Annotated in this window: 212 protein-coding genes, 1 tRNA gene, 1 rRNA gene and 1 pseudogene (1 of these 215 cut by a window edge); 106 read left to right on the forward strand and 109 right to left on the reverse strand. The window is 71.1% G+C overall.

Annotation, left to right across the window (positions count from 1 at the left end; genetic code table 11):
* Positions 1-76 (reverse strand): 16S ribosomal RNA (locus tag G3576_RS11345); the annotation flags it as partial.
* 571 nt (positions 77-647) lie between these two features.
* On the opposite strand from G3576_RS11345, the gene G3576_RS11350 reads away from it, so the two are divergent.
* Positions 648-1,850 carry a M23 family metallopeptidase gene (locus G3576_RS11350; RefSeq protein WP_164694522.1) on the forward strand — a complete coding sequence of 401 codons (1,203 nt, stop codon included), beginning with the start codon at positions 648-650 and terminating at the stop codon, positions 1,848-1,850.
* A 51-nt stretch (positions 1,851-1,901) separates the two neighbouring features.
* Here G3576_RS11350 and G3576_RS11355 read toward each other — a convergent pair whose 3' ends face one another.
* Both G3576_RS11355 and clpB read right to left on the reverse strand, forming a co-directional pair.
* On the reverse strand, positions 1,902-3,584 hold the full coding sequence (locus tag G3576_RS11355; RefSeq protein WP_164694523.1) for a Na/Pi cotransporter family protein: 1,683 nt from the start codon (positions 3,582-3,584) through the stop codon (positions 1,902-1,904).
* 194 nt (positions 3,585-3,778) lie between these two features.
* Complete coding sequence (gene clpB / locus G3576_RS11360) at positions 3,779-6,367, reverse strand: ATP-dependent chaperone ClpB (protein ID WP_164694524.1); 2,589 nt, start codon at positions 6,365-6,367, stop codon at positions 3,779-3,781.
* A 114-nt stretch (positions 6,368-6,481) separates the two neighbouring features.
* Between clpB and G3576_RS11365 the strand changes: the two genes are divergently transcribed.
* Complete coding sequence (locus G3576_RS11365) at positions 6,482-7,252, forward strand: MOSC domain-containing protein (protein ID WP_164694525.1); 771 nt, start codon at positions 6,482-6,484, stop codon at positions 7,250-7,252.
* 59 nt (positions 7,253-7,311) lie between these two features.
* On the opposite strand, the gene ndk is transcribed toward G3576_RS11365, so the two are convergent.
* On the reverse strand, positions 7,312-7,734 hold the full coding sequence (gene ndk / locus G3576_RS11370; protein ID WP_164694526.1) for a nucleoside-diphosphate kinase: 423 nt from the start codon (positions 7,732-7,734) through the stop codon (positions 7,312-7,314).
* Positions 7,735-7,851: 117 nt separating this feature from the next.
* Here ndk and G3576_RS11375 point away from each other — a divergent pair, with 117 nt between their 5' ends.
* Both G3576_RS11375 and G3576_RS11380 read left to right on the forward strand, forming a co-directional pair.
* Positions 7,852-9,723, forward strand: coding sequence for an ABC-F family ATP-binding cassette domain-containing protein (locus tag G3576_RS11375; protein ID WP_164694527.1), 1,872 nt, complete (start codon positions 7,852-7,854; stop codon positions 9,721-9,723).
* A gap of 266 nt (positions 9,724-9,989) precedes the next feature.
* Positions 9,990-12,536 carry an ATP-binding protein gene (locus G3576_RS11380; RefSeq protein WP_164694528.1) on the forward strand — a complete coding sequence of 849 codons (2,547 nt, stop codon included), beginning with the start codon at positions 9,990-9,992 and terminating at the stop codon, positions 12,534-12,536.
* A gap of 272 nt (positions 12,537-12,808) precedes the next feature.
* Here G3576_RS11380 and G3576_RS11385 read toward each other — a convergent pair whose 3' ends face one another.
* Positions 12,809-12,964 (reverse strand): hypothetical protein, encoded by a 156-nt coding sequence (locus tag G3576_RS11385; RefSeq protein ID WP_164694529.1) that lies wholly within the window; start codon positions 12,962-12,964, stop codon positions 12,809-12,811.
* Positions 12,965-13,360: 396 nt separating this feature from the next.
* Here G3576_RS11385 and G3576_RS11390 point away from each other — a divergent pair, with 396 nt between their 5' ends.
* Together G3576_RS11390 and G3576_RS11395 are read left to right on the forward strand one after the other, a co-directional pair.
* Positions 13,361-15,481, forward strand: coding sequence for a sensor histidine kinase (locus G3576_RS11390; RefSeq protein ID WP_164694530.1), 2,121 nt, complete (start codon positions 13,361-13,363; stop codon positions 15,479-15,481).
* A 68-nt stretch (positions 15,482-15,549) separates the two neighbouring features.
* Positions 15,550-16,002 carry a hypothetical protein gene (locus G3576_RS11395; RefSeq protein ID WP_164694531.1) on the forward strand — a complete coding sequence of 151 codons (453 nt, stop codon included), beginning with the start codon at positions 15,550-15,552 and terminating at the stop codon, positions 16,000-16,002.
* A 7-nt stretch (positions 16,003-16,009) separates the two neighbouring features.
* On the opposite strand, the gene G3576_RS11400 is transcribed toward G3576_RS11395, so the two are convergent.
* From G3576_RS11400 to G3576_RS11415, 4 genes are all read right to left on the reverse strand, one after another.
* The gene (locus G3576_RS11400; protein WP_164694532.1) at positions 16,010-16,831 is read right to left on the reverse strand and encodes an N-acetylmuramoyl-L-alanine amidase; all 822 of its coding nucleotides are present in this window, start codon (positions 16,829-16,831) and stop codon (positions 16,010-16,012) included.
* Between the two features lie 92 nt (positions 16,832-16,923).
* Positions 16,924-17,382, reverse strand: coding sequence for a DNA polymerase III subunit chi (locus G3576_RS11405; RefSeq protein WP_164694533.1), 459 nt, complete (start codon positions 17,380-17,382; stop codon positions 16,924-16,926).
* A complete protein-coding gene (locus G3576_RS11410; protein ID WP_164694534.1) occupies positions 17,382-18,815 on the reverse strand; it encodes a leucyl aminopeptidase family protein in 1,434 nt (477 codons plus the stop codon). The genes G3576_RS11405 and G3576_RS11410 overlap by 1 nt, the downstream gene beginning before the upstream one ends.
* Positions 18,816-18,824: 9 nt before the next feature.
* Positions 18,825-20,309 (reverse strand): leucyl aminopeptidase, encoded by a 1,485-nt coding sequence (locus tag G3576_RS11415; RefSeq protein ID WP_164694535.1) that lies wholly within the window; start codon positions 20,307-20,309, stop codon positions 18,825-18,827.
* 150 nt (positions 20,310-20,459) lie between these two features.
* Between G3576_RS11415 and cysQ the strand changes: the two genes are divergently transcribed.
* The 4 genes from cysQ to G3576_RS11435 all read left to right on the forward strand — a co-directional run bounded on the left by cysQ (position 20,460) and on the right by G3576_RS11435 (position 24,597).
* Positions 20,460-21,230, forward strand: coding sequence for a 3'(2'),5'-bisphosphate nucleotidase CysQ (cysQ, locus tag G3576_RS11420; RefSeq protein WP_164694536.1), 771 nt, complete (start codon positions 20,460-20,462; stop codon positions 21,228-21,230).
* Entirely contained in the window at positions 21,227-22,201 is a 975-nt protein-coding gene (locus G3576_RS11425; RefSeq protein WP_164694537.1) for an L-threonylcarbamoyladenylate synthase, read from the forward strand. The genes cysQ and G3576_RS11425 overlap by 4 nt, the downstream gene beginning before the upstream one ends.
* Before the next feature lie 129 nt (positions 22,202-22,330).
* Positions 22,331-23,020, forward strand: coding sequence for a cysteine hydrolase family protein (locus tag G3576_RS11430; RefSeq protein ID WP_164694538.1), 690 nt, complete (start codon positions 22,331-22,333; stop codon positions 23,018-23,020).
* Positions 23,017-24,597: a regulator gene (locus tag G3576_RS11435; protein WP_164694539.1), complete on the forward strand. Its 1,581-nt coding sequence runs from the start codon at positions 23,017-23,019 to the stop codon at positions 24,595-24,597. Before G3576_RS11430 ends, G3576_RS11435 begins: the two co-directional genes overlap by 4 nt.
* A 7-nt stretch (positions 24,598-24,604) precedes the next feature.
* Here the strand turns inward: G3576_RS11435 and G3576_RS11440 are convergent, their stop codons facing one another.
* Complete coding sequence (locus G3576_RS11440) at positions 24,605-25,834, reverse strand: sensor histidine kinase (RefSeq protein WP_207622779.1); 1,230 nt, start codon at positions 25,832-25,834, stop codon at positions 24,605-24,607.
* 142 nt (positions 25,835-25,976) lie between these two features.
* Between G3576_RS11440 and G3576_RS11445 the strand changes: the two genes are divergently transcribed.
* A complete protein-coding gene (locus tag G3576_RS11445; RefSeq protein WP_164694540.1) occupies positions 25,977-26,384 on the forward strand; it encodes a response regulator in 408 nt (135 codons plus the stop codon).
* A gap of 46 nt (positions 26,385-26,430) precedes the next feature.
* On the opposite strand, the gene G3576_RS11450 is transcribed toward G3576_RS11445, so the two are convergent.
* From G3576_RS11450 to G3576_RS11465, 4 genes are all read right to left on the reverse strand, one after another.
* Positions 26,431-27,456 (reverse strand): alpha/beta hydrolase family protein, encoded by a 1,026-nt coding sequence (locus G3576_RS11450; RefSeq protein WP_164694541.1) that lies wholly within the window; start codon positions 27,454-27,456, stop codon positions 26,431-26,433.
* Positions 27,457-27,469: 13 nt separating this feature from the next.
* The gene (locus G3576_RS11455) at positions 27,470-29,110 is read right to left on the reverse strand and encodes a tannase/feruloyl esterase family alpha/beta hydrolase (RefSeq protein ID WP_164694542.1); all 1,641 of its coding nucleotides are present in this window, start codon (positions 29,108-29,110) and stop codon (positions 27,470-27,472) included.
* 94 nt (positions 29,111-29,204) lie between these two features.
* Positions 29,205-30,176 (reverse strand): Bug family tripartite tricarboxylate transporter substrate binding protein, encoded by a 972-nt coding sequence (locus tag G3576_RS11460; RefSeq protein WP_164694543.1) that lies wholly within the window; start codon positions 30,174-30,176, stop codon positions 29,205-29,207.
* 43 nt (positions 30,177-30,219) lie between these two features.
* Positions 30,220-31,305 (reverse strand): 4-oxalomesaconate tautomerase, encoded by a 1,086-nt coding sequence (locus tag G3576_RS11465; RefSeq protein ID WP_164694544.1) that lies wholly within the window; start codon positions 31,303-31,305, stop codon positions 30,220-30,222.
* Positions 31,306-31,419: 114 nt separating this feature from the next.
* Here G3576_RS11465 and G3576_RS11470 point away from each other — a divergent pair, with 114 nt between their 5' ends.
* The 11 genes from G3576_RS11470 (at position 31,420) to G3576_RS11520 (ending at position 43,726) form a co-directional block, all read left to right on the forward strand.
* Complete coding sequence (locus tag G3576_RS11470) at positions 31,420-32,313, forward strand: LysR family transcriptional regulator (RefSeq protein ID WP_164694545.1); 894 nt, start codon at positions 31,420-31,422, stop codon at positions 32,311-32,313.
* 32 nt (positions 32,314-32,345) lie between these two features.
* A complete protein-coding gene (locus tag G3576_RS11475; RefSeq protein WP_164694546.1) occupies positions 32,346-32,909 on the forward strand; it encodes a chromate transporter in 564 nt (187 codons plus the stop codon).
* The gene (locus tag G3576_RS11480; protein WP_164694547.1) at positions 32,906-33,460 is read left to right on the forward strand and encodes a chromate transporter; all 555 of its coding nucleotides are present in this window, start codon (positions 32,906-32,908) and stop codon (positions 33,458-33,460) included. Before G3576_RS11475 ends, G3576_RS11480 begins: the two co-directional genes overlap by 4 nt.
* Positions 33,461-33,505: 45 nt before the next feature.
* Positions 33,506-34,933 carry an FAD-binding oxidoreductase gene (locus G3576_RS11485; RefSeq protein ID WP_164694548.1) on the forward strand — a complete coding sequence of 476 codons (1,428 nt, stop codon included), beginning with the start codon at positions 33,506-33,508 and terminating at the stop codon, positions 34,931-34,933.
* A gap of 245 nt (positions 34,934-35,178) precedes the next feature.
* Entirely contained in the window at positions 35,179-35,775 is a 597-nt protein-coding gene (locus tag G3576_RS11490) for a trypsin-like peptidase domain-containing protein (protein WP_164694549.1), read from the forward strand.
* A gap of 48 nt (positions 35,776-35,823) precedes the next feature.
* The gene (gene lptF / locus G3576_RS11495) at positions 35,824-36,984 is read left to right on the forward strand and encodes an LPS export ABC transporter permease LptF (RefSeq protein ID WP_164694550.1); all 1,161 of its coding nucleotides are present in this window, start codon (positions 35,824-35,826) and stop codon (positions 36,982-36,984) included.
* 4 nt (positions 36,985-36,988) lie between these two features.
* The gene (gene lptG / locus G3576_RS11500; RefSeq protein WP_164694551.1) at positions 36,989-38,128 is read left to right on the forward strand and encodes an LPS export ABC transporter permease LptG; all 1,140 of its coding nucleotides are present in this window, start codon (positions 36,989-36,991) and stop codon (positions 38,126-38,128) included.
* A gap of 65 nt (positions 38,129-38,193) precedes the next feature.
* Complete coding sequence (locus tag G3576_RS11505; RefSeq protein ID WP_235951826.1) at positions 38,194-40,461, forward strand: LPS-assembly protein LptD; 2,268 nt, start codon at positions 38,194-38,196, stop codon at positions 40,459-40,461.
* Between the two features lie 71 nt (positions 40,462-40,532).
* Positions 40,533-41,852: a peptidylprolyl isomerase gene (locus tag G3576_RS11510; RefSeq protein ID WP_164694552.1), complete on the forward strand. Its 1,320-nt coding sequence runs from the start codon at positions 40,533-40,535 to the stop codon at positions 41,850-41,852.
* 5 nt (positions 41,853-41,857) lie between these two features.
* A complete protein-coding gene (gene rsmA / locus G3576_RS11515) occupies positions 41,858-42,748 on the forward strand; it encodes a 16S rRNA (adenine(1518)-N(6)/adenine(1519)-N(6))-dimethyltransferase RsmA (RefSeq protein WP_164694553.1) in 891 nt (296 codons plus the stop codon).
* 15 nt (positions 42,749-42,763) lie between these two features.
* Entirely contained in the window at positions 42,764-43,726 is a 963-nt protein-coding gene (locus G3576_RS11520; RefSeq protein ID WP_164694554.1) for a D-2-hydroxyacid dehydrogenase, read from the forward strand.
* Between the two features lie 16 nt (positions 43,727-43,742).
* On the opposite strand, the gene G3576_RS11525 is transcribed toward G3576_RS11520, so the two are convergent.
* From G3576_RS11525 to G3576_RS11555, 7 genes are all read right to left on the reverse strand, one after another.
* Positions 43,743-44,600 (reverse strand): SDR family oxidoreductase, encoded by an 858-nt coding sequence (locus G3576_RS11525; RefSeq protein WP_164694555.1) that lies wholly within the window; start codon positions 44,598-44,600, stop codon positions 43,743-43,745.
* Between the two features lie 70 nt (positions 44,601-44,670).
* Entirely contained in the window at positions 44,671-45,459 is a 789-nt protein-coding gene (locus tag G3576_RS11530; protein ID WP_164694556.1) for a glycosyltransferase family 2 protein, read from the reverse strand.
* A 228-nt stretch (positions 45,460-45,687) separates the two neighbouring features.
* Positions 45,688-48,360, reverse strand: coding sequence for a pyruvate, phosphate dikinase (gene ppdK / locus G3576_RS11535; protein WP_164694557.1), 2,673 nt, complete (start codon positions 48,358-48,360; stop codon positions 45,688-45,690).
* Between the two features lie 103 nt (positions 48,361-48,463).
* On the reverse strand, positions 48,464-50,614 hold the full coding sequence (glyS, locus tag G3576_RS11540) for a glycine--tRNA ligase subunit beta (RefSeq protein WP_164694558.1): 2,151 nt from the start codon (positions 50,612-50,614) through the stop codon (positions 48,464-48,466).
* 3 nt (positions 50,615-50,617) lie between these two features.
* Positions 50,618-51,007, reverse strand: a complete 390-nt coding sequence (locus G3576_RS11545; RefSeq protein WP_164694559.1) for a type II toxin-antitoxin system VapC family toxin — start codon at positions 51,005-51,007, stop codon at positions 50,618-50,620.
* Complete coding sequence (locus G3576_RS11550) at positions 51,004-51,285, reverse strand: type II toxin-antitoxin system VapB family antitoxin (protein WP_164694560.1); 282 nt, start codon at positions 51,283-51,285, stop codon at positions 51,004-51,006. The genes G3576_RS11545 and G3576_RS11550 overlap by 4 nt, the downstream gene beginning before the upstream one ends.
* Before the next feature lie 61 nt (positions 51,286-51,346).
* On the reverse strand, positions 51,347-52,216 hold the full coding sequence (locus G3576_RS11555) for a glycine--tRNA ligase subunit alpha (protein WP_164694561.1): 870 nt from the start codon (positions 52,214-52,216) through the stop codon (positions 51,347-51,349).
* 98 nt (positions 52,217-52,314) lie between these two features.
* Between G3576_RS11555 and G3576_RS11560 the strand changes: the two genes are divergently transcribed.
* Positions 52,315-52,719, forward strand: coding sequence for a ketosteroid isomerase-related protein (locus G3576_RS11560; RefSeq protein WP_164694562.1), 405 nt, complete (start codon positions 52,315-52,317; stop codon positions 52,717-52,719).
* Here G3576_RS11560 and G3576_RS11565 read toward each other — a convergent pair.
* Positions 52,704-53,396: an alpha/beta fold hydrolase gene (locus tag G3576_RS11565; protein WP_164694563.1), complete on the reverse strand. Its 693-nt coding sequence runs from the start codon at positions 53,394-53,396 to the stop codon at positions 52,704-52,706. The genes G3576_RS11560 and G3576_RS11565 overlap by 16 nt on opposite strands.
* Before the next feature lie 71 nt (positions 53,397-53,467).
* On the opposite strand from G3576_RS11565, the gene G3576_RS11570 reads away from it, so the two are divergent.
* Entirely contained in the window at positions 53,468-53,653 is a 186-nt protein-coding gene (locus G3576_RS11570; RefSeq protein WP_164694564.1) for a tautomerase family protein, read from the forward strand.
* 6 nt (positions 53,654-53,659) lie between these two features.
* Here G3576_RS11570 and G3576_RS11575 read toward each other — a convergent pair whose 3' ends face one another.
* The 3 genes from G3576_RS11575 to G3576_RS11585 all read right to left on the reverse strand — a co-directional run bounded on the left by G3576_RS11575 (position 53,660) and on the right by G3576_RS11585 (position 56,182).
* Positions 53,660-54,349 carry an FkbM family methyltransferase gene (locus G3576_RS11575; protein ID WP_164694565.1) on the reverse strand — a complete coding sequence of 230 codons (690 nt, stop codon included), beginning with the start codon at positions 54,347-54,349 and terminating at the stop codon, positions 53,660-53,662.
* A gap of 81 nt (positions 54,350-54,430) precedes the next feature.
* Positions 54,431-55,285, reverse strand: a complete 855-nt coding sequence (locus G3576_RS11580; protein WP_164694566.1) for a substrate-binding domain-containing protein — start codon at positions 55,283-55,285, stop codon at positions 54,431-54,433.
* Positions 55,286-55,363: 78 nt separating this feature from the next.
* Positions 55,364-56,182, reverse strand: coding sequence for a S49 family peptidase (locus tag G3576_RS11585; protein ID WP_164694567.1), 819 nt, complete (start codon positions 56,180-56,182; stop codon positions 55,364-55,366).
* A gap of 257 nt (positions 56,183-56,439) precedes the next feature.
* Between G3576_RS11585 and G3576_RS11590 the strand changes: the two genes are divergently transcribed.
* On the forward strand, positions 56,440-57,639 hold the full coding sequence (locus tag G3576_RS11590) for an FAD-dependent oxidoreductase (RefSeq protein ID WP_164694568.1): 1,200 nt from the start codon (positions 56,440-56,442) through the stop codon (positions 57,637-57,639).
* Between the two features lie 136 nt (positions 57,640-57,775).
* On the forward strand, positions 57,776-58,399 hold the full coding sequence (locus G3576_RS11595; RefSeq protein WP_164694569.1) for an isochorismatase family protein: 624 nt from the start codon (positions 57,776-57,778) through the stop codon (positions 58,397-58,399).
* 4 nt (positions 58,400-58,403) lie between these two features.
* On the opposite strand, the gene ygfZ is transcribed toward G3576_RS11595, so the two are convergent.
* Positions 58,404-59,234, reverse strand: coding sequence for a CAF17-like 4Fe-4S cluster assembly/insertion protein YgfZ (ygfZ, locus tag G3576_RS11600; protein ID WP_164694921.1), 831 nt, complete (start codon positions 59,232-59,234; stop codon positions 58,404-58,406).
* A gap of 66 nt (positions 59,235-59,300) precedes the next feature.
* On the opposite strand from ygfZ, the gene G3576_RS11605 reads away from it, so the two are divergent.
* Positions 59,301-60,206: a glycosyltransferase family 9 protein gene (locus G3576_RS11605; RefSeq protein ID WP_164694570.1), complete on the forward strand. Its 906-nt coding sequence runs from the start codon at positions 59,301-59,303 to the stop codon at positions 60,204-60,206.
* Complete coding sequence (locus G3576_RS11610) at positions 60,203-61,315, forward strand: glycosyltransferase family 4 protein (protein ID WP_164694571.1); 1,113 nt, start codon at positions 60,203-60,205, stop codon at positions 61,313-61,315. Before G3576_RS11605 ends, G3576_RS11610 begins: the two co-directional genes overlap by 4 nt.
* Here the strand turns inward: G3576_RS11610 and G3576_RS32555 are convergent.
* The gene (locus G3576_RS32555; protein WP_164694572.1) at positions 61,288-62,526 is read right to left on the reverse strand and encodes an O-antigen ligase family protein; all 1,239 of its coding nucleotides are present in this window, start codon (positions 62,524-62,526) and stop codon (positions 61,288-61,290) included. The two genes, G3576_RS11610 and G3576_RS32555, sit on opposite strands and share 28 nt — an antisense overlap.
* A 145-nt stretch (positions 62,527-62,671) precedes the next feature.
* On the opposite strand from G3576_RS32555, the gene G3576_RS11620 reads away from it, so the two are divergent.
* Both G3576_RS11620 and G3576_RS11625 read left to right on the forward strand, forming a co-directional pair.
* The gene (locus tag G3576_RS11620) at positions 62,672-63,991 is read left to right on the forward strand and encodes a dihydroorotase (RefSeq protein WP_164694573.1); all 1,320 of its coding nucleotides are present in this window, start codon (positions 62,672-62,674) and stop codon (positions 63,989-63,991) included.
* A gap of 335 nt (positions 63,992-64,326) precedes the next feature.
* Positions 64,327-66,360 (forward strand): hypothetical protein, encoded by a 2,034-nt coding sequence (locus G3576_RS11625; protein WP_164694574.1) that lies wholly within the window; start codon positions 64,327-64,329, stop codon positions 66,358-66,360.
* Between the two features lie 22 nt (positions 66,361-66,382).
* On the opposite strand, the gene G3576_RS11630 is transcribed toward G3576_RS11625, so the two are convergent.
* Positions 66,383-66,943: a hypothetical protein gene (locus G3576_RS11630; protein WP_164694520.1), complete on the reverse strand. Its 561-nt coding sequence runs from the start codon at positions 66,941-66,943 to the stop codon at positions 66,383-66,385.
* Positions 66,944-67,026: 83 nt separating this feature from the next.
* Between G3576_RS11630 and G3576_RS11635 the strand changes: the two genes are divergently transcribed.
* The 3 genes from G3576_RS11635 (at position 67,027) to der (ending at position 70,435) form a co-directional block, all read left to right on the forward strand.
* Positions 67,027-67,677 (forward strand): tetratricopeptide repeat protein, encoded by a 651-nt coding sequence (locus tag G3576_RS11635; RefSeq protein ID WP_164694575.1) that lies wholly within the window; start codon positions 67,027-67,029, stop codon positions 67,675-67,677.
* The gene (locus tag G3576_RS11640) at positions 67,677-69,005 is read left to right on the forward strand and encodes an outer membrane protein assembly factor BamB family protein (protein ID WP_164694576.1); all 1,329 of its coding nucleotides are present in this window, start codon (positions 67,677-67,679) and stop codon (positions 69,003-69,005) included. The genes G3576_RS11635 and G3576_RS11640 overlap by 1 nt, the downstream gene beginning before the upstream one ends.
* An 89-nt stretch (positions 69,006-69,094) precedes the next feature.
* Positions 69,095-70,435, forward strand: a complete 1,341-nt coding sequence (der, locus tag G3576_RS11645; protein WP_164694577.1) for a ribosome biogenesis GTPase Der — start codon at positions 69,095-69,097, stop codon at positions 70,433-70,435.
* 138 nt (positions 70,436-70,573) lie between these two features.
* Here der and G3576_RS11650 read toward each other — a convergent pair whose 3' ends face one another.
* The 4 genes from G3576_RS11650 to petA all read right to left on the reverse strand — a co-directional run bounded on the left by G3576_RS11650 (position 70,574) and on the right by petA (position 74,270).
* The gene (locus G3576_RS11650; RefSeq protein ID WP_164694578.1) at positions 70,574-71,461 is read right to left on the reverse strand and encodes an S-methyl-5'-thioadenosine phosphorylase; all 888 of its coding nucleotides are present in this window, start codon (positions 71,459-71,461) and stop codon (positions 70,574-70,576) included.
* 106 nt (positions 71,462-71,567) lie between these two features.
* A complete protein-coding gene (locus G3576_RS11655; RefSeq protein WP_164694579.1) occupies positions 71,568-72,356 on the reverse strand; it encodes a cytochrome c1 in 789 nt (262 codons plus the stop codon).
* A complete protein-coding gene (locus G3576_RS11660; protein ID WP_164694580.1) occupies positions 72,356-73,627 on the reverse strand; it encodes a cytochrome b in 1,272 nt (423 codons plus the stop codon). Before G3576_RS11660 ends, G3576_RS11655 begins: the two co-directional genes overlap by 1 nt.
* 67 nt (positions 73,628-73,694) lie before the next feature.
* The gene (petA, locus tag G3576_RS11665) at positions 73,695-74,270 is read right to left on the reverse strand and encodes a ubiquinol-cytochrome c reductase iron-sulfur subunit (RefSeq protein WP_207622780.1); all 576 of its coding nucleotides are present in this window, start codon (positions 74,268-74,270) and stop codon (positions 73,695-73,697) included.
* A 364-nt stretch (positions 74,271-74,634) separates the two neighbouring features.
* Here petA and hemF point away from each other — a divergent pair, with 364 nt between their 5' ends.
* The 5 genes from hemF (at position 74,635) to G3576_RS11690 (ending at position 79,170) form a co-directional block, all read left to right on the forward strand.
* Positions 74,635-75,534 (forward strand): oxygen-dependent coproporphyrinogen oxidase, encoded by a 900-nt coding sequence (hemF, locus tag G3576_RS11670; protein WP_164694581.1) that lies wholly within the window; start codon positions 74,635-74,637, stop codon positions 75,532-75,534.
* A gap of 198 nt (positions 75,535-75,732) precedes the next feature.
* Complete coding sequence (locus G3576_RS11675) at positions 75,733-76,185, forward strand: (2Fe-2S)-binding protein (protein ID WP_164694582.1); 453 nt, start codon at positions 75,733-75,735, stop codon at positions 76,183-76,185.
* Entirely contained in the window at positions 76,185-78,395 is a 2,211-nt protein-coding gene (locus tag G3576_RS32295; protein WP_164694583.1) for a xanthine dehydrogenase family protein molybdopterin-binding subunit, read from the forward strand. Before G3576_RS11675 ends, G3576_RS32295 begins: the two co-directional genes overlap by 1 nt.
* A gap of 77 nt (positions 78,396-78,472) precedes the next feature.
* Entirely contained in the window at positions 78,473-78,736 is a 264-nt protein-coding gene (locus G3576_RS11685) for a type II toxin-antitoxin system prevent-host-death family antitoxin (protein ID WP_164694584.1), read from the forward strand.
* A 116-nt stretch (positions 78,737-78,852) separates the two neighbouring features.
* Positions 78,853-79,170: a hypothetical protein gene (locus G3576_RS11690; RefSeq protein WP_328728952.1), complete on the forward strand. Its 318-nt coding sequence runs from the start codon at positions 78,853-78,855 to the stop codon at positions 79,168-79,170.
* Positions 79,171-79,174: 4 nt separating this feature from the next.
* On the opposite strand, the gene G3576_RS11695 is transcribed toward G3576_RS11690, so the two are convergent.
* Positions 79,175-80,248, reverse strand: coding sequence for a hypothetical protein (locus tag G3576_RS11695; RefSeq protein ID WP_164694585.1), 1,074 nt, complete (start codon positions 80,246-80,248; stop codon positions 79,175-79,177).
* A gap of 136 nt (positions 80,249-80,384) precedes the next feature.
* Here G3576_RS11695 and G3576_RS11700 point away from each other — a divergent pair, with 136 nt between their 5' ends.
* The 3 genes from G3576_RS11700 (at position 80,385) to G3576_RS11710 (ending at position 83,683) form a co-directional block, all read left to right on the forward strand.
* On the forward strand, positions 80,385-81,365 hold the full coding sequence (locus G3576_RS11700) for a Bug family tripartite tricarboxylate transporter substrate binding protein (protein ID WP_164694586.1): 981 nt from the start codon (positions 80,385-80,387) through the stop codon (positions 81,363-81,365).
* Between the two features lie 322 nt (positions 81,366-81,687).
* Positions 81,688-82,152 carry a tripartite tricarboxylate transporter TctB family protein gene (locus G3576_RS11705; protein WP_164694587.1) on the forward strand — a complete coding sequence of 155 codons (465 nt, stop codon included), beginning with the start codon at positions 81,688-81,690 and terminating at the stop codon, positions 82,150-82,152.
* Between the two features lies 1 nt (position 82,153).
* Entirely contained in the window at positions 82,154-83,683 is a 1,530-nt protein-coding gene (locus tag G3576_RS11710; protein ID WP_164694588.1) for a tripartite tricarboxylate transporter permease, read from the forward strand.
* A 77-nt stretch (positions 83,684-83,760) separates the two neighbouring features.
* On the opposite strand, the gene G3576_RS11715 is transcribed toward G3576_RS11710, so the two are convergent.
* Both G3576_RS11715 and G3576_RS11720 read right to left on the reverse strand, forming a co-directional pair.
* The gene (locus tag G3576_RS11715) at positions 83,761-84,780 is read right to left on the reverse strand and encodes an ABC transporter substrate-binding protein (RefSeq protein WP_164694589.1); all 1,020 of its coding nucleotides are present in this window, start codon (positions 84,778-84,780) and stop codon (positions 83,761-83,763) included.
* Positions 84,781-85,231: 451 nt separating this feature from the next.
* Entirely contained in the window at positions 85,232-85,429 is a 198-nt protein-coding gene (locus G3576_RS11720; protein WP_164694590.1) for a hypothetical protein, read from the reverse strand.
* A 118-nt stretch (positions 85,430-85,547) separates the two neighbouring features.
* On the opposite strand from G3576_RS11720, the gene G3576_RS11725 reads away from it, so the two are divergent.
* Both G3576_RS11725 and pal read left to right on the forward strand, forming a co-directional pair.
* The gene (locus G3576_RS11725; protein ID WP_407926113.1) at positions 85,548-86,210 is read left to right on the forward strand and encodes a tyrosine-protein phosphatase; all 663 of its coding nucleotides are present in this window, start codon (positions 85,548-85,550) and stop codon (positions 86,208-86,210) included.
* A gap of 135 nt (positions 86,211-86,345) precedes the next feature.
* On the forward strand, positions 86,346-86,879 hold the full coding sequence (pal, locus tag G3576_RS11730; protein WP_164694592.1) for a peptidoglycan-associated lipoprotein Pal: 534 nt from the start codon (positions 86,346-86,348) through the stop codon (positions 86,877-86,879).
* Between the two features lie 94 nt (positions 86,880-86,973).
* On the opposite strand, the gene G3576_RS32560 is transcribed toward pal, so the two are convergent.
* From G3576_RS32560 to G3576_RS11760, 6 genes are all read right to left on the reverse strand, one after another.
* Complete coding sequence (locus G3576_RS32560; RefSeq protein WP_164694593.1) at positions 86,974-87,660, reverse strand: CatB-related O-acetyltransferase; 687 nt, start codon at positions 87,658-87,660, stop codon at positions 86,974-86,976.
* Complete coding sequence (locus G3576_RS11740) at positions 87,657-89,411, reverse strand: ABC transporter ATP-binding protein (protein WP_164694594.1); 1,755 nt, start codon at positions 89,409-89,411, stop codon at positions 87,657-87,659. The genes G3576_RS32560 and G3576_RS11740 overlap by 4 nt, the downstream gene beginning before the upstream one ends.
* A gap of 113 nt (positions 89,412-89,524) precedes the next feature.
* Positions 89,525-90,781: a CCA tRNA nucleotidyltransferase gene (locus G3576_RS11745; protein WP_164694595.1), complete on the reverse strand. Its 1,257-nt coding sequence runs from the start codon at positions 90,779-90,781 to the stop codon at positions 89,525-89,527.
* Positions 90,778-91,035 carry a hypothetical protein gene (locus G3576_RS11750; protein ID WP_164694596.1) on the reverse strand — a complete coding sequence of 86 codons (258 nt, stop codon included), beginning with the start codon at positions 91,033-91,035 and terminating at the stop codon, positions 90,778-90,780. Before G3576_RS11750 ends, G3576_RS11745 begins: the two co-directional genes overlap by 4 nt.
* Positions 91,036-91,428: 393 nt before the next feature.
* Entirely contained in the window at positions 91,429-92,070 is a 642-nt protein-coding gene (locus tag G3576_RS11755; RefSeq protein ID WP_164694597.1) for a CoA pyrophosphatase, read from the reverse strand.
* Positions 92,067-92,672, reverse strand: coding sequence for a DUF1285 domain-containing protein (locus G3576_RS11760; RefSeq protein WP_235951829.1), 606 nt, complete (start codon positions 92,670-92,672; stop codon positions 92,067-92,069). Before G3576_RS11760 ends, G3576_RS11755 begins: the two co-directional genes overlap by 4 nt.
* 272 nt (positions 92,673-92,944) lie before the next feature.
* On the opposite strand from G3576_RS11760, the gene G3576_RS11765 reads away from it, so the two are divergent.
* From G3576_RS11765 to G3576_RS11790, 6 genes are all read left to right on the forward strand, one after another.
* On the forward strand, positions 92,945-93,949 hold the full coding sequence (locus G3576_RS11765) for an AAA family ATPase (protein WP_164694598.1): 1,005 nt from the start codon (positions 92,945-92,947) through the stop codon (positions 93,947-93,949).
* Entirely contained in the window at positions 93,942-94,823 is an 882-nt protein-coding gene (locus G3576_RS11770; protein ID WP_164694599.1) for a DUF58 domain-containing protein, read from the forward strand. Before G3576_RS11765 ends, G3576_RS11770 begins: the two co-directional genes overlap by 8 nt.
* Before the next feature lie 106 nt (positions 94,824-94,929).
* On the forward strand, positions 94,930-97,665 hold the full coding sequence (locus tag G3576_RS11775) for a DUF4159 domain-containing protein (RefSeq protein WP_207622782.1): 2,736 nt from the start codon (positions 94,930-94,932) through the stop codon (positions 97,663-97,665).
* Between the two features lie 178 nt (positions 97,666-97,843).
* Positions 97,844-99,997: a hypothetical protein gene (locus G3576_RS11780; RefSeq protein ID WP_164694600.1), complete on the forward strand. Its 2,154-nt coding sequence runs from the start codon at positions 97,844-97,846 to the stop codon at positions 99,995-99,997.
* Between the two features lie 31 nt (positions 99,998-100,028).
* Positions 100,029-100,385: a hypothetical protein gene (locus G3576_RS11785; protein WP_164694601.1), complete on the forward strand. Its 357-nt coding sequence runs from the start codon at positions 100,029-100,031 to the stop codon at positions 100,383-100,385.
* A 44-nt stretch (positions 100,386-100,429) separates the two neighbouring features.
* A complete protein-coding gene (locus tag G3576_RS11790; RefSeq protein WP_164694602.1) occupies positions 100,430-101,074 on the forward strand; it encodes an ankyrin repeat domain-containing protein in 645 nt (214 codons plus the stop codon).
* Between the two features lie 161 nt (positions 101,075-101,235).
* Here the strand turns inward: G3576_RS11790 and G3576_RS32565 are convergent, their stop codons facing one another.
* The 8 genes from G3576_RS32565 to G3576_RS11830 form a co-directional block, all read right to left on the reverse strand.
* On the reverse strand, positions 101,236-103,365 hold the full coding sequence (locus tag G3576_RS32565) for a hybrid sensor histidine kinase/response regulator (protein WP_164694603.1): 2,130 nt from the start codon (positions 103,363-103,365) through the stop codon (positions 101,236-101,238).
* Between the two features lie 251 nt (positions 103,366-103,616).
* A complete protein-coding gene (locus tag G3576_RS11800) occupies positions 103,617-104,579 on the reverse strand; it encodes a Bug family tripartite tricarboxylate transporter substrate binding protein (RefSeq protein ID WP_164694604.1) in 963 nt (320 codons plus the stop codon).
* Positions 104,580-104,587: 8 nt separating this feature from the next.
* Positions 104,588-105,556 carry a Bug family tripartite tricarboxylate transporter substrate binding protein gene (locus G3576_RS11805; RefSeq protein WP_164694605.1) on the reverse strand — a complete coding sequence of 323 codons (969 nt, stop codon included), beginning with the start codon at positions 105,554-105,556 and terminating at the stop codon, positions 104,588-104,590.
* Positions 105,557-105,635: 79 nt separating this feature from the next.
* The gene (locus tag G3576_RS11810; protein WP_328728962.1) at positions 105,636-107,618 is read right to left on the reverse strand and encodes an acetyl-CoA carboxylase biotin carboxylase subunit; all 1,983 of its coding nucleotides are present in this window, start codon (positions 107,616-107,618) and stop codon (positions 105,636-105,638) included.
* On the reverse strand, positions 107,615-109,237 hold the full coding sequence (locus G3576_RS11815; RefSeq protein WP_164694926.1) for a carboxyl transferase domain-containing protein: 1,623 nt from the start codon (positions 109,235-109,237) through the stop codon (positions 107,615-107,617). The genes G3576_RS11810 and G3576_RS11815 overlap by 4 nt, the downstream gene beginning before the upstream one ends.
* 180 nt (positions 109,238-109,417) lie before the next feature.
* Positions 109,418-110,515 carry an OmpA family protein gene (locus tag G3576_RS11820; protein WP_235951831.1) on the reverse strand — a complete coding sequence of 366 codons (1,098 nt, stop codon included), beginning with the start codon at positions 110,513-110,515 and terminating at the stop codon, positions 109,418-109,420.
* A gap of 211 nt (positions 110,516-110,726) precedes the next feature.
* Positions 110,727-111,530 (reverse strand): HpcH/HpaI aldolase family protein, encoded by an 804-nt coding sequence (locus G3576_RS11825; RefSeq protein WP_164694606.1) that lies wholly within the window; start codon positions 111,528-111,530, stop codon positions 110,727-110,729.
* A 98-nt stretch (positions 111,531-111,628) separates the two neighbouring features.
* The gene (locus tag G3576_RS11830; RefSeq protein WP_164694607.1) at positions 111,629-112,090 is read right to left on the reverse strand and encodes a hypothetical protein; all 462 of its coding nucleotides are present in this window, start codon (positions 112,088-112,090) and stop codon (positions 111,629-111,631) included.
* A gap of 73 nt (positions 112,091-112,163) precedes the next feature.
* Here G3576_RS11830 and G3576_RS11835 point away from each other — a divergent pair, with 73 nt between their 5' ends.
* The 8 genes from G3576_RS11835 to G3576_RS11870 all read left to right on the forward strand — a co-directional run bounded on the left by G3576_RS11835 (position 112,164) and on the right by G3576_RS11870 (position 117,960).
* Positions 112,164-112,424: a hypothetical protein gene (locus G3576_RS11835; protein ID WP_164694608.1), complete on the forward strand. Its 261-nt coding sequence runs from the start codon at positions 112,164-112,166 to the stop codon at positions 112,422-112,424.
* Complete coding sequence (locus G3576_RS11840) at positions 112,421-112,648, forward strand: hypothetical protein (protein WP_164694609.1); 228 nt, start codon at positions 112,421-112,423, stop codon at positions 112,646-112,648. The genes G3576_RS11835 and G3576_RS11840 overlap by 4 nt, the downstream gene beginning before the upstream one ends.
* A 230-nt stretch (positions 112,649-112,878) precedes the next feature.
* Complete coding sequence (locus G3576_RS11845) at positions 112,879-114,228, forward strand: tyrosine-type recombinase/integrase (protein WP_164694610.1); 1,350 nt, start codon at positions 112,879-112,881, stop codon at positions 114,226-114,228.
* Between the two features lie 360 nt (positions 114,229-114,588).
* Positions 114,589-114,810, forward strand: coding sequence for a helix-turn-helix transcriptional regulator (locus G3576_RS11850; protein WP_207622783.1), 222 nt, complete (start codon positions 114,589-114,591; stop codon positions 114,808-114,810).
* Between the two features lie 229 nt (positions 114,811-115,039).
* Positions 115,040-115,318, forward strand: coding sequence for a hypothetical protein (locus G3576_RS11855; RefSeq protein WP_164694611.1), 279 nt, complete (start codon positions 115,040-115,042; stop codon positions 115,316-115,318).
* A gap of 19 nt (positions 115,319-115,337) precedes the next feature.
* A complete protein-coding gene (locus G3576_RS11860) occupies positions 115,338-115,661 on the forward strand; it encodes a hypothetical protein (RefSeq protein ID WP_164694612.1) in 324 nt (107 codons plus the stop codon).
* Positions 115,661-116,650 carry a hypothetical protein gene (locus G3576_RS11865; protein ID WP_164694613.1) on the forward strand — a complete coding sequence of 330 codons (990 nt, stop codon included), beginning with the start codon at positions 115,661-115,663 and terminating at the stop codon, positions 116,648-116,650. Before G3576_RS11860 ends, G3576_RS11865 begins: the two co-directional genes overlap by 1 nt.
* Positions 116,647-117,960, forward strand: a complete 1,314-nt coding sequence (locus G3576_RS11870; RefSeq protein ID WP_164694614.1) for a DUF3631 domain-containing protein — start codon at positions 116,647-116,649, stop codon at positions 117,958-117,960. The genes G3576_RS11865 and G3576_RS11870 overlap by 4 nt, the downstream gene beginning before the upstream one ends.
* Before the next feature lie 340 nt (positions 117,961-118,300).
* Here G3576_RS11870 and G3576_RS11875 read toward each other — a convergent pair whose 3' ends face one another.
* On the reverse strand, positions 118,301-118,705 hold the full coding sequence (locus tag G3576_RS11875) for a response regulator (RefSeq protein WP_164694615.1): 405 nt from the start codon (positions 118,703-118,705) through the stop codon (positions 118,301-118,303).
* Between the two features lie 853 nt (positions 118,706-119,558).
* Here G3576_RS11875 and G3576_RS11880 point away from each other — a divergent pair.
* Entirely contained in the window at positions 119,559-119,843 is a 285-nt protein-coding gene (locus G3576_RS11880; protein WP_164694616.1) for a hypothetical protein, read from the forward strand.
* A gap of 799 nt (positions 119,844-120,642) precedes the next feature.
* On the opposite strand, the gene G3576_RS11885 is transcribed toward G3576_RS11880, so the two are convergent.
* The 3 genes from G3576_RS11885 to G3576_RS11895 form a co-directional block, all read right to left on the reverse strand.
* Complete coding sequence (locus G3576_RS11885; protein ID WP_164694617.1) at positions 120,643-121,089, reverse strand: helix-turn-helix domain-containing protein; 447 nt, start codon at positions 121,087-121,089, stop codon at positions 120,643-120,645.
* A gap of 689 nt (positions 121,090-121,778) precedes the next feature.
* Complete coding sequence (locus G3576_RS11890; protein ID WP_164694618.1) at positions 121,779-122,198, reverse strand: helix-turn-helix domain-containing protein; 420 nt, start codon at positions 122,196-122,198, stop codon at positions 121,779-121,781.
* Positions 122,199-123,375: 1,177 nt separating this feature from the next.
* Positions 123,376-123,449 (reverse strand) — tRNA-Arg (locus G3576_RS11895).
* 161 nt (positions 123,450-123,610) lie between these two features.
* Between G3576_RS11895 and G3576_RS11900 the strand changes: the two genes are divergently transcribed.
* From G3576_RS11900 to G3576_RS11915, 4 genes are all read left to right on the forward strand, one after another.
* Positions 123,611-124,120, forward strand: a complete 510-nt coding sequence (locus tag G3576_RS11900) for a ferritin-like domain-containing protein (protein ID WP_164694619.1) — start codon at positions 123,611-123,613, stop codon at positions 124,118-124,120.
* A gap of 88 nt (positions 124,121-124,208) precedes the next feature.
* Positions 124,209-124,400, forward strand: coding sequence for a hypothetical protein (locus G3576_RS11905; RefSeq protein ID WP_164694620.1), 192 nt, complete (start codon positions 124,209-124,211; stop codon positions 124,398-124,400).
* Positions 124,397-125,791 carry an amidase gene (locus G3576_RS11910; protein ID WP_164694621.1) on the forward strand — a complete coding sequence of 465 codons (1,395 nt, stop codon included), beginning with the start codon at positions 124,397-124,399 and terminating at the stop codon, positions 125,789-125,791. Before G3576_RS11905 ends, G3576_RS11910 begins: the two co-directional genes overlap by 4 nt.
* 175 nt (positions 125,792-125,966) lie before the next feature.
* Positions 125,967-126,554: a HupE/UreJ family protein gene (locus G3576_RS11915; protein ID WP_164694622.1), complete on the forward strand. Its 588-nt coding sequence runs from the start codon at positions 125,967-125,969 to the stop codon at positions 126,552-126,554.
* A gap of 10 nt (positions 126,555-126,564) precedes the next feature.
* Here G3576_RS11915 and G3576_RS11920 read toward each other — a convergent pair whose 3' ends face one another.
* The 13 genes from G3576_RS11920 to G3576_RS11980 form a co-directional block, all read right to left on the reverse strand.
* Entirely contained in the window at positions 126,565-128,277 is a 1,713-nt protein-coding gene (locus tag G3576_RS11920; protein WP_164694623.1) for a methyl-accepting chemotaxis protein, read from the reverse strand.
* On the reverse strand, positions 128,268-129,359 hold the full coding sequence (locus tag G3576_RS11925) for a protein-glutamate methylesterase/protein-glutamine glutaminase (RefSeq protein ID WP_164694624.1): 1,092 nt from the start codon (positions 129,357-129,359) through the stop codon (positions 128,268-128,270). The genes G3576_RS11920 and G3576_RS11925 overlap by 10 nt, the downstream gene beginning before the upstream one ends.
* Before the next feature lie 8 nt (positions 129,360-129,367).
* Complete coding sequence (locus tag G3576_RS11930) at positions 129,368-130,207, reverse strand: CheR family methyltransferase (RefSeq protein ID WP_164694625.1); 840 nt, start codon at positions 130,205-130,207, stop codon at positions 129,368-129,370.
* 4 nt (positions 130,208-130,211) lie between these two features.
* On the reverse strand, positions 130,212-130,694 hold the full coding sequence (locus G3576_RS11935; RefSeq protein WP_164694626.1) for a chemotaxis protein CheW: 483 nt from the start codon (positions 130,692-130,694) through the stop codon (positions 130,212-130,214).
* Positions 130,695-130,709: 15 nt separating this feature from the next.
* A complete protein-coding gene (locus tag G3576_RS11940) occupies positions 130,710-132,527 on the reverse strand; it encodes a methyl-accepting chemotaxis protein (RefSeq protein ID WP_164694627.1) in 1,818 nt (605 codons plus the stop codon).
* 39 nt (positions 132,528-132,566) lie between these two features.
* Positions 132,567-134,255 (reverse strand): methyl-accepting chemotaxis protein, encoded by a 1,689-nt coding sequence (locus G3576_RS11945; RefSeq protein ID WP_164694628.1) that lies wholly within the window; start codon positions 134,253-134,255, stop codon positions 132,567-132,569.
* Positions 134,256-134,287: 32 nt separating this feature from the next.
* Complete coding sequence (locus tag G3576_RS11950) at positions 134,288-134,740, reverse strand: chemotaxis protein CheW (protein ID WP_164694629.1); 453 nt, start codon at positions 134,738-134,740, stop codon at positions 134,288-134,290.
* Complete coding sequence (locus G3576_RS11955; protein WP_164694630.1) at positions 134,737-136,713, reverse strand: chemotaxis protein CheA; 1,977 nt, start codon at positions 136,711-136,713, stop codon at positions 134,737-134,739. Before G3576_RS11955 ends, G3576_RS11950 begins: the two co-directional genes overlap by 4 nt.
* On the reverse strand, positions 136,710-137,072 hold the full coding sequence (locus G3576_RS11960) for a response regulator (RefSeq protein ID WP_164694631.1): 363 nt from the start codon (positions 137,070-137,072) through the stop codon (positions 136,710-136,712). The genes G3576_RS11955 and G3576_RS11960 overlap by 4 nt, the downstream gene beginning before the upstream one ends.
* Positions 137,069-137,383: an STAS domain-containing protein gene (locus tag G3576_RS11965; protein WP_164694632.1), complete on the reverse strand. Its 315-nt coding sequence runs from the start codon at positions 137,381-137,383 to the stop codon at positions 137,069-137,071. Before G3576_RS11965 ends, G3576_RS11960 begins: the two co-directional genes overlap by 4 nt.
* A 182-nt stretch (positions 137,384-137,565) precedes the next feature.
* Positions 137,566-137,748, reverse strand: coding sequence for a hypothetical protein (locus G3576_RS11970; RefSeq protein WP_164694633.1), 183 nt, complete (start codon positions 137,746-137,748; stop codon positions 137,566-137,568).
* A 9-nt stretch (positions 137,749-137,757) separates the two neighbouring features.
* Entirely contained in the window at positions 137,758-138,939 is a 1,182-nt protein-coding gene (locus tag G3576_RS11975) for a Gfo/Idh/MocA family protein (protein ID WP_164694634.1), read from the reverse strand.
* Positions 138,936-139,904: a PDR/VanB family oxidoreductase gene (locus G3576_RS11980; protein WP_164694635.1), complete on the reverse strand. Its 969-nt coding sequence runs from the start codon at positions 139,902-139,904 to the stop codon at positions 138,936-138,938. Before G3576_RS11980 ends, G3576_RS11975 begins: the two co-directional genes overlap by 4 nt.
* A 129-nt stretch (positions 139,905-140,033) precedes the next feature.
* Here G3576_RS11980 and G3576_RS11985 point away from each other — a divergent pair, with 129 nt between their 5' ends.
* A complete protein-coding gene (locus G3576_RS11985; RefSeq protein WP_164694636.1) occupies positions 140,034-141,353 on the forward strand; it encodes a Rieske 2Fe-2S domain-containing protein in 1,320 nt (439 codons plus the stop codon).
* A 5-nt stretch (positions 141,354-141,358) separates the two neighbouring features.
* Positions 141,359-142,351, forward strand: a complete 993-nt coding sequence (locus G3576_RS11990; protein WP_164694637.1) for a PhnD/SsuA/transferrin family substrate-binding protein — start codon at positions 141,359-141,361, stop codon at positions 142,349-142,351.
* A gap of 102 nt (positions 142,352-142,453) precedes the next feature.
* Here G3576_RS11990 and G3576_RS11995 read toward each other — a convergent pair whose 3' ends face one another.
* From G3576_RS11995 to G3576_RS12010, 4 genes are all read right to left on the reverse strand, one after another.
* Positions 142,454-143,641, reverse strand: a complete 1,188-nt coding sequence (locus G3576_RS11995) for a hypothetical protein (RefSeq protein ID WP_164694638.1) — start codon at positions 143,639-143,641, stop codon at positions 142,454-142,456.
* Between the two features lie 106 nt (positions 143,642-143,747).
* The gene (locus tag G3576_RS12000; protein WP_164694639.1) at positions 143,748-144,224 is read right to left on the reverse strand and encodes a DUF1579 domain-containing protein; all 477 of its coding nucleotides are present in this window, start codon (positions 144,222-144,224) and stop codon (positions 143,748-143,750) included.
* Between the two features lie 43 nt (positions 144,225-144,267).
* The gene (locus tag G3576_RS12005; protein ID WP_164694640.1) at positions 144,268-144,705 is read right to left on the reverse strand and encodes an SRPBCC family protein; all 438 of its coding nucleotides are present in this window, start codon (positions 144,703-144,705) and stop codon (positions 144,268-144,270) included.
* Positions 144,702-145,046: an ArsR/SmtB family transcription factor gene (locus G3576_RS12010; protein ID WP_164694641.1), complete on the reverse strand. Its 345-nt coding sequence runs from the start codon at positions 145,044-145,046 to the stop codon at positions 144,702-144,704. The genes G3576_RS12005 and G3576_RS12010 overlap by 4 nt, the downstream gene beginning before the upstream one ends.
* Positions 145,047-145,142: 96 nt before the next feature.
* On the opposite strand from G3576_RS12010, the gene G3576_RS12015 reads away from it, so the two are divergent.
* From G3576_RS12015 to ilvD, 3 genes are all read left to right on the forward strand, one after another.
* Positions 145,143-145,952, forward strand: a complete 810-nt coding sequence (locus G3576_RS12015; protein WP_164694642.1) for an HpcH/HpaI aldolase family protein — start codon at positions 145,143-145,145, stop codon at positions 145,950-145,952.
* A 47-nt stretch (positions 145,953-145,999) separates the two neighbouring features.
* Positions 146,000-146,695, forward strand: a complete 696-nt coding sequence (locus tag G3576_RS12020; RefSeq protein WP_164694643.1) for a 2OG-Fe(II) oxygenase — start codon at positions 146,000-146,002, stop codon at positions 146,693-146,695.
* 89 nt (positions 146,696-146,784) lie between these two features.
* On the forward strand, positions 146,785-148,641 hold the full coding sequence (gene ilvD, locus G3576_RS12025) for a dihydroxy-acid dehydratase (protein ID WP_164694644.1): 1,857 nt from the start codon (positions 146,785-146,787) through the stop codon (positions 148,639-148,641).
* On the opposite strand, the gene G3576_RS32300 is transcribed toward ilvD, so the two are convergent.
* Genes G3576_RS32300 through G3576_RS12040 form a run of 3 tightly spaced genes read right to left on the reverse strand, consistent with a single transcriptional unit; the run spans position 148,619 to position 150,974 of the window.
* Positions 148,619-149,965 carry a sensor histidine kinase gene (locus G3576_RS32300; protein ID WP_164694645.1) on the reverse strand — a complete coding sequence of 449 codons (1,347 nt, stop codon included), beginning with the start codon at positions 149,963-149,965 and terminating at the stop codon, positions 148,619-148,621. The genes ilvD and G3576_RS32300 overlap by 23 nt on opposite strands.
* Positions 149,962-150,621, reverse strand: a complete 660-nt coding sequence (locus tag G3576_RS12035) for a response regulator transcription factor (protein WP_164694646.1) — start codon at positions 150,619-150,621, stop codon at positions 149,962-149,964. The genes G3576_RS32300 and G3576_RS12035 overlap by 4 nt, the downstream gene beginning before the upstream one ends.
* Positions 150,621-150,974 carry a PepSY domain-containing protein gene (locus tag G3576_RS12040; RefSeq protein ID WP_164694647.1) on the reverse strand — a complete coding sequence of 118 codons (354 nt, stop codon included), beginning with the start codon at positions 150,972-150,974 and terminating at the stop codon, positions 150,621-150,623. Before G3576_RS12040 ends, G3576_RS12035 begins: the two co-directional genes overlap by 1 nt.
* Positions 150,975-151,101: 127 nt before the next feature.
* Between G3576_RS12040 and G3576_RS12045 the strand changes: the two genes are divergently transcribed.
* Together G3576_RS12045 and G3576_RS12050 are read left to right on the forward strand one after the other, a co-directional pair.
* Positions 151,102-151,449, forward strand: coding sequence for a PepSY domain-containing protein (locus tag G3576_RS12045; RefSeq protein WP_164694648.1), 348 nt, complete (start codon positions 151,102-151,104; stop codon positions 151,447-151,449).
* Between the two features lie 57 nt (positions 151,450-151,506).
* Positions 151,507-152,070, forward strand: coding sequence for a cytochrome b (locus G3576_RS12050; RefSeq protein WP_164694649.1), 564 nt, complete (start codon positions 151,507-151,509; stop codon positions 152,068-152,070).
* Here G3576_RS12050 and G3576_RS12055 read toward each other — a convergent pair.
* From G3576_RS12055 to G3576_RS12090, 8 genes are all read right to left on the reverse strand, one after another.
* Positions 152,043-152,855 (reverse strand): aspartate/glutamate racemase family protein, encoded by an 813-nt coding sequence (locus tag G3576_RS12055; protein WP_164694650.1) that lies wholly within the window; start codon positions 152,853-152,855, stop codon positions 152,043-152,045. The genes G3576_RS12050 and G3576_RS12055 overlap by 28 nt on opposite strands.
* 4 nt (positions 152,856-152,859) lie before the next feature.
* The gene (locus G3576_RS12060) at positions 152,860-153,834 is read right to left on the reverse strand and encodes a Bug family tripartite tricarboxylate transporter substrate binding protein (protein ID WP_164694651.1); all 975 of its coding nucleotides are present in this window, start codon (positions 153,832-153,834) and stop codon (positions 152,860-152,862) included.
* Between the two features lie 72 nt (positions 153,835-153,906).
* Positions 153,907-154,488: a cysteine hydrolase family protein gene (locus tag G3576_RS12065; protein ID WP_164694652.1), complete on the reverse strand. Its 582-nt coding sequence runs from the start codon at positions 154,486-154,488 to the stop codon at positions 153,907-153,909.
* A 17-nt stretch (positions 154,489-154,505) separates the two neighbouring features.
* Positions 154,506-155,480, reverse strand: a complete 975-nt coding sequence (locus G3576_RS12070) for a Bug family tripartite tricarboxylate transporter substrate binding protein (RefSeq protein WP_164694653.1) — start codon at positions 155,478-155,480, stop codon at positions 154,506-154,508.
* Between the two features lie 11 nt (positions 155,481-155,491).
* Positions 155,492-156,364 (reverse strand): Bug family tripartite tricarboxylate transporter substrate binding protein, encoded by an 873-nt coding sequence (locus G3576_RS12075; protein ID WP_164694654.1) that lies wholly within the window; start codon positions 156,362-156,364, stop codon positions 155,492-155,494.
* 116 nt (positions 156,365-156,480) lie between these two features.
* Positions 156,481-157,290: an aspartate/glutamate racemase family protein gene (locus G3576_RS12080; protein ID WP_164694655.1), complete on the reverse strand. Its 810-nt coding sequence runs from the start codon at positions 157,288-157,290 to the stop codon at positions 156,481-156,483.
* Between the two features lie 4 nt (positions 157,291-157,294).
* Complete coding sequence (locus G3576_RS12085; protein ID WP_328728985.1) at positions 157,295-158,038, reverse strand: SDR family NAD(P)-dependent oxidoreductase; 744 nt, start codon at positions 158,036-158,038, stop codon at positions 157,295-157,297.
* Entirely contained in the window at positions 158,035-159,492 is a 1,458-nt protein-coding gene (locus tag G3576_RS12090) for an FAD-binding protein (RefSeq protein WP_164694656.1), read from the reverse strand. The genes G3576_RS12085 and G3576_RS12090 overlap by 4 nt, the downstream gene beginning before the upstream one ends.
* 131 nt (positions 159,493-159,623) lie before the next feature.
* Here G3576_RS12090 and G3576_RS12095 point away from each other — a divergent pair, with 131 nt between their 5' ends.
* From G3576_RS12095 to G3576_RS12115, 5 genes are all read left to right on the forward strand, one after another.
* A complete protein-coding gene (locus G3576_RS12095; RefSeq protein WP_164694657.1) occupies positions 159,624-160,553 on the forward strand; it encodes a LysR family transcriptional regulator in 930 nt (309 codons plus the stop codon).
* 75 nt (positions 160,554-160,628) lie between these two features.
* Positions 160,629-161,915 (forward strand): 3-isopropylmalate dehydratase large subunit, encoded by a 1,287-nt coding sequence (locus G3576_RS12100; RefSeq protein ID WP_164694658.1) that lies wholly within the window; start codon positions 160,629-160,631, stop codon positions 161,913-161,915.
* Positions 161,912-162,454 carry a 3-isopropylmalate dehydratase small subunit gene (locus G3576_RS12105; RefSeq protein WP_164694659.1) on the forward strand — a complete coding sequence of 181 codons (543 nt, stop codon included), beginning with the start codon at positions 161,912-161,914 and terminating at the stop codon, positions 162,452-162,454. The genes G3576_RS12100 and G3576_RS12105 overlap by 4 nt, the downstream gene beginning before the upstream one ends.
* Positions 162,451-163,434, forward strand: coding sequence for a Bug family tripartite tricarboxylate transporter substrate binding protein (locus G3576_RS12110; protein ID WP_164694660.1), 984 nt, complete (start codon positions 162,451-162,453; stop codon positions 163,432-163,434). The genes G3576_RS12105 and G3576_RS12110 overlap by 4 nt, the downstream gene beginning before the upstream one ends.
* Positions 163,435-163,444: 10 nt before the next feature.
* Positions 163,445-164,434, forward strand: a complete 990-nt coding sequence (locus tag G3576_RS12115) for an NADPH:quinone reductase (RefSeq protein ID WP_164694661.1) — start codon at positions 163,445-163,447, stop codon at positions 164,432-164,434.
* On the opposite strand, the gene G3576_RS12120 is transcribed toward G3576_RS12115, so the two are convergent.
* Entirely contained in the window at positions 164,423-165,733 is a 1,311-nt protein-coding gene (locus G3576_RS12120) for an 8-oxoguanine deaminase (RefSeq protein ID WP_235951876.1), read from the reverse strand. The genes G3576_RS12115 and G3576_RS12120 overlap by 12 nt on opposite strands.
* Positions 165,734-165,768: 35 nt before the next feature.
* Entirely contained in the window at positions 165,769-166,179 is a 411-nt protein-coding gene (locus G3576_RS12125; protein WP_207622784.1) for a group II truncated hemoglobin, read from the reverse strand.
* A gap of 110 nt (positions 166,180-166,289) precedes the next feature.
* On the opposite strand from G3576_RS12125, the gene G3576_RS12130 reads away from it, so the two are divergent.
* Positions 166,290-167,486 (forward strand): MFS transporter, encoded by a 1,197-nt coding sequence (locus G3576_RS12130; protein WP_164694663.1) that lies wholly within the window; start codon positions 166,290-166,292, stop codon positions 167,484-167,486.
* On the opposite strand, the gene G3576_RS12135 is transcribed toward G3576_RS12130, so the two are convergent.
* Positions 167,475-168,320: an HpcH/HpaI aldolase/citrate lyase family protein gene (locus tag G3576_RS12135; protein ID WP_164694664.1), complete on the reverse strand. Its 846-nt coding sequence runs from the start codon at positions 168,318-168,320 to the stop codon at positions 167,475-167,477. The two genes, G3576_RS12130 and G3576_RS12135, sit on opposite strands and share 12 nt — an antisense overlap.
* Before the next feature lie 222 nt (positions 168,321-168,542).
* Here G3576_RS12135 and G3576_RS12140 point away from each other — a divergent pair, with 222 nt between their 5' ends.
* The 6 genes from G3576_RS12140 to G3576_RS12165 all read left to right on the forward strand — a co-directional run bounded on the left by G3576_RS12140 (position 168,543) and on the right by G3576_RS12165 (position 172,987).
* Positions 168,543-169,370: a hypothetical protein gene (locus G3576_RS12140; RefSeq protein ID WP_164694665.1), complete on the forward strand. Its 828-nt coding sequence runs from the start codon at positions 168,543-168,545 to the stop codon at positions 169,368-169,370.
* Positions 169,371-169,402: 32 nt separating this feature from the next.
* Entirely contained in the window at positions 169,403-170,521 is a 1,119-nt protein-coding gene (locus tag G3576_RS12145; protein ID WP_164694666.1) for a PstS family phosphate ABC transporter substrate-binding protein, read from the forward strand.
* An 18-nt stretch (positions 170,522-170,539) separates the two neighbouring features.
* A complete protein-coding gene (locus G3576_RS12150) occupies positions 170,540-171,289 on the forward strand; it encodes a hypothetical protein (RefSeq protein ID WP_164694667.1) in 750 nt (249 codons plus the stop codon).
* Positions 171,290-171,349: 60 nt separating this feature from the next.
* Entirely contained in the window at positions 171,350-171,784 is a 435-nt protein-coding gene (locus G3576_RS12155; protein ID WP_164694668.1) for a hypothetical protein, read from the forward strand.
* Positions 171,785-171,809: 25 nt separating this feature from the next.
* Positions 171,810-172,100, forward strand: a complete 291-nt coding sequence (locus tag G3576_RS12160) for a hypothetical protein (RefSeq protein WP_164694521.1) — start codon at positions 171,810-171,812, stop codon at positions 172,098-172,100.
* Between the two features lie 86 nt (positions 172,101-172,186).
* Entirely contained in the window at positions 172,187-172,987 is an 801-nt protein-coding gene (locus tag G3576_RS12165; protein ID WP_164694669.1) for a bestrophin-like domain, read from the forward strand.
* A gap of 38 nt (positions 172,988-173,025) precedes the next feature.
* On the opposite strand, the gene G3576_RS12170 is transcribed toward G3576_RS12165, so the two are convergent.
* The gene (locus G3576_RS12170) at positions 173,026-173,628 is read right to left on the reverse strand and encodes a hypothetical protein (protein ID WP_164694670.1); all 603 of its coding nucleotides are present in this window, start codon (positions 173,626-173,628) and stop codon (positions 173,026-173,028) included.
* Positions 173,629-173,667: 39 nt separating this feature from the next.
* Here G3576_RS12170 and G3576_RS12175 point away from each other — a divergent pair, with 39 nt between their 5' ends.
* Genes G3576_RS12175 through G3576_RS12190 form a run of 4 tightly spaced genes read left to right on the forward strand, consistent with a single transcriptional unit; the run spans position 173,668 to position 176,745 of the window.
* On the forward strand, positions 173,668-174,696 hold the full coding sequence (locus tag G3576_RS12175) for a hypothetical protein (protein ID WP_164694671.1): 1,029 nt from the start codon (positions 173,668-173,670) through the stop codon (positions 174,694-174,696).
* Positions 174,693-175,421, forward strand: a complete 729-nt coding sequence (locus G3576_RS12180; RefSeq protein WP_164694672.1) for a hypothetical protein — start codon at positions 174,693-174,695, stop codon at positions 175,419-175,421. Before G3576_RS12175 ends, G3576_RS12180 begins: the two co-directional genes overlap by 4 nt.
* Positions 175,418-175,834 carry a DUF6524 family protein gene (locus G3576_RS12185; protein ID WP_164694673.1) on the forward strand — a complete coding sequence of 139 codons (417 nt, stop codon included), beginning with the start codon at positions 175,418-175,420 and terminating at the stop codon, positions 175,832-175,834. The genes G3576_RS12180 and G3576_RS12185 overlap by 4 nt, the downstream gene beginning before the upstream one ends.
* On the forward strand, positions 175,831-176,745 hold the full coding sequence (locus G3576_RS12190) for a carbonic anhydrase (RefSeq protein WP_164694674.1): 915 nt from the start codon (positions 175,831-175,833) through the stop codon (positions 176,743-176,745). Before G3576_RS12185 ends, G3576_RS12190 begins: the two co-directional genes overlap by 4 nt.
* A 2-nt stretch (positions 176,746-176,747) precedes the next feature.
* Here G3576_RS12190 and G3576_RS12195 read toward each other — a convergent pair whose 3' ends face one another.
* Positions 176,748-177,143 (reverse strand): hypothetical protein, encoded by a 396-nt coding sequence (locus tag G3576_RS12195; RefSeq protein ID WP_164694675.1) that lies wholly within the window; start codon positions 177,141-177,143, stop codon positions 176,748-176,750.
* 79 nt (positions 177,144-177,222) lie between these two features.
* Between G3576_RS12195 and G3576_RS12200 the strand changes: the two genes are divergently transcribed.
* Positions 177,223-178,035 (forward strand): bestrophin-like domain, encoded by an 813-nt coding sequence (locus G3576_RS12200; RefSeq protein ID WP_164694676.1) that lies wholly within the window; start codon positions 177,223-177,225, stop codon positions 178,033-178,035.
* Positions 178,036-178,038: 3 nt separating this feature from the next.
* Here G3576_RS12200 and G3576_RS12205 read toward each other — a convergent pair whose 3' ends face one another.
* Both G3576_RS12205 and G3576_RS12210 read right to left on the reverse strand, forming a co-directional pair.
* Complete coding sequence (locus G3576_RS12205; protein ID WP_164694677.1) at positions 178,039-179,655, reverse strand: CocE/NonD family hydrolase; 1,617 nt, start codon at positions 179,653-179,655, stop codon at positions 178,039-178,041.
* Positions 179,655-181,043 (reverse strand): FAD-binding oxidoreductase, encoded by a 1,389-nt coding sequence (locus tag G3576_RS12210; RefSeq protein ID WP_164694678.1) that lies wholly within the window; start codon positions 181,041-181,043, stop codon positions 179,655-179,657. The genes G3576_RS12205 and G3576_RS12210 overlap by 1 nt, the downstream gene beginning before the upstream one ends.
* Positions 181,044-181,273: 230 nt before the next feature.
* Here G3576_RS12210 and G3576_RS12215 point away from each other — a divergent pair, with 230 nt between their 5' ends.
* Genes G3576_RS12215 through G3576_RS12225 form a run of 3 tightly spaced genes read left to right on the forward strand, consistent with a single transcriptional unit; the run spans position 181,274 to position 183,864 of the window.
* Positions 181,274-182,260: an ABC transporter substrate-binding protein gene (locus G3576_RS12215; RefSeq protein WP_164694679.1), complete on the forward strand. Its 987-nt coding sequence runs from the start codon at positions 181,274-181,276 to the stop codon at positions 182,258-182,260.
* Positions 182,261-182,263: 3 nt separating this feature from the next.
* Positions 182,264-183,088: an ABC transporter permease gene (locus G3576_RS12220; RefSeq protein ID WP_164694680.1), complete on the forward strand. Its 825-nt coding sequence runs from the start codon at positions 182,264-182,266 to the stop codon at positions 183,086-183,088.
* 5 nt (positions 183,089-183,093) lie between these two features.
* Entirely contained in the window at positions 183,094-183,864 is a 771-nt protein-coding gene (locus G3576_RS12225; protein WP_164694681.1) for an ABC transporter ATP-binding protein, read from the forward strand.
* Here G3576_RS12225 and G3576_RS12230 read toward each other — a convergent pair.
* Positions 183,861-185,252 (reverse strand): FAD-binding oxidoreductase, encoded by a 1,392-nt coding sequence (locus G3576_RS12230; RefSeq protein WP_164694682.1) that lies wholly within the window; start codon positions 185,250-185,252, stop codon positions 183,861-183,863. The two genes, G3576_RS12225 and G3576_RS12230, sit on opposite strands and share 4 nt — an antisense overlap.
* 119 nt (positions 185,253-185,371) lie before the next feature.
* On the opposite strand from G3576_RS12230, the gene G3576_RS12235 reads away from it, so the two are divergent.
* Genes G3576_RS12235 through G3576_RS12250 form a run of 4 tightly spaced genes read left to right on the forward strand, consistent with a single transcriptional unit; the run spans position 185,372 to position 188,257 of the window.
* Positions 185,372-186,034 carry an RraA family protein gene (locus G3576_RS12235; protein ID WP_207622785.1) on the forward strand — a complete coding sequence of 221 codons (663 nt, stop codon included), beginning with the start codon at positions 185,372-185,374 and terminating at the stop codon, positions 186,032-186,034.
* Between the two features lie 8 nt (positions 186,035-186,042).
* Positions 186,043-186,591, forward strand: a complete 549-nt coding sequence (locus G3576_RS12240; protein ID WP_164694683.1) for a carboxymuconolactone decarboxylase family protein — start codon at positions 186,043-186,045, stop codon at positions 186,589-186,591.
* Positions 186,588-187,472 (forward strand): MBL fold metallo-hydrolase, encoded by an 885-nt coding sequence (locus G3576_RS12245; protein WP_164694684.1) that lies wholly within the window; start codon positions 186,588-186,590, stop codon positions 187,470-187,472. Before G3576_RS12240 ends, G3576_RS12245 begins: the two co-directional genes overlap by 4 nt.
* Positions 187,469-188,257, forward strand: a complete 789-nt coding sequence (locus G3576_RS12250) for an alpha/beta fold hydrolase (RefSeq protein ID WP_164694685.1) — start codon at positions 187,469-187,471, stop codon at positions 188,255-188,257. Before G3576_RS12245 ends, G3576_RS12250 begins: the two co-directional genes overlap by 4 nt.
* Here G3576_RS12250 and G3576_RS12255 read toward each other — a convergent pair.
* Complete coding sequence (locus G3576_RS12255; protein ID WP_164694686.1) at positions 188,254-189,966, reverse strand: N-acyl-D-amino-acid deacylase family protein; 1,713 nt, start codon at positions 189,964-189,966, stop codon at positions 188,254-188,256. The genes G3576_RS12250 and G3576_RS12255 overlap by 4 nt on opposite strands.
* Positions 189,967-190,089: 123 nt before the next feature.
* Here G3576_RS12255 and G3576_RS12260 point away from each other — a divergent pair, with 123 nt between their 5' ends.
* Genes G3576_RS12260 through G3576_RS12285 form a run of 6 tightly spaced genes read left to right on the forward strand, consistent with a single transcriptional unit; the run spans position 190,090 to position 196,244 of the window.
* Positions 190,090-191,673, forward strand: coding sequence for an ABC transporter substrate-binding protein (locus tag G3576_RS12260; RefSeq protein ID WP_164694687.1), 1,584 nt, complete (start codon positions 190,090-190,092; stop codon positions 191,671-191,673).
* Positions 191,674-191,680: 7 nt separating this feature from the next.
* A complete protein-coding gene (locus tag G3576_RS12265) occupies positions 191,681-192,688 on the forward strand; it encodes an ABC transporter permease (RefSeq protein ID WP_164694688.1) in 1,008 nt (335 codons plus the stop codon).
* Positions 192,685-193,557, forward strand: a complete 873-nt coding sequence (locus G3576_RS12270) for an ABC transporter permease (protein ID WP_164694689.1) — start codon at positions 192,685-192,687, stop codon at positions 193,555-193,557. The genes G3576_RS12265 and G3576_RS12270 overlap by 4 nt, the downstream gene beginning before the upstream one ends.
* Positions 193,554-194,525, forward strand: a complete 972-nt coding sequence (locus G3576_RS12275) for an ABC transporter ATP-binding protein (protein WP_164694690.1) — start codon at positions 193,554-193,556, stop codon at positions 194,523-194,525. Before G3576_RS12270 ends, G3576_RS12275 begins: the two co-directional genes overlap by 4 nt.
* Positions 194,522-195,520 (forward strand): ABC transporter ATP-binding protein, encoded by a 999-nt coding sequence (locus tag G3576_RS12280; protein ID WP_164694691.1) that lies wholly within the window; start codon positions 194,522-194,524, stop codon positions 195,518-195,520. Before G3576_RS12275 ends, G3576_RS12280 begins: the two co-directional genes overlap by 4 nt.
* Entirely contained in the window at positions 195,513-196,244 is a 732-nt protein-coding gene (locus G3576_RS12285; protein ID WP_164694692.1) for a class II aldolase/adducin family protein, read from the forward strand. Before G3576_RS12280 ends, G3576_RS12285 begins: the two co-directional genes overlap by 8 nt.
* Here the strand turns inward: G3576_RS12285 and G3576_RS12290 are convergent, their stop codons facing one another.
* The 5 genes from G3576_RS12290 to G3576_RS12310 form a co-directional block, all read right to left on the reverse strand.
* A complete protein-coding gene (locus G3576_RS12290; protein WP_164694693.1) occupies positions 196,245-196,790 on the reverse strand; it encodes an ureidoglycolate lyase in 546 nt (181 codons plus the stop codon). It abuts the gene before it with no gap.
* A gap of 33 nt (positions 196,791-196,823) precedes the next feature.
* On the reverse strand, positions 196,824-197,768 hold the full coding sequence (locus G3576_RS12295) for a TAXI family TRAP transporter solute-binding subunit (protein ID WP_164694694.1): 945 nt from the start codon (positions 197,766-197,768) through the stop codon (positions 196,824-196,826).
* A gap of 13 nt (positions 197,769-197,781) precedes the next feature.
* The gene (locus G3576_RS12300) at positions 197,782-199,323 is read right to left on the reverse strand and encodes a hypothetical protein (protein WP_164694695.1); all 1,542 of its coding nucleotides are present in this window, start codon (positions 199,321-199,323) and stop codon (positions 197,782-197,784) included.
* A 79-nt stretch (positions 199,324-199,402) separates the two neighbouring features.
* A complete protein-coding gene (locus G3576_RS12305; protein ID WP_164694696.1) occupies positions 199,403-199,714 on the reverse strand; it encodes a putative quinol monooxygenase in 312 nt (103 codons plus the stop codon).
* Between the two features lie 30 nt (positions 199,715-199,744).
* The gene (locus G3576_RS12310) at positions 199,745-200,737 is read right to left on the reverse strand and encodes a DUF808 domain-containing protein (protein WP_164694697.1); all 993 of its coding nucleotides are present in this window, start codon (positions 200,735-200,737) and stop codon (positions 199,745-199,747) included.
* Positions 200,738-200,842: 105 nt separating this feature from the next.
* Between G3576_RS12310 and G3576_RS12315 the strand changes: the two genes are divergently transcribed.
* Together G3576_RS12315 and G3576_RS12320 are read left to right on the forward strand one after the other, a co-directional pair.
* Positions 200,843-201,565 (forward strand): maleate cis-trans isomerase family protein, encoded by a 723-nt coding sequence (locus G3576_RS12315; RefSeq protein WP_164694698.1) that lies wholly within the window; start codon positions 200,843-200,845, stop codon positions 201,563-201,565.
* The gene (locus tag G3576_RS12320; RefSeq protein WP_164694699.1) at positions 201,562-202,215 is read left to right on the forward strand and encodes an aspartate/glutamate racemase family protein; all 654 of its coding nucleotides are present in this window, start codon (positions 201,562-201,564) and stop codon (positions 202,213-202,215) included. Before G3576_RS12315 ends, G3576_RS12320 begins: the two co-directional genes overlap by 4 nt.
* A gap of 48 nt (positions 202,216-202,263) precedes the next feature.
* Here G3576_RS12320 and G3576_RS12325 read toward each other — a convergent pair whose 3' ends face one another.
* On the reverse strand, positions 202,264-203,235 hold the full coding sequence (locus G3576_RS12325) for a Bug family tripartite tricarboxylate transporter substrate binding protein (RefSeq protein WP_164694700.1): 972 nt from the start codon (positions 203,233-203,235) through the stop codon (positions 202,264-202,266).
* 103 nt (positions 203,236-203,338) lie between these two features.
* A complete protein-coding gene (locus G3576_RS12330) occupies positions 203,339-204,055 on the reverse strand; it encodes a ribonuclease activity regulator RraA (RefSeq protein WP_207622787.1) in 717 nt (238 codons plus the stop codon).
* Positions 204,056-204,206: 151 nt separating this feature from the next.
* Here G3576_RS12330 and G3576_RS12335 point away from each other — a divergent pair, with 151 nt between their 5' ends.
* Both G3576_RS12335 and G3576_RS12340 read left to right on the forward strand, forming a co-directional pair.
* Positions 204,207-204,986: a class II aldolase/adducin family protein gene (locus tag G3576_RS12335; RefSeq protein ID WP_207622788.1), complete on the forward strand. Its 780-nt coding sequence runs from the start codon at positions 204,207-204,209 to the stop codon at positions 204,984-204,986.
* Between the two features lie 5 nt (positions 204,987-204,991).
* Positions 204,992-206,362 (forward strand): LLM class flavin-dependent oxidoreductase, encoded by a 1,371-nt coding sequence (locus G3576_RS12340; RefSeq protein ID WP_164694701.1) that lies wholly within the window; start codon positions 204,992-204,994, stop codon positions 206,360-206,362.
* Between the two features lie 4 nt (positions 206,363-206,366).
* Here the strand turns inward: G3576_RS12340 and G3576_RS12345 are convergent, their stop codons facing one another.
* Both G3576_RS12345 and G3576_RS12350 read right to left on the reverse strand, forming a co-directional pair.
* Positions 206,367-207,059 carry an SH3 domain-containing protein gene (locus G3576_RS12345; RefSeq protein WP_164694702.1) on the reverse strand — a complete coding sequence of 231 codons (693 nt, stop codon included), beginning with the start codon at positions 207,057-207,059 and terminating at the stop codon, positions 206,367-206,369.
* 105 nt (positions 207,060-207,164) lie between these two features.
* The gene (locus G3576_RS12350) at positions 207,165-207,899 is read right to left on the reverse strand and encodes a maleate cis-trans isomerase family protein (protein ID WP_164694703.1); all 735 of its coding nucleotides are present in this window, start codon (positions 207,897-207,899) and stop codon (positions 207,165-207,167) included.
* Between the two features lie 95 nt (positions 207,900-207,994).
* On the opposite strand from G3576_RS12350, the gene G3576_RS12355 reads away from it, so the two are divergent.
* Positions 207,995-208,897, forward strand: a complete 903-nt coding sequence (locus G3576_RS12355) for a polysaccharide deacetylase family protein (RefSeq protein ID WP_164694704.1) — start codon at positions 207,995-207,997, stop codon at positions 208,895-208,897.
* Here the strand turns inward: G3576_RS12355 and G3576_RS12360 are convergent.
* From G3576_RS12360 to G3576_RS12395, 8 genes and pseudogenes are all read right to left on the reverse strand, one after another.
* Positions 208,894-209,751 carry an MBL fold metallo-hydrolase gene (locus G3576_RS12360; protein WP_164694705.1) on the reverse strand — a complete coding sequence of 286 codons (858 nt, stop codon included), beginning with the start codon at positions 209,749-209,751 and terminating at the stop codon, positions 208,894-208,896. The two genes, G3576_RS12355 and G3576_RS12360, sit on opposite strands and share 4 nt — an antisense overlap.
* Positions 209,748-210,479 (reverse strand): SDR family NAD(P)-dependent oxidoreductase, encoded by a 732-nt coding sequence (locus tag G3576_RS12365; RefSeq protein ID WP_164694706.1) that lies wholly within the window; start codon positions 210,477-210,479, stop codon positions 209,748-209,750. The genes G3576_RS12360 and G3576_RS12365 overlap by 4 nt, the downstream gene beginning before the upstream one ends.
* Positions 210,476-211,657, reverse strand: coding sequence for an ABC transporter substrate-binding protein (locus G3576_RS12370; protein ID WP_164694707.1), 1,182 nt, complete (start codon positions 211,655-211,657; stop codon positions 210,476-210,478). The genes G3576_RS12365 and G3576_RS12370 overlap by 4 nt, the downstream gene beginning before the upstream one ends.
* Before the next feature lie 254 nt (positions 211,658-211,911).
* Positions 211,912-212,418: pseudogene (locus tag G3576_RS12375) on the reverse strand (ABC transporter ATP-binding protein); the annotation flags it as partial.
* Positions 212,375-213,145, reverse strand: a complete 771-nt coding sequence (locus G3576_RS12380) for an ABC transporter ATP-binding protein (RefSeq protein ID WP_164694708.1) — start codon at positions 213,143-213,145, stop codon at positions 212,375-212,377. The pseudogene G3576_RS12375 and the gene G3576_RS12380, both read right to left, overlap by 44 nt.
* Complete coding sequence (locus tag G3576_RS12385) at positions 213,129-213,974, reverse strand: branched-chain amino acid ABC transporter permease (protein ID WP_164694709.1); 846 nt, start codon at positions 213,972-213,974, stop codon at positions 213,129-213,131. The genes G3576_RS12380 and G3576_RS12385 overlap by 17 nt, the downstream gene beginning before the upstream one ends.
* 1 nt (position 213,975) lies before the next feature.
* Positions 213,976-214,992 (reverse strand): branched-chain amino acid ABC transporter permease, encoded by a 1,017-nt coding sequence (locus G3576_RS12390; protein WP_164694710.1) that lies wholly within the window; start codon positions 214,990-214,992, stop codon positions 213,976-213,978.
* A gap of 112 nt (positions 214,993-215,104) precedes the next feature.
* Entirely contained in the window at positions 215,105-216,727 is a 1,623-nt protein-coding gene (locus G3576_RS12395; protein WP_164694711.1) for an ABC-F family ATP-binding cassette domain-containing protein, read from the reverse strand.
* A 118-nt stretch (positions 216,728-216,845) separates the two neighbouring features.
* On the opposite strand from G3576_RS12395, the gene G3576_RS12400 reads away from it, so the two are divergent.
* Together G3576_RS12400 and G3576_RS12405 are read left to right on the forward strand one after the other, a co-directional pair.
* Positions 216,846-217,829 (forward strand): Bug family tripartite tricarboxylate transporter substrate binding protein, encoded by a 984-nt coding sequence (locus G3576_RS12400; RefSeq protein ID WP_164694712.1) that lies wholly within the window; start codon positions 216,846-216,848, stop codon positions 217,827-217,829.
* Positions 217,826-219,022 carry a CaiB/BaiF CoA transferase family protein gene (locus G3576_RS12405; RefSeq protein ID WP_164694713.1) on the forward strand — a complete coding sequence of 399 codons (1,197 nt, stop codon included), beginning with the start codon at positions 217,826-217,828 and terminating at the stop codon, positions 219,020-219,022. The genes G3576_RS12400 and G3576_RS12405 overlap by 4 nt, the downstream gene beginning before the upstream one ends.
* 1 nt (position 219,023) lies before the next feature.
* On the opposite strand, the gene G3576_RS12410 is transcribed toward G3576_RS12405, so the two are convergent.
* Positions 219,024-220,268 (reverse strand): NAD(P)/FAD-dependent oxidoreductase, encoded by a 1,245-nt coding sequence (locus G3576_RS12410; RefSeq protein ID WP_164694714.1) that lies wholly within the window; start codon positions 220,266-220,268, stop codon positions 219,024-219,026.
* A 15-nt stretch (positions 220,269-220,283) separates the two neighbouring features.
* On the reverse strand, positions 220,284-220,717 hold the final stretch of the coding sequence (locus tag G3576_RS12415; RefSeq protein ID WP_164694715.1) for an ABC transporter substrate-binding protein. 1,150 nt of this gene lie beyond the right edge of the window; 434 of the gene's 1,584 nt are visible here — the last part of the coding sequence; the start codon falls outside the window, past its right edge — the gene reads right to left on this strand; the stop codon is at positions 220,284-220,286.

The raw sequence follows: 220,717 nt of genomic DNA on the forward strand, positions 1-220,717 counted from the left end.
TTGCTGACCGTGCGACTTGCATGTGTTAAGCATGCCGCCAGCGTTCACTCTGAGCCAGGATCAAACTCTCAGGTTCATCAATCCCCGATCTCACATCGCCATCTCAGACGACACTCAACCAGCGATCCTTACCCGCCCAACTCACTCAACACTGACCTCAATTCCATCCGGCCACCCTTCCCCCCGTACCTAACCTTCCAGCCCCTCACAGGACCTTCCAGACAAGCAGCAGGAAGCCACTCAACCAAGGGCAACCAAACTCTACTTCCCTCAACAGATGCACAGTCTCAATGAACAGGATCTCGTCCCCAGCCAGAACCCTGACTGGAAGCACCATCGCATCGCTGCGTGGAGGAGATCGGCGCCTAACGGCGGGGCGCAGCATCTAGTGGCTTTCACCACCGTGTGCAACCCCGCTTTTCAGCGCCCCGTCCGGGAACCATCGGCTCCGTTCTGGTGAGGCGGCTTTTACGGGCCAGGCCCGGGGGTGTCAACGCGACCGTCCGAACATTCGGACATGGCAGCCATGAGCGTCACGCCGTTGACGCAAACCTCTTCTCGTCACGTAGCCGTAGCGGTCAACCCGTTGACTTCACTGGCCTTCGCCGAGATGGTCCGCGCCACAACCGCCCGGACAAGACCAGAGCATGACGTCTGCGACCCGCCTCGCCCTTTCGATCTGCGCCCTTCTCGCCGCCCCTCTCGCGGACGCCGCAGCATCGGAACCCCCGGCCGAGGCGCAGCGTGTCCTGACCGTCCGCCGCGGCGATACGCTGGGCGAGCTCCTGGCCGGCGCCGGTGTCAGCCAGGCGGAAGCGCATGAGGCGATCGCGGCGCTCCGTCCCGTCTTCCCCCCGCGCGGCCTCGCCGTCGGGCAGGAGGTCGGCCTCCGCCTCGACCCCGATCGCGACAACGCCCTTCTGTCGCTCGAGATCGAGCCCGCCCCCGGCCGCACCATCGCGCTCCGCCGCCAGGCCGATCGCTGGGTGGTGGAGGAGCAGGTCATTCCCCGCCAGCGCCACCTCGCCCGAATCGAGGCGCCGATCATCGGCGGCGTCTACCTGACGCTGACCCGCGCCGGCATGCCCGCGCCGCTGACCCATTCCCTGATCCGCGCCCTGTCCCATGAGGTGGACTTCCAGCGCGACATCCAGCCGGGCGACCGCATTGCCGTCGCCTTCGAACGCCTCCGCGCCCCGGATGGCGACCTGCTCGGCCATGGCCAGCTGCTCCATGCCTCCCTCACTTTGTCCGGGCGCGAACTGTCCGTCTGGCGCCATGTCGAATCCGATGGCGATTCCGCCTGGTATCATGGGGATGGCCGCCCGCTGGCCGGCGGCTTCCTGCGCACGCCGCTCGATGGCGCGCGCCTCACCTCCGGCTTCGGCATGCGCCGCCATCCCGTGCTCGGCTTCTCCCGCCGGCATGAGGGCCTGGATTTCGCCGCCCCCCCCGGCACCCCGATCTATGCGGCGTCCGACGGGGTGGTGACCGCGGCCCGGATGGAGCGTGGCTATGGCCGCACCGTGCGGCTCCGCCATCCCGGCGGGGTGGAGACGGTCTACGCCCACATGTCCCGCTTCGCCCGCAACCTGAAGGCCGGCGATCGGGTGCGGCAGGGCGACGTGATCGGCCATGTCGGCTCCTCCGGCATGTCCACCGGCCCGCATCTCCACTACGAGATCCGCATCGCCGGCCGCGCCCAGGACCCGGCCCGCGCCTCCCTGCCGGCGGGCGAGCGCCTGCGCGGCAGCGAACTGGCGTCCTTCCATGACCGGCGGCGGGAGTTGACCCGGCAGATGGCGCAGATCGCCTCCGGCCGGACCGAGATCGCACTGGCGGGCGATTGATCGCCCGCCAGCCTTTTCCCCCAGCCTTTTCCCCCTGGGGCTGGCGACTGATCAGCCCCCGGCCAGGCTCTCCGCCAGGTTCGGCTCGGTCGCCAGCCGGCTTGGCAGCAATTCCCCCCGCCGCTCCAGCAGCGGGTGGGCGACCATCGCGAAATGCGCGCCGATGCGGCGCAGGTCCCGCACCGCATCCAGCAGCAGCCCGGCCGCGGCGCCGCCGTCGGCGGCGGAGCGGTCAGCCGCCTCCGCCATCCGGCGCAGCGCGCTGCGCTCCGCGTCGCGCAGCGCCTCCTTCTCCCGCACCAGGCGCCGGGCGGCCTCCGCATCCTCCCGGATGAAGACCGCGACGGCCAGGCGAAGCTGCGCCTGCAGCCTCAGATGCAGGCCGGTGATCTCGGCCGCGATGTCCCCCGGCAGCACCAGCCCCCGCCGTGTCCATTTCTGGGCGAGGCCCAGCAGGTCCCGCTCCAGCACATCCCCCGCATGTTCCAGGCTGACGGCGAAGGCGCGGATTTCCGCCAGCCGGCGGGCATCATCCTCCCCCAGCGTCTCCTGCGGGATGCGCGCGAGGTAGCCCTGCACCTGGCGATGCAGCCGATCCACCTGGTCGTCCAGCCGCCTGGCCACCTTGGGCCTCTCCCGGTCCCCTTCCTGGAAGGCGGCGGTGGAGGCCGCGAGCATCGCCTCCACCGTATCCGCGATGCGCAGCACCTCCCGCGCCGCATTGGCGAGCGCGACGGGCGGCGTCTCCAGCGCATCCGGGTCGAGGTAGCGGGCGGCGGCGGGATCCTCCGCCGGCGGCCGGTCCGGCACCAGGCGCTCCATGCCGCGCGCGAGCAGGCCCAGCAGCGGCCAGGCCAGGATGGCGGTGCCGAGGTTGAACGTCAGATGCGCCTGCGCGGCGAAGATCGCGCCGGGCTGGCCGTCCAGCATGGGCAGCAGTACCGGCATGGCGCCCAGCACCAGCACCGCGCCCACCACCCTGTTGGCGATGTTGCCCAGCGCCACGCGCAGCCGCGCCCGCTCCGGCCCGGCCTCCCCCAGCGCCCCCAGCAGCGGGTTCACCGCGCTGCCGATATTGGCGCCGAGCACCATGGCGATGCAGGCCTCCATCCCCAGCAGGCCGGAGGCCGCGAGCGAGGCGATGAACAGCATGGCCGCAACCGAGGAATGCGCCGCCCAGGCCAGCACCCCCGCCACCACGAGGTTCGGCAGCGGCATGTCGGCGAAGACGCCGACCAGCGCACGCAAGGTGGGGGAGGCCTCGACCGGCGCCATGCTGGCGGAAAGCAGGTGCAGCGAGATCAGCATCAGCCCGACGCCGATGAAGACCCGGCCTATATCCTTCCCCCGGCTGCCGCTGCTGCGCCGGAAGGCCACCACACCCGCGAGGACCAGCGCGGGCGCCAGGGCCGAGACCTCGAAACTCAGGGCGAAGACGATCAGCGCGGTGCCGATATTGGCGCCCAGCATGGCCGCGAGCGCGGGCGCCAGAGCCACCCCGGCGCCGGCCGCGAAGCTGCCCACCATCAGCGCGGTCGCGGTGGAGGATTGCAGCGCCGCGGTCGCGAAAAGCCCGGCCAGCACCGCCCTCAACCGGCTTCCGAGCGCCACCCCCAGCACATGCCGCAGCCGCATGCCGAAGGCCCGCTGCACCCCGGACTGCACCATGTGCAGCCCCCAGAGCAGCAAAGCGGCCTCACCGGCCAACTCCACCAGCAGCAGCGCCTGGGACACCGGCCCACCCCTCTGTCATAAAACTGAAACAGAGAGACTAGGCCCGTGGGGGAGAGTTGGGGAAGGCTTTGCCTTCCCCAAACCCCATCCACCAGGGGGGAGACCCCCTGGACCATCGTCAATTGAAGGGTTCCAAGGGCCCGCTGGCCCTTGGCGTGGGGGGTACGGGGGGAGCAGCGCTCCCCCCGGGCCGGTCACGCCGCCTGCTTCAACGCCGGCCGCACTTCCAGCCCATCCGCGCTGGCCGTGACGCGCAGCGTGGCGCCGTCGCCCACCGTCCCTTCCAGCAGCAGGCCGGCCAGCCGGTCCTGCAGGCTGCGCTGGATCACGCGCTTCAGCGGGCGCGCGCCATAGGCCGGGTCGTAGCCCGCTTCCGCCAGCCATTCCCGCGCGCTGTCATCCAGCTCCAGCGTGATGTGCCGGTCGGCCAGCAGCTTGCGCAGCCGCACCAGCTGGATGTCGACGATATGCGCCATGTCGCCCCGCGCCAGGCGGCGGAACAGCACCACCTCGTCCAGCCGGTTCAGGAATTCCGGCCGGAACCGCTCCCTGACCGCCCGCATCACTGCCGGCCGCGCGGCCTCGATATCCGCGCTCTCCGGCAGTTCGGCGATCGCCTGGCTGCCGAGGTTGCTGGTCAGCACGATGATGGTGTTGCGGAAATCGACCGTCCGCCCCTGGCCATCCGTCAGCCGCCCATCATCCAGCACCTGCAGCAGGATGTTGAAGACGTCCTCATGCGCCTTCTCCACCTCGTCGAACAGGATCACCTGGTAGGGCCGCCGGCGGATCGCCTCGGTCAGCGCGCCACCCTCGTCATAGCCGACATAGCCCGGGGGGGCGCCGACCAGGCGGCTGACCGCGTGCTTCTCCATGTATTCGGACATGTCGATGCGCGTCATCGCGCGCTCGTCATCGAACAGGAAATTCGCCAGCGACTTCACCAGCTCCGTCTTGCCAACGCCGGTCGGGCCGAGGAACAGGAAGCTGCCGATCGGCCGGTTCGGGTCCTGCAGGCCCGCGCGGGCGCGCCGGACCGCCTTGGACACCGCCTCCAGCGCCTCCTCCTGCCCCACCACGCGCTGGCGCAGCTGGTCTTCCATCTTGAGGAGCTTGGCGCGCTCCCCTTCCAGCATCTTCTCGACAGGAATGCCGGTCCAGCGGCTGACGACGCCGGCGATGCCTTCCTCGGTGACGGCCTCGTTCACCAGCCGCGCATCGCCGTCGCCGGCCACGGCGATCTTCTTCTCGAGGTCCGGGATCACGCCATACTTCAGCTCACCCGCCTTCGCGTAGTCGCCGCGGCGCTCCGCCAGTTCCAGCTCGGTGCGAGCCTTGTCGAGTTCCTCCTTGGCCTTCTGCGTCTCGACGACCTTGCCCTTCTCCGCCTCCCAGCGCTGGGTCAGGGTCCGGCTTTCCTCCTCGAGGTCGGCCAGCTCCTTCTCGAGCTTCACCAGGCGGTCGCGGGACGCCGGATCCTGTTCCTTCCGCAGCGCCTCGCGCTCGATCTTCATGCGCATGAGGTCGCGGTCGATCGCGTCCAGTTCCTCCGGCTTGCTGTCCACCTGCATGCGAAGGCGGGACGCCGCCTCATCCACCAGGTCGATCGCCTTGTCCGGCAGGAAGCGGTCCGTGATGTAGCGGTTGGAGAGCGTGGCCGCCGCCACCAGCGCGCCATCGGCGATGCGCACGCCGTGGTGCAGCTCATACTTCTCCTTGATGCCGCGCAGGATGGAGATGGTGTCCTCCACGCTCGGCTCGCCCACGAAGACCGGCTGGAAGCGCCGCGCCAGCGCCGCGTCCTTCTCCACATGCTTGCGGTATTCGTCGAGCGTGGTGGCGCCGACGCAATGCAGCTCGCCCCGCGCCAGCGCCGGCTTGATCAGGTTCGACGCATCCATCGCGCCATCGGCCTTTCCCGCGCCGACCAGCGTGTGCATCTCGTCGATGAAGAGGATGACGTCGCCCGCGGCGCCCTCTACCTCCTTCAGCACGCCCTTCAGGCGTTCCTCGAACTCGCCGCGATACTTGGCGCCGGCGACCATCGCGCCGAGGTCGAGCGCCATGACCTTCTTGTCTTTCAGCGCCTCCGGCACGTCGCCGCGGATGATGCGCAGCGCCAGGCCCTCGACGATCGCGGTCTTGCCGACGCCGGGCTCGCCGATCAGCACGGGGTTGTTCTTGGTGCGGCGCGCCAGCACCTGGATGGTGCGGCGGATCTCCTCGTCCCGCCCGATGACGGGGTCGAGCTTGCCGTCGCGCGCCAGCGCCGTCAGGTCGCGCGCATACTTCTTCAGCGCGTCGAACTGTTCCTCGGCATTCTGGCTGTTGACGGTGCGGCCCTTGCGGAGGTCGGCCACCGCCTTCTCCAGCCGCTGCGCATCGGCGCCCGCAAGCCGCAGCGCGCGCCCGGCCTGGGTGTCGCTGGCGGCGAGCGCCTGCAGCAGCCGGTCCTGGGCCACGAATTCGTCGCCGGCCTTGGCGGCCAGCTGCTGCGCGGCGTCCAGCACGCGGACGATGTCCGGCATGAATTGCGGCTGCTGGCCCGCGCCGCCGCCCGTCACCTTGGGCAGTTTCGCGAGTTCGCCTTCCACGGATTGCCGCGCCACCTTGGGGTCGCCCCCCGCGGCGGTGATCAGCCCGGCGGCGGCACCCTGATCATCGTCGAGCAACGCCTTCAGCAGGTGTTCGGCGGTGACGCGCTGGTGGTAGTCCCGGATCGCGATGGTCTGCGCAGCCTGCAGGAAACCGCGCGCACGGTCAGTGAATTTCTCGATGTCCATTCGCATGTCCCTCTCTGGAGCGGACTGGCTCCCCAAGCCCCCGATCGGGCGGCAAGGGTTTGCCTTCCGCCTTGATGTGGTATGCGGCGCGGCGGGGCTTCAAGAGGATGACCCATGCGTGTCGAACGGATCACCCGCTTTCCCGTGAAGGGTCTGACCGGGGAGTTGATGGATGTCGTTGACATCGAGGCCGGGCAGGGCCTGCCGCATGACCGCCGCTTCGCCTTCGCCCAGGGCGACAGCCCCTTCGACCCCGCGGCACCGGTCTGGATGCAGAAGCGCCACTTCGCCTGCCTGATGGCCAATGCCGGCATCGCCGCGATCCGCTCGGCCTATGACCCCGTGACCGGCATGCTGCTGCTGATGGCGCCCGGCTTCCCCCACCTGGCGGTGGACCTGGACCTGGCCGAGGACCGCGCCCGCGCCGCTGCCTGGATGACCGCCTTCCTGGGCCCGGAGGCTCGCGGGTCGCTCCGCCTGGCGGAGGCCCCGGGCCATGCCTTCACTGACATCGCCGCCAAGGCGGTTTCGATCATCGGGCTCAGCAGCGTGAAGGCGCTGTCGGAGAAGGTCGGCATGGAGCTCGACCCCACCCGCTTCCGCGCCAATATCCTGTTCTCCGGCGCCGCGCCCTTCGCGGAGCTGGACTGGGTCGGGCGGGAATTCCAGCTGGGGGCCACGCGGGTGAAGATCTTCAAGCGCACCCAGCGCTGCCCCGCGACCGAGGTGAACCCGGAAACGGCAGTCCGCGACGCCAAGCCGCAGAAATGGCTGCGGGAGCACTATGGCCACGCCGATATGGGCGTCTATGCGGAGGTGCTGGAAGGCGGCCGGGTCGCGGTCGGCGACGCCCTGGAACCCCTCCAGGCCGACCTGCTCGGATAGCAAAAGGGCCGCGCCCCCAGCCGGGGCGCGGCCCTCTCAACCTTGCAACTGACGAAAGGTCAGCCGACGATCTCGGCGCCGGCGAAGAAGTAGGCGATCTCGATCGCCGCATTCTCCGCGCTGTCGGAGCCATGCACGGAATTCGCCTCGATGCTCTCGGCAAACAGCTTGCGGATCGTGCCCTCGGCGGCGTTGGCCGGGTTGGTGGCGCCCATCAGCTCGCGGTTCTTGGCCACGGCGTTCTCGCCTTCCAGCACCTGCACGACGACGGGGCCGGAGATCATGAAGCTGACCAGGTCGTTGAAGAAGCCGCGCTCCTTGTGCACGCCGTAGAAGGTCTCGGCCTGCGCCTTGGTCATCTGGATGCGCTTCTGGGCGACGATGCGCAGGCCGTTCTTCTCGAACACCGCATTGATCGCGCCGGTCAGGTTGCGGCGGGTCGCGTCGGGCTTGATGATGCTGAAGGTGCGCTCGATGGCCATGGGGCGTTTTTCCTGTTGTGCGGGTGCGAAAGCTGGCGCGCCGGATAAGGGGGGAACGGTTCCGGCGCAAGCCCTGCCCCTACGCACCCGGCCTTCCAGGCTGTATGGACCGCCCCCATGACCGTCATCGCCATCCGCAGCCTGACCATCCGCTTCGGCGGCCGCACCCTGCTCGAGAATGCCGACCTGATGCTGGATGCCGGCCGGAAGATCGGCCTGGTCGGGCGGAACGGGGCCGGCAAATCCACCATGCTCCGCGCCATCACCGGCGACCTCCAGCCCGATGGCGGGGAGATCCGCCTGGCCGCCCGCGCCAAGATGGGCGTCGTCGCCCAGGAAGCCCCGGGCGGCGAGACCACGCTCCTCGACAGCGTGCTGGAGGCCGATACCGAACGCCACGCCCTGCTCCAGGCGCTGGAGGACCCCGCCCAGGCGCACCGGGTGGCCGAAATTCACGAAAGACTCATCGACATCCGGGCGGACAGCGCCCCCTCCCGCGCCGCCACCATCCTGTCCGGCCTGGGCTTCGATGCGGAGGCGCAGGCCCGCCCCCTCTCGGCCTTCTCCGGCGGCTGGCGCATGCGCGTGGCGCTGGCCCGCGCCCTGTTCCCGGAGCCCGACCTGCTGCTGCTGGACGAGCCCACCAACCACCTGGACCTCGAAGCCACCATGTGGCTGGAGGGGTGGCTGGCGAGATTCCCGGGGGCGGCCATCGTCGTCAGCCATGACCGCGGGCTGCTGGACCGCGCCGTGGACGGGATCGCCCATCTCGACCAGCAGAAGGTCACCTTCTACCCCGGCAATTACGAGAATTTCGTCCGCGTGCGGACGGAGCGCGCCGCCCAGCAGGAAAGCCAGCGCGTCAAGATCGCCGCCCAGCGCGCCCATATGCAGGCCTTCGTGGACCGCTTCCGCGCCAAGGCCACCAAGGCCCGCCAGGCGCAGTCCCGCCTCAAGGCGCTGGCGAAGCTCCCCGTCATCGACGCCGTGGTGGAGGATGCCGCGAGCCACTTCTCCTTCCCCGAGCCCGAGGAGCTGCCGCCCCCGATCCTCGCCATCGAGAAGGCCGATGCCGGCTATGGCGGCCCGCCCATCCTCAAGGGCATCGACCTCCGGCTGGACCAGGAGGATCGCGTCGCCCTGCTGGGGGCGAACGGCAACGGCAAGTCCACGCTCGCGAAGCTGGTCGCCGGCCGCCTCGCCCCCCAGCGCGGCACCGTCAAGCGGTCCTCCAAGCTGCGCGTCGGCTTCTTCGCTCAGCACCAGTCGGAAGACCTGGACCATTCCGGCACGCCGCTCAGCCACATGCAGGCGGCGCTGCCCCAGGCCACCATCCAGCAATGCCGCGCCCAGCTGGCCCGCTTCGGCCTCAATGCCGAGCGCGCGGAGACGCGGATCGAGCGCTGCTCGGGCGGGGAGAAGGCGCGCCTCCTGCTCGCGCTCTGCACGCGGGACGCGCCGCAGCTGCTGATCCTCGACGAGCCGACCAACCACCTCGACATCGATGCGCGGGAAGCGCTGGTCCGCGCGCTCGCGGACTACAAGGGCGCGGTCCTGCTGATCAGCCACGACCCGCATCTGGTGGAACTGGTCGCGGACCGGCTCTGGCTGGTGGCGGATGGCAAGGTCACCAGCTTCGACGGCGACATGGACGAATACCGCGCCCTGCTGGCCGAACGCGCCCGCGCCGGGGGCGGTGGCGGCGGCAGTGGTGCCGACCGCGCGCCCACCGACCGCGCGGCCCGCGCCCAGGCCCGCGCCCAGCTGGCACCCCTTCGCGCCCGCCTGAAGGAAGTGGAGAAGCTGATCGAGCGCCACACGCTGGAGGGGAAGCTGATCGAGAAGAAGCTCTCCGACCCCGAGACCTATGCCTCCCGCAAGGCGCAGGACATCGCCTGGGCCACCACGCGCCAGGCCTTCCTCGCCCGGCAGATCGCGGCACTGGAGCAGGAATGGCTGGAGATCTCCGAACAGCTGGACGCTGCGTGAGCGTCACGTTCGGGTGAGGCGCCGGGCGCGCCCCGCCCTGCCCCTCCCGCTTCGCGGCGTGATCGCGGAGGCTGCCGAGTAAGAGACCGTTTGAGAACACTGGCGGGTCGGTTTCGCTGGGCTTTTCCGCCCCTGGTTCGTCGCCGGGCTTGCCGATGCAACCAGCATCGGCCGCGCCCGGCTCCTGCCAGGGACGAAAAATCCCTTGCGAACCCTCAGCCGCCAGCATTCTCAAACGGTCTCTAACACGACACCCGGAAACGCCCTTGTCCTTCCGCCGCGTCAGCGTCGCGATCCTCGCCATCGCCGGCATCTTCCTGCTGTCGCTGGCCGGGGTCCGCATGGCCTTCCTGGAACAGGAACGCGTCGCCTCCCTGGACCGGGCTGAGATCGGCACACGCGAACTGGCCCGGCTGCTGGAGCAATATGCCCGACGATCCTTCGAGACGGCGGAGCTCGTCTCCGACCAGGTGGCGGAGCGCGTCGCGGCCCTGGGCGGCCCCAACGCCGTGGCGGGCGACCAGCGCTTCCACGAATGGCTGCGCGACCTCTCCGCCCGCTCTACCGGCGACTACATCATGGTGGTGGATGACGGTGCCCGGCCGGTGGCGCTGAACAGCATGTTCCCCACCCCGGACGTGGATTTCCGCGATCGCCGCTGGTTCCAGGCGCATCTCGCCGGCGCGCGCAGCCATGTCGGCGAAGCGCTCTACAGCCGCGTGACGCGGGAGGTCCTGTTCACCTACAGCATCGCGATACGCGATGCCGATGGCAGGCTCGCGGGCGCCGTGCAGATCGCGCAGCGCCCCGGCTTCTTCCAGCAGCAGGCGGAGGCGAGCGAGATCGGCCGCGGCACGGTGCTGGCGATGCTGGACGCGGATGGCCGCATCCTGGCCCGCACGGGCATGACGCCGGACCAGGTCGGCCGCACCATCACCGTGGCGCCGCCCAATGCGACCAACGGCTCCGGCACGCTGCGGGTCCCCTCGGTCATCGATGGCGATGACCGCATCATCTCCTACCGCCGCCTGCCGGACTGGCCGCTGATCGTCGCGGCCAGCGTGCCGGTGGACAGCGCCCTCGCCCCCTTCCGCGCCGCACTCCTCTGGTCCGGCGGCATCGTCGGCGCGGTGGCCTTCGGCCTCGTCTTCCTCACCGCCATCGCGCTCCGCCTGGCGCGGCGGGAGGAGACGGCGCGGGAGGAGCTGGCCCGCGCCAATGCCGCCCTGACCGATGCGGCGACGGAGCTGGAGCAGCGTGTGGCGGAGCGCACCCGGGCACTGGCCACGGCGCGGGACCAGCTGGCGGAAAACGAGCACCGCTTCCGCGCCATCTTCAACAGCACCATGCAGTTCATCGGGCTGACCACCCCGGATGGCACCCTGCTGGAAGCGAATGACGCCGCCCTCGCCTTCGCCGGGGTCAGCCGCGCGGAGGTCATCGGCCGCAAGCTGTGGGAAACGCCCTGGTTCCAGATGGGGGAGGCGACGCAGGCGCGCCTGCGCGACGCCATCGCCACCGCCGCCGCCGGCACGCCGCAGCGCTATGAGGAGGTGGTCCGCGGCGGCGACCGGCTGGCCGCCATCGACTTCTCCATCCGCCCGCTGCGCGACACGGAAGGGCGCATCACCCTGCTGGTGCCGGAAGGCCATGACCTGACGGAGCTGAAGGCGGCCGAGGCCCGGCTGCGGGAGGCGCAGAAGATGGAGACGCTCGGCCAGCTGACGGGCGGCGTCGCGCATGACTTCAACAACCTGCTGATGGCGGTGCTGGGCAACCTGGCCCTTCTCAAGAAGCGGCTGCCGGAGGATCCGCGCCTCGCCCGCCTGGTCGATGGCGCGCTGCAGGGGGCGGAGCGTGGTGCGGCGCTGACGCAGCGGCTGCTCGCCTTCGCCCGGCGGCAGGAATTGCGGCCGAGCGCCGTCGACCTCGCGGGGCTGGTCGGCGGCATGCAGGGGCTGCTGGAACGCTCCGTCGGCCCCGGCGTGCGGATCGTGACGGAAATCCCCCCCGGCCTGCCGGCGGCGCTGGTCGATGCCAACCAGCTGGAACTCGCCCTGCTGAACCTCGCGGTGAATGCGCGGGATGCCATGCCCGGCGGCGGCACGCTGACGGTGACGCTGGCGGAAGCCCAGGCGCCCTCGCCCGGCGCGCCGGCGGGCATCGCGCCCGGCGCCTATCTCCGCCTCGGCGTGCGCGATACCGGGGAGGGCATGGACACCGCGACGCTGGCCCGCGCGGTGGAACCCTTCTTCACCACCAAGGGCCCCGGCCGCGGATCGGGGCTCGGCCTGTCCATGGTGCAGGGCCTGGCCCAGCAATCCGGCGGCGGCCTGGCGCTGGCCAGCCGCCCCGGGGCCGGCACCCAGGCGGAGATCTGGCTGCCCAAGGCCGGCAGCACCACCGGCCATGCGGCCACAGCCAACCCGGCGCCGCTTCCGGCGGCGCTGCCGAAGACGGACCCGAAGCGCGTGCTGGTCGTGGATGACGATGCGCTGGTGGCGGCCGGCACCGCGATGATGCTGGAGGATCTGGGCCACCACGCGATGATCGCCCGGTCGGGCCAGGACGCGCTGGCCGTCATCAGGGGGGATGACGCCATCGACCTGGTGCTGACGGATTACGCGATGCCGGGGATGAACGGCCTGGACCTGGCCGACCAGTTGCGGCGGGACCGGCCGGCGCTGCGGGTCGTGCTGGCCACCGGCCATGCCGAACTGCCGGCGGCGGCGACCGACTGGCTGCCCCGCATCAACAAGCCCTATGGCCAGCAGGACCTGGCCGCCCTGGTCGCCCGGCTGACTGCCGGCTGACCCCGGCTGGAGCATTTTCAAGTCGGGCGGAAACGCCCGACGACTCGGAAAATGCGTGAAGACAAATTGCTGGACCCGTTTCAGCGTCGCTGCCGACGCTGAAGCGGGTCTAGCAGGCTGCGGAAGAACGGGACTGGTCGGCTGGACGGCGCCTTTCCGCGCAGGATTCGTCTGCCGCTTGCCACGATGCAACCACATCGTGTCTGCGCGTCATCCTTTCCTGCACGAAAATTCGCTCGTCCATCCTCAGCCGCCCGTTCTTCCGCAGCCTGCTAGCGGGCGCGCGCCATCTCCTCCTCCGCCAGCGTGCGGCGCAGGAAGGTGGGCCAGAGCGCCCAGGCAGTTCCCGGTTCCGACAGCCCGGCCTGCCGCTTTCGCCCGCTCGCCGGGCCATCCGCCGGCGATCCTTCCAGGACCTGGCCTTCCAAGGCCGGGGCCCTCGGCGCCGCGTCCCGCCCTTTCGCCGGCCTGCGGCCGGCCTCCGCCTGTTGTGCCATGGCGTTGTCCCCGCGGTTGTCTCCGCCGCCCCATCCTGGCGAAACGGGCCGGCCTTCCGCAACGGGATCGCTCGGTCGCTGCCGGAAGCGTGATTCCCGGCGGCGCGGACGGGCGGCGGGAAACCGCGCGAAACCTGGCGAAACACAGTGCCATGACCGCGCGACTTCGCGACCGCAGCATGGAACCGTTCCGGCTCGACGCGATTGCCCGCGCAGGGGTTGCGATGCAGGCCGGTTCGCGCACCCCGCGACGAAGCGGATGGCGGGGCGGGTCATCACGGTGCAGTGTGCCGCCACCTCTTGGCGGTCAGGAGAGATCGCATAGGCATGGGCGGCGCCGATTCATTGCGGAAACCGGGCACCGCCGGCCAGGGTCGATCCGCCCCCAGCCTGCGCCTGCGCCTGCTGGCGCTGGTGGCGTTGCTGGTGCTGGCCCTGATCGCGCTCGGCGCGCTTGCGGTCTGGCAGGCCCATGGGGAAGGCCGTCGCCAGGCGGAGGGACGTCTGCTTTCCGCCGCACGGACCCTGTCGCATCGGATCGACCTGGAATTCGTCCGTGCCGAGGCGCTGCTGACCGGCCTCGCCGCCCAGCCGGGCCTGGCCGAGGGCGATGCGGAGGCCTTCCTGGCCGCGGCCGCGCGGCTCGGCCCGCTGCCGGATGGACGGGTGCTCGGCCTGGCACGGCTCGACCAGGGGCAGATCGCCAATACCGCGCGCGGCCGGCTGCCGGCGCCGACGCCCATGCCGCCGGCCCTGGCGGCGGCACTTGCCGCCGAGGGCACCGCCATCTCCAACCAGTATCCCGGCACGGTCACGGGCCGCCCCACCGTTGCGGTGGCGATCCGGCTGCGCCCCGCCCCGGGCGCGCCGCCCGGCGAGCCGCCCGTCGCCCTCGGCCTGTCCCTGCCAGGGGAGGCGATCGGCGCCGCGCTCGCCGGCATGCCCCTGCCGCCCGGCGCCGTGGCGGGTCTGATGGACCGGGAAGGCGTCATCCTCGCGCGCTCCGCCGGCAGCGCCGCCGTGGTCGGCCAGCGTGCCGTGCCAGCGCTGCTGCAGGCCATGGCAGCGACGCCGGAAGGCGTCGCCCGGGGCCTGTCCAACCGGGATGGCGAGGCATCCGTCGTCGCCTTCGCCCGCGCGCCCATCTCCGGCTACGGCGCCGCGGTGGCGATGCGGGAGGCGCAGTTCGAGGCGGAGCTGCATGCGGCCCTGCTGCGCCTGGCGCTCAGCGCCCTGCCCGTCGCCGTCATGGGCATCGCGCTCGCCCTGCTGCTCGGCCTCCGGCTGCGCCGCGCGCTCGGCGCGCTGTCCGGCACGCCGGATGGCACGCGGCTGGCGGAGGTGGAGGAGCTGGCGCGCGCCCTGGCCGAGGCGGATGCCGCCCGCGCCACCGCGGATGCGGCGCGCAGCGCCTCCGAAGCCGCGCTCCGCGAACGCACCGCCTGGCTGGAACAGGCGCAGCGTGCCGCCGCCGTCGGCACCTGGATGTGGGACTTCACCACCGCCGAACTGCGCTGGTCGGAGGCGATGTTCCGGCTCTATGGCCTAGACCCCGCGCGGCACGGCCCCGCCACCCTCGCGCTGTGGCGCAGCCATGTGCTGCCGGAAGACCGGGCCGCCGGCATCGCCGCGCTGGAACGCGCCAGGGCTACGGGACGGCATGAGGCGGAGGTGCGCATCCGCCGCGCCGATGGCGCCATCCGCTGGATCCGCGCCAGCGGCGCCGTGGACTACGCGCCCGATGGCACGCCGCTCCGCCTGGTCGGCGCCAGCCACGACATCACGGAACAGCGGCTGCTGGCGCAGGAGCGGGAGGCGCGGATCGCGGAGAAGGACCTGCTGGTGCAGGAGATGCACCACCGCGTGAAGAACAGCCTCCAGCTCGTGCAGGGGCTGCTGTTGATGCAGGCCCGCGACGCCGCCGACCCGGCCCTGGCGGAGAAGCTGCGCGAAGCCGCCGGGCGCATCGTCTCCATCGCCGCCGTCCACCGGCGCCTCTACGAAGGCGCGCCCGGCGAAGCGCAGGAGGTGGCGGAACATCTCGGCGGGCTGGTCGATGACCTCACGCGGTCGCTCGGCTCCAGCGATCGCCGCATCGACCTGGAGGTGGATTCGGGCATGCGCCTGCCGGCGGACCGCATGGCCGCCCTCGGCCTGCTGGTGACGGAGCTGGTGACGAATGCGCTGAAGCACGGCGCCGGCCGCATCACCATCCGTTTCACCCCCGGCGCGGAGGGCGCGGTGCTCGAGGTCACGGATGAGGGCACAGGCTTCGCCGCGGATTTCGATCCGACCGCGGTGCGCGGGCTCGGCATGCGCGTCGCGCTTGCCATGGCGCGGCAGCTGCGCGGCGTGATGGAGGTGCTGCCCGGGCCGCATGGGCGCGTGGTGGTGCGCCTGCCGCCGACGACGGAGGATGCCGCCGACGCCGTCCCAAAATCCGACTGATTCGTTAAAAATTCGTTTCCATCTTGCTGCCTCTCGGCGATTCATCCAGGCTGGCACTGGAGGATCCCATGGTCGTCGCCGCGGTCATCCTGGTCACGCTGCTGCTGCTGCCCGGCGTCATCGCCGGGCTCATCGCCCGTCCTCTCCTCATCACGCCGACCTTCGGCACGCCCCCGCTTTCCGTCCATGACCTGCGCTACGTGCTGAACCAGCACAGCGCGGGGCTCTTCGATGTCGTCATGCGCGCGGTGGTGGCGGAGGCCGCGCTCGGCTTCCTGGCCGGCAGCGTCGCGGTGACGCTGGCGCGCATGGTGATGAGCCGGGAGCGGCTGATGCCGGCCGCCTATGCCGTCAGCATGGCGCTGGCGGGGCTGCTGGCCTTCGACCAGGGGCCCTCCGTGCTGCGCTTCGGTGTGTCCGAAGCGACCGTCGCGATGGCGACCTACCTCCTCGGCATCAGCGCCGGCATGATCGTCGCCGCCGCCTTCGCGGACAGCAAGGCGCAGAGGGCGGCGGGATGAAGGACGCTCAGCTCCCCAGGCGCCGCAGGAAGGCGCCATGCACGAAGCCGTCCTGCACGCCATCGCCCTGCAAATCCACCAGGCGCCAGTCGCCTTCCTCCCGCAGCACGCGCAGCTTCGTGCCCGGCGCCAGCTTCGCCACCACCGCGAAGGCGGGGCCCGGACCGCCGCGCAGGTTCAGCTCGTCCCGCACCACCACCTCGAACTCGCCGAAATCGTTCTCCGCCAGGCTGCCCGACCCCGCCGCGCCGCCGCCCAGCGCCTGGAAGCGGCGCATCGGGAAGGCCGGGCCGGGGTCCACCTTGCGCGCGGGGGCGATGTCGTCATGGCCGACCACCTCCTGGATCGTGGGATAGGCCGCCCGAAGGGCCAGGGTGATCGCCTCCACCGCCTTCAGCTGGGGTTCCGGGAAGGCCTCCCACCCCATCTCCGGCCCGCCATTCCGGTGGCGCGCCACCACCACCTGGTCAGCCGCCAGGACCCGGCCCAGCCCGTCCCGTGTCCAGCCATCGCCCACCCGCCGGTCGAGGAAGCCGAGATTGGCGATCTCGATGCCGATCGAATGCCCGTTCAGCCCGTTGAAGCCGCGCCAGGCGGAGGGGCCGGCATGGAAGGCCGCGACATTGAACTCGACCGTCTGGATGACCGACCCGTCGCGCTCCACGAAGAGATGGGCGGAAAGGCCGCGATCCCTGATGGCGCGGACGGAGCCCAGCGCCGACCCGCCCGCGGTGTAGTGCATGACGATGAAGCGCGGCGTGATCCGCCCGCCGACATGCGGCGTGGCATCGAAGGGCACACCTTCCAGCCGATTGCGCTTGACCTGCATCCCGCCGCTCCCCGCGCTTTCGCGGGCGGAACGTTAACGGCGGCAGCGGCGCCGATGCAACCCTGGCGTGCTTCGTCCCGCCCCAGATCGCCTCAGGCTTTCTTCTCCCACCCCCGCGGGCCCTGCTGCCAATAGGCCAGCACATGCCCCGCCGCCTTGGCCGCCTTCCAGCGCTGGCGCGCGGCGATGACGGAATCCTCGTCCCCGCCATCGAAGAGGTCGAGCACGCGGTCGAAGGCCTCGATCCGGGCGCTCTCCACCCCTTCCAGCAGGAAGAGGAACCGCGCCCCGTTCGGCGCACCCTCCGGCCCCGCATCCTCCGTCGTCAGCCAGATCGGCTGCAGGGGCGCGTTACCGCTGCGCGGCGTGCCATGCGGCAGCCAGTCCGGGTCGGGACAGGTCCAGAGCGCGGCGTCCAGCGCCTCCAGCCGTTCAGTCGAGGCCAGCCGCACCATGGCGCGCCCGCCGCCCGCCAGCACGCGGCCCAGCAGCTTCGGCAGCGCCTGTTCCATCGGCGTGCGGGTCAGGTGGTAGAAGCCGTATTCCGCCATCAGGCCTTCGCCCCCGCCACCGGATGGTGGTCCTCCTCCTCATGGTGCATGGCGACCCAGCGATCCAGCAGCCGCACGCCGAAGCCGGTCGCGCCCGCCGGACCCAGCGCATGGGCCTCGTCCTGCGTATCCACCCCCGCGATGTCGAGATGCGCCCAGGGCACCTCCCCCACGAAATGCTCCAGAAAGGCCGCGGCATGGCTGGCATCGGGCAGGAAGCGCCCCGCCTGGCATTGCCGGAGATCGGCGATGTCGGACCGGAGGTCCTCCCGGTGCCGCTCCCCGATCGGCATGGGCCAGAGGCATTCGCCCGTGGCCTCCCCGGCCGCGGCCAGCGCCGCCGCCAGCGCGCCGTCATTGCCGAAGAGACCCGCGCGGTGATGGCCGAGCGCCGTCACGATCGCCCCCGTCAGCGTCGCCAGATCCACCACCGCCTTCGGCGCCAGGCGGCTGACGGCGTGATGCAGCGCATCCGCCAGCACGAGGCGCCCCTCCGCATCGGTGTCGATCACCTCCACCGTGCGGCCCGACCCCGTGCGCAGCACGTCGCCCGGGCGGTAGGAAGCCGCGCCCGTCGCATTCTCCGCGATCGCCAGCACCGCCACCGCCGGGCAGGGGGAGTTGCGCCGGGCCAGCGCCAGCATCGCCCCCGCGCAGGCGGCGGCACCGGCCATGTCCGCCCGCATCGCCTCCATCCCCTGCGCGCCCTTGATGGAGAGGCCGCCGGTGTCGAAGACGATGCCCTTGCCCACGAAGGCGACTGGCGGTGCCTCCAGCCTGCCCTTCCAGCGCAGCGTCACCAGGCGGGGCGGGGAGGCACTGCCCTGCCCGACCGCGAGCAGCGCGCCATAACCCTCCCGCGCCAGGCGCTTGCGCCCCCAGACCTCGACCTCGATCCCGTGCCGCGCCAGGCCGCGAAGCCGCCGCACGAAGTCCCGCGTGGTCAGCACATTGGCGGGTTCCGAGACCCAGCCCCGCGCCGCCAGGCAGCCCTTCACCGCGGCCTCGACCTCGCGCCACGCCGCCCGCGCAGCAGCGGGATCATCCACCAGCAGCGTGGCAGCGCGGGGCGGCGCCTCCTCCGCCGGGGTCTTGCGATAGACCTCGAAGCGCCAGGCGCCGAGCGCGAGGCCGGCCGCCATGGCCGCCGCCTCCGCGGCACCAAGGCCCCGCGCCTCGATCACGGCCTCCACGCCCTTCAGCGCGAGGGCCGCCGCGACGCCGGCCTTCTCCCAGTCCAGCAGCCGCGCCGGCGTGCCGAGGCCGACCAGCAGCGGCCCCGGTGCCAGGTCCAGGACTTCGCCCTCCCCCGCCCGGAAGCCGGCGGCCGCGGTGGAAGCGGCCCAGCCCTCCGGCAGCGGCGCGCCCGCCACCAGCGGCAGCACCGCCCGCCCCCCCTCGGGCGCGGATTTCCGGAAGCGGATGGCCAGCATCGCCAGGCCTCAGGCCTCGCCCATCTCCGCCACCAGCCGGTCCAGCATGCGGACGCCGAAGGCCGTGGCGCCCTTCGGCACCGTCGGCTGGTCCTTGCTGCTCCAGGCCGTGCCGGCGATGTCGAGATGCGCCCAGGGCATCGGCCCGTCCTTGGTGTTGACGAAGCGCTGGATGAACTGCGCCGCGGTGATGGACCCGCCCGGCCGCCCGCCGACATTCTTCATATCCGCGATGTCGGACCGGATCTGCTTGTCATAGGCATCGCCGAGCGGCATGCGCCACGCCTTCTCCCCCACCGCCGCGCCGGCGGCCAGGATGCGGGAGGCCAGCTCGTCATCATTGCTGAACAGCCCGGCATGCTCGTGGCCGAGCGCGATGATGATGGCGCCCGTCAGCGTCGCCAGGTCGATCATGCAGCGGGGCTGGAAGCGTTCCTGCGCATACCAGATGACGTCGGCCAGCACGAGGCGTCCCTCGGCATCGGTGTTGATCACCTCCACCGTCTGGCCGCTATAGGTCTTCACCACGTCGCCCGGCCGCTGCGCGGTGCCGGAGGGCATGTTCTCGACAAGGCCCACCAGCCCGACCACGTCGCACTTGGCCCGCCGTCCCGCCAGCGCCGCCATCAGCCCGACCACGGTGCCCGCGCCGGCCATGTCCCACTTCATGTCCTCCATCCCGCCCGCGGGCTTGATGGAGATGCCGCCGGTGTCGAAGGTGACGCCCTTGCCGATGAAGGCCATGGGCTTGGCCCCGCGCCGCCCCTTGGGCGCGCCCTTCCACTGCATCACCACCAGGCGCGGCTCATGCTGGCTGCCCTGCGCCACGCCGATCATGGCGCCGAAGCCGAGCTTCGCCAGCGCCGATAGCCCCATCACCTCGACCTCGACGCCGAGCTTCTCCAGCCCCTTGCAGCGCTCGGCGAATTCGATGGGGTGCAGGATGTTGGGCGGCTCGCTCACCAGTTCCCGCGTCAGGAAGACGCCATCCGCCACCGCGCGCATCGGCGCGAAGGCCTGCTTGGCGGCGTTGGGATCCGCCGTCGCGATCGCCAGGCGCTCCAGCTTCGGCTTGTCCTCCTCCTTCTCCCGCGTGCGGTAGCGGTCGAAGCGCCAGGCGCGCAGCAGGGCACCCAGGCCGAGGGAAGCCGCCAAGGGCGCAGCCAGCGCATCGGCCAGCACGGTCGCCTCCCGATCCTGCGCCAGGGCGGGCACCAGCGCGCCGCCCGCCGCCTCCGCGGCCGCGGCGTCCAGCTCCGCCTCCTTGCCGAGGCCGATGGCGACCACCTTGGTGAAGCCGCCCAGCGCCCAGAGCGTGGTCGCCTGGCCCTTGCGGCCCTTGAAGCCCGCGGCCTCCAGCGCCCGTGCCAGCGCGCCGCCAGCCTCCTGGTCCGCCTGCGCGAAGAGCCCCGCCGGCGCCGCGCCCTCCGCGATCGGCACGACCAGCGTCCCCGACTTCGGCAGGGCGGCTTTGACGAAGGCGATGTCGGGCATGGGGTGCGGCATCCGTCTGGTTTGACGGCAGAGTATCATCGCGGAGCGGCGCGGTCACAACGGGCCAGGCCTGCCGGCACCGGAATGTCCAGAAACGCGCGAAACACGCCATTGCTTTCCCGATGCGCGCGGCGGCGCTACAGCAGGGATATGCGGAACGAGGATCTGCTCGGCCTGGCCGTGCGTCTCGCGGTGGCAGCGTCCGCCGCGATCAACGCCGTGCGCGCCGCCGGCTTCGCGGTGGAACACAAGCGCGACCACTCCCCCGTCACCGTCGCCGACCGCATCGCCGAGGCCCTGATCGTGGAGGGGCTGCGCGACGCCACCCCCGACATCCCCGTGGTGGCGGAGGAAGCGGTCGCCGCCGGACAGGCGGATGTCCCTTCCGGCCGCTTCTGGCTGGTCGATCCGCTCGACGGCACGGCCGAGTTCACCGAGGGCCATGACAGCTTCGCCGTGAATATCGGCCTGGTCGAGGATGGGCGCCCCGTGCTCGGCGCCGTCGCCCTGCCCGCGACCGGGGAGGTCTTCGCCGGCATCGTCGGCCAGGGCGCCTGGAAGCGGGACGCCACGGGCGAACGCCCCATCGCCGTCCGCCCCATCCCCGCCAGCGGCGCCACCGCCATGGTCAGCCGCCGGCATGACCATGACCCGCGCATCCTGGATTTCCTGGCCGAACGCCAGGTCGTCTCCGTCACCAGCATCGGATCGGCGGAGAAGTTCTGCCGCCTCGCCGAAGGCAGCGCGGACTACTACCCCCGCCGCGGCCCCACCAGCGAATGGGACACCGCGGCGCCGGAGGCCGTGCTGATCGCCGCGGGCGGCCGGATGGCGGACTGGTCCGGTGCGCCGCTGCGCTACGGCAAGCCCGGCTGGCGCAACCCGCCCTTCATCGCCGAGGGCCGGGGCCTCCGCGCGTGACCCTGCTGCTGTCGGATGTGGGTGAGGCCGCGCGGCTGCTGCGGGAGGGTGCGCTTGTCGCCTTCGCGACCGAGACCGTCTATGGCCTTGGCGCCGATGCCCGCAACGCTCGCGCCGTCGCCTCGATCTTCGAGGCCAAGGGCCGCCCCCACTTCAACCCGCTGATCTCCCATTTCGCCAGCGCCGAGGCCGCCTTCGCGGAGGTGGTGGCGGACGACCGCGCCCGCGCGCTGGCCGAGCGATTCTGGCCCGGGCCCCTGACGATGGTGCTGCCGCGCCGGCCCGACTCCCGCATCGACCTGCTGGCGGGCGCCGGGCTGGACACGCTGGCCGTCCGCGTCCCCGGCCACCCCCAGGCGCTCGACCTGCTGCGCCAGGCCGGGATCCCCATCGCCGCCCCCTCCGCCAACCGCTCGGGCGAGGTCAGCCCGACCACCGCCGCCCATGTCCTGGCCGGCCTCGGCGGGCGCATCGCGGCCGTGCTGGAAGGCGGCGCCTGCGCGGTGGGCGTGGAGAGCACCGTGCTCGACCTGTCCTCGCCGGGCGGCGCCGTGCTGCTGCGCCCGGGCGGCGTGACGGCCGCCGAGATCGAGGCGCTCATCGGCCCGGTCGGCCGCCCCATCCCGGCCGCCGCCGCCGCCGCCACGCAGACGCTGCGCAGCCCGGGCCTGATGCTCTCCCACTACGCGCCCCGCCTGCCGGTGCGGCTGGACGCGACGGTGGTGCTGGCGGAGGAGGCGCTGCTCGCCTTCGGCCCCGCGCCGCTGCGGGGTGCCGGCGCGCTGTGGAACCTCTCGCCTTCCGGCGACGCGGCGGAGGCCGCCGCGCGGCTCTTCGCCGGGCTGCGCTGGCTGGATGCGGAAGGCGCGCGCCTCGGCCTGGTCGGCATCGCCGCCATGCCGATCCCGGCCGCAGGCCTTGGCGAGGCGATCCAGGACCGCCTGGCCCGCGCCGCTGCCCCGCGGGGCTGACTGACCGTTTCGCGCGCAGCACGCTTGTCGATCGGGCATCGCTGCGCCATCCCCTGACGGTTCGCGCGCGAATCAGGCTGGCCCCGCGCTTGCTTGTCCCCCTCCGTGGCCACCGCCCGAGGGACAAGCATGGCAGCCGTCATCCCCGCCGATCCCGCGCCCTTCGCCTTCACCCCCGCGCGCAGCGCGCTGGTGGTCATCGACATGCAGCGCGACTTCCTGGAGCCCGGCGGCTTCGGGGAAAGCCTGGGCAACGACGTCTCGCTGCTGGCCTCCGCCATCGCCCCCTGCCAGGCCGTCCTCGCCGCCGCGCGCGCCGCCGGGATGCTGGTCATCCATACGCGGGAAGGCCATCGCCCGGACCTGTCCGATGCCCCGCCCGCGAAGGTGGAACGCGGGCCACCCGGCATGCGCATCGGCGACCCGGGCCCGATGGGCCGCATCCTGATCCGCGGCGAGCCGGGCCACGACATCATCACCGCCCTCGCCCCCATCGCGGGCGAGCCCGTCATCGACAAGCCCGGCAAGGGCGCCTTCTACGCGACGGAGCTGGAACCCATGCTCCGCCATCGCGGGATCGAGGCGCTGTTCGTCGCCGGCGTCACCACCGAAGTCTGCGTCCACACCACGGTCAGGGAGGCGAATGACCGCGGCTTCCGCTGCCTCGTCATCGCCGATGCCTGCGCCTCCTATTTTCCTCAGTTCCACGCCACGGCGCTCGCGATGATTGCCGCGCAGGGGGGCATCTTCGGCTGGGTCTCCGACAGCACGCGCATCGCCGCCGCGCTGAACCCGCACCGCGAAGGAAAAGCAGCATGAGCACGACATCGGGAAAACCCGTGCTCTGGTCGCCCGGCGACTGGAACGCGCTGTTCGGCTTCGGCACCAACATCCTGGTCAACCTGCTGGTGCTGACCGGGCTGCTGCGCTTCGTGCTGCAGATGCCGGACGACATCGTCTTCGGCCGCATCCTGCCGGCGGCGGGGCTGATGATGGCGCTGTCCACGGGCTACTACGCCTGGCTGGCCTATCGCCTCGCGCTCAAGACCGGCCGCTCCGATGTCTGCGCGCTGCCCTCGGGCATCTCCGTGCCGCACATGTTCGTCGTCGTCTTCGTCATCATGCTGCCGATCTCGGCGCGGACGAACGACCCGATCAAGGGCTGGGAAGCGGGCCTCACCTGGGTCTTCGTCCAGAGCTTCATCCTGATGGCCGGCGCCTTCCTGGCCCCCTGGGTGAAGAAGGTGACGCCGCGGGCGGCGCTGCTCGGCACGCTGGCCGGCGTCTCCATCACCTTCATCTCCATGCGACCGGCGCTGGAGATGTTCATGACGCCCGTCATCGGCATCGTCTGCTTCGCCATCGTGCTGGCCGCCTGGTTCGGCGCGCTGCGCTATCCCCGCGGCATCCCGGCGGGGCTGGTCGCCATCGCCTTCGGCATGCTCATCGCCTGGGGTGCCGCCGCACTCGGCCTCGGCTTCGGCGGCCGCAGCCTCGACAAGCTGTTCGGCGGCCTCTCCAACATCGGCTTCTCCGTGCCGATCCCCGCCATCGACCACGTCTTCGGCGGCTTCGAGTTCATCGGCATCATCCTCGTCACCGCCATCCCCTTCGGGATCTACGATCTGGTGGAGGCGATGGACAATGTCGAAAGCGCGGAGGCCGCGGGCGACCACTTCCCGACCACGCGCGTGCTGACCGCCGATGGCGCCGTCTCGCTCGTCGGTTGCCTGATGGGCAACCCCTTCATCAACGCCGTCTATATCGGCCACCCCGGCTGGAAATCCATGGGCGGGCGGATCGGCTATTCCGCCGCGACGGGCCTCGCCGTGCTCGTCATCACCTGGCTCGGCATCATCTCCCTGCTGCTGGACCTCATCCCCGTCGTCGCGATCGCGCCCATCCTGCTCTACATCGGCATGCTGATCGGCGCGCAGGCCTTCCAGGAGACGCCGAAATCCCACGCCCCCGCCGTGGTGCTCGGCCTCGTGCCGCACCTCGCGGCCTGGGCGAAGACGCTGATCGATGGTGCGCTCGGCGCCGCCGGCACCAATGCCGCGACGGTCGGCATGGAGAAGCTCGGCCAGGTCGGCGTGCTCTATCCGGGGCTGGAGGTGCTGGGGGAGGGCTCGATCCTCTCGGGCCTCATCCTCGCCGCCATCGCCGCCTTCATCATCGACAAGGAATGGGTGAAGGCGAGCTACTTCGCCGGCGCCGGCGCGCTGCTGACCTTCTTCGGCTTCATGCATGGCCCGGCGGTCGGCATCGCCGTCACGCCCGGGGTCGCCGCGGCCTATGCGCTGGTCGGCGCCTTCCTCTACGCCGTCAGCCGGCAGACGGAGATCGAGGCCGCGCTGCGTGCGAAGCTGAACCGGGCGCCCGCCGCGGCGGAATAGCCGCGCCTCAATGCGCCACCGCGGGCGTTGGCTCCCGCGGTGGCGTGTGTAGCGGGAAGGTGAGGGACCAGGAGGTGCCGGGCCCATCGCCCTTCTCCACCGTCCCCATCACCTGCTGCACCAGCCGCCGCACCAGCCCCACGCCGTGGCGCTTGCTGCCGGGCTTCTCCACGAAGCCCACGCCGTCATCCGCCACCGTCAGCACGCCATCCTTCCCATCCGCCGACCGCGAAAGCGCGACGGAGACAGTGCCGATCCCGTCGGGGAAGGCATGCTCGAAGCTGTTGGAGACGATCTCCGCCACCGCCATGCCCATCGCCGTGACGGTATCCAGATCCACCGGCAGCGCCTCCGCCCGGCAGACCAGCGCGATGCCGCCGCCGCCATTGCCCTGAAGCCCCGGCAGCCGGCCGCAGAGCGATCGCATGTATTCGCCAAGGTCGATGGTGCGATCCAGCCCGGTGCCCAGCAGCTGCTCATAGACCTGCGACAGCGTCATCACGCGGCGGCTGATGGCGCGGACCGAGGCCTGCTCCTCCTCCCCACCCCCGATCTTCATGTGGGTGAACAGCATGGCCTGGATCAGCTGCAGGTTGTTGCGCACGCGGTGCTTCAGCTCCTCCGCCATCATCGCGCGTTCGGCGAGGAGCTTGTCCTTCTCCCGCACCAGCGCCTCCATCTTCAGCACGGTGTCGCGCATCAGCTGGTTGCGGGTCGCGGTGGCCACGGCTTCCGCCAGCACATTGGCGAAGCCGGTCAGGAAATCGATGTCGTGCCGGTCATAGGTGTGCTGCCGTGGATTGTCGATCTCCAGCACCCCATAGGCATCGCCCTCCTTCCCCTTGATGATGACATCGATGGTGGAGATGATGCCATGCTCCCCGTAGAAGGCTGGCAGCACCACATCATTCGCCTCCCGCAGATTGCCGAGGATGACAGGCAGCCCGGTCACATAGGCTCGACCCTGGGGCGATGTCTCATTGGCGGCGGAGACGACCCGCCCGACCACCCCCTCATGCCATCCCCACCCCGCCTCGATCAGCAGGTCGTCCTCCAACGCGCGGTAGCGGCAGATCTTGCAGAAGGGCACGCCGAGGCCCTCCGCGCAGACGCGCGCCGCCTCGGTCAGGATCTTGCTGAGTTGCGGTTCGCTGAAGGCATAGCTGCCGAACTCCGCCAGGGAGGCCTGCTGCCGGAGCAGCCGGTCGACATGCCGCTGCTGCGTCGGCGCCATCATGGCAAGGGTTCCCATCGCTTAATTGTTGGTTGAATCAAATCCGACGGAGAAGTATAGGCATTTCCTCAAGCCGACGTCGTCGAAGTCGTTCGCCTCATGCCGATCAGTTGATGATCGCATCGCGACAGAAGGATGCCAGTCGATGCTCAAGATCATGATAGTCGAAAATGACGCGATGATCGCCGATTATCTGGAAGAAGTACTGAACGACGCGGGTTACGAGGTCTGCGGGATCGCGCCGGATGTGGAGACGGCCATCACCATGGGGCGCGCCTGCCAGCCCGACCTCGGCATCATCGATCTGCGGCTGCCGGACGGGCGCCTCGGGACGGAGGTCGCCGCAGCCCTGTGCCCCGGCACGCGCTTTGGCGCCCTCTATTCCACCGGCAACCCGGACCACCCCATGCTGCGGGATGCGATGGGCGTTGCCTGCCTCGCCAAGCCCTATACGCCGGATGTGCTGGTCGCGGCGCTCCACCTCGTCTGGGCGCGCATGATGGGGGAGGCGGCGCCCTCCACCCTGCCGAACGGCCTCAGGCTGCTCCACTGAACCACCGGCGCGGCACCCCGATCCGGGGCGCCGCGCCGGCCGAGCGCTACTGGTAGAGGCCCTTGCTGGCCAGCCACTCCTGGATGATGCCCGCGACCTGGTCGCCGTTGCGGTCCATCATCACCATGTGGCTGTTGCCGCGGATCCCGCGCTCCGGCAGGTCCACCACATCCACGCTGCCGCCCGCCGCGCGCACGGCTTCCGCGAAGCGCACACCATTGCCGCGGATCGTCGGCCAGCGGCTGTCCTGCGCGATGTAGTCGCCATAGATCATCAGCACGGGGATGTTGCGCAGCGCCGCCACCTTGGCGGCATCGCCCACCGCCGCCGGCTCCACCAGCACCAGCGCCCGCACCTTGTCCGGCCGCTCCTGCGCCGCGCGCCAGCCGAACAGCCCGGCCTGGCTATGCGCCACCACCACGGAAGGCCCGACTCGGTCCAGCAGCGCCAGATAGGCCTCCAGCGTCAGCGCATCCGTCGTCGTGAAGCGCGGCACGATCTGCCGCATGAAGTTCATGTAGCTCTCGCGATCCGCCGGGAACTGGTTGCCCGGCAGCACCTCGCCGCGCGCGAAGCTGCCGGCGCCGTTGCCGATGCGGAAACGCTCGAAGGGATTGTCCACCGTCAGCAGCAGGTGGGACCCGCCGGTCTGCTCCGGGATCATGGACCAGCCGGCACGCCCGCGCTCCACCGCATCGCTGACATAGACGGGCCAGCCGCGGCGCAGGAAGTAGTGCTGCCAGCCCTCACGGCCATCGGGCGTCGTCTCATAGGTCACGCCGGTCAGCCCGCCGCCATGCCACATCAGGATCGGCGCCTGGCCGCGCGGATTGGCGGGGATCATGTACTGCGCGTACATCGAGCCCATGAGGTAGGTGCCGTTGGGATCGACGCGCGCGGGCACGCCGCCCGGGCTGAACAGCACCTCCCGCACCGGCTGGCCGGAGATCACGACCTCCCGCCCGCCGACATGGAAGCTGCCCCAGCTCTGCAGGGAAACAGGTGGCTGCTGCGCCATCGCCGTCCCCGCTAGCCCGGCGGCCATCGCCGCCGCCATCACGAGTCTCTTCATCGGTTCCTTCCTCTCACTCCGCCGCGCACACGAAACTGGCGGCGTTGTTCTGGTCCCCCTCCCCGCGATAGCGCGGGAAGGTCGGCGCGGCGCAGAGCGGCCGGGTGCGGCCGCGGGTCTGGCTCGTGGTGCCATCCACCACGACCTGCCCCTGTGGCGGCACGCCGTTCTCCACCCAATTGTCGAGTGCGGCCACGCTGCCCCATTGCGGCGCGAAGCGCCCGCCGCCATGGGCGAGGCCGGGCAGCAGGAAGAAGCGCGCGAAGCCATCCGCGCGCGCCTCCCCCATCGTCTCCCGCATGCGCTGGTGCAGCCGCGCATTCTCCCAGGGGCTGACGCTCGGATCGTCATTGCCCTGCAGCAGGATCAGCTTGCCCCCACGCTGCGCGAAGGCCGAGAGGTCGGCGCGCGACGCATCGAACAGCCGCGAGATCTCGAGGATCCGCTCCCGCTGCGGCCCCTCCGCAGTCACGTCCAGCCTCCGCATGTCGAGGTCGCGGCCCCCATTCACGAAGTAGCGGAAGAACTGGTAGGCGCGATCGACGTGATGCGCGTTGGGCCCCGATCGCGGCGGCGAGGTCAGCGCCGCCTGGCTGCCCAACTGCATCGCGATCCCCTCCAGGCTGTTGTAGCCGAGGTAATCATGCAGCCCGTTCGCGAAGGCATAGGGCAGCGTGTAGCCCTGGTGATAGACGCGCATGGTGCGGTCGATCTGGGTCGCGGTCAGGCAATGCGCGGGATGCCCCGTCTCCCCCGCCTTGCAGCGCAGCGCCTCCAGCGCCGCGCTCGCGCCGGCGCGGCAGGCGGCGGGGTTGCTGACCAGCCCATCCGCCACGCCATCCAGCCCGTCGCAGCGCTGGAGCGATTCCTGCGCGATCCGCGTCACCATCGCCGGCGGGATCCACCCCGCCGCGTCATCGTCATAGACCGCGCGCCCCAGCATCGCGCCCCAGAGCCGCAGCCCCATGTAGCTGCTGACGGGATACCAGGAGATGATGCCGTCATAGGCCTCCGGCCAGCGCATCGCGGCCGTCAGCCCCTCCCGCCCGCCGGTGGAGCCGCCGTTGAAGTAGACGCGGCGCGGCGCCTGCCCGTAGCGCGCCTCCGCCACCGCGCGCACCGCATCCAGCGTCTTCCGGATGTGCGCGTAGCCGAAATTATGCAGCGCCTCGTCATTCAGCGCGAAGGAGGCATCGTCCGCGCTCTCCGCCTGGTGGCCGCTATCGCCCGCGAAGGTCAGGAAGCCGCGCGCCAGCGGCGTCGCCGCGCCCTGCAGCCCATGCACCTCCGGCCCGGTGGTGACGGGAATGCGGCCATTGTAGCCACCGCCGCCGAACTGCAGCGCCTTGCGGTTCCAATGGGTCGGCAGGTTGGCCTGGAAGCGGATCTCGGGCGCCGTCGGATCGACCGGCGCGATGGCGCCCATCACCCGGCAGTATTCGCCATTGGGATTGCCGGCCTCGTTCGCCGGCACCAGCCGCACCGCCGTGATGGCGGCGCCGGAAGTTGGCAGGGTGATGGCCGTGGCCGGGATGCGGAGCCCCGTGAGCGCCGCGCAGGCCTGGTCGGGGGAGGGCGTCTGCGCCCAGGCCGGAAAGGTGGCGGCAGGCAAGGCAGTGGCGGCCAGCGCCGCCACCACGAGGGTGTGCTTCATGAACCCGTTCCCTTCCCCTGCGCCCCGGCGGCAGGCCGGGGTCGCATTGCGCCCCGCCTTGATGGCGGGGTCGCGCAACACACCCCTTCGGGTGTCAGTCCACCGTGATGTTGGCCTGCCGGACGACGGTTGCCCAGCGTTCCCGCTCCCACTTGATGAGGTCGGCGAAGCCCTTGCCATCCAGGGTGGAGGGCTCGGCGCCTTCGTCGCGCAGGCGGCGCACCACCTCCGGATTGCCGAGCGCGTCACGCATCGCGGCATAGAGGCGGGTCTTCACCGGCTCCGGCGTACCCCGCGGCACCAGCAGCCCGTACCAGGCGGTCGCCTTGTAGCCCGGGATGGTCTCCGCGACCGTCGGGATGTTGGGCAGGATGGTCATGCGCGCATCGCCCGTCACCGCCAGCGGCCGCAATGCGTTGCTGGTCAGCAGGCCGACGACGGAAGGCAGCGTGGTGATCATGAAGTGGAGATGTCCCGCCACCACGTCGGTCAGCGCCGGCGCGGCGCCGCGGAAGGGCACATGCTCCGCCTCCAGCCCCGCCATCTGCAGCATCAGCGCCGCCGCCAGGTGGCTCGCCGATCCGTTGGAGGCGCTGCCATAGGTGATGTTGCCGCGCGCGGCGCGGATCTCGCCCAGCAGTTCCTGCAGGTTCGTCGCGCGGGACTTCGGCCCCACCACGACGATCAGCGGCGCATCGGCGACGAGGCCGATCGGCTCCAGCGCCGTCTCCGGGTTCACCCGCATGTTGCGGAAGAGGGAGACGTTGACGCTCATCGGGCCATGGTTGCCCATCAGCATCGTGTAGCCATCGGGGCGCGCGCTGGCCGCGGCCTCGGTCGCGATGTTGCCACCCGCACCCGGCCGGTTCTCCACCACCACTGGCTGGCCGAGCGAGGGGCTCATGGCATTGGCGACGGTGCGCGCGATCAGGTCCGTGCCCCCGCCCGGCGCGAAGGCCAGCAGGATGCGGATGGGGCGGCTCGGGAAGGGGGCTTCCTGCGCCAGGGCCGGCGCGGCGAAGGGCGCGGCGAGGGCAGAACCCAGCAGCGTGCGGCGATCGATCATGGTGACGGGTTTCCTTGTTCTTTTGTGGGAAGCGAAGAAGTCTTCAATCCGCCGCATCCGGCAGCCGGGCATGCCCTGGCCAGATCGCGGCAGGAATCAGCAGCGTGCCCTCGAAGATGCGGCGCGCGGTGCGGAGCGTCCCGGCCCAGGCCACGGCATCGCCCTCCATCCCGATCGGCACCTCCATGATGCCGGAGGGATGGGCGATCCGCACCACCTCCCCGGCCCCTGCCACGGTGGCGACCGTGCCCGCCAGCCGCACCGCGGCGGCCAGCGTGATGCCGCCCGTCACCGCCATGGCGCGGTGGCAGGCATGCGGCGTGAAGTAGCGCGCGGCGAGGTCCGCGCCCTCCGCCGAGGGCCCGACCAGCGCCGGCTTCGGCACCACGCTGTCGCTGACATCGCCAAGGCCCATGCGCCGCCCCGCTTCCAGGCGCAGCGCCTCCAGCCGCGCGCGCAGCACGAGGTCGGCTTCCAGCGCCTCCGGCCGGTCCTCCGCCGAGACACCGAGCGACGCCGCGGGCACCAGCATCATCGGCATGGCGCCGTCGATCAGCGTGACGGGCACGCCCTCGATCGTCTCCATCCGCTGCCCGGTCGGGAACATCGCCCCTGTCTTGCTGCCGGCCACGTCGCGGAAGCGCAGCACGATCGGCGCCGCCGTGCCGGGCACGCCGGGGATCGTCGCATCGCCCTCATAGGTCACGCGCCCGCCCGGTGTCCTCACCGCGGCATCGACCAGCGCGCCGGTATTGACGTTGCGGATGCGCACCACCGTCTCCTCGCCCGTGGCGCGGACCAGCCCGGCCTCGATCGCGAAGGGCCCGACGCCGGCCAGCATGTTCCCGCAATTTGGCTTGGTATCCACCAGCGCGCGGCCGACATCGACCTGCGCGAAGAGGTAGTCGACATCGATACCCGGAAGCGCGGAGCGGGAGACGATCGCGACCTTGCTCGTCAGCGTCTGCGCGCCGCCGATGCCATCCACCTGCATCGGGTGCGGCGATCCCATGGCGGCGAGCAGCACGGCATCGCGCGTCGCCTCCTCCGCCGGCAGGTCATCGGCCAGGAAGAAGGGGCCGCGGCTGGTGCCGCCGCGCATCAGGACGCAGGGGATGCGGGTCTGCATGGAGTTTCCGGCCGTTTCCGCCGCGCGTGATAGCCGCGCCCATCCACGCGGAGTAGTGCAAAGATCGGCAGTATTCTTGCATCCCTCGCAAGAACGAAGCAGGCTCCCTTCGTCATGGCCATCGCCCTCGACCAGCTGCGCACCTTCGTCGCCGTCGCGGAAGCCGGGGGCCTGACCCCGGCGGCGGAGACGCTGCATCTATCGCTGCCCGCGATTTCCAGGCGGTTGACGGCGCTGGAGGAGGAGCTGGGCGTCGCCCTCCTCACCCGCTCCACCCGCCGCGTGGCGCTGACCCAGACCGGCCGGGAATTCCTGCCCCGCGCCCGGCGGCTGCTGGATGAGCTGGAGGAAAGCCTGCTCGGCATCCGGGAGGTGGCGGCCCAGCGGCGGGGGCTCGTTGTCCTCGCCTGCATCCCGACCGCCGCCTACTATTTCCTGCCCGCGACCCTGGCGGCCTTCGCGCGCCGCTTCCCCGCCGTCCGCGTCCGCGCCATGGACCTCTCGGCGGAGGGTGTCACCGACGCCGTCGCCACCGGCGCCGCGGAATTCGGCGTCGGCATGGAGGGCGCGGCCCACCCGGAGGTCGAGTTCCGCCCGATGCGGCGCGACCCCTTCGTGCTGGCCTGCCGGCGGGACCATCGCCTGGCGCGCCGCCGCGCCGTCCGCTGGCAGGATCTGGAGGGGGAGCGCCTGGTCGGCGTCTCCCGCCGCTCCGGCAACCGGCTGATCCTGGACCGCGCCCTGCTGCCCCGCGGCATCAGCCCCAACTGGCACTATGAGGCCGAGCACCTCTCGACCAGCCTCGGCCTGGTGGAGGCCGGGCTCGGCCTCGCCGTGGTGCCGCGCCTCGCCCTGCCGCGGGACCCCCACCCCGTTCTCGTCGCCCGGACGCTCACCGACCCCACCGTCGATCGCGCCACGGGGCTGCTGCTGAAGCGCGGCGCGGAGCCCGGCCCCGCCGCCCGCGCCCTGATCGACCTGCTGGCCAAGGGCATGCGGGGGGCTTGATCCCGCGCGCCCCGCGCGCTCCCTTGGCCGGCATGCCGGATGTCCGTCCCCCCGCCTTCCAGCCAACCGTCGCGCAGCTGTTCCTCACCTATCTCAAGATCGGCCTGGTCGGCTTCGGGGGCGTGAATGCCTGGGCCCGCCGCGTGCTGGTGGAGGAGAAGCGCTGGCTGACCGAGCAGGAATATGCGGAGGTGCTGGGCCTCGGTCAGGTCCTGCCCGGCCCCAATGCGCTGAACGTCGCCATCCAGCTCGGCGACCGCTTCCGCGGCGGCCCCGGCGCGCTCGCCACCACGATCGGCCTCTTCGGCGGCCCGCTGGTGGTGCTGATGGGCCTTGCCATCCTGCATGACGCCTATGGGGAGGTGCCGCTGGTGAAGGCGGTTCTGGCCGGCACGGCGGCGACGGCGGCGGGCATGATCCTCGGCACCGCGCTCAAGATGGCGACCAAGCTCAAGCCGAGCCTGCCCATCATCGCGGTCGGCATCGCGGCGCTGATCGGCGGCGCGGCCCTGCGGCTTCCCCTGCCTTACATCGTCCTCGGCCTCGCCCCCTTCGGCATCGCCGCCGCCTGGTGGACGATGAAGGCCCGCGCATGAACGACCAGGGCGGCGTTCTCCTCCAGATCGCCATCGGCTTCGCCGCCATCTCCATGATCGCGGTGGGCGGCGGCATTGCCGTGGTGCCGGAGATGAACCGCCTGGTCGTGGACGTGCATGGCTGGATGTCCGATGCGCGCTTCGCCCAGCTCTTCGCCCTCGCCCAGGCCGCGCCGGGGCCCAATGTGCTGGTCGTCGGCCTGATCGGCTGGCAGGTGGCGGGGCTCACAGGCATGCTGGTGGCGACGCTGGCCATGACCGGCCCCGCGGGCCTCTTCGCCTTCGGCTTCTCCAAGCTGCGCGGCCGCCTGGCCGGCGCGCGCTGGCTCCGCATCGTGGAGAAGGGGCTGGTCCCCATCGCGGTGGGGCTGATCTTCTCCTCCGGCGTCATCCTCGCCCAGGGCGCGGCGCACCCCGCCGGCCCCGGCACCGCCATCAGCGTGCTGGCGGTCTGCCTGACCGTCTTCTCCACCCTCTTCGTCTGGCTGACCGATCGCAGCCCGCTCTGGGTCCTCGTGATCGGCGCCGTCGCGGGGGCGCTGCTTCTGTAGCCACCCCACGGCGACAGCCCGCGCGGGCCGGGCTATACCCGCGCCATGCCCGACGCCCCCACCCCGGCCGGCCTGCTGGACAGGCTGCACGCGCTCCTCGGTCCCCGCGGCCTGCTGACGGACCCCGGCGACATCGCGCCCCACCTCTCCGACTGGCGCGCCCTCTACCAGGGCCGCGCGCTGGCCGTGGCGCGCCCGGCCGATACGGCGGAAGTGGCGACCGTGGTGAAGCTGGCGCAGGAGACCGGCACGCCCATCACCGTGCAGGGCGGCAATACCTCCATGGTCGGCGGCGCCGTGCCGGATGAAAGCGGCCGCCACCTGGTGCTCTCGCTCGCCCGCCTCAACCGGATCCGGGATTGCGACCCCGTGGACATGACCATGACGGCCGAGGCCGGCGTGGTGCTGAAGACCGCGCAGAACGCCGCGCAGGATGCCGGCTGCCTCTTCCCCCTCAGCCTCGGCGCGGAGGGCACGGCCACGATCGGCGGCGTGCTCTCCACCAATGCCGGCGGCAACACCACGGTCCGCTACGGCAATGCCCGCGAATTGATGCTGGGGCTGGAGGTGGTGCTGCCCGACGGCCAGGTCTGGAACGGGCTGCGACGCCTCCGGAAGGACAATACCGGCTACGCGCTGCGCCACCTCTTCGTGGGTGCGGAGGGCACGCTCGGCATCGTCACCGCCGCCGTGCTGCGCATGTTCCCCCGCCCGCGCGACACGGCGCTGGCCCTCTGCGCCGTGGCGGATGAGGATGCGGCGCTCGGCCTGTTCCGCCGCTTCCGCGACCGGGACGAGAGCGCGGTGCGCGCCTTCGAATACATGTCCGGCACCGGCGTCGATTTCTGCGTGCAGCACATCGAGGGCATCGGCCCGCCCCTGTCCGACCGCGCCGACCACTACGTGCTGGTCGACCTCGCCTCCCCCCGCCCCGATGCCGGCCTGCGCGACATGGCGGAGGGGGTGCTGGGCGAGGCGATGGAGGAGGGCATCGTCCTCGACGCCGTCCTCGCCGAAAGCGAGGCCCAGGCCCAGAAGCTCTGGCGCATCCGGGAGGAGCATCCCGAGGCGCAGAAGCGGGAGGGGGCGTCGGTCAAGAACGACGTCTCCGTCCCGGTGTCGAAGGTGCCGGAGATGATCCGCCGCTGCTCCGCCGCCCTGGTGGAACTGATCCCCGGTAGCCGCCCGGTGCCCTTCGGCCATATCGGGGACGGCAACATCCACATGAACCTGGAACAGCCGCCGGGCATGGACCCCGCCGCCTTCCTGGCCCGCAGCCACGACATCATGGATTGCGTCAACGCCATCGTCCGCGACCTCGATGGCAGCTTCAGCGCGGAACACGGCATCGGCCGGCTGAAGACGGACATGATGGAGGAATGGCGCGGGGGCGCGGAGTTGGATGCCATGAAGCGCATCAAGGCGGCGCTGGACCCCGCGGGCCTGATGAATCCGGGCAAGGTGCTGCCCTGAAGCCAGGGGCTGCGTGGGCGAGGTGGGGAAGGCGCCGCCTTCCCCACACCCCATCCGCCCAAGGGCGGATATTTGGGGGGCAGAGCCCCCTGGACCATCGTCAATGGACAGGGTTCCAAGGGCCCGCTGGCCCTTGGCGAGGGGGTGCAGGGGGAGCAGCGCTCCCCCTGCTTCTCCTCCTCGCCGCCTGCGCGCCCAACGCGCCTTCCCGCCCGCCCGAAGCCGGCCTCGCCGCCACCGCGACGGTGGCCGAGATCCGCTCCGGCGAGGCGCCTTCCTGCAACGCCTCCGGCGCCGCCATCCATCTCGGCGGCGGGCGCTTCGTGACGGCGGCGCATGTGGTGGATGGCTCCGTCCAGCGGCTGCGCGGCTTCTGTCCCCCGGACAGGCAGGGCCAGCCCACCATCACGCTCGGCGTCCGCGGCACGGAGGCACCGGCCCGCATCCTCCGCGCGGGGCGCGACCGGGTCGATCCCGGCATCGGCCAGCGCTATCTCGGCGGCGAGGATTTGGCGATCGTCGCGCCGACCCGCACCCTGCCCGCGCTTCCCGCCGCCACCCCCTGCGCCGCCGCCCCGCCGCCCGGCACGGCGGCGCTGCTCGTCACGCCGCGGCGGTCCATCCGCACCCGCATCCTGGCGCCGTGGTCGGATCCCGATGCCCGCTTCGGCAGCTACCTGGAGATCCCGGAGACGCTGAACCCCGGCGAATCCGGCGGCGCGGTCTTCGTGGCCGCCTCGGGCTGCCTGGCCGGAATCGTCAGCCACCGGGATTCCGATGGCGGCCCGCCCAGCACGCGCCTCGTGCCTGCCTCAACCATCGCGCGTTTCCTCACCCCGTGATCCGGCCCGCTTTGCCCCGCCCCCCGAAGGGCTGGTAGAAGGGGTGGGATGACCCGGATCGACCGCTACATCCTGCGCCAGTTGGTGGGCGGCCTCCTGGCCGTCACCTGCGGCCTGGCCGCGCTGGTATGGCTGACGCAGTCGCTGCGCTTCATCGAGCTGGTGCTGGACCGCGGCCTGTCGCTGGCCGTCTTCGTGCAGCTCACGGGCCTGATGCTGCCGGGCTTCTTCGCCGTCATCCTGCCCATCACCACCTTCGTCGTGGTGCTCTTCGTCTATGTGCGGATGAACAGCGACCGCGAACTGGTGGTGATGCGCGCCGCCGGCCTGTCGCAGCTGCGCCTGGCGCGGCCGGGGCTGATGCTGGCGCTGATGGCGGTCGGTGCCGGCTATGTGCTGAACCTCTGGCTCGTGCCGCTGTCCCATACCGCCTTCCGCATCTGGCAGTTCGAGATCCGCAACCAGATGGCGGCGATCCTGGTGCAGGAAGGCGTCTTCTCCTCGGTCGGCGGGGACCTCACGGTCTATGCCCGGCTGCGGGACCGCGACGGCACGCTGCGCGGCATCCTGGTGCATGATGCCCGCGAACGCGGCGCGCCCGTCACCATCCTGGCGGAGCAGGGCCGGATCACGACGGGGCCCAACGGCCCGCGCGTGACCCTGCAGAACGGCGTCCGCCAGCAGATGGAACGCGTCCCCAACCCCGCCCCGGGCGCCCAGCCCATGCGGCTGTCGGTCCTGTCCTTCAACGAGAACAGCGTGGACCTCGCCCGCGCCACGCGGCAGGAGGAAGCGCGCTTCCGCGACTCCCGCGAACGCAGCATCCCCGAATTGCTGCACCCCGACCCGGCGGAGGGTCTTCGCCCGCGGGAACTCGCCCGCTTCGTGGGGGAGGCGCATCAGCGCATGTCGGCGCCCCTCACCGCGCTGTCCTTCGCCCTTGTCGGCCTGGCGGTGGCGCTGACGGGCCAGTTCCGCCGGCATGGCGGCGGCCTCCGGCTCGCCGCCGGCATCGGCATCGTGGTCGGGCTGCTGGCGGTGGGGCTGACCATCGGCAACCTCGCGACGCGGGACAACAGCTTCGTCTGGCTGATCTGGGCCCATGCCACGGCCCCCGGCTTCGTCGCGCTATGGTGGATGCTGGGCGCCCCCGGCCTGCCGCGGCCCCGCGCCCTGCCCATGCCCGCCGCCCCCGGCGCGGCGGATTGACCGCATGATCCTGACCCCCACCCTGACGGGCTATGTCGCCCGCGCCTTCCTCGGCATGACGCTGGCGATGCTGGGCGCGCTGACGGGCCTGGTCGCGCTGTTCGACTTCATCGAATTGCTGCGCCGCGCCGCCACCCGCCCCGATGTCGGCTTCGCCATCGCGCTGGAGATCGCGAGCCTCCGCCTGCCCTTCGTCTCCCTCCAGATCCTGCCCTTCGCCATCCTGCTGGGCGGCATCGTCGCCTTCTGGCGCCTGACGCGCTCCTCCGAACTCATCGTGGCGCGCGCGGCCGGCATCTCCGCCTGGGGCTTCCTGACCGGCCCGCTGGTGGTGGCCGTGCTGCTCGGCATGGTCGCGACCGGCGCCATCTCCCCCATCTCCTCCGCCCTGCTGTCGCGGGCGGAGCGGCTGGACCAGACCTTCCTCCGCACCGGCGGCGGCATGACGGCGCTGGCCGGCGGTCGCCTCTGGCTCCGCCAGGCGGACCGGGAACTGGAATCGAACGGCGTCGCCATCATCTCCGGCCGCCCCGTCGCCATGCGCACGGCCAATGAGCCCATCCCCCGCGCCGGCGCGCGGTTCGAATTGCAGGAGGTCTCGGTCTGGCGCCTGACCGCCGGCGACCAGCCCCTGTCGCGGCTGGAAGCGCCGCGCGCGCGCCTCTCGGCCGGCGCCTGGGTGATCGAGGATGCGGTGGCCTTCGGCGTCGACCGCATCGCCAAGCCCGTCGGCACCATCAGCCTGCCCACGGAACTGACCCCGGACCGGATCGAGGACAGCTTCGCCTCGCCCGAGACGCTCGATTTCTGGGCCCTGCCCGGCTTCATCGCGGTGCTGGAGGAAGCGGGCTTCTCGGCCGTGCGCCACCGCATCCAGTTCCAGTCGCTGCTCGCCCTGCCCATGCTGGCGCTGGCCATGGCGCTGCTCGCCGCCGGCTTCTCCATGCGCCAGACCCGGCGCGGCGGGGTCGCGCAGATGATCGGCGGCGGCGTCGCCGCCGGATTTGCCCTGTTCGTCGTGGACAGGGTCAGCAATGAATTCGGGGAGGCGGGGTCCCTGCCGGTGGTGCTCGCCGCCTGGGCACCCACCGTCGCGGGATTGCTGCTGGCCTTGGCCCTGCTGCTGCACCTGGAGGATGGTTGATGCGCCAGCCCGGCGGCCGAACGGGAAAGCTGCCCCCGCCGCTGCGCCCCCCGGGCGGGGCGCCCATGGGCCTGCGCCCACGCCGTGCCCCGATCCTCGCCGCCAGCGCGGCACCTCCCGTGGCCGTGGTGCCGCCGCCGCGCACCCGCGGCCGCCTCATGCTCGGCACGGCCATCGCCGCCGCCTGGCTGCTGCTGCTGCCCGCCATCCCCGCCTCCCCCCAGGGCTTCGGCGGCTTCGGCAGCCGCGCCAGCAGCGACGAACCCGTGACCTTCACGGCGGAGGAGGTGGAATACGACCAGGTCGCCAACACCGTCACCGCCCGCGGGCGGGTGGAAGCCTGGCAGGGCGACCGCGTGCTGCGCGCCGATGAATTCACCTACAACCGGGAAACCGGCGTCGCCGTCGCCACCGGCAATGTCGCGCTGATCGAGCCGGACGGGCAGACCCTCTTCGCCGATCGCGCCGAACTCCAGGGCGGCATGCGCGACGCGGCGATCGAGGGCATCCGCGGCCTGCTGGCCAACAATGCCCGGCTGGCCGCGGCCGGCGCGCGGCGCACCGGCGGCACCGTCACGGACCTGGCGCGCGTCGTCTATTCCTCCTGCGACCTCTGCCCGGAGGACCCGACCCGCCCGCCGCTCTGGCAGCTCCGCGCCCGGGTCGCGACGCTCGACAGCACGGATCAGCGGGTGCGCTACCGGGACGCGGCGGTGCAGTTCGCTGGCTGGCCGGTGCTCTACACCCCCTATTTCAGCCATGCCTCGCCGGACGCGCCGCGAGCCTCGGGCTTCCTCTCGCCGACGCTCGGCACCACAAGGCTGCTCGGCGCCTTCGCGGAGATCCCCTACTACTGGGCGATCGACGACCATTCCGACGCCACCATCACCGCGACGCTGTCCGAGAAGCAGATCCCCAATCTCGGCGGCGCCTATCGCCGGCGCTTCAACAGCGGCGACCTCTCGGTCGAGGGGTCGATCGGCGGGCTGGACGGCACCACGGCCGATGGCACGGGCGGGCACCTCTTCTCCCGCGGCCGCTTCTCGCTCGATGAGAACTGGCGCGCCGGCTTCGGCGTGAACCGCGCCTCCTCCCGCGAATATCTCCGCGCCTGGCGCTTCGGCGGGCCGCGCGTGCTGACCAGCAGCGCCTATCTGGAGGGCTTCTGGGGGGCGGAAGGCTACGCCCGCATCGACAGCATGCTCTACCAGGGCCTCGATACGGCCACGAGCAATGACCAGGTGCCGATCGTGCTGCCGCGCGGCTATGCGGACTATGTCTTCCCGACCGACAGCCTGGGCGGCAACTTCACGCTGGATGCCTCCGCCTACAGCATCTTCCGCACCACGGGCACGGATACGCGCCGCATCGGCAGCCGCCTGTCCTACGAACTGCCCTTCACCGGGGAAGCGGGCGATCTCTGGACCTTCCGCACCCATGCCGATGTGCTGGGCGGCTGGGCGGATGGCCTGGCGCTGGCGCCGACCTTCGGCAGCGCCGCGGATGACGGCTTCTACGGCCGCGGCCATATCCGCAGCGCCGTCGATTGGCGCATGCCCTTCATCCGCGGCGCCGGCGACTGGGGTTCCCAGCTGATCGAGCCGCGGGTGCAGGTGGTCACGGGTCCCTCCACCGGCGCCCAGACCAGCTTCCCGAACGAGGACAGCCTCGACTTCGAATTCACCGACGCCAACCTGTTCAGCCTGAACCGCTTCACCGGGCGCGACCGGCTGGAAGGGGGCACCCGCGTCGATGCCGCGCTGCGCGGCGCCTGGTTCTTCCCCAATGGCGGGCAGCTGGAAGCGCTGGCGGGCCGGTCCTTCCGCGCCGCGACGGATGCGACCTTCGCGCAAGGCTCGGGGCTGGAAGGGCGGTCCTCCGACTGGGTGGGCCGCATGCGCCTGGCGCCGGTCCCCTGGCTGGAACTGGTCGGCCGCTCGCGGCTCGACCGGGAGTCGACGGAACCCCGCCTCTGGGACGCCAGCGCCACCGTCTTCGGCGGGCCCGTCTCCCTCACCGGCGGCTACCTGCTGACCAATCCGGAGCCGAACGTCACCACCCGGAAGCGGGAGGAGGTGTCGATCGGCGGCACGCTCCGCGTGACCGAGAACTGGCGCGTCGGCGCCTTCGGCCGCTACGACATCGCGCTCGACCGCGCCGTCAGCGCCTCCGCCTCCGCGATCTACGAGGATGAGTGCCTGATCTTCGAGACGCGCTTCGTCCGCAACCGGGCGCAGGACCCGAATACCGGCCGCGACTATGCCGGCGGCACGCTGCTGCTGTTCCGCATCAGCCTGAAGACGGTCGGCGATTTCGGGTTCCGCGCGTTGTGATGAAGCGATCCGACATGGCGCGGCGCGGCCCTGCCCTTCCCATGACACCCCCGCACGCCTAGGAAAGCGCCATGCGTCCCACCGCCCGCGCCCTGCTGCTGCTCTCCGCCCTCGCCCTGCCGGTCCTGGCGGTGCCGGGGACGCCCGCCCTGGCGCAAGCCCCCGCCACCGCCGCGCGCGCGCCGGATGGCGCGACGAACGGCATCGTCGCCGTCATCAACGGGGACATCGTCACCCGTGGCGACGTCGATGGCCGCCGCCGCCTCTTCGCCCTGAATGCCGGCCTCGCCCCCTCGCCGGAGGTGCTGGAACGCCTGACGCCACAGGTCACGCGCCTGCTGGTCGATGAAAGGCTGCGCATGCAGGACGTGCAGCGCCGCCGCATCCCCGTCACGGATGGCGACATCGCCCAGGCGGTGGCGGATCTGGAGCGCCGCAACAACCTGCCCGCCGGCGGGCTGGTGGCGCAGCTGCGCCGCGCCGGGGTGGAGCCCCGCGTGCTCTACGACCAGCTTCGCGTGCAGATCGGCTGGGCCCGGCTGCTGCGCCAGATCCTCGGCCCCCAGGCGCAACCGACGGATGCCGAGGTCGCCGAACAGATCGCCCTCCAGCGCGCCCGCACCGGCCAGCAGGAATTCCTGGTCAGCGAGATCTTCATCCCCGTCGATGACCCGACGGAGGAGCCGGAGGTCCGTCGCTTCGTGGAGGAGGTGGTCACCCAGCTCCGCCGCGGCGTGCCCTTCCCCGTCGCCGCCACCCAGTTCAGCCAGGCCCAGACCGCGCTGCAGGGCGGCGACCTCGGCTGGGTGGGGCTGGAGGCGCTGGACGAATCGGTCGCCCGCATCGTCGGCCAGATGCCCCCCGGCGCGATCAGCAACGCCATCGCCGTGCCCGGCGGCTTCCAGATCGTGGCGCTGCGCCAGCGCCGCGAAGTGGGCCGGGACGACGCGACGATACTGACGCTGCGCCAGGCCTTCCTGCCCTTCGCGACGCCGCTCAACCCGCAGGCGCCGACGCCGCAGCAGATCCAGGTGGTGGAACGCGCCCGCGCGCTCTCCGCCAGCGCCCGCAGCTGCGAGGCGGTGGAGCAGGCCGCGCGTGCCGGCGGCAGCGGCCGCGACCCCGATCCCGGCCCGGTGCGACTGGAAACCGTGCAGCCCCCCGCGCTCCGGCAGCTCATCGGCGGCCTCGCCCCCGGCCGCGCCAGCCAGCCCGTGATCGCCCCCGATGGCGTCGCCATCATCATGGTCTGCACGCGGGAGACCCGGAACCAGGCCGAGATCACGCCCGAGGTCGCCCGCCAGCAGCTGCTGCGCGACCGCGTCGAGCTGCTCTCCCGCCAGCTCCAGCGCGACCTCCGCCGCCGCGCCCAGATCGAGATGCGCAGCTGACGGGCATGCCTGGCGAGGCGCCGCCCCCTGCTCCCTCCCCCGCGCTTGCGGGGGAGGGTCGGGGTGGGGGTCGCGCAGCCCTCCCGACGCTGCGCGACACCATCGCGCGGCACGGGCTCGATGCCCGCAAGTCGCTCGGCCAGCATTTCCTGCTGGACCAGAACCTCTGCGACCGCATCGCGACGCTGGCCGGCGACCTGACCGGCCGCCATGTGCTGGAAGTGGGGCCCGGCCCGGGCGGTCTGACCCGCGCCCTGCTCGCCTCCCCCGCCGCCGATGTCCTGGCGGTCGAACTGGACCGCCGCGCCATCGCCGCGCTGGCGGAGCTGTCGGATGCCTTCCCGGGCCGCCTGACGGTGCTGGAGGCCGATGCGACGACCATCGACGCCGCGGCCCTGCTGCCGGCACCGCGAAAGATCATCGCCAACCTGCCCTACAACGTGGCGACGCCGCTGCTGGTAGGCTGGCTGCGCAACGCCCGGGACTTCGAATCCATGGCGCTGATGTTCCAGCAGGAGGTGGCGGAGCGCATCTGCGCCGCCCCCGACACGGAAGCCTATGGAAGGCTCGGCGTGCTGGCGCAGTGGCGCTGCCAGGCGCGTTTCCTGCTGAGCCTCCCCCCCGGCGCCTTCAGCCCACCCCCGAAAGTCCATTCCGCCGTGGTCGGCCTGGTCCCCCATGCCGAGGATCCGGGGCCCGACCTCTTCGCCACCATGGAACGCCTGACCGCCGCCGCCTTCGGCCAGCGCCGCAAGATGCTGCGCGGATCGCTGAAATCGCTGGGCCAGGCGGAGGCGCTGCTGGACGCCGCCGGCATCGCCGGCGACCGCCGGGCGGAGACCCTGACCATCCCCGAATTCGACCGCCTGGCCCGCGCGCTGCACGCGCGGGGCTGAGAAGAGGACCCGTCCATGCTGCCGCCCGAGCCCACCATCTGCTTCGCCCACGTCGCCTACCGCTTCGCGGAGCGCTACACGCAGCGCGGCGGCACGCTTCCCCATTTCGAGGTCCGCAGCCTGGACGAGCTGGAAGCGCGCATCGCGGAGGCCGATGTCCTCCTCGTCTCCGGCATGTGGCGCAACCACCTGGCCGCCAAGGCGCCGCGGCTGAAGTTCATCCAGTCCATCAGCGCGGGCGTGGACCAGTATGACCGCACCGTGCTGGCCGGCGCCGGCATCCGCCTGGCCTCCGCGCAGGGCGCCAATGCCAATGCCGTCTCCGAACACGCCATCTCCCTGATCCTTGCCATCGCCCGCCGCCTGCCGGAGGCCCGCGACAACCAGGCGCGCAAGCACTGGCGCGGCATGATCGGCGACCTGACGAAGCGCGAGGACGAGCTGGGCGGCAAGACCCTGCTGGTCGTCGGCATCGGCCGCATCGGCGGGCGCCTCGCACGCCTGGCCAAGGCCTTCGGCATGAACGTCATCGGCCTGCGCCAGGACCCGTCCAAGGGAGCCGAGGGCGCGGACGAGATCCATGGCATGGACGCGCTGATGGCGCAGCTTCCCCGCGCCGACTACGTGGCGCTGACCTGCGCGCTGACGCCCGAGACGCGCGGCCTGATGGGTACCGCGCAATTCGCCGCCATGAAGCCGGCCTCCATCCTGGTGAACGTCGCCCGCGGCGCCGTCTGCGTGGAGCCCGACCTCGCGGCGGCACTCGCCTCCGGCCATCTCGGCGCCGCCGCCCTCGACGTGACGGCGGAGGAGCCGCTCGCCGAGGCCTCCCCCCTCTGGTCCATGCCCAACGTCTTCATCACCCCCCACACGGGCGGCGAGACGCGGGCCTATGAGGGCAATGTGCTCGACCTGATGGAGGAGAACCTCAAGCGCCTCCACGCCGGCGAGACCACGCTGAAGAACCAGGTCGTCTGACCAGCGGGCGGGGCCGTCACCCGTTCACGACGGTCCCGCCATTCGGGTGGATCACCTGCCCGCTGATGTAGGAAGAGTCGAGGTTGCTCGCGAGGAAGATGTAGGCCGGCGCGACCTCGTCCGGCTGCCCCGGGCGCCCCATCGGCGCCTGCGCCCCATGCTCCGCCGTCCGCTCCGCACTGAAGCTCGCGGGAATCAAGGGCGTCCAGATCGGGCCCGGCGCCACCGCATTCACGCGAATGCCACGATTCTGCAGCGACTTCGCCAGGCTGCGCGTGAAGGCCACGATCGCGCCCTTGGTGCTGGCATAGTCGATCAAGGTCGGATTGCCCTGATAGGCCGTGATGCTCGTCGTGTTCACGATCGCCGAGCCCTCGCCCATGTGCTTCAGCGCCGCCCGAGTCACCCACATCATGCCGAGGATGTTCGTCCGGAACGTCCGCTCCACCTGCTCGGTCGGGATCTCGGCAAAATCCTCGCAGACATGCTGCTCGGCGGCGTTGTTCACCAGCACGTCGATCCGCCCCAGCTCCGCCACCACGCGCTGCACCAGGATGTCGCAGACCTGCGCATCGCCGATATCGCCCGCGATCGCGACAGCGCGCCGCCCCTCGGCCTCGATCAGGCGCTTGGTCTCCTCGGCATCCTGGCCCTCATCCAGGTAGAGGATCGCGACATCCGCCCCCTCCTTCGCAAAGCCGATCGCGACGGCACGGCCGATGCCGCTGTCGCCGCCCGTCACCAGCGCGACCTTGCCCGAGAGCTTGCCGGAGCCCTTCCACTTCGCCATGGCCGATTCCGGCCGCGGCTCCATCTCGGCCTCGATGCCGGGCTGGTGGGACTGGGACTGCGGGGGCTGCGGCGTGTCGGCCATGGGGATTCTCCTCGGTCAGCCCCAGGCAACGGCGCCCGAGGCCCCGGAGTTCAGGCCCACCCGCGGAACGTCAGTCCCGCTTCACGCCCCCATGCCGCTCCGGCTCCAGCCTGGCCTTGAGATAGGCCAGCAGCGGAAAGGCGCCCGTGCAGAGCGCCAGCAGCACGCCCCAGCCCCCCTCCCGATACCCCTTCCGGGAGACGTAGCTCTTCCACACCCGCGACACGAAACGCCGGAGATTGTCCGGCATCGACCCGATATCGCCCTGCGCGATCAGATCCGCCGCCTTGGCGGAGGAATACTTGTCCAGCCGCCGCAGCATGTCCGAGATGTCCCGGTCAACCAGGTGGATCAGCGCGCCCTCCGTGATCTTCGGGCCCTCCTTCCCCACCCAGTCCAGCCCCGGATGCACCCGCTGCGCCCGCCACCTCTTGGCGCCCTTGCGGAACAGCCGCGGCACCGACGTCGTGCCGAAACTCCCGGCCCAGCCATGCCGCACCAGCCGATCGCCGACATAATTGTCCACTGGCACCTGGTGCCAGGCATGCGTGGACACGCCGATTACCCGCCGCACCGCGGCCGCCAGCGGCGGGCTCACCCGCTCATCCGCATCGACCTCCAGCACCCAATCGCTGGAACAGGCGGCAATCCCGGCATTCCGCCGCTCGCCCTCCAGCTCCCAGGCCCCTTCGACCACCCGCGCCCCGGCCGCGCGCGCAATCGCCGCACTCGCATCCGTCGTGCGATCCAACACGACGACGACCTCATCCGCGAACGCCACCGACGCCAGGCAATCCGGCAGCCGCCCCGCCTCGTTGCGGGCGACGATGAGGGCGGAGAGGGTCGGCGTGGCGCTCATGCGGCCGCAGGGGGGCGCTGCCCCCCTGCACCCCCCGCCAGGAGGCAGCGGCCTCCTGGACCACCGTTCATGGGTGGAAAGGGAGGGGGCGTCACCGGCGCACCCTTCGCATAAGGACCGACAGGCCCCCTCCCTTTCCACCCATCAAAACCTGGGTTCCAAGGGCCCGCTGGCCCTTGGCGGGAGGGGTGCGGGGAGGGCGGAGCCCTCCCTGCGAGCCACAGGGCATCACGCCGTCCTGTCGCCCCCACCGCCCGCCAGCGCGGCCTGGGCGGCGGCCAGGCGTGCCACGGGCACGCGGTAGGGGGAGCAGGAGACGTAGTCGAGGCCGACCGAGCCGCAGAAGTGGATGGAGGCCGGGTCGCCGCCGTGTTCGCCGCAGATGCCGAGCTTCAGGTCAGGCTTGGTCTTGCGGCCTTTCTGCGCGGCGATTTCGACGAGGGCGCCGACGCCGTCCACGTCGATGGAGACAAAGGGGTCTTTCGGCAGGATGCCCTTCTCGACGTAGAAGGGCAGGAACTTGCCGGCGTCGTCGCGGGACAGGCCGAAGACGGTCTGCGTCAGGTCGTTGGTGCCGAAGCTGAAGAAGTCCGCGCTTTCGGCGATGGTGTCGGCGGTCAGGGCCGCGCGGGGCAGCTCGATCATCGTCCCCACCTGGTAGACGATGTGGTAGCCGCTTTCCGCGAAGACTTCCTGCGCGACCTTGTCCACCTGGGCGCGGGTGATTTCCAGTTCGCGCTTGGTCATGACCAGCGGGATCATGATCTCCGGCACCGGCGCCTTGCCGGTTTCCTTGCCGACCATGACGGCGGCCTCGAAGATCGCGCGCACCTGCATCTCGTAGATCTCGGGATAGGTGACGCCGAGGCGGCAGCCGCGGTGGCCGAGCATCGGGTTGGCTTCCGAGAGGTCCGCCACGCGCCGCTTCATCAGCGCGACGTCGGCGCCGAGGCTTTCGGCCACTTCCTCGATCTCGCTTTCCTTGTGCGGCAGGAATTCATGCAACGGCGGGTCGAGCAGGCGGATCGTGACCGGCAGCCCCGCCATGATGTTGAAAAGCTCGAGAAAATCCTTGCGCTGGAAGGGGAGAAGCCGCGCCAGGGCGTCGCGCCGGCCGCCTTCCGTCTCCGCCATGATCATCTGCCGGACGGCGCCGATGCGCTCCGGGTCGAAGAACATGTGTTCGGTGCGGCAGAGCCCGATGCCTTCCGCGCCGAACTTGCGCGCGGTCTCGGCATCCAGCGGGGTTTCGGCGTTGGCGCGGACCTTCATCTTCCGCACGCCATCGGCCCATTCCATCAGCGTCGCGAAGTCGCCGGAGAGCTGGGGCTCGATCATCGCGACGGTGCCGGCGAAGACCTCGCCCGTGGCGCCGTCGAGGGTGATGGTATCGCCCGCCGTCAGGCGCTTGCCGCCGGCGGAGAGCGTCTGCTGCGCGTAGTCCACGTTGATGGTGCCAGCGCCGGCGACACAGGGCCGGCCCATGCCGCGGGCGACGACGGCCGCGTGGCTGGTCATGCCGCCGCGCGTGGTCAGGATGCCCTTGGCCGCGTGCATGCCGTGGATGTCCTCGGGGGACGTCTCGATGCGGACCAGGATGACCGCCTCGCCCTTGGCGGCGCGGACTTCCGCTTCATCCGCCGAGAAGACGATGACGCCGCAGGCGGCGCCCGGCGAGGCCGGCAGGCCCTTGGCGAGTGCCTTGCGCGGCGCCTTCGGGTCCAGCGTCGGGTGCAGCAGCTGGTCGAGCGCCTTGGGATCGACGCGCTTCACCGCTTCCGTCCGGTCGATCAGCCCTTCGCGGGCCATGTCCACGGCGATCTTCAGGCTGGCCGCCGCGGTGCGCTTCCCGTTGCGCGTCTGCAGCATGTAGAGCTTGTTCTGCTGGACCGTGAATTCGATGTCCTGCATGTCCCGGTAATGCTTCTCGAGCTTCGCGCGGACCTCGATGAGTTCCGCGTAGGCCTTGGGCATCACGGTTTCCATGGACTTCTCGCCCGGCTTCGCGCGGGCCTCCGCCATGGGCTGCGGCGTGCGGATGCCGGCGACGACGTCCTCGCCCTGCGCATTCACCAAGTATTCGCCGTAGAAGAAGTTCTCGCCCGTGCTGGGGTCGCGCGTGAAGCAGACGCCCGTCGCACAGTCGTTGCCCATATTGCCGAAGACCATGGCCTGGACGTTGACGGCGGTGCCCCACTGGGCGGGGATGTCGTGCAGGCGGCGATAGGTATTGGCGCGCGGGTTCATCCAGCTGCCGAAGACGGCGCCGATCGCGGCCCAGAGCTGCGCGTGGGGGTCCTGCGGGAAGGGCTTGCCGGTGACTTCCGCTACCATCTCCTTGTAGCCATCGACCACGCGGTGCCAGTCCTGCGCGACCAGCTGCGTGTCCTCGTCCACGCCCTTGTCCATCTTCACATGTTCGATGATTTCCTCGAACCGGTGATGGTCCACGCCGAGCACGACGGAGCCGAACATCTGGATGAAGCGGCGGTAGCTGTCCCAGGCGAAGCGTGCATCGCCCGACGCGGCCGCAAGGCCATCGACGGTGGCGTCGTTCAGGCCGAGGTTCAGCACCGTGTCCATCATGCCGGGCATGGAGACGCGGGCGCCGGAGCGGACGGAGACGAGGAGTGGCTTGTGGTGGTCGCCGAACTTCGCACCCACCGCCGCTTCGACGCGGGCCAGGGCCTCGTTCACGCTGTCCCGCAGCTCCGGCGGATAGGACTGGCCGTGGTCGTAGTAGTAGGTGCAGACCTCGGTGGTGATGGTGAAGCCGGGCGGAACGGGCAGGCCGATGCTGGCCATCTCCGCCAGGTTGGCGCCCTTGCCGCCCAGGAGGTTCCGCATGTCGGCGCGGCCCTCATTGTGACCGGCACCGAAGCTGTACACCCACTTCGTCATTGGACGGCGCTCTCCTGCAAACTGCGTGGCTGTTCGCGACGAACTGCCACCGCGCCCCGGCCTGGGCAAGCCTTATGCCGGGTAAGCGGAGGCGGCCTGCGGGTCAGCCCTCGATCCGGGAAAAATCGGCCACCGCGTCGATTCCGGCGCGCAGCCGTGCGAGCAAGCGTAGACGGTTGCGCCGGAGTTCCGGAACGGGGTCGTTCACGGTGACGCGTTCGAAGAATGCATCAAGTGGCCCTCGCAGGGCCGCCAAGGCCGACATGGCAGAAATGTAATTCTCAGCCGCCAACGATGCCGTGACGGCGGGCTCCGCGGCATCGAGGGCGGCGGCCAGCGCCTGCTCCTCCGGCGCCGTCAGCAGGGCGGCATCGATGGCGCCCTGGTGCGGCCCGTCCTTCTTCTCCTCGATGCGGAGGATATTCGCCGCGCGCTTGTAGGCCGCGAGCAGGTTGGGCCCGTCCGCGCCCTCCACCAGCGCCTTCAGCGCATCGGCGCGGGCGAGCAGGCGGACGAAATCATCCTCCGCCCCGGCGCCGAAGGCCGCGGCGACGAGGTCATGCCGCGCGCCTTCCGCGCGCAGCTGAACGCGCAGGCGCTCGGCGAGGAAGTCCACCAGCCCCGCCGCGAAGGCCGCGACCATGGGCGGGTGCAGGCTGCCTTTCGGCGCCTGGTAGCCCCCGCGCAGCTTCTCCTGCGCCACCGCCATGCCGAATTCGGGCGAGGATGTTTCCCCCACCGCCTGAGGAAATCCGAAGAAGGCCTCGCCGATTACCTCGCCGAGGCGCAGCCGGAGGCCGTTCTCCCGCAGGATGCGGATGACGCCGAGCGCGGCCCGGCGCAGCGCGAAGGGGTCGCCGGAGCCGGTCGGCCTTTCATCGACGGCAAAGAACCCCGCCAGCGTGTCGAGCTTGTCCGCCAGTGCCACCGCGATCGCCACCGGCTCCGTCGGCACGGCGTCGCCCGGGCCGAGCGGCCGGTAATGCGCGGCGATCGCCTCCGCCACGCGCGGATCCTCGCCCTGATGCAGCGCGTAGTAGCGCCCGATGATGCCCTGCAGCTCCGGGAATTCGCCGACGAGGCCGGAGGCGAGGTCCGCCTTCGCCAGCTCCGCCGCCCGCGCCGCCAGGCCCGCATCGGCGCCCACCAGCGGCGCCAAATGCCGCGCCAGCTTCACCAGGCGCTGCACGCGGCTCCCTTGCGTGCCGAGCTTCGCGTGGAACACCACGCTCTCCAGCTTCGGCAGGTAGCTCTCCAGCCGCTGCTTGCGGTCCTGGTCCCAGAAGAAGCGCGCATCGGAAAGGCGGGCGCGCAGCACCCGCTCATTCCCCGCCACCAGCGTCGCGCCGCCATCCAGCGCCGCGATATTGGCGACCAGCGCGAAGAAAGGCGCCGCGGACCCGTCCGGCTTCACCAGCGAGAAGTAGCGCTGGTTCACGCGCATCGTCGTGCGCATGAGTTCCGGCGGCAGATCCATGAAGGCGTCGTCGATGCGGCCCAGCAGCGGCACCGGCCATTCCACCAGCCCCGCAACCTCCTCCAGCAGCCCGCGGTCGGGCACCACGCGCACGCCCTGCGCGGCGGCCAGGCGGTTCATGCCCTCCTCGATGATCCGCATGCGCTCGGCGGCGTCGGGCACCACGAAGCGCTCCCGCAGCCCGGCCTCGTAATCCGCCAGGCCCGTCACCGCGAAGGCGCCGCCCTTCCCCGCATGGGCGGCCATGATGCGGTGGCCCTCGGTCTCATTGCCGCTGACGAGGCCCGGCAACTCCTCGATGGCAAAGGGCACCACCTGGCCATCCAGCACGCAGAGCACCCGGTGCAGCGGCCGCACCCAGGTGAAGGGCCCGTTCCAGCGCATGGATTTCGGCCAGCCGAAACCCCGGATCAGCGCGGGCATGGCCGAGGCCACGAGCGACGCCGCCGTCACCGTCTCCGCCGGCTTCCGGAACACCCAGAACCCGTTCTGCTCCGCGAGCATCTCCCGCGTCGCGCCATGCTTCTTCAGGAAGCCGTCCAGCGCCGCCGGCGGCGCGGAGGTGCGCGGCCCGCGTTCCTCCTTCCCCTCGGTCGTCACCTCGGCGCGCAGCGTGGCCGAAAGCCCGATGCGACGCGGTCCGTAGAAAGGCCTGGGCGCCCCCTCCAGCACCGGCGCGACGGCGCTGGCGAAGGCCTTCGCCAGGTCCTCCGCCCCGCGCGCCTGCATGCGCGCCGGGATTTCCTCGGAGAAGAGTTCGAGCAGCAGGTCAGGCATGGCCTAGATGGCCCTCTTCACATCGGTCTGGGCGAAGTCATCGCCCTTGAACAGCAACGGCGCGCCCCGTTCCTGCGCGAGCGCGTAGGAGAAGCAGTCGCCGAGATTGAGCTTCGCGGGATGCCGCCCCTTGCCGAAGCGGCGCCAGCCATCCTGCGCCAGGCGGGCGGTGCGCTCCGTGACGGGGCAGATGTCGGCCGCCAACTCCGAGAGCAGCACCTCCAGCCGCTGGCCGGCCGCGGCGCCGCCGCGCGCCTCCAGCACCATGGTGGCCTCGACCAGCGTTGCGGCGGAGACGCCGACCCACGGCGCCGCGGCGATCTCCTCGCCCAGCGCCGGCCCATCGGGTTCCTGCGTCAGGATGGCGACCAGGGCGGAGGTATCGACGATCACTTCGGCAATCCGTTCTCGTCATAGAGATCGGCATGATCGCTGTGCCGCAGATGCGGCGGGATCATCGCGCTGATCTCGGCGGCGGCGGCCGTGATCCGCCGCAGGCGTTCCTCGTAGTCGGCGCGCCGCGGCGGCGCCTCGCCCCGCTCCCGCTCCACCCGCGCCAGCCTCTCCTCCAGCGCCGCCACGATGGCCTGGGTCTTGTTCTCGCCCGTCAGCGCGACGAGGCGGGAGACCAGCTCATCGGCCTTCGCGCTCTTGATGTTCAGCTGCCCCATAGCGCCGCCCTGATGGTAGATTGCCCTACCAACATGGTAGAATGCCCAGGCGCCAACAAGCTCAAGCCTGCTCCCCCGCCACCCAGGCCTCGCAGCAGGCCTTCGCCAGCGCGCGCACGCGGCCGATATAGGCCGCGCGCTCCGTCACGCTGATGGCGCCGCGGGCATCCAGCAGGTTGAAGCGGTGCGACGCCTTGATGCACTGGTCATAGGCCGGCAGGGCCAAAGGCGGGTCATAGGCCAGCAGCGACTGGCACTCGCGCTCCGCATCCGCGAAGTGCTGGAACAGCATGGCCGTGTCTGCCGCGGTGAAATTGTGGTGGGAGTACTCGACCTCCGCCCGCCGGAAGACCTCCCCGTACTTCACGCCACGCCCGTTGAAGTCGAGCTCGTACACGTCATCGACGTCCTGGATGAACATGGCCAGGCGTTCCAGGCCATAGGTCATCTCGAAGGACGGCACCTCGCAGGCGATGCCGCCGACCTGCTGGAAATAGGTGAACTGGCCGACCTCCATCCCGTCGCACCAGACCTCCCACCCCAGGCCCCAGGCGCCGAGCGTCGGGCTCTCCCAGTCATCCTCCACGAAGCGGAAATCATGCTTCATGGGATCCAGGCCGAGGTCCCGGTAGCTCGCCAGCAGCAGATCCTGCGCATCGCGCGGGCTCGGCTTCATGATGACCTGGTACTGGTAGTAGTGCTGCAGCCGGTTCGGGTTCTCGCCGTAGCGGCCATCGGAAGGCCGGCGGGAGGGCTGCACATAGGCCGCCGCCCAGGGCTTCGGCCCCAGCGCGCGCAAGGTCGTCGCGGGGTGGAAGGTGCCCGCGCCCACTTCCATGTCGTAGGGCTGCAGGATCAGGCAGCCCTGCGCGCTCCAGAACCGATGGAGGCGCAGGATGATTTCCTGGAAGGACGGCGCGGTGTCGGACATGCGGGGGCGGGTCTTGCCGGGGGAGGTTTCGCGCGTTCATTACCCCCCGCGCGGGGAAGCCGGCAAGCAACCCCGCTTTTCCCGCCGGAGCCCCGCCCATGCACCCGACCGAAGCCCTGGTCCGCCGCTACTACGCCGCCTTCAATGCCGGCGACCGCGCGGCGATGCTGGCCCTGCTGCACGACCAGGTCGCGCATGACCCCAACCAGGGCACGCGCCGCATCGGCAAGCCCGCTTTCGTCGAATTCCTCGCCCGCATGGACGGCGCCTATGCCGAGCAGCTGGAGGAGATCGTCGTGATGGTGGACACGACCGGCACCCGCGCCGCCGCCGAGTTCACCGTCGTCGGCCAGTATCTCCGCACCGACGAAGGCCTGCCCGAAGCCCGCGGCCAGACCTACCGCCTGCCCGCCGGCGCCTTCCTGGCCGTCGAGGACGGCCTCATCACCCGCATCACCACCTATTACAATCTGGAAGACTGGATCGCTCAGGTCTCCGCCTGAGCGACGAAGTCGAGCACCAGCCTGGCCAGCACCGCCGGCGCCTCGATCGGCACCATGTGGCCGCTGCCCTCGATGACGGCGAGCCGCGCCCCCGGGATGCCGTCCCGCAATTCCTCGGCCTCCCTCACGCTGCGCAGCGCATCCTGTGCCGCGGCCACCACCAGAGTCGGGCAGGCGATCTCGCCCAGGCGATCATCGAAGGGCGGCCGCGGCAGCAGCGTCTGCCGCAGGAAGACCTCGCCGCCCAGGCGATCGCCCATGGCCCGCAGCCGGTCCACCAGTGCGGCATCCCCGGCGCGGTCCGGATGCAGCCCCCGCGCGATGGCGGCGCGGCTCATGCCCCGGAAGGCCTGGCCCTCCGGCCGCCCCGCCACCGCCTGGCGCCTGGCCTGCTGGGATGCGCTGTCACCCCGGGCGGAGGTCGCGACCAGCACCAGCGCCCGCACGCGGCCGGGCGCCATCCGCGCCACCTCCCGCGCCACGAAGCCGCCCATGGAGAACCCCACCAGCACGAAGCGCTCGGGGGCGTCCGCCAGCACCCGCGCCGCCATCCCCGCCAGCGTGTCGTCCTGGAACAGGTCGCCGTGATGCACGGGGCCCATCGGCGCCAGCAGCGGCGCCAGCTCCTCCCACATCCCCGCATCCAGCATGAAGCCGGGCAGCAGCACCACGCCCATCAGGCCATACCCCCTTGCGCACCGCCCGCGCCGGGGCGGAGGCTACCGCCTCACCCCCAGGGAATCACCCCATGCCCGAGATCATGGTCTTTGCCGCCACCGGCCGCACCGTCGAACAGAAGCGCGGCCTGGTCCGCGACCTGACCGAGGCGATGGTGAAGAATTTCGGCGTCCCGGCCGCCAGCGTGACCGTGCAGATCGTCGAATCGGCGCCCGACTCCAAGGCCAAGGGCGGCGTCCTCTTCTCCGACCGGTAGCCGCCGCTACCCCGCCACCACCATGTAGTTCTCGTTGGAGGGATAGCGCCGGAAGGTCTCCGTGATGCGGTAGCCCTGCGCCGCCGCCCAGGCGCGGAACTCCCGGGCGTTGCGGTTGTGCACCTCGATGAAGATGGCGGGGCGATGGGCGGCGATCACGCCGGCCAGGCCGCCCAGCACCTCCATCTCCATGCCTTCCACGTCGATCTTCAGGACATCGACGGCGCGGCCCGCCAGCAGCGAATCCCCCGTCCGCAGCGGGATGGCGCCGTCCGGCGCCCCCGGCACCATGCGCGTGCCGCCGAGGTTGTTCCGTCCGCCCACCGCCGCCGCCACGCCCTCCGCCCCTGCCAGCCCGATGCCGAGCAGGCTGGTATCGACCAGGCCCGACAGCCCGTTCAGCAGCACGTTGAGCCGCAGGATCTCCGCCGCCGGCGGGTTGGGCTCCAGCACCAGCACGGAACCGGGCGCCAGGAAGGCCGCGACATGGATGGCATGGTTGCCGACATTGGCGCCGATATCGACGAAGTGCGCACCCGTCGGGCAGTGCCGGCCGATGATGGCCAGCTCCTCCGGCTCGTAGAATTCGCCCTGGGCGTGGTGGCGCTGGATCACGTCCTGCTCATTGGCGACGAAGAAGCGGATCTCCCGCCCCTCGATGGTCGTGGTGACCACGGAACCGGCCAGCCGCCTCATGGCGTCCCATCCCCCTCTGCCCCAGGGCGGGAGGATGGTGCCATGGCCGCCCGCGCCGCAACCCGGCGGTGCCGGGCGGGATCAGCTGCCAGCGGGGGACGATGCCGCAGGCGGCGGCTGGAAGCCCATCGACGCCAGGCGCTGCCCGCCCTGTGCCCAAGCCATGCGTCGCGCCAGGGCGACGACCGCCGGCGCCGCATCCGCCATATGCGCGACGAAGAAGCGCTTCATCACCAGCCACGGCTCCCCGCCCGGCAGGCCCTGCACCGGGACCGGCGCGATGCGCCGCCCCTCCGTCATCGCCTGGCCGAGCGTGATGAAGCCGAGCGTCCCCTCCTCACGCTCGATCGCGTCCCCGTTGTTCTGCGCCGTCCGTGCCGTGCGCGGCCCGGGCCGCGCCAGCATGGCCCGCACCGCCGCCGAGAGCCCGGGCGAGACGCCGGACAGTTCCGCATTGTCGATCTCCTGCGCCTGGCGGCGGATGACCACGGCGGGCCTGCCATCCGGCCATTGCGCCTGGCTGCCATCCATCAGGGCGCAGAGCATCTCCACCGTGACCGCCGCCGGCGGCGCGGCGCCCGCGCGGGTGGCGGCCACCAGTGGGCTGTCGGCCAGCGGCAGGGCCAGCATGCCGGCCGCGCTTTCCTCCGCCGTCGGCGGCCGGGCGAAAAGGGCGATGTGGATCGTCCCGTCCCGCAGCGCCTGCAAGCCACCCCTTGTGCCGAGGCTGTCCAGCACCTCCGCCGGCTGGGCCGCCTGGGCGGCGGGGTCACTGACCAGTAGCCGCGCCGCGGCCAGCACCGGGCCGCTGCCGCCGATCACGATCGGCTCCGTCGCCCGCGCCAGGGACGGCAGCGCAAGGGCGGGGATCGAGAGGAGAAGGCGCCGGGGCAGCCGGGTGCGATCGACCCGTTGCCCGCCAGACAGAGGCTCCATCCTGGGGCTCCGTTGTTGGACCACCCCGGAGCATGGCGGATGAAGCCTGCTGCTTCGTGAAGACCGCGCGGCGCTTCGCTACAGGCCGAGCCTGGCCCAGGCGGCGCGTTCCTCCGCCACCGCCAGGGCGCCCTCCGCGATGGCGGCGCCCGACAGCAGCCGCAGCGGCCAGGGCGGCCGCCGCCCCCCCACCGGCACCAGCCGCGCCTTCTCCCCGAACCGGGCGCGGAGGTCCGACGACACCTCCCCGATCCGGTCCGCAAGGCCCAGTTCCACCGCGCGCCCGCCCGTCCAGAAGCGGCCGGTGAAGAGCTCCTCCTCCGGCGCCTTCAGCGCCGCCCCGCGGCGGGCGCGGACCCAGTCCTTGAAGGTCACGTGCAGGTCGGCCAGCAGCGCCTCCAGCCGCGCCACATCCTCGGGCTTCTCGGCGCGGAAGGGGTCGAGGAAGCTCTTCTCCTCCCCCGCCGTGTGCATCCGCCGCCGGATGCCGAGGCGCCGGATCGCCTCCTCCGCCCCGAATCCCGCGCTGATCACGCCGATGGAGCCGACGATGGAGGCGCGGTCCACCACGATCTCATCCGCCGCGCAGGCCAGCCAGTAGCCGCCGGAGGCCGCGGCATCCTCCACATAGGCCGTGACCGGCACCTTCTTCTCCTCGGCCAGGCGGCGGATGCGCGCCGCCACCAGGCTGGACTGCACCGGGGAACCCCCGGGCGAGTTCACCACCAGCGCCACGGCCGCCAGGCGCTTCAGGCGGAAGGCGCGCTCGATCAGCGGCGCCATGCCCTCCGCGCTGATGCCGGGGGAAGCGAAGGGCCCGCCACCGCGCGCCGCGATCACGCCGGAAAGCCGCAGCACCGCCACCACGGGCGGCCGATCCAGGAAGGGGATTTTCATGCCAGCGGCCGCCTGCGGCGGCTCGCTGGCATGATGTGCATGCCCTCAAGCGCCGGGCGCGCGCTACGCGCGCTTGGCTCGCCGGACTTCCGGCGGGCCGCATTCGCGACCTCGGCCGACTTCGTCGGCCGCGGGGCAGTCGATCTTGCCGTTGCTGTCATGCCCCATAAATGCGCCGCCGCCGGTCCCGCACAAGCGGAGGGTTCCCCACCGCCCCTACAAGCGCGATATTGTCCGGACGAATCCCGAGGGACAGCATGGTCAAGGACGATCGCGTCATCATCGCAGGGGCAGGCCCGGTCGGCATGGTCGCCGCCGCCTACCTGGCCGGGGAAGGCATTCCCGTCACCATCGTGGAGCAGGCGCAGGACCTGCCGGATGACCTGCGCGCCTCCACCTTCCACCCGCCGACGCTCGACATGCTGGGCCGCTTCGGCGTGGTGGATGCGCTGATCGAGCAGGGGCTGGTCTGCCCCTTCTGGCAGTTCCGCGACCGCCACCAGGGCGTCATCGCGACCTTCGAGATGGAGCGCCTGAAGGACGACACGGCGCATCCCTACCGCCTGCAATGCGAACAGTGGCGCCTGACCCGCATGCTGCGCGAACGCATGGCCGGCAACCCCGACGTGCAGTTCATCTACGATGCCAAGGCGGATTCCGTGGCGCAGGACGCCGATGGCGTCACGCTGACCATCGAACGCTCGGATGGCAGCAAGGAACCCATCCGCGGCCGCTACCTCATCGGCGCCGATGGCGCGCGCAGCGCGGTGCGCCGTTCGGTCGGCACGGAGTTCCGCGGCCAGACCATCCCCGAGATCTTCCTGTCGCTGTCAACGACCTTCCCCTTCCACGAGCATATCGGGGACCTCTCCAACATCGCCTATATCAGCGACCCGCAGGAATGGTTCGTGCTGCTGCGCACGGCGTCGCTGTGGCGCGTGCTCTTCCCGACCGATCCGGAGGAGACGGAGGAGCAGATGACGGACCCCGCGCGGATGGATGCGCGGCTGCAGGCCGTGGTGCCGAATCCCGAGGGCTACAAGGTCATCCACCGCACCGCCTATCGCGTGCATGAGCGTGTGGTGGACGAATACGTCCATGGCCGCGTCTTCCTGGCCGGCGATGCCGCGCACATCAACAACCCGCTCGGCGGCATGGGCATGAATGGCGGCATCCATGATGCCTTCAACCTGGCCTCCAAGCTGACCGAGGTCTGGAAGGGCGCCGACCTGGCGCTGATGGGCCGCTATGGGCGGCAGCGGCGCAAGGTGGCGCTCGACGTCGTGCAGCAGCAGGCGCTGCGCAACCGCCAGATCCTGAACCAGCGGGACCCCGAGCAGCGCCGCGCCTATCACGACGAACTCCGCGCCACCGTCGCCGACCCCGCGAAGCACCGCGCCTACCTGCTGCGCAGCGCGATGATCCAATCGCTACGGGATCTGGAGAATGTGGCGTGATGAAGGATGAGAAGGCGGCGCGCACCGCGCGCCGAGCGCCCGAATGGGCGCCGCCGGCAGTCCGGCGAGCCAAGGCGGCGGATGCCGCCGCCCGGCGCCTGAGGGCAAAGAAAGCTCATGCCACGCGGAGCGTGGCATGAGCGGGCATCCCGAGGCCGACATCTACCACCGCCAGGGCATGGGCAACAAAGCCGGCATGGGCCAGCGCCCGGCGCTGGTCATCGTCGACTACGTCAATGGTTTCGCCGATCCCGAGCATTTCGGCGGCGGCAATATCGGCCCCGCCATCGAGCAGACGGTGAAGCTGCTGGCCTTCGCCCGCGCCCATCGCTGGCCGGTCGCCCATACCCGCGTCGTCTATGCCGATGACGGGTCGGATGCCGGCGTCTTCACGCTGAAGGCGCCCTCGCTGCTGAAGCTGACGGAGCATTCGCCGCTGTCGCAGATCGTGCCGGAACTGACGCCGGTGCCGGGCGAGCACATCGTCCGCAAGCAGGGGGCCTCCGGCTTCTTCGACACCAACCTGGCGTCGTGGCTGCGCTACCAGGGTGCCGATACGGTCGTCGTCGCGGGCTGCACGACCAGCGGCTGCGTGCGCGCCACGGTCGTGGACAGCCTGCAGCACAATTTCCGCACCATCGTCGCGACGGATTGCGTCGGCGACCGCGCGATCGGGCCGCATGAGGCGAACCTCTTCGACATGGGCCAGAAATACGCGGACCTGATGACGCGGGAGCAGATCGAGGCCGCGTCCCGCTGACCGCTCAGCCGGCGGGGACCTTCTCCGCCGGCAGCTTCATCCATCCGGGTACGCGCGGCGTCACCACCGCACCGCCGGCCGACAGCTTCGCCCCTTCCGCCAGCGCGTCGAGCCGCAGCATCGCCAGCCCATGGCCGGCGCGGGCGGATCGCATCTCGCCGACCTCCTGCCCGTCCCGCAGCACCGGCGTCCCCGGCGGCGGCAGGCCGCCTTCCACCGTCACGGGCACGATGCGGCGCTTCAGCAGGCCGCGATACTTGGTCCGCGCCGTCAGCTCCTGGCCCATGTAGCAGCCCTTGGTCCAGGACACGCCGCCGAGCTCGTCGAAGCCGCCTTCCAGCAGCACCGACTTCTCCGGCTCCAGGTCCCGGCTGCCATCGGTCAGGCCGAGCGACAGGCGGTGGATGTCCCAGGCCGCCTCATCCGCCTCACCGACCGGCGTATGGCCGAGGATGCGCCACCCCGCCTCCGGCAGCCGCGGATCGGGGGCCGCGATGCTGCGCGGCGGCGGCAGGGAGGAGCCCCAACCCGCCATGACGACGAAATCGGCGGAGACATCGCGCAGCGCCACGCGGTTGCGCAGCCGGAAGCGGGTCAGCCGCTGCACCAGCGGCCCCGCCTGGTCGCGCTCCACATCCAGCAGCAGGCGGTCGCCATCCGACAGGATGAAGAAATCCGCCAGCCACTTGCCCTGCGGCGTCAGCAGCGCGGCCCAGACGGCCTGGCCTGGCGCGGCCTTCGCCACGTCGTTGGACACGAGCCCCTGGAGGAAGGGGACACGGTCCTCCCCCGCCACCTCGACGACTCCACGGCCCGGCAATACGGCAATCGGCATGGGCCGGAAGGTGGGAGAGGCGGCGCCGCGTTGCAACCGCCGCCTTCGTGCTATGCGGGGTGCGCGATGCGCATCCTCTTCGTCACCTCCACCCGGATCGGCGATGCCGTGCTGTCCACCGGACTGCTCGACCATCTGCTGCGCGCCCATCCCGGCGCACGCGTCACGGTCGCCTGCGGACCGGCGGCGGAGGGGGTCTTCGCGCGCATGCCGGGCCTCGAACGCCTGATCGTGCTGCGCAAGCGCCGCTGGTCCGCGCATTGGCTGGATCTCTGGCGGCAGGTCGCCTTCACGGCCTGGGATCTGGTGATCGACCTCCGCGCCTCCGCGCTCGCCTGGATGGTGCCGGCGCGGCGCCGCGCCACGGCGAAGGGCGGCCGCCGCCCCGGGCATCGGCTGGCGCATCTCGGTGCCCTGCTCGGCCTGGCCCCGCCGCCGCTGCCCGTCGCCTGGACGGCACCGGCAGATGAGGCGAAGGCGGCCGCGCTGCTGCCCGGCGGCCCCTGGCTGGTGCTGGGCCCGACCGCGAATTGGGAGAAGAAGGTCTGGCCCGCGGAGCGCTTCATCCAGGTGGCCCAGGCCCTCACCGCTCCCGGTGGATCGCTGGAGGGCGCGCGCATCGCGATCCTGGGCGGCCCCGGGGCGGGCGAGCGCGCCATGGCCGCACCGGTGCTGGAAGCACTTCCCGGCGCGCTCGACCTGGTTGGCACGCTCTCCCTGCCGGAGGTGGCGGCCGTGCTGAAGCGCGCCGCGCTCTTCATCGGCAATGACAGCGGGCTGATGCACCTCTCCGCCGCCGCCGGCACCCGCACCATCGGCCTTTTCGGTCGCAGCAGCGCCGCGGAATACGGCCCCGCCGGCCCCCGCGCCCTGGCGGTGGAGGCCGATGGCCCGCCCTATGAATCGCCGATGACCGACCTGCCCGCCCCCCGCGTCCTGGACGCCGCGCAACGCCTGCTGACGCCGCCATGACGCCGCTCCGCGTCATCATGGTCACGCAGAACTTCACCCCCGACCCCGGGGGCATCGAGACCACCATGGGCGGCCTGGCGCGGGAGATCGCGGCCGCCGGCCACGCCATCACCGTGCTGGCGGAGCGCATCCGCTCCGGCCGGGCGGAAGACACGCCCGCCACCGTCCCCATCCGCCGCTTCGGCGGCCCGCGCCCGCTGCGGAAGCTCGCCCGCCGCTTCGCGCTGTGGCGCCTGCTGCGGAGCGATTCGCCTGACGCCATCATCGCCGACAGCTGGAAGAGCGTGGAGGCCATCCCCGGGACGCGCGCGCGCCTGCTGGTCCTGGCGCATGGCATGGAATTCCCGCCCGACGCCTCCGCCGCCAAGATCGCCCGCATCCGCGCCGCCCTCGGCCGCGCCGACGCCATCGCCGCCAATTCCCGCTACACGGCGGCCCTCGTCCGCCCGCATCTCCGCCCCGGCCAGGTGCTGGAGGTGGTGCAGCCCGTCATCCGCCCCCAGCCCGAGCCCACCCCCGCCGACATCGCCGCCGCCGCCGCGCTCTGCGGCGATGGCGCCCCCGTGCTGCTCAGCCTGGCGCGGCTCGAGCCCCGCAAGGGCTTCGACCAGGTGATCCGCGCCCTGCCCGCCCTCGCCAACGCCTTCCCTAACATCCGCCACGTCATCGCCGGCGGCGGGCCCGATCGCGAACGCCTCGCGGCCCTCGCCGCCGAATGCGGGGTCGCGGAGCGCGTGGTCTTCGCCGGCCGGGTGGAGGAAGGCCTGAAAGCCGCGCTCTACCGCCGCGCCACCCTCTTCGCCATGCCGGTGCGGCGGGAGGGTGCCTCCGTCGAGGGCTTCGGCCTGACCTACCTGGAGGCCGCCTGGCATGGCGTCGCCTCCCTCGCGGGGCGTGACGGCGGCGCGGTGGATGCGGTGGCGGAGGGCGAGACGGGCCTCGTCTGCGACGGCGCGGACACGGCCTCGGTGCGGGACGCGCTCGCCGCGATGCTGCGGGACCGCATGCGCCTGGCCACCATGGGCGAAGCCGCCGCGGCGCGGGTGCGCCGGGATTTCGTGTGGGAGGCGGTGACGCCCCGCTACGTCGCGCTGCTGCGCGGCCCCTGAAGCGCCGAGACGGCGACGGCCAGCAGCAGCAGCATGCCGATCCACCATTCCTGCCAGATGCCGTAGCTCAACATCCCCACCACCAGCGCCGCCGCATAGGCGCCGACAGCCCCCGGCCCCATCCCCGCCGCGACGACGCCGATCGCCGCCAGCATCAGCGCCGCGATCACCGCGCCCACCGCGCCCATCTCCAGCCAGACCTGCAGCGCGGCGTTGTGCGTGTGCAGCGGCAGGCGCTGCGCCGGCGGACGCGCGAACCAGGCGCGCGATGTTTCGGAGGTCAGGCCATAACGGTCCAGCACCGCCCGGTCGAACAGCCCCGTGCCGCCCGGGATGGCGCGGGCGGATTCCGCCCCCCAGCCCAGCACCGGCTTCTCCGCGATCCGCTCCAGCGCGAAATCCCAGATCAGGATGCGATGCGCGGCAGAGGGCTGGATCGCCTCCAGCCCCGGCAGCCGCGGCAGCACCGCGCCGGTCAGCAGCGGCGCCACCAGCATCACCGCCGCCGCCGCCGCCCCGACCAGCCACCCGCCCCAGCGCCCCAGCAGCCAGGCCAGGCCCAGCGCCGCCAGCCCCGCGAAGGCCGCGATCTTCGCCGATTCCGCCGGCAGCAGGACCGAAGCCGCGAGCCCCGCCACCGCCAGCCCCAGGCGCCACCACCAGGCCAGCCCCGGCATCGCCACCGCCACCGGTAGCAGCACCGCGATCACCGCGACCGCCGATTTCAGCCCGAAGAAGAGCCAGGACGGCGCCTCCCGCATCCCCCGCACCGCCGCGCGTATGCCATTCCCGCTGAGGTGGTCCGCCGCCGCCAGCGCGATCCCGATCGCCAGCCCCGCCACCAGGCACCGCGCCACCAGCGCCAGCCGTGCCGGAGGTTCGCTCCCCATCGCCCGCGCCGCCGCCGCCGCCAGCAGCACGAAGCCGCCGAAGCGCAGCCCCGTCCCCAGCGCGCGCATCGGATCCGGCGCCCAGGCCGCGCTCACCACCGCCCAGGCGCCCAGCGCCACCGCAGCGATCACCACCGGCCCCGGCTTCGGCCAGGGCCATTCCCCCGTCACCCGCCGTCCCGCCACCACCACCGCCAGCAGGCCGAGGCTCGTCACCAGCGCGATGGCCCGGAACTGCAGCACCGCCACCACCGGCACGACCAGCAGCATGACCACGAGCGGCAAGGTCGGGCTGCGCGAAAGCGGGGGGGCAGGCGTCACGCGGGCATCCATCGGGCGGTCAGGCGGGGCACAGAGCCACAACCCCCCCGCCCCCGCAAGCAAGCCGCCCCACCCTGCCCCGCGGCGCCAAAACATGGCAGAAGCCCCCACCGGATATCGGCGGCAATCGGGGGATCGAGAGACGATGGCGCATTACGAGCTGGTGCTGCGCGGCGGCACCTGCGTGCTGCCCTGGGGCGAGCAGGTCACGGATGTCGGGATCCGCGCCGGCCGCATCGCCGCCATCGGCGATCTCTCCCAGGCCCATGCGGAGGAGGAGATCGATTGCCGCGGCCTCCACATCCTGCCCGGCCTGATCGACAGCCACGTCCATCTCCGCGAACCCGGCGACCCCGCGGTCGAGACCATCGAGACCGGCACCAAGGCCGCCATCCTCGGCGGCCTCACGGCCGTCTTCGACATGCCCAACACCGCGCCCTCCATCACGACGCGGGAGAAGATCGACTGGAAGCGCGATTTCATCGCCGGCCGCGCCTGGTGCGACATGGGCTTCTATGTCGGCGCGCTGAAGACCAACATTCCCTCGCTGGCCGACCTCGAAGGCCAGCCCAATGTCTGCGCCATCAAGGTCTTCGCCGGCAGCTCCACCGGCGATTTGCTGATCGAGGATGATGCGAGCCTGGAGGCCGTGATGCGCAGCGGCCGGCGCCGCATCGCCTATCACAGCGAGGACGAGTACCGCCTGCAGGCCCGCCGCCCGAACTACACGACGGGCATGCCGCACCGCATGCATGCCGAATGGCGCGACGTGGAATGCGCCTTCCTCGGCACCCGCCGCCTGATGGCGATCGCCCGCAAGACCAACCGCCCCGCCCACATCCTGCATGTCTCGACGGCGGAGGAACTCGGCTACCTCAAGGATTACCGCGACCTCTGCACGGTGGAGGTGCTGCTGAACCACCTCACCCAGACGGATGAGGCCTATGACCGCCTCAAGGGCTATGCGGTCATGAACCCGCCGATCCGGGATGCGCGGCACATGGAGGCCGCCTGGGCCGCCGTCGCCGATGGCACGGTGGATACGGTCGGCTCCGACCACGCGCCGCACAGCCGCGCGTCGAAGGAAAAGCCCTGGCCGGAATGCGGCTCGGGCCTCACGGGCGTGCAGACGCTGGTGCCGCTGATGCTGGACCATGTCTCGGCCGGGCGCCTCTCCCTCTCCCGCCTGACGGACCTGATGGCGGCAGGTCCGGCGCGGGTCTATGGCATGGTGGGCAAGGGGCGGCTCGCCGCCGGCTACGATGCGGACTTCACCATCGTGGACATGAAGCGCAGCCGCACGATCGAGGAGAGCTGGATCGTCTCCCCCTGCGGCTGGACGCCCTTCGCCGGGCACCGCTGCACGGGCTGGCCCGTCATGACCATCCTGCGCGGCCAGGCGGTGATGCGGGAGGATGAGGTGATCGGCACCCCCGCCGGCGCGCCGGTGCGCTTCGCGCCGTAAGCCGCCGCCCAGCGCCGCCCGCGGATTGACCGTGCCCTGCCTGTGCTGCGGGCAGGGGCGGATGGCGAGCCGATCGAGGTCATGTCGTCGCGGTTGAGGGTGGTGCGGCGGGCTGGTAAGGCGCCCTCGGGGATGCGGCGGAGGCTATGGCGATGGCGGAACGAGGCGGCGGCTTTCCCGACTGGGCCGCGCGATTGAAGAGGTCCCTCGGCCAGGCTCCCGCGGCGCCGGCTTCGGCCGCGCCCCTGCCGATGGTGCCGGATGCCGCGATCGCCCCGTCGTCAGCGCGACCCGAAACGCCGGCCCCAGGCACGCCGGCGGCGCCGGCTTCAGGCATGCCGGCGGCGCCGGAGCCGCCGCCTTCCACCGGCCTGCTCTCCTTCCTCGCGCCCCCCGTCGCGCCTGACCAGCCGCGCGCGGCAGCAGCCGCGCCGCCGGCCGCCTCGCCGCTCCTCAACGCCCTCGGCACGGCGCCCGAGGTGCCGATGCCGGGCCTGCTCGCCGCGCTGGCGCCGGCGGCGGAACCGCCGCCCGCTCCGCAGGCGCCCCTCGCCCCCCCCTTGGCGCGCCCCCCGCTGCCGCCACTGCCAGTCCGGTCGGCCCCACCGCCGCCCCCGCCCGCGCCCCCGCCGGCACCACCCCCGCCGGCGCCGCCCCCGCCGGCACCGCTGACCACGCTGCTGGCCAGCCTGGCGGCGGAAGCCCCCGCCCCGGTGCCCGCATCGCCCCTGCTGGGATCGCTCGCGGCGGAGCCGGCGGCCCCCGCCCTGTCGCTGCTGGCATCCCTTGCCACCCCGCCCGCGGAGGAGGCCCCCGCGGCGCCCGCGCTCGAAGCCCCGGCAAATCCCGCCGAAGCCCTTTCCTCCGACGTCTCGCCCGTCGAAGCACCCGTCGAGGCCCCCATCGAGGCCACGGAACCCCCGGCGATTCCGGCCATGCCGGCACCCCCGCCGTCGCTGCTCGCCTCCCTGGCCGCCGTGCCACCGGCGGAGCCCGCCCCGCCGCCCGCGCCCTTCACCGCGCTGCTGGCGGCCCTGGCGGAAGCCACCCCGGCGCCACCCCCCGCACCTCCCGCGCCGCCCTCCGCCGAGGCCCAGGCGATCCTGGCGCGCCTGCCGGTCCTGGGCGGCGGGCGTGCGGCCCCGCGCCCTGCCCCCGCGCCCGAACCACCGCCGGAGATCGAGACCTGGTCTCTCGGCGCGCCCCTCACGGCCCCGTCGCCACCGGACCAGGCACCGGAACCGGAACCGATCGAGGCCGTCGCCGAGCCGCCGCCGCCGATCCCGACGCCCACCGCCACCCTGCCGCCGCTCCGCCCCATCGCACCGGAAACCTGGGCGATGCTGGCCCCGCTGGCCGCCCCGCCCGCACGCCCGGAACCGGCGGCCGAGCCTCCGCCGATCGAGGCGCCCGGCATCGAAGCGCCCGGCATCGGGGCGCCCGCCGCGGAGGCGCCTTTCCCGCCGCCCGGATCGCAGGCGCCGGACGCTGAGGCGCCGGAACTTCAGGCGCCGGAACCTCAGGTGCCCGCCGATCCGGCACCGCCAGCCGCCCCGCCGCCCCTGCCGGTGCCGCCCCCCGTCATGGTGTCGCCGCTGTCACCCGCAGCGGAACCCGGCCCCGCGCCGGCCGCCGCGCGCCCGGCGGCCAGGGCGGCCCTGCCACCGCCCGACCGCGCCCTGCCCCCACCGCTGCCGGCCTTCGCCGCCGTCCTGGCCGATCCCGGCGACAGGGAGGCTGTCGCCGCCGCCTATGAAGCGCTCACCGATGCGCCGATGCCGGCCGCCGCGGAGGCGCATGGCACCGAATGGCTGGCCATCGAGCGCAGCCTGCGCGATGCCCGGGGCTCCTGGTCGGCCCTCATGCTCGGCGCCAGCGGGGCGCAGGGGCAGGAGATCGCGCTGATCGCCGCCCGGGCGGCCCGCGCCCAGGGCCTGGCTCCCCGCCTGGTCGCGACGGAGGCGGCGGCCGACCGCCTCAAGGCGATGGAGGCCGGGCTGCGCACCGCCGGGCTGGCACCCGCCGAGGCCCGCCTCCTGGGCGGCACCATCGGGGCAGAGCCTGGCCGTCCCGGCACCGCGACGCTGGTGCAGGACCTGCTGGAGGAGGCGCCTGCCTGGGACCTGATGCGCGTCGCCCTGCGCGGCATCATCCCGCCCCTGCTCAACCACGCGACGGCGCTCCTCACCGCGCGAATCCGCTGGCTCGTGCTCAGCACCCATGCGAGGGGGGAGGAAGCGACCGCGGTGCGGATCCTGGATGGCGCGGGCTGGCGGCTGATGGCGGAACAGCCGGCGGCGCTCGACCTCTCCACGCCCCGCAAGGCCTACCGCAACGGCACCCAGGTCTGGCGCGGCCCGCTGCCCTGAGGCAGCGGCCGGACCCGGTCGGTCAGGTTCGGATCTCGGGCCGGCGCGGTGCCGGGGCGGCGGGCCGGGTCACGGGCGTGGCCGGCGCCGCGGCGGGCGGCGCGACGGCGGGGGGAGCCGCGGCAGGGGGCACAGCAGGGGGCACAGCCGGGGTCGCCGGCGGGGGCACGATCACCGGCGCCACCTCGATCACCGCGGCGGGCTGGGCCACCGGCGCAACCGGCACCGGGCCCGGCGGGTCCGCCACCTGGCGGTTGCCGCCGAAGGGCGGGGTGGTCCAGCAATCCACACGGCCGAGGCTCGGCGTGCAATAGGCCTGGGGCGGCGGCGGCCCGGGCGGCGGCGCGCACCAGCTCTCCCGCCGCTCCAGCCGCACGATCGAACAATCCTGCCCGCTGATCAGCGACGCCACATGATCCACCGGCGTCCTGCCGGTCAACACGATGCTGGCACCGCCCACCACCAGCCCCGGCCCGATCGCCTGTTCGGCGACGCAGCCGCCCAGCAGCAGCGGCAGCGCCCCGATCAGGGCGGCGGCGGGGCGGTGGGCGAGGCGCGGCGCGGGGGGACGACGGGTCTGCATGGCGCGAAGCTGCGCCCCCGGGCTTAACGTCACCTGAACACGCCGCTATGGTCCGCCCCCTGCCGGACCAATGAGGATCGCCCGTGCCCGATATCTTCGACGAGGTCGAAGAGGACCTTCGCGCCGACCGTGCCCGCCGCCTCGCGCGGCGCTGGGGCGGCGTGGCGCTGGGCGTTGCGCTGCTGGCGCTCGCCGCGACCGGCGGCTGGCAGGCCTGGCGCTGGCATCAAGCCAGCACGGCCGCCGCCGCCGCCGGCACCTACATGACGCTGCACCGCAATGCGGAACGCGAGGGCGCCGACCTGCCCGCCACCGCCGATGGCTTCGCCGCCCTCGCACGCGAATCCCCCGTGGGCTACCGCACCCTGGCCCGCCTGCGCGCCGCCGCGCTGAAGGCCGAGACGGGTGACGCCGCCGGCGCGCTCGCGCTGTGGGAAGCCGTCGCCGCGGATGGCGAGGCCGACAGCCTCTACCGCGACCTCGCCACCCTGCTGGCCGTCGGCCATGCGCTGGATGCCGGGGATCCCGCCCAGCTCGCCGCCCGCATCGGGCCGCTGACCACGGCCGGCAATCCCTGGCAGGCCCCGGCGCGGGAGATCGCGGCGCTCGTCGCCATCCGACGCGGCGACACCGCCGATGCCCGTGCCCGCCTGCAGGCGCTGGCGACGGACGCCACCGTGTCCCCCACCATGCGGGAACGCGCACAACGGGTTGCCGCGGGGCTCGGAAGCTGATGAACCACTCCCTCACCCGCCGCGCCGCGCTGCTCGGCGCCGCCGGCCTCCTCGCGGGCTGCGACACCCTCGATGGCATCCTCGGCACCCGCAAGCAGCCGCTGCCGGGCGAACGCCGCAGCGTGATGCGGCCGGACCCGGAACTGGCCGCCGATGCCGGCCAGGAAGGCCGCGCCGTCAGCCTGCCCGCGCCCCAGCCGCTGGCCGAATGGCCGCAGGCCGGCGGCCTGCCGAGCCACGCCGCCCCGCATGCGGAAATCGGCGCCGCGCTCCGCCAGGCCTGGCGCAGCTCCATCGGCTACGGCTCCGGCTACCGCCAGCGCATCACCAGCGGCCCCGTCATCGCCGGCGGCACGGTCTATGCCGTGGATGCCTATGGCGAGGTCACGGCCCATGCGCTGGATGGCGGTGGCCGCCGCTGGCGCCGGGACACGGCGCCGGAGGAGGATCGCGACGGCGCCGTGGGCGGCGGCGTCGCGGTGGAAGGCGGCGTCGTCTATGTCGCCACCGGCCAGGCGGAGATCCTGGCCCTCTCGCCGGAGGATGGCGCCGTCCGCTGGCGCGTGCGCATCCCGGCCCCCACCCGCGGCGCCCCCACCGTCGCCGGCGGCCGCATCTTCGTCACCACGGTGGAGAACCACCTGATCGGCCTCTCCGCCGAGGATGGCCGCCGCCTATGGACCCATCGCGGCGGCGCCCAGGCCACCATCCCGCTCGGCCTGCCCGCCCCGGCGGTGGAGGGCGAGACCGTCGTCGCCGGCTTCGGCACCGGCGAGATGGCGGCCGTCCGCGCCACCGATGGCCGCCTGCTCTGGCAGGAAGGCCTCGGCAATGCGGGCGCGACCAGCCTGGCCGACATCGTCGGCATCACCGGGCTGCCGGTGATCGACCGCGGCCGCGTCTTCGCCGCCGGCCTGTCCAACACCACCATCGCCGTCGACCTCCGCAGCGGGCGGCGCCTGTGGGAGCGCGCCTTCGGTGGCGGCAATGGCGTCGCCTCCGCCGGCGACTGGGTCTTCGCCGTGACCCGGGCCGGTGAGGCCGTGGCCGTCGGCCGGAACGATGGCCGCATCCGCTGGGTGGTGGAACTCGACCCCTCCCCGGAAGGCGGCCGCCGCCGCGATGCCGCCCGCTTCGGCCCGCCGCTGCTGGCCGGCGGCCTGATGCTGGTGCCCTCCAGCCGCGGGGAGGTGCTGCAGATCGACCCCGCCGCCGGCACCCTCGCCGGCCGCATCCCGCTCTCCTCCGGCAGCACCCTGCCGATGGCGGTGGCGGAGGGCACGCTGGTCGTGCTCGGCGATGACGGGACGCTGATGGCGCTGCGCTGAGGGTGCCCGCGCCGGGGACGGTGAAACGGGACAGGCGGGCTGGCCGTGCTATAGGCGCGGCCAGCATTTCCTGATCGAACCTGTCCCCCATGCAGACCGTCGCCATCCTCGGCCGCCCTAACGTCGGCAAATCCTCCATCTTCAACCGCCTGGCCGGGCGGAAGATCGCGATCGTGGACGACATCCCCGGCGTGACCCGCGACCGGAAGGAGGTCGAGGCCGAGATCGGCGGCATCCCCGTGACGCTGATCGACACCGCCGGCCTCGAGGAAGCCGCGCCCGAGACCCTGGCCGGGCGCATGACGGCCAGCTCCGACGCCGCACTCCGCCAGGCGGACCTCGTCCTCTTCGTCATTGATGCCCGCACGGGCCTCACCGCCGCCGACCGCGCCTTCGCCAACTGGCTGCGCCGCGCCAGCGTCCCCGTCCTGCTGCTGGCCAACAAGGCCGAAGGCCGGCTTGGCGTGCAGAACGCGCTGGAGGCCTATGAACTCGGCCTCGGCGATCCCATCCCGGTCAGCGCCGAGCATGGCGACGGCTTCGGCACGCTGCATGACGAGGTGCGCGACCACCTGCAGAAGGAACCGCGCGGCCAGCGGGGGGAGCGGGAACGCCCGCTGCGCCTTGCCATCGTCGGCCGCCCCAACGCCGGCAAATCCACCCTGCTCAATACCCTGCTGGGCGAGGAGCGGATGATCACCGGCCCCGAGCCCGGCCTGACGCGGGACGCCATCGCCGTCCAGATCCGCGACGAAGTGGGCCCCATCCGCCTGGTGGACACCGCCGGCCTCCGCAAGCAGGCCCGGATCGAGAAGGAGCTGGAGCGGATGTCGACCGGCGCCTCCATCGCCGCGCTGAAGGAGGCGGAGGTGGTGATCCTGGTCATCGACGCCCTGCTCGGCATGGAGGAGCAGGACCTCCGCATCGCCCGCCTGGCGGAGCGCGAGGGCCGCGCCGTGGTCATCGCCTTCAACAAATGGGACGCGGTGGAGGACCGCACCGCCGCCCGCCGCCGGCTGGATGACGTGCTGACCTCCAGCCTCGCGCAGATGAAGGGCATCATGGTCGTGCCGATCTCGGCGGCCAATGGGCGCGGCATCGACCGCCTGCTGCCCGCCGTGCGCCAAGTGCATGAGACCTGGAACCGCCGCATCGGCACGGGCGAGCTGAACCGCTGGTTCGAGGTGATGAAGGACCGCCACCAGCCGCCGCTGGTGGAGGGCAAGCGCATCAAGCTGCGCTACGCCACCATGCCCAAGGCCCGCCCGCCCACCATCGCCGTCTTCGGCACGCGGGCGGAGCTGCTGCCGGAAGACTATCGCCGCTACCTCGTGAACAGCTTCCGCGAAGCCTTCGACATGCCGGGGGTGCCGATCCGCCTGAATCTGCGCGGGACGGACAATCCCTATGCGGAGGGTGGCGAGGAGTAGTCGAGCCCTGGGGAAGGCTCCGCCTTCCCCAGACCCCATCCGCCAGGGGGGAGACCCCCCTGGACCATCGTCAATGGCCTGGGTTCCAAGGGCCCGCTGGCCCTTGGCGGGGGTGCAGGGGGCAGCGCCCCCTGCGTGTCACGAACGCCCCAGCACCCGCCCCGCCACCACATCCAGCTTCGCCAGCAGCGCCGGGTCCCGCTTCTCCGGCGCCGTGATCAGCGCATGGTCCAGCGCCCGGTCGCACCCCGCCTCGCACGGCCCCCGCTTCGCCCCGAGCCGCGGCACCACATCCGCCACCAGCGCCCGCGCCTTGTCGGCGTTGGAGAACAGCACCTTCACCACCTGGTCCACCGTCACCGCGTCATGGTCGGGGTGCCAGCAATCGAAGTCGGTCACCATGGCAACCGTCGCGTAGCAGAGCTCCGCTTCCCGGGCCAACTTCGCCTCCGGCATGTTGGTCATGCCGATCACGCTGCAGCCCCATTGCCGGTACAGCAGGCTCTCCGCCTTGGTGGAGAATTGCGGCCCCTCCATCACCAGGTAGGTCCCGCCCCGCGTCACCGGCAGACCGAGCCCCTTCGCCGAAGCCTCCAGCGCATCGCCGAGCCGTGGGCAGACCGGGTGGGCAACGGAGACATGCCCGACGCAGCCCGTCTCGAAGAAGGACTTCGCCCGCGCGAAGGTGCGGTCGATGAACTGGTCGACGATGACGAAGTGGCCCGGCGGCAGCTCCTCCTTCAGCGAACCGACGGCAGAGAGGGAGATGATCTCCGTCGCCCCCGCCCGCTTCATCGCATCGATGTTGGCGCGGTAGTTGAGCGCGGAGGGCGGCGTCGGATGCCCGCGCCCGTGCCGCGGCAGGAAGCGCACCTGCACCTCACCCAGCCGCCCATGCAGGATCTCGTCGGAGGCCTCGCCCCAGGGGCTCTCGACCCGCTTCCATTCCCGGTCCTGGAGCCCCGGGATGTCATAGAGGCCGGAGCCGCCGATCAGGCCGATGACGGGGGTGACGAGGTCGGACATGCGGTGCTCCTGGCTGCGCCGCGCTTCTACAGGACCGCCCGGCCATGAAAAAGGGCCGCCCCCGGTCGGGGACGGCCCTTCGCTCAACCAACCCTGGCGGGCTGGTTCAGTGCTTCACGTCGGCCCAGACCTTGCGCTTCACCGCATAGGTCAGGCCGCCCAGGATGATCAGGAACAGGATGATGCGGATGCCCATGGCGCGCCGCTGCTCCGCTTCCGGCTCCGCCGCCCAGGCCAGGAAGGTCGTCACGTCGCGCGCCATCTGGTCCACGGTGGACTCGGTGCGGTCGGCGTATTCGACCTGCCCCGGGTTCAGCACGTTCGGCATCGCGATCTGGTGGCCGGGGAAGTAGGCGTTGTAGTTCATCCCGTCCATCAGCGTGAAGCCGGCGGGCGGGTCCTGGTACCCGGTCAGCAGCGCGTGGACGTAGACGGCGCCGTTGTGGCGGGCCTTCGTCATCACCGACAGGTCCGGCGGATAGGCGCCGTTGTTCGCCGCGCGCGCCGCCGCCTCGTTGGGGAAGGGCCGGCGGAAGCGGTCGGACAGGCGCGCCGGCCGCTCGAACATCTCGCCCTGGTCGTTCGGGCCGTCCACCACCTGGAAGCTGGCGGCGATGGCGCGGACCTGCGCCTCGGAAAGCCCGATCTCCAGCAGGTTGCGGTAGCTCAGCTGCCGCATGGCGTGGCAGGCGGCGCAGACTTCCTTGTAGACCTGGAAGCCGCGCTGCAGCGACCCGCGGTCATAGGTGCCGAAGAAGCCCGCGAAGCTGAAGCGCGTATCGGGCAGCGCGATCGCCTCCCCGGCCGCCTGGGCCGGGGCGGTGCCGAGGACCGTTGCCGCGCCGATGGCCAGCGCGCCAAGCAGGTTGCGGAAGCCCCGCAGGGACACGGTCATCAGGCCTTCTCCATCGGCTTGGCCACGGCGCCCGCCGGCAGCGGCCCGCCACCGCGCAGCACCGGAAGGGCAATGCTCTCCGGCAGCGACAGCGGCCGCTCCAGCCGCCCGAGCAGGGGCAGGATGATCAGGAAGTAGGCGAAGTAGTAGGCCGTCGCGATCTGGGAGATCAGGACATAGGGCTGTTCCGCCGGCTTGCCGCCCGCCCACATCAGGGCGAAGAAGGCGATCAGCCACGCGAACAGCGCCCACTTCGCGATCGGGCGGAAGCGCATGGACCGCACCGGGGAGGTGTCGAGCCAGGGCAGGATGAACAGCACCGCGATGGAGCCGAACATCAGCAGCACGCCGCCGAGCTTGTCCGGCACCGCGCGCAGGATCGCGTAGAAGGGCAGGAAGTACCATTCCGGCACGATGTGCGCGGGCGTCACCAGCGGGTTCGCCGGGATGTAGTTGTCGGGGTGGCCGAGGTAGTTCGGCGCGAAGAAGACCAGCGCCGCGAAGACGATGAAGTAGACCACCAGGCCGACGCTGTCCTTCACCGTGTAGTAGGGGTGGAAGGGAAGCGTGTCCTGCGGGCCCTTCGGGTCGATGCCGAGCGGGTTGTTGGAGCCCGTGATGTGCAGCGCGGCGACGTGCAGGAAGACCACGCCCGCGATCACGAAGGGCATCAGGTAGTGCAGGCTGAAGAAGCGGTTCAGCGTCGGGTTGTCGACGGAGAAGCCGCCCCACAGCCAGGTCACGATGTGCTCGCCCACGATCGGGAAGGCGGAGAACAGGTTGGTGATGACCGTGGCGCCCCAGAAGGACATCTGGCCCCAGGGCAGCACGTAGCCCATGAAGGCAGTGGCCATCATCAGCAGGAAGATGACGACGCCCAGGATCCACAGCAGTTCACGCGGCGCCTTGTAGGACCCGTAGTAGAGCCCGCGCCAGATGTGGATGTACACGACGATGAAGAACATCGACGCGCCGTTCATGTGCACGTAGCGGATCAGCCAGCCATAGTTCACGTCGCGCATGATGCGCTCGACGCTGTCGAAGGCGTAGGCCGTGTGCGGCGTGTAGTTCATCGCCAGGAAGATGCCGGTCGCGATCATGATCATCAGCGTGACCATGGCGAGCGCGCCGAAATTCCAGAAGTAGTTGAAGTTCCGGGGCGTGGGGAACGTCCCGTACTCCTTCTGCATCATGGTGAAGACCGGCATGCGCTGGTCGATCCAGCGGATCACCGGGTTGGTGAAGGTGCTGTCGTGAAGGCCGATGGCCATCTTGCCTGGCTCCTCGGGGGTTGCGGGGCTCACGGGCGGGCGCGGACCATACCGCGCCCCGGCGCCGTCAGCCGATCCGGATCTGGGTGGGAGAGGTGAAGGTGTATTCGGGAACCGCAAGGTTCAGCGGCGCCGGTCCCCGGCGGATGCGGCCCGAGGTGTCGTAGTGGCTGCCATGGCAGGGGCAGAACCAGCCATTGTAGTCGCCCTTCGGGTCGGACGACTTCTGGCCGAGCGGCACGCAGCCGAGATGGGTGCAGACGCCGAGCACCACCAGCCACTGGTCGCGCTGCACGCGCGCCTGGTCCGGCTGCGGGTCCTTCAGTTCGGACAGCGGCGTCGCGCGCGCGGCCTGCACCTCCTCCGGCGGGCGGTTGCGGACGAAGACGGGCTTGCCGCGCCACATCACCGTCACCGCCTGGCCGGCCGCGATCGGCGCCAGGTCCACTTCCGTGCTGGACAGCGCCAGCACGTCCCGCGCCGGGTTCATCGAATGGATGAAGGGCCACACCACCACGCCGACGCCCACCGCGGCGAAGGCGCCCGTCGTCAGCTTCAGGAAATCCCGCCGCGTCTCCCCGGAGCCATCGGCTCCATGGGGCGCCCCATGGGGCGCTGTAGCGGGCGCCATCGTCTCGGCCATGTCGTCGTCCCCTTCCGGTCCTCGCCCGCCGTATCCGCCCGGACGAGCCGCCATCCTCGCGCATCTTCCGCATCGGATGATGAACGGCCGGGGCCGGCACTGCCCGAACAGGGGCGCGCGCAAGCCGGGGCTGCCACCAACGACGCTGCGCCGCATATAAAGGGTGGCCTGCGATGGTGTCCATCCGGCCGCCACCCTGAAATCGCAACAGCTTCACGGCGAAGCCGCCGCGTCCCGTCACTTCCCGGCCAGGATGGGCATCCTCTTCATCCCCTGCCAATCTCCCGGTCATGGCGCGCCCGATCGGCCCGCCGATCGAGGCCATGGCGCGGCGCCCCGCCGAGCCGATCGAGGACCACCCCGGATGACTGACAGCCCCGCGCCCGTGACCCCGCCCTCCCACCCCATGGTCGCCCCCGCCCGCGCCTGGTTCGAAAGCCTGCGCGACCGCATCTGCGCGGAGTTCGAGGCGATCGAGGACGAGCTGTCATCCGGCCCCCACGCCACCCTTCCCCCGGGCCGCTTCCTGCGCACCGCCTGGGACCGGCCGGAGGGCGGCGGCGGCGTCATGTCCGTGATGAAGGGACGGGTGTTCGAGAAGGTCGGCGTCAACGTCTCCACCGTCTTCGGCGAGTTCTCGCCGGATTTCCGGAAGCAGATTCCCGGCGCGGAGCAGGATCCCCGCTTCCTGGCGACGGGCATCAGCCTGGTGGCGCATATGCGCAGCCCCCGCGTGCCGGCCGTGCACATGAACACCCGCTTCATCCTGACGACGAAGGCCTGGTTCGGCGGCGGCGGGGACATCACGCCGATGGACCACGCCGCGCCCCATTCGAAGGCGGATGCGGCAACCTTCCACGCCGCCTACCAGGCCGCCTGCGACCGCCACGACCCCACCTACTACCCCCGCTTCAAGCAGTGGTGCGACGAGTACTTCTTCCTGCCCCACCGCAACGAACCGCGGGGGTTGGGCGGCATCTTCTACGACTGGCTCGGCGACCGCACGCCGGGCCGCGGCGTGGAGGCCGACTTCGCCTTCACCAGGGATGTCGGCCTCGCCTTCCTGGAGGCCTATCCCGCCATCGTCCGCCGCCGCATGCATGAGCCCTGGACCGAGGCCGAGCGCGCCCACCAGCTGATGCGCCGCGGCCGCTACGTGGAGTTCAACCTGCTCTACGACCGCGGGACCATCTTCGGCCTCAAGACCGGGGGCAATGTGGAAGCCATCCTGATGTCCCTGCCGCCGGAGACCGGCTGGCCGTAGGATATTTACTTGCCCTCAGGCGCGTCGTGCCGCAGGCACGCCTCAGGCGCGTCGTGCCGAAGGCACGCCAGCGGCGTGACGCATGAGCGGCGGCGCCCAGTCGGGCGCCCGGCCGCCTCTGGCGGCCACCTGCAGAACAACGCTCGACATCCCCGCGACCCGCGCCAAGATGCGCGCCATTGCCGTGGGGGTGCTTCGATGGCCGAGATCACCGTGAATGGAGAGGCGCGCCGCGTCGAGGTGGAGGGCGATACCCCCCTCCTCTGGGTGCTGCGGGACACGCTGGGCCTGACCGGCACCAAGTATGGCTGCGGCGTCGCGCAATGCGGCGCCTGCACCGTGCTGGTCGATGGCGTCGCCACCCGCTCCTGCCAGGTGCCGGTGGACAGCGTCGCGGGCCGCGCCGTCACGACCATCGAGGCGATCGAGGCCGATCCCATCGGCGCCCGCCTGGTCGCCGCCTGGGTCGCGCTCGATGTGCCGCAATGCGGCTACTGCCAGTCCGGCCAGCTGATGGCGGCCACCGCCCTGCTGAAGGAAACGCCGAAGCCGGATGAGGCCGCCATCGCCGCCGCCATGACCAACCTCTGCCGCTGCGGCACCTACAACGCCATCGCCGCCGGCATCCGCCAGGCATCGGAGGCCGCGTGATGAAGGCCCCCCTCAACCTCTCCCCCCTCAACTTGTCGCGGCGCGGCGCCCTCGGTCTCGCCGGCGGCCTGCTCCTGGCCCTCGGCCTGCCCCAGCGCCCGGCCCGCGCCCAGTCCATGGGCGGCATGCAGCACGCCAGGAAGGTCCCCGCCTACCTTTCCATCAAGCCCGATGGCCGCATCACCCTGCAGAATCCCTTTGCCGAGGGCGGGCAGGGCATCCACACCGCCGTGGCCCAGCTGGTGGCGGAGGAGCTGGACGCCGACCTCGCTTCCTTCACGGTGGAAACCGCCCCGGCAGGCGCCGACTACCAGGTCCTGTTCAACGGCACGCGGCGCGTCACCGGCGGCAGCTTCTCCATCCGCAACACCACCACCCATTTCCGCATCCTCGGCGCCACCGCCCGCGCCATGCTGCTGGAAGCCGCCGCGCAGCGCCTGTCGGTCCCCGCCGCCAGCCTCTCCACCGAACCCGGCTTCGTCATCCACCCCGGCGGCCGCATCCCCTATGGCGAGTTGGCGGAGGCCGCCGCGGCGCTGCCCATCCCGACCGACGCGCAGCCGAAATCCGGCGCCGCCTTCCGCCTGATCGGCAAGCCGGAAAAGCGCCTCGACACCCGCGCCAAGTCGACCGGCCAGGCGCGCTACGGCATCGACATGCAGGTGGAGGGCATGCTCCAGGCCGCCATCCTGCACGCGCCCCGCGCCGGCGCCGATCCCGGCGCGGTGCTGAACGAGGCCGCGCTGCGCGCCATGCCCGGCGTCCATTCCGTGCATCGCCTGCCCGGCGCCGTCGCCGTGCTGGCCGACAGCTTCTGGCGCGCCCGCAAGGCCGTGGAATCCGCCCAGGTCGCCTGGACCGCGGTCGGCGGCCAGGCCGTCGTCCCCGAGGATTTTTCCAGCTCCTCGATGCTCGAAACCCTCAGATCCCAGGCCGATGCCCCCGGCAACCCGGCCTCCGACACCCAGGGCGACGCGCCCGCCATCCTCCGCGTCGCCACGAAGACGATCACCGCCGATTACGACGCCCCCTACCTCGCCCACGCCCAGCTCGAGCCCCCCTCCGCCACCGTCCGCTTCAACGCCGATGGCACGCTGGATGTCTGGACGCCGAACCAGGCGCCGGAGCAGTTCCGCGCCATCGCCGCCCGCGAAGCCAGCCTGGCCGAGGACCGCATCCGCATCCACACGCCCCTCCTCGGCGGCTTCTTCGGCCGGCACTTCACCTACGGCACCATCCACCCGATGAACCAGGCCATCCGCCTGGCCCGCGCCGCCAGCCGCCCGGTCAAGGTGATCTGGACGCGGGAGGAGGAGTTCGCCCGCGACGCCTACCGCCCCATGGGCTTCGCCCGGCTGCGCGCCAGCCTCGGCGCCGATGGCCGGATCGAGGCGCTGCACGCCACCATCCCCGGTGAGGGCCCGGTCGCCAAGCATTTCGGCACCAGCCGCCTCGGCAACCCGCCGCTCGATACCTCCGCGGTGGAGGGCGTGGCCTTCAAGCCCTACGCCATCCCGAACCGCCGCATCGAATGGGTGCATGTCCCCCACCCCATCAATGTCGGCTTCTGGCGCTCCGTCGGCCATTCCATGAACGACTTCTTCCTCGAAGCCTTCCTGGATGAGGTCGCGGAGGTCGCGGGCCAGGATCCCCTCGCCTTCCGCCGCGCCCACCTCGCCCATTCCCCCCGCCACCAGGCCCTGCTCGACGCGGTTCTGGACCTCGCCGGCGGTTGGCGCCGCGGGCCCTTCGAGGCACCGGACGGCACCCGCCGCGCGCGCGGAATCGCCATGGCCTCCCCCTTCGGGACGGAGGTCGCGACCATCGCCGAGGTCTCGCTGCGGCAGGGCGAGGTGGTGGTCCATGACCTCTTCATCGCCATCGACCCCGGCAGCATCGTCAACCCCGCCATCATCCGCGCCCAGGTCGAAAGCGCCGCCGCGATCGGCCTGTCCGCCGCCTGCTTCGAGGAAATGGGCTTCGAGGATGGCCGCCCCATCCCGCGCAACTTCGACGCCTACCGCATCCTCTCGCGCGCCGAGATGCCGAAGGTGCATGTCCGCATCGTCGAATCCGGCGCCCCCATGGGCGGCGTCGGCGAACCCGGCACCCCGGGCGTGCCGCCCGCCGTCGCCAACGCCATCGCCGCGCTGACCGGCCGCCGCATCCGCAGCCTGCCCTTCGCGAAGGAACGCATCGGCGCGGCGTGAGGGCGGTTGAAGCGCTGGCGTAGGATGCGAATTATACATATAATTCGCATCCTGCGCCGCCAAGGAGCGCCACGCCCGTGCGTGTCACCACCGCCGACTTCATCCGCAACTTCGGCACCCTGGCCGACCGCGCGCTCGGGGAGCCCGTGACCATCACCAAGAACGGGCGCGACCGCCTCGTCGTGGTGTCGGCCGCGGAATATGAACGGCTGAAGCGCCGCGACCGCGCCGCCATGGCGGCGGGCGATGTCACGGATGAGGACGCGGCCTTGATCGCCGCAGCGGAAGTTCCCGCTGACCAGGCGCATCTCGATGCCGAATTGGCGGAGCCGCCGCGCTGACCTGGCCGGAACCACAGCCAGGCCTCGTCATACGCTATGGCTATCTCTGGCGCCGCGAAGCGCAGCAGGGGCGGGAGGAAGCGGCCAAGGACCGCCCCTGCGCCATCATCCTCGCCGTGGTCGATGACGCCGGCCGGCAACGAATCCTGGCCCTCCCCGTCACCCACACGCCGCCCGCTGCCGCCACCGATGCGGTCGAGATCCCGCCGGCGACCAAGCAGCGCCTCGGCCTCGACGAGGCCAGGTCATGGATCGTGGTGACGGAGGCCAACGCCTTCACCTGGCCTGGCCCGGATCTGCGGATGCTGCCAGGCCAGGGTCCGGAAAGCGCGGCCTATGGCTTCCTGCCGCCAGGCCTGTTCCGCCTCGTCAGGGACCGGTTCCTGGAAGCCCGGCGGCGGCAACGCGCCGCACTCGTGGCGCGGACAGAATAGCCCCCTACCGCCGCCGCTTCGTCAGGATCGGCGGCGGTACGCCGCCGATCTCCCGCAGCTCCGCCTCCAGCGCATCATGCTGCCGGCGGAGATCGGCCACATGCGCATCGCGCTGCGCCATCTCCGCCGGCGTCTTCATCTTCCAGTCCTGCGCGCGCTGGATCTCCTCCCGCTTCGCCAGGATCATCTCCTTCAGCTGTTCCCGCCGCGCGATCCGCTCCGGCGGCTCCGGTTCGGGCTCGGGCTCCGGGTCGGCGGCGATCCCGTGGCCCGTGCCGCCTTCCAGCACCGCCGGCTGCTCCGGCCAGAAGGCATCCGCCGCCGCCAGGCCCTCGAACAGCCGGATCAGGCGGGACCAGCGCACGCGCTGCCCGGCAAAGCCCTCGCCCGCCGCCTGCAGCCCCGCGCCACGGCCGACATGCACCCGCCGCCGGCCCCACCGCGCCTCCCCCTGTTCCAGGAACAGCGCCGCCACGGCGGGGCCATGGGTCTCCGCCAGGAAGGCCTCCACATCCGCCATCCGGGGCGGGCGCGCCAGGCTGCGGCGCCAGTCCCGCCAATGCGCCATCACGTCCCGCGCATCGAGCAGGATCTGCAGCTTCTCGAAGGCCGGATCGCTGAACGCCTCCGCGACCCAGAGCCAGCCCCAGCGCGCGACGTAGGTGATCGCGAAGGCCGCCTCCGCCACCGCCACGCGGCCGCGATGCGCGATCCCCCACAGCACCGCGCCCGCCAGCACCAGGGGTGCGGGCTCCGGCGGCACCTCCGCCAGCGCCAGCCCGGCCAGCGAGGCCGCGCCCAGCATCGCCGCCACCCCATCCACCATCACCAGCAGCAGGGAGGCCAGCTTGAAGCCCCGCCGCACGCGCCGCCGCCGCGGCGGCCGTTCCGCCAGCGCCTCCGCCGGGCGCTGCCGGGGCCGCCTTCCGGCAGGCCGCACGCCCTGATGGGTCGCGAGCGTGGCGCGGGACTTGTCCAGCAGCGCGGCCACGTCGGCGCGCTGCCCGGCCAGGCCGGATTGCTCCAGCCGTTCCACCAGCATCCGCAATTCCGACAGCGATTGGGCCTGCGCCGCCATGCATACCTCCGGCCTTCCTTGTCCACGACCGGGATTAGGCTTCGGTAAAGGCGGGTGCTTTCACGCTGCCGGGGGATGGCTGGCCCCGCCGCCGCCAAGCCTCTATCCTGCCGCCAACAAAGGGGAGACATCCGGAATGACGACGCGCCGCATCCTGCTCGGCACCAGCCTGGCCGCGCCCTTCCTCGCCACCACCGGCGCGCTGGCGCAGGGACAATGGCCCAACCGCACCGTCCGCGTGATCGTGCCCTGGCCGCCCGGCGGCTCCACCGACGTGCTCTGCCGCCTGCTCTGCGAACAGCTCCAGCAGAAGACCGGCCAGACCTTCGTGCTGGAGAACCGGCCCGGCGCCGGCGGCAACATCGGCGCGGATGCGCTCGCGAAGTCGACGCCCGATGGCTACACCATGGCACCGCTGACGCTCGGCGCCTGGCACATCAACAGCTTCCTCTATTCCCGCCTGCCCTATGACCCGCAGCGGGACTTCCAGCCGATCTCGATGCATTGGGAACTGCCCAACGTCCTGATCGTCTCCGCCCAGCACAACCCGGCCAACAACTTCGCGGAGTTCCTGGCCTGGGCGAAGGCGCAGCGCCAGGGCGTCTCCTACGGCTCCCCGGGCGTGGGCACCACCGCCCACCTCTCCGGCGCGCTGTTCACCAGCCGCCTCGGCATCGATGGCACGCATGTGCCGTTCCGCGGCGCGGCGCAGATCATCCCGGCGATGCTCTCGGGCGACCTCAACTTCGCGCTCGACAACCTGGCCAGCTACATCCCGGTCATCCAGGAAGGCCGCATGAAGGCCTTCGCGGTCAGCGGCGCCGAACGCTGGTCCACCCTGCCCAACGTGCCGATCATGGCGGAGGTCGGCGTGCCCGACTTCGTCATCACCTCCTGGTGCGCCATGGCCTTCCCGGCCGGCGTCCCCGCGCCGATCGTGGAACGGGCCTCCGCGCTCATCCGGGAAGTGACGGAGCCGCCGGCCATGCAGGAACGCTTCCTCCGCGCCGGCGCCAAGGGCGTGTTCAGCACGCCGGCGGAGGTCACGGCCCGCGTCGCGCGGGAACGGCCGGTCTGGCAGGAAGTGGTGCGGATCTCCGGGGCGCGGCTCGACTGATTGGACAGGGGGAGCGCTGCTCCCCCTGACCCCCTCGCCAGGGTCCAAGGGGACCCTGGACCGCCGGATCCTGCCGAACGATTGCCGGGGGCCGGCATCGTGTCGCCTGGCGTCCGAGGAAGGCAACGCCGCGTCCGGCCTCGCTGACACGATGTCCGGATCCCTGATCCGGATCATGACACACGGTCATCCTCACGGCGTCGTCAGCCTCGTCGCGCCCGCGTGAATTAACACGCGCAAACATTCATAGTCTCTGCGCCTCTCGCGGCCCGCCATCCACCGATGGCGGGCCGCGCCTTTTGAAAAAGGGAGGCATCCGTCGATGCAACGACGAGACTGGACAGATATCATTGGCGGAATCGCCCTGATTCTATTTGGCATCTGGTTTCACTTCCATGCCCGCGCGGATTACAGCCTGGGCGATCTGCGTCGCATGGGGCCGGGTTTCTTCCCCGCGGTGCTCGGTATCCTCGTCGCCATCCTCGGCGCCCTGACCATCATCCCCGCCCTGTTCCGCCCGGGCGAGCTGCCCGTGCCCAAGATCCGCGCCCTGGTCGCCATCATCGCCGGCGGCCTCGCCTTCGCCTGGGCGATCGAGCCGCTGGGCCTGATCCCGGCCACCGTGCTGCTCATCGCCATCGTGACCCAGGCCGAGCCCGCGCCGCCCGTGCTCCGCACGGCGATCCTCGCCGTCTCGCTCTCCGCCATGGCGGTGCTGGTCTTCACCGTGGGGCTCGGCATCCCCATCCCGGCCGTGCGCTGGTCCACCTTCGGCTGGGGGTACTGAGATGGAAACCATCGCCATGCTGGGCTTTGGCTTCGCCACGGCCTTCTCGCCCGAGAACCTGTTCTACTGCTTCCTCGGCGTCTTCCTCGGCACCTTCATCGGCGTGCTGCCGGGCATCGGCTCGCTGGCCACCATCTCCATGCTGCTGCCGCTCACCTTCCACGTGCCGGCGACGACGGCGATCATCATGCTCGCCGGCATCTACTACGGGGCCAGCTATGGCGGCTCCACCGCCTCCATCCTGCTGAACCTGCCCGGCACGCCATCCGCCGCGGTCGCCTGCCTCGATGGCTATCCGATGTCGCAGAAGGGCCGCGCCGGCGTCGCGCTGTTCATCACCACCATCGCCTCCTTCGTCGGCGCCAGCCTCGGCATCGTCATCCTGACCATGTTCGCGCCGAAGCTGGCGGAGGTCGCGCTCCTGTTCGGCCCCGCGGACTACTTCGCCATGATGCTGCTCGGCCTGGTCGCGGCGGCGACGCTGGCGCAGGGCTCCCCCGCCAAGGGCATCGCCATGGTGCTGTTCGGCCTCTGCCTCGGCATGGTCGGCACCGATGTGCAGACCGGCCAGCAGCGCTTCACCTTCGACATCCCCTACCTCTCCGACGGCATCAGCCTGGTGGCCGTCGCCATGGGCATCTTCGGCGTGGCGGAGGTGATCGGCAGCATCGGCCGCATCCGCAGCGGGGAGGTCGCGGCGCAGAAGATCACCATGCGCTCCATGCTGCCGAACCGGGAGGAATGGAGCCGCAGCTGGAAGCCCATGCTGCGCGGCACCGGCGTCGGCTCCTTCTTCGGCGCGCTGCCCGGCGCGGGCGGCACCATCGCCTCCTTCATGTCCTATGCCGTGGAAAAGCGCATCGCGAAGGACCCGTCCCGCTTCGGCAAGGGCGCGATCGAGGGTGTCGCCGCCCCGGAATCCGCCAACAACGCCGCCGCCCAAACGGCCTTCATCCCGACGCTGACGCTCGGCATCCCCGGTGACTCGGTGATGGCGCTGATGCTCGGCGCCCTGATCATCCAGGGCATCCAGCCGGGTCCCCGCCTGATGACGGAATATCCGGAGCTGTTCTGGGGCCTGATCGCCAGCTTCTGGATCGGCAACATCATGCTGGTCATCCTCAACATCCCGCTGATCGGGCTGTGGGTGCGGATGCTGCGGATCCCCTATTCCATCCTCTATCCCGCGATCCTGCTGTTCATCTGCATCGGCGTCTTCACCATCAACAACAGCTATTTCGACGTGCTGGTGGTGATGGCCTTCGGCGTGCTGGGCTACGCGATGACGCTGCTGAAGTTCGAGGCCGCGCCCCTCATCCTCGGCTTCATCCTGGGCCCGCTGATGGAAGAACATCTCCGCCGCGCGATGCTGCTGTCCCGCGGCAGCCTCGATGTCTTCATCAACCGGCCGATCAGCGCGAGCTTCCTCGCCGTCACGGCGCTGCTGCTGCTCTTCGCGATCTATGTGACGATCCGCGGGGCGCGGAAGCCGGTGCCGATGGTGGTGCAGGCGGCAACGCCGGACCGCTGACGCCGGCGCGGGGGGACACCGTCCCCCTGCCACCGCGCCATCACGCCGCCGGGCAACGGAGCCCGGCGGCAGAGGCCCTAACGGCCAGCACCGACCGCTTCGCGATAGTATCCCAGGTCGATGTATTTCATCGGGTCGGTCAGGGATGTCCCGGGCGGCCCGAACTGGCTCCGCAACGCCAGGACCGTGCGGATGCCCGCGACGTCGATCGCCGCCCGGCGCTCGAAGCCGTTCGTCGCATGCAGCAGCACGCGGTAGGAGGCATCGGCCACCTGCTCGCTCATGCCCGGCACGTTGCGACGGAGCAGGGAAATGGCCTCCGCACGGTTGGCCGGATCATACAGCCAGGCGAGCGCATCGACGGTGCCGCGGATATAGCCGATGACCTCCGCCCGGTGCGCCTGCGCCCAGCTTCGCCGCGTTGCCCCGACAAGGCCCTGATAGGCGCCGAGCATCCCCGCCCCGTCGGCCAGGGTGCGGAACCCCTGCGCCTCCGCCTGCACCTCGAAGGGCGAGATCAACAGCGTGCCGGCGTGCCGCTTGTCCAGCAACGCCTGGTAGCGCTGCATCACGCCGCCGGCACGGACGTAGCTGACCTCCTCCTGCCGCAGCCCGCCGAGTTCCACGAGCTTGCGCAGCACGAAGGCATAGCCGGTCGTCAGCGCATCCACGGAAAGCTCCCGGCCGCGCAGATCGGCGAAGCTCGTGACCTCCGGCACGGTCACCAGGCGCAGGAAGCCGTTATCCCCGCCCATGACCGCGACGAGGTCGGAGGCGGGCGGCAGCCCGGCGTCGTTATGGCCCTCGGCATAGGCGATGACGTTGTCGATGGCGGTCACCGCCATGTCGAACCGGCCGCCGATGAGGTTCGTGAGTTGGAAGGTCGAGTTCGGTGTCGGTGTCAGGCGGATCTCGACGCCGTGGCGGGCGAAGTGCCCCTTCTCCATGGCGACCCAGATCGGCCAGTTGAAGCCGCCCGGGAAGGTGATGAGTTCGATGGGACGCAGCGCCTGGCTTCGCGCGGCAGCGGGCAGGGCCATCCCGCCGGCCAGCGCAAGCTGGAACAGCCTTCTGCGGCCTGTTGGCCAATGCGGCATCGTCACGCCGTTTCCTCCCCTTGGTTCCCGGCTGCTCCAGGGCGTCATGGCGGCCCGGGAAACGGGCTCCGGGGCATTTCGCGCCGAAGGAACCAGTCGCCCATGCACGGCCGCACGCTCATTGCGCCAGCGTCCGTCGGAGCTTTCCAGAAACGGGTCACCGCGTACAGGCAGCACCGGCCGGTCGGTGCCGCGGTCTGAAGGGGGAGTTCCACTCCCCCTTCACCCCCTCGCCAGGGTCCATGGGGACCCTGGACCGCCGGGTTTTTGAGATCGAAATCAGACTGATGACGGTCCAGGGGGGTCTCCCCCCCCCTGGTCCCTTTGGGCGGATGGGGCGTGGGGAAGGCAGCGCCTTCCCCACTATGCGAGCGATGTCATCTGATGGATGGGGCAGGAAGAACCCCATCGACGGACAGGCGTGGATCCGGCTGCCTCCGCGTCGCCGCCCTCAGCGATCCTGCTGGTAGCCCTGGTGCCGGGTGTTCTGGTGCGTGTTGCCCTGCCGGCCCTGCTGCTCGACCTTCCGGTTCTTCGAATCGATGTTGGCCTGCGCCTCGTTCGGCGGCAGCGGGCTGCCGCCGGGGTTGTTGCCGCCGCCGGGGCTCTGGTTGGCCGGCGGCACGGGCGGGATCTTGGCGTTCGACATGGATTGGTCCTCCTTGCTTGACGCCCGAACCAACGCCCCTCGCGCATCGCCGTTCATTGCGGGTCTCCTGGGCGGGCCCCTCCTGGCCTTCGGCGGCCGAACCCGCCATATCGGCGCCGTGGACCTCTCCTCCCCCGCCGGCCGGCAGCGCGCCTGGCTCAATTCCCTGCTCGTGGATCACGCGATCCTCCGCATCTCCTGGCGCAACTGGGGGGAGGTCTCGCGCGGCCGCCTCTACCGCTCCAACCATCCCCTCCCCTGGCAGCTGGCGGCGGCGCAGCGGCGGTTCGGGCTGAAATCGGTGCTGAACCTGCGCGGCCACCGGCAGGATTGCGGGTCGGACGCGCTCGGCAGGGCGCGGGCGGGTGAGCTCGGCCTGATCCATGCCGATGCCCCCTTCGAGAGCCGCGGCGCGCCGCACAAGGACCGCATCCTGCGCCTGGTCGATCTGCTGCCCACCTTGCCGGAACCCCTCCTGATCCACTGCAAGTCGGGCGCCGACCGCACCGGGCTGATCGCCGGCATCTGGCTTATCCTGAATGGCCATTCCGTGGCCGAAGCGCTGGGCCAGTTGCATTGGCGCTTCGGCCACGTCGCCGCCAGCCGCACCGGGATCCTCGACGCCTTCTTCCAGGACTACGCCACCCACCAGGCCGCCCACGGCCCGAAGCCCTTCCTGGACTGGCTGAGGGAGGACTACGACGAGGCCGATCTCCGTGCCCGGTTCCGGTCGAAGGCCTGGGCGGACCGGCTGGTGGATGGGGTGCTGAAGCGCGAATAGGCTTGCGGTCTGCCGGAGCAAGGAATATAGTCCTTGCCTCTCCGGCACCCCCGCGGAATGACCCTCCCCACCCCTTGATGCCGCCCCCGGCCTGGGGGATCAGACGCCCAACGACATGACGCGGAGTTGCCCACCATGAAGCTCGCCTCCCTCGCCGTGATCGGCCTGGCCCTCGGCCTCGCCGCCTGCTCCTCCAGCGCCGATTCGGATGCGGCCGCGGCGGGCCGTGGCGGGGCGGGCGCCGGCGGGCCGGGCGGCGCGGGCGGCATTGGCACCTCGCCGCTGGGCGGGCTCGGCAGCGGCAATTTCCGCCCCGGCTCGCAGGAGGAGTTGGCCGGCAGCATCGGGGACCGCGTCCTCTTCGCCACCGATTCCGTGCAGGTGGGCGCCGACCAGCGGCCCATCCTCTCCCGCCAGGCGGAGTGGCTGAACCGCTACCGCCAGGTGCAGGTCACGATCGAGGGCCATGCCGACGAACGCGGCACCCGCGAATACAACCTCGCCCTCGGCCAGCGCCGCGCCAATGCGGCGCGGGACCTGCTGGTGGCGGATGGCGTGGCCAGCACGCGGATCCAGACCATCTCCTACGGCAAGGACCGCCCGGTGGAGCTCGGCTCCAACCAGGCGGCCTGGGCGCAGAACCGCCGCGCGGTGACGGTCGTTCGCTAGACCTATTTCCGAATCATCGGGAAAAACCCGCGAAAATCGGTGCTAAAGACGGCTAATCGGCATAATCGGCTAAAAGGGGTTAGTGACTAAAAAGTCACGGCTGGCGCGCGGCGAAATCCTCGAGCGCCGCGACGCCGCCCTTGACCAGCAGCGGGATGGCGCGGGCGATCCGCGCCACCGGCCAGTCCCACCAGGCCAGCGCCACGAGGCGCGCCGCCTCCTCCTCCGTGTAGCGCCGCCGGATCACCCGGGCCGGGTTGCCCGCCACCACGGCGTAGTCCGGCACGTCGCTGCCCACCACGGCGCGGGCGCCCACCACCGCGCCATGGCCGATCCGCACGCCGGGCATCACCAGCGCCTCCATGCCGATCCAGACGTCATGGCCGATCACGGTGTCCCGGCCGGGCTTGAAGGGGTAGTCCGCGAAGGGCAGCGCGCCGAGGAAGCCGCCGCCGAGGATGCCGAAGGGGTAGGTGGAGGGCCCCTCCATCGCATGCATCGCGTCCGGGAACATGAAGCGCGCGGCCGTCGCGATGGCGCCGAAGCGCCCGATCCGCAGCTTCGCGCCCGAGGCGCCGAAATTGTAGAGCAGGTTGCGCCGGAAGAAGTCCCGGGCGTGGAGCGGGTCATCGTAATAGGTGAAGGCGCCCACTTCGACGTTGCGGATCTCCGGCAGGCTGTCGAGCAGCGGCTTCAGGAACACCACCCGCGGCTTGTTGGCGACGGGATGGATGGCATCCGGGTCCGGCAGCGCCTCGGCCTCGGCGCGGGTGCGGGTCATGCCGCGAAGGCCTGGGTGCGGACCAGCCGCGCATAGAGCCCGTCCTGCGTCATCAACTCGGCATGCGTCCCCTGCTCCACCGCGCGCCCGCCCTCCATCACCACGATGAGGTCGGCGTCCCGCACGGTGGAGAGGCGGTGGGCGATGACCAGCGTCGTGCGCCCCGCCCGCAGCCGTTCCAGCGCCTGCTGCACCAGCGCCTCGTTCTCCGCATCGAGGGCACTCGTCGCCTCATCCAGCAGCAGGACGCGGGGATTGCGCAGCAGCGCGCGGGCCAGGGAGACGCGCTGCCGCTGCCCGCCCGAGAGCCGGTTGCCGCCGGTGCCGAGTTCGGTGTCGTAGCCCTGCGGCAGCGCCGCCAGGAATTCGTGGGCCGCCGCCGCCCGCGCGGCCGCCTCAACCTCGGTCCGCGTGGCGCCGGGCCGGCCGCAGGCGATGTTGGCGAAGGCGGTGTCGTCGAACAGCACGGCGTCCTGGCCGACATAGGCGATGGCGTCGCGCAGGCTCTCCAGCGTCACGCCGCGGATATCGGCGCCATCGATGCGGATCGCGCCCTCCGTCACCTCATAGAGCCGCGGCACCAGCGCCAGCGCGGTGGATTTGCCGGCCCCTGAGGGCCCGACCAGCGCCACGGTGCGCCCGGGCGCCGCGGTGAAGGAAAGCCCCCGCAGCGCCGCATCCGGCACGCCCTCATAGGCGAAGCCCACCCCCTCGAAGGCCACGCTCCCCTCGCCCGCCGGCAAAGGCTGCGCGGTCGCGGCATCCAGGATGCGCGGCCGCTCATCGACGCTGGCGAAGGTGCGCGACAGGCCGGCGAGCCCCTCCTGCAGCGCGGCGTTCAGGCTGCCCAGCGCACGCGCCGGCCGCGCCGCGATCAGCAGCGCGGCCACGAAGCCCGTGAAGTCGCCGATCGTGCCGAGCCCTTCCGAGACCCGCCAGCCCACGAAACCCAGCACCAGCGCCACCGCGAAGCCGCCGAGGGCCTCCAGCACCGGGTCGAGGCGCGCGCGTGTCCGCTGGATGGCAAGCTGGCTGTCCCGCAGCCTGGCGAAGGCGGCATCCGCGCGCGCCTCCTCCTGCGCCTCCAGCCGGTAGCTGCGGACCACGCGGGCGGCGCCGAAGCTCTCCACCAGCAGCGCCGACGTCTCCCCCACCCGGTCCTGCATCCCCGCGGAGGCGCGGCGGATGCGCTTGCCGATGCGCAGGATCGGCACGATGGCGACGGGATAGAGAAGGGAGGCCAGCAGGGCCATCTTCCAGTCCATCCAGAGCATGGAGCCCACGAGGCCCACCACGGTCAGGATATCGGCGATGCCGCTGATGGCCTTGGTCAGCGCCTCCCGGATCAGGGCGGCGTCCGTGGTGAAGCGGGCGGCATGGCGGGCCGGCGCATCCCGCGCCACCGCGGCCAGGTCGGCCCGCGTCAGCGCCCGGAACAGGTCCCGCTGCAGGTCGGTGATGACGCCGAGCACCACCTTCTGCATGGCGACCGCCTGGCCATACATGGTGAGCGCGCGGGCCAGCGTGACCGCGATGATGACGGGCGGCAGCGCCCAGACCACGCGGGCATCGCCCTCCGCGAAGAGGTTGAAGGCCTGCTGGATGATCAGCGGGTAGAGCGCCGTCGTCCCCGCCACGCCCAGCGTGCAGGCGATGGCGATCGCCACCCCGCCGGGATAGCGCCGGATGTAGCTGCGCCAGAGGCGCCGGACGAGCGGGAGGGAGGCGGCATCGAAGGCAGGGCGGGCCATGGGCGCCGTGTAGTCCAAGCAGGGACCGAGGGCCATCTTCGCCCCGCCGTCAAGACTTGCATCCCAGGCTGCCCGATGCTAGTTCTCCATTCGTTCCGGTGAGCCGCGGGGAGTCAGGACCCCTCGGATTGCCCTTTCGGGGCGGCGGGCCCGTCCGCCGCCCCGGACACCCCCAGCAGGGCGGCGAGGCGCGCCAGGCAGGCCGCCCGGTCTGCGACGCAGCCGCCCTCGATCCACCAGGCTCGCACCGCCTTCATCGCCAGCCCGATCCGCGCATCCGGCCTGTGGCCGAGGTCGAGCGCATCCTGCCCCCGCAGCGGGAAGACCGGTGCCTGCATGGCCCCGAGTCGGGCGCGGAGCCCGGGCCAATCCCCTGCCTCGCCGCGCGATTCGGCCACCCAGGTGGCATCCACCAGCCGCGCCGGCGGATGGTCGGCCAGCAGGCGGCGCAGCGCGGCCTCATCCAGCCTACCCGTCACCCGGCCGGTCGCTCGCGCCGCCGCGTACTGGCCCGCTTCCTCCCGCGACCAGCGCAGCCGCGACGGCAGGCGCTGGTCCGCCGCCCCCGCCGGCACCAGCACCGCGAGGCGCAGCACCGGGTCCCGCGGCAGCCCGCGCGCGATCCCGGCGGCGAGGGTGGCGGGATCAGCGCCTTCCGGCAGCACGGCGGCGCGGATGCCCGTCTCCTCCATGAGAAGCAGCGCGCCCACGGGGTCCGCGGCCTCCAGCAGCCGCTTGAGTTCCATCCAGATCCGCTCGACCGCGATGCGCCGGGCCAGCCCCTCCACCGCGCCGCGAATCGCCGCCACGGCGTCCGCATCCGGCGCCCCGCGCCCGTAGCGGGCCCAGAACCGGAAGAAGCGGAGCGCCCGGAGATAGTCCTCCGCCAGCCTGGTCGCGGCATCGCCCACGAAACGGACGCGACCGGCCGCGAGGTCCGCCCGCCCGCCGAAATAGTCCCAGAGCCGGCCCTCGGCATCGCAGGACATGGCGTTGATGGTGAAGTCCCGCCGGGCCGCGTCCTCCGCCCAGTCGGTGGTCCAGGCGACCTCGGCATGGCGGCCATCGGTGGCGACATCGCGGCGCAGCGCCGTGACCTCCACGGGCTGCCCCCCGAGCACGGCGGTGACGGTGCCGTGCTGGAGGCCGGTCTCGAACACCTTGAGCCCGGCCGATTTCAGCCGTTCGGCGATGGCCTCCGGCGGCAGGGGCGCCGCCACATCCACGTCGTGCACTGCGACACCGGCCAGCGCATCCCGCACGCAACCGCCGACCGCCCGGCTGCCCGGCAGCGCGGCCAGCACTGCGGCGGGGGCGGGTTCCGCCAGGAAGGCGGGGGGCGGGATGCGATCCTGCGGCGCGTCGATCACCGCCGCGGCTCCCCATGGCCCGGCGTGATCGTCCCGTCCGGCGCCAGGGTGGCAGGCACATAGGCCTCGCCCTGCCCCATCGCGCCTTCCGTCCCGAACCAGATCGCGGCCCCGATGCCGATCGCCGCGCCCACCGCCAGCGCCAGCACCAGCCCGGGCGAGGGCCCCGGCGAGGCGGGCGGCCGCAGCCGGCGCCAGGCCAGGAAGAGGCCGAGCGGCAGCAGCATCAGCAGGATATCGGCGAGCGCCATCATGGCCGGATGATTCCCCAAGGCATTGCCGATGGCGATGAGAGGAAGGGTCTCTTCGACCAGCCCCGCGCCCCGATCCTAGCCTCCCGGCAACGAACCGGAAGCCGCTCGATGCCCGAGAAGCCCTTGCCCCCTGCCCTCGCCCGCAGCCTCGCCGCCGCGCAATGGCCGACGGCCCGCGCCCATGTGCTGACCAACGGCTTCATCCCGTGGCGCAACCCGCGGGCCCGGCCTCGAGACCGTTTGAGAATGCCGGCGGCTGAGGGTTCGCGAGGGATTTTTCGTGCTGGGCAGGAGCCGGGCGCAGCCGATGCTGGTAGCATCGGCTAGTCCGGAGACGCACCCAGCGCGGAAAAGCCCAGCGAAACCGACCCGCCGGTGTTCTCAAGCGGTCTCTTACCCCCTCAACACCCGCGCCAGGCCCATCAGCATGGCGGCGGTCGCGCCCCAGATCAGCTGCGTCTCATGCGGCCAGACCCAGTAGTCCCGCATCTTCCCGCGCACCTCCCGCGACTTCAGCGCGGGCGCGGCGGGGTCCAGCACGGTGGCGAGCGGCAATTCGAAGATCGCCTGCACCTCCCCCGGCTCCGGCGACAGCGATAGCGGCGGGTCGAGGAAGGCGACCACGGGCGTGACGCGGTAGCCCGTGCCGGTCAGGTGTTCCGGCAGCGACCCCACGATCTCCGGCAGGCGCGGGTCGAGCCCCACCTCCTCCGCCGCCTCCCGCAGCGCCGCGGCCTCCGCCGTCTCGCCCCGCTCGATCCGCCCGCCCGGGAAGGCCACCTGGCCGGCATGGGAGGAGAGGCGGTCGGAGCGCAAGGTCAGCAGGATGCCCGGCCCCGTCTCATGCCAGACGATCGGGATCAGCACCGCGGCGGCGACCGGCCCGTCGGGCCGGATGACGAAGATGTCCCGCTCCTCGAAGGTGCTGTCCCGGGCGCGCTCCAGCGCGACGGGATCGGCGAGGCGGGCGGCGATCTCCTCCCGGCTCGGCAGGCTCGGGACGGGAATGAGGGCCCGCTGTGGGGCGGCGCTCACTCCGCCGCCTGGTCGTAGGTGTCGTCCTCGTCGTCCTGCTGGGCGGTGGGGGCATCGTCGATCGGGAAGAAGACGCCTTCCGACCACACGCCGAGCACATCCTTGCCGTCCACCGTCTCCGGCTGGGCGAGCGCCACCAGCTCATAGAACACCGCGCGGTTGATGCGCGCCTCCAGCCCCGGACGGACGGTGATGTAGGGGCGGGGTTCGCGGGAGGCCGGGTCGATGGTCACGCGAATGGGATGCTCCGCATCCGCGGTCACCATCTCATCGAGGTTGGTGCGGAAGGTCAGGCATTGCCGCGGCTCCGCGGAGGGCGAGCCGAGCGGCGCGAAGGGGTCGGCGCAGGTGCGCCACCACATCTCGACGGCCACGAAGGGCGCGTCATCCACCTCGATCCGGCCGCGCTCGACGGGGGTTTCCAGCCAGTAGCTGCCATCCTCCTCCCGCTTCAGGACGGAGGCGAAAAGGCAGACCAGCTCCTTCCGCCCGATCGGGCTGCCCCGGTAGAACCAGGTCCCGTCCTTGGCGATGCGCATGGAGAAATCGCCGCAGTGTTGCTTTGGCCGCTCCGCGGCCGAGGTCTGCTTGAGGCGCGGCATCGCCGGCATCCGAGCCTCGCGGCCTTCAGCCGCCGCGCCATTCAGCGCCCCAGGGGACGTCCCGTCACGTCGCGCTTCGTTCATCACACCTTCCGCACCCCGTGACTCCCGGGCCTTGCGGCCCCTGGCTCCCCAGCCACACCACAGATCGGGCCCTGCGCCGCCGGACATCGAAGCGTGACGCTTTGATGCACAGCAATGTGGCGCCGGGCATGGGCGAGGTGGATACTCACCCCATATCGAACGGACCGCATATAGGGAGCCTGACCCGCATGGTGGAAGTGGTTGACGCCGCGGAGGCGGAATCTCTCATCCGGGAGGCCGAATCCCTTGCCGACCGCCTGTCCCGCGTGCGGGAAGGGGTCGGGCGCGTCATCTTCGGGCAGGAGACGGTGGTGGAGCGCACGCTCATCACGCTTCTCTCCGGCGGCCATGTGCTGCTGGTCGGCGTCCCCGGCCTCGGCAAGACCAAGCTGGTGGAGACGCTGGGCACGGTGCTCGGCCTCGATGCCCGCCGGGTGCAGTTCACACCGGACCTGATGCCGTCGGACATATTGGGGTCGGAGGTGCTGGAGGAGGATGCGCATGGGCGCCGCCACTTCCGCTTCATCAAGGGGCCGATCTTCTGCCAGCTGCTGATGGCGGATGAGATCAACCGCGCCAGCCCGCGCACCCAATCCGCCCTTCTCCAGGCGATGCAGGAGCACAAGGTGGCGATCGCCGGGGAGGTGCATCCCCTGCCCGCCCCCTTCCATGTGCTGGCGACGCAGAACCCGATCGAGCAGGAGGGCACCTACCCCCTGCCGGAGGCGCAGCTCGACCGCTTCCTGCTGGAAATCGATGTCGGCTACCCCGATCTGGCGGCCGAGCGCGCCATGCTGCTGGCCACGACCGGCGCCAAGGAAGCGAAGCCGGTGCCCGCCATGACCGGGGCGGAGCTGGCGGCCGCCCAGCTGCTGATCCGCCGCCTGCCGGTCGGCGAACAGGTACTGGATGCGATCCTGCGGCTGGTGCGCAGCGCTAGGCCGGAGACGACGGAGATCGAGCAGATCCGCCAGAACCTGGCCTATGGCCCCGGCCCCCGCGCCGCCCAGGCGCTGATGCTGGCAACCCGGGCGCGCGCCGTGCTGCAGGGCCGCCTCTCGCCCAGCGTTGATGACGTGATCGCCCTGGCGGAGCCGGTGCTGCGCCACCGCATGGCGCTGAACTTCTCGGCGCGGGCGGATGGGGTGAAGCTGTCGGAGGTCCTCGATGTGCTGAAGGCGCAGCTTGGCTAGCCCGCCCCCCTCCTCCCCCTCCGCCGCCCGGCTGACGATCCCCTGGGCGGAACAGCTCGGCGCCCGCCTGCCGCCTTTGCTGGTGGAGGCGGAGCGGGTGGCGGCGACCGTCATGCCCGGCATCCATGGCCGTCGCCGCGCCGGGCCGGGCGAGGCCTTCTGGCAGTTCCGTCCCTATGTCGCCGGCGACCAGGCCAGCCGGATCGACTGGCGGCAATCCGGCAAGTCCGACCGGCTCTTCATCCGGGAGACGGAGTGGGAGGCCGCGCAGACGGTGGCGCTGTGGCGCGCCGCCGATGCCGGCATGGCTTGGCGCAGCGGGCCGGAGGTGCCGCCCAAGCAGCTTCGCGCCGATTTGCTGCTGCTGGCGCTGGCCGCGCTGCTGCTGCGGGGTGGGGAGCGCGTGCGGCTCTTCGGCCTGCCCCGCCCCTTCGCCGGCCGCGGCGCCCTGCCGCAGATCGCCGATTCGCTCGGCGCCATGGCGCCCACGCCGGAGGATCCGCGCATCGCCCGCCACGCCCGCGCGGTGCTGTTCGGCGATTTCTGGGGGCGGCTGGAGGAGACGCGCCGCGCGCTCGGTGCCCTCTCCGCCCAGGGGGTGCGCGGCCATCTGCTGCAGGTGATCGACCCGGCGGAGGAGACGCTGCCCTATGCCGGGCGCATCCGGTTCGAGGAAGTGGCCGCGGGCCTTGCCGCCGCGCTGGTGCCGCGCGTCGAATCGGTGCGGGAGGTCTATGTGGAGCGCCTCGCCCGCCACCGCGCCGGGCTTGCCGCCGTCGCCGCCGCGGCGGGCTGGAGTTTCGCGACCCACCGCACCGACCAGCCGCCGGAAGCGGCGCTGCTGGCGCTGCACCAGGCGCTGGCGCCGCAATGAGGCGCTTCACTGATGACGGTCCAGGGGCGTCACGCCCCTGGCGGATGGGGCCCGGGGAAGGCAGCGCCTTCCCCGGAGCGCCCCCTTGCTGGACGGCCCTCACCGAATGCTGACCCTCGGCCCCATCGCCTTCGCGGCGCCCTGGCTGCTGACGGCCCTCGCGCTGCTGCCGATCCTCTGGTGGCTGCTCCGCGTCACGCCGCCGGCGCCGAAGCGGCAATCCTTCCCGGCGCTGCGGCTGCTGCAGGAACTGCCGGCGCCGGAGGAAACCCCCTCCCGCACCCCCTGGTGGCTACTGGCGCTGCGGCTGGCGGCGGCGGCGCTCATCATCGTGGGTCTCGCGCGGCCGGTCTGGAATGCGACGGCGGGGGAAGGCGGCCAGGGCCCGCTGCTGGTCGCGATCGATGATGGCTGGGCGGCCGCGGCGGATTGGCCGGACCGGCTGGCCTCCATCGAATCGGTGCTGGATGCCGCGGCGCGCGCCGGGCGGCGCACCGCGCTGCTGCTGACCGCGCCACCCGCCGTGCCGGACGCGCCCCGCATCACCGGGCTGATGCCGGCGGAGGAGCTACGCTCCCGCCTCGCCGCGTTGCGGCCGAAGCCCTGGGCGCCGGACCGAGGCGCGGCGCGGGAAGCCCTGGCCGCCTGGCGCGCCCAGCATGCCGGCCCCTTCGCCGCCTTCTATGTCGCCGATGGCGTGGAGCATGCCGCCGCCGAGGCGCCCGGCTTCGCGCCCCTGGCGGAGGCGCTGGCCGCCGGCGGCACGCTGACCCTGGCGCGGTCCGAGGGCCGCCCCACCCGCCTGCTGCCGCCCCCGAGGGGGGAGGCCGATCGCCTGGTGCTGACCGTGCGCACCACGCCCCTGCCCGTGCCATCGGAGGCGGTGGTGCTGGCCCGCACCGGGGATGGCCGCACGCTGGACCGCGCCGTGGTGCGCATCCCGGCCGGCGCGACGGAGGCCGAGGCCGCGATGCCGCTGCCGCTCGAGATCCGCAACCAGGTGGTGCGGCTCGACCTCGATGGCGTCGCGGGCTCCAATGCCACCGTGCTGCTAGATGAGCGCTTCCGCCGCCGCCCCGTCGGCCTGATCGCGGGCGGGGAGGAGTCGGCCGCCGATGTGCCGCTGATCGGGGAGCTCTTCTACCTCGACCGGGCGCTGTCCCCGCATGCGGAGCTTCGGCGCGGCGGCGTGGAGGCGCTGCTGGCGCGGCGGCTTTCCGTGCTGGTCCTGGCCGATCGCCCGGTGAATGAGGGGCGGGAGCGTGACCAGCTGACGCGCTGGATCGAGGCCGGCGGCACGCTGGTCCGCTTCGCCGGGCCGCGGCTGGCGGAGGCGCCGGACACGCTGATGCCGGTGCCGCTTCGCGCGGGCGAACGCCAGCTGGGTGGCGCGCTGTCCTGGGAAAGGCCTCAGACGCTGGCCGCCTTCCCGGAGGGCTCGCCCTTCCAGGGGCTGATGCCGCCGCCTGAGGTCACCGTCGAACGCCAGGTGCTGGCGGAGCCCTCCGCCCGGCTGACCGGCCATACCTGGGCGCGGCTGGCGGATGGCACGCCGCTGGTCACCTGGGACAATCGCGGCGCGGGGCGGATCGTGATGTTCCACGTCACCGCCAATGCGGAATGGTCCAACCTGCCGCTCTCGGGGCTGTTCGTGGAGATGATGAAGCGCCTGGTCGCCCTGTCCGCCGGCGTCGGCGGCGCGGATGGGGAGGCGCCCCTGCCGCCCTTCGAGACGCTGGACGGCTTCGGCCGCCTCGGCCCGCCCCAGCCCGGCGCGCAGCCCATCCCGCCCGCGCGGATCGAGAGCGAGGCCCCATCGCCCCGCCATCCCCCGGGCTGGTACGGCAGCGGCGCGGGCGGGGAGGCCGCGCATCGCCGCGCGCTGAACCTCGGCGCGGGCGTGGCCCCGCCGCGGCTGGTCACGGGCATCCCCGCCGGCACCGCGCTGACGACGATCGGCGGCGTGCCGGCGGAGCGCGACCTCGGCCCCTGGCTGCTGGCGGCGGCCATGCTGCTGCTGGTGGTGGACATGATCGTGAGCCTGCTGCTGCGCGGCCTGGTCGGGCGCGGCCGGACGCGCGCCATGGCCGGCGCCGTGATGCTCGGCGCCCTGCTGGCCGGGCCGGCCCTGGCACAGGACGGCAATGCCGCGCTGGCGACCAGGCTCGGCTATGTCGTCACCGGCGACGCGGCGGTGGACGAGATCAGCCGCACGGGGCTGGTAGGGCTGTCGGACTTCGTGAACCGCCGCACGGCCGCCGCGCTGGCGGACCCGCTGCCGGTGACGCCGGGGCGGGACGACCTCGCCTTCTTTCCGCTGCTCTACTGGCCCGTGCTGGGCGACGCGCCCCAGCCCAGCGCCGCCGCGGCGGCCGCGCTGAACGGCTTCATGCGGAATGGCGGGATCATCCTGTTCGACACGCGGGACGAGGGATCGGGCGAGGGCTTTTCTCCGGGTTCGCGCGCCGCTTTGCGGCGGCTCACGAGGGATCTCTCCGTGCCGCCCCTGGCGCCGGTGCCGGAGGACCATGTGCTGAAGCGCGCCTTCTACCTGCTGCAGGACCTGCCGGGCCGCTTCACCGGCGGCAGCGTCTGGGTGGCGCGGGAGCAGGACCGGGCGAATGACAGCGTGAGCCCGGTGATCATCGGCGGGCATGACTGGGCCTCCGCCTGGGCGATCGATGCGCGGGGCAACAACCCCTATGCCGTCATCCCCGGCGGCGCGCGGCAGCGGACGCTCGCCTACCGCTTCGGCACCAACCTCGTGATGTACGCGCTGACCGGCAACTACAAGGGCGACCAGGTCCATGTGCCGGCCATCCTGGAAAGGCTCGGGAATTGAGGGCGGTAGGAAATTCTCGAAGCTGGCGGGCGGCGAAGCCGACCGAGGCCGCGAATGGGGCCCGCCGGAAGTCCGTCACGCCGCTGGCGTGCCTTCGGCACGACGAGCCAAGCCGGCGGAGCCGGCGCGTCACGCCGCTGGCGTGCATGCGGCACGACGCGCTTGAGGGCATGAACAGATGAAGCAGGCGCTGGCTGGCATCGACTTCGCGCCCGTCATCCCGCTGTGGCTGCTGGCCGCGCTCGCGGCGCTGGCGCTGGTGGCGCTGCTGCCGGGGCTGCTGCGGGTGGTGCGGAACAGCGCGGGCGCGGCATCCTGGGCACCGGCGCCCGGCATCTGGCTCCGCGCGCTGGCCTTCGCAGCCCTGGTGCTGGCGCTGGCCAATCCGCGGCTGGTGGAGGAGACCCGGGAGACGCGCCCCGACATCGCGCTGCTGGTCGTGGACCGCAGCGACAGTGCCGTGCTGGGGCCGCGGGAGGCGCAGATCACCGCGGCGCGGGAGCAGATCGAGGCGCGCGCGCGCCGCCTCCCCGAACTCGAACTTCGCACCGTGGAGGTGCCGGAGGGCGGCAACCAGGGCACGCGGCTGTTCAGCGCCATGGAGCGCGCCCTGGCCGACATCCCGCGCGCGCGCCTCGCCGGCGTGGTGGCGCTGACGGATGGCCAGGTGCATGACGTGCCCGCCGCCCCCGCCCTCGACGCGCCCTTCCATCTGCTGCTGCCCGGAAGGCCCGGGGAGGTGGACCGCCGCATCCGCGTGGTGGAGGCGCCGGGCTTCGGCATCGTCGGCCGGCCGGTCGAGCTGCGGGTCGTCGTGGAGGACCAGGGCGCCCCGCCCGGCGGCGCCGCGCGGCTGACGATCCGGCGGGACGGCCAGCCGCCCCGCGTCGAATCCGTCCCCGTCGGGCGGGAACACCGCATCGCCGTGCCGATCGAGCGCGGCGGGCCGACGGTGGTCGAGATCACCGCCGAGACCCGCCCCGGCGAGGTGAGCGAGATCAACAACCGCGCCGTCGTCTCCATCAATGGCGTGCGGGACCGGCTGCGGGTGCTGCTGGTGTCAGGCGAGCCGCATGCGGGGCAGCGCACCTGGCGGCGGCTGCTGAAGGCCGATCCGAACGTGGACCTCGTCCACTTCACGATTCTCCGCCCGCCGGAGAAGGACGACCTGACGCCCCTGCATGAGCTGGCGCTGATCGCCTTCCCGGTGCGGGAGTTGTTCCAGGTCAAGCTCCGCGAATTCGACCTGATCGTCTTCGACCGCTTCGCCAATCGCGGCCTGCTGCCGCCGGTCTATCTCCGCAACATCGCGGATTACGTCCGCGGCGGCGGCGCGCTGCTGATGTCGGTGGGGCCGGAATTCGCGGGGCCGACGAGCCTCGCCTCCACCCCGCTCGGCCAGATCCTGCCGGCGCGCCCGCCGACCGGCGCCGGCGCCGCCCAGGCCGCGCTGCTCGAACAGCCCTTCCGGCCGATGGTGACGGAGACCGGCGCCCGGCATCCGGTGACGGAGGGCCTGCCCGGCGCCAATGTCCTGGGCCCCGCCTTGGCGGATGCCACCTGGGGCCGCTGGTACCGCGCCATGCGGGCCGATGCGCGCGCCGGCAGCACCGTGATGGAAGGCCCGAACGGCACGCCGCTGATGGTGCTGGACCGCGTCGGCGAGGGGCGCGTCGCCCTGATGCTGTCGGACCACATCTGGCTCTGGTCCCGCGGCCATGATGGCGGCGGGCCGCAGCAGGAACTGCTGCGCCGCATCGCCCATTGGACGATGAAGGAGCCGGAGCTGGAGGAGGAGGACCTGACGGCGCGGATCGACCAGGGCCACCTGACGATCGTCCGCCGCAGCCTCGAAGCCGGCCCGCCACCCGAGATCACCATCACCGCCCCCGATGGCACCGTCACCCGCCAGCAGGCGGAGGCGCGCGGGGGTGGCCGTGCCGTGGTGGAGATGCCCGCCGTGCAGGCCGGCGTCTGGCAGGCCGCCGATGGCCGCCGCACCGCCTTCGCGGCCGCCGAGGCGCCGAACCCGATGGAGATCGCCGATCTCCGTGCGGAGGAGGCACGGCTGCGCCCCCTGGCGGAGGCGACGGGCGGCGCGGTGCGCTGGCTCGGCGCCGATGCCGTGCCGCTGGTGCCCGAACTCCGCCGCGTGGCGCTGGGGCGGGACCAGCATGGCGGCGCCAGCCCCGGCCCGGGCTGGATCGGGCTGCGCCGCAACGCCGACCACACCGTGACGGGCATCACCGCCCTGCCCCTGCTGCCACCCTGGCTGGCCTTGCCGCTGGTGCTGGGCCTGGCGCTGGTGGCCTGGCGGCGAGAGGGGCGGTGACGTTCCGGGGGCGACGCCCTACATCCCGGGCATGACCCGGACCGCCGCCCTCGGAGCCCTTCTCCTGCTCGGTGCCTGCGCGCAGGGGCCGACGCTGCAACAGCGCCTCTCGGTCTTCATGGGCCAGGGGGAGGCCGACCTGGTGGCGGCGCTCGGCGTGCCGACCCGGACCCATGAGGCGGAGGGTCGGCGCTTCCTGCAATTCGAGCAGCGCCGCACCCAGGCCGTCGCGGCGCCACCGCCAGTGCCCTACTACGGCCGCTTCGGGCCCCGCTACGGCTACTGGCCGCAGCCGCCTGGCTATGTCGTGGTGGGCTGCGACATCACCTTCGAATTGCAGGATGGGCGGGTGCAGGGCTTTTCGACGCGGGGCGAGGGCTGCCGGTGACCGGACCCTTCCTCGCGCGGCGGTAAATGCGTAGGTTGCCCGCCATGCGACGCATCCCCCGCCTGCCCGCCCTGCTGATCCCCGCCGCCCTGCTCGCCGGCCTCCCGGCAGGGGCGCAGGAAATGCCGCGCGCGCCGCAGCGGGCGCCGCAGACCCAGGCGCCCGCGCCTGCCCTGCCAGGCCTGGCGGCACGGCGCCCGGTGGCGCCGATCCCGGGCGATCCGTCGGTCAGCCTCTCGCCGAACGCGGCCTTGTTCGACGCCGTCGCGCGCGGCGACATCGCCGCGGCACGCGATGCCGTGGCACGCGGGGCCGATGTGGAAGCGCGCAACGCGCTCGGCCTGACGGCGCTGGATACGGCGGTGGACCAGGGGCGGAACGACATCGCCTTCTACCTGCTCTCGGCGCGCGACGTCTCCCGCGGCAGCAGCCCCGCACCGGCACCCGCCGCGGGCCGTGCCAGCGCCGCCCCACCGGCGCCGCCGCGCCCCGTCCGTCCCACCGCGCCGCTCAACACGCCCCCGGCCGCCGCGGCGGCGGTGGCGCAGCCGCGCTCCGCCACGCTCTGGGCCGGCAATGGTGGGGCGCCACAGCCCGAGATCGGCTTCCTCGGCTTCGATGCCGGCCGTCCCGCCGGCGCCGTGCCGCCGGCCGAGGCCACCCCCGCTCGCCGCACCCCACGGCGCTGACGCCAGCCGCTCATACCGCCGCGCACATGTCGTGACCTGCGGCCGACACTGTCAGCCGAGGCCGCGAATGCGGCCCGCCGCTTATGCGGCGAAGCCAAGCGGCCGGATGGCCGCGCCGGCGTTCGAGGGCGGAAATGCGTCAGCATTTCTGCAAATCGAGATCAATCGTTCCCGGCTGACGGAACCCCGCGGCGGAGTTCCGCCGCCTCGCCGCCGCGCGGCACCGCACGCCCCTCGGCATCGCTGGTCCTGCCGCGCAGCGCGTCGATCAGGCCGAGCAGCCGCCGCGTCTCGAAGGGCTTGCGCAGCACGGCATCGAAGCCGGCATTCCGGCAGGCCGGCTCGACCTCCTCCGGCTGTTCGGCGGTCAGCGCGATCAGCGGCACACGCCCCTGTTCGCCCGGCAGGGTGCGCAGCGCGGCCGCCACGCCGAAGCCATCGAGCCCCGGCATGTGCAGGTCCAGCACCGCCAGGTCGAAGGCGGCACCGTGCAGGGCGGCGAGCGCGCGCGGGCCGTCCTCCGCGGCCGTCACCACATGGCCGGCGCGTTCCAGCACTGCCGTCAGCAGCAGGCGGCTCGCGGCCACGTCCTCCGCCACCAGGATGCGCAGCGCGGCACCGGGGCGCGTCGAGGCCAGCGGCGCGGCGCCCGGGCGGAAGGGCACCCAGAAGGTGAAGCGGCTGCCCTGGCCCTGCCGGCTCTCGGCGCCGATCGCGCCGCCCATCGCCTCCACCAGGCGGCGGCAGATGGCGAGGCCGAGCCCGCTTCCGCCGAAGCGTCGCGCGGTGGTGGCGGCTTCCTGGCGGAAACGGTCGAAGATGCGGGGCAGGGCTTCGGGCGCGATGCCGATGCCGGTGTCGATGACGGAGACCTCGATCCGCTCCGGCCGCGCCGTGAGACGGGCGGAGATGACGATCTCCCCCTTCTCCGTGAACTTGATGGCGTTGCTGATCAGGTTGGTCGCGACCTGGCGCAGCCGCATCGGGTCGCCCCGCATCCAGCGCGGCAGGCCGGGATCGATGGCGACGCGGAGCCCCAGCCCCTTCTGCTGGGCGACGCTGCGCATCAGCCCCGCGCAATCCTCCAGCAGCTGCGCGATCTCGATATCCGCGTCCTCGAGCTCGACGGCGCCCTCATCCAGCCGGGCGAAATCCAGCACGTCGCCGATCAGCGCCAGCAGCGCCTGGCCGGCGCGGCGCTGCTGTTCCACCCAGGCGCGCGCGGTGGCCGGCAGATCCGCCTTGGCCAGCAGGTCGGTATAGCCAAGCAGCCCGGTCAGCGGCGCGCGCAGCTCATGGCTCACGGTGGCCAGCATATCGGTGCGTCGGCGGTCATGCTCCGCGGCACGGGCCAGGGCCTCCGCCTGGTTGCGATGGCGAAGCGCTTCCTGGCCCCGGTGGCGGGAGGCGATGCGGGCGGCGACACCGATCCCGGCGATCACGGCAGCGGCGCCGGCGGCCAGCACCAGCCAGCCCACCGCCCTCGTGGCGAAATCGTCGGGCGTGGCGGCCATCACCAGGGTCCAGCGCGAATCGCCGACCGGCAGGGCATAGGCGGTCAGGCTCCGCAGCTCAGCCAACTGGCGGGGTTGCTCCAGCGCCGGGCGGAGATCCTCCGGCGCCGCGGCGCCGGCCGCCGCGCGGGCGATCAGGCGGCCCTCCGCATCCATCAGCAGCGCCGACCAGCCGCGCGGCAGGGGCGCGCGATCCAGCACGCGGGCGTAGGTGGAGGCCTCCAGCGCTGCCATCAGGGAGTAGCGCACCGCGCCATCCACCCGCACCGGGACGCGCAGCGCCACGAAGCCTTCGACCAGGCCACTCGGCATGGCCCGACCGCTGCGCAGCACGGCGGCGACCGAGGTCGGGTCCCGCACGGGCGGCAGTGCCGCTTCCGCGGGATAGCGCAGGTTCAACAGCTGCCTTTCGCCATCCGTCAGCTCGATCGTGAACCAGGTGGCATCGCGCGCCATGACGCGCTGCGCCTCCGCCCTGAAGGCGGCCATGTCGCCGGCCGCGAGCCGGGGGGAGCCTGCCAGCGCCTCCAGCACCCGGATGCCGCCGCGGAGTTCCGATTCGACGGAAGCGGCCAGGGCGGTGGCGGCGCGCTGCAGATCCGCCCGCCGGTCCGCGCTCCGCTCTGCCTGCAAGGCGATCAGCAGCATCAGGCCGAAGCCCGCGAGCGGGAGAAGCGCCAGAAAAGGCGCCAGGACCGTCAGCCGCGCCAGGAATTGACGGGAGAAGCGGGATCCTCCGGCATTGCCGGCACCGGAGGGCGTAGCGGCATCTGACACGCGGGACGGGCACCTTCGGCTAAGGGCTGGTGGCTGGGGCTCCATCGGCGCCCCAGGCACCCCACCCTGCCGAAGAATATACCACCAAGCCGAGCGCCGTCACCCCAATGCGCTACTTGTGCGCGTAATTCGTAAATGAAACGCAATTTTCCCGGCGCGACCAGCGATTGAAATAAAGTGTGTTGCGCAACTCGGCGGTCGGCAAGCCCCGCATCACATCGCCGTCACCCCTCCCGACGAGGCGGCCGCCTCTACTCCAGCCGGACTTCCGCGGCCCGGATCACGTCCCGCCATTTCGCCGGCTCCGCCGCCAGGAAACGGCCGAACTCGGCGGGGCTGTTGCCCACCGTCTCGAAGCCGAGCGTCGCGATCCGGCTGGCGACTTCCGGGCGCTTGAGCGCCGCGGCGAAGACGTCATGCAGCCGGGCGATGATGGCAGCGGGTGTGCCAGCGGGGGCCAGGAGGCCATACCACGCCTCCACGCTGATGGCGGGGCCGCCGGATTCTGCCATGGTTGGCACCTCCGGGAAGGCGCCGAAGCGGCGCGGTGTGGTCACGGCCAGCGCCTTCAGCGTGCCGGCGCGCACATGCTGGATGGATTGCGGGCTGTCGAAGAAGACGGCGGTGTCGCCGCGCATGACGGATTGGGTCGCATCGGGCGTCTGGCGATAGGTGACGTTGGTCATCTGGATGCCGGCGGCCCGCAGGAACATCTCGGTGGCCAGGTGCGGGACGGTGCCGTTGCCGGCCGTCGCGTAGTTCAGCGCGCCGGGGCGGCGCTTCGCCTCCGCCACCAGGTCGCCGATGCTGGCGAAGGGCAGGCGTGGGTTGGTGACGACCAGCAGCGGCCCGGTGGTCAGCATGCTGACGGGGGCGAAGGCGGTGGCGGGATCATAGCCCAGGTCCCGGTATAGGAACTGGTTGATGACGAGCGGCGAGGAGGCGTTGAGCGCAAGGGTGTAGCCATCCGGCGCCGACTGGGCGACGGCGCGCGAGCCGAGGTTGCCGCCCGCGCCGGGGCGATTCTCGATCACCAGGGGCTGGCCGAGCGCCGCGCCGACGGGCTCGGCCAGCAGGCGTGCCACCACATCGGTGGGACCGCCGGCGCCAAAGGGGACGATGACGCGGATGGGGCGGTCGGGCCAGGTCGCCTGGGCGCGGGCAATGCCGGGCAGGGCGAGCAGGCCGAGGGCGGGCAGGTGGCGGCGGAGCATGGCGAGGCTCATTCCGGCTGGATGCGGGCGGCGGCGACAAGGGCCTGGTTGCGCGGGATCTCGGCGGCGATGTAGCGGGCGAAGGCTTCGGCCGGTTCGGCCACCGGGGTCAGGCCGAGATCGGCCATGCGGGCATTCACCGCCGGCTCCATCGCCGCCTGGTTCACCTGGGCATTGACCCGGGCAACCATCTCCGCGGGCAGGCCCTTCGGGCCCCAGATGCCCGTCCAGCCATCCAGCACCAGGTCGGCGAAGCCGGCTTCCACCATAGTCGGCACATCCGGCAGCACGCGCTGCCGCTGGGCCGACAACACGCCATAGGCCCGCAGCCGCCCGTCCCGGATCAGCGGCATGGAGGGACCGAGCGGGGCGATGAAGAGGCTGACGGCGCCGGAGACGAGGTCGTTCATCGCGGGGCCCGTGCCGCGATAGCTGACGAAGGTCGTGGTGACGTTGAGCTTCTGCCAGATCGCCGCCGTGGCCAGCTGGCCGACCGAGCCCAGCGAGGAGCCGGCGAAGGAGAAGTCATCGGGCTTGGACCGGATGGCCGTGAGCAGCTGATCGAGGCTGCGCGGCGCCAGCCCCTGCCCACCCACGATGACATAGGGGATGGAGACGGTGCGCGCGATCGGCGTGAAATCCGCCTGCAGGTCGAAGGGCACGTTGCGCTGCACGAAGGGCAGCACGGTCAGCACCTCGTTCGAATAGAGCAGGGTCGCGCCATCGGCCGGGCTGCGGGCCACCGTCTCCGCCCCCACGGCACCATTGGCGCCGGAGCGGTTCTCGATCACCCAGTTCTGGCCCAGCAGCTCGGCGGCGCGTGGCGCGATGAGCCGGGCGGTCAGGTCCGTGGTGCCGCCCGGGGGATAGGGGACGACGATGCGGGTGCTGCGCGCGGGCTGCGCGGCGGCGACCCGCACGAAGGCAGGCGCGGCGAGCGCCGCCAGCGCGAGGCGGCGCGTGATGCGGATGGTCATGGTCGTTCCCCTTCCCGCCGCATTCAGGCCCCGGCGGAATTGCTTCGGTGCCTAAGCATCACGGGATGGGAGGCTCCGGTCAAGCCGGAGGATCGGGATCCACAACGACCAGCTCGGCGCCATCCTCCACCAGGTCGCCCGCGGTGCAGCGCAGCGCGGCGACCGTGCCGGCGACGGGGGCGGTGATGCGCATCTGCACCTTCATCGCCTCCATCACCAGCAGCACGGCGCCGCGCGCCACGCGGTCCCCGGGTGCGGCCAGCAGTTGCAGGATGCGGCCTGGCATGGGGGCGAGGATCCGGCCGCCGCCGGCCTGTTCCTCGCCGGAGGGCGCGCGGGGGTCGCGGTGGCGGAGGTCATGCGTGGCGCCGCCGAGCACCACCATCAGCAGGTCGCCATCCCGCGCGACGGTGGCGCGGATGGCGCGGCCATCGAGGGTGAATGACAGGGCATCGCCATCCCAGCTTGGAGCGTCGAGGGCGGCGCTGCCATCCGCGAAGTCGATGGCGTGGCCGGGGTGGAGGCGGAGGCCGAGTTCCGCCTCGCCGTCGATCAGTTGGAAATCCTGGTAGCCATCGCCGTTGAGACGCCAGGCCGTGGCGCTGCCCCAGGGGGAGTGCGGGTCCGCGGCATCGCGGTGTTCCGCATCGCGCAGCAGGCGGAGCGCGGCGGCGGCGAGGGCGGCGCGGGGGACGGGGCCGGCTTCCGGCAGCAGGGCGGCGGCGTGGCGGGCGATGAAGCCGGTGTCGAGGTCGGCGGCGGCGAAGGCGGGATGCGCGGCGATGGCGCGCAGCAGGGGAAGGTTGCTGCGGATGCCGGCCACCGCGGCGGCATCCAGCGCGCGGGACAGGCGGCGCAGCGCTGTGGCGCGATCCGGGCCGGCGGCGATGATCTTGGCCAGCATCGGGTCGTAGTGGATGGGCACCGCATCGCCCTCGCGGACACCGGAATCGATGCGGATGCCGGGGAGATGCGCGGGCAGGTCCAGGTGCCGCAGCGTGCCGATGGAGGGGGCGAAGTCCCGCGCGGGGTCCTCGGCATAGAGCCGGACCTCGATGGCGTGGCCGGCCAGCGGGATCTCGGCCTGCGCCAGCGGCAGGGGTTCCCCCATGGCAATGCGGAGTTGCCATTCGACCAGGTCCTGGCCGGTGATGGCCTCCGTCACGGGGTGTTCGACCTGGAGGCGGGTATTCATCTCCATGAAGGCGAAGGTGTCGCCTTCGGAGATGAACTCCACCGTGCCGGCGCCGACATAGCCGATGGCGCGGGCGGCATCGCAGGCGGCCTTCCCCATGGCGGCGCGGCGCCCTGGCGTCATGCCCGGGGCGGGGGCTTCCTCCACCACCTTCTGGTGGCGGCGCTGGATGGAGCAGTCGCGTTCATGCAGGTGGACGACGTTGCCGTGGGTGTCGGCGAAGACCTGGATCTCGATGTGCCGGGGCCTGGTCAGGTATCGTTCCAGCAGCAGGCGGTCATCGCCGAAGGCGGCCAGCGCTTCGCCGCGCGCCAGCGCAATGGCTTCGTCGAGCGAGGCCTCGTCGGCGGCGACCTTCATGCCCTTGCCGCCGCCGCCGGCGCTGGCCTTGACCAGGATGGGGAAGCCGATGCGCGCGGCCTCCGCCCGCAGCGTAGCGTCTGACTGGTCCGTGCCGTGGTAGCCGGGCACGAGGGGCACGCCCGCCTGTTCCATCAGCGCCTTGGCCGCGGCCTTGCTGCCCATGGCGCGGATGGCGGCGGCGGGCGGGCCGACGAAGACCAGGCCGGCTTCGGCGCAGGCCTCCGCGAACTCCGCATTCTCCGACAGGAAACCGTAGCCGGGGTGGATGGCCTCGGCGCCTGTCGCGCGGGCGGCTGCAATGAGCGCGGGGATGGAGAGGTAGCTTTCCCGCGCCGGGGCGGGGCCGAGGCGGATGGCGTCATCGGCCAGGGCGACATGCAGGGCGGTGGCGTCGGCATCGCTGAAGACGGCGATGGTGCGCAGCCCCATGGCGCGGGCGGTGCGGATGACGCGGCAGGCGATCTCGCCGCGATTGGCGATGAGTAGGGAGGTGAAGGCGGTCACGTGCGGAAGACGCCGAAGCGCGGCTCCCCCTGCCAGCCCGGCACCGGGTTGTTGCGGGAAGCCGAGAGGCAGAGCGCCAGCACCATGCGCGTATCCTCCGGCGCGATCACGCCATCATCCCAGAGCCGCGCGCTGGCATAGGTCGGGTTGCCCTGGGTCTCGTATTGCGCCTCGATCGGGGCCTTGAAGCGGGCCTCCTCTTCCGCGGGCCAGGTGCCGCCCTTGGATTCGATGGCGTCACGCCGGAGCGTGGAGAGCACGCTGGCCGCCTGGGGGCCGCCCATGACGCCGATGCGGGCATTGGGCCACATGAAGAGGAAGCGGGGGCCATAGGCGCGGCCGCACATGCCGTAATTGCCGGCGCCGAAGCTGCCGCCGATGATCACCGTGAATTTCGGCACGCGGGCGGTGGCGACGGCCGTCACCATCTTGGCGCCGTCCTTGGCGATGCCGCCCGCTTCGTATTTCCGGCCGACCATGAAGCCGGTGATGTTCTGGAGGAACACCAGCGGGATGCCGCGCTGGTCGCAGAGCTCGATGAAATGCGCGCCCTTCTGCGCGGATTCGCCGAACAGGACGCCGTTATTGGCGACGATGCCGATGCGGTAGCCCCAGAGGCGGGCGAAGCCCGTCACCAGCGTCGGGCCGTAGAGCGGCTTGAACTCCTCGAACTCGCTGCCGTCGACCAGACGGGCAATGACCTCCCGCACATCGTAGGGCTCGCGGAGATCGGCGGGGATGACGCCGCCGATCTCGGCTTCGGGGTAGAGGGGCGGGCGCGGTTCGGCGACATCATCATGCCCCGCGGGCTTGGCGCGGTTGAGGCCGGCCACGATGCGCCGCGCCAGGCCCAGCGCATGGGCATCGCTGTCCGCCATGTGGTCGGTGACGCCGGAGGTCCGGCTGTGCAGCTCCGCCCCGCCGAGATCCTCGGCGGAGACGACCTCCCCGGTCGCGGCCTTCACCAAAGGCGGGCCGGCCAGGAAGATGGTGCCCTGGTTGCGGACGATGATCGCCTCGTCCGACATGGCGGGGACATAGGCGCCGCCGGCGGTGCAGCTGCCCATCACCACGGCGATCTGCGGGATGCCGGCCGCGGACATACGGGCCTGGTTGAAGAAGATGCGGCCGAAATGGTCGCGGTCCGGGAAGACTTCGTCCTGGTTCGGGAGGTTCGCGCCGCCGCTGTCCACCAGGTAGAGGCAGGGCAGGCGGTTGGCCTCCGCGATCTCCTGCGCCCGCAGGTGCTTCTTCACCGTCATCGGATAGTAGGTGCCGCCCTTCACCGTGGCGTCGTTGGCGACGATGACGCATTCGCGGCCCGACACGCGGCCGATGCCGGTGATGAGGCCGGCGGCGGGAATCTCCTCCCCATACATCCCCTGGGCCGCGAGCTGGCTGAATTCCAGGAAGGGGGAGGAGGGGTCGATCAGGGTGCGGATGCGGTCGCGGGGCAGGAGTTTTCCGCGGTCGGTGTGCCGCTTGCGGGCTGTTTCGCCGCCACCCTGCCGGATTCGCTCCACCGTCGCGCGGAGATCGGCGACGAGGGCCGCCATGCGGGCGGCATTGGCGCGGAAGCTGTCGCTGCGCGGGTCGGCGCTGGTCGGGATCACGCCCATGGCGGGCCCACCCGGCATCCCAAGCACCTTGCCACGCCCTGCCCCCCTTTGTTGCTTCGGAGGCTAGTGCCGCACGGCTTCCCGCACGGCGTCAATCCTGGGGGCGATAGACCCCACAAAAGGAAAGGGGCGCCTTGCGGCGCCCCCAACCCGTAGCCGTTCCGGAAGGTCCGGCGCTGATCAGCGCAGGACGATCTCGACGCGGCGGTTCTGCGGCTCGCGCACGCCGTCGGCCGTCGGGACGAGCGGGCGGCTCTCGCCGAAGGCCTGGATGGACATGGCGGAGCGGGCCACGCCACGGCGCTCGAGTTCCGCGGCCACGGCCTGGGCGCGGCGCTCGGACAGGCGCTGGTTGTACTGCGGCGTGCCGGAGCGGTCGGCGTGGCCGGAGACCTCGATCCGGGTCGTGCCGGTGCGGCTGTTGGTCGCGGCCTCGCCGATGATCTGGCGAGCGCGGTCCGTCAGGTCGGCGCGGTCGAAGTCGAAGAACACCAGGAAGGTGCGGGCCGGGCTCGGAACCACGGCCGGCGTCGGGGCGACGACCGGGGCCGGCGGCGGCGTCACGCCGAAGGCGTAGCGCAGGCCGATGAGCAGGCTGTGGTTGTAGTTGTCCACATCCGTCGAGCCGCGGGTCGTGCCGGCGGCGCTGGCGCGGACGTCGATGTTCGGCTGCAGGGTGCCCATGAAGCGGTATTCGGCGGTGATCGCCAGGCCCGGGGCCGCGGAGATCGGGAAGGCGGCGCCGACGATCGCCTGGTAGGCGAACTGGCCGTCCTCGCCGTCGATCGTCACGGACGCGCCGTTGGAAGCGCGGGCGCGGACGCTGTCATAGGCGTGCCACTGGTAGCCGGCACCGACGCCGACATACGGCGTCAGGAAGGAGCCAGCGCCCAGGTCGAAGTCATAGAAGGCGTTCGCCATGATGCCGTAGGAACGGGCCTTGCCGTCGGCGCGCAGCGGGCGGGTGTTGAAGCCCGTGATGCTGTCGACCTCGTTCTCGCGGTAGCTGCCCTCGATCTCGGCGCGGACGCCGTTGCCGAAGCCGTAGCCGAGGCTGACGACGCCGACCCAGCCGTAGTTGAACTCGACCGTCGCGCTGCGGTCGGCGCGCGTCAGGCCGGTGGCCAGCGGGCCGGTGATGGAGACGTCGGACTCCTGCAGCAGGTTCACGCCAGCGCCAGCGCCGACATAGAGGCCGCTGATCGGCTGGGCCTGGGCCGCCAGCGGCAGGGCCAGGAAGGTCGCCGCCAGAAGGGCGTTGCGGATACGCATCATCATCGCTCCTTTATCCCCGACTTCGCCGGGGGTCGGTCATTGCCGCTCACGCGGGTGCCGGATCGATCGCCTATCTAGACCGGCGATGCGCGCAAGGCGAGAGGGACATGCAACCATCCTCGCGGGTGGCGCGGCCATGTGGCGGGAATAACACACTCACAAAACCGCGATGCCACAGGGCGAGGCAGGAAACCGATTCGACCCTGGCCATCCCTCACCCCCGCAGCGCCCTCACCTCCCGCGCCTTGGCCGCGCAGGCGGCGGCGAGGAAGCCGAGATCCGTGCCGGTGGAGACGTAGCGCGCGCCCATGGCGACGATCTCCGCCACGAGGTCGGGGCGGGAGGCGAGGCCGCCCACCCCCACATGCTTGCCGCGGCCCCGCGCGGCCTCGACGATCCGGCGATAGGCGTCCCGCACCCGCGGATCATCGTAGCGGCCAGGAATGCCCATCTCCGCCGTCAGGTCGTTGGTGCCGACCAGCACCATGTCCACGCCCTCCACCGCCAGGATCTCCTCCACCCGGTCCAGCGCCTCCAGCGTCTCCACCATCGGGATCACCATGGTGGCGGCGTCCAGCACCGGGTTGGCGGCGGCGGCCGGGAAGGAGCGGTAGCCGAATTGCGGCAACTGGCCGGAGGCCGAGCGCGTGCCGAGCGGCGCGAATCGGGCCATGGAGACCACCGCCCTTGCATCCTCCGCGGACCGCACATGCGGCGCGATGATGCCCAGCGCGCCCGCATCCAGCACGCGGCCGACATAGGCCGGCGTCAGCGCGGGCACGCGGACAAAGGGCGTGACCCCCGCCATCAGCGCCGCCATGCAGAGCTGGCCCGTCATGTCGAGGGTCAGCGGGCTGTGCTCTATGTCCACATAGAGGCTGTCGAAGCCGGCGCTGGCGGCGATCTGCGCGATCTCGATGCCCCGCACCAGGCGCACGGTCATGGAGGCCACGACCTCGTCCCGGGCCAGCTTCTCCCGCACCTGGTTGCGAAGGATATCGGCGGGCTGGGCGGTCATGGCGCGTACTCCGGCATGGCGGGGGGCGCCGGGCCGTCGGGTGGTGGCGGCGCGGGACGGTCCCTCCGATCTTGGCCGGGCAGCCTAGGCCCCGGCGATCAAGCCCGGCAATCCGCGGCGGCGATCCTGGCGAGGTCCAGCCGCCCGCGCACCGTGCCCTCCCCCGGCGTCGGTGCGAAGGCGGCGAAGAGGGGGAGAGTGAGCGACTCCAGCAAGGCCGGATCCTGGCGCGCGGCCAGTTCCGCCATCGCGGCGCGTGCCTCGTCGATGCGGTGTCCGAAGGCGCGTTGGAGATAGGCCTGGAGCGGCGCCGCGGGCACGCCCACGCCATCGCCGCGATCCGCGAGTGGCGGGCCTTCGGCCTGCGGCACCAGCACGGCGCCCGCGCCAAGTGCGACAGGCCCCGGCGGCCGGCCGGCGAAGGGCGGGGCGATGCCGGCGAGCAGCCCGGCCAGGCTGAGGGCGGTTTCGGGCGCATACCCCAGCCTCTCCGCCACCACCGTCGCCCAGAGGGCAAGGGCCGGGGCGCGGTTGACACGGAGGGGGAGCGGGGATGGCATGCCGTGACAACGCGGATCTGGCGGTAGCGTTGATGTTCTTGATTCGTTCCAGGACTCGCGGCATGCTGGGCCCATGCCCGAAGCGCCCCTGCCCCCTGGTGCCTTGCCCCTGCGCGCGCTGGCTGGCGGCCGCGCGGCGGCAGGCCGGCCGGCCTGGCTGGATGCGGCGACCTTCGCGCTGATGCGGCGGGCCGCCCGGGCCAGCGGGCCGCAAGGGGATGCGGTGACGGCGGCGCGGGACGTCGTGGCTGCCCGCCACCCTGCCCTGCCGGCGGCCCTGCTGACGGAAGCGGCGCGCCTCGCCGTTTCGGCCTGCGGGTGGGACGCGCCATGACCCCGCCCCCCAGCATCCTCGGACAGACGCGGTGGGAGTGGGAAGGCGCCGGCATCCGGTTCCGCCTCTGGACCCGGCCGGTGGTCGGCCAGGGCGGCCGCAGCGTGGTGCCGGTGACGTTGCTCTGGCGCCGGCCGGACGGCACGGGCGGCATGGCGCGCTGCGGCGGCCTGATCGAGGCGATGGAGCGCGTGGAGGCGGTGATGGCGGAGCCGGCGGCGTAGAAACGCCACGGCGAGCCAGGGCATGTCCTCGGCGGGATTCGAACCCACGGCCCCCAGATTAGGAATAGGGAGGATTGCCCCGCCAAGGGCCGCCCCGTCTCGCCGTAAGCCGCCAAATATCTTGCTTTCGATTGGGTCCGCAAATAAGGTGGCCGCCATAAGCCGCCATGCGGACCCGTAGCGGACCTAACCGCCGGGTCCGCACGGGGTCCGCAACCGGGGTCCGCGCCATGCCGAAGCTGTCCGAGAAATTTATCACCGGCCTGGCCCCGGCGCCCGGCGCTAAGGACAGGCTGGTGTTCGATACGGAGACGAAGGGGCTTGGCGTTCGGGCCACGGCCAACGGCAACAAGGTGTTCCTCGTCCAATGGACCGATGCCGCCACCAAGCGGAAGGTGCGGGAGCCGCTGGGCGCCTGGGGTTCGATCACGCTGGAGCAGGCCCGGACGGCGGCGAGAGCCCGGCTTGGCCGAGTCGCGGCAGGTTTTGATCCGAAGGCCGAACGCGAGGCCCGGAAGGCGGAGGATACGCGCCGCCGGGCCGACGAAGCGCGGGCGAAGGCGGACAAGGCGTTTACGGTGGAGGCGCTGATCGCGAATTGGGCGCGCCTGCATCTGGCGGGCCGCCGCCCGCGCTATGCCGCCGAGGCGACGCGCGCGCTACGGCTTGCCTTCAAAGCGCATCTGGAGAGCCCCGCCGCCGGCCTGGACCATGGCGCGGTGGTCGCGGTGCTTGATGCGCTGTCCGGCGAGGGCAAGGCCGCAACCGCCCGCCTGACACTGGCCTATGGTCGCGCCTGCTACGGCTGGGCGGTGAAGCGCCGCCGGCTGGTGTCCAATCCCTTCGCTGGGCTGCCCGTGGCAGATGGTGGTGGCGTCGCCCGGGACCGCGTGCTGTCCGACGCCGAGATTGGGGAGGTGTGGCGTGCTGCCGGCAAGGTGCCGGTGCCGCATGGCCCGATGGTGCGCTTTCTGCTGCTGACACTCGCGCGCCGGGAGGAGGTGTGCAGCATGACCTGGGGCGAGGTGGCGGCGGACCTCTCCACGTGGACCCAGCCCGGAACGCGGACGAAGAACGGGAAGCCGCATGTCGTGCATCTGAGCGGCGCCGCGCGCGACATCCTGCGCGCCATGCTGGGCGCCGAGTCGGGCAAGCCGCTTCCAGCGCTTCCCGCCCAGGACCGGCTGGTGTTCGGCATTGGCGACAACCGGCCGATCACCGCCCATTCCTGGACCAAGCGGCAGGTTGATGGCGCGATCGCCGGCGAGCGGAAGGAAGCCGCTGGTGACGACGCGGCCGAGATGCCGCGATGGGTGCTGCATGACTTCCGCCGCAGCGGCGTAACTTGGCTGGCCGGTGCAGGCTTCCCACCGCATGTGTGCGACCGCCTGCTGAACCATGTTAGCGGCACCATCAGCGGCGTGGCTGCTGTCTATCAGCGCAACGAATTTCTGCCGGAGCGGAAAGCGGCGTTGGAGGCGTGGGGAAAGCAGGTTCTCGATTGCGCGCAAGCTGGCAAAGAACCGGCGAACAACGTGCTGAGGCTTAGGCGGAGACGCGCCGCGACGAAGGCGGCGTAGGCCAATCCCGGACTGGTCCAACAAAGGACTAGCCCCCCAGGCCCGGCTGGGATATCGCGGACATGCAACGTCCAGACGCGCCAAGTGCCGCCATGGCCAGCGTGTCCGATGTCGCAGGCCCTAAGGACGTGCCGCAATCCGGCGACACGGTTGAACCTAAGGTCTCTTTGGGGGTCTCGACCCGCCTGCATCGGCGGCAAGATGACCCCCCCGCGTTTGCGGCGCGGAGGGGCCGGGCTTGATTGGTTCGATCAAGGGCGGCAGGCCGCCGTCGGGCAGCATAGTGATGTGGCTTCCGAAGTCTAGGAGTCCTTTAGTCGCTGAAGCCCGGCGGTGGCCGCGTTGCCATGAAAGGCAAGCGTGCCTGAAATCTTTCTGAACGAACGCGACTTTGCCGCGCGCTACCTCATCGCGGCCCGAACCCTGCAACGCTGGCGCGGCACCGGAGAGGGGCCGCCCTACATCCGGCTTGGCCCGCGACGGATCGTGTATCCGCTGGCGGCGGCGGAGGCGTGGGCAGCGGCAAGGACATTCCCGCATCGTGCCGCAGAGTTGGCCCAGGATGGGAGGAGCCGCGCATGAGCCGCGTGTTCCTGCCGCTGGCCGCGCTGGTCGCGACGCTGGTGATCCTGGCGGCGCTGCGCCTCCTCAACATCGCATCCCCTTAACGCAAGACCGCCGGGCGCGTGGAGCGACCCGGCGGCAAGCGTTCGGTGTGATGATGCGGTGGTGACGCCCGCCTTCTAGCACGCTGCGCGCTTCGCGCCACGCTCCAGTTGCGTCTGGTGGTCCTGACATCAGGACAACCACCATGAACGCCACCACTACCTGCCCCACCTGCGGCCGGCGCCACCGGCTGCGGCGCGCGATGCCGCCTGCCCCGCTGCCGCTGTTCGCATGGGCAGCACGGCATCCTCGCCCGCCTGCCATGGGTGCCCGCCTCCTCCTCCACGCCGACATGCTCGACGCCGAGGGAGAGCCGCGCGCCTGCATCGCCATCCCCGGCCAGCGCGTGCCGCTGGCCTATCCGAACCTCGCGGCGGCGCTGTCCGCCCTGCGTGCCATGGAGGCCGCCCATGCGACCCGTTGAACCTGCTGACCACCGCCCGGTGGCGCAGCGCCACCGTCACCTGCTGCGCGTCGGTGACACGTTCCGGCCGATCCCGAAGCGGGCGGCGGAGGTGGCGCGGTTGCTGCTGCAACATCCTGCCGGGATGACGCGGGTGGAGATGCTGAACGCGGCGCCGCCCCGCCTGGCACTCAATGCGACGTGCCATGTCGCGCGGCTGCGAAAGGCCGGTTGCCCGATTGAGAGTGTCCCGGTGATCGGCACCGACGCGGACGGCAACAAGGTGCTGTTCGTGCGCTACCACCTGGCCGGCGACATCGCCGTGACCGCCGGACCCTGGCCTATGCTGGAGGACGCCGCCTGATGGATATCTTCGACGCGATAACGGTGGTGCACGCTCCCGGCCGGCGGTTCGCGAAACTGATCCACGCGAACGGCATTGTGGAGGCGCAGCAACGGACCCGCACCGTGAACCTGCACACTCTCCAACTTCCGGGGCTGTGGGCGCTGGCGACGCTGCTGGAGGAATTCGAGCAACGTCCCGATATGTGCGTGGTGCGCGGCGCGATCCTCGACGCGGATCGCGCACACGCGGTCCGGCGCCTCCTCCACCGCGATCCGAAAACAGGCGAGGCGCCGACGCTGCGCGAGGTGCCGCGCCGCTGGATCGCACTCGACGTGGATAGCCTGCCGGTGCCGGAGGGCATGGACCCTGCGGACCTGGAGGCGAACGCCCGCGCCATACTGCCACTACTGCCGGCACCGTTCCGGGTGGCGAAGCTGGTGGTGCAAGCCACAGCATCGCACGGGATCAAGCCCGGTGCGCGCCTGCGGCTATGGGGCTGGTGCAACCGCCCCGTGACCTCCGCCGAGTGTAAGGCGTGGCTGGCGGCGGCGCCGGTTGATCGCAGCCTCTACAGCGCAGTGCAACCGCACTACACCGCTGCGCCGGTGTTCGTCGGGTGGGCCGATCACCTGCCTCGCAGGCTGGCCTTTCTGGAGGGGCTGGAGGAGGTGGTGGTGCCTCCCGCTCCGCTGCTGGCACCATCGCCGCCACCGCCGGCTGCAACCGCCCTGCGGCGCCCTGGCAGGCTCTACAGCGGGGGCGAGGTGATGCGCTTCGCCCGCCTGCTGCGCGTGGTGCAGGATGCGGTGGAAGGGGAGCGGCACCGGCTGCTGTTCTGGGCATCGTGCCGGGCTGGCGAATTGGTCGCGGCCGGCATTCTCGATGAAACCACCGCCCATGCGGCGCTGGTGCAGGCCGCGATGGATGGCGGCGGGAAGGATCGTCGCAACGCCGAGGCTACCGCTCGCGACGGCATCGCGCGCGGCGCGGCGGAGGCGGGGGCATGACGGAAGCCGCAACCATGGTGGCCGAGGATGCCGCCGAAATCCTGCGCCTCTCCCTGCTGGACCGCGTGACCTATGACCGCGAACGCGACGCGGCTGCGAAGCGGCTGCGCGTTCGCGTTGGCACGCTGGACAGCATGGTGGAGGAGATGCGGCCGGCGCCCGAGCAACCGCGCGGCCGAGGCGTGGAGCTACAGGTCGTCGTGCCATGGCCGGACCCGGTGGAGGCCGGGATGGTGCTGGACCGGCTGGCGGCTGCGATCCGGCGCCATGTGATCCTGCCGACCACCGCCGCCGATGCCATCGCGTTGTGGATCGCGCACACCTGGGTATCTGAGCGGTTCCAGCATACGCCGCGCCTCGGCATCGGATCGCCCGCCAAGCGGTGCGGGAAATCGACGCTGCTGGACCTGCTGCGCGCCACCTGCCACCGCCCGCTGAAGGCGGACAACATCAGCGCCAGCGGCGTATTCCGCACGGTGGAGGCGTTGCGGGAGGAGGGCGGCATCACGCTGCTGGTGGATGAGGCCGACACCTTCGTTGGCGACAACGAAGAACTGCGCGGCATCCTTAACTCCGGCTTTGAGCGCAGCGGCGAGGTTGTCCGCGTCGTGGAGGTGAAAGGCGAGTGGGTGCCGGTCAGGTTTGCCACCTTCTGCCCCGTGGCGCTGGCGGGGATCGGCAAATTGCCGGACACACTGGCGGACCGCTGCGTGCCGATCACGCTGCAACGGAAGGCGGCGGCGGAGACGGTGACGAAACTCCGCGCGCCTGGCGCCCGCGCTACGCTGCACAACGCCGCACGCTGCCTCGCCCGATGGGCGGCGGACCGGCGGGACCATCTGCCGCTTGATCCGGAGGTGCCGGAGGCGATGGGCGACCGGGAGGGCGACATTTCCGTGGTGCTGCTGTCCATCGCGGACGATGCCGGCGGGGAATGGCCCCAGCGTGCCCGCCGGGCGCTGCTGGAGGTATTCGGGCACCGCAACGCGGCGGAGGGCAATGCAGAGGCCGGCGCCCTGCTGCTGGCCGATCTGCGCACCCTGTTCAGCGAACGCGGCGCGACCCGCCTTCCCTCGACCGACATTATCGAGGCGCTGGGGAAGCTGGAGGAGCGGCCGTGGCCGGAGTGGAAGAACGGGAGGCCGATGACCCCGGTGCAACTGGCGGCGGCGCTGGCGCCGTTCCGGGTGCGGCCGATCACCTACCGGCCGCCGGGCGGTGGTGCCCCGGTCAAGGGGTATATCCGCGACCATTTTGAGGAGGCGTGGTCGCGGTATCTGGCACCTGCTGCCCCCACCTCCACCGACTAGGGGCGCTGGAGCGGTAACGCGGTTACAAGCGAGGAAATTCTAGACGTTGCGGCCGTTCGGATGCGGTTACAGGGTGCGATCCTGTTACCGCTGCGAATGGGCGGAAAGCGGCGGAAAACCCGGGTTGTAACCGTGTTACCGGTTGAGCGGGACGGGGCTGTGGAGGCGCTGCGAAAACACGCGCGCGGCCAAGCGCCAGACCCAACATCTGAATTGCAGATGGGTGCGCGGAGCGAAGGGAGCGGTCCAGTCACCCGAACTCGCTGGAGATTTTGCCCCCCTCCCCACTAACCCACATTGCCAGGCGCGCTTCTCGATGAACGAGGCGGCCGCTCCGGAACTATTCGCAAAATTGAGCAATCGTCGCCACAAGGTGCGATGCATCAATAGGTTTCGAGATCATTGGTGCGGGAGTGTATTCCCGCAGCGCATGCCATGCCTCATAACCTGTAATTATGATGGTAAGGATGCCGCGTCGCCTGAGCGTTTCGAGCACCGGGAAGGCGAACTCTTGGTGTAGCTTCATGTCGACCAGGGCTACATCGATCGTACCGGCTAACCGCTCGTGTTCTATGAGGCGAAGTGCGTCTGCTACCGCGCCCGCCGAACCGACCACCTCAGCACCGGCCGCGACGACGATGTCTTCAAGCAATAGAACAAGGATGCCTTCATCCTCGATAATAATAACTCGCTTTCCGAACAACGGCTTTTTGTCGAATTTTGGAGTATTGGTCGGCGTAGCCATTAGACACGTCCGTCTGTTGCAAGACGGATTGATTGCCGGCTGCACGACAGTAACGTTGCGGCGTGAACGAAGTAAGCGGCGCTGCCCCGTCAAACATTTGTGTCGAGTATAGATCAATGTGGGGCATTGTATGGGGAATGAGACAAACAGCACCGAAGAGGTGGTGCTACACATCGCATCTGCCTGACATGGCACCGGCACACCGCCGCCCGCGATCACAGCGAATGGTTCTGGCGACCGTTGAAGGAACGGCTGGAGCGGGAGGAGCGGTGGCTACGGCACTGCCGCATGTGGCCGCCGCCCTACAACGCGCACTCTAGCGCCGACGCCCCAGGACTTTGAGTAGCCAGGAACGGCATCAACTCCGATTAGGCAATTCATTCCTATAAAGAATTAAAGACACTTGTCTATCATCTTGCGCTCAGTGTTTCGCCGCCGTGTTGGGCCATGCCGCGCCGTCAACGATCCCTCTCGCCGGCCACCCTGGTGGATGCGCTCGCCGCGATTGATGCTACGCGCCGCACCTGCACCGAAGCCGAGATCGGTGGCCCGGAATACGAGGCCACCGGGAAAGCTATCGACGCGCTGGACGGGCTGACGGGGGCGCTGACCGGGAACCCCGAGTTGTTCTGGCCTAAGCCGCATGGGTCGGGGTCGCGGGGCTAAGTGTGAGCGCCGGCCGCGATTGCCAGTGAGACAAAATTCAACCGAAGATTGCAAAGATAGTGAAGTATCAATCTATAATTGTGGAAAAAGGTGTTCGCCAATAGGTTGATGTAATGGTGTAACCATCGCTTAATTGGTTAGGCTTTACCTCAGAGGTCGTCGTTTCGCCATCGACCGGAGGGGAGCCATGCAGTCTCGCGCACACGCAAAGATACAAACGGAGCGCCGCGAGCGCGCGTTGGCCGCGTTGCTAGATTTCGCTCAGGACGCCGCCGACAACGGCGACGACCGCGATGCGCTGCAACTCGACAACGTGCGCCGGCTACTTGAAGCGGCATGGGCGCCCGTTGAATGGCAGAGCCTTTGCGCTGCGCCGCTTGAGGGCGCGGCGGATGAGCGACCTGTGGCGACCAGCGACGCGCCGCAGCGTCGCGGGGGGCGGCCGGACGTGATGTTTGGGAAGGCTCATTAGCCGCCCGGCGCCGGCTGTCAGCGTCGCGGCAGATACCGCTTATTGCCGGAAGCCGTGTAGTAGTAGACGCCGCCACGCGGGCCGACACATGGCGCTGTGGGAGTGCAACTGCCGCCAGCTGAGCCCTGCGGCGCTTGCCGCTGTGGTGCCGCCTGCGGCGCCTGTGAAGGACTTGCCTGGCGGTCATAGCACTCAAGCCTCGCCCGGGGGTCAGCGAGGCCCGCGCACGGGCCGAACTGCGCCGTTGCCGGCAATGACCATACTAGGCACGTCGCCGCCACGATGACGGAAAGCCGGCCGATCATGTTCACACCCTGGCTATGATGCTAGATCGTTTCCCGAGGCCAACGCTGGGTCAATCATCTGCCAGCCTGAAACCGAAATTGTGAGCCTCCGATGCCGCTCCGCTTGCCGATCCTAATTGCTGCCGCGCTGGTGGCGCCCTGCGTCGCGGTAGCGGCAGAGTGCCGCCGCTGGTCGGAGCCTGCGCGTACCTACCCAGAGGATGTGTCGTGGCACTGTGTCGCCTACCGTTGGGCGGACGGCGATACCCTGACAGCGGCATGCGAGGAACGCGCGCAGCCCGTTCGCGTACGCGTGCGTGGGGTGGATACCGTCGAGCGCGGCGAAGCAGGCTGGCGCGCTGCGCGCCTCGAATTGCGCCGCCAAACTGAGGCGGTCCCGCTGCTTCTCCTGCCGCACCACGGGAGCGGCAATCGGGTGGTTGCTTCCGTCATAGTAGGCGGTGCCGACGTTGGACGCCGCATGCACGAGGAAGGGTGGTCGAAGGCCGAATGCCCTAGGCTTTAGGCGGCAGATTACCCGCCGCCGCAGACAGCTCCGCGACTTGATGTAGCGCCGCACCGAGCGCCCCTGATGCCTCCGCGAGAGCCTTCGCCACCGCGTTCAAAGCGTCTAGCTGCTCATCTCCCGCGATCACCATCACGTCGCGCATGAAGGGGGCTAGGCGCTGGGCTGTGACCGTTATGGGGTGGGCGTCCTGGTCATCGGCAAATAGGTCATCGACGGCAATCCCCAGTGCGGCCGCGATGCCGGGGAGGTAGCCTGCCGCCACGCGGACAACGCCAAGCTCAAACCTCCCCACGACTTGGTGGACCACGCCGAGGTGGTCGGCCAGCGCTGCCTGTGAAACCGCCCTCTCCATCCTTAGCCGGCGCAGGTTGCGACCCACGCGCCTTTCAATGTCATCGATCCTCTTGCCGGCTTCGCTGGGTTTGGTTCGCATGCTGCTAACGATAGCCGATGTGCTTGCGGCGTGATCGGCTGCGTCGATCGGCTTGCCGGCCAAGCGGCGCTTAGGCAGCATTGCCTCTGCGCATGCGCTCGTGGATCGTCCGCACGCGGTTCTCAACGTCGCGTTTCGCCGCTGGCGCTACTAGAACGTCGTCCGCGCCAGCGTCGAGGGCGCTGCACCTTTCCTTGGCGGAAGCGCTTCTCACGACCACTACGACCGGCGTGCTCAACAACTGGCATGCCATCGCACGCATGCCGTCAAGGGCGGATCGGACGCTGTCAAGAACAGCTGCATTTACTGCATCGGCTTCAATCACGACGGCCCCGAAGGGGGAGAACATGTCGTTCAACACCTTTGGGGATCGAGTGACGGTAAGCGTCGCCGGTCTGAGACCTTCGTAGCGCAAAGCAGTCAGAAGGCTTGACTGGGTTGGCAGGTTTGACGCGATCACTCTGATACGCATGGAGCCGGCAGCCTTCATCTGGAGCCAAGGCTTGGTGCCTTCTCGGCATGATGCCGATATGCAATCAGTGAACGTTTGGAAGTGTCATTTTCCAATCGGTTTAACTGGTGATTTGTCTACTAGCTGCCGAAGAATGCGCATTGGCTCGCAGGAAAATCAGAAAATGTAGGGAATTGTCAGGGTGCCGATCGCCCGCGATGGTGTTGGGCAGCTGTGCTTACCTCTCCTCCGTAGCCGCGCCGTGATCACTTGCCGTGCAAGCGGGCGATGTTGCCGCCAGTGACCGAGCGACAGCATTGAGTGCTGCCAGCTGTTCGCTGCGGGTAATCGCCATCGCGTCACGCATGAACGGTGCAAGCCGGTGGCCCACGACAGCGATGGGGCGGGTCCCATCGTCGTCTTCAAACAGGGCATCGATAGGCACCCGGAGCGCCGCCGCGATCGTCGGAAGGTGGCCGGCTGAGATGCAATTCCTGCCAAGCTCAAATCGCCCGATAAGCTGATACGGTAAGTCAATCTGGCGAGCCAGCTGTGCCATCGATAGACCGCACTGCAATCTTAAGGTACGAAGATTGCGACCCACGCGCTTGTCTGTCTCGGTGGCCCGCTTGCAGCCTTCAGTGATCTTCGCGCGCATGTTCGCCCCATTCGCCATAAATGCGGATCAAGTATCGAATGTCTTCGAGCGACGGCATGGAATGCTCTGCTGTAAGCTCCAGATGCATGAACCGTCGCAACAACGACATCGCGCTCAAGGCGGAGGGATTAGACGCGCCACTGGGCACTTAAGACTAAGTGCTTGACATGTTGTGTGACCAGCGCAGGCAGCGGGACTTGCGCATGCCGGGTCGTTGCGCTCCGCATGCCAAGGGCGTTGCATGGTCAGGACCGGCGTGGCCAGAGCCGGAAGAGGTTGCACATCCTCAGGGAAGACGCCTGTTTCCTCATGAGCGATGCATCGCGCCTCTTCAGCATCGTCAGCCACGACGCAGCCCGGAGCGCGGCGTGAAAACGAAATCCACCAAGCTTGCATGCAATCGGTCTCATCACGAAAACGCGATTAGGTATACTGGGCGACGTTGCTCTCATCGCAATGTTTGGTCTGATTACATTATGGAAACCTAGAGCCTTACGCTTCGCGCGCTTTGAAGGGCGTCGCAATTAGGTGTCGCATCGCAGGCTCAACGATGCGTTTACAATGATGACGATAAGATGCCGTTGCTGCGGAAGCGGGTGGTCCCCGACGCGTTAGCTGTAAGGCCTGCCGGCCGTGGAGACGGAGCGACCGGTAAGCATCAAGGGTCGCGCGCCGTAAACACGGCATCCGGGAGGTCACGGCCCGGACCGCAGTTGATCAACCATCAGCATCCAGCGGGCGAGCCGCGAACGGCAGCGCAAGCGGCATCTTGTGGCCTGATTTGTGGACCTTGGCGGGCGACACCTGCAACACATTGAAGCTGGTCGGTTGCTAGCGGAAACGGTGTCCGCCAAACGACTAGATGCTGCCAGTTGGTCAGAGCGCGATTGCCCGAGGAGCTATGGGCCTGGGTCCTATCCGCTGGCGCCGAGCCACAGCGTTTAGGCGGGCACAGCTGCGCTAGGTTCCGCCGCCTAAAGGTTCCTCCTCCTGCCCCCCCCCCAAGACGTGATGCTACGCCCCGCGCCTGCCGCACTTGGTGCGGGGGCGGCGCCGGAACACCTGCCTCACCGGCCCCGGCAAAGGACCCGGCCGAGCGGGTCCGCGTGGGGTCCGCAAGAACGGGGTCCGCCGAATATGAGCGCCATAGCGCCCGCTAACCGACTGAAAAGGGGAATGTCCTCGGCGGGATTCGAACCCACGGCCCCCAGATTAGGAATCTGGTGCTCTATCCTGCTGAGCTACGAGGACGCCGCGTGACCGATAGCACAGCCCGCCCGCGCCATGCGAGGGGGCGTGCCCCGCGACGGCCTGCGCCGCCGATCGGACCCGGCCGGAACAAAGAGAAACCGCGGGAACGCCCATCCGTTCGTCCCCCAGGTCCAGACAGACGCGACCAAGGGAGAGTCACCATGGCAAGCAGCATTCGCGACATCTACATCACCGGCCTGACCAACGCCCATGCGCTGGAAGCCCAGGCCATCCAGCTCATCAACCGCCAGGTCGAGCGGATCGAGAACTACCCGGAGATGCGGGAGCGCCTTCGCCTGCATGGGGAGGAAAGCAAGCGGCAGCAGGAACGCCTGGCGCAGATCCTGGACGGGCTCGGCACCTCTCCCTCCGGCCTCAAGGATCTCGGCACCTCGCTGATGGGCAACATGGCGGCCATCGGCCATGCGCTGGCGCCGGACGAGGTCATCAAGAACAGCTTCGCCAACTTCGCCTTCGAGCACATGGAGATCGCCAGCTACCGGTCCCTGCTGACGATGGCGCAGGCCGCCGGGGACACCGGCGCGCCCCGCCTGCTGGAGCAGAGCCTGCAGGAGGAGATCGCGATGGCGCGGTGGATCGAGGACAATCTGGAGGCCACCACCCGCCGCTACATGCAGCGGGAAACCGCCGGCCAGACCTCCGGCATCTGACGCGGTCCGGAGGGGGCTACGGCCCCCCTCCCCTTCACGCCTCCGGCAGGGCGCGCATACTGCGCGCGCAAAACGCCGGAGGCGCGCCATGGCCGAGCCCTACCCAGCTGCCGTCTTCGATGCCGCCATGGCACGGGCGGGGATCACGCTGACGGAGGCCGAGCGCGCGACGCTGATCGACGTGTCTCGCCACATCGCCGCCAGCACGGGCCGCATCCGGACGGAGCGCGCGGTCGGCGTCGAGCCCGCCACCCTCTTCGTGCCGGGACAGCGCGCATGAGCGCCCTTCCCGCCACCATCGCCGATCTGCATCGCGCGATCGCCGCGAAAAGCCTCTCGCCCGTGGAGCTTGCGCGGGAGGCGCTGGCCCGGGCAGAGCGCCTGAACCCTACCCTGCACGCCTTCATCCGCCTGACGCCGGATATCGCGCTGGACCAGGCACGGGCGGCGGAGGCGCGACAGATGCAGGGTGCGCTGCATGGGCCGCTCGACGGCATCCCGGTCGGCCACAAGGACATCTTCGAGACCGCCGGCGTGCCGACCACCGGGCATTCGCGCGTGATGGAACATCACGTGCCGGCACAGGACGCAACGGTGGTGCGCGCCTGGGCCGAGGCGGGCATGGTGATGGTCGGCAAGCTCGCCACGCATGAATTCGCCTGGGGCGGTCCCTCCTTCGACCTGCCCTGGCCGCCGGCCCGCAACCCCTGGGACACCACGCGCTTCACCGCCGGATCCTCCACCGGCACCGGCGCGGCCGTCGCGGCCGGGATCGTGCCGGCGGGGACGGGCAGCGACACCGGGGGCTCCATCCGCGGCCCGGCGGGGCTCTGCGGCTTGGCCGGCATCAAGCCGACCTACGGCCTCTGCAGCCGCACCGGCGTGCTGCCCCTCGCGCACAGCCTGGACACCACCGGCCCCCTCGCCTGGACGGTGGAGGATTGCGCGCTGCTGCTGCAGGCCATGGCGGGGCACGACCCCTCCGACCCCTCCTCCGCCAACCGTCCCGCGCCGGACCTGCTGGCCGGCCTCGGCGATGGCGTGAAGGGCCTGCGGATCGGCATCATCCGGCATTTTCACGAGTCCGACCTGGTCGTCACCCCCGCGGTGCGGCACGGCGTGGACCATCTGGCGGAGGTGCTGGAAGCGGAAGGCGCAGTGCTCAGCGACGTCACCCTGCCGCCGCTGATGGATTGGAACGCGACCGGCTGGCTGATCCTGATGGTGGAGGCGCTGGCGGTCCACGAACCCTGGCTCCGCACCCGCTTCCGCGACTATGGCGAGATCCTGCGGGAGAGGCTGGCGCTGGCGACGCTCGTCTCCGGCGCCGACTACGTCCAGGCGCAACGCCGGCGGCGGGAGCTGTGCGCCGCGATGGCGGAGGCCATGCGGGGTTGCGACCTGCTGCTGACCGCGGCGCAGGCCAGCGAGGCGCCGCCGATCGACAAGGTGTCGAAATTCGCGAGCCTCGAGGCCCCCGGCCTCACCATTCCCTTCAACCTGACCGGCCAGCCCGCCATGACGGTCTGCACCGGCTTCGGGGAAGGCGGGCTGCCCGTGGGCGCGCAGATCATCGGGCGGCCCTTCGAGGATGCCCTGGTGCTGCGCGCCGGCCATGCCTTCGAACGGGCCACGTCCTGGCGCCAGCGCCGCCCGGCACTGGCCGCCTGATACCAGCGGACCGGTCACTTGACCGGTCCGAGCGCCCGAATGGGCGCCGCCGCCTATGCGGCGAAGCCAAGGAAACCGGAGGTTTCCGCCCGGCGTCTGAGGGGGCCCCGAAGCGGTCACGCGAAAGGGCCGTTGATATGACATCCGCCTGATCCAAGACTGGGGAAACGAGACCATGAACCGCCTGCTGCTGCCGATCGCCGCCCTGGCCCTGTCCGCGGGACCGGCCGCCGCGCATCACCCGATGGGCGGCGCCATGCCGACGACGCTGCTGGAAGGCCTGCTTTCCGGCTTCGGCCATCCCGTGATCGGGCTCGATCACCTGGCCTTCCTGATCGGCCTCGCCCTGATCGCGGGGCTGGCGGGCTGGGGCGTCATCCGGGCCTTTATCTTCGTCCTGGCCTCGCTGGTGGGGGTGGTCTCGGCCTGGCAGGGGCTGGTGCTGCCGGGGGCGGAAATCCTGGTCGCGCTCTCCGTCATCGCCATCGGCATCGCGCTGGCGGCACGGCGGGACGCCTCCGCGAACCTTTGGGCGCCGCTGCTGGCCGTGGCGGGCCTGGCGCATGGCCAGGCCTTCGCGGAAGCGGTGATCGGGGCGGAAGCGACGCCCGTCCTGGCCTATCTGCTCGGCCTCGCCGTGGTGCAGACGGCGCTGGTGCTGGGCATCGCGAAGATCGCGGCCGAACGTCCCTCGCTCGGCCCGGTGCCACGCCTCGCGGGGATCGTGGCGATGGTGGTGGGCGCGGCCGCGCTGCTGGCCTGACCGCGCCGCGTCAGAACAGGAAGTCGTCCACCTCCATCGCGGCCGCGGCGGCGGCCTGGGGCACATCGGCGCCGAAGCCGCGGGCGATCTCCCTCTCCCGCTCCATGGTGAAGGGCACCGCGTGGACCAGCATCAGGCGGTCCCGCAGCAGGGAGGGCTCCGGCGGCGGGGCGGCGGCCGACAGGGCATCCAGCTCCCCGCCCATGGCGCCGACGGCGCTGGACAGGGCGAGGGCGGTGTCGAGGCATTCGACCATGGCGGCCAGTTCCTCCGGCACCCGCCCGCCTTCGGCGCGCAGCCCGGCGATCGCGGCATCCATGGCGCGGCCCGCATCGCCCAGCCGCTCAAGGCCGGTGCGCATCGCCGCCATCATGTCATCGAGCGCCCCGGCCTCACCGCCGGCGGTCATCAGCCGGCCGCCGATCGCGAGCGCGGCTTCCAGCGCCTCCGCCAGGCCCTGCACGCCTTCCGCCATCTGCTTGGCATAGGCGCGCAGCTCGATCGTCACGGCGCCCAGCGCCGCTCCCTGCTTGCCCAGCCTGGCACAGCGGAAGACGGCATTGAGTCCCACCACCCGCAGGTCGATCTCCATGCCGCGAATCTCATCGAGTCCGGCCCGCAGGGTGCGCATGTGGCCATCGATGGCCGCCATCGCGGCATCCAGCGAATCGCGACTGGCCTTGCTGGAGCCAACCAGCGACGCGGCCTCACCCAGATCCCCGTCCAGCGCGCCCAGGAAGGACCGACCGTCCCGCCCACCGCGCCCGAACAGCGCCTGGCCCTGGTCGACCATCCCCTGCGTTTCGCGCCCGAGGCGGGAGAGCGAGTCCGCGATGCTCCGCATCTCCTGCGCCAGGGTGCCGCCGGCGTCCCGCAGCAGTGCCGCTTCCAGCGCCATGGCACGCGAAGCCAGCGCGCCGCGCGAAGCGGGATCGAGGTCATGGCACCAGGGGCGATCCGCACCCTCCAGCCCCGACGCGAGCTCGCCCAGCGCATCGGTCACATGTTCCAGCCGCTGCCGCGTGGCATCGCCGACCTGCAGCGCGGTCACGACGGCGCCGATCGCGGCGCTGATGGCCCGGCCTCGCTCCTGCGTCTGCTCCGCCGCCGCACTGGCCTGCCGCCGCAGGGTGGTGATGGAATCGAGGCCCCGCGTGATGCGCTGGGAGACCTCCCGCAGCTTCGGCCCGTGCTGCCGCATGAAGGCCTCCTGCTGCGCTGCGATGGCGGCAAGGTCCTTCACCGCCGCGGCATGCAGCTGGCCGAAGCGCTGCACCGTCTGCGCCGCCAGATCCGTCAGGCGCCGCAGATCGGTCTGGAAGGTGACGATGTCGCGGCTGTCCGTATCGAGGGTGCTGCTGGCGATGGCGGCGTTGAGCGTCAGGACCCCCAGCGCCTGATTGATGCGGAGGAGATAGGCAATCCGCCCACCAACCGCACGCAGATGCGTGCCGAGTTCGCCAAGCGCCGCATTCTCCGCCTCCGCCTGCGTCGCGAGGGTCGTCATGCGTGCCGCCGCAGCGCCGAGCTGGCGGGATGCCGCTTCGAGCGTCTCGCAATCGAGCAGCTGGCGAAGCGAGCCGAAGCGTTCGCCGATGCCATCGATGCGGCCGGCGGCATGGCCCAGCCGATCCCCCACCGCCAACAGGTCGTCATCGACCGGCGCGAAGGCGGGCGCCAGGCGGTCGCGGATGGTCCGCAGCAGCGCGGCGTTCAGTTCCATCGGCGGACCTCCGACAGCAGGACGGGAATGCGGTCCAGACCGATCACGCGTTCCGCGGCGCCAAGTGCGATCGCCTCCTTCGGCATGCCGAAGACGACGCAGCTCTCCTCATCCTGCGCGACGGTATGCGCGCCGGCCTTGCGCATCTCCAGCAGGCCGCGCGCGCCGTCATCGCCCATGCCGGTCATGATGACCCCCACGGCATTGGGCCCCGCATATTGCGCGGCGGATCGGAACAGCACGTCCACCGAGGGACGGTGGCGGGAGACGAGCGGGCCATCCTTGATGGAGACGTGGTAGCGCGCGCCGCCGCGCTGCAGCAGCATGTGGCGGTTCCCGGGCGCGATCAGCGCGCGGCCCGGCAGGACTGCGTCGCCATCCTCCGCTTCCTTGACGTCGATCTTGCAGAGGCCGTCGAGCCGCCGGGCGAAGGCCGCGGTGAAGCGTTCCGGCATGTGCTGCACGATCACGATCCCGGGACTGTCCGCTGGCAGGGCCTGCAGCACCATGGCCAGTGATTCCGTCCCGCCGGTGGAGGCACCGATGCACACCACGCGCTCCGTCGTGCGCGCCATGGCACGGCTGACCGGGGGCGGCAGCATGACATCGGCGGTGAGCTTGCGTTCCACCGTGCGGCTGGGCGCGCCCGCCATGCGCCGCCCCGGACGCGCCCGCGCCGCGGCACGAACCGCGTCGCAGACGCGCACGCCGGATTCCAGCAGGAACTGCGCAGTATCCATGCGCGGCTTGGCAATGACCTCCACGGCGCCGGCATCCATCGCCTGCAGCAGCGTCTCCGACCCATCCTCCGCCAGGGAGGAGCAGATGATCACCGGCAGGGGGCGCTGCGCCATGATGCGGCGCAGGAAGGTGATGCCATCCATCCGCGGCATCTCGATGTCGAGGATGATGACGTCCGGCACTTCCTGCTGGATGCGCTGGGCAGCAAAGAAGGGATCCTGCGCGGTCCCCATCACCTCGATATCCGGCGCATCGGCCAGGATGCGCGTCAGCGCCTGGCGCACCGCCGCGCTGTCATCGACGATCAGCACACGGATCGGGCGAGCGGAGGAACCTGCCATGCCAGTGCCTACCCTTTCTGCCAGATCGTGGACATCACGCCCCGCATGCCGCGCAGCGTGGCGCCGGCCGCCGTCTCGGAATGGCCGACGATGAGGAAGCCACCCGGCCGCAGATGCGCGCAGAGGCGCCGGAGCACGGCTTCCTGCGTCGGCCGATCGAAATAGATCAGGACATTGCGGCAGAAGACCACGTCGATGTCCGAATCGACGCTGTAGCCTTCATCCATCAGGTTCAGCAGCTGGAAGCTGCACGCTGCGCGCAGTTCCGGCACGATCCGCGCATCCCGTCGCTGCGGATCGCGGTGGCGCATGACGTAGCGCTGCTGCAGCGCCTTCGGCACCGGCGCCAGCATCTCCAGCGGATAGACGGCGCGCCGGGCGACATCGAGCACCTGGCTCGAGATGTCGGTACCGAGGATCCGGAATCCCGGGGCGAGCTGGCCGGCACGCGCCATCTCCGCCAGCACCATGGCGATGGTATAGGCCTCCGCCCCCGTCGAGGCGGCGGCAGACCAGAGTTTCAGCGGCCGCGCCGAGCGCCCGCGTTCCGCCAGCAGTTGCGGCACGGCCTCCCGCGCCAGGAAGTCGAAATGCTCGGCTTCGCGAAAGAAGTCCGTCTTGTTCGTCGTCACCATGTCGATGACGTGCTGGTACTCCGTCTCCAGCAGGCCTTCGTCGAAGAGGGCGACGCAATAGGCATCGACATCCATCATGCCGAGGCTGCGCGCCCGCTTGCGCAGGCGCCCTTCCACCATCGTCCGCTTCACCGGCGGCAGCCGGATGCCGGTGTCGCGTTCGATCAGCCCGGCCACCTGCCGGAACCGCCGGTCACTGAGCGTGTCGGTCATGAAGTCAGGCGGCCAGTGCCGTATCGTCCAGCAGCATCGCGGCACCCTCATCGGCGCCCATCAGCCGCGGCATGTCGAGGATGACGACGAAGCCGCCCGCCCGGCGGCCGATGCCGCGGATGCAGTCGGACTGCCAGCGCCGGCCGATATCCGGCGCGGGTTCCGCCTGCGCCGCGTCCAGGCCCGTCACCTCGAACACCCGGTCCACCAGCAACCCGATGCGCAGCCGCCGGCCGGCCAGGTCCAGTTCCAGCACCAGGATCCGCGTCCCCAGGCTCGGCTCCGTGGGCATCAGGCCGAGCAGGGAGCGCAGGTCGACCACGGGCACGCTGTGGCCGCGCACATCCGTCAGGCCCAGGAAGCTGGAGGGCGTGTGCGGCAGTCGCGCGATCGGGCGCAGGTCGAGGATTTCCTGCACCTGGCAGACGGGGATGGCGAAGACCTCATCCGCCGCACCGAGGGTGACAAACTGGTCGTGCTCCGCCATCGCCGCCTCCCCGCCTCAGTGCCGCTGGTATTCGGCGTCGAGGCTGTCCGCCCCGTTCATGTTGATGGCGAAGCCGTTGCCATTGGCCTTGCCATGCGCGGCGCCGTTCGGCCTGGCCGGCTTGGCCTTGATCGGCTGGTCGCGACGCACGGCCGGCTTGGCCTGCGGACGGGCGAAGGAGACGGCGCGGCTTTCCGCCACCGGCGCCACGCGCGGCCCTTCCGCCTCGCCCAGGCGGAAATAGGCGATGGTGGATTGCAGCACTTCCGCCTGCGTGGACAGTTCCTCCGACGTCGCGGAGACTTCTTCCGACGCGCTCGCGTTCTGCTGCGTCACCTTGTCCAGCTGCTGGATCGCCTGGTTGATCTGGCCGGCGCCGAGGTCCTGTTCGCGGCAGGCCGCGCTGATTTCCTCCACCAGCTCCGCCGTCCGCTTGATGTCCGGCACCAGGCGCTGGAGCATGTCGCCGGCTTCCTGCGCCGTCTTCACGGTGTTGGAGGACAGCGTGCTGATCTCCGCCGCCGCGGCCTGGCTGCGCTCGGCGAGCTTGCGCACCTCGCTCGCCACCACCGCGAAGCCCTTGCCGTGCTCGCCGGCGCGCGCCGCCTCCACCGCCGCGTTCAACGCCAGCAGGTCGGTCTGCCGGGCGATCTCCTGCACGATGTTGATCTTCTCCGCGATGCTCTGCATCGCCGTCACCGCCTGGCTGACCGCCGCGCCGCTGCGCTGCGCATCCTCGGCCGACTGGCGGGCGATCTTCTCCGTCTGGCTGGCATTCTCCGCGCTCTGCTTGATGTTCGCGGCCATCTCCTCCATCGAGGCCGAGGCCTCCTCGGCCGAGGAGGCCTGCTCCGTCGCGCCCTGCGCCAGCTGTTCGGCAGAGGAGGAAAGCTCCTGGCTGCCGGAGGCGACGTTCTGCGCGGCGGTGGTCGCCTCGCTCACCACGGCGCGCAGCTTGTTCAGCATGCCTTCCAGCGCCAGGCCCATGACATCCTTGTCCGACAGCGGCTTCGCGGCGACCGCGAGGTTGCCGGCCGCGATCTCCTCCGCCACCTTCGCCGTGCTGCGCAGGCCCTCCGTCATGCGGCCCATCGCATCGATCAGGTCCTTGACCTCGTCATTGGTCGTGACGCGCGCCGTCTGGCTGAGGTCGCCGACCGCGACGGCATTGGCGACGTGCACGGCCTGGCCGAGGCCACGGCTGAGCGACAGGGCGATCCAGACCGCCGCGCCGGAGGCGATGACCAGCGCGATGCCGGCGATGGACAGCAGCAGGACCTTCGACTGGGCCGCTTCCTCAGCGGCTGCGGCACGCGCATCCCGCATGATTCCCTGGTTGATGCGGATGACGTCGCCGAGGCGATCCATCGCTTCCGTCACGAACTGGCGCGCGGCAGTGGTGGACAGCGTCACGGCAGCCGCCTGGTCACCGGCCCGGGCGAGTTCCCGCATGCGATCCTGCACCTGGATGTACTGCGACAGCGCCTCCCGCGTCGCGACCCAGCGCGGACGCCCCTGTTCGGAGGCGCGTGCGATGGCGTCATCCAGCGACTGCATCAGCGCCTGGCGGCGCTGGTCCATCTCGCCCCCGAAGCGGTCGACGGCGGCCCGGTCGGTCGACAGGATCATGTTCTTCTCAGCCCGGACCAGCAGCGCCAGATCGGTCTGCGCGACCTGGGAGCGCTGCACCCGCGCCGCAGCACCATCCAGCACGCCCTCATAGTTGTTGGTGAGCGAACTCATGCCGCTGTAGCCGAGCCCGACCATCCCGGCCATGAGGAGGAGGATGAAGCCGAAGGCGGCGAACAGCTTCGCCTTTACCGTGATGCGCATGGTCGTCTGTTCCTGATGGGTCTTGCTGCTGTCGGGGGCTCAGTGCCGCTGGAATTCGGCGTCGAGGTTGTCGGTACCGGTCATGTTCAGCGCGAAGCCGGTCCCGTTGACCTTGCCGTGGGTCTTGATGGGCCGTGCCTTCGGGGCGGGTTCGCGGCGCATCGCCGGCCTGGCCTGCGGGCGGGCGAAGGCGACGGGCTGTGGCGCCGCGGCTGGTGCAACGCGCGGCGCCTCCGCCTCGCCCAGGCGGAAATAGGCGATGGTGGATTGCAGCACCTCCGCCTGCGTGGACAGTTCCTCCGACGTCGCGGAGACTTCCTCCGACGCGCTCGCGTTCTGCTGCGTCACCTTGTCCAGTTGCTGGATCGCCTGGTTGATCTGGCCGGCGCCGAGGTCCTGTTCCCGGCAGGCCGCATTGATCTCGTCGATCAGCTCCGCCGTCCGCTTGATGTCCGGCACCAGGCGCTGGAGCATCGATCCCGCTTCCTGCGCCGTCTTCACGGTGTTGGAGGACAGCGTGCTGATCTCCGCCGCCGCGGCCTGGCTGCGCTCGGCCAGCTTGCGAACCTCGCTCGCCACCACCGCGAAGCCCTTGCCATGCTCGCCGGCGCGTGCGGCCTCCACCGCCGCGTTCAGCGCCAGCAGGTCGGTCTGCCGCGCAATCTCCTGCACGATGTTGATCTTCTCCGCGATGCTTTGCATCGCCGTTACCGCCTGGCTCACCGCCGTGCCGCTGCGCTCCGCATCCTCCGCCGCCTGGCGCGCGATCTTCTCCGTCTGGCTGGCATTCTCCGCGCTCTGCTTGATGTTCGCGGCCATTTCCTCCATCGAGGCGGAGGCCTCCTCGGTCGAGGACGCCTGCTCCGTCGCGCCCTGCGCCAGTTGCTCCGCGGAGGAAGCCAGCTGCTGGCTGCCGGAGGAGACGTTCTGCGCGGCGACGGAGGCCTCCGTCACCACCCTGCGCAGTGCCGCGTTCATGCGCTCCATGGCGTTGACGAGGTCCTTGATCTCGTCATTGCTGCGCTGCTCGACCTGCTGCGACAGGTCGCCGGACGCGATCGCATCGGCGAAGGTCACGGCCCGGCGCAGGCCGGCGGCAACGGACAGCGCAATCCAGGTCGAGGCACCGATGGCAACCAGCAGCGCGACCGCCGCCGCGATGCCGAGCGCCGTATGCGTCTCCGCCGCATCATTCCGCGCCTCCACGCGTTCGGCGCGCAGGATGTCCATGTTGGCGAGGATGAGCTGCTGCAGGCGATCCATGATCTCCGTGACGTGCCGACGCGCGATGGTGGTGGATATCTCCGCGGCCCGGGCATTCTCGCCGGCCCGGACGAGGTCCCGGATCTGATCCTGGACCTGCCCGTATTGCAGCAGCGCTGTCCTGACCTCCACCCAGCGCGGCCGGCTCGCCTCCGACGCCCGCGCGGCGGCGCCATCGATCTGCGTCACCAGCGCCTGGCGCCGCTGCTCCATCTCCGCCATGAACTGTTCGGCCAGCGGCCGCGTCGGCGCGATGATCACGTTCTTCTCCGCGCGCACGAGAAGCGCGGCATCCGTCTGCGCCGTCTGCGCCCCCTGGATCAGGACGACCGCATCATCCAGCACGGTCTCGTAGGTCTGGCTGACAGCGCCAAGACCCGTCATGCTGAATCCCACCATGCCGGCAAGCAGCAGCATGATGCAGCCGAAGGACGCGAACAGCTTCGTCTTGACGGTTATTCGCATGAAACGTCCGTCCTGTCGGGTTGCGGGAAGCGTCAGTGGAGGATCTGCGCGAGGTTCGGCAGGATCAGCAGGTCATCGCCCCGCATGCCGATGCCGCGGATGAATTCGGGCCGCCACCGGATGCCGATGCGCGGCGCCTTCTCCAGCGACGAAGGCACGATCTGCGTCACCTCGAAGACCCGGTCGGCCAGGATGCCGACCGGCGTCGGCTCACCCTCCAGGTCAAGCTCCAGCACGATGATCCGCGTATCCGCCGTCGATGCCGTGACCGGCATGCCGAACTGCACGCGGAGATCCGCCAGCGGCACGATCCGGCCGCGCACATTGACGACGCCACCGACGAAGGATCGCGCGCCCGGCACCTCCGTGATCGGCACCAGGTCCAGGATCTCACGCACCATGCCGGCCTCGATGGCGAAGACCTCGCCACCGATGCCGAGGGTCAGCACATCGATGGCGCCGTCGGGGAGAAGGTCCTGGTTCATGCCGCCTGCCTCATGCGCGTGCGTCGCCCTTCCTCCTCACCGATCTCCAGCAGATGCGCGACGTCGAGGATCAGCGCCACGCTGCCATCGCCGAGGATGGTGGCGCCGGAGAAGGTCTTCACATCCGCATGCAGGCGGGAGAGGGATTTGATGACGGTCTGGTGGCTGCCCAGGATCTGGTCCACCACCAGCCCGACCCGTTGATCGCCGGCGGCGATGATGACGACCTTCTGGTGCGGATCGGGCGGCGTCGCGCAGCGCATCATCTCCCGCAGCCGCAGGAAGGGAACCAGCGCGCCGCGGATCTGCAGCAGGCTGTAGCCGTTGGACCGGCCATCCTCCTGCGCCGGCAGCTCGACGCATTCCTCCACGGCCGAGAGCGGGATCGCGTAGCAGCCCTCCCCCACGCGGACGAGCAGACCCTCGATGATCGCGAGCGTCAGCGGCAGGCGGAGCGTGACATCGGTGCCGCGTCCCGGCCGCGTCGCGATCTCGATGGAGCCGCGCAGCTGCTCGACAGTGCGCTTCACGACATCCATGCCGACGCCGCGGCCGGAGATGGCGGAGATCTCCTTCGCCGTGGAGAAGCCAGGCTGGAACAGCAGCTGATGGATCTCGTGATCCGCCAGCCGCGCATCGGCGGAGATCAGGCCCTTCTCGATCGCGCTGGCGCGGATGCGCTCCGCGTCCAGGCCGCGGCCGTCGTCGCTGACGGTGACCAGCACTTCGGCGCCAGCGTGACGAGCAGACAGGCGGATGCTGCCGGCACCCGGCTTGCCGGCGGCAATGCGGCCCTCCGGCGCTTCCAGCCCATGATCAACGGCGTTACGGATCAGGTGGACCAGCGGATCGGCCAGGCGCTCGATCATCGTCTTGTCGAGCTCCGTCTCCTCGCCGCTCGTCACCAGTTCCACCGGCTTGCCGAGATCGCGGGAGAGGTCGTGTAGCAGGCGGCGGAAGCGGGTGAACAGCGACCCGATCGGCAGCATGCGGATGCTCATCGTGGTGTCGCGCAGCTCGGCGACGAGACGCCCGATCTCCTCCGCCACGGTGGTAAGCCCGGCCTCGCCGCCTGAGGCCAGCTGGCTCAGCCGCGCATGGGCGATGACGAGTTCACCGACGCGATCCATGAGGGCGTCGAGCCGCTCCGCCTGCACGCGCAGGCTGCCGCCGACGCGCGCGATCTCGGCCTCCCCGCGCGGACGGTCGGCAGCGGCGACCGGTACGGGGGCCAGGCTGGGCGCAGGCTGCTCGGCAGCGGTCGTGACAGCCGCGGGCGCAGGTGCCTCGGCATCGACGCGCGTGATCTCGATCTTCGCGTCGTCGGAGACGAAGATGAAGACCTCGTCGATCTTCGCGCGATCGCAGCCGCTGCGAAGGCGGACGTCCCAGCCGAGGTAGCAGCTTTCCGGATCGATCTCGTCCAGCGGCGGCACGGCATCCGTCAGCGCCGTGACGTCCAGCGGGCCGAGCCCGCGGATTTCATCCAGCATCAGCAGCGGGTTGGTTCCGTTCACCAGCGCCTCGCCGCCCAGGCGGAAGCGGATATGCCACTCGGCCTCCGCGTCCGCGGCAGCTGCGACTGCTGCCGGCGCCGCCCCATCCACGGCCTGGCGCAGCGCCGCCAGCAACTCCTCCCCGCGCGCCGGCAGCGCATCCTGCGGCGATTCGATCAGGGCGCGGATATGGTCCCGCGCCTGCAGCGCCGCGGTGACCAGCGCCGGCGTGCAGGGCGCAAGGCCGCCGCGCACGCGGTCGAAGGCGGTTTCGAAATCATGGACGAAGGCGGCCACGGCGACGAAGCCGAACATGGCGCCGGAGCCCTTGATGGTATGCAGCGCGCGGAACGCCGTATCGACCAGGCTGCGGTCATCGGGACGGTGGCCGAGATCGAGCAGCGACTGCTCCAGCTGCTCCAGAAGCTCGGAGGCTTCCTGCCGGAAGATATCGGACGGGTCGCCGCTGCCGCTCATCCCAGCACCTTCTTGACGATGGCGAGCAGCTGCGACTGTTCGAAGGGCTTGGTGATCCAGCCCGTCGCGCCGGCCTGCTTCGCCTCCACCTTCTTCGCCGCATCCGATTCGGTGGTGAGGAAGATGATCGGCACGCCCTTGTAGGCCGGCAGCTTCCGCAATTCGCGGATGAAGGTCATGCCGTCCATGACAGGCATGTTGAGATCGGTCACCACCATGTTGACCGGATTGGCCTGGGCCTGGCGGAGGCCTTCCGCCCCGTCCCCGGCTTCCTTCACCTGGTATCCCGCACCGGAAAGCGTGAGGCGGACCATCTGCCGCACACTGGCGGAATCATCGACGGTCAGGACGGTCTTCATGCGGCGCTCCGCGCGAGGGGAATGGTCCAATCCCGGAAGCCGCCTTCCGCCAGAAGCGCGGCGAGTGGGGCCGGCACGGGCTGACGGAGGGACAGCGCGACGCCATCGCGCCGGGCGAGGACGCCGGCGGATTCGAGAAGCTGGACGAAGCTGATGTCGAAAGCGGTGCCTTCGTGGCAGTCAAGCTCGACGGCGCGGCTGGTCCTCAGTGCGTCCAGCAGCGTCGACTTGGAGTCCTGGATGGTGGCGATGGTCAATCTGCCGGTCAGCCTCAGGGGCTTCACGGCGTCGGGCGAGCCGAGGTTCGACATGCTGCGGGCCTGTCCGGGAGTGGTCTGGACAAGCATATGCAGCAGCGAGGTTAGTAAGCTCTGAACACGGTAAAGATGCAGCTATTTCAACATGCTTGTCTGGCGGCGATGCCGTCTTCCAGGCGCCCCCAGACCGTCATGAAGTCCCGCTGCCGCGGAGACCGCGCGCGATGGCGCGCCGCCTACCGGGGCCGGCTTGCCGTCGCGGCGATGGTGGCGATCATGTCCTGCTCGGCGGCCGCGGCGCTCATGTAGCGCGGCGCCGTCGTGACGAAGGGTTCCGTCGATTCCGCCGGCAGGAAGACCGAGAGAAAGAACAGGCCCGTGGCCTCGTCGCGCGTGGCCTCGATACGGAGCGTCGCCATGCAATCCTCTCAGTCGATGACGGGAACCTGGTGCCGCAACGTCACCTCCCGCCCGGTGCGAGCGGATTCGATCACGGCCAGGCAGGCTTCCAGCGTCGCCATGCCCCAGGCGCCGGAATGGGTGGGTGCCGCGCCATCCAGCACGGCGGCGCAGAATTCGTCCAGCACCTCACCGCGCGGCACCACTGGCAGGGGCGCCGGTTCCAGCCAACGGCGGTCATCGGCATGAACCATGACGCCCGCTGGCGTCAGGCGAAGATCAGCGCCCTCGCAGCTCACGAGCACGAGGCCGAACTGGTTGTGGAAGGCGGGCGGCGCCGGTGGGGCGAGGGGCGGCGTTTCCGGCCCATAGGCGCGGCGCGCCTTGGCCGCTTCCTCATCGGTGACGGTCGCGAGCGCGCGGCGCGCGGCGCCGTAGGCCTCGGGATCGCGTCGCTGGCCGAGTTCGCCGATCCAGCCCATCAACTCGTCGCTGTCGTAGCGGCCATGGCCGCTATAGGTCAGCGTCGCCGTCGCGCCATCCTCGAAGTGCAGGAAGGCGTTGTAGGCGCCCTCGGTGGGGCGCGCGCTGTCCCAACCGAAGCATTGCGCGCGGATGCTACGGACCAGCCCGCCGCCGAGCAGCCGCAGGATGTCCAGCTGATGCGCGCCCTGGCTGAACACCACGCCGCCGCCGCGCGCCGTGTCCAGCTCCTCCGGCCGCCGGGGGCGGTAGAGGAAGTCCGTATAGGCCAGCGCCGTCATCATCCGTGCGCGGCCATGCGCGCCCGAGGCGATGAGCCGCCGCGCCAGCCGCACCGGCCCGTCCTGGGCGTGGCTGTGGCCGATGAGGAGCTGCACGCCAGCGCGGTCCGCGGCTTCGATCATCGCGGCGCAGTCGGCCAGCGTGATCGCCATGGGTTTCTCCACCAAGCTGTGCTTGCCGGCACGGCTGGCGGCGATGACGTCGGCGGCATGGAACTGGTGGGGTGTCGCGACGTAGATCGCCTCCACCCGGTCGTCGGCGCAAAGCCCCGCCATGTCGGCATGAGCGTGGCTGCCCGGGAAATCCTGCTGGAAGCGCGTGCGGGCTTCCGGCCGAGGATCGGCGCAGGCGACCAGTTCGACACGCGGGTGCCAGGCCAGCGTCGGCAGCATCAGCGTGAAGGCACGGCTCAGCCCGCAGACGCCGAGCCGCAGGCGGCGCGTCACAGGTCCAGCACCAGCTCTTCCGTGCCGGGGGCGGCGCGGGAGACGCAGACCATCAGCTGCGACGCCTTCTCATGCTCCATCAGCACGAGGTCGCGGTGATCGACGTCCCCCGCCAGCAGCCTGGTGCGGCAGGACCCGCAGGTGCCGCTTTCGCAGGAGTGGGAGACAGCGATGCCGGCGGCGCGCAGCGCCTCCAGGATCGTCGTGCCGGCGGGGATGTCGATCCGCGTGCCGGACTTCGCCAGCCTTACGGCGAAGGGCATGTCGTCAGGCCGCTTCTGGCCGCCGCCGCTGCCAAAATCCTCGAAATGCACGGCGGAGGCGGGCCAATGGCCGGTCATGTCGCGCACCGCCTGCATCAGCCCGCGCGGGCCGCAGCAATGGACGTGGCGGCCCTTGGGCTGGTCGAGCAGCGGCCAGAGATCGAAGGCGCGGTCGGGATCGCCGCCATCATGGTGGATGACGACCTTGCCCTTCAGCGCCGGCGCGGAGAGTTCCTCCCGGAAGGCCGTGTCGGCGGGTGAGCGGGTCAGGTAGACCAGCTTCCAGGGCGGCCGCCCTTCCGCCTGCAGCTGGTGGATCATGGACATGATCGGCGTGATGCCGATGCCCCCCGCGATGAAGAGGCGGGAGACCGGATTGCCGAGCAGCGGGAAATCATTGCGAGGCGGGGTGCAGGGCAGCAGGTCGCCCGGCTTCACGCCATCGCAGAGCGCGACGGAGCCGCCCTTCCCACCGGCATCCCGCTTGACGGCGATGCTGTAGCTTCCCGTCTCGGCCGGGTCGCTGCAGAGCGAGTAGCGCCGCTCCATCCCGTTCGGGACGCGGACGCGCAGATGCGCGCCGGCGGTGAAGTCCGGCAGGGCCGCACCATCGGGATCGGCCAGGTCGAAGCGGACGATGCCCTGCGCGATCGGTGCCGCGGCCAGGACCCGCAAGGGGCGAAACTCCTCCGTCTCATCCATCTGCGCGGCCCTCCCTGCCAGGATTTACTTAGCAATCTAAGATTTCCGGTCAATCCCCCGGCACCCGCCTTGCGACAGCGGCACTTAGAACGCTAAGTATCTTTCGGCTGCAGGAATGGAGGAAGCGCCATGCTGACCCATGAGGAGAACCAGCTTCTCGCGCGCGTCGAGGGCGACGCCCCCATGGGGCGCCTGATGCGCCAGCACTGGCTGCCCGTCTGCCTGTCCGAGGAGGTGGAGGAGCCGGAGGGCAAGCCCATCCGCGTGCGCATCCTGGGCGAGAACCTGGTCGCCTATCGTGATGCGGAGGGCCGCGTCGGCCTGGTCGGCGAATTCTGCCCGCACCGCAAGGCGTCGCTCGTCTATGGCCGGAACGAGGAGGGCGGGCTGCGCTGCCTCTATCACGGCTGGAAGGTCGATGCCGAGGGCAACGTGGTCGAGATGCCCTCCGAACCGCCTGAGGCCTGCGCGGCGGCGAAGTTCAAGCATCCGGCCTATCCGACCGAGGAAGCGGGCGGCTTTGTCTGGGCCTATATGGGCGACCGCGCGACGATGCCGGCCTTCGAACCGCCGCCCTTCGCGCCGACGCCGGAGACGCGGGTTTCCATCGGCACGGCGCGGGTGGACTGCAACTGGGCGCAGGTGGTGGAAGGGCAGATCGACAGCGCCCATTCGTCGTCGCTGCACTCCTCGGACATGGTGCCCGCCCGCGTCGGCCGCGCCAGCGCCAATGCGAAGCTCTGGACGCGCCCTTCCACGGACAAGGCGCCGCGGCTGCAGGTGCAACTCACCTCCTACGGCTTCCGCTACGCCGCCATCCGCCGCCCGATCCAGAACGCGGCGACGCAGGATTATGTCCGCATCACCACCTTCGTGGCACCGCTGATCTGCCTGATCCCGCCCAATGCCAGCTACAACGTCGCGCAGGTGACGATCCCGATCGACGACCACAGCTGCATGTTCCACTTCATCGCCTGGGGCGAGGGGCCGGACGTGCCCTCCATGGCGGAATGGCGGAGATTCCTGGCGCTGACGCCGGGCGTCGATGTCGATCCCGCCAAGGGCTGGGCGCGGCTGCGGGTGCGGGAGAATGACTACCTGCAGGACCGCAACCTGATGAAGCTCGGCAATTTCACCGGCATCAAGGGCATCCCCGCGCAGGACATGGCGATGTGGGAAGGCATGGGTGCGATCGCGGACCGCACCTCCGAACGGCTCGGCGCCAGCGATGTCGCGATCGTGCAGTGGCGCCGCCTGATGATCGAGGCCGCGAAGGCCTTCGCGGAAGGCGCGCCCGCGCTCGGCCGGACGGAGCCGATGGTGCCGAAGCGGGACATTGCGAGCTTCGAGGGCGTGGTGCCGAAGACAACGGATTGGCGCACGCTCGGCACCACGGAGTTGGAGCGCAGCCTGTTCCCTGGCGCGGCCCCGGCTCAGGCGGCAGAATAAACGCGATGAGCAACCTTTCCCTGTCCGTCGCCATCGGCCCCTATGACCGCATGATGCCGCTGGTGCGCGGCGAGGCGCGGATCGATGCCGTCGATCCGCAATTCATGCTGCTGGAGCCCGAGGAGATCTTCTTCCGGGCCATGCGGCATGAGGCCTTCGACATCTGCGAGCTCTCGCTCTCCTCCTACAGCCTGCGCGTGGCGCGCGGCGACAGCCCCTATGTCGCCATCCCCGTCTTCCCCTCCCGCGCCTTCCGCCACACCTGCATCGTCGTCCGCAACGACCGCGGCATCCGCACGCCCGCCGATCTGCGCGGCAAGCGCATCGGCATGCCGGAATACCAGCTGACCGCGAATGTCTGGGCGCGCGCGATCCTGGAGGAGGAATACGGCGTCAACCAGCGCGACATCACCTGGGTGCGCGGCGGCTACGAAAGCCCCGGGCGCATCGAGAAGCTCAGCGTGACGCTGCCGGAGGGCGTCGTCGTCGAGAACGCGCCGGAGGGCAAGACCATCTCCGGCATGCTGGCCGATGGCGAGCTGGATGGCGTGATGGGCCCGCGCGCGCCTTCCTGCTTCGAACGCGGCGACCCCGCCATCCGCTGGCTTTTCGAGGATCCGACCGCCGAGGCCACCGCCTGGTTCCGCAAGACGCGCATCTTCCCGGTGATGCATGTGCTCGGCATCCGGAAGTCACTCGTCGAGAAGCATCCCTGGCTGCCGACCGCTGTCATGAAGGGCTTCCAGAAGTCGAAGGACATCGCGCTGGAACGGCTGACCGACACCTCCGCCACCAAGGTCACGCTGCCCTTCGTGGAGGAGAACCTCCGCCGCGCCCGGCAGCTGATGGGCGAGGATTTCTTCAGCTACGGCCTGGCGCCCAACCGCCACGTCTTCGACTACTTCCTGCGCCACCACCACGCGCAGGGCCTGTCGAACCGCGTGCTGGCGGCGGAGGAGTTGTTCCACGCCAGCACGCTGGAAGCGCATAAAGTCTGACCCTTAGACGCCGGGCGCCGGCTCCGCCGGCTTGGCTTCGCCGCATAGGCGGCGGGCCGCATTCGCGGCCTCGGCCGCCAATGGCGGCCGCCTTTCGGTTGGTCAGACCGGAAAACCCTCCAGCAGTTCCACGGGATCGCCATAGCGCTCCGCCAGCGCGACCACCTTCGGGTCGCGCAGCGATAGCAGGTAGCCATCCTCGATCATCGGGCTGTTGCCCGCCGTGACCGTGCTGTCATAGGTCACGAGGTCCATGTGGATATGCGGCTCCTCCCAGTTCGGCATGACGCGCCGCAGATACTCGGAGGGCTTCAGCGCATTGATGCCGAAATGCAGCGCGCCCGGGCTGTTCGGGCCGGCGGGGTAGATGTCGAAGCGCGGCGCCTTCGGGTTGTGGCCGCAGCCCACTTCCTCCAGCGTGCCGCCGATCAGGTAGTCGCGCAGCACATCGGCCTCGAAACCCTCGCCATGCACGGCGAAGACGACGTCGTCGCGGAACTCGACGCCGACCGGGCTGGCGAAGGGATGGTCGAAGCCGACGGCCCATTGCGCCCAGATCGTGCCGGAGATGCCGACCTTGTCCTCCGGCTTCAGGCCGACCATCCCGGGCTCGAACAGGTTCGGCCCATGCGTCGGCAGGTAGTGGACGTAGCAGCCATCCTCATCCGCAATGTTGTGCCCACGCCAGCGATTGTGGCGCTTCAGCTTCTGCAGCATCGCATCGGTGTAGGGGATGCGGAAATCGGTGCCCCGCGGGTCGGTGAAGCGCAGCGTGAAATCGCCCTGTTCGGGAAACAGGCGGGAGGTCGCGCGGATGATCTCCCCCAGCAGGTCGATCGGAAACTGCGCCTGCGGCGTGTTCAGCAGATCGAGGTCGCGGAAGAAGGTGATCTTCACCCAGCGCTGGCCCTTGTTCTTGCGCAGCGCCATGCAGAAGGGATCGATGACGCTGGCGAACCAGGTGGAGACGACGAAGGTCGCGCGTTCCAGCAGCGCCTTCGCCTCGTCGGGGATGGTCACGTAGCGCGTGCTGTCGCCCATATAGGCGATGAAGGTGGCGCCGCGCCCGCGCGCCAGGCCCTGCACCGCCTGCACCACACGGGGATCGAGCAGCGGATCGATCAGCATCACCACATGGTCGCCGGGCCGGATCGCCATGACGCGGCAGAAATTGTCCATGCCCTTGATGGAGGAGGCGATATCCGCCGGCGGATGCGTCACCTTGCGCGGCAGGCCGCGGCGTGTGGGGGCGGCGATGATGTCCTCGACGCGGTTGGGCAGGCGGGACATGGCGGCTTCCTCTCCGAACCAGGCTTGGGCCGCGCGGGGGACGGCCGGGCATACACTTCGAAGACTAAGCATTGCCCGGCCCGCCGCTGTCAATCCGGAGCTTGCCTTACACCCGCCGGTATTCCGCGCGCATGATGGGGACCCAGTTGCCATCCGGCATCTGGACGCGGGAAGCCAGCACCCGGCGCCCATCGGGCAGCCATTCGACGATGTCCTGGTATTTCAGCCGGCGCGTCGGGTCCGTGAAGTCCGGCCCCTCGCTGTCCAGCGTCAGCACCTCGCCCTCCCGAACGCCGTCGTAGAGCCACATCAGGGTCATGGCGGAGGAGATGAAGCTGCCGGTGAAGCGGCCGCGGGCGATGTCGTAGCCGAGCGTGATGATGTTGGTGCAGGTGCCGCCGCCCGGCATCTCTGCCTGCCCTTCGCCCTGCACCCAGAGCTGCCCAATGGCGCGGACCTTTTCCGTGCCGCGCAGGGTCTGCTCGGGCTGGCCCGGCCCCATGGAGCAGGCGCTTTCCATGGTCCAGTCGCCGACGAGGCGGAGCAGCCATTCATGATCCTGGGTGGGAAGCGGGATATCCATGCCGTGTTCCTTCCTCGGCGGTTTCGGTCAGCCGGCAGGCACGTCAGAGACCCGCATGGAGGGCCTCCAGCCGCTCCAGCGATTCCGTCCAGCCGCGGCGGTGGCGCGTGGCGGTATCGGCATCGGCGAAGCGGTCATGGGTCAGGGTGACCTCCGTGCCTTCCGGCACGGCGCGGAATTCGACGGTGACGCGGGATTCGCGTTCGGGCATGGAGACCCAGGCCCAGGTGAAGACCAGGCGGCGCTCCGGCTCGAACACCGTGTAGGTGCCGCCGACGCCGTGGCGTTCGCCATTGTCCTCCACCAGCCGGACCAGGAAGCGGCCACCCTCCCGCGCCTCGATCTCCGCCTGCTCGACGCGGGTGTGATGCGGGCCGAACCAGCGGGCCATCATCTCCGGCCGCGTCCAGGCGGCGAAGACCGTGGCGGGCGGGGCCTTGATGCGCTTCACCAGCGTCAGGCTCGGCGTCACGGCATTCATGGCTGCTCCGCCTCCAGCGCCGCGGCCAGGCGATCCAGGCTTTCGGTCCAGAAGCGCTGGTAGCGCATCAGCCAGCCCATGGCGTCCTCCATCGGCGCCGCGGTCAGGCGGCAGGTGACGGTGCGGCCGGATTTGCTGCGGGCGATGAGGCCCGCGCCTTCCAGCACATCCAGGTGCTTCATCACCGCGGGCAGGGACATGGCCAGCGGCTGCGCCAGGGCGGAGACCGAAAGGGCGTCCTCCGCATCCAGCCGCGCGATAAGCGCGCGGCGGGTCGGGTCCGAGAGCGCGGCGAAGACGCGGTCCAGGCGAGGCTCGGCGGCAGGGTTTTGTTTAACCATCAAGTTAACATTAGGGATCACCGGGCGCCTCGGTCAACCCTTTCGCGGCTTGCCCGGCCGGGCGCAGGATCGGGCGGGACGGGAGGAAGGGCGGCGATGATCCAGAACGAGGTCCGGCAGCGCCTGCTGCGCGGGGAGACCTGCTTCGGCCTGATGGCCTTCGAGTTCTTCACCCCGGGCCTGGCACCGGTGCTGGCGCAGGCAGGCGCGGAATTCGTGGTCCTGGACATGGAGCATAGCGGCCTCGGCATCGAGGGGGCGAAGGCCCAATGCGCCTTCGCCCGCGCCGCGGGCATCGTGCCGATGGTCCGCCTGCCGCGCCCCGATCCTGGCCTGGCGCCGCCGCTGCTGGATGCCGGGGCGCTGGGGATCATGATGCCGCTGGTGGAGAGCGCGCTTCAGGCCCGCGCCCTGGTCGATGCCTGCCGCTACCGGCCGGAGGGTCGGCGCGGCCTCGCCTTCGGGCTGGCGCATGACGGCTACGCGGCCGGCCCCGCGGCGGCGAAGATGGAGGCGGCCAACCGGGCGGTGCTGACCATCGCCCTGGTCGAGAGCGCCGCCGGGATTGAGGCCGCGGAGGCGATCGCCGCCGTGCCGGGGCTCGACATGCTGTGGCTCGGCCATTTCGACCTCTCCGACAGTCTTGGCATCCCGGGGCGTTTCGAGGAGCCGGCCTATCGCGCCGCCGCGGCACGGCTGCGGGATGCGGCGGCGGCCCAGGGCAAGCCGATCGGCTGGCTGGCGGCGGATGGCGCGCAGGCCGCGGCGGCGCGCGGCGCCGGCTTCCGCTGCCTCTGCATCGGGCATGAGGTGATGCTGCTGCGGGACGCGCTGCGCGGCGCCATCGAGGCCGGGCGCGGCGCGACCGTGGCGCCGGGCGATCCGGGACGGGACGGGCTGCCATAGCAACGGGCGGAGGGTGCGGCCGGCCACGCCGTGGCAGGCTGCGCGGCATGGACCTGCCCTTCGACTGGCCGCGCATCGCGGCGGATCTCGATGCCACCGGCTGCGCCGTGACGCCGCCGCTGCTGGGTGCCGCGGAGTGCGCCGCCCTGGCTGCGCTCTATGAGGACCCGACCCCGTTCCGCAGCCGCGTGGTGATGGCCCGGCACGGCTTCGGGCGGGGCGAATACCGCTACTTCGCCTATCACCTGCCGGACCCGCTGCCCGCGCTGCGCACCGCGCTCTATGCCGGCCTGACCCCGGTGGCGGAACGCTGGCGCCAGGCGCTGGGCGGCGCCGGTGAACCCTTCCCGGCGACGCTAGACGCCTTCCTGGCGCGCTGCCACGCCGCCGGCCAGGCGAAGCCGACGCCCCTGCTGCTGTCCTATGGCCCCGGCGACTACAACTGCCTGCACCAGGACCTCTATGGCCCCTTCGTCTTCCCCCTGCAGGCGACGATCCTGCTCTCCGCCCCCGGCCGGGATTTCGAGGGCGGCGAGTTCGTGCTGACGGAACAGCGCCCGCGCATGCAGTCCCGCGCGGAGGTGGTGCCGCTGGCCCAGGGCCAGGCGGTGATCTTCGCGGTCAACCATCGGCCCGTGCAGGGCACGCGCGGGACCTACCGCGTCGCCATGCGCCATGGCGTCAGCCGCGTGCGGTCCGGCCTGCGCCGGACGCTCGGCATCATCCTGCACGACGCGGCCTGACGGTCTGGCCGAGGCGCCGCCCAGGGTCTAGATCGTGCCGGCAGGCCGGCCCGACCCGGCATTCCCAACCCGGCACAGGACCGTCCACGATGCCCCAGTACCGCAGCCGCACCACCACCCATGGCCGGAACATGGCCGGCGCGCGGGGCCTCTGGCGCGCCACCGGCATGAAGGATGGTGACTTCGGCAAGCCCATCATCGCCGTCGTCAACAGTTTTACTCAATTCGTCCCCGGTCATGTTCACCTGAAGGATCTGGGGCAAATGGTGGCCAGGGAGATCGAGGCGGCGGGCGGCGTCGCGAAGGAGTTCAACACCATCGCGGTCGATGACGGCATCGCCATGGGGCATGACGGCATGCTCTACAGCCTGCCGTCGCGCGAACTCATCGCCGACAGCGTCGAATACATGGTCAACGCGCATTGCGCCGACGCCATGGTCTGCATCTCCAACTGCGACAAGATCACGCCCGGCATGCTGATGGCGGCGATGCGCCTCAACATCCCCGCCATCTTCGTCTCCGGCGGGCCGATGGAGGCGGGCAAGGTCATCCATCGCGGCCAGAAGCGCTCGGTGGACCTGATCGACGCCATGATCGTCGCCGCCGATCCGACCGTGACGGATGAGGAGGTGAAGGTCATCGAGCGCAGCGCCTGCCCGACCTGCGGCAGCTGCTCCGGCATGTTCACCGCCAATTCCATGAACTGCCTGACGGAGGCGCTGGGCCTGGCGCTGCCCGGCAACGGCACCGTCGTCGCGACGCATGCCGACCGCAAGCGCCTGTTCCTGGAAGCCGGCCGCCGGATCGTCGAGATCACGCGCCGGCACTACGAGACGGAGGACATGTCCGTCCTGCCCCGCGCCATCGCCACGCGCACGGCCTTCGAGAATGCGATGACGCTCGACATCGCCATGGGCGGCTCCACCAACACCGTGCTGCACCTGCTGGCCGCGGCGCAGGAGGGCCAGGTGGACTTCACCATGGCCGATATCGACCGCCTGTCCCGCCGCGTGCCCGTGCTGTGCAAGGTGGCCCCCAGCGTCGCCGATGTGCATGTGGAAGACGTGCACCGCGCCGGCGGCATCATGGGCATCCTGGGTGAGCTCGACCGCGCCGGGCTGCTCGACACCTCCGTCAGCCGCGTGGACAGCCCGACCCTGGCGGAAGCGCTGCAGGAATGGGACATCGCGGGCAAGGTCGATGACAGCGTCCTGGAATTCTTCCGCGCCGCGCCGGGCGGCGTGCCGACGCAGGTGGCCTTCAGCCAGGCGGAGCGCTGGGAGAGCCTGGACACCGACCGCGCCAGGGGCGTGATCCGGTCGAAGGACCACGCCTTCTCCGCCGATGGCGGCCTGGCCGTGCTGTTCGGCAACATCGCGGAGGAAGGCTGCATCGTGAAGACAGCCGGCGTCGATGCGTCCATCCTCAAATTTACCGGCCCGGCCCGCGTCTTCGAGAGCCAGGACGCCTCGGTGGAGGCCATCCTCGGCAAGAAGGTGAAGGCCGGCGACATCGTGCTGGTGCGCTACGAAGGCCCGCGCGGCGGCCCGGGGATGCAGGAAATGCTGTATCCCACGAGCTACCTGAAGTCCGTCGGCCTCGGGAAGGCCTGCGCGCTGGTGACGGATGGCCGCTTCTCCGGCGGCTCCTCCGGCCTGTCGATCGGCCACCTCTCCCCGGAAGCCGCCGAGGGCGGCCTGGTCGGGCTGGTGGAGGAAGGCGACATCATCGAGATCGACATCCCGAACCGCCGCATCCACCTGGCGGTGCCGGATGAGGTGATCGCGCAGCGCCGCGCGGCGATGGAAGCCAAGGGCGATGCGGCCTGGCAGCCGGCCGAGCCGCGCAAGCGCGCCGTCTCCACCGCGCTGAAGGCCTATGCGGCGCTGGCGACCAGCGCGTCGCGTGGCGCGGTGCGGGACCTCAGCGGGCTTCGCCGGAAGTAGCGGCCGCGCCCCGCCGGGGCAGCAGCAGCAGGGCGCGGAGACCCCCCTTCGCGCCCGCCTCCAGCACCAGGGACCCGCCCGCCAGGGCGGCGAGGTCCCGCACGATGGCGAGGCCGAGGCCGCTGCCTGGCTTCGCCTCATCCAGCCGCGCGCCGCGGGCCAGCGCCTCCGCCGCACCGCCCGCCGGCAGGCCGGGGCCGTCATCCTCCACCGCGATGCCGATGGCCTCGGCACGGGGCTCGACGGTCACCAGCACCTCGCCCGCCGCCCATTGGCAGGCATTCTCCATCAGGTTGCCGAGCATCTCCGTCAGGTCCTGCGCATCGGCGCGCAGCCGCGCCTTCGCATCCCCCTCCACGGCGATGGCGATGGCGGGAAAGAGGCGACGCAGCGCCCGCGCCACCTCCTCCGCCAGCGCCATCGGCGCCACTTCCGGCGCACCGGCCGCGAGCGCGGCGCTGCGGGCGCGGGCCAGATGGTGCTGCACCAGGCGGTCCAGCGCCGCGGCCTCCGTCCGCGCCACCGGCAGGGCGGGCGGCGTGGCTTCCAGCGCATTGCGCAGCACGGCGATCGGCGTCTTCAGTGCATGGGCGAGGTTGCCGAGATGCGTCCGCGCCATCGCCACCGTCTCCCGGTTCTGCCGGATGAGCGCATCCACCTCCGTCACCAAGGGCGCGATCTCGGCCGGCGCGGGCATGGCCAGCGCCTCCCGCTCCCCGGCCCGGACCTCCGCCAGGGCGCGACGGATGCGGCGCAGCGGCGCCAGGCCGACCACGACCTGCAGCACCACCCCCGCCACCAGCCCCACGCCCAGCAACACGAAGCCGATGGCCAGCCCCTGCCGCAGCCGCCCGAGTTCGGCGAGCGTGGCAGCACGGGAAAGGGCAACGGCCAGATGCAGCGGGCTTGCGGCCTCCGGCAGCACCACGTCGCGCGACGCGATCAGCAGCGGTTCCCCACGCGGTCCGGCCGCGCGCCGCACGCTGACGCCCTCTCGCCCCTCCGGCATGGCCGGCAGCGACTGGTCCCAGAGCGAGCGCGACGTCATCGCAACGCCATCGGGGCCGGTGACCTGCCAATAGGCGCCGGAGAAGGGTGCTTCGAAATCAGCCCCGGCGGGGGCGCCGGACACCGCCGCACGACCGGCGGCATCGACCTCCGCCGCCGCTGCCAGGCTGTCCAGCAGGCCCGTGAGCCGGGCTTCCAGCGCGGCCTCGATCTGGGCCGCCGCGATGTCCGTGACGAACCAGGCGGCAGCCCCCAGCCCCGCCGTCACCCAGAGCCCCGCCAGCAAGGCGAGGCGCAGCGTGAGGGAGCGCATCATGCCACGGCCAGCCGGTAGCCCTGGCCGCGCAGCGTCTCGATCATCCCCTCGCCCAGCTTCTTCCGCAGCCGCCCGACCACGACTTCCAGCGTGTTGCTGTCCCGGTCAAAATCCTGGGCGTAGAGATGCTCCGTGAGTTCCGTCTTGGAGACGACCTGGCCGGCGCGATGAGCAAGGTAGGCGAGCAGCCGGTATTCGAGGCCCGTCAGCCGCACCGCCGCGCCGTCCAGCATCACTCTTGCCGCGGCGGTATCCACCAGCAGGCGCCCCAGCGCGATCTCTGGCCGCGCCTGGCCATGGGCCCGGCGCACCAGCGCCTGCACCCGTGCCACCAGTTCCGCCATCATGAAGGGCTTGGCCAGATAGTCATCGGCGCCGGCGTTCAGCCCGGCCACCTTCTCCGTCCAGCCATCGCGGGCCGTGAGGATCAGCACGGGCATGGTGCGGCCCGCCGTGCGCCAGCGGCGCAGCACCGTCATGCCATCCAGCACCGGCAGGCCGAGGTCGAGCACCACCGCGTCATAGGGCTCGGTCTCGCCGAGGAAATGCCCCTCCTCCCCATCCGCCGCGACATCGACGGCGAAATGCGCCTCCTCCAGCGCCGCGCGCAGTTGCGCGGCCAGGGTGGCGTGATCCTCCACGACCAGCAGGCGCATCAGCGCCGTTCCTGCACCGGGCCGCGGCTGCGCAGCAGCGCGCCGGTGGCGGCATCCAGCTTCAGCTCGAAGACCCGGCCGGAGGGCGGCAGCAGCTTGAACTCATAGACCCAGCGATCGTCGTCGCGCTCCAGCTCGGTCTCGATCACGCGGCCGACCCAGCGGCGCTCCACCTCCGCCAGCAGATCGGCCAGCGGGCGGATCTCCCCGGCGGCCAGCGCGGCGCGGGCGCGTTCATGGCCCCTGCGGTCGTCACGGTCACGCCGCCCGCCGCGCCGTTCCTCGCGGGGGTCATCGGCGCTGGCGGCCGGCGCCAGCAGCAGCAGGGGCAGCATCAGGAGGGCGCGGCGCATGGTGGCAGGCTGGCATCCCGAAGCTGAATGGCGCCTGAACCGCGGGCTCAGCACGGGTTCAGGTGGGGGCCGCCAGAGTGCGCCGCGTTGCAGCCCAGCCGCAACGCCACAACCAAGGAGAAGACCGATGACCCGCACCCGCCTCCTGGCCGCGCCCCTGGCCCTCGCCCTGGCCGCCGCCATCCCCATGGCCGCCTTCGCGCAGCCCGGCGAGCACCGCGACCGCGACGACCGCCGCGCCGGCGAGCACCGGGACCGCGAGCAGCGCCGGGCGGAGGACAACCGTGCCCTGGCGGCCGCCACGGTGGACGCCGCCGGCGCCATCACCGCCGCCCGCAACGCCGGCTTCCGCACCATCCGCGAGGTGGAGTGGGAGCGTGGCGTCTGGGAGGTGAAGGCGATCAACGAGGCCGGCCAGCGCACGACGCTCTATGTCGATGCGGCCTCCGGCAACGTCGTCGTGCAGCGCCGCTGAGACTGACCGCGCCCGGCCATCCGGCCGGGCGCTCCCCCTCCGACCGGACAGCCCGACATGCCTGCCCCGACGATCGAACACACCGCCCCGGCCCGCCACGGCGCCTTCACCATCGCGTTGCACTGGGGCGCGGCCCTGGTCCTGGTTGCCGCCTTCGGCCTGGGACTGGCCATGGATGAATGGCCGCGCGGGCCGCAGCGCGACATGGTGATGATGATCCACTACAGCCTCGGCACCATCGTGCTGGCAACCGTATTGCTGCGGCTGCTGCGGCGCCTGCTGGTGCCCGGCATCGCGGTCGCCGGACACAGCCTCACGGATCGCGCTGCGTCAGCAGTCCACGCGCTGCTCTACGCGCTGATGGTCGCCATGCCGGTGACGGGCGCGCTGGATCGCTGGGCGCGGGGCCGGCCGCTGCAGCTGTTCGGCGACAATCTCATCCCCGCCCCCTTCCCGATCGGCGGCGGCAGGCTGTGGATCGAGGCGCATGAGCTGATGGCCTGGACCCTGGTGGCGCTGGTCGCCGCGCATGCCGGCGCCGCGCTGTGGCACCACGTCATCCAGCGCGACGACGTGCTGCGGCGGATGCTGCCTCAGGGATCCGGCGTCACCGCCGGATAGACCGGCCCGTAGTAGCGGCGCAGTTCCTCGATCTGCCCCGGCGGCGGCTGCCCATAGGCGCCCCGCCGGCTGGCATAGCGACCGCCCATGGCGCGGGAGAGGCGGACGGCCGCCTGCCCGGCCTGCACCAGCGCCATGGGCCCGCAGAGCACGGGCGTATCCTTCACCGTCTCATGGATGCCCTGCTCCGCCAGCAGCACCATGGCGACGCCGACGGCGGGGATCACCACCTCCGCCCCCCTCGCCACGCAGGCCTCCGCCGCCGCATGGAACTGGCCGAGGATGCGGTCCTGCACCGCGCCGGGGCTGAAGGCGGCATCGAGGTCCACCAGCCGATCCACCGCCATGCGTTCCACCGCCACGACACGCGTGTTCAGGCCATAGAGCGCGACGTTCTCAAGTATGCGGGAGTAGTGCTTGTCGTTGGAGACGACGAGGCCGACGGTCACGCCCATCTGGCAGGCCGTGAAGAGCGAGGTCTCGCAAAGGCCGAGCACGGGAATGCGCGCCATCTCCCGCGCCGTGCGCAGCCCGGGATCGGCGATGTTGCCGAGCAGCACGGCGTCGAAGCCCTCCGCCTCCGCACGCTCGACATTCTCCAGCACTTCGATCGTCTCGATGAATTCGAGCCGCCGGTACTGGTCGCCGACGCCGCCGCGCTGTTCGATGCCATGCACCTCGATCGTTGTGCCGGGATCGGTCGCGCGCGCCAGCACGCGGCGCAGCGCCGCCTGGTAGGCGGGCCAGGCATCGGGACGCGTCAGGGATTGGTACCAGAGCTTCATCGCCTCACTCCGCCCGGATGTTGGCGCTGCGGATCACCTCGCCCCAGGACCGGCCTTCGCTGGCCAGGCGCTGGGCGAAGCTGTCGATGCTGCCGCCGAGCGGCTTGGCGCTGAGGCGTTCCAGCGCGGCGACCATGCTGGGTGCGGCGATGCTTTCCGCCAGCACGGCATGCAGGCGCTGCGTCGTCTCCGCGGGCAGGCCGGCGGGCGCCATGATGCCCCACCACACCGTGACGTTGATGCCCTCGATCCCCTGCTCCGCGAAGGTCGGTGCGTCGGGCAGCGCAGGGTGGCGCTGGCGGTCGGCGACGCCCAGCACCTTGAACTGCCCGCCGCGGATCAGCGGCAGCGCCTGCGCCAGGTTGGTGAACATCACGGAAAGCCGCCCGGCCTGGAGGTCCGTCATGGCCGGCGCGCCGCCGCGATAGGGAACATGCACGAGGTCGAGCCCCGCGCGCAGCTTCAGCAGTTCGCTGGCCAGATGTTCCGTGGTGCCGGACCCGCCGGAGCCATAGGTGAAGTGGCCCGGCCGGGCCCGCGCCATGGCGATGAAGCTGCGCGCGTCACTCGCCTCGAAGGACGGGGGCGCGATCATGACGGAGGGCACCTCCCCCACCAGCATCAGCGGCGCCAGCTGAGTCGCCTGGTCATAGGTCAGGCTGGGATAGAGATGCGGGTTCACGATGACGGAGGGCGAGGCCATCAACAGCGTCGTGCCATCCGGCGTGGCGCGCGCGACATGCTCCATGGCGATGTTGCCGCCACCGCCCGTGCGGTTCTCCACCACCACGGTCTGGCCGAGGCGCGGCGCGATCTCCTGCGCCACCAGCCGGGCCACGATGTCCACGGCGCCGCCTGCGCCGAAGGGCACGACGATGCGGATGGTGCGGCCGCCGGCGACGGGCTGCGCCAGCGCGGGTGTGGCGAGGGCTGCGGCAGCCGCGCCAAGCACGGCGCGGCGGGTGGACTGGGTGCGCATTCTTGTATCCTCCCTGTATGCAAGTCACTCTGCATCAGGTCGGCGGCGCCCTTCAAGCGCCGCCTTCCCCGATCAGGCCGCGAAGTCGATGGCGTCCGACGTCGTGAAGGTCGCGAAGCGCTGCAGCGCGCGGATTGCGGCCTCATGATCCTCCTGCGTCGGGCAGGCGCAGCAATCCTCCAGCACGGTCATGACGTAGTCGCGGTCATGCCCGTCCCGCACGCAGCCCTGCACGACGGCGACGGTGGAGACGCCGGAGCAGATGATGCGCTGGATGCCATGCGCCCGCAGGATCGCTTCCAGGTTGGTGGCGTAGAAGGGGCTGACGCGGTGCTTCACGATGTCGAAGTCGCCGGGCTGAGGCGTCAGGTCCTTGTGGATCTCGGTCCCCCAGCTGCCGAGCTTGAACAGCCCGTGCTGCCGCGCCCCGTTGAAGATCACGGAGGTGGTCGGCGCCTCCCGATAGTCCGGGGAGAAGCCGACGCGCACATAGCCCACCGGCACGCCGGCCGCGCGCGCCTTGGCGATGGCGGCCGCAGTTTTCTTGATGATGCCGCGGCCTTGCACCTGGGCGCCGAGCGGCCCCTTCCCGTTCGGCCCGTCCTCCGCCACCAGGTCGTTTTCCATGTCGAGGACGAGGTAGATCGACTTCATGCTGCGTGTTCCTGTCTTCAGTCGTCGAGCTTGATGCCAAGCCGTTCCACGCGCGTCCGCCACACCGCATCGTCTTCCGCGATGTAGCTGATGAAGCGCGCGCGATCCTGCGTATCCGCCAGCAATCCGTTCGGCGTCAGGAAGTCCAGCGCCGCGGGCGCGCGGACGAAGGACTGGGTTTCCTGCGCGATGCGGTCGGCGATGGCGGACGGCGTGCCAGGGGGCGCGAGGATGGCGAGCCAGAGGTCCCCCGACAGGTTGATGCCCTGTTCCGTCAGGGTCGGCACCTCGGGAATGGCAGAGAAGCGCTGCGCCGTGGCGACGCCCAGGATCGGCAGGCGTCCCTGCTGGCCGATGGCGACCGCGACCGGCAGCATCATGGCATCCACCTGGTCGCCAAGCAGCGCCTGTACGGCGGGGGCGGCGCCCTGGAAGGGGATGTGCTGCATCTCCGTCCGCGTCTCGAACTTCATCGTCTCCATCATCACCTGCGAGGTGCTGGCGACCCCCCAGGAGGCGAAGGTGAGCGGGTTGGAGGCGCGCGACCGCGCCAGCGCCACGAAGTCCTGTGCGTTCTTCGGGCCGAGTCCGGGGCGCGTGACCAGGGAGAAGATAAGCCGCGCCACGGCAGAGACCGGGACGAAGCTCTGCGGCTGGTAGGGCAGCCGGCGATAGACCACGGGGTTCACGGAATGCGTGTCTGCCGTGGTGAAGATCAGGGTGTGGCCATCCGGCGCCGCCTGCTGGACGGCCTGGCTGCCGAGGATGCCGTTGGCGCCAGGCCGGTTCTCCACCACCACCGGCTGGCCGAGCCGCGACGACAATTCCCGCGCCACCCAGCGCGCCACGAGGTCCGTGGCACCGCCTGGCGGATAGGCGACGATGAGCCGCACAGGGCGCGTCGGGCCCCAGGCCTGCGCGCGTGCCGTTGCCGGCAGCAGGGCGATGGCGGGCGCCGCGAGCAGCAGCGCGCGGCGAGTGGGTGTGATCATGGCGTTCCCCTTCATTCCGCGGTGATGCGCGCCGTGCGGATCAGTTCGCCCGTCTCGTCCAGCCTGCGGGCGATGTAGTCCCTGAAGGCTGCCGGCGTGCCACCGGCGGGCTCGATGCCGAGGCCGGCAAGCCGCGCCGTCATCGCGGGTTCCGCGATGCCGGCATTGATCGCCGCGTTCATCGCAGAGAGTGCCGCCGGCGGGATGCCCGCACGGGCGAAGAGGCCGAACCAGGAGGTGCTTTCGTAGCCGGGCACACCGGCCTCCATCACCGTCGGCACGCCGGGCAACAGGGCGGAGCGGGCAGTGGCGCCGATGGCGATGGTGCGCAGCTCACCCCCCGTCAGGTAGGCCTGGACGGAGGGGTAGTTCTCGAACATCACATCGATGCGGCCACCGATGATGTCGGTCGCCGCGGGCGCGGTGCCGCGATAGGGCACATGCGTCAGATCGACCCCCGCGCGCCACTTGAACAACTCGCCGGACAGATGCGCGAAGGACCCGATGCCGGCGGATCCGTAGGTGAGCTTGCCGGGGTTCGCCTTCGCGGCCGACAGCAGGTCGGCGATGCTGCGGATCGGGCTGTCCCGCCTCACCACGACGACGGCCGGGCTGGCGCCGACGAAGGCCACCGGCTCGAAATCCCGCAGCGGCTGGTAGGGGATGCGGGGCTGGAGGTGCGGGTTGATGGTGATGGGGCCTGGCGTGCCCGCCATCAGCGTGTAGCCATCCGCGGGCGCATCCAGCACGCGCTGCGCGCCGATGGTGCCGCCGGCGCCGGTGATGTTCTCCGCCACCGCCGTCTGCCCCAGCTTCTCCGTCAGGATCTGCGCGCAGAGCCGCGCGAGGATATCCGTGCTGCCGCCGGCCGCGAAGGGGATCACGATGCGCATCGTCCGCGCGGGAAAGCGTTCCTGCGCCGAGGCACGCGACGCCGCAACAAGTCCTGCGGCTACTCCCAGCAGCTTACGCCGTTCGATGGTCATTGCTTCCCCCCTTGTCATGCGCCGGCGGCGCGGTCGATGCCGTAGAAGCGAAGGATCTCCTTCACCCGCGCGCGCGGCGGCTGCGCCTGGAAGTAGCCGCGGCGGCTGGGCTTCGCGCCGGTGATTCGGCGCATGCCGACCATCATCTCCGCCGCCTTCACCGTCGCCGTCACCGCATCCAGCACCGGCACGCCATCCACCTCCGCGATGCCCGCCTTGGACAGCAGCAGGCAGAGCGGCGCCTCCCCGGGGATGATCACATCGGCACCCCGCGCGATCAGCGCCCGCGCATCCGCCTGGAAGCGCGCCACCACCTCCGCCGGATCGCCGGCATAGGCCGCGAGCACGTCGTTGAAGGTGAAGGAGACGGGCTGCGCGCCCACGAAGCGCGACGACAGGCCCATCCGGTCCACATTCCGTTCGACGGTGCCTGCCATGCCATGGATGAAGAGCAGCACGCCGATCTTCTGGCCGAGCATGGAGGCTGCAAGCATCGCGCTTTCGCCGTAGCCCACGACGGGGATGTCCACCAGGCTGCGGATTTCCATCAGCGAGGGCTCCGGCAGCGTCATCAGCGCGAAGGCGTCGAAGCCCTGCTCCTCCGCCGCGATGGCCCCCAGCACGAATTGCTGGCTGTGCAGGGTCTGCAGGTAGTGGAAGCTGATGTCGTTGCCGGGATATTCGGTCAGGTAGGTCTCGGGATGCATGCCATGCATCGTGACCTCGGTGCCCGGCGCGGCGGCGCGGGCCAGATGCGCCGCCATCGCCTCCGCATAGGCCGGCAGGTTCTGCAGCACGGTGAAGCTGTGGTGCCATATCTTCATCGGTTCAGTCGCTCCACATGCCGCCGTTGATGTCCAGCACTTCGCCGGTGATGAAGCCCGTCTCGGGGCCGGCGAGGAAGGCGATGGCCGCCGCCACTTCCTCCGCCCGGCCCATGCGACCCACGGGGATCAGCGCCTGCAGCGCGGCCGGGAAGTTCGTCGTCATGGCGGAGGCGATGGGCCCGGGCGCCACCGCATTCACCGTGATTCCATCCGGTGCCAGCTCGCGCGCCAGGAAGGCCGTCATCGCATGGACGCCGGCCTTGGAGACGCCATAGGCCACGTTGCTCGCGCGGTCCTGCTCGGCGGGATCGATCCAGGGCCGGGCATTGCCGCCATTCTTGCCGATGATGGAGCCGATATTGATGATGCGGCCGTGGCGGTTGGCGCGCATCGCGGGAATGACGGCCTGGCAGCAGAGGAAGCTGCCCTTCAGGTTCACCGCCATCACGCGGTCCCACTCGGCCTCTGGCAGCGTCGCCGCCGCGCCCATGGAGACGGTGCCCGCGACATTCACCAGGATGTCGAGCCGCCCGAGTTTGGCGACGACACGCTGCACCATGGCACGCACCTGCGTCGAATCGGTGACATCCACCGCCAGGTTGAGCGCGCCCTCCACCGATGGCGCCGCGCGATCGGCCAGCGCCAGCGTCGCGCCGCGCGCGGACAGTTCCCGCGCCGTGGCGCTGCCGATGCCGCCCGCGGCCCCCGTCACCAGCGCGACGCGGCTTTCTAGCGGCGCCGTCACAGGTTGCGCCTCGTGGTCGCGACATCGCTGCCGGCCAGCCGGCCGAAGACCAGCCCCTTCAGCACCGACGTCGCGCCGGTATAGGTGCCGTAATACATGCCCACGACCTCCCCGGCCGCGTAGAGGCCCGGGATCGGATCGCCGCCGGTGTCGAGCACCCGCGCCTTCTCATCCACGCGCACGCCACCGAAGGTGAAGACATTGGCGGAGATGATGGGATAGGCGTGGAACGGGCCGGTCACGAGCGGCGTGGCCCAGTTGGACTTTTGCGGGACCAGCCCCCGCGTCGCCAGCCCGTCCAGTTGCAGCGGCTTCCATTCGCCGGGCACGCAGGCGGCGTTGTAGTCCGCGACCGTCGCCACCAGCGCCGCTTCCGGCAGGCCGATGGCCTGTGCCAGCGCCTCGATGCTCTCACCCTCGATCGGCGGCTGGTCGGTGCGCAGGCCGAGCCGCCAGTTCGGGATCTCCCGATGCCTGGCATCCAGGATCACCCAGGCGATGCCGTCGCGCTGTTCGTAGATGCGGCGCGTCACGCGTTCATAGGTCGCGTCCACCGTGCCCGGCGCCTCATCCACGAAGCGGCGGCCTTCCTTGTTCACCAGGATGCCGTAGGGGAAGAGGAAGACGGACGGCTCCGCGATGGAGGAGCGTGGATCGATCGGCTCCGCATGGTAGCTGCCGAAATCGCCACTCGGCGCCGCCCCGATGTCGAGCGCCATGCGGATGCCCTCGCCGCGGTTGAACAGCCCGCCCTTGCAGATCGTGCGGAGGAAGCTGGAACGCGGGCCGAGGTAGCGCGTGGACATCTCCGCATCGCCCTCGAACCCGCCGCAGGCCAGCGTGACGGGGCCGAGGAAGCGCAGCATCCGCCCGGCCTGGCGCGCCACCAGCCCGGTGACGCGGCCCTCCTCGTCCTGGATCAGTCGCTGTGCCGTCGTCTCGTAGCGGAAGGCGACGCCGATCTCCTCGGCCCGCTTCGCCAGCGCCTCCACCAGCGCGGCGCCGCCACCGACCGGCAGCAGGCGCGGCTGGGACTTCGTCAGGAACTGCGTCGGCAGGAAGTCGAAGCGCACGCCCATGGTCTTCAGCCAGGCGATGGTCGGCCCCGCCTGGTTGGCGAATTCCTGCACCACGTCGGGATCGATCATCGACAGCGCGCGCGCATGGCCGGCGCGATCCGCCATGGGGCGCGCCACTTCGGGCGCGAGGTCGGGATCGGCGTAGGGCAGCGCGCCATTCTCCGCGAGGTGCGTCTCGAAATCGTCGGTGACCTCGCTCTCGCTCTTCATGCGGAGATAGGCCTCGGTGTAGCGGCTCTGCCCGCCGCGCTCGGCCTGCGGCGCGCGTTCCAGCACGACGACGCGCGCGCCCTGCTCCGCGGCCGCGACGGCGGCGGAAAGCCCCGCCACGCCGCAGCCCGCCACCACCAGGTCGAACTCCTCCCCCGCAGCCATGAGACCGGCGCGCTCCTCTTTCTTGGACGGGCGCAGGGTTCACCCGCGGCGGCGCCAGGGCAACGGCGCAGGGCCATGCGGCGGCCGAAGACAGCCTTCGGCTTTCCCGAATGATGAGATAGGCTGCGCCCATGGACAGGCTGAAGGCGATCGAGGTCTTCGTCGCGGCGGCGGAGGCGGGCAGCCTCTCCGGTGCCGCCGCTCGGCTCGGCCTCTCGCCCCCCACCGTCACCGCGCAGTTGCAGGCGCTGGAGGCGCATCTGCGCTGCACGCTGCTGCAGCGCTCCACGCGCAGCCTGAGCCTGACGCCGGAAGGCGAGGCCTTCCTGCCCCGTGCCCGCGCCATCCTGGGCGCCATGGCGGAGGCGGAGGCCGAAGCAGGTGGCGATGCACCACGGGGCGTGCTGCGCGTGCAGGTGCCGATCGCGGTCGGCCACATGGTGCTGGCGCCGGCGCTTGCCGCCTTCGCGGCCGCCCATCCCGGGCTGCGCGTGGTCACGATCCTCGGCAATGAGGTGGACAGCCTGGCGCGGCGCGGCATCGATGTCGCGATCCGGATGGATGAGGTGGAGACGGGCGACCTCGTCGCGCGCCCGGTCTATCGAAGCACCCATGTGGTCTGCGCCGCGCAGGCCTTCCTGGCCCGCCACGGCGTGCCGACGCATCCCGCCGCCATCGATCCCGCGCAGAGCCTGGCCTGGGTCGCCGATGCCGGCGCGCCGCCCCGCCGCTGGCGCTTCCGTCGCGGGGAGGAGCGGGCAGAGGTGGAGCCCGCAGGCCCGCTCGCCTTCAACAGCAGCGACGCGCTGCTGAACGCTGCCGCTGCCGGCGGCGGCTTCTGCTACGTGCTTGGCCTGCTGGCGCATGCGCATCTGCGCGATGGAAGGCTGCGCGCCATCCTCGAGGATTGGGAGACGGAGGCGCAGGTCTTCTACGTCGCCTATCCCAAGGCGCGCTTCACGGCGCCGAAGGTCCGCGCCTTCGCCGATTTCGCCGCCGCTGCCTTCCCGGAGCATCTCCGCCAGGCGCCCGCATCGCCCATCCGCATCCGTCGTCGCTGAAGGGCAATGGACAGCCCCTTTTGGCAGGACTAAGGTCATAAAGCTGGCCTAAGCCTGCAACCTGGGGAAACGTGCATGGACGGGACGCCGCGCAGCGTCGCGCAGAAGATCATCGCCCGCGCCGCTGGCATGGCCTCGGTGGAAGTCGGTGACTACGTCACGGTGGCGCCCGATTATGTCGCCTGCCAGGAACTGTTCTGGCCCGGCCACAAGCGCAACCTGGAACGCATCGGCGTCGATCGCATCCCGCGACCCGACAAGGCGATCATGGTGATCGACCATTCCACCAGCGCGGCCATGGGATCGCCCCATCACGAGACCCACCGCACGCTGCGCGACTGGTGCGCGAGCCAGGGCATCGAGACCTTCTTCGGCCCGGGCAACGGCCTGCGACACCTGGTGCTGACGGAGCGCGGCTTCGCGCGGCCCGGCACGCTGATCTTCTCCGACGAAGGCAACATCGCCTCCATCGGCGCGCTCGGCGCGCTCAACCTGCCGATCTCGACGGAGGTGATCGTCGCGCTGATCCAGGACGGCACCTGGATCGCGGTGCCGCCATCGGCGCGCATCACGCTGACGGGGCGCATGGGATTCGGTGTCGGCGCGCGGGACGTGATCCAGACCATCCTGCGCGACCAGACGACGAACTCCGCGCTGCTGCAGGCCTGTGTGGAATTCGCGGGCGCGGGCGTCGCGACGCTCTCGATCGATGAGCGGGAGACGATCCTCGCCAGCCTCTTCCACAGCGGCGCCTATACCGGCGTGATGCCGGTGGACGATGCCGTCATCGCCTATGTCGAGGCGCGAGCGCAGGGGCGGCCCTGGCAGGTGGTCGAAGCCGATCCCGGCGTGCCCTACATCGCCGACCTCACCTATGACCTCAGCGCCATCGCGCCCATGGTGACGCTGCCGCCGGACCTGCATGCCGCCGTGCCGGTCGGCGACGTCGCAGGCCAGCGCATCGACCAGGCGACGATCGGATCCTGCTCCGGCGGGCGGATGGAGGATATGCGCCTTGCCGCCGGGCTGCTGCGCGGCCGGCGCGTGGCACCGCATGTCACGCTCTACATCACGCCGGGCAGCCGCAACGTCTATGCCGCCGCGGCGCGCGAGGGCCTGCTGGAAGTCTTCGCGGAAGCTGGGGCCACGGTACTCGCGCCGGGCTGCACCACCTGCTGGGGCTACCAGGGCGTGCTGAACGACAATGAGGTCCTGATCTCCACCCAGCAGTTCAACTATGCCGGCCGCAACGGCGCCCGCAGCGCCCGCGTCCACCTGGCCGGCGCCGCCGTCGTCGCCGCTTCCGCGATCGAGGGCCGCATCGCCGACCCGCGGCCGATGATGGCGGAGGGCGTGGCATGAGCCCGCGCGGCCGCGCCTGGGTCTTCGGGGACGATGTCTCCGGCGATGACGGCATCATTGAATTCGCCATCATCCGCGACAGCTTCGGCAAGGAACACGACGAGGCCGCGCTGCGCGCCATGTGCTTCCGCCGCCTGCGCCCCGAATTCCCGGCAGAGGTCAGGCCCGGCGACATCATCGTGGGCGGCCGCAACTTCGCGCATCACAACCACGTCGAGGTGAGCGTCGCCATCCGCGCCTCCGGCATCGCGGTCGTGGTGGTGGAAAGCTGCGATGCCGGCTTCCTGCGCCGCGCATTGAATGCCGGCCTGCCCGTGATGATCTGCCCCGGCATCCAGGGTGCCGTGCGGGATGGCGAGGTCATCGGTGCCGATCCGGAGACCGGCGTTGTCACGCTGGCCGATGGCGGCACCCTTCGATCCAAGCCCTTCTCCCCGCGCATGGTGGAGATCTGGCGGGCCGGCGGCGTCATCCCGCTGCTGGAACGCGAATTCGCGCAACGCCGCGCGCAACAAGCCCGAGAGGAAGCGACCCGATGACCCTCAGCCGACGCCTGATCCTGGCCGGCGCCTCGATGCTCGCGGCGCCATCGCTGCGCGCGCAGACCCGCTTCCCCGATCGCCCCGTGCGCATCGTCGTGGGCTTCCCGCCGGGCGGCAACGTGGACTTCACGGCGCGGCTGATCGCGCCCAGCCTCTCCGCTGCGCTCGGCCAGCCCGTCGTCATCGACAACCGCGCCGGCGCGGGCGGCATCGTCGGCACGGAGCATGTGGCGCGGTCGCGCGCGGATGGTCACACGCTGCTGCTGGGCTCGACGGGGCCGCTCTCCCTCTTCCCCGTCGCCATGGCGCAGCTGCCCTACGACACGCTGCGCGACCTCGCCCCCATCGGCATCTGCTACCGCGTGCCGATCGTGATGATGATCTCCCGCCAGGTCACGGCGCGGAACCTTACGGAATTCGTGGCGGCGGCGAAGGCGCAGAAGGGCCAGTTCTCGGCCGGCACCGCGGGCATCGGATCGGGCGCGCATCTGGCGGTGGAGTTGTTCAACGCCGGCACGGGGGCGGAGCTGGTGCACGTGCCCTATCGCGGCACGGGCCCCGCCATCAACGACCTCATCGCCGGCACCATCCCCGTCGTCTTCGACCAGCTCTCCTCCGCCCTGCCGCTGCACGCCGATGGCCGCGCACGCATCATCGCCGTGGCCTCCGCGAGCCGCGCTGGCCAGCTGCCGGATGTGCCGACGCTGCGGGAAGCCGGCCTGGTCCAGCAGGAACTCACGACCACGCTCGGGCTGCTCGGACCCGCGGGGATGCCAGCCGATGTGGTGGAGACGCTGCGCGCGGCGCTGGCCCGCACCATGCATGACGCGACCATCAGGCAGCGGCTGGAGAGCCTCGGCGGCGCCATCCCGGCCGCGGAGGCCATCACCCCCGCCAACTACACGGCGGTGATCCGGGACGAGACGGAGACCTCGCGCGAGGCCGTGCGCATCGGCAATATCCGGCTGGACCAATAGGGACGAAGCGATGCGCGCAGCCTGGTATGAGCGGACGGGACCGGCACGGGAGGTGATCGTGGTCGGCGAGATGCCGACCCCCTCGCCAGGTCCGGGCGAGGTGCTGGTCCGCCTCGCCACCTCCGGCGTGAATCCCTCCGACTGGAAGGCGCGGGGCGGCAGCAGGCCGATGCTGGCGCCGCGCATCATTCCGCATAGCGACGGCGCCGGCACGATCGAGGCCGTGGGCGACGGCGTCGATGCCGCGCGCATCGGGGGGCGCGTCTGGATCTGGAACGGCCAGTGGCAGCGCGCACTCGGCACGGCGGCCGACTACATCGCGCTGCCCGCCGCCCAGGCCGTGCCGCTTCCCGCGGGCACCAGCTTCCAGGAAGGTGCGTGCCTCGGCATCCCCGCGCTGACCGCCTGGCGGGCCGTGCAGGTCGATGGCGGCGTGGCGGGGCAGCGGGTGCTGGTGGCGGGCGGCGCCGGCGCCGTCGGCCACTACGCCATCCAGATGGCGAAGCTGATGGGCGCGGCGCAAGTGATCGCGACCGTCAGCAGCCCGGGCAAGGCCGCGCATGCGAAGGCGGCCGGCGCCGATGCGGTGATCGACTACAAGACACAGGACGTCGCCGCGGCGGTGAAGGAACTGACCGGCGGCCAGGGCGTGGATCGCGTGGTGGAGGTGGACCTGGCCGCCAATGCCGCGCTGCTGCCGCAGATCGTGGCCAGGGGCGGGCTCTGCACCTGCTACGGCAGCGGCAAGCCGGAGATGGCGCTGCCCTTCTTCCCGCTGATCCTCTCCGGCGTCGCGATCCGCTTCTTCATCGTCTACGACCTGCCGGCCGAGGCCCGGGCCGAGGGCCTGGCCACGCTGACGCGCTGGATGGAGGCTGGCGCGCTGCGCCACGCCATCGGCGCCGTCATGCCGCTCGAGGATTGCGCGGAGGCGCATGACCTGGTTGCGCGGGGCGAGGTCATGGGCAACGTCGTGCTGGACTGCGCCTCAAGCCTGTAGTAGCCCCCGCGCCGCCTCGCGGTGGCGCGCGGCGTGCTCCCGCTCATCCAGCGTGAGCAGCCGCCCGTCCCGCACCACGATGCGGCCGTTGATGACGGAGAGCGCGGCCCGCGCCGGCGTGCAGAAGACCAGCGCGGCGACGGGGTCCGCCCCCGCGCCGGCATGGTCGATGCCGCTGGCATCAAACGCGACGAGGTCCGCGGCCATGCCCGGCGCCAGCGCGCCGATATCGTCCCGCCCCAGCACGCGGGCGCCGCCCAGCGTCGCAATCTCCAGCGCATCCCGCGCCGTCATCGCGGCCGGGCCGTGCCCGACGCGCGCCAGCAGCATCGCCTGCCGCGCCTCCCCCAGCAGATGCGCGCCGTCATTGGACGCCGATCCATCCACGCCGAGCCCGACCGGCACGCCAGCCGCACGCATCGCCGGGATCGGCGCGATCCCTGAGGCGAGCCGCATGTTGGAGCAGGGGCAATGCGCGACGCCGGTGCCGGTGCGGGCGAAGAGCGCGATGCCCGCCTCGTCCAGCTTCACGCAATGGGCGTGCCAGACATCGGGGCCGACCCAGCCCAGTTCCTCCGCGTATTCCGCCGGCGTGCAGCGGAACCTCTCCCGGCTGAAGACGACGTCCTTGTCGTTCTCAGCGAGGTGCGTGTGCAGCCGCAGCCCCCTCGCCCGCGCGAAGCCCGCGGCATCCCGCATCAACTCCCGCGTGACGGAGAAGGGCGAGCAGGGCGCGATTCCGATGCGCAGCATCGAAAGCGGCGCGGGGTCGTGGAACCGCGCGACCACGCGTTCCATGTCGGCCAGGATCGCCGCCTCCTCCTCCACGACGGCATCCGGCGGCAGCCCGCCCCTGGACTGGCCGAGGCTCATGGCGCCGCGTGTCGGGTGGAAGCGGATTCCGACCTGCCGCGCGGCCTCGATCGTGTCGTCCAGCCGGCAGCCATTCGGGAAGATGTAGTGGTGGTCGGCCGCCGTGGTGCAGCCGCTCAGCACCAGCTCCGCCATCGCCGTGGCGGCCGCGATGCGCAGCGCATCGGGCGTCATGCGCGCCCAGACGGGGTAGAGCGCGCCGAGCCAGTCGAACAGCTCCGCATCCTGCGCGGCCGGCAGGGCGCGGGTCAGCGACTGGTACATGTGGTGATGCGTGTTCACCAGGCCTGGCATCAGCACATGGCCCGCGAGGTCGATGCTCTCCGCGGCTGGCGGCGGCGCTTCGCCGGCGGCGCCGACCGCGGTGATGGCCCCGCCCGCCACATGCACCCAGCCGCCGCGCAACTCACGCCGCGCGGCGTCCATGGTCACCACGACCTCGGCGTTGTGCAGCAGCAGGCTCACGCCGCATCCTCCCGGTTGCGCATGTGCATCGCCATGGCGAGGACCTTCGGCATCACCGCCTCCGTCAGGGCGGGGTCCTGCACCTGTTCCGCCCAGGCCTGGCGGAAGCAGGCGATCCAGCCCTCGATCTCCGCCCCCGCGATCGGCGCATGCAGATGCCGCGCGCGCAGCATCGGCGCGCCGCGTGTCTGCAGGAACAGCGGCGGCCCGCCGAACCAGAAGGAGAGGTATTCGAAGAACCGCTGCTCCGCCTGCTCCAGGCTGTCCGGATGGATGGCGCGGCAGGCGGCGGCTTCGGGCAATTCGTCCATCAGCGCGTAGAAGCGGCGCGTCAGGCGGCGCAGCCCTTCCTCCCCGCCCAGCAGGGCATAGGGGGATTGGGGGGAGGTCACGTGGTCGGCGGTCATGCGGCGCATCATGCCCGGGAAGCGGGCCAGGGCGAAGCCAGAAGCGGGTTCCGGCCCCGGCGCGAGGCGCCTATCGTGGCCTTCTTCCAGGGAGCGTCCGGCAAGGCGAGATGGCCGTCCAGATTCCACGCCTGCTGCTCGTCATCCTCGGCGCGATGTTCCTCCAGCAGACCTGCGCGGCGCTGGGGCGCAACCTGCCCTCCATCATCGCGCCCGCGATCATCACGGATCTCGGCCTCGATCCCGCCCTGGCCGGCGTCTATGTCGGGCTGGCGGCGGCGGCCTCCCTCTTCTTCCAGATGGGCTGCGGCGGCTTCATCCTGCGCTGGGGCGCGCTGCGGATGAGCCAGCTGGCCCTGGTCATGCTGGCGATCGGGCTGGCGGCCGCGGCGGTCGGCCCGCTCTTCTTCTTCGCGCTTTCCGCCATCATCGGCGGCGGCGGCGCGGCGGTCTCCACCCCCGCCAGCTCCCACCTGCTCGGCCGCTATTCACCGCCGAAGCAGGCGCCGCTCGTCTTCTCCATCAAGCAGACGGCGGTGCCGGCGGGCCTGCTGCTGTCCGGCCTGGTTGGCCCCTGGCTGACGGCCTGGCTCGGCTGGCGCGCAACGCTGGAGATCGCGGCCCTGTTCTGCCTGGTCTTCGCGGTCGCGCTGCAGCCGCTGCGCGCGACCTTCGACAATGACCGCATGCCCGGCCGCGCCTTCAAGCTCAGCGACCTCTGGCTGTCCGGGCAGGTGGTGGCCGGCAGCCCGGCGCTGCGCAACCTGGCCTTCGCCTGCTTCGCCTTCAACGGGCTGCAGACGGTCTTCATCGGCTTCTTCGTCATCTACCTCGTGCATATGGGGCATGGGCTGGCGACGGCTGGCGCGGTGTTCTCACTCGCCATGGTCGTCGCTGTGCCGGCGCGCATCTTCTGGGGCTGGCTTGGCAGCGGGCATGTGGCGCCGCGGGTGCTGATGGGCGCGCTTTCGCTCGGCATGGCAGCCAGCACGGGGCTGCTCGGCCTCTCCGGCACGGGATGGCCGCTCGCGCTCTTCGCCACCGTCGCCATCGGCATCAGCCTGACCGCCATGTCCTGGCACGGCGTCCTGCTGTCGGAGGCCGCGCGCCTGGCGCCCAAGGGCATGAGCGGCGCGGCCACCGGCGGTGTGCTGTCCAGCGGCCAGCTCGGCGCGCTGGTCCTGCCGCTGACCTATGCGCTGGTGCTCAGCCTGACCGGCCAGCATGGCTGGGGCTTCGCCGCCTGCGGCCTGCCGGCGCTGGTCGTCGGCCTCGCCCTGCTGCGGCGCCCGGCCCTACCGGATTGAGGCCAGCAGCGCCTGTGCTTCCTCGAGGTGCAGCCGCTCCACCATCCGCCCATCGAGGTTGATGACATTGGCCGCGGCATGCGCCGGTTCCGCGAAGGCGGCGACGATGCGGCGCGCCCAGGCCACCTCCTCCGCCGAGGCGCCGAACAGGGCATTGGCGGGCTCCACCTGACGGGGGTGGATCAGCGTCTTGCCATCGAAGCCCAGCGCCCGGCCCTGGCGGCATTCGGCGGCGAAGCCGTCTTCGTCCTGGAAATTGTTGTAGACACCATCGAGGGCGGAAAGCCCGTAGGCCTTGGCCGCCAGCACCACCTGGGACAGCCAGGACAGCATCGGCGCGCGATCCGCGCCCGCCCGCACGCCGGTCATCTTCGCCAGGTCGTTCGGGCCGACGGCCAGCGCCTGCAACCGCCCGCCCTCCGCCCGCGCCGCGATCTCCGCCACCGCCAGGATGGCGCGGGGCGTCTCCACCATGGCGAAGATGCCCATGGCTGGCGGCGCCTCGGCCAGGGCCTGCTCCACCGCCAGCACATCGGCGGCGCTTTCGGTCTTGGGCAGCAGCACGGCATGGGCGCCGGCGCCGACCGCCATGCGGATGTCATCCGCGACCAGCGCGCTGCCCAGCGGGTTAACCCGCACCACCAGTTCCCGCTCGCCATAGCCACCGGCCCGGATCACCGCCGCCACCTGGTCGCGCGCCAGTGCCTTCTGCTCCACCGCGACGGAATCCTCGAGGTCGAAGAGGATGGTGTCGCAGGCGATGCCGCGCGCCTTGTCGAGCGCCCGGGCGTTGGAGCCGGGCATGAACAGGGCGCTGCGGCGCGGTCTCGGCATGGCGTCGATCCTCCTCGGCTGTGGTGCGGGCCAGTTCGATCACCCGGCGCCGGCGGTCAAGGCCGCCGGCCATCGATGCACGAATCATGGTGCAGTGCGGTGCCGGGCTTAATCGGCGGGTAAGGGGCGGCGGGGCATGGTGCGGGCGCCCACCCCGCCTCGCCCAGCACCGGAAGACCCGTGTCAGCGCAGCACCGCTCCCCCAGCCCGCGGCTCCTGGCCATGCAGGCCCCGGCCATCCAGCCGAAGCCGGCCTGGCAACCCTTCCTGCTGCCCGGGCTGGCCTTTGCCGGTGGCCTGGCCGTCGCGGCTGTCGCCGCGACGCTGCTGCGCGCGCCGCTGGCACCGGCCACGGCCGGAGAGGCCCCACCCAGCCTGGTCCAGATCGAGGCCGCCATCGCGCCGGCACTGGATGCCGCACGCCGTGCGGAGGAGCAGGCCAGCCGCGCCGAAGCGCAGGCCGTCCGGGCGGAGGCGGCGGCGCAGCGGCTGGAAGGAAGCCTGGCGCAGCGCGGCCCGCAGGGCGACCGCTTCCTGGCTGCCGCACTGCTCCTGCAATCCAGCGTCGCAACGGCCCGCCCCTGGCTGCGCGAATACCAGACCATGGCGGATCTCGCCCCCGCCGGTGCCCTGCCGCGCCCGGTAGCGGAGGTGCTGATGAGCCATGCCGCGCGGGGCCTGCCCTCGGAAGCCGAGTTGCGGGAGCGCTTCTCCGCGCTGATGCCCCAGCTCGTCGCCCGGGCGCCGCAGCCCGGCGGGTTCTTCGACCAGGGCCTCGGCCTGCTGCGCGGCGGCTTCGCGGCCATCGGCCTCACGGCCCCGCCGCCTCCTTCCGATCAGGAGGTGGCGATCGGCGCCGTCGCCCAGCAATTGCGGCGCGGCAACCTGGCCGGCGCCGTGGCGGATGCCAGCGCGCTGGATGCCAGCCTGCAGCCGCTGCTGGCGGGCTGGCTCGCGCAGGCCAGGGCGCGGATCGCAGTCGAACAGGCGGTGCAGGAAACGCTGCTGCGGGCACTGTCGAGCACCGCCACCACGGGCCGCCCCTCATGACCCCCCTCCCCCCCTCCACGAAGGAGAAGCCCTTGCGCCGGACCTTCCTGCCGCTGCTCGCGGCCCTTGTCGCGCTTGGCGGCGCCAGCGCCTCGGCGCAGACGGGGATGGCGCCAGCCGTCACCGCGCCAGGCGGCGCGGTGCAGACCACCTCGCCGATCGGCAGCCTGACGCTGCGCGACCGGCTCGTGATCGTCAGCTCCAGCTCCTCCGCCGGTGTGGCGCAGCTGCTGGCGCAGACCTTCACCGAACGCTTCGAAGGCACGCATCCCCCCCATGTCCGCGCCATCGGATCCAGCCAGGCGCTGGAACTGTTCTGCACCGGCGTCGGCATGCACACGCCCGACATTGCCATCACCACCCGCCGCATGCCGCGCGCGATGGTGGAGAACTGCAACGCCAACGGCGTTCGCGACATCATCGAGATGCAGGTCGGCATGGGCGCCGTGGTGCTGGTCGCGCGGCGAGGCGAGGTCCTGCCGAACATCAGTTCGCGCCAGGTCTGGTCCGCGCTGGCGGCGGAACAGCCGGTGGAGGGTGAGTTCGTCCCGAACCGTGCCACCACCTGGTCGGATATCGCCCCCGGCCTGCCACGCTCCCCGATCCGCATGATCGTACCCGCCGACAACAGCGGTACGCGCCTGCTGTTCGAGGATCTGGTGCTGGAAGCCGGGTGCCGCCACGTGCGCGACATCCGCCTGATCTTCGAAGCCAGCTACCGTCATTCCAAATGCGTGACGCTGCGCAACGATGGTGTCGTGACGGCGGTGCCGGCCGTGGATGTTCCCGCGCGGCTGCTGGCCGCGCCGCCCGGCACGCTGGCGGTGATGAGCTACGACCAGCTGGTCTCGAGCGGCGGCAACTTCCTGGCTGTCAAGCTGGACGGGGACCTGCCGACGCCGACGACCATCGCAAGTGGCAGCTACGAGCAGTCCCGCACCTACTACCTCTATGCCAAGCGCCAGCATGGCAGGAACTTCCAGGGTGTCGGCGTGGTGCGCGGCCTGCAGGAATTCCTCAACGAGGTCAGCAGCGAACAGGCTGGCGGCCCGGGCGGCTACCTCTCCTTTGCCGGGATCGTCCCGCTGCCGCCGGCCGACCGCGCTGCGCAGCGGCGGATCGCCGAACGCCAGACGCTCATGTCCCGCTGACGCAGAAGGATGCACGCCATGCACGCCCGATCCCCGCGCCCGAGCGCCTCCTTCCCCATGGCGGCCGCGCTGGCCGCGTTGCTGCTGCTGCCTGGCGCCGCGGGCGCGCAGACGGCGCCCGGCGCGGCCACCGTGCCGCGCACCGTGGTCACCGTGCCGCTGCAGGACCTGCCCTCCGGCGACACGCTGGGCGACCGGGCGGAGCGACTTTGGTCCAGCCTGATGGATGCCTTCGGCTTCGGCCTCAGCACCAGCAGCTTCATGCGCCGTCCGCCGACCGCCGCCCATGAGCAGGCGCGGGAGGACTTCACCTGGCTGATGGATGTCGCTGGCTACAAGCTGAAGGAAATCGAATCCGCCGTCAGCCTCTTCCCCAGCCTCAGCCTGACCTTTGGCCAGGCGCGGGAGTTGACGGAAGGCGACCGCGACTACCTGGAACGCATGCTGGAACGCCATGCCCGCGCGAATCCCGGGCCGCTGGCCGCGATCCAGCGCACCATCGTCCGCGGCATCATGGATGCCGGGGAGATCGGCGGCTTCACCGTGGACAAGGTGGAGGTGGACCTCTTCCCGCTGCCCAAGGTGAAGCTGGTGCTGACGCCGACCGATGCGCCGCTGGGGATCGAGGCCAGCCGCATCATGCGGGCCATCGAACGCCTGAACCAGCGCGTACAGACCGCGCTGCCGCGCACCCAGGGCCAGGGCTTCGACGCCCCCGCGCCCGGGCCGCGCGGGCCGGCGCTGCGCCCGGCGACGCTGGATTTTTGAAGCCCATGACCGGCGCGCCAGAAGGGTGCGCCTCTTCCAGAAGGGAAGGCCATTCCATCGATGTCGATGACCGACGCCGCGGGCCGCGCCCGCTTCACGGAACTGGTGAAGCTGCAGACCCAGGGCCGCCGCTTCCTGGACCGCGACCAGGAACGCAAGCTGCTGGAGGAAGGGCTTACGCGCTACGGCCTGACGCTGGATGAGGCGCAGGGCCTGCTGCGCGGCACGGCGCAGGAAGGCGACATCGCGATGGAGGCCGAACTCGGCGCCTCCTCCCGCCAGTTGCTGCGCACGCTGGCGGATCGGCGGAACCGCGTGGCCCGCGACGATTTCGGCCGCGCCGTCGCCTTCTACCGCGCCCGCGCCGGGGGCGAGCTGACGGAGACGGAAGCCCGCCGCCGCGTGAAGCGCCTGATGGAGGAGATGGACCTCCAGCCCCGGCCGAGCGGCCGGATCCTGCGGTCGCGCCGCTGGTATCGCGCGATCGATGCCTGACAACGCCTGTTCCAGGAGAATGACCATGCCGCGCCTGTTGCTGCTGCTCGCCTTCCTCGCCTTCGGCCTGCCTGCCGCGGCCCAGACCGTGGCGCCGCCGCCGCACGCTTCCACCCTCACGCTGCCGCAGGTGCAGCTGCCGCCCATGCCCGACATCTCCGCCGGCCATGCGGCGGCGCTCGGCACCGGGCTCTTCGCGGGCGCGCTGGCGGGATCCGCCCTGATCAATGGCGGGTTCATCGGCGCCGCCATCGGCGCGATCGCCGGTGTCACCATCGGCAACTGGGCCTGGAAGGAACACGGCCCGGAGGATTGAGGCCGGCGCGCCGCAACGGTGCGCCGACGACGGCCCGGCAGGATGCCGGGCCCCTGCTGACCGAGACACCGAGGAGGAGCCCGGTCTTGGACATCCTGCTGCCGCACAGCCTGGCGGCGCTGCCGGCCTGGGCCGGCATCATCATCACCATCGGCGTGCCGGTGGTGATCGCTCTCGTCTTCGGGCGCGCCATGTATGCGCTGTTCACGCCGCATGAATTCGCCACCAACGCCACCGTCGGCGCCGTGAAATACGGCTTCGTGGTGGAGATCTATGCGGTGGTCGCGGCGCTGGCGCTGGTCGGCGCCTGGGACACCTACCAGACATCGCGCGACACGCTGCAGAAGGAAGCCAGCGGCCTCTACATGCTGGCGCTCTCCGTCGACACCTTCAACGGGCCGGACTTCGCGGAGGCGCGGAACGAGATGCGCGCCGCGATCCGCGGCTATGCCGCCTCCGTCGTCTCCGATGACTGGCCCGCCATGCAGGCCGGCACGCCCAACCCGGCCTCCGACGCCGCCTTCCAGCGGCTGACGCGCGCCTTCCTCGACCTCGATGGCACATCCTCCGGCCAGCAGGCGCTGCAGCAGAAGATCGGCGACTGGATCGGCAGCGTGGCGGAAGCGCGCATCGGGCGGCTTTCCGTCACCAGCCGGTCGCTGGCCGGGCTGATCTGGATGCTGGTGATCACCGTCTCCGTCGCCGTCATCGCCTTCCAGTGGTTCTTCAACGGCGGCAGCGCGACGATGCACTACGCGATGGGCAGCGTCATTGCGCTGATCGTGGGCTCCGTCCTCCTCGTCGCGCTCAAGCTCGCCTTTCCCTATGTCGGCGATCCGGCGCTGCTGACGCCGCGGCCCTTCCTGGCGCTGATGGAGGTCTCGTGATGCGCGCCGCTTCAGTGCGCAACCCGTGGCGCATGGCGCTAGTGGGCTGCCCGTGGCGCATAGCGCCAACGCTGGAAGCCCAGCAGCAGCAGCGCGAAGACCCAGAAGTTCAGCCGGGCGGCGAGCCAGGCCGCGAGATGGGCGGCGTAGTGCAGCAACAGCGCGACGCAGGCGGCCAGCAGCAGGAAGGCGACCAGCGCGCGCAGCCGCGCCATGCCGCGCCACAGCCGCATCGCCACGGCAGCGCCTGCGAGCAGCCCGGCCAGCGTCAGCAGCCCCGCGAAGCCGGCGGGGCCATCGATGCTGCGAAGCGCGACCAGGGCGGCGCCCAGCGTCTCCCGCCCCGGCAGCAGGCTGGCGGCAAGGAAGGCGCCGAGGCCCTGCGTCCAGCGCCCATCGCCATCGAAGACCTGCGCCAGCCGGAAGGCCTCCCCATGCGGCAGGGCCAGCAGGATCGCGAGGCCGAGGGCGAGCCCGGTGCCGAGGGCCGCGACATGCAGCAGCGGCACCGCTTCCGCGTCATGCGGCGCGGCGAGGGCGAAGGCGCCGCTGGCGCCACGCAGCAGCAGAAGGGCGATCAGGATGGCCGCCACCGCTTCCATCCCGCCCCAGGCCAGGGCCGCCATGCCGGCGTAGTCCATGGTGCCACTCCTCAGCTGCGCCCCTTGGCGTCCCGCATCATGGGGCAGCATCGCTTTCCCAGCCGTTACGGCGCCCTGTTGCTGCTGGCCCTGGCGGCGATGCCGGCCCGGGCCGAGATGCTCGCGGTCGCCACGCCGGACGGCAGTTGCACGCTGCACGCGGCGCCGGACGGCACGGCGCAACAACTGGCAGACAGGCTTGCGACGGAGGCCGAGGCCATCCGCGGCATGGGCGCGCGGCTGCTGGCCGATGCCGCCGCCATGCGCCTGGCCCCGGCCCGCGAACACGTCCCGCGCTTCGGTGACTGGGCCTATGGCTGGGTGCAGAGCTACGTCACCTCCTACCGCGTCCTCGCCCGAGGCGCGGTGGGCCTCGCGGATGCCCTGGCCGGTCGGGGCGAGATCCCCGACGCCGCGGCGATCGCGGAGGAGATGGCCGCGCCCATCCGCCTGGAATTCCGCAACCGCGTCCTGGCCCCGGCGCTGGAGAATGGCGGCTTCGCGGCAGACCTCTCCCATGTCGGTGCCGTGGTCGATGCCGAATGGGCCGCCGTGCTGGCGCGCGCCATCCGGGCCTTGCGGGCGCTGCCCCCGGCACCGGGCCCGGCCAGCATCCTCATCGACCTGCCCGCGGTCGCGCAGCCCCTGGCACCGGCCCTGCTGGCGGCGACGCCGGATGACCCGATGGCAGTGATTGCGGAGGAAGGGTCGGATTCCAGCATGGTGTTCATGCGCTCCCTCCGCCCCATGGCCGCACGGCTGGGCGCCGTGGTGGTGCGCGTCAGCGAGGCTGGATCCCTGGTCGCGACCGGCGGCGCCTTCGGCTACGCCCTCGCGGGCCTGCCCGGCACGGTGGTGGGGCTCGCCGGCGGCATCGGTGCCTCCTGGGGCATCGACTGGCTGTTCAACAAGCTGGATGCCACGCTGAACCGTGCGGCCTTCGAGGCGCAGGCCCTGGACGCCATCGGCAATGCCGAACGCCGCCTGGCGGCGGAGGCCGACAAGGCCGTCGCCGCCGCCCTGCAGGCGCGGCTGGACGCGCTGGCTCGCCGGGCGACCTGCCCATGATGCCCCTGCCCGCGCCACCGGCGGAGGAAGCGACCACGCCGATCGATGACCCGCCGCAGCCCCTGCCGCCACGCCAGGGCCGGGCCGCGCTGCTGCTGTCCGGCAGCGCCGTCATCCTGGCCGCGGCGGCGCTGTTCGTAGCGCTCGATCGACCCCTGCCACCCATGGTCTCCCCGGCCGCCGCGGTGATGCCCGCACCCTTGCCGGCCGATGCACCCCTGCCCCTGATCGGGATCGAATTGCTGCTGCCCCATTTGCCGCGCAGCGCCCCCTTCCCGCGCGCCCTGGCGCTGGCGCTGGCCTTCGCGGCTGGCGATCCGGAGGCGAGCGCGCTGCTGGCGCCGCTGCAGGCCGTGGCACCGCAGGGCGCGCCCCTGGTGCGGCACCTGGCCGACACCTTCGGCGATGCCGCGGAAGCCGCGGTGCTGGCGGAGATGGGGCTCGCGCCCGATGCCGGCTGGCTGGCCCGCCGCGCCGCCGCCACCATGCGCTTCGGCGCCAGCCTCGGCAGCGCCGGCACACCCACCCTCGCCGCCGTCCAGGCCGCCTCCGCAGCCCTGGCCGGCGGCGACCTGACGGCCGCGGAGCGCGCGCTGGAAGGCCTGCCACCCGCCCCCACCGCCGCGCTCCGCCCGTGGCGGGAGGGGCTGCAACGGCGCCTCGCCGCGGATGAGGCCGCGCGAAACCTGGCCGCGCTCGCGCTGCAACGGGTGGCGATGCAATGAGCGCGGCGCCCTTCAACTGGCGCGGCGTCGTGGCGCGGGCGCTGTTCAGCCTGTTCATCGTCTTCGCGGTCTACAACCCATCCGGCACCTCCTACCTGCATTGGGTACTCGGCGGCTTCGACTGGTTCTGGGCCAAGCTCGCCGTGGGCGCCGTGCTGACCACCATCCTGCTGCTGCTGTGGAAGACGACGATGGGCGTGCTCGGGCGGCTCGGCGTCGCGCTCGTCATGATGTTCTCGATCGGCGCCAGCATCACCCTGGCGCAACTCACCGGCCAGACGCTGTTCGATGGAGCGACGCTGCTCATCTGGGCGCTGGTCAGCATCGCCGCGGTGTTCACCGCCGGCCTTTCCTACTCCCACCTCGATCATCGCCTGACCGGCATCACCCATACGGAGGAGGTCAAGAAGTGACCGCTGCATCCCCCGACACGTCCAAGGCGGACGCCTTCGTCCTCAGCTGCATCGACCCGCGGCTGGTGGATGACGTGACGCAGCTGCTGGCCACCATGGGCCGCGCCAACCGCTACAGCGAGATGCGGATCGCCGGCGCGGCGCTCGCCGCGGTGGACCAGAACCGCCCGGGCTGGAACACCGCGGTATGGGAGAACCTGGCGGCGTCCCGCCAGCTGCATGGCGTGCGGCGGGTGATCATCATCAACCATCGCGACTGCGGCGCGATGAACCTCTGGGCCGGCCGCAACCTGGCCGCGGACCCGGCGGATGAGCAGCGCCAGCACCAGGCGGTGATGGACCGCGCGGCGGCGGAAGTGCTGCGCCGGCACCCCGACATGGCGGTGGAATTGCACCTGATGGCGCTGGACGGCAGCACCCAGCGCCTGCCCTGCGCGGCCTGCGCCACCTCAGCTTCGGGCCTGCGCGCGGAAGGCGTAGCGCCCCCCGCCGCGCCACCTGCCGGCGCCCCGGCCTTCGCGGAGCTGGTTCGGCTGCGGCTCTCCGCCGGGCTTGCGGATGCGGAGGCCGAGCGCAGCCTGCTGGCCGAGGGTGTCACGCGCTATGGCCTGACCGCCGCGGAGGCCCGCGCCACCCTGGCGGCTGAGGCCACGCGCCACGGCGCGACGCCGAGCACCGCTGCACGCCAAGTCCTCGTTTTCCTGCGCGCCCAGGCGGATGCGCGTGGCCGCGTCTCCCGCCGCGATGTCGGTCACGCGGCCGCGCTGTATCACGGACTGGCAGGCAGCCAGGGGAGCCGCGCAGAGGCGGAAAAGGCGGTCGCGAGGCTGATGGCGGCGGAAGGCCTGGCGCCTCGGCCCGATGGCATGCTGCGCACGACCACCTGGTACCGCCGCATGGCGGAGGCGTAGGCCTACACCGCCCCGGCCGCGCGCGCCGCCTGGGTGATGCGCGCGGCCATGGCCTGCAGCGGGCGGTTGTCGGCCAGGCTGAACATGAAGGCGTTCTCCGCGAAGGCGTCGCGGAGGTAGTGGCCCGTCGGCGCCGGCGCGCCCGCATAGGTCAGCCGCAGGAACTGCACCAGCAGCAGCGACCGCACGAGGTGCACGCCGACCAGGCTACGCAGCAGGATCGTCGTCTCCATCTCCCGCTCCAGATGCGACAGCAGGTTCACCGCCGTGAACCAGGGGCCATGCCGCAGGATGCGCAGCCGGTCCGCATGCAGCACCAGGTGGCCGCCCATGCCGTGCAGCGATGCCAGCACGGGATCCGGCTTCCAGCCCCTGCCCCGCGCCACAGCCTGCGCCATCGCCGATCCTCCTGATGCGCGCAGGAATCACCGGGCCCCGTCAATGCCGGGTTAAGCGCGCAGGGCGCAGGCTGCGGCCATGGAGCTGCTGACCCTTCTGCACGGCCTGCCGAGCGCGGCCGTCTATGCGGCCTTCATGGGCGCCGCGGCCATGGTGGCGGCCCTGGGCTGCGCCGCGCTGGCGCCGCTGGCGCGCATCCCGCAGACCAAGGAACACATCGACATCGCCATGCGCACCACCGGCGCGGTGATGGCGGCGCTGACGCTCATCCTCGCCTTCTGCGCCGTGCAGGCACGCGGCCAGGCGAACGACGCGCAGCGCCTGGTTGCGCTGGAGGTCGCGGCGATTGGTACGGTGGCGCGCATCGCGGACCGCGCCGGACCATCCGGCCATGCGCTGCGGCAGGAACTTGCCGCCTATGCGCGCAGCATCGCCGCGGACGAATTCCCGGCCATGGTCAGCAGCGGCCGGCACGCCACCACGCAGGGCTTGCTGGAACGGCTGGAGGCCGGCTTCTACCAGTTGGCCGCAACGGCGCCGGAAGTGCTGGCCACGGACATGCTGCAGGAATTCGACGACATGGACGGCGCGCGAGAGAGGCGGCTGGAGGGCGCGCGGATCGGCCTGCCGCAGGAATTCTGGATGCTGATCCTGGTGCTGTTCGGCCTGCTGGCGCTGACCGGCGCTCTCTATCCGCCGCGCCTGCACACGGTGGCGATGCTGGCGGTGCAGGCGGCTGGCGTCGGCGCACTGATCGCCTTCGTTTTCCTGATGGACCAGCCCTTCCGCAGCAGCGTCGGCGTTTCCGCCAGCCCCTACCAGACGCTGTCGCAGAGCCTGGCGCACCGCGCCGCCGCCATCCCCGGCAGCACGCGCCACGCCAGGCCCTGACGATCAGGGCAGCAGCGGCATCTCCAGCCGGCAGCCCGCCGCGCCCGTGCGCAGCGCGATGGCGATGGGCCGCGCCTCCGCCCCCGTGGCGCGGCGGGGATCGGTGCCGGTACCGGGGTTGATCGGATGCGCAGGGAAGCAGGCCCCGGCGATGGACAGGCGCAACGCCTCCCCGGGCTGCAGCGTGATGCAGAGCGGGCGCATCGCGAGGCGGAGTCCGGAGACGGCGCCGGCGTCGATCCGCGCATGGGCCTGGGACAGCGCCATGACGCGCCCTTCCCGCGTCACCAGCGACAGGGTCGCGTTGAGGTCGAAGGATTCCGCGTCCGTCTCCGCCGCCAGCACCACGGCGGGATCGCCGGCATAGGTGACGGGCGCGGCGACGGGCGCGCTGGTGAAGCAGGCGATGTCGAAGCGCGCATCGATCTCCGCCCGGTCGCGCCAGCCCTGCCCCGCGCCATGCGCGAGCCCGAAGGCCGGCACGGGCCGCCAGGGATCGTGCACGAAGCGCTCCCAGCCCTCGGCCGAGGGCGCATCGGCCACCAGCGCGCCGTCGTCGTTGCGCATGGCGGCAAGGCCGTTGCCGGCGCAGTGCAGCACCTGGCGCGGCCCCTCCGGCCAGGCCTCGAACAGCCGCCAGCCGCTTGTGCCGAGGTCGAAGAGCCGCACGGCAGGCTCCCGCATCCAGGGCGCGGGGTCGTGGCCCTTCAGCGCATGGTCGAAGAAGTCCACCTGCATCCCGTCGATGCCGCTCAGCGCCGCCGGGCCGAAATCCGTGCCCGCCCCCTGCGGCGCCCAGGCGAGATGCGTCCAGGGCCCGATGACGAGGTGCCCGCCGAGATGCCGGAACCCCGCCACCGTCCCCGCCAGGTGGTAGTCGAACCAGCCGCCGGTGAAGAAGGCCGGCACGGCGGGCCGGGCCTCGCCGATCAGCGCGGCCGATGACGCCTGCCGCACATAGGGATGCTCCGCCCCCGCTTCCCGCCACAGCGCGTAGTGGCTGTAGCCCGCATGCTTGCGCAGCACGCTGGGGTCCGCCGGCACGGGGCCATCGAAGCGCATCCCGCCATTGGCCGCCGCCGCCAGCTCCGCGAAGGCTTCCGGATCATCCGCCCGCTTCGCCATCAGCGCCGCCATCTGCGCGGCCCAATAGGCGCTGCCGCCCAGCGTGAAGGCGCCACCCGGCGCGATGCGCTCCTTGTAGAAATCCCAGAGCGCCATGGCGGGCGCGATCGCCTTAAGCGCCGGCGGGGATTGCGAGAGCGCCAGCGTCTGTGCCGCCCCCTGGTAGGAGAAGCCATACATCCCGACCACGCCGGAGGAGCCCGGCAGCCCCGCCGCCCAGGCGATGCTCTCCGCGCCATCCTCGACCTCCGCCGAATAGGGCAGGAACCTGCCCTCCGACGTCCCGGCGCCGCGCACATCCTGGATGACAGTGATGAAGCCCCGCGCCGCATACCAGGCGGGATGCGCGTACACGACCGTCGAGGCGATGCCGCGCCCATAGGGTTGGCGCATCAGCAGCACCGGATGCGGCCCGGGCGAGGCCGGACGCCACACCGCGGCATCCAGCCGCGTGCCGTCCGCGAGGCGCATCGAGACCGTGTCGTCGGGCCGCATCACAGCGCCTTCCGCAGCGACCAGCCGCTGGTGGGCAGATCAACGCCCGCGCGGGAATCCTCCGGCGCATCGAAGACCAGCTTGCCGGGGTTGAGCAGGTTCTTCGGGTCCATCACGCGCTTGAACACGGCGTCCCGCGCATCGAACTGCTTGATGCCGACCTTCTTGACGGAGGAGCTGTGCGAATTGGCCACGCTCACGCCCTCCGCCTGCATCGCCTGCACCAGCGCCGCCATCTGCGCCTCGCTCTCATACAGCACCGCCGGCGTGCCCATGGCGAGCAGCTTGCCGCCGGTGCGTTCGAGCTCCAGCCGCATCGGTGCCTCCGGATAGCGCGCATGCACGCGACCGATGGAGCCGACCAAATCCTCGGTCGGGAAGAGGCCCATGACGCCGGTGAAGCGCGGGTCGCTCTTCTGGATGTGGATGTTGGAATGGCCCCAGGAGAATTCATAGAGCGGCGCCCCATAGGGCCCCTCGCCCTCCGCGCTGTCGCTGGCCACGATGCCGCCATGCTCCGCCACCAATTGACGAAAGGCGTCCATGAAGGGCGCGGCGATGAGACAGGAGACCATGGAGTGGCCATCCGGCACGATCGTGCCCATGGGCTTAATCAGGCGCGGGATGGGCCAGCCCTGGATGCTGACCAGCTTGCGGATGATCGCATCCTCCTGCGCCAGTTGCACGCCGAAGCGCACGGCCTGCATGAAGTCCGGGAAGGCGGCCAGGCATTCGCGCCATTCCCAGGCGGGCGCGAGCGGCATCTCGCATTCCAGGATCACGGCATTGGCGCCATAGGCGTGGTGCACCAGGGCGATGTCGGCGCCGCGCAGCTCCACCACGCGCGGCTCCTCCTCCATGCTCATCACCTCCAGCGCCAGGATGTTGCCCTTGTCGGCCAGCATCCCCCAGACGCATGACCCGATGCCGGCATGGCCGCCGGAGATGAAGCCCGCGATGGTGGCGCTGCGCTTGGTGGAGGGGTGGATGCGAAGCTCCCAGCCCTGCGGCCGCGTCGCGGCATCGACATCGATGCACATGGTCCCCGCCTTCACCCGCACCACGCCGGGCTTCTGCCAGACCACGCCGGCGAAGCCCGTCATGTCCAGCAGCACGCCGCCTTCCAGCGGCACGGATTGCCCGAAATTCGCCGTGCCCCCGCCCCGCGGCGTGACCGGCAGGCCGAGCCGGCAGGCGGCGGAGAGCACGCGGGCGATCTCCTCCCGCGTCCGCGGCGTCACGATCACCTCCGCGAACTTGTCCTTCAGCGCCTTGCGCAGCATGGGGGAGACGGCGAAGCGGTCCCGGCTGCGGAGCCTGACGGCGGCGGGATCGGTGATGCAGGGGACATCCCCGATGGCGGCGGCGAAGGCGGCGATGCGGTCCATGCGAACTCCGATGGCGAGGCGTCCTGCCCCCGGGGCAGCAAGACCCGTGCCCGTCGCGCCATCGCGGTCGCGCGGCCCAGGCGGGCGCCATGCTGCCCATGCCATGGGCGGGTTGCATGCAAGCTGCACAGCGGGACGCCAGCCGGGCTCGCCCCGCCAGGGCGGATGGCAGGCGCGCCGCGGCATGGCGATTGCAACCCTCCATCCCTGATCGGCAGGGGAATGCACCCATGGGTCTTCGCAACTGGATCACGCGGCTGGGGGCGGCCGCGCTGGCCCTGACAGGCGCCAGCGCCGCGGCGCAGGAACGCATCACCTTCGTGACCTCCTGGCGCGCCCAGGCGGAACAGGGCGGCTACTACCAGGCGCAGGAGAAGGGCTTCTACCGCGAATGCGGGCTGAACCTCGTCATCCGCCAGGGCGGCCCCTCGATCGACCCCGTTCAGCTGCTGGTCGGCGGCGCGGTGGAAATCGGCCTTTCCTCCGTCAGCGACGCCACCTTCCACATGCACCAGGCGGGCTTCCCCGCCCGCGCCGTCATGGCCGCCTTCCAGCGCACGCCGCAGATCCTGATGGCGCATCCCGATAGCGGGATCGAGCGCTTCGAGGATATGCGCGGCAAGCCCATCATGATCGCGGGCAGCGCGCGCAACGCCTATTGGCCCTTCCTCCGCAGCCGCTACGGCTTCACCGACAGCCAGATCCGCAACTACACCGGCCAGATGGCGGCCTTCCTCGCGGACCGCAACGCCATCCAGCAGGGCCTCATCACCAACGAGCCGAATCTCGCCACCCAGGCGCTCGGCCGCCCGCCCAAGGTCTTCATGATCGCCGACAGCGGCTATGGCACCTACGGCTCCGTCGTCGTCGTCGGCCAGGCGCTGATCGACCGGCGGCCGGAGCTCGTGCAGTGCTTCGTCCAGGCCTCCGTCCGCGGCTGGACCGACTACCTCGCCGATCCGACCGCCGGCTTCGCCGCAGTGGCACGGGAGAATCCCCAGAACACGCCGGAGATCATGCGCAACGCCTTCGACAGCCTGCGCCGCGCCAACATCGTGGAGACGGAGGAGACGCGCATCCACGGCGTCGGCACCATGAGCGATGCGCGCTGGCAATCCCATTACGAGGCACTCGCCCGCGAAGGCATCGTCCAGCCCGGCTTCGACTGGCGCCGCGCCTATACGCTGCGCTTCCTGAACCGCGCCACGGGCAGCTGAGCCATGTCCGCCACCAGCGCCGATGACGCGCCCGTCCGCCCCGGCACCGCCGCCGCGGATTGGCTGCTGCCGGCGCTGGGCGGCGCGATCTTCCTGGGCGGCTGGGAAACGCTGGTGCGCCTGCTGGGCGTGCCGAAGTTCATCCTGCCCGCGCCATCCCTGATCTTCGAGACACTGGTGAAGGACCGGGCGAGCCTGCTGGAGGCGCTGGGCTTCACCGCCACCATCACCCTCTCCGCCTTCGTGCTCGCCATGCTGTCGGGCATCGCGCTCGGCGTCGCGCTGACGCAGAACCGCATGGTGGAGCGCACCTTCTGGCCCTATGCCGTGATGATGCAGGTGACGCCGGTCATCGCCATCGCGCCGATCATCGTCATCTGGGTGGGGCTGGATCGCGTCTGGCTGGCGCTGCTGATCCTGGCCTGGCTGGTCGCCTTCTTCCCCATCCTGTCGAACACCGCGGCGGGGATGAAGTCCGTCGATCACGGCTTGAGCAACGTCTTCGACCTCTGCGGCGCCTCCCGCTGGAAGCGCTTCCGCTACCTGCAGCTGCCGGGCGCGCTGCCCTACATCCTGGCCGGCGCGCGCATCTCCTCCGGCCTCTCGGTCATCGGCGCCGTCGTCGCGGAATTCGTGGCGGGCAGTGGCTCCGCCACCGGCCTCGCCTGGGTGATCGTGGAAAGCGGGTCGCTGCTCAACGTGCCGCGCATGTTCGCGGCGCTCTTCCTGCTCTCCGCCTTCGGCATCACCATCTGGCTGGTCATGTCCGCCGTGCAGCGCGCCCTGCTGCGCCGCTGGCACGAAAGCGAATTGGCGCGGGAGAATTGAGCGGCATGGACATGCACCATCCCGCCGAGCCCCTGCTTCGCCTGCGTGGCGTGGACAAGGTCTATGCCAGCGGCACCGTCGCGCTGCGGGGCCTCGACCTGGATATCGGGGAACGGCAGTTCATCTCGCTCCTCGGCCCCTCGGGCTGCGGGAAATCGACGGCGCTGCGCCTGATCGCCGGCCTCGGCAGGCACAGCGGCGGCAGCATCGACTGGCCCGGCCGCGGCTTCGTGCCGGGTGACCTCGGCTTTGTCTTCCAGGAACCCACGCTGATGCCCTGGGCCAGCGTCTGGGACAATGTCTTCCTGCCCCTGCGGCTCCGCGACCGCCCGCGCGCGCAGGTGGCGGCGGAGGTCGATGCGGCGCTCGACCTCGTCGGCCTCTCGGGCTTCGCCAAGGCCTTCCCGCGGGAGCTGTCGGGCGGCATGCGCATGCGCGTCTCCATCGCCCGCGCGCTGGTGATGAAGCCGCGTCTGCTGCTGATGGACGAGCCCTTCGCGGCCCTCGATGAGATCACGCGCCAGAAGCTCTGCGACGATCTGCTCGGCATCTGGCGCAAGGCGGGCTGCACCGTCGTCTTCGTCACGCACAGCGTCTATGAAAGCGTCTATCTCTCCGCCCGCATCGTGGTCATGGCCGCGCGCCCCGGCCGCATCATCGGGGAGATGGCGGTGGAGGAACCCTATCCCCGCGACCGAAGCTTCCGCCTCTCCCCCGCCTATGCGGAATACTGCCGCCAGGTCTCCGGCCTGCTGGACCAGGCGATGGGCGGCTAGGCGGCCGGCCGCTTCGTCGCCCAGCCCTTCGTCGCCAAGGTCGTCACCGCCGCGCTCTCCTTCTCCTCCAGCCCCAGCTTGCCGGGGTTCAGCAGGCCATGCGGGTCCATGGCGCGCTTGAAGGCGGCGTCGCGCTCATCGATCGCCTTGATGCCGACGGCGCGCACGCCCGTGGTGTGGCTGTTGGCGACATTCATGCCCAGCGCCTGCATCTGGTCCACGAGCCCCGCCAGCTGCGCCTCGCTTTCGAACACCACATAGGGCGATCCCATGCCGACCAGCTGGCCCTGGCTGTAGAAGATCTCGAAGCGCAGCGGCCCCACGCCGCGCATGGCGTCGTGCAGCCGCGCGACGGAGGCCTCCAACTCCTGCGGCGGAAACATGCCCTGCAGCACGGTGGTGCGCGGCTGGTGCTTCTGGATCTGGCGCAGCGCATGGCCGAAGGCGAATTCATAGAGCGGCGCGCCATAGCGCCCCCGCCCCTCCGCCACGCAGGTCACGACCCGCCCGCCATGCATCGCGACCAGCGCGCGGAATTCCGCGAGGTGCCGCCCCGCCACCATGACCATGGCCATGGAATGCCCCTCCGGCACGATGTCGCCGAGGTTCTTCATCAGCCGCGGCACCGGCCATTCCTGCACGGAGGCCAGCTTGCGCGCGATGTCAGGATGGGCCGCGAAGGCGATGCCGAAGCGGGCGGCGTCCATGAAGTCAGGGAAGGCGACCACCGCTTCCTTCCACGCCTCCGCCGGTGCCAGCGGCAGTTCCAGCTCCGTCATCACGCCATTGGTGCCATAGGCATGCTGCACCAGCAGCGTGTCCACGCCGCGCAATTCCTCCAGCCGAGGCTCGGCCTCTACGCTCATCACCTGGATGGCGGTGATGTTGCCGGGGTCGCGCAGCATGCCCCAGCGGCAGGATCCCATGCCGCCGCTGCCGCCACCGATGAAGCCGCCGATTGTCGAATCCGACCGCGTCGAGGGGTGGATGCGCAGCTCCTTGCCATGGGCGCGCAGCACCTCGTCGATCTCGCCCATCAGCGTGCCGCTGCGTACACGGACATTCGTGTCGCTGACGGCGACGACGCCCGTATAGCCCGTCATGTCCAGCATCGCGCCGCCCGCCAGCGGCACGGATTGCCCGTAGTTGGCGGTGCCGCCGCCGCGCGGCGTCAGCGGTATGCGATGCCGCACGGCCCAGCGCATCACGGCGCGCAATTCGTGATTGTCCCGCGGGCTGACCACCGCCTCGGCCTCCCGCCCCCGCAGCGCCTTCCGCAGCAGCGGGCTGATCGCATACATGTCCCGGCTCTTCGCGCGCACCACGGCGGGATCGGCGGAATGGGGGACATCCGCGATCTCCTGCAGCAGCGCGGCAATGTCGGGCATGGCGAGGCTCCGTCCTGGAAACACACGCGATGCTTGCAGGAAGCATGCCAGAAGCACGGCTTGGCGGGACGGCGCGGCGTGCCCATGATGCGGGCGACCAGCGGGGGAAACACGGAATCGTGGCCGGGAACGACATCATCGCGCGCCTCTCGCGCCTCGACAGCTGCGCGCTCTCCGACGCCATGGACAAGCTCGGCCTGCCGCCCGCGCTCTCCGGCATGCCACCGCGCACCGTGCCGGGGCGCATCACCGGCCGCGTGATGACGGTGCGCCTGGCGGAAGGCCCGCCGCCGCCCGGCACGGCGCCCCGCCACCTCTGCTCCGCCGCGATCGAGGCCGCGGCGGCCGGCGACATCCTGCTGATCCAGCACATACCGGGCCTCGATGCCGGCGGCTGGGGCGGGATCCTGTCCCGCGCCGCGCGCGCCCGTGGCCTGGCCGGCATCATCACCGATGGCGCCGCGCGCGACATCGACGAGGCGCGGGAGATCGCCTTTCCCGTCTTCGCCGCCGCCACCACCGCCCGCACCGCCCGCGGAAGGCTGCATGAGGCCGAGGCGGGCGGCCCCGTCACCCTCGGCAGAGTCACCGCGCGCCCCGGTGACTACGCGCTCGCCGATGGCAGCGGCGTCGTCCTCATCGCTGCCGCCGACATCGCCCGCGTGCTGGAGGCCGCGGAGATGATCGCGGCGCGGGAGGCCGCGATGGCGCGGGACGTAGAAGCGGGGAAGCCGGTCAGCCAGGTGATGGGCGCCGACTACGAACACATGCTGCATCGCTGAGGATCATCATGGCCCGCCTCCCCTACCTTACCCGCGCCGACCTGGCAGACCAGGACCAGGACCTGCTGAAGCGCGACATCGCGCTGAACCGCCTGCTGGCGCACAGCCCCGGCCTGGCCCGCGCCTTCACGGGCCTCGCCATGCATATCCGCCACGCCAGCCGCCTGGATGCGCGGCTGCGGGAGCTCGCGATCCTGCAGATCGGCTGGCTGGCGCGCAGCCCCTATGAATGGTCGCACCATGTCCGCATCAGCCAGGATTTCGGCTGCACGGAGGCTGACATCCGCGCCATCGGCGTGGAGACGGCGGGCGGCGATTCCGCGCTGGAGCCGCTGGCGAAGCTGGTGCTGCAAGGCGCGCGGGAGATGTGGGACGGCCCGGCCATGTCCACCGCCACCTTCGACGCGCTGCGCCCGCAACTCGATGCGGAGGCGCTGGTGGAACTCACGCTGATCATCGCGACCTATTGCGGCCTGGTGCGCTTCCTCGGGACCATGGAGATCGACGTGGAGCCGGACTACATGCCCTATCTCCTCGCGCATCCCCTGCCCGCATGATCGCCACGCAGGTCCCGGGCGTCTTCCACCGCCGCGTCGGCGAGATCCTCGTCACCGCGCTGCATGACGGCCACCAGGATGCGCCCGTTTCCTCGATGGATGGCATCGGTGCGGAGGAAGCGACGGCGCTGCTGGCCGCCTCCTTCCGCCCCGCGCGGCGCACCGCCGTCAATGCCTTCCTGATCCGGCACGGCGACCGCGCCGCGCTGGTCGATGCGGGCCTTGGCCAGGGCGTGCGCTCCACCGTCGGCTTCGTCGCGAAGCACCTGGCCGATGCGGGCGTCGATCCCGGCGCGGTGGACACGCTGCTGATGACGCATCTGCATCGCGACCACTGGGGCGGCATCGCCGACAGCACCGGCACCGCCGCCTTCCCGAATGCCACGCTGCACGTCCATGCCGATGAACTCGCGCATTGGGACAGCGACGAGGCGATGATGCGCCTGCCCGACCCCGCCCAGCGCCAGGCCATGTTCATCGAGACGCGCAACCGCCTCCGCCCCTATCGCGACCGCATGGCGCTCTTCACGCAGGGCGAGGTCTTCCCCGGCGTCACCGCCGTCCCGCTGCCCGGCCACACGCCCGGCCATACCGGCTTCATGGTGGCCTCCGGCGGCAAGTCGCTGCTGATCTGGGGCGACATCGTGCATGTGCCGGAAGTGCAGATCGCGCGGCCCGAAGTGACGATGAAGGTGGATACCGACCCTGCGCTGGCCATTGCCACGCGCCGCCGCATCCTCGACCAGGTCGCGACCGATCGCCTCGCCATCGCGGGCATGCACCTGCACTTCCCCGCCTTCGCGCATGTCGCGCGCGAAGGCTCCGGCTATCGCCTGGTGCCGGATGCCTGGACGCTCGACCCCGACGGAGACGCCCCATGATGCGCTGGATCGACCTGGACGGCGCCGCGCTGCGCTACCACGACACGGGCGGCGACGGCCCCGTGCTGCTGCTGCTGCATGAGATGGGCGGCAGCCTGGAAAGCTGGGACTTCATGCTGCCGCTGCTGACACCACGCTGCCGCGTGCTGCGCTATGACCAGCGCGGCGCGGGCCTGTCGGAGAAGCCGCGCACGCCGCTGACCATGCCCGCGCAGGGCAATGATGCGGTGGCGCTGATGGATGCGCTCAGCGTCACGCAGCCCGTCGTGACGGTCGGCATGGCCGTCGGCGGCGCACTCGCGCTGCACCTCGCCGCCGCGCATCCCGGCCGCGTCCGCGGCGCTGTCGTCTCCTCGCCAGCCACGGGCGTGAATGAGGCCGGGCGCGTCGCGCTGCTGGCCCGCGCGCAGGAGATGGAGACGAAGGGCGCGCGCGCCGTCGTCGATACCGGCCTTCAGACGAGCTACCCGCCCGCCATGCGCGGCGATGCCGATCGCTTCGCGCATTGCCGCGCCTCGCGCCTCGGCGTCGACCCCGCCGGCCAGGCCGCCACGGCGCGCATGCTGGCCGATCTCGACATGACGGCCGACCTCGCCAGCATCACCTGCCCCGTCCTGGTGCTGGCCGCGAAGCATGACCTGACGCGACCGCCGGAGCGGGTGAAGCCGGTGGCCGAGGCCATCGCCGGCGCCGAGTTCCGGGAGGTGGAGAGCGGCCACTTCATGGCCATCCAGACCCCGGAACTCATGGCCGACGCCGTGCTCGGCTTCGTCTCCCGTCTTTAGGAACGCACCAGCCGCCCCGGCCGCGCCCCCGTCTCCGCGCCGCGCTCCATGATGGGCACGCCGGAGACGAGGGTCATGTCGTAGCCATCCACGCGCTGCACCAGGCGGCGGCCGCCCGCGGGCAGGTCGTAGATCATCTCCGGGTGGTGCAGGCGCAGCCCGTCCAGGTCGATGACGTTGATATCGGCCTTGAGGCCGGGCTTCAGCCGGCCGCGATCATGGAAGCCGAAGAAATCGGCCGTGCCGCTGGTCTGGCGCTGCACGACGAATTCCAGCGGCAGGCGATCGCCGCGCTGGCGATCGCGCGTCCAATGCGTGAGGCCGAAGGTCGGCATGGAGGCATCGCAGATCACGCCGCAATGCGCGCCGCCATCGGACAGCCCGACCACCGTATGCGGGTCCTGCAGCAGCCCGTGCAGGCGGTTGAAGTCGCCACCGACATAGTTGACGACGGGGAAGTAGAGCATCCGCCCGCCATCGCCGCCCGTCAGGTAGTCGTAGCAGAAGGCGACGGGGTCCTGCCCCGCCGCGGCCGCCATCGCGGCCATGCTGCGCTCCGGCGGCGGCTCGTAATCCGGCGGGTCGCCGAGGGCGAACATCTGGTCCCAGCGCGTCGCGATCTGGCGCGACAGCGGCGGCACGACATGCAGCAGGCGCGGCGACGCCTCCTCCGCCAGGATCTTCGCCCGTACCGCGGGATCGCGCAGCTTCGCCAGCTGCTCGGCCGGCGGCAGGTTGGCGAGCTCCGCGAAGCTTTCGCGCAGCGCGAAGGGATTGAGCGAGGTCGTCAGGCCGAGGATCAGCCCGACGGGGCGCGATGCCACCTGCGCCGCCAGCGGCAGGCCATCCGCCCGCGCGGCACGCACATGGCCCAGCAGCCGCTGCAGGCGTCCCGGATCGGCGTTGCGGTCCGTCAGCAGGAACCAGACGGGGCGCTGCGTGCTGGCCGCCACCTGGCGCAGCCAGGCGAATTCCGCGGCCTCATCCTCGAAGTCGCTCAGCATGCCGAAGGTGCCGCGGCCCGAACGGCCGATGGCCTGGCCGATCGCCAGCAATTCCCGATGCTCCGCATAGCGCGCGGGCACCAGGTCGCCGGTCGGCGTCTTGTGCTGGTCGGTGCGGCTGGTGGTGAAGCCGAAGGCGCCGGCGCGCAGCGCCTCCTCCGTCAGCTTCGCCATCTCCGCGATGTCGTCATCCGTCGCGGCCTGGCGGTTCAGCCCCCGCTCGCCCATGACATAGACGCGCAGCGGGTGATGCGCGACCTGTGCGGCGACGTCGATGGTGCGCGGCATGGCATCCAGCGCATCGAGATAGTCGGGGAAGCTTTCCCAGTTCCACTGCAGACCCTCGGCGAGGGTGATGCCGGGAATGTCCTCCACGCCTTCCATCAAATCGATCAGCGCTTGGTGATCGCGCTTCCGCACGGGAGCGAAGCCGACACCGCAATTCCCGAACAGGATCGTCGTCGCGCCGTGCCAGACGGAGGGCGCGAGCACCGGGTCCCAGGTGGCCTGCCCGTCGTAATGCGTATGCACATCGACCCAGCCCGGGGCGACGATGCGACCTTCGGCCTGCACGTCGCGCTTCGCGGGCCCGGCCTTGCCGCCGACCTGCGTGATGCGGTCGCCATCGATCGCCACGTCACCGGTAAAGCGGGGCGCCCCCGTGCCGTCCACGATGGTGCCGCCGCGGATGACCACGTCGTGCATGAAGGCTCCTTGCCAATTGAACAGGTTGTCCGGACAATGGCCCCGGCCGCGCGGGATGGCAACGGGGATCGGGGACCGATCCACAGGCTGTGACCGGAGACGGCCGAGACGGGGGAAAGACCAATGGCGATCGAACGGCGCGACATCCTGCTCGGCACCATGGCCATGGCGGCCGGTGCACCGCTAGCCACCCCCGCGCTGGCGCAGCCGCGCGCCGGCCGCACGCTGCTGCTGGCAGCACCTGGTGCGCCGGAGGGCTTCGATGGCGACGCGCTGCGCCCCGGCACGCAGGAGACCGTCGTGCAGGTCTATGAGGGACTCACGCGCTATGGCCGCGTGATCCGCGACGGCCGGCCCTACCTGAATCCCGATGTCATCGAAGGCCATCTCGCCGAAAGCTGGACGACGTCGCCCGACGGCAAGACCTGGGTCTTCAAGCTCCGCCAGGGCGTGCGCAGCTTCTTCGGGAACGAGATGACGGCCGCCGATGTCGAATGGGGCTGGGCCAAGTCCTTCGCGCAGCGCCGCACCGGCGCCTTCATCGCCAATGTCTCCAACGTCACTGCCGTGAAGGCGATCTCGAAATACGAGGTCGAGTTCACCCTCTCCGCCCCCAGCATGATCCTGCTGAGCGCGCTGACGCTCTACCTGCCGGCGGTCTATGACAGCACGGAGGTGAAGAAGCACGCGACGCCGGAAGACCCCTGGGCGCTGAAGTGGATGGAGACGAATACGGCGGGCTTCGGCGCCTATCACCTGGAATCGATCCGCGCCGGCGAACAGGCCGTCTTCGTCGCCAATCCCAACTACTTCCGCGAACAACCCTACTTCACGCGCGTGGTCTATCGCGCCGTCCCCTCCGCCGCGTCCCGCATCACGCTGCTCCGCAGCGGCCAGGTGCAGTGGATCCATCGCCCGCTGCTGCAGCAGGTGGCGGAGCTGCGCAATGACCGCCGCGTCAAGACGCAGGACAGCTTCGGCCGCACCATCTCCTCCGTGCGGATGAACCTCCGCTTTCCGCCCTTCGACAACAAGCTGGTGCGGCAGGCCTTCAACTATGCGGTGGACAAGCCCGCGCTGATCCAGGGCGTCTTCTTCGGGCTTGCCGAACAGGCGCGCTCCATCGTGCCGCCCATCGTGGCGGGCTACGACCCGAGCTTCTTCAACTACGACTACGATCCCGCCAAGGCGCGCGCACTGCTGGCACAGGCCAACTTCAACTTCGACCAGCAGATCGAAATCCTCTACTCCCAGATCTTCAACTGGGAGGAGCCGATGTCGATCCAGGTGGCGGCGCAGCTCCAGGCCGTGGGCGTCAAGGCCCGCGCGGTGCGGATCAGCGACAGCGACATGCGCGCCCGCGGCGCCCCCAACCGCCAGGACATGCCGATGTTCTCCTTCGAGGACGGGCCCATCGTCCTCGACCCCGTCTATGCCACCTTCCTGCTGGCGCATTCCCAGGGCGTCTCCAACCGCGCCCGCTTCGCCGATCCGCGCATGGATGCGATCATCGACGAGGCGCGGCAGACGCTCGACGTGCCGCGCCGCAACGAACTGATGCGCCAGGCGCAGCAGCTCTGGATGGAGGAAGCCCCCTGGATCGTCACCGTCTATCCCACGGTGTGGGAGGCGATGGCCGGCAACATCTCCGGCTGGTGCCCGCACCCCGATGAGCATGAACGCTGGTACGATCTGAAGGTGGCCTGACGCACCCATGCCGATCGGGCGGATGCTGGCGCGGCGCCTGGTCCTGGTGGTGCCGCTGCTGTTCGTGATCCTGCTGGGCACCTTCATGCTGGTGCGCCTGAGCGGGCAGGACCCCGTGGGACTGCTGGCCGGACCGACGGCCACAGCGGCGGAGATCGAGCTGGTGCGCGCCTCGCTGGCGCTCGACCAGCCGATCTGGGTGCAGTTCGGCGTCTATCTCGGCAAGGTCGTGCAGGGCGATCTCGGCGCCTCCTGGCTCAGCAACCGTCCGGTGCTGGCGGAGATCCTGGAGCGCGCGCCGGCAACGCTGGAGCTGATGCTCTGGGGCGTGCTGATCGGCGCGGGCATCGGCATCCCCGTGGGGCTGCGCGCCGCCTTCCGGCCGGACCGCGCCTTCGACCAGTTCAGCCGCTTCTTCTCCCTGCTCGGCTTCTCCGTGCCGACCTACTGGCTCGGCCTCATCATGCTCTTCGTCTTCTTCTACCTCCTGGAATGGGCGCCGCCCGGCATGGGACGAATCAGCCTGTTCCTGGAACCGCCACCGCGCGTCACCGGCAGCTACCTGATCGATGGCCTGATCGCCGCGGATTGGGAAGTCGCCTCCTCCGCCGCCTCGCAGCTCATCCTGCCCGTGCTCTGCGTCGCCATCATCTGCGCCGCGCCGATCATCAAGCAGACCCGCGCCATCGCGCTGGAGGTGCTGGCCAGCGACTACATCCGCTACGCCCGCGCCCAGGGACTGCCGAAGCGGGAGATCCGCGCCATGGCGCTGCGCAACAGCGCCACGCCCATCGTCACCTTCATCGGCACGGAGATCACGGGCCTGGTCGGCACCACCTCCCTCATCGAATACGTCTTCGCCTGGGGCGGGCTCGGGCAATACGGGTTGTCCGCGATCATCGCTGGCGACTTTGCCGCGGTGCAGGGCTATGTGCTGATGCTGGCACTCTTCTCCGTCCTCGTCTTCCTGGTGGTGGACATCTACGTCACGCTGACGGAGCCCCGCGCGGCATGAGCGCCACCATCGCCTCTCCCCGCTGGGTCCGGCGCATCGGCGGCATCTCCCGCCGCAGCCCGACGCTCGCGGCCGGCGTCTTCATCATCCTGGGCTTCGCGGTCATGGCCGTGCTGGCGCCCTGGATCGCGCCCTTCGACCCGGAATTCGCGCAGCCCCGCAACGTGCTGGCCGCCCCAGGTGGCGCGCATCTCATGGGCACCGACGGCAACGGGATGGATGTCTTCTCCCGCGTCATCGCCGGCGCGCGCTGGGCCTTCGGCATCGCCATCCCCGCCGTGCTGGTCGGGCTGCTCGCCGGCGTGCCGCTCGGCCTCTACACCGGCTATCGCGGCGGCTGGTTCGACGAGATCGCGATGCGCTTCTTCGATGCGCTGCGCGTCTTCCCCTCCATCATCCTGGCCCTCGCCGTCGTCGCCGCGGCCGGTCCCTCGCTGCTCAACGTCGTGCTGGTGATCGGCTTCCTCGACAGTCCCGTCTTCGCCCGGGTGGTGAGGGCGGAGGTGCTGGCGCTGCGCCATTCCACCTTCGTCGAAAGCGCCGTCTCCGCCGGCAATCCCACCTGGCGCATCCTCTTCGTCCATATCCTGCCCAACGCGCTGCAAGGCGCCATGGCGCAGACGGCGGTGCGCGCGGCCTGGGCAGTGCGCATCAGCGCGACGCTCGCCTTCCTCGGCGTCGGCATCCAGCCGCCGACACCGGAATGGGGGGCCATGATCCGCCAGGGCGCCGAGTACCTCGTCACCGGCCAGTGGTGGGTCGGCGTCTTCCCCGGCATCGCGCTGATCCTGATGGTGCTCGGCCTCAACATGCTGGGCGATGGGCTGCAGGACTTGCTGGACCCGAGGCGGAAGGCGGCCACGCGATGAGCCTTCTCCGCGTCGAGGACCTGCACACCCACTTCATCTCGCGCGACCTGGACAATCAGATCCAGGTGGCGAAGGCGCTGAACGGCGTCTCCTTCTCCCTCGATGCAGGGCGCATCCTGGGTCTTGTCGGCGAAACCGGCGCGGGCAAGTCGCTCACCGCCACCTCCATCATGGGCCTGCTCCGCCCGCCCGCGCGCATCATGGGCGGCCGCGCGCTGTTCCAGGGGCAGGATCTGCTCGCCATGCCCGATGACGACCTCAACGCGCTGCGCGGCCGCGACATCGCGCTGGTGGTGCAGAGCCCGAAATCCTCGCTCGATCCGCTGTCGCGCATCGGCGACCAGTTGATCCGCATCCGGCGCGCCCATCGCGGCGGCACGGCTTCGGAGGCGCGGGAGAAGGCGATCGCGACGCTCGGTGCGCTCGGCATCCCGGACCCCGCGCGGCGCATGCAGGCCTGGCCGCATGAACTTTCCGGTGGCATGGCGCAACGCGTGCTGATCGCGCTGGCGCTGATGAACGAGCCGCGGCTGCTGATCGCGGATGAGCCGACCACGGGTCTCGACGTCACCGTGCAGGCGCAGATCCTGGACTTGCTGCGGGATCTGGTGCGGCGCACCGGCATCGCCGCCATGATCATCACGCACGACCTCGGCGTGGTCGCGCATTACTGCGACGAGATGGCGGTGATGTATGCCGGCGCCATCGTCGAAAGCGGCCCCGTCCGCCAGGTCTTCCGCCGTCCCGCGCATCCCTACACCGTCAACCTGATCGGCGCGACGCCGGAGCGCCTGAGGCTCGGCGCCACGCGCACCGTGGGCGGCCCGCCACCGAACCTGAAGGCGCTGCCGCCCGGCTGCCCCTACCAGGATCGCTGCCCGCAGGCCGGCGCGGATTGCACCATGGTGCCGCCGGACGTGCCCCTGGGCGAGGGCCATGTCGCGCGCTGCCACCGGGTGGCGGCATGACCGCGCCGATCCTCGAGGTCGAAGGCCTGGTCAAGCATTTCGACGTCTCCCGCCATGTGAAGGTGCATGCCGTCAACGGCGTCAGCTTCTCGATCCGGGAAGGGGAGACGCTCGGCGTCGTCGGCGAAAGCGGGTCCGGCAAATCCACTATCGGCCGCAGCGTGATCCGCCTGCTCTCGCCCACCGGCGGCACCATCCGCTTCCGTGGACGCGACATTACCAACCTCCCGGAATCCGCCTGCCGCCCGCTGCGGGCGGAGATGCAGATGGTGTTCCAGGACCCCTGGTCCGCCCTCAACCCCCGCATCCGCATCGGCGACCTGATCGCGGAACCGCTGAAGCTGCACACCAGGCTCTCCGCCGCCGAGCGGCGCGACCGCGCCGAAGCCCTGGCCATCCGCGTCCGCCTCACGCCCGAGCTGCTGACGCGCTTCCCGGCCGAACTCTCCGGCGGCCAGCTCCAGCGCGTCTGCATCGCCCGCGCCATCGCGACCAGCCCGAAGCTGATCGTGCTGGACGAGCCCACTTCCTCCCTCGACCTCTCCGTCCGTGCCGGCATCCTGGAATTGCTGGCGGAGCTGAAGGCGGAGACAGGGGCGGCGATGATGTTCATCAGCCACGACCTCGGCACGGTGAAGCTGATCAGCGACCGAATCCTGGTCCTCTATCTCGGCAGCGTCGTCGAATACGCGCCCACGGCGCAGGTCTTTGCCGATGCCGCGCATCCCTATTCGCAGGCGCTGATGTCCGCGCATCTGCCGGCGGACCCCGACGCCGTGCTGAAGCGCCATGTGCTGCAGGGGGAGATCCCCTCCCCCATCAACCTGCCACCCGGCTGCCATTTCGCCAGCCGCTGCCCCGTCGCCGTGCCGCGCTGCCGCATCGAAACCCCGCGCCTCGATGCCGTCGCGGGCGATGCCGAGCATCGCGCCGCCTGCCTCCGCATCGCGGAAGGCGCCAACCGGATTCCCGCGCTGGAGGATGCCCATGGATGAGGCGACGCTGCGGCGCGAATTGCTGGCCGCCTACCACATCCTCGATGTCCACGGGCAGAATGCCGGCATCGCCGGCCATCTGACCGCGCGCCTGCCCGGCGGCGACAGCTTCTGGTGCCATGGCTATGGCCAGGGGTTCGAGGAGGTGCGCGCCGACGATCTCCGCCATGTGGACATGGACCTCAAGGTCCTCCATGGCGGGAAGATCAACCCCTCCCTCGTCATCCACACCGGCCTCTACCGCGCGCGGCCCGATATCGGCTGCGTCATCCACACCCACAGCCTGAACGCGGTCATGCTGACCGCCACGGGCACGCCGCTGCTGCCGCTGTTCCAGTCCGCGCTGATGTTCCACAACGACTGCGCGTTGCATGCGGAGTATGGCGGCATCGTCGATACGGTGGAGACGGGGGTGGAACTCGCTGCCGCCCTCGGCCCGCGCCGCGCCCTGCTGCTGGCCAACCACGGCACACTCGTCGTCGGGCGGAATGTGCGGGAGGTCGTGCACTGCGCCATCATGCTGGACGATGCCTGCCGCATCCAGCTCGGCGCCATGGCCGCCGCCGCGGGCAAGCCGCTCTCCCCGGTCGATGACGCCACCGCGCAGGAGGCGAAGCGCTTCCTGCTGTCCGACAAGGTGCTCGGCCTGCGCTGGGACCACTACCTCCGCCGCGCCATCGCCGCGCGGCCCTGGCTGGCGGCGGAGATCGCCAGCATCGCCTGACTACAGCGCGACCTCGATCGTCACGCCGAGCCGCGCGGCCAGGTCCTTCTTGTCGAGGTCAGGCCCGCGCGCCTCATTGCCCTCGACATGCTGCAGGTCCCGCGCGGTGTCGCGGCGGATGGCGATGATGAGGCTTGTCCCATCCACCAGCGCCAGCGGGAATTCGTGCCAGGTGCCGAGATGCAGCATCAGCCCCGCGCTGCCGTCGAAAAGCAGCGCGCGCGCCTCCTCCAGCACCGGCACCTCGCCCTCGCCGGGCGGCGCCAGCACCATCAGGAAGGGACGGCCGCCGAGCGGGAAGAAGCTCTGCGTGTGCAGGAAGTGGCGCTCCATCCACACCGCGCGCAGGGGGCGGCGCTCCAGCGTGGCGACGGTGAATTCCAGCGTGTCGTCGGCCACGAAGCGCCCCGGCTTCCGCAGCGCGACGCGGTCGCCATAGAAGGGGCTGCGGATCACCGGCGTGGGCGCGGTCGGGCCCATCAGCGTGCCGAAGGGCGCGACATTCTCCGCCGTCGCCGCCTCGGCCCTCAGCGTGATCACCCGCATCGCCCGCCCCCCGTTGCGGGGGCAGGATAGCGGTCAGCGCGCTGGCGTGAAGCGCGTCCAGCCCGGCACCTCCGCCGCCAGGTTCACCTCCCGCCACTTCGGGTGGCGGGGCGGCCGCAGGAAGGCGTCGAAGCGCTCCGTCAGCGCGTCGACGAAGCGGGAGACCTTGCGATGCCGCTCCGTCCCCGGCGCCCAGCCATAGACGGCCAGCACGGCGCCGACCGCCATGGTCTCGATCCCGCCTTCCGGCACCAGCGCGGGATAGTCCGCGCGCTCGAACCGCGCGGGCAGGTAGGTGTCGAGCAGCGCGGGTTCCGCCGGCAAAGGCAGCAACCGCAGCCCCTCCTCCGGCCGCACACCGGCGAAGAGCCGCGCCGGCTTGCCCGCGACATAGACCAGCGCCGCGATCTCGCCGCGGCGGAGCCGCTCCAGCGCCGCGTCCTGCGGCGCATTCTCCTCCCGCACCCGCACGCCCAACCCGCTGAAGACCAGCGAGGCGGTCATGGCCGTGCCGCTGCCCGGCAGGTCCACATTCACGGCCTTCCCCGCCAGATCCTGGACCGAGGCAATGCCCGGCGCGGCGAGGATGTGGATCTCCTCGTCATAGAGCTTGCAGACATACTGGATCAGGCGATCGACGGAGGGGAACAGCCGCTCCCGCCGCGCATAGGCCAGGACATCGGATTGCACGATGCCAAGGTCCACGCCGCGCAGCACCATGATGTCGGCGATGTTCTGCACGGAACCGCGACCGATCATGGCGATGACGCGCAGCCGGTCCGCATCGTCCAGCACCGCGGCGAGGTCCGCGGCGATGCGGATGTAGGTGCCATCCACGCCGCCGGCGACGATGCCAACCGTGCCCGCATTGGCGCGCGCCGCCATGGCGTTGAGCTGCGCCACGGGATTCCCCTGTGCCAGCGCCGGCATGGCCAGCAGCGTGCCCGCCGCCGTCAGAAGGCTGCGTCGTCCCGTCATGGAAGCTCCCGTCTCAGCGAACGCCGCCGAGTTCGGCGGCGCGTCGGTGCCAATAGTCGGCCTGCGCGGCATCCGGCCGGATGCCCCGGGCGCCGAGGCCGGCCAGCACCGTGGCGTCGAAGCTGCGCGCCATGGCCAGCGCGCCTTCCGCGCTGCCGGCCTGGGCGGCGCGGCTGAACAGCAGCCGCGCGCCCGAAATGTCGCCCCGCGCCATCAGCGCCTCGCCTCGCGTCAGCAGCGCCGTGACCAGCCGCGGGTCGAGCGCCGCGACGCGTGGCCCCGTGGGCGCTGCCGCCGGGCTGGGGCGCGCCGGCGCGGTCACCGGCGGCGCCACGCGCGGCGCCTCGGCGGCCAGGTCAGGCAGACGCGCCGCCTCCGGCTCCGGCACCGGCTCCACCCGCTCCGCCACGCGCGGCGCCTCGGCGGCAAGGTCGGGCAGACGCGCTTCCTCCGGCTCCGGGACGGGGTCCACCCGCTCCGCCACGCGCGGCGCCTCGGCGGCCAGGTCGGGCAGGCGCGCCTCCTCCGGCTCCGGCACCGGCTCCACCCGCTCCGCCACGCGCGGTGCTTCCGCCGCCAGGTCGGGCAGGCGCGCCTCCTCCGGCTCCGGCACCGGCTCCACCCGCTCCGCCACGCGCGGTGCTTCCGCCGCCAGGTCGGGCAGGCGCGCCTCCTCCGGCTCCGGCACCGGCTCCACCCGCTCCGTCCCGCGCGGCGGCTCGGTGGCCGGCGGGGCGTCGGCCGGTGGCGTGTCCAGCACGGGCAGGGAATCGGCCTCCGCCGAGGCGAGCAGCAGAAGGCGCGGTTCCGGCCTGGTGCTCCGTTCCAGCGCAGCCAGGGCTCGATCGAAGGCGGCCAGTGGATCGGCCGCGGGCAGGGCCGGCACCTCCACCGCATCGCTGCCGGCATCGCCGGCCAAGCCGGCCAACACGACATCCGTCGAGGCGGCGATCGCGGCCGGGGGGGCGACCGGCAGCCGCACCGCCAGCATCGCCACGGCCAGGCCCAGCCCGGCCGCGCCAAGGCACGCCGCGCCGGCCAGCTTCCGGCGACGAGAGGCCTGGGCGGGCCGCCGATCCGTCGGCACCTGCCCCGGCAGCGGCAGGCCGCCGGGCAGGGAGGTCAGGGCGCGCCGCAGCGGCCCCATCCAGGCCTCGCCCTCCGGCAGGGTCAGGGGCGCGGTCGCCCGGAAGGCCTCATCCAGCCGTCGCACCAGGCCGGGCAGCGCCGCTTCCGTCACGCCGAGATGCAGCACCGGCAGATGCCCCGGGAAGACCTGCGGGAAGCCGGCGGCGCAGAGCCGCCCCTGCAGCGCCACCACCGTCGCCGCGGACTCGCGCGGGGAAAGCGGCGGCGCCTCCTCCGCCATCAGGTCAAGGATCGCGACGCCGCGCCGGGGATGCAGCAGCGCCACGCGCCGTTCGGGCGGGCGGGTGCCGCTTGGCAGGCCGAGCAGGCTGGCGCCGGGCAGGGCCTGCCAGTCAGGCGCCAGCGCTTCCCAGCCGCCCTCCGCATCCCGGCCTTCGACCAGCCGCAACCGGGCTTTCGCCGCCATCGCGATCATTCCCTCCGAAGGGGAAGATCAGCACGGCGGCGGCATCAAATACTTTATACAATCGAGTGATCGGGACGTCCTACCCCGCCGGCGACAGCACATGGATGACACGGCTGGCGATCATCTCCCGCACCTTGGCGCCATAGGCCGCCATGTGCGGCGCGGCGGCATGGGCGGCCAGGTGCGCGGGGCTCTCCCACTTCTCCACCACCACGAAGCTGTCGGGACCGAGCTTCGTCTGGATCGCCCCGATGCCCTCGGCATCGACCGCCGGGCCGTATTCGAGACAGCCTTCCTCCGCGTGCACGGCCGGCATGTTGGCGCGAAAGGCCTCCAGCACCGCCTCCCGCATGCCGGGCTTGGTGGTGACGATGGCGAGGACGTGGATCACGCGGCGCTTCCTTCCCTGGACGGGGGAAGGCTAGGCCCGCCGGAAGCGCTTCGCCAGCGGGGCCAGCACGCGTTCCACCAGCGGGATCAGCGCGAAGCCCACCACCAGCCCGACCAGGCCGGAGAAGGCCGCGCCCGCCAGCCAGCCCAGCGCGCCGCCGATGCCAGGCACCGCATGCGCGGCCGCCTCCGACAGGGCATGGGAGAGGTGCCCCGGCCCTGCCACGCCGAATTCCTCCAGCCCATGGATCAGGATACCGCCGCCGACCCAGACCATGGCCGCAGTGCCGACGATGCTGAGCAGCTTGAGGAAGGGCGGCATGCCCTTCACCAGGCCGCGCCCCAGGGCGCGGGCCGCCGGCCGCAGACCGCCAGGCAGCCGCATCGCCACCCCTTCCTCCCGCGCCAGCGCCACGCCGGCATCATCCGCCTTCACGATCAGCGCCACCGCGCCATAGACGACGACGGTGATGCCGATGCCGACCACGGCCAGGATCGCGGCCTGGGAAACGAAGCTGCTCTCCGGAATGGAGGAGAGCGAGATGGCCATGATCTCGGCCGAGAGGATGAAGTCGGTCTGGATGGCGCCCGCGACACGCGCCTCCTCCAGCGCCGCCGGATCGGCCGGCGCGACGCCGACCGCTTCCTCATGCGCATGGGCGGCATGGGGGCGGATGGCCTCCAGCACCTTCTCCGCACCCTCGTAGCAGAGAAAGGCGCCGCCCAGCATCAGCAGCGGCGTGATCGCCCAGGGCGCGAGCAGGCTGAGCGCGAGCGCCACCGGCAGCAGGATCAGCAGCTTGTTCTTCAGCGATCCCATGGCAATGCGCCGGACGATCGGCAATTCGCGGCTGGCGGCGAAGCCCACGACGTAGCGCGGCGTCACTGCCGCATCGTCGATGACGACGCCGGCGGCCTTGGCGCCCGCCTTGCCCGCCTGGAAGGCGACATCGTCCAGGCTGGCGGCGGCGACCTTGGCCAGCGACACCACATCATCCAGCAGCGCAATCAGGCCCGTGCTCACGGCATCTCCGGCGGAATCGTTCCGCCTGCCCGTGCCGTGCCGGACGCGGCGCGTCAATGAAAAGCCGCGTTTGCGGACCTCACATCCAACGGTAGGTTGGCGGCCATGACCCCGCGAATCCGCCTCGGCATGCTCACCCCCTCCTCCAACACGGTGCTGGAGCCCGTGACCCAGGCGATGGTCGCCGGGCTGCCGGAGGTCTCGGTCCATTTCGGCCGCTTCAAGGTGACGGAGATCGCGCTGAGCCCATCGGCGCTGGCCCAGTTCGACGACAGCGCCATCCTGGCGGCGGCGGAGCTGCTGGCCCATGCCAAGGTGGACTGCATCACCTGGAACGGCACCTCCGCCACCTGGCTGGGGTTCGAGACGGACCAGCGCCTCTGCGAACGCATCACCGCCGCCACGGGCATCCGCGCCACCACCTCCATCCTGGCGATGAACGAGGCGCTGGGCCTGCTCGGCGCGAAAAGCCTCGGCTACGTCACGCCCTATACCGACGACGTGCAGGCGAAGATCGTGGCGCAGTATGAGCGCCATGGCCTGGCCTGCCGCGGCGACGCCCATGCCGGCATCCGCGACAATTTCGCCTTCGCGGAGGTCACGGAAGACCAGCTGCGCGCGATGACCCGGGCCGTGGCGGCGGAGCGCCCGGACGCCATCGCCGTGGTCTGCACCAACCTCCGCGCCGGCCCGCTGGTGGCGGAACTGGAGGCCGAGCTCGGCATCCCCATCCTCGACAGCATCGCGACCGCGGTGTGGAAGAGCCTCTCGGTCGCGGGCCTCGACCCCGCCCGGGTCCAGGGCTGGGGCCGGCTGTTCAGCCTGTGACCCGCCTGCTGCTGGTCAATCCGAACACCAATACCCGCACCGCGGCGGTGATGGCGGCCATCGCGCAGCGCGCGGCGCCGTCGGGCGTGACGGTGGAGGGTGCCACCGTCGCCACCGGCGCGCCGCTGCTGGATGACCCGGCCAAGCTGGCGGAGGGCGCGCTTGCCGTGCAGGCGCTGCTCGCCGCGACGGACCTCTCCCCCTTTGCCGGCGTCATCGTCGCCGCCTTCGGCGATCCCGGCTTGGCGGAGAGCCGCGCCGCCGCCCCCGTGCCGCTGACCGGCATCGCGGAGGCCGCGATGGCGGAAGCCGCGGCGGCGGGCCGCTTCGTCATCGTCACGACGACGGGGCTGCTGAAGCCCGCCATCGATGCCCGCGTGGCGCAGTACGGCCACGCCCCGCGCCACGCCGGCACCTTCCTGACGGAGGGTGCCGCCGCCGCGCTGATGGCGGACCCCGCCAGGCTGGAGGCCGCACTGGAAGCCACCGCCCGCCACGCCCTGGCAGAGACCCGCGCCGACGCGATCATCATCGGTGGCGGCCCGCTGGCCGCGGTGGCGGAAGCGCTTCGCCCGCGCTTCCCCGTGCCGATCATCGAACCCGTGCCCGCCGCGGTGCGGCTGGCGGTCAGGCGCGCCGCATCACGCTGAGACGGGCGATTCAGGCTTTTCGGCGAAGCCGCCTCAAGCCATCGCACGTCACTCCGGCTTGATGTTCCCGGCCTCCACCACGCGCTTCCAGCGCGCGATCTCGCCCGCCTGGAAGGTGGCGAATTCCTCCGGCGTATCGCCGCCGATGTCGAAGCCCGCCTCCACCAGCCGCTGCGCCGTGGCCGGCACGCGCAGCGCGCCCATGAAGCTCTCCCGCACCCGCTCCACCAGCGCGGGCGGCATGCCGGGCGGGCCGCCCAGCGCCTGCCAGGAATAGACGACGAAGTCGCGCAGCCCGGCCTCCTGCCCTGTCGGCACATCGGGCAGCACGGGCGTGCGCTGGGATGCCGTGACCATCAGCGCCTTGAGCCGCCCGGACTGGATGTGCGGGATGACGGCGCCCAGGTTCTGGAAGGAGATATGCGTGGTCCCTGCCATCAGGCTCGTCATGGCCGGCCCGCCCCCGGTGTAGGGGATATGGGCCATCTCCGTCCCCGTCGCCTGCTTGAACATCTCCGCCGTCAGGTGGTCCGACGAGCCGACGCCGGAGGAGGGGTAGGACGCCGTGGCCGCGTTGCGCTTCATCCAGTCGATGAGCCCCGCGAAATCCTGCACCGGCACCGCCTGCGGGTTCACCACCAGCACATTGGGCGTGCGCACGGTGACGGTGATGCGCGTCAGCTGCGTCGTCGGGTCGTAGCCGAGGTTCGGCCGCAGCGCGACGTTGATGGCCCAGGTGCTGATCGGGGCGTGCATCAGCGTGTAGCCATCCGGCGCCGTGCGGATCACCTGCCGCGCGCCGACCTCTCCGGTCGCGCCCGGGCGATTCTCCACCACGAAGGGTTTCCCCAGCGTCTGCTGCATGTGCTGCGCGGCGATGCGGGCGATGAGGTCCGAGGGCCCGCCCGTGGCGAAGGGCACCACGATGGTGACGGCGCGGGATGGCCAATCCTGCTGCGCGAGCACGGGCCGGATGAAGGCGGGCGCGGCGAGCGCGCCCATCAGCGTACGGCGATACATCGTTCTTGTTCCTCCCTGTGATTGATTGCTTTTCACGACGGTCCAGGCCCGTCTCGGGCCTGGCGGATGGGGTGTGGGGAAGGCAGCGCCTTCCCCACGGACTTCACCGCCCCTTGGCGGCCCGCCACCCCTTGAACTCCTCCAGATTGGCCGGATTGGTCGCGGGATAGAGCCCGACGATCGTCCGCCCCTCCGCCACCTTCTCCGCCACGAAATCCTCATAGGCCGTCATCTCGGTGGCCTCGGCCGCGATCTCATCCGCCAGGTGGGCGGGGATGACGATGACGCCGTCGCAGTCGCCGACCAGCACGTCCCCCGGAAACACCGGCGCATCGCCGCAGCCGATCGGCACGTTGATGTCGATGGCGTGGTTCAGCGTCAGGTTCGTGGGTGCCGAGGGCCGGGTGTGGAAGGCCGGGATGCCGAGTGCGGCGATTTCCGCGCTGTCACGGAAGCCGCCATCCGTCACCACCCCCGCCACGCCGCGCGCCTTCAGGCGGCCGACCAGGATGGCGCCGGCGGAGGCCGCGCGGGCGTCCTTCCGGCTGTCGAAGACCAGCACATGGCCTGGCGGGCAGGCCTCGATCGCCTTCCGCTGCGGGTGGTTCGGGTCCTTGAAGGCCTCCAGCGTGTTGAGGTCCTCCCGCGCCGGGATGTAGCGGACGGTGAAGGCCTCCCCCACCATGCTTTCCGTCGGCGTGTGCAGCGGCAGCGGGCCCTGGATCATCTGCGTGCGGAAGCCGCGCTTGAACAGGGCGGTGGCCAGGGTGGCGGTGCTCACGCGGCGCAGTCTGTCACGGGTCTCGGGGCTCAGGGCCATGATGCGTTCCTCAACGGGGCTTCGTTGCCCCTTTCATGCACATGGTCGGGCCGGATCGTGAACCCCGTCCAGCCCCGGCGGACCTCCTGGCCCTTCCCGCCGCGCCCGCGATGCGGGACACTCCCCGCTATCCCAGCGCGAGACCCCTCCCATGAACATGGCCGCCCCCTCACCCATCCCCGCCGGCATCAGCGAGGAGGAATGGAAGATCCGCTGCGACCTGGCCGCGCTCTACCGCCTGGTCGCGCATCACCGGATGACGGACCTGATCTACACCCATATCAGCGCCCGCATCCCGGGGCCGGAGCACCATTTCCTCATCAACAGCTATGGCGTGATGTTCCACGAGATGCGCGCCAGCGACCTGGTGAAGATCGACGTGGACGGCAACATCCTGGAACCCGAGGGCCGCAGCGGCCTGCATGTGAACGCCGCCGGCTTCACCATCCACTCCGCCATCCACATGGCGCGGGAGGATCTGGTGGCCGTGATCCACACCCACACCTCCGCCGGCATCGCCGTCTCCGCCCAGGAACACGGGCTGCTGCCGATCAGCCAGCACGCGCTGAAGTTCTACGGCTGCCTCGCCTATCACGGCTATGAGGGCATTGCGCTGGACCTCGATGAGCGGGACCGCCTGGTCGCCGATCTCGGCCCGCACAAGGCGATGATCCTGCGCAACCACGGGCTGCTGGTCGGCGGCACGACCATCCCCGATGCCTGGAACCAGATCTACTACCTGGAGCGTGCCTGCCAGGCGCAGGTCGCGGCGCTGGCCGGCGGTGCGAAGCTGGTGCTGCCGCCGGAGGAAGTCCGCCTCAAGACCGCGCAGCAATTCGCGCCGAAGAACCCGCCCAGCCCGCACATCAACCTGGCCTGGGAAGCCTCCCTCCGCCTGATCGAGAACGACCCGGTCAGCTACCGGAGCTGATCAGCATGACGCGCCGCGCACAGGGCCACGACGCGCTCCGCGCGATGCGCCTCAACGCCTTCGACATGGCGACGCCGGGCCACATTCAGCAGGGGATGTGGACCCACCCGCGCGATCGCAGCACCGGCTACAACAGCCTGGCGCACTGGATGGAGCTGGCGCGGCTGCTGGAACGCGGGCTGTTCGACGGGTTGTTCCTGGCCGATGTGCTCGGCATCTACGACGTGCTGGGCGGCAGCCCGGATGCGGCGCTGCGCGGTGGCGTGCAGGTGCCACTCATCGATCCCGTCGTCACCATCCCCGCCATGGCCGCGGTGACGACCCATCTCGGCTTCGGCGTCACTTGCAACCTGGCCTATGAGGCGCCCTACCTCTTCGCCCGCCGCATGTCCTCGCTGGACCATCTGACGGGCGGGCGCATCGGCTGGAACATCGTCACCGGCTACCTCGACAGCGCCGCCCGCGCGCTGGGCCATGACGCCCAGATGCAGCATGACGACCGATACGACCTGGCCGAGGAATACATGGACGCGGTCTATGCGCTGTGGGAGGGCAGCTGGGCCGATGATGCGGTGAAGCGTGACAGGGCGGGCGGGATCTATACCGACCCCGCGCGCGTGCGGCGCATCCGCCACCAGGGCAAGCAGTACCGGCTGGACGCCGTGCATCTCTGCGAACCCTCGCCGCAACGGACCCCCGTGCTCTACCAGGCCGGTGCCAGTGACCGCGGCCGCGCCTTCGCCGGCCGCCATGCCGAATGCGTCTTCGTCAACGGCACCAGCCCCGCCATCGTGGCGCGGCAGGTGGCGGACCTCCGCGCCCGCGCCGCACCCCGGCCCATCCAGGTCTTCGTCGGCGCCACCATCGTGACGGGCCGCACGGAAGCGGAAGCCCGCGCGCTGCTGGCCGACTATGCCAGCCACGCCAATGCCGAGGCGACGCTGGCCCATGCCGCCGCCTCCCTCGGCATCGACTTCGCCAGGTATGGGATGGACGAACCCATCGAGGCCGGCCCCACCCAGGCCATCCAGTCCAACGTCCAGGCCATGAAGCAGGTCGCCGGCCCCGCCTGGACCAAGCGCAAGCTGCTGGAGCAATCCGTCCTCGGCAGCCGCCAGCCCCCCATCGTGGGCGATCCGCACCAGGTGGCCGATGCGCTGGAGGGCTGGATGCGGGATGCCGATGTGGACGGCTTCAACCTCTCCCGCACCGTCATGCCGGAATGCCTGGAGAGCTTCATCGAGCTTGTCGTGCCCGTGCTGCAGGAACGCGGCCTCTTCAAGACCGGCTACGCCCCCGGCACCTATCGGGAGAAGCTGTTCGGCGCCGGCCCGCGGCTGCCGGATACCCACGCGGCAGCAACCCACCGCTGGTGAGCGATCAGGGAACCTCGACCAGGCTCCCATGCACCCAGCCGCCGCCGGCGCCATCATCCACCTGTAGCCAGCCACCCGCGGCGCGATCCAGCACGGTCAAGCTGGCGCCACGCGGCGCAACCCGCAACACCGCCGCGCCGCCCCCGGGGCCGCTGCGGATATTGCCGGGGCCACGCATCACGACCTGCCATCCGCCACCGTCGGGCGCGGCGGCGGCAACCGGCGTGACCGCAGCGGGCACTTCCACCATCGGCGTGGCCGCCGGTGGCTGGACCGCCTGCTGCGTCGCCGCCTGGCAATGCCGCCGCCAGGCCTCTCCCTGAGGCCGGTTGCGATTCAGCCCCGGCCCATCCTCCAGCACCACGAAGGGCGGCAGGGGGCGGGAGGCGCTGGAGGCCATGGCGGCGTTGCTGCGCGGCGATTCCATCACCCGCGCCACCACATCGACAAGCCCGCCACCCTGGCGGCTCGCGATTCGGCCACACACCACGACGGCCTCCCGCCCGCCATCCTGCCGGTGGGTCTCGAGCCCCAGCAACTCATCGGACAGCCCCGCGCGCCGGAGATGCAGGCGCACCGCTTCCACCGCGCTCTGCCCTTCCACCGCATCGTCAGCCGCCCGAGGCGCGGCCGCAGGCGTGATGGTGGGCGCCGGCGTGGCCAGCGTGGCCGCCAGCGCGCCGGCGCCGACCGCCATCAACAGGCCAAGGATCCAAAGGGAACGGCCGGGCATCGGCTCCTCGCGAAGGGGGTTGCAGCCCCCTTCAAAGCCGGAATGCCCCCGCCGGTTCCGCCGCCGGGCTCAGGCCTCGGCGAAAAGCCTCCCGCCTGCCCGGTCAGGCCGCTGCCCCAGCGCCCGCGCGATGGCCCAGAGCATCGCCTGGTTGCTGCTGACGACGGGCTTGCCGATCCGCGCCTCGAGCCCCGGCAGCGCGGCGATGGTCGGCAGGTCCGTGCAGCAGATCAGCACCCCGTCGGCCCCGGCATGGTCCAGACCCTCCAGATGCGCGGCCAGCGCCTCGCTGCCGGTGCGCGACACCACGCGGAAGCGCTCCAGGCTCGTATTCAGCCCGAGCCCGAGCGACGCCGTCGTCTCGATCCCCGCCGCAGCGAGATAGGCGATGACCGCCGCATTCGTCGTGTCGAGATAGGGCGTGAACAGGGCGATCCGGCCGAGCTGCAGCGCCCGCAGCGCCGCGACGATCGCCCCGCCGACCTCCAGCCCGCCCTTCGCCTGCGCCGCGGCGACCATGCCCAGCGACCGTTCAGGGCCAAGCGCCATCGCCGCGCTGGTGCAGCCCAGCATCACCAGGTCGAGCTGGCAGGCGGAGAGATGCTGCAACGGCACCGCCGCATTCTCCCGCAGCTTCGTCGCCAATTCCTCCCCGGTCAGGCCCAGCGGCAGCGTCATGCGCGCGGCGTGGAAGCTGGCCCCGGGCAGGCCGGCGCGATTCATCTCCGCCTCCACCGTCGTGTTGCTGCCGGGCACGAGGAGGCCGACGCGTTGCGGAAAGGCGAAGGGGGCGACGTTCTGCATCCCTCGACCATGCCATGGCAGCGCGCGCCGCGTCATCCCTATCGCGCCGCCATTCCCCGTGGTGAAGTACGGACAACTGCAGGAGAGCCCGCGCGATGCGCTACGACTTCGTCCCGATGCCCCACCGCAAGCCGCTCCGCTGGCCCAACGGCGCACGCATCGCGATGCTGCTGACCACCAACTTCGAGTACTGGGACCAGACGAAGGACACCGACAAGCCCTTCTATCCCGGCGGCCCCTCCATCATCACGGACATGCTGCCCGGCAATGTCTATGACAATCCCAACTGGACCTGGCGCGAATACGGCCAGCGCGTCGGCGTCTGGCGGATGTTCGAGACCTTCGAGCGGGCGGGCGTGCCGACCAGCTGCACCATGAACGCCAAGATGGGGCTGGAGCGCCGCCCCGTGGTGCAGCACGCGATCGACCGGGGCTGGGAGATCGTCGCCCACAACTATGTGCAGACCGACCTGCTGACCAACTACCAGTTCGACATGGAGGGTGAGCGGAACGTCATCCGGGAGACGCTGCGCGTCTACAAGGACGTGGTCGGCAAGCCCGCCCGTGGCTGGCTCTCCTGCTCGCTGCGCTCCACGCCGAACACCGCCAACATCCTGGCGGAGGAAGGGCTGATCTTCTTCACCGACCTGCTGAACGACGACCAGCCCTACCTGATCCACACGGAATCCGGGAAGCCGATGGTCTCCATCCCCTACACCTCGGAGGTCAACGACTTCACCGTCTTCCTCCGCCAGGGGAAGGATGCGAATGGCGGCTTCGGCGTCTTCAAGGAGCAGTTCGACGAGCTGTATCGCGAAGGGGCCACAAGCGGCCGGCTGATGAATATCGGCCTCCACCCCCACGTCATCGGCCAGCCCTTCCGCATCCGCGCGCTGCGTGACTTCGTGGACTATGCCCGCACCTTCCCCGATGTCTGGTGGACGACGCGGGAGGAGATCGCGGAATGGTACCTGGCCAACCACCAGGACCACATCTAGCGAAGGCCGAAGGCGTCCCCTTCCCGCACCACATCCCACACCACGCGCCCCCGCGCGTGGTGTGGCACGAGCGAGAGTCCGTCATCCGCCGCCTCCGCCAGCAGCGCGCGCCGCGTCGCCACCGCCTGCTCCGCATCGCTGCAGAAGCGGGAGACGATCTCCGGCATCGCCAGCTGCACCGGGTGATGCACCGCATCGGCCGCGATCAGCACCTGGCGCTTCGTGCCCGTCAGCGTGATGCCGACCTGCCCCGGCGTATGCCCCGGGAGCGGCCGGAAGCGGATGCCGGGGTGGGGCGAATGGTCATCCGGCACCTGGTCGATCAGCCCGGCCTCCGCCACCGGCAGCACGCTGTCGCGGAAGCAGCCATGACCGACCGGCGCCACCGCATCCATCGCCGCCCAATGGGTGAACTCCCGCTCCGCCACGACGTAGCGCGCCTTCGGGAACGTCGGCACCCAGCGCCCCTCCTGCCATCGCGTCGCCCAGCCGACATGGTCGGCGTGCAGATGCGTGAACAGCATCCCGTCCACGTCCTCGGGCGCCACGCCGAGTCTCTTGAGAAAATCCGTCTTCCGGCGATGCCAGGAGGATCGCGCCGGGCGTTCCTTGTCGTCGCCGACGCCGCCATCGACGACGAAGGTGCGGCCGGCGGCCTCGATGACGAAGACCTGGATGCGCAGCAGCAGGCTGTCCGTCTCCGGCTCCACGCTCAGCGGATCCAGCGCCGCGCCGCGCGTCAGGATCGAGGGATCGGTGCGCAGGAACAGCACCTCCCGCGGCAGCCGGAAGGGATCCTCATCCGCCACCCCGCGCAGCACGATGCCGCCGAGGTCGAGCGACCAGTCACTCATGGCATATAGGCCCCGCCATTCACCCAGAGCACCTGGCCCGTCATGTAGGCGCTGTCGGCGCCGAGCAGGAACATCACCGGCCCCACCACATCGGACGGCACGGCGATGCGCTTCAGCGGCATCATGGCGCTGTAGGCGGCGATGTCGAGGTTGGTCTGCCCATCCTCGCTGGACCGTCCGGTGCCGCCGCGCAGGAAGGCGGTATCGACCGCGCCCGGCCCGACCGCGTTCACCCGGATCAGCGGCGCTGCCTCCAGCGCCATGGTCTTGGTCATGGACACCATCGCGGCCTTGCAGGCGGCATAGGGCCCGTAGCCCGGCCGCGTATGCGCGGCGAGGCCCGAGACCATCTGCACCATCGCGGGGCTGTCGCCCTTGGCCAGCAGTGGCAGCGCGGCGCGCGCGGTCAGGAAGGCGGCGCGGAGATTGCCCGCGACCACCTCGTCCCAGAAGTCAGGCTCGACGCTCTCCAGCTTCCGCATCCCCAGCAGGAAGCCCGCCAGGTTCACGAAACCCTCGAGCCCGTCTTCCAGCTGCGCGAAGGCCGCGCGCACCGAGCCCGCATCCGTGGCGTCGATGGGAATCGCCCGCACGCCGTCCGGCACCGGGTGGCGCTCCAGCGAGGCCGGCAGGTCCAGCACGGAAACCCGCCATCCCTCCGCCACCGCGCGCGCCACCAGCGCGCGCCCGATGCCGCCGGCGCCGCCGAGGACCGCGAGGCGCCTCATGCGCAGGTATCAGCCGGGAAGCTGTCGAAGAGCGACCAGGCCTGGTTCTTGATCTCGATGATGAAGCCCGGCAGTTCGGCGTCGCGCGCCGCGTCGAAGCAGGTGTTCTCGCCCGTCACGCCGGTGAAGCGGATGCCGCGCAGCGCGTCGCGGAAGGCGGTGCGCTCGGCGGCGATGCGCGATGCCTCGCCCGTCACCTGCGCGCGCTCCGCCGCCTGCTTCATCAGGTAGACGATGTCATAGGCCTGGGCATCGCTGTGGTGCGGGATGCGCTTGCTGGTCAGGCCGCGCTTCGCATTCTCCTCCGCGTATTTGCGGGTGAAGGCGCGCGTGGCATCGTTGCGGTCCCACCAGAAGCCGGCGACGATGATCATGCCCTCGCCCTCCGGTCCGAAGAGCTCGACAGAGTTCGGATCGGCGAAGATCTGGCTGCCGATGACACGGCCGGTGAAGCCCTGGCGGCGCAATTCGCGCAGCACCTTGCCCGCGCCATCCGGCGTCGCCGCCAGCGCCACCACCTCCGGCCCGCGCTGCAGGATCTGCGTGACCTGCGGCGCCACGTCGAAGGTGCGGTACTGGAAGCTCACCGGCTCCCCGAAGCTGATGTTCCGCGCACGCAGCAGGCCCGGATAGAACTGCGTCGCCGTGATGTTGGAGATGCGCTCATCGGAGATGAACATGATCTCCGCCTTGCTCGCCGGCACGCCCTTGCGCGTCAGCGACGTCAGCAGCCGCCCGAACTGCTTGCCCTCATCCTCCGTCAGCCGCCAGGCATAGCTGAAATTGCCGGTGAGGCCAGGCTGGGAGGCGGAGTTGGAAATCTGCACGATGCCCAGCCGTTCGCCGACCGGAAACGCCACCGCCGATTCGCCGGAGGAGAAGGGCCCGATGATCGCCAGCGCATTGTCGTCACGCGCGAATTTCTGCGCCGCCGTCGCGGCCTGGCGGGGGTCGGAGCCGGTGTCGAACTTCTCGATCCGGATGCGGCGGCCATTGATGCCGCCGGCGGCGTTGATCTCCGCCACCGCGATGTCGACGCAGGTCTCCGTCGCCTCCCCCGGCGTCTTCAGCGGCCCGGACTTCACCATGGTGAGCCCGATCACGATGTCCCGCGCCTGCGCCAGCGCGGGCAGGGCGAGAAGGCCGCCCGAGGCGGCGAGAAGGGTCCTGCGCTTCATCATCATCGTCTCTCCGTCCCTCAATGCGATCCGAGATACGCCGCCGCCAGCGCCTCATTGTCGGCCAGCCGGTCCGCCGGACCGTCCAGCACGATGCGGCCGAGTTCCATCACATAGCCCCGTGACGCCGTGCGCAGCGCCATCCGCGTGTTCTGCTCCACCAGCAGGATCGCGAGCCCGTCGCGGTTCAGCTCCCGCACCAGCTCGAACAGCCGCCCCACCAGCAGCGGCGAGAGGCCGAGAGAGGGCTCGTCCAGCATCATCAGCCGCGGCCGTGCCAGCAGCGCGCGGCTGATCGCCAGCATCTGCTGTTCACCGCCCGAGAGCACGGAGGCCAGCATGTCCCGCCGCGCCGCCAGGTTGGAGAAGCGGGCATAGATGCCCTCGATGTCGCGCGCGACATCGCCATCCCGGCGCCCATAGGCGCCCATCAGCAGGTTCTCATGCACCGTCAGGCTGACCAGGATCTGCCGCCCCTCCGGCACCAGCACCAGGCCGCGCTTCACGCGCTCCGGCGCGCTCAGCGCCGTGACATCGGCGCCGTCGAAGATGATGCGCCCGCCCGCCGGCGTCACCGCGCCGGCGATCGCCTTCAGCAGGCTCGACTTGCCCGCGCCATTGGCGCCGAGCACCGTCACCACCTCCGCCGTGGCGACGCCAAGCGACACCCCGCGCACGGCATGGGTGCGGCCGTAGCGGACCTCCAGCCCCTCGATCTCAAGCAGCATCGGCACCGAGATAGGCCTCCCGCACCAGCGCATCGGCCCGCGCGCCGGCCATGCTGCCCTCGTAGATCCGCTTGCCGAAATTCAGCACCACGACGCGGTCGCAGACCTCGTCCACGAAGCCCATGTCGTGCTCCACCACCAGCAGCGCCGTGCCGCCCTCCGCGATCTTCCGCAGGAAGCGCGCCAGCTCCGCCGTCTCCGCCGGGTTCAGCCCCGCCGCCGGTTCGTCCAGCAGCAGCAGCTTCGGCCGGCTGGCCAGCGCGCGCACCACCTCGATCTTCTTGCGGATGCCGTAGGGAAGGCTGGAGACGACGTCGCCCGGATCGATGTCGAGCCCCGCCTCCGCCAGCAGCGCCTCGGCATCCCGCCGCCAACGGCCCCGGGGCATCCAGCCGATCGGCGTCAGCAGCGCGCCGAGACCCGAGGCGCGCGCCTGCTGGCCGAGCATGACATTCTCCACCGCCGAGAGATGCGGCATCAGCCGGATGTTCTGGAAGGACCGCGCCATGCCCGCCAGCACGCGGTCCCGTGGCGGCAGCGTGCCGATGGCCTTCCCATCCAGCGTGATCGTCCCCGCATCCAGCGGATAGACGCCGGAGATCAGGTTGAAGACCGTCGTCTTCCCCGCGCCATTCGGCCCGATCAGGCCAAGCCTGCCGCCGCGCGGCACGGTGAAGGAGACGTCGTCCACCACGCGCAGCCCGCCGAAGGCCTTGCCGATGCCGGCGACCGTCAGCAGCGCCTCATCCGGCATCGGCATGCCTCCGCCTTCCCATGAGGCGCGCGAGCAGGGTGCGCGTGACCATCCCCTCCGGCCGGAACATCATCATGGCGACGATCATCACGCCGAAGACGACGTAGCGCCAGGATCCACCGATGCGCAGCAGCTCCGGCACGATGGTGAAGAAGGAGGCGCCCACCAGCGGCCCCCAGGCGGTCTGCGTGCCGCCGATCAGGACGAAGAGCAGCACGTAGATCGACAGCAGCGGCGAGAAATACTGCGCCTCCACGAAGGAGAAGTGATGCGCGTAGAGCGCGCCCGCCAGCCCCGCCAGCCCGCCGCCGATGGCGAAGCCCGCCACCTGCACGGCCCGCGCCGGCACCCCCATCAGCACCGCCACCAGTTCGTCATCATGCAGCGCCCGCATCGCCAGGCCGAGCCTGGTCGCCGTCAGCCAGAAGACCCCGATCGTCACCGCCGCGGCCACGCCCAGCAGCACCGGCAGGTCCACGTATTCGGTGACGACCAGGCCCATCGCACCGCCGAGCGCCGGCTGCGTCAGGATGATGCCGGTGACGACCTGCGCGAAGGCGAAGGTCGCCAGCACCATGTAGACGCCCCGCGTGCGCAGCACGGGAAAGGCGATGCCGATGCCGACCAGCGCGGTCAGCAAGGTCGCCGCCGGCACGGTCAAGGCCGGCGTCCAGCCCAGCTGTTCGCCGAGCATCGCCGCGCCATAGGCGCCGATCGCCATGAAGCCCGCGCCACCCAAATTCAGCTGCCCCGCCGTCGCGGTGACGAAGATGCCGTAGGCGAAGATGATGTTGATGGCGAGGATCGCCAGGATGCCGGACCAGTAGCCGGACATGTCAGAGCTTCCCCTTGCCGATGCGCGAACCGCCGAACAGCCCCTGCGGCCGCAGCACGATGGCCAGCAGCAGCACGGTCCAGACCACCACCTGCGCCGCGTCGCCGCCGAAGAAGTGGATGCCGAGCGTCTCCAGCAGCCCCACCAGCAGCCCACCCGCGATGGCGCCCCAGATCGATCCCAGCCCCCCCAGCACCATGGCCGCGATCGCCTTGGTGCCGACATGGTCGCCCATGAAGGGGGAGACATCGCTGTAGTTCACGACAAACAGCGCACCGGCGACGCCGCAGAGCAGCCCGCTCAGCAGGAACACCACCGGCACGATGCGCGTGACCTCCACGCCCAGCAGCGTCGCGGTATCGGGGCTTTCCGCGATGCTCCGCAGGGCACGCCCCGTTCGCGTCCGGGCCAGCAGCCAGGACAGCCAGAACACGATCGCGAGCGACAGCAGCAGCGAGGCCAGCTGCGGCAGCCCCACCACCAGCGGGCCCACCTGCCAGTCCAGCCGGAAGCGCACCGGGAAGCTCTGCGCGTCCGACCCCAGCACGATCAGCACCAAGTGCTCGAAGATCAGCAGGAAGCCGAGGGACGACACCAGCGGGATCGCATGTTCCGTCGCATCCCCATGCCGCGTCTTGAGGTAGCGGAAGGTGAAGCGCTCCACGACCAGGGAGGCGAGGATCGCCACCACGATCCCCGGCGGCAGGGCGAGCGCCCAGTGCCAGGCCTCCGTGAAGGGCAGCCCATGCCGCGCCAGGCCCCAGGCCACCATGCCCGTCAGCATGAACATCGTGGGGATAGTAAAATTGAGAAAATTCAGGACGCCGATGGTGAGCGTGAAGGCCACCGCCACCGCGACATAGATGCCGCCCAGCATCAGGCCGGACACCACCTGCTGCGCCAGCGTCGCGCCCCCCGGCAGCGCGGCCAGGCCCGCGATGGCCGCCACGCAGCCCACCGCCACCCCCGCCGAGACCACCAGCGGATGCGCCCCGCGCACCCCGGCCGCGGCGCTCATGCGCGGAGTTTCACCCAGCGAGAAAACACGCGATGCGGCAAGCGCGGCTCCTGCGATTTGTCCGGACCAATGGGGCCCAGATTCGCGGCACCGCGCAAGTCTCATTAACGCATCAGGCGTGCAGCCCCGGCGCCTCCTGCCCCGTCCGCGCCACGTATTCGGTATAGCCGCCGCCATAGAGGTGCACCCCCTCCGGCGTCAGCTCCAGCACCCGGTTGGACAGCGCCGCCAGGAAGTGCCGGTCGTGGCTGACGAAGAGCATCGTGCCCTCGTAGTTCGACAGCGCCGTGATCAGCATCTCCTTCGTCGCCATGTCGAGGTGGTTGGTCGGCTCGTCCAGCACCAGGAAATTGGGCGGGTCGAACAGCATCCGCGCCATCACGAGGCGCGCCTTCTCACCGCCTGAGAGCACGCGGACGCGCTTCTCCACCTCGTCGCCGGAGAAGCCGAAGCAGCCCGCCAGCGACCGCAGCTGCCCCTGGTTGGCGCGCGGGAACTCATCCTCCAGCGACTGGAAGACGGTGCGGTCGCCATCCAGCAATTCCATCGCGTGCTGCGCGAAATAGGCCATCTTCACGCTGCCGCCGATCGTGACGCTGCCGGCATCGGGTTCCGTCGTCTGCGTCACCAGCTTCAGCAGCGTCGATTTCCCCGCGCCGTTCACGCCCAGCACGCAGCAGCGCTCCCGCCGCCGCAGCAGCAGGTCCAGCCCGTCATAGATCACGCGGTCGCCGTAGCGCTTGTGCACGCCGCGGATCTGCACCACGTCGTCGCCCGACCGCGGCGCCGGCATGAATTCGAAGGTCACGGTCTGCCGCCGCTTCGGCGGCTCCACACGCTCGATCTTGTCGAGCTTCTTGACGCGGCTCTGCACCTGGGCCGCGTGGGATGCGCGGGCCTTGAAGCGCTCGATGAACTTGATCTCCTTGGCCAGCATCGCCTGCTGGCGCTCGAACTGCGCCTGCTGCTGCTTTTCCGCCATGGCGCGCTGCTGTTCGTAGAATTCGTAGTTGCCGGAATAGCTGGTCAGCGAGCCGCCATCGATCTCGATCACCTTGTTGATGATGCGGTTCATGAATTCCCGGTCGTGGGAGGTCATGAGCAGCGCGCCGTCATAGCCGCGCAGGAAGTTCTCCAGCCAGATGAGGCTCTCCAGATCCAGGTGGTTGGACGGTTCGTCCAGCAGCATCACGTCGGGGCGCATCAGCAGGATGCGGGCCAGGGCGACCCGCATCTTCCAGCCGCCGGACAGCGCGCCGACATCGCCATCCATCATCGCCTGGCTGAAACTCAGCCCCGCCAGCACCTCCCGCGCCTTCCCCTCCAGCGCATAGCCGCCGAGGTCGTCGAAGCGCGCCTGCACCTCCCCGAAGCGCTCGATCAGCGCATCCAACTCATCGGCCTTGTCGGGATCGGCCAAATCGGCCTCGAGCGCCCGCATCTCCGCCGCCACGGTGGAGACATCGCCCGCGCCATCCATCACCTCCGCCACCGCGGAACGGCCCGCCATCTCCCCCACATCCTGGCTGAAGAAGCCGATGGAGACGCCGCGATCCACCAGCACCTGCCCCTCATCCGGCGGTTCCTGGCCCGTGATCATGCGGAACAGCGTGGTCTTGCCCGCGCCATTCGGCCCGACGAGCCCAATCTTCTCGCCCCGTTGCAGCGCGGCGGAGGCTTCGATGAACAGAAGCTGGACGCCGTTCTGCTTGCTGATGTTGTCGAGGCGGATCATGGAGGGCCCGGTGCGGTTTCGCGGCCCCTATGCCACAGCGCCCCCGCCCGCGCGACCGCCCCGCATTGTCCGCGCCCGCCCCATGGGGGATGCTCCGGCCCACGCGAAGGAGACGCCCATGCCCCCCTTGCCCCGCCGCCCCCTGCTGGCGGCCCTGCTCGCCGCCCCCGGCCTGGCGCCGGGCCTGGCCCGTGCCCAGGCCACCTGGCCGAGCCAGCCCGTGCGCCTCGTACTGCCCTACGCCGCGGGCGGACCCACGGACATCATCGCCCGCCTGATCGCCGATGCCCTGTCCCAGCGCCTGCCGCAGCGCGTGGTGGTGGAGAACCGGACCGGCGCGGGCGGCAATATCGGCGCCTCCGCCGTCGCCAAGTCCCGGCCGGATGGCGGGACCTTCCTCTTCACCAATACCGGCCATGCCGTGAACCGCGCGCTCTATGCGCGGCTGGACTACGACCCGGCGAAGGACCTCACCCCCGTCACCATCGTGGCCGAAAGCCCCATGGTGCTGCTGGTGCCGAACAGCTCCCCCGCCCGCACGCTGGCCGAGTTCGTGGAGCGGGTCCGCGCCCAGCCCGGTGCCTTCAGCTATGGCAGCACCGGCACGGGCGGGGCGCTGCAGCTGGTCAGCCTGCTGCTGCTGAAGGCCGCCGGGCTGCGCATGGAGGAAGTTCCCTATCGCGGCAGCGCCCCCGCCGCGCAGGACCTGATCGCGGGGCGGATCGAGATGCTCTACGACGCCGGCGCCACGGCCTTCCCGCTGGCCACCGGCGGCCAGGCCCGCGCGCTCGTCGTCTCCTCCGCCCAGCGCAGCGCCGTCATGCCGGCGGTGCCGACAGTGGGCGAGGCCGGCTTCCCCGCCGCCACCTTCAGCGTCTGGCAGGGCATCCTGGCGCCGACGGGCACGCCCGAGCCCATCATCACCCGCCTGCGTGACGAAGTCGCTTCCCTGCTCGGCGATGGCCCGCTCCGCGCGCGCCTCACGGAACTCGGCGCGGAGCGCATCGTGGCCAATACCCCCGCCGAGGCCCGCGCCTATGTCGAGGCGGAGATGACGCGCTGGGAAGCGGTGCTGCGCGACGCCGGGGTGCAGCCGCAATGACTACGCTGCCCCTGCATGGCGTTCGCGTACTGGACCTGACCAACGTCCTGGCCGGCCCCTTCGCCACCTACCAGCTGGCCCTGATGGGCGCCGAGGTCATCAAGATCGAGCAGCCCGTGCGCGGTGACTTGGCGCGGCGCCTCGGCGCGGATCCGGAGGCTGCGAAGCGCAACATGGGTGCCTCCTTCGTCGCAGTGAATGCGGGCAAGCAATCCGTCACGCTCGACCTCAAGCACCCCAAGGGGAAGGAGGTCTTCAAGCGCCTGGTCGCGGAGGCCGATGTGTTGGTGGAGAATTTCCGCCCCGGCGTGATGGACCGCCTCGGCCTGGGGTGGGAAGCGCTGTCTGCGATCCGCCCGAGCCTCGTCTTCTGCGCCATTTCCGGCTTCGGCAAGGACGGGCCGCTGGCCAAGCGCCCGGCCTATGACCAGATCGTCCAGGGCATGGCGGGAGTGATGAGCATCACCGGCAGCGCCGAGAGCGCGCCGCTGCGCGTCGGCTTCCCGGTCTCCGATACGGTGGGCGGCCTCACCGCCGCCTTCGCCGTCGCCTCCGCGCTGGTCGGCGCCCGCGCCACGGGCCAGGGCCGCTTCCTTGATGTCTCCATGCTGGAATCGACGCTGGCGACAATGGGGTGGATCGTCTCCAACTTCCTCAATGCCGGCGTGGTGCCGACGCCGATGGGCAACGACAATTTCAGCGCCGCCCCCTCCGGCGCCTTCCGCACCGGCGATGGCCTGATCAACATCGCGGCGAATGAGGACAAGCAATACGCCGCGCTCTGCGAGCAGATCGGCCGGCCGGACCTGCTGACCGACCCGCGCTTCAGCGACCGCCACGCCCGCAAGGCCAATCGTGCCGCGCTGACGGTGGAAGTTGAATCGGCACTCGCCGCGAAGGACGCCGCCAGCTGGGAATCGCTGCTGGTCGCCGCCGGCGTGCCTGCGGGCCAGGTGCTCAGCGTGCCCGCCATCATCAACCACGCCCATGTCCAGGACCGCGGCTTCGTGACGGAGATCGAAGCGCCCGAGGGCACCCAGCGCCTGACGCGCTGCGGCTTCCGCTTCGGCGATGCCAACCCCGCCCCCGCCGGCCCGGCGCCCGCGCTCTCCGCCCAGACGGCAGATTGGCTGCGGCGCCTCGGCTATGACGAGGCCGCCATCGCCGCGATGCGCGACGAAGGCGTGGTCTGAATCAGAGGAAACGCTCCGCCCGATAGGGCTCCGGCGGAATGAAGGGCGCCTCCCCCGTCATCATCTCCGCCAGCAGCCTTCCCGTGGTCGGGCCCAGCGTCAGCCCCTGATGCGCATGGCCGAAGGCGCACCAGGCGCCTTCCTGGCCGGGTAGCGCCCCGATCACCGGCAGCATGTCCGGCATGCAGGGGCGCGTGCCCATCCAGGGCGTGTCCTCCACCCGCTCCGCCAGCGGCAGCAGGCCGCGTGCGATGGGCTCCGCCTGTTCCAGCTGGACGGGCGTCGGCGGCGCGTCCGGCGCGGCAAACTCCGCGCCCGTGGTAAGCCGGATGCCGGCGCGCATCGGCGCCAGCAGGAAGCCGCTCGGCGTATCGAGGATCGGGCGATGCAGGACTGCATTGCCGCGCAGGCGGAAATGACGGTGGTAGCCCCGCTTGCCGAAGAGCGGCGGCGCATAGCCGAGCTTGCGCGTGACTTTCGTGGCCGCGGCGCCGAGCGCGATGACGACCTCCGCCGCCTCCACCGCGCCCTCGACGGTCTGCACGCGCCAGCCCGCGCCCGCGCGTTCCAGCGTCGTCGCATCGCCATGCAGGAAGCGGCCGCCCGCCTCCGCGAAGCGCGCGGCGTATGCCAGCACCAGCGCCTGCGGATCGCTGACGGAGAGCGGATCGGTCCAATGGATCGCCCCCGCGCGCCCCACCATCAGATGCGGCTCCGCCGCCGCCAGCCCCTGGCCGTCCAGCGCGACGAAATTCACGCCATGCTCCGCCCGCGCGCGTTCCGCCTGGCGCAGCGCCGCCTCCAACCCCGCGGCATCGCCATACAGCCGCATCCAGCCGATCGGCCGCAGCAGCGCCATGGCGGACGTGCCGCGCACCAGCGCCAGGTGTTCGTCGAGGCAGGTCTCGATCAGCGCCGCATGGGCCGAGGCCGCGGCCTCGTAGCGCTCGGGTTCCGAATGCCACCAGTATTGCAGCAGGGGGGAGGCGACGCCCGGCAGCGCGCCCCAATGGTAGCGTGCGTCGATGGCGCGGTTGCCGGCGATGCGCAGGATCTCCCGCACCTGGCGCGGGAAGGCGTGCGGAAAGACCGCTTCCCGCTGGATCAGCCCGCCATTGCCGAAGGAAGCGCCCTCACCGGGGTCCTGCCGGTCCACCAGCACCACGTCGCGCCCGCGCCGTGCCACGTGCAGCGCGACGGAGACGCCGACCATGCCGGCGCCGAGCACCAGGACCGAGGATGCCATCCGTCGCCCCGACGTTCAGCGTGCAGGCCGCGCATGCACGGCCACCACCTGCTCATCCATCCGCGGCGTGTAGGTGATGGTCCTGCGCGTGCCGATCGCGCTCATCTGCACATAGAGCGGGATCTGGACATGCATCGCCTCCACGTCCTTCATCATCTCGCGCAGCGCGGCCTCCCGCCCCTCATCCATCCGCACCATCACCGCGCGGATGCGCGCATCCAGCGCCGCGTCGCTGAAGCCGGACCGGTTGGCGCCGCCCAGCACGCCATCCGCCTGCCGCGTATGGAACGACGTGGACAGCACATAGGACGCATCGCCGGAGGAGAAGGAGCGCCCGACGAAATGCATCGGCAGCGTCACGCGCGCCGGCCGGATGCGCGGGAAGAACACCGTGCTCGGCGTGACGTCCACAGTCATCTTGAGACCCGCGCGGGACAGCATCTGCCCCA

Source organism: Falsiroseomonas algicola (genome assembly GCF_011040385.1).
GTDB classification, from domain to species: Bacteria; Pseudomonadota; Alphaproteobacteria; order Acetobacterales; family Acetobacteraceae; genus Falsiroseomonas; species Falsiroseomonas algicola.

What these genes read in the sequence shown, in the direction of transcription:
- G3576_RS11905 (WP_164694620.1), top strand. Translation starts at nt 124,209, where the DNA reads ATGGCCGAGCCCTACCCAGCTGCCGTCTTCGATGCCGCCATGGCACGG.
- hemF (WP_164694581.1), top strand. Translation starts at nt 74,635, where the DNA reads ATGACTGACAGCCCCGCGCCCGTGACCCCGCCCTCCCACCCCATGGTC.
- G3576_RS11390 (WP_164694530.1), top strand. Translation starts at nt 13,361, where the DNA reads ATGGGCGGCGCCGATTCATTGCGGAAACCGGGCACCGCCGGCCAGGGT.
- G3576_RS12130 (WP_164694663.1), top strand. Translation starts at nt 166,290, where the DNA reads ATGGCCGTCCAGATTCCACGCCTGCTGCTCGTCATCCTCGGCGCGATG.
- lptG (WP_164694551.1), top strand. Translation starts at nt 36,989, where the DNA reads ATGATCCTGACCCCCACCCTGACGGGCTATGTCGCCCGCGCCTTCCTC.
- G3576_RS11595 (WP_164694569.1), top strand. Translation starts at nt 57,776, where the DNA reads ATGAGCGGGCATCCCGAGGCCGACATCTACCACCGCCAGGGCATGGGC.
- G3576_RS12270 (WP_164694689.1), top strand. Translation starts at nt 192,685, where the DNA reads ATGAGCGCCACCATCGCCTCTCCCCGCTGGGTCCGGCGCATCGGCGGC.
- G3576_RS11710 (WP_164694588.1), top strand. Translation starts at nt 82,154, where the DNA reads ATGGAAACCATCGCCATGCTGGGCTTTGGCTTCGCCACGGCCTTCTCG.
- G3576_RS11815 (WP_164694926.1), bottom strand. Translation starts at nt 109,237, where the DNA reads ATGGGCGTGATCCCGACCAGCGCCGACCCGCGCAGCGACAGCTTCCGC.
- G3576_RS11405 (WP_164694533.1), bottom strand. Translation starts at nt 17,382, where the DNA reads ATGGCGGAATACGGCTTCTACCACCTGACCCGCACGCCGATGGAACAG.
- G3576_RS11940 (WP_164694627.1), bottom strand. Translation starts at nt 132,527, where the DNA reads ATGCGCATCACGGTAAAGGCGAAGCTGTTCGCCGCCTTCGGCTTCATC.
- G3576_RS12185 (WP_164694673.1), top strand. Translation starts at nt 175,418, where the DNA reads ATGAGCGCGGCGCCCTTCAACTGGCGCGGCGTCGTGGCGCGGGCGCTG.
- G3576_RS11935 (WP_164694626.1), bottom strand. Translation starts at nt 130,694, where the DNA reads ATGGCGGAGCACGACCAGTTTGTCACCCTCGGTGCGGCGGATGAGGTC.
- G3576_RS12005 (WP_164694640.1), bottom strand. Translation starts at nt 144,705, where the DNA reads ATGAATGCCGTGACGCCGAGCCTGACGCTGGTGAAGCGCATCAAGGCC.
- petA (WP_207622780.1), bottom strand. Translation starts at nt 74,270, where the DNA reads ATGGCCGAGACGATGGCGCCCGCTACAGCGCCCCATGGGGCGCCCCAT.
- G3576_RS11480 (WP_164694547.1), top strand. Translation starts at nt 32,906, where the DNA reads ATGAACGACCAGGGCGGCGTTCTCCTCCAGATCGCCATCGGCTTCGCC.
- G3576_RS11780 (WP_164694600.1), top strand. Translation starts at nt 97,844, where the DNA reads ATGAAGCAGGCGCTGGCTGGCATCGACTTCGCGCCCGTCATCCCGCTG.
- G3576_RS12325 (WP_164694700.1), bottom strand. Translation starts at nt 203,235, where the DNA reads ATGTATCGCCGTACGCTGATGGGCGCGCTCGCCGCGCCCGCCTTCATC.
- G3576_RS11620 (WP_164694573.1), top strand. Translation starts at nt 62,672, where the DNA reads ATGGCGCATTACGAGCTGGTGCTGCGCGGCGGCACCTGCGTGCTGCCC.
- G3576_RS11865 (WP_164694613.1), top strand. Translation starts at nt 115,661, where the DNA reads ATGGATATCTTCGACGCGATAACGGTGGTGCACGCTCCCGGCCGGCGG.
- G3576_RS11630 (WP_164694520.1), bottom strand. Translation starts at nt 66,943, where the DNA reads ATGCAGACCCGTCGTCCCCCCGCGCCGCGCCTCGCCCACCGCCCCGCC.
- G3576_RS12380 (WP_164694708.1), bottom strand. Translation starts at nt 213,145, where the DNA reads ATGCCGATGCCGGATGAGGCGCTGCTGACGGTCGCCGGCATCGGCAAG.
- G3576_RS11955 (WP_164694630.1), bottom strand. Translation starts at nt 136,713, where the DNA reads ATGAGCGGCAGCGGCGACCCGTCCGATATCTTCCGGCAGGAAGCCTCC.
- G3576_RS11855 (WP_164694611.1), top strand. Translation starts at nt 115,040, where the DNA reads ATGAACGCCACCACTACCTGCCCCACCTGCGGCCGGCGCCACCGGCTG.
- G3576_RS11985 (WP_164694636.1), top strand. Translation starts at nt 140,034, where the DNA reads ATGCTGACCCATGAGGAGAACCAGCTTCTCGCGCGCGTCGAGGGCGAC.
- G3576_RS12345 (WP_164694702.1), bottom strand. Translation starts at nt 207,059, where the DNA reads ATGGCGGTCGGCGCCGGCGCGCTGGCGGCCACGCTGGCCACGCCGGCG.
- G3576_RS11885 (WP_164694617.1), bottom strand. Translation starts at nt 121,089, where the DNA reads ATGCGAACCAAACCCAGCGAAGCCGGCAAGAGGATCGATGACATTGAA.
- G3576_RS11720 (WP_164694590.1), bottom strand. Translation starts at nt 85,429, where the DNA reads ATGTCGAACGCCAAGATCCCGCCCGTGCCGCCGGCCAACCAGAGCCCC.
- G3576_RS11575 (WP_164694565.1), bottom strand. Translation starts at nt 54,349, where the DNA reads ATGAGGCGGCTGGCCGGTTCCGTGGTCACCACGACCATCGAGGGGCGG.
- G3576_RS11930 (WP_164694625.1), bottom strand. Translation starts at nt 130,207, where the DNA reads ATGACCGACACGCTCAGTGACCGGCGGTTCCGGCAGGTGGCCGGGCTG.
- G3576_RS11705 (WP_164694587.1), top strand. Translation starts at nt 81,688, where the DNA reads ATGCAACGACGAGACTGGACAGATATCATTGGCGGAATCGCCCTGATT.
- G3576_RS11625 (WP_164694574.1), top strand. Translation starts at nt 64,327, where the DNA reads ATGCCGGCGGCGCCGGAGCCGCCGCCTTCCACCGGCCTGCTCTCCTTC.
- G3576_RS11395 (WP_164694531.1), top strand. Translation starts at nt 15,550, where the DNA reads ATGGTCGTCGCCGCGGTCATCCTGGTCACGCTGCTGCTGCTGCCCGGC.
- G3576_RS12250 (WP_164694685.1), top strand. Translation starts at nt 187,469, where the DNA reads ATGATGCGCTGGATCGACCTGGACGGCGCCGCGCTGCGCTACCACGAC.
- G3576_RS11790 (WP_164694602.1), top strand. Translation starts at nt 100,430, where the DNA reads ATGCGACGCATCCCCCGCCTGCCCGCCCTGCTGATCCCCGCCGCCCTG.
- G3576_RS11820 (WP_235951831.1), bottom strand. Translation starts at nt 110,515, where the DNA reads ATGATGATGCGTATCCGCAACGCCCTTCTGGCGGCGACCTTCCTGGCC.
- G3576_RS11505 (WP_235951826.1), top strand. Translation starts at nt 38,194, where the DNA reads ATGGGCCTGCGCCCACGCCGTGCCCCGATCCTCGCCGCCAGCGCGGCA.
- G3576_RS11565 (WP_164694563.1), bottom strand. Translation starts at nt 53,396, where the DNA reads ATGGGCGTGGTGCTGCTGCCCGGCTTCATGCTGGATGCGGGGATGTGG.
- G3576_RS12045 (WP_164694648.1), top strand. Translation starts at nt 151,102, where the DNA reads ATGACCCGCACCCGCCTCCTGGCCGCGCCCCTGGCCCTCGCCCTGGCC.
- G3576_RS11510 (WP_164694552.1), top strand. Translation starts at nt 40,533, where the DNA reads ATGCGTCCCACCGCCCGCGCCCTGCTGCTGCTCTCCGCCCTCGCCCTG.
- G3576_RS12390 (WP_164694710.1), bottom strand. Translation starts at nt 214,992, where the DNA reads ATGAGCGCCGCGGCCGGGGTGCGCGGGGCGCATCCGCTGGTGGTCTCG.
- G3576_RS11675 (WP_164694582.1), top strand. Translation starts at nt 75,733, where the DNA reads ATGGCCGAGATCACCGTGAATGGAGAGGCGCGCCGCGTCGAGGTGGAG.
- G3576_RS12000 (WP_164694639.1), bottom strand. Translation starts at nt 144,224, where the DNA reads ATGGATATCCCGCTTCCCACCCAGGATCATGAATGGCTGCTCCGCCTC.
- G3576_RS12360 (WP_164694705.1), bottom strand. Translation starts at nt 209,751, where the DNA reads ATGAGTGACTGGTCGCTCGACCTCGGCGGCATCGTGCTGCGCGGGGTG.
- G3576_RS11915 (WP_164694622.1), top strand. Translation starts at nt 125,967, where the DNA reads ATGAACCGCCTGCTGCTGCCGATCGCCGCCCTGGCCCTGTCCGCGGGA.
- G3576_RS11450 (WP_164694541.1), bottom strand. Translation starts at nt 27,456, where the DNA reads ATGAAGAGACTCGTGATGGCGGCGGCGATGGCCGCCGGGCTAGCGGGG.
- G3576_RS11485 (WP_164694548.1), top strand. Translation starts at nt 33,506, where the DNA reads ATGCCCGACGCCCCCACCCCGGCCGGCCTGCTGGACAGGCTGCACGCG.
- G3576_RS11715 (WP_164694589.1), bottom strand. Translation starts at nt 84,780, where the DNA reads ATGCCGCATTGGCCAACAGGCCGCAGAAGGCTGTTCCAGCTTGCGCTG.
- G3576_RS12015 (WP_164694642.1), top strand. Translation starts at nt 145,143, where the DNA reads ATGATCCAGAACGAGGTCCGGCAGCGCCTGCTGCGCGGGGAGACCTGC.
- G3576_RS11440 (WP_207622779.1), bottom strand. Translation starts at nt 25,834, where the DNA reads ATGATGGCGCCGACGCAGCAGCGGCATGTCGACCGGCTGCTCCGGCAG.
- G3576_RS12240 (WP_164694683.1), top strand. Translation starts at nt 186,043, where the DNA reads ATGGCCCGCCTCCCCTACCTTACCCGCGCCGACCTGGCAGACCAGGAC.
- G3576_RS11655 (WP_164694579.1), bottom strand. Translation starts at nt 72,356, where the DNA reads ATGACCGTGTCCCTGCGGGGCTTCCGCAACCTGCTTGGCGCGCTGGCC.
- G3576_RS11980 (WP_164694635.1), bottom strand. Translation starts at nt 139,904, where the DNA reads ATGGATGAGACGGAGGAGTTTCGCCCCTTGCGGGTCCTGGCCGCGGCA.
- G3576_RS11435 (WP_164694539.1), top strand. Translation starts at nt 23,017, where the DNA reads ATGAGCACGACATCGGGAAAACCCGTGCTCTGGTCGCCCGGCGACTGG.
- G3576_RS12205 (WP_164694677.1), bottom strand. Translation starts at nt 179,655, where the DNA reads ATGCGGCCCGACGACACGGTCTCGATGCGCCTCGCGGACGGCACGCGG.
- G3576_RS11830 (WP_164694607.1), bottom strand. Translation starts at nt 112,090, where the DNA reads ATGCCATCCCCGCTCCCCCTCCGTGTCAACCGCGCCCCGGCCCTTGCC.
- G3576_RS11890 (WP_164694618.1), bottom strand. Translation starts at nt 122,198, where the DNA reads ATGCGCGCGAAGATCACTGAAGGCTGCAAGCGGGCCACCGAGACAGAC.
- G3576_RS11960 (WP_164694631.1), bottom strand. Translation starts at nt 137,072, where the DNA reads ATGAAGACCGTCCTGACCGTCGATGATTCCGCCAGTGTGCGGCAGATG.
- G3576_RS11660 (WP_164694580.1), bottom strand. Translation starts at nt 73,627, where the DNA reads ATGGCCATCGGCCTTCACGACAGCACCTTCACCAACCCGGTGATCCGC.
- G3576_RS11555 (WP_164694561.1), bottom strand. Translation starts at nt 52,216, where the DNA reads ATGTCCGACACCGCGCCGTCCTTCCAGGAAATCATCCTGCGCCTCCAT.
- G3576_RS12330 (WP_207622787.1), bottom strand. Translation starts at nt 204,055, where the DNA reads ATGGCCCTGAGCCCCGAGACCCGTGACAGACTGCGCCGCGTGAGCACC.
- G3576_RS12035 (WP_164694646.1), bottom strand. Translation starts at nt 150,621, where the DNA reads ATGCGCCTGCTGGTCGTGGAGGATCACGCCACCCTGGCCGCGCAACTG.
- G3576_RS12230 (WP_164694682.1), bottom strand. Translation starts at nt 185,252, where the DNA reads ATGCCCGACATTGCCGCGCTGCTGCAGGAGATCGCGGATGTCCCCCAT.
- G3576_RS12265 (WP_164694688.1), top strand. Translation starts at nt 191,681, where the DNA reads ATGCCGATCGGGCGGATGCTGGCGCGGCGCCTGGTCCTGGTGGTGCCG.
- G3576_RS12385 (WP_164694709.1), bottom strand. Translation starts at nt 213,974, where the DNA reads ATGTCCGGCTACTGGTCCGGCATCCTGGCGATCCTCGCCATCAACATC.
- G3576_RS12290 (WP_164694693.1), bottom strand. Translation starts at nt 196,790, where the DNA reads ATGCGGGTGATCACGCTGAGGGCCGAGGCGGCGACGGCGGAGAATGTC.
- G3576_RS11970 (WP_164694633.1), bottom strand. Translation starts at nt 137,748, where the DNA reads ATGGCGACGCTCCGTATCGAGGCCACGCGCGACGAGGCCACGGGCCTG.
- G3576_RS11760 (WP_235951829.1), bottom strand. Translation starts at nt 92,672, where the DNA reads ATGCCGCGCCTCAAGCAGACCTCGGCCGCGGAGCGGCCAAAGCAACAC.
- G3576_RS11400 (WP_164694532.1), bottom strand. Translation starts at nt 16,831, where the DNA reads ATGCAGGTCAAGCGCAATCGGCTGGAAGGTGTGCCCTTCGATGCCACG.
- G3576_RS11410 (WP_164694534.1), bottom strand. Translation starts at nt 18,815, where the DNA reads ATGCTGGCCATCCGCTTCCGGAAATCCGCGCCCGAGGGGGGGCGGGCG.
- G3576_RS11590 (WP_164694568.1), top strand. Translation starts at nt 56,440, where the DNA reads ATGGTCAAGGACGATCGCGTCATCATCGCAGGGGCAGGCCCGGTCGGC.
- G3576_RS12275 (WP_164694690.1), top strand. Translation starts at nt 193,554, where the DNA reads ATGAGCCTTCTCCGCGTCGAGGACCTGCACACCCACTTCATCTCGCGC.
- G3576_RS11465 (WP_164694544.1), bottom strand. Translation starts at nt 31,305, where the DNA reads ATGCAGACCCGCATCCCCTGCGTCCTGATGCGCGGCGGCACCAGCCGC.
- G3576_RS12180 (WP_164694672.1), top strand. Translation starts at nt 174,693, where the DNA reads ATGATGCCCCTGCCCGCGCCACCGGCGGAGGAAGCGACCACGCCGATC.
- lptF (WP_164694550.1), top strand. Translation starts at nt 35,824, where the DNA reads ATGACCCGGATCGACCGCTACATCCTGCGCCAGTTGGTGGGCGGCCTC.
- G3576_RS12040 (WP_164694647.1), bottom strand. Translation starts at nt 150,974, where the DNA reads ATGCGCCGCGCCCTCCTGATGCTGCCCCTGCTGCTGCTGGCGCCGGCC.
- glyS (WP_164694558.1), bottom strand. Translation starts at nt 50,614, where the DNA reads ATGCCTGACCTGCTGCTCGAACTCTTCTCCGAGGAAATCCCGGCGCGC.
- G3576_RS11520 (WP_164694554.1), top strand. Translation starts at nt 42,764, where the DNA reads ATGCTGCCGCCCGAGCCCACCATCTGCTTCGCCCACGTCGCCTACCGC.
- G3576_RS11550 (WP_164694560.1), bottom strand. Translation starts at nt 51,285, where the DNA reads ATGGGGCAGCTGAACATCAAGAGCGCGAAGGCCGATGAGCTGGTCTCC.
- G3576_RS11875 (WP_164694615.1), bottom strand. Translation starts at nt 118,705, where the DNA reads ATGGCTACGCCGACCAATACTCCAAAATTCGACAAAAAGCCGTTGTTC.
- G3576_RS11910 (WP_164694621.1), top strand. Translation starts at nt 124,397, where the DNA reads ATGAGCGCCCTTCCCGCCACCATCGCCGATCTGCATCGCGCGATCGCC.
- G3576_RS11750 (WP_164694596.1), bottom strand. Translation starts at nt 91,035, where the DNA reads ATGATGGCGCTCGCCGATATCCTGCTGATGCTGCTGCCGCTCGGCCTC.
- ndk (WP_164694526.1), bottom strand. Translation starts at nt 7,734, where the DNA reads ATGGCCATCGAGCGCACCTTCAGCATCATCAAGCCCGACGCGACCCGC.
- G3576_RS11470 (WP_164694545.1), top strand. Translation starts at nt 31,420, where the DNA reads ATGGCCATCGCCCTCGACCAGCTGCGCACCTTCGTCGCCGTCGCGGAA.
- G3576_RS12335 (WP_207622788.1), top strand. Translation starts at nt 204,207, where the DNA reads ATGAACATGGCCGCCCCCTCACCCATCCCCGCCGGCATCAGCGAGGAG.
- G3576_RS11570 (WP_164694564.1), top strand. Translation starts at nt 53,468, where the DNA reads ATGCCCGAGATCATGGTCTTTGCCGCCACCGGCCGCACCGTCGAACAG.
- G3576_RS11800 (WP_164694604.1), bottom strand. Translation starts at nt 104,579, where the DNA reads ATGCTCCGCCGCCACCTGCCCGCCCTCGGCCTGCTCGCCCTGCCCGGC.
- G3576_RS11740 (WP_164694594.1), bottom strand. Translation starts at nt 89,411, where the DNA reads ATGGCCCGCCCTGCCTTCGATGCCGCCTCCCTCCCGCTCGTCCGGCGC.
- G3576_RS11605 (WP_164694570.1), top strand. Translation starts at nt 59,301, where the DNA reads ATGCGCATCCTCTTCGTCACCTCCACCCGGATCGGCGATGCCGTGCTG.
- G3576_RS11530 (WP_164694556.1), bottom strand. Translation starts at nt 45,459, where the DNA reads ATGAGCGCCACGCCGACCCTCTCCGCCCTCATCGTCGCCCGCAACGAG.
- rsmA (WP_164694553.1), top strand. Translation starts at nt 41,858, where the DNA reads ATGCCTGGCGAGGCGCCGCCCCCTGCTCCCTCCCCCGCGCTTGCGGGG.
- G3576_RS32295 (WP_164694583.1), top strand. Translation starts at nt 76,185, where the DNA reads ATGAAGGCCCCCCTCAACCTCTCCCCCCTCAACTTGTCGCGGCGCGGC.
- G3576_RS12395 (WP_164694711.1), bottom strand. Translation starts at nt 216,727, where the DNA reads ATGATCCGCCTCGACAACATCAGCAAGCAGAACGGCGTCCAGCTTCTG.
- G3576_RS32300 (WP_164694645.1), bottom strand. Translation starts at nt 149,965, where the DNA reads ATGATGCGCTCCCTCACGCTGCGCCTCGCCTTGCTGGCGGGGCTCTGG.
- G3576_RS11695 (WP_164694585.1), bottom strand. Translation starts at nt 80,248, where the DNA reads ATGGCGGCGCAGGCCCAATCGCTGTCGGAATTGCGGATGCTGGTGGAA.
- G3576_RS11460 (WP_164694543.1), bottom strand. Translation starts at nt 30,176, where the DNA reads ATGATCGATCGCCGCACGCTGCTGGGTTCTGCCCTCGCCGCGCCCTTC.
- G3576_RS12315 (WP_164694698.1), top strand. Translation starts at nt 200,843, where the DNA reads ATGACCCCGCGAATCCGCCTCGGCATGCTCACCCCCTCCTCCAACACG.
- G3576_RS12115 (WP_164694661.1), top strand. Translation starts at nt 163,445, where the DNA reads ATGCGCGCAGCCTGGTATGAGCGGACGGGACCGGCACGGGAGGTGATC.
- G3576_RS12125 (WP_207622784.1), bottom strand. Translation starts at nt 166,179, where the DNA reads ATGACCGCCGACCACGTGACCTCCCCCCAATCCCCCTATGCCCTGCTG.
- G3576_RS12135 (WP_164694664.1), bottom strand. Translation starts at nt 168,320, where the DNA reads ATGCCGAGACCGCGCCGCAGCGCCCTGTTCATGCCCGGCTCCAACGCC.
- G3576_RS11455 (WP_164694542.1), bottom strand. Translation starts at nt 29,110, where the DNA reads ATGAAGCACACCCTCGTGGTGGCGGCGCTGGCCGCCACTGCCTTGCCT.
- G3576_RS11650 (WP_164694578.1), bottom strand. Translation starts at nt 71,461, where the DNA reads ATGTCCGACCTCGTCACCCCCGTCATCGGCCTGATCGGCGGCTCCGGC.
- G3576_RS11805 (WP_164694605.1), bottom strand. Translation starts at nt 105,556, where the DNA reads ATGACCATCCGCATCACGCGCCGCCTCGCGCTGGCGGCGCTCGCCGCG.
- G3576_RS12175 (WP_164694671.1), top strand. Translation starts at nt 173,668, where the DNA reads ATGGGGCAGCATCGCTTTCCCAGCCGTTACGGCGCCCTGTTGCTGCTG.
- clpB (WP_164694524.1), bottom strand. Translation starts at nt 6,367, where the DNA reads ATGGACATCGAGAAATTCACTGACCGTGCGCGCGGTTTCCTGCAGGCT.
- G3576_RS11840 (WP_164694609.1), top strand. Translation starts at nt 112,421, where the DNA reads ATGACCCCGCCCCCCAGCATCCTCGGACAGACGCGGTGGGAGTGGGAA.
- G3576_RS12100 (WP_164694658.1), top strand. Translation starts at nt 160,629, where the DNA reads ATGGACGGGACGCCGCGCAGCGTCGCGCAGAAGATCATCGCCCGCGCC.
- G3576_RS12095 (WP_164694657.1), top strand. Translation starts at nt 159,624, where the DNA reads ATGGACAGGCTGAAGGCGATCGAGGTCTTCGTCGCGGCGGCGGAGGCG.
- G3576_RS12120 (WP_235951876.1), bottom strand. Translation starts at nt 165,733, where the DNA reads ATGGACGCCGCGCGGCGTGAGTTGCGCGGCGGCTGGGTGCATGTGGCG.
- G3576_RS12105 (WP_164694659.1), top strand. Translation starts at nt 161,912, where the DNA reads ATGAGCCCGCGCGGCCGCGCCTGGGTCTTCGGGGACGATGTCTCCGGC.
- G3576_RS11965 (WP_164694632.1), bottom strand. Translation starts at nt 137,383, where the DNA reads ATGTCGAACCTCGGCTCGCCCGACGCCGTGAAGCCCCTGAGGCTGACC.
- G3576_RS11785 (WP_164694601.1), top strand. Translation starts at nt 100,029, where the DNA reads ATGACCCGGACCGCCGCCCTCGGAGCCCTTCTCCTGCTCGGTGCCTGC.
- G3576_RS12195 (WP_164694675.1), bottom strand. Translation starts at nt 177,143, where the DNA reads ATGGCGCAGGCTGTGGCGCGGGGCAGGGGCTGGAAGCCGGATCCCGTG.
- G3576_RS12140 (WP_164694665.1), top strand. Translation starts at nt 168,543, where the DNA reads ATGCAGGCCCCGGCCATCCAGCCGAAGCCGGCCTGGCAACCCTTCCTG.
- G3576_RS12220 (WP_164694680.1), top strand. Translation starts at nt 182,264, where the DNA reads ATGTCCGCCACCAGCGCCGATGACGCGCCCGTCCGCCCCGGCACCGCC.
- G3576_RS11945 (WP_164694628.1), bottom strand. Translation starts at nt 134,255, where the DNA reads ATGCGAATAACCGTCAAGACGAAGCTGTTCGCGTCCTTCGGCTGCATC.
- G3576_RS11990 (WP_164694637.1), top strand. Translation starts at nt 141,359, where the DNA reads ATGAGCAACCTTTCCCTGTCCGTCGCCATCGGCCCCTATGACCGCATG.
- G3576_RS11835 (WP_164694608.1), top strand. Translation starts at nt 112,164, where the DNA reads ATGCCCGAAGCGCCCCTGCCCCCTGGTGCCTTGCCCCTGCGCGCGCTG.
- G3576_RS11610 (WP_164694571.1), top strand. Translation starts at nt 60,203, where the DNA reads ATGACGCCGCTCCGCGTCATCATGGTCACGCAGAACTTCACCCCCGAC.
- G3576_RS12295 (WP_164694694.1), bottom strand. Translation starts at nt 197,768, where the DNA reads ATGACGGGACGACGCAGCCTTCTGACGGCGGCGGGCACGCTGCTGGCC.
- G3576_RS11365 (WP_164694525.1), top strand. Translation starts at nt 6,482, where the DNA reads ATGCGTGTCGAACGGATCACCCGCTTTCCCGTGAAGGGTCTGACCGGG.
- G3576_RS11375 (WP_164694527.1), top strand. Translation starts at nt 7,852, where the DNA reads ATGACCGTCATCGCCATCCGCAGCCTGACCATCCGCTTCGGCGGCCGC.
- G3576_RS12245 (WP_164694684.1), top strand. Translation starts at nt 186,588, where the DNA reads ATGATCGCCACGCAGGTCCCGGGCGTCTTCCACCGCCGCGTCGGCGAG.
- G3576_RS11350 (WP_164694522.1), top strand. Translation starts at nt 648, where the DNA reads ATGACGTCTGCGACCCGCCTCGCCCTTTCGATCTGCGCCCTTCTCGCC.
- G3576_RS32560 (WP_164694593.1), bottom strand. Translation starts at nt 87,660, where the DNA reads ATGACCCGCACCCGCGCCGAGGCCGAGGCGCTGCCGGACCCGGATGCC.
- G3576_RS12340 (WP_164694701.1), top strand. Translation starts at nt 204,992, where the DNA reads ATGACGCGCCGCGCACAGGGCCACGACGCGCTCCGCGCGATGCGCCTC.
- G3576_RS12155 (WP_164694668.1), top strand. Translation starts at nt 171,350, where the DNA reads ATGTCGATGACCGACGCCGCGGGCCGCGCCCGCTTCACGGAACTGGTG.
- G3576_RS11950 (WP_164694629.1), bottom strand. Translation starts at nt 134,740, where the DNA reads ATGAACCAGGACCTTCTCCCCGACGGCGCCATCGATGTGCTGACCCTC.
- G3576_RS12405 (WP_164694713.1), top strand. Translation starts at nt 217,826, where the DNA reads ATGACTACGCTGCCCCTGCATGGCGTTCGCGTACTGGACCTGACCAAC.
- G3576_RS12080 (WP_164694655.1), bottom strand. Translation starts at nt 157,290, where the DNA reads ATGAAGATATGGCACCACAGCTTCACCGTGCTGCAGAACCTGCCGGCC.
- G3576_RS11995 (WP_164694638.1), bottom strand. Translation starts at nt 143,641, where the DNA reads ATGTCCCGCCTGCCCAACCGCGTCGAGGACATCATCGCCGCCCCCACA.
- G3576_RS12050 (WP_164694649.1), top strand. Translation starts at nt 151,507, where the DNA reads ATGCCTGCCCCGACGATCGAACACACCGCCCCGGCCCGCCACGGCGCC.
- cysQ (WP_164694536.1), top strand. Translation starts at nt 20,460, where the DNA reads ATGCGGAACGAGGATCTGCTCGGCCTGGCCGTGCGTCTCGCGGTGGCA.
- G3576_RS12055 (WP_164694650.1), bottom strand. Translation starts at nt 152,855, where the DNA reads ATGAAGCTCTGGTACCAATCCCTGACGCGTCCCGATGCCTGGCCCGCC.
- G3576_RS12255 (WP_164694686.1), bottom strand. Translation starts at nt 189,966, where the DNA reads ATGCACGACGTGGTCATCCGCGGCGGCACCATCGTGGACGGCACGGGG.
- G3576_RS12210 (WP_164694678.1), bottom strand. Translation starts at nt 181,043, where the DNA reads ATGGACCGCATCGCCGCCTTCGCCGCCGCCATCGGGGATGTCCCCTGC.
- G3576_RS12260 (WP_164694687.1), top strand. Translation starts at nt 190,090, where the DNA reads ATGGCGATCGAACGGCGCGACATCCTGCTCGGCACCATGGCCATGGCG.
- G3576_RS12200 (WP_164694676.1), top strand. Translation starts at nt 177,223, where the DNA reads ATGGAGCTGCTGACCCTTCTGCACGGCCTGCCGAGCGCGGCCGTCTAT.
- G3576_RS11920 (WP_164694623.1), bottom strand. Translation starts at nt 128,277, where the DNA reads ATGGAACTGAACGCCGCGCTGCTGCGGACCATCCGCGACCGCCTGGCG.
- G3576_RS12160 (WP_164694521.1), top strand. Translation starts at nt 171,810, where the DNA reads ATGCCGCGCCTGTTGCTGCTGCTCGCCTTCCTCGCCTTCGGCCTGCCT.
- G3576_RS11445 (WP_164694540.1), top strand. Translation starts at nt 25,977, where the DNA reads ATGCTCAAGATCATGATAGTCGAAAATGACGCGATGATCGCCGATTAT.
- G3576_RS11880 (WP_164694616.1), top strand. Translation starts at nt 119,559, where the DNA reads ATGCAGTCTCGCGCACACGCAAAGATACAAACGGAGCGCCGCGAGCGC.
- G3576_RS12350 (WP_164694703.1), bottom strand. Translation starts at nt 207,899, where the DNA reads ATGCAGAACGTCGCCCCCTTCGCCTTTCCGCAACGCGTCGGCCTCCTC.
- G3576_RS11475 (WP_164694546.1), top strand. Translation starts at nt 32,346, where the DNA reads ATGCCGGATGTCCGTCCCCCCGCCTTCCAGCCAACCGTCGCGCAGCTG.
- G3576_RS12070 (WP_164694653.1), bottom strand. Translation starts at nt 155,480, where the DNA reads ATGATCACACCCACTCGCCGCGCGCTGCTGCTCGCGGCGCCCGCCATC.
- G3576_RS12020 (WP_164694643.1), top strand. Translation starts at nt 146,000, where the DNA reads ATGGACCTGCCCTTCGACTGGCCGCGCATCGCGGCGGATCTCGATGCC.
- pal (WP_164694592.1), top strand. Translation starts at nt 86,346, where the DNA reads ATGAAGCTCGCCTCCCTCGCCGTGATCGGCCTGGCCCTCGGCCTCGCC.
- G3576_RS12215 (WP_164694679.1), top strand. Translation starts at nt 181,274, where the DNA reads ATGGGTCTTCGCAACTGGATCACGCGGCTGGGGGCGGCCGCGCTGGCC.
- G3576_RS11775 (WP_207622782.1), top strand. Translation starts at nt 94,930, where the DNA reads ATGCTGACCCTCGGCCCCATCGCCTTCGCGGCGCCCTGGCTGCTGACG.
- G3576_RS11825 (WP_164694606.1), bottom strand. Translation starts at nt 111,530, where the DNA reads ATGACCGCCCAGCCCGCCGATATCCTTCGCAACCAGGTGCGGGAGAAG.
- G3576_RS12090 (WP_164694656.1), bottom strand. Translation starts at nt 159,492, where the DNA reads ATGGCTGCGGGGGAGGAGTTCGACCTGGTGGTGGCGGGCTGCGGCGTG.
- G3576_RS11430 (WP_164694538.1), top strand. Translation starts at nt 22,331, where the DNA reads ATGGCAGCCGTCATCCCCGCCGATCCCGCGCCCTTCGCCTTCACCCCC.
- G3576_RS12355 (WP_164694704.1), top strand. Translation starts at nt 207,995, where the DNA reads ATGCGCTACGACTTCGTCCCGATGCCCCACCGCAAGCCGCTCCGCTGG.
- G3576_RS12400 (WP_164694712.1), top strand. Translation starts at nt 216,846, where the DNA reads ATGCCCCCCTTGCCCCGCCGCCCCCTGCTGGCGGCCCTGCTCGCCGCC.
- G3576_RS12370 (WP_164694707.1), bottom strand. Translation starts at nt 211,657, where the DNA reads ATGAAGCGCAGGACCCTTCTCGCCGCCTCGGGCGGCCTTCTCGCCCTG.
- G3576_RS11765 (WP_164694598.1), top strand. Translation starts at nt 92,945, where the DNA reads ATGGTGGAAGTGGTTGACGCCGCGGAGGCGGAATCTCTCATCCGGGAG.
- G3576_RS12365 (WP_164694706.1), bottom strand. Translation starts at nt 210,479, where the DNA reads ATGAGGCGCCTCGCGGTCCTCGGCGGCGCCGGCGGCATCGGGCGCGCG.
- G3576_RS11640 (WP_164694576.1), top strand. Translation starts at nt 67,677, where the DNA reads ATGAACCACTCCCTCACCCGCCGCGCCGCGCTGCTCGGCGCCGCCGGC.
- G3576_RS11845 (WP_164694610.1), top strand. Translation starts at nt 112,879, where the DNA reads ATGCCGAAGCTGTCCGAGAAATTTATCACCGGCCTGGCCCCGGCGCCC.
- G3576_RS11560 (WP_164694562.1), top strand. Translation starts at nt 52,315, where the DNA reads ATGCACCCGACCGAAGCCCTGGTCCGCCGCTACTACGCCGCCTTCAAT.
- G3576_RS12110 (WP_164694660.1), top strand. Translation starts at nt 162,451, where the DNA reads ATGACCCTCAGCCGACGCCTGATCCTGGCCGGCGCCTCGATGCTCGCG.
- G3576_RS12410 (WP_164694714.1), bottom strand. Translation starts at nt 220,268, where the DNA reads ATGGCATCCTCGGTCCTGGTGCTCGGCGCCGGCATGGTCGGCGTCTCC.
- G3576_RS12285 (WP_164694692.1), top strand. Translation starts at nt 195,513, where the DNA reads ATGGATGAGGCGACGCTGCGGCGCGAATTGCTGGCCGCCTACCACATC.
- G3576_RS12010 (WP_164694641.1), bottom strand. Translation starts at nt 145,046, where the DNA reads ATGGTTAAACAAAACCCTGCCGCCGAGCCTCGCCTGGACCGCGTCTTC.
- G3576_RS12170 (WP_164694670.1), bottom strand. Translation starts at nt 173,628, where the DNA reads ATGGACTACGCCGGCATGGCGGCCCTGGCCTGGGGCGGGATGGAAGCG.
- G3576_RS11585 (WP_164694567.1), bottom strand. Translation starts at nt 56,182, where the DNA reads ATGAAAATCCCCTTCCTGGATCGGCCGCCCGTGGTGGCGGTGCTGCGG.
- G3576_RS12150 (WP_164694667.1), top strand. Translation starts at nt 170,540, where the DNA reads ATGCACGCCCGATCCCCGCGCCCGAGCGCCTCCTTCCCCATGGCGGCC.
- ygfZ (WP_164694921.1), bottom strand. Translation starts at nt 59,234, where the DNA reads ATGCCGATTGCCGTATTGCCGGGCCGTGGAGTCGTCGAGGTGGCGGGG.
- G3576_RS12065 (WP_164694652.1), bottom strand. Translation starts at nt 154,488, where the DNA reads ATGAAGTCGATCTACCTCGTCCTCGACATGGAAAACGACCTGGTGGCG.
- G3576_RS11415 (WP_164694535.1), bottom strand. Translation starts at nt 20,309, where the DNA reads ATGCCCGACATCGCCTTCGTCAAAGCCGCCCTGCCGAAGTCGGGGACG.
- G3576_RS12225 (WP_164694681.1), top strand. Translation starts at nt 183,094, where the DNA reads ATGGACATGCACCATCCCGCCGAGCCCCTGCTTCGCCTGCGTGGCGTG.
- G3576_RS12060 (WP_164694651.1), bottom strand. Translation starts at nt 153,834, where the DNA reads ATGCGCACCCAGTCCACCCGCCGCGCCGTGCTTGGCGCGGCTGCCGCA.
- G3576_RS11870 (WP_164694614.1), top strand. Translation starts at nt 116,647, where the DNA reads ATGACGGAAGCCGCAACCATGGTGGCCGAGGATGCCGCCGAAATCCTG.
- G3576_RS11925 (WP_164694624.1), bottom strand. Translation starts at nt 129,359, where the DNA reads ATGGCAGGTTCCTCCGCTCGCCCGATCCGTGTGCTGATCGTCGATGAC.
- G3576_RS11525 (WP_164694555.1), bottom strand. Translation starts at nt 44,600, where the DNA reads ATGGCCGACACGCCGCAGCCCCCGCAGTCCCAGTCCCACCAGCCCGGC.
- der (WP_164694577.1), top strand. Translation starts at nt 69,095, where the DNA reads ATGCAGACCGTCGCCATCCTCGGCCGCCCTAACGTCGGCAAATCCTCC.
- G3576_RS11580 (WP_164694566.1), bottom strand. Translation starts at nt 55,285, where the DNA reads ATGGAGCCTCTGTCTGGCGGGCAACGGGTCGATCGCACCCGGCTGCCC.
- ilvD (WP_164694644.1), top strand. Translation starts at nt 146,785, where the DNA reads ATGCCCCAGTACCGCAGCCGCACCACCACCCATGGCCGGAACATGGCC.
- G3576_RS12300 (WP_164694695.1), bottom strand. Translation starts at nt 199,323, where the DNA reads ATGGCGGCGAAAGCCCGGTTGCGGCTGGTCGAAGGCCGGGATGCGGAG.
- G3576_RS11900 (WP_164694619.1), top strand. Translation starts at nt 123,611, where the DNA reads ATGGCAAGCAGCATTCGCGACATCTACATCACCGGCCTGACCAACGCC.
- G3576_RS11700 (WP_164694586.1), top strand. Translation starts at nt 80,385, where the DNA reads ATGACGACGCGCCGCATCCTGCTCGGCACCAGCCTGGCCGCGCCCTTC.
- G3576_RS12280 (WP_164694691.1), top strand. Translation starts at nt 194,522, where the DNA reads ATGACCGCGCCGATCCTCGAGGTCGAAGGCCTGGTCAAGCATTTCGAC.
- ppdK (WP_164694557.1), bottom strand. Translation starts at nt 48,360, where the DNA reads ATGACGAAGTGGGTGTACAGCTTCGGTGCCGGTCACAATGAGGGCCGC.